Genomic DNA, 225,772 nt, shown 5'->3' on the forward strand with positions numbered 1-225,772 from the left:
ACAGCGCCAGCTGCGCGCCCAGTGGCTGCACACCTGCGACGAGCGCGCCATCCTGGCCAGCTTCGACGGTTTCCATAGGGACGACGTGCATGCCGACCTGCCGTCGTTGAAGGTTCCCGCGCTGCTGATCACCGCCGCGCGCGGCGACGTAGTGCAGGACGAAGACGTGGCCGAGATCCAGCGACTGGCGCCGGGCACGGAGCACGTGCGCGTGGCCGACGCCGGGCACATGATTCCCTGGGATAACGAGCAAGGTTTCTACGCCGCCTTCGGCGATTTTCTCGGCGCGAGCCTGTAGAGGCGCGCCGCGGAATGCATGGGTCCGCCGCGGCCGGCCGGTCGCCGCGAGGCCCGCGCAGGCAGGCAATGGGCCCGGTCAGGGCAAGGAGAGCAGGATGCCGGTAAGCGACTATGAATTGATCCAGGCCTGGCAGCAGGTGCTGAAGCTGTCGAAATTGCAGGCGGGGCAGGCCGTCACGGTGCTGACCAGCGCGGCCACCCATCCGCAGACGCTGTCGGCCGCGTTGATCGCGGCCCAGTCGATGGGGGCCATCGTCAATCGCCTGGACCTGCCGCCCGTCAATGCCGAGAAGGCGCTCAGCAGAGATTCCCTGGCCTACCTGGGCACCACGCCGCTGACGGGCAACAAGGCCGCCATCGCGGCCCTGAAGGCCAGCGACCTGGTGCTCGACCTGATGACGCTGCTGTTCTCGCCGGAGCAGCACGAGATCCTGGCGGGCGGCACGAAGATCCTGCTGGCGGTCGAGCCGCCCGAAGTCCTGGCCCGGCTGGTGCCCACCGAGGCCGACCGGGCCCGCGTGAAGGCGGCCGCCGCCCGCATCGCGGCCGCGCGCGAGATGACCGTCCATTCCCCCGCCGGCACCGAGCTGCGCTGTCCGCTGGGCGAGTTTCCCGCCATCAGCGAGTACGGCTTCGTGGACGAGCCCGGGCGCTGGGACCACTGGCCCAGCGGTTTCGTGCTGACCTGGCCCGACGAGGGCGGCGCCACCGGCCGCATCGTGATCGACCGCGGCGACATTCTGCTGCCGCAGAAATCCTACGTGTCCGATCCCATCACCCTGACGGTGGAGAACGGCTACGCCACCCGCATCGAAGGCGGCGTGGACGCCGAGCTGCTGCGCGAATACATGGCCACCTTCGACGATCCCGAGGCCTATGCGATCTCGCACATCGGCTGGGGCCTGCAGCCGCGCGCGCATCGCGGCGTGCTGGGCCTGTACGACCGCGAGGCCACCATCGGCATGGACGCGCGGGCCTACGAGGGCAATTTCCTGTTCTCGCTGGGACCGAACAACGAGGCCGGTGGCAGCCGCACCACGGCCTGCCACATCGACATTCCGCTGCGCGGATGCACGGTGAAGCTGGATGGGCAGGAAGTCGTCAGGGCGGGCAAGGTACTGGACCGGGCCTGAACCCATCATCGTAGCCACAGGAACAAACCATATGGCCAAGCAGGAAGAGATCGCGACCTACCAGCGGCAGGGCTTCGGCACCGCGCTGCCGTTGCGCGCGCCCTTCGGGTTGCTGATCGTCGATTTCGTCAACGGGTTCGCGGATCCCGCGCAGTTCGGCGGGGGCAACATCCCCCAGGCCATCGCCAGCACGGTGCCGCTGCTGGCGACGGCGCGCCAGCGCGGCTGGGCGGTGGCGCACAGCCGCATCGTCTACGCCGACGACGATGCCGACGGCAACATCTTCAGCATCAAGGTGCCGGGCATGCTGACGCTGAAAGAGGCCTCGCCCGCCAGCGCCATCGTGCCGGAGCTGGCCCCGGCCCCCGGGGAATACGTGGTGCGCAAGAGCGTGCCCTCGGCGTTCTATGGCACCATGCTGGCGGCATGGCTGGCGCAGCGCGGCGTGCAGACCCTGCTGGTGGCCGGCTGCACCACCAGCGGCTGCGTGCGGGCCAGCGTGGTCGATGCCATGTCGGCGGGCTTCCGGCCCGTGGTGCTGGCCGACTGCGTCGGCGACCGCGCGCTGGGCCCCCACGATGCCAACTTGTTCGACATGCAGCAGAAGTACGCCGCCGTGATGCATCGCGACGCGGCGCTGGAGGCCATTCTTGCCATCGACGACGCGAGCGCCGCTGCCGCACACGCCTAGGGCGCTGCACCAGGGGCTGTTGGCCGATGCCGGCGCGCTGCTGGTCGTGCGCGATCCGGCGCCGGGTGCGCGGCCCGCGCCGGGCCAGCCCGGCGCGGCGTCCGACTACGTCCGCGCCACGCCCGACATCTTCGTGGCGGTGCTGGCCGACGGCCGCGTGCAGGCCTTCAACGGCCACGTCGACCTCGGCACGGGCATCCGTACCGCGCTGGCGCAGATCGTGGCCGAGGAACTGGACGTGGACCTGGCCCGCGTGCGCATGGTGCTGGGCCACACCGAGGCCGCGCCCAACCAGGGGCCCACCATCGCCAGCGCCACCATCCAGATCTCCGCCGTGCCGCTGCGCCGCGCCGCGGCGCAGGCGCGCGGCCATCTGGTGCAACGGGCCGCGCAGCGCCTTGGGGCGGACGCCGCCTCTCTGGTGGTGGACGACGGCGTGGTCGCGTCGCCCGACGGCCGGCGCATCGACTATTGGACGCTGCTGCGCGAAGGCGGCGCGATGCTGCGCCTGGCCGACGACGTGCCCCTGAAGCCCGCGGCGCAGTACCGCATCGTGGGCAAGAGTACGGCGCGCGTGGACATTCCGGCCAAGGCCACGGGCGAACCCGTCTACGTCCACGACGTGCGCGTGCCCGGCATGCTGCACGGCCGCGTGGTGCGGCCGCCCTATGCCGGCCGCGATACCGGCGCGTTCGTCGGCCACAGCCTGATCGAGGCCGACGCGGCTTCGGTGGCGGGACTGCCGGGCGTGGTCCAGGTGGTCGTGCAGGGAGATTTCGTGGGCGTGGTGGCGCAGCGCGAGGAACAGGCCGTGCGCGCCGCGCGGCAGCTGCGCGTGCGCTGGCGGGCCGTGCCGCCGGCCCCGCCGCTGGACGACCTCGCCGCGGCGCTCAAGGCGCAGCCGGCCACCCTGCGGCCCCTGAAGGAAGAGGGCGACGTCGAGACCGCGCTGGCGCAGGGCGAGAGCCTGTCGCGCCAGTACGTGTGGCCCTACCAGATGCATGCGTCCATCGGGCCGTCGTGCGCCGTGGCGGACTTCCGTCCGGAGGGGCTGACGGTCTGGTCCGGCACGCAGAATCCGCACATGCTGCGCATCGACCTGGACCGCCTGCTGGGCTTGGGGGAGGGGCACATCGAGGTCGTCCGCATGGAGGCCGCGGGCTGCTACGGGCGCAATTGCGCGGACGACGTCTGCGCCGACGCGGCGCTGCTGTCGCGCGCCGTGGGCGCGCCCGTGCGCGTGCAGCTCAGCCGCGAACAGGAACACGCCTGGGAGCCCAAGGGCGCGGCGCAACTGATGGAGGTGCGCGGCGCGCTGGACCCGCACGGCAACCTGGCCGCCTACGATTTCGCCACGCGCTATCCGTCCAACGACGCGCCCCTGCTGGCCCTGCTGCTGACCGGCACGGTGGACGCCGGGCCGCGCGTGCTGGAGATGGGGGACCGCACCGCCGTGCCTCCGTACCGCTATCCGCACCAGCGCATCGTCTGTCACGACGTGCCGGCCATCGTGCGCGCCGCCTGGCTGCGCGGCGTGTCGGCGCTGCCGAACTCGTTCGCGCACGACTGCTTCATCGACGAGCTGGCCGAACGGGCCGGCCGCGACCCGGTCGAGTTCCGGCTGCATCACCTGGACGATGCGCGCGCGGCGGACCTGCTGCGCGCGGTCGCGCGGCGCGCCGGCTGGCAGGCGGGCGCGGCAGGCTCGCGCGGGCAGCCCGGCGACGATGGACTCCTGCACGGACGGGGCGTGGCGTACGCCCGCTACGTGCACAGCAAGTTTCCCGGCTTCGGCGCCGCCTGGGCCGCGTGGGTGGTCGATCTCTGCGTGGATCCGGCCACGGGCCGCATCCGTGTCCGGCGCGTGGTGGTCGGGCAGGACACCGGCATGATGGTCAATCCCGACGGCGTGCGCCACCAGGTGCATGGCAACGTGATCCAGACCCTGAGCCGCACGCTGAAAGAACGCGTGACGTTCACCGAGGCCGGCGTCACCAGCCTGGAGTGGGGGGCCTATCCCATCGTGGGCTTCCTGGAAGTGCCTGAGGTCGACGTGGTGCTGATGCCGCGCCAGGACGAGCCCCCCATGGGCGCGGGCGAATCCGCCTCGGTGTGCGGCCCCGCGGCGCTGGCCAACGCCCTGTACGATGCCACGGGCCGGCGCTGGCGCGAACCGCCGTTCACGCCGGAACGCATCCTGGCGAGCCTGGCCGGCTGAGGCGGCCGCCCGCGGCCCTCTTGCCCGCCGGAGCCCGGACGGCGTGAAGCATTGCCGCCGCGCGGCCGTGCGTGCGGCCGCGCAGCCGTGCCGGCTACAGCGCCTCGAAAATGCCCGCGGCGCCCATCCCGGTGCCGATGCACATCGTCACCATCCCGTACTTGCCCTTCGTGCGCCGCAGCCCGTGCAGCAGCGTGGCCGTGCGGATCGCGCCGGTCGCGCCCAGGGGATGGCCCAGCGCGATCGCGCCGCCCAGCGGATTGACCTTGTCCGGATCCAGCTGCGCGTCGCGGATCACCGCCAGGGACTGCGCCGCGAAGGCCTCGTTCAGCTCGATCCAGTCCAGGTCCTGCATGCGCACGCCCGTGGTGGCCAGCACCTTGGGAATCGCCATGGCGGGCCCGATGCCCATGATCTCGGGCGGCACGCCGGCCACCGCGAAACCGGCGAAGCGCGCCAGCGGCTGCAGGTCGAACTCGCGCAGGATGCGTTCGGACACCAGCACCACCGCGCCCGCGCCGTCCGACATCTGCGAGCTGTTGCCCGCCGTGACGCTGCCGCGCGCGGCGAACACCGGCCGCAGCTTCGCCAGCGCTTCGGCGGTGGTGTCGGCGCGCGGACCTTCGTCGCGGTCCGCCGTGCGCTCGACCCGCCTGGGTGCGCCCGACTTGCCGTCCGGCAGCCAGGACACCACCGTGTACGGCGTGGTCTCGGCCTGGAAGTGGCCGGCTTCGATGGCGGCGATGGCCTTGCGGTGCGAGGCCAGGGCGAAGGCGTCCTGGTCCTCGCGCGAGACCTTCCAGCGCTCGGCGACCTTCTCGCCGGTCAGGCCCATGCCGTAGGCCATGCCGAGGTTCTCGTCGTGCTCGAAGATGGCGGGGTTCATCGCCACCTTGTTGCCCATGATCTGCGGCATGGCGCTCATGGATTCGGTGCCGGCGCCGATCATGATGTCGGCCTCGCCCAGTCGGATGCGTGCCGCCGCGTCGGCCACGGCCTGCAGGCCCGAGGCGCAGAACCGGTTGACGGTGACGCCGGCCACGCGGTCGGGCAGGCCGGCCAGCAGCAGCGCGATGCGCGCCACGTTCATGCCTTGCTCGGCCTCGGGCATGGCGCAGCCGGCCACCACGTCCTCGATGCGCGCCGCATCCAGCGACGGCACCTGCGCCAGCGCGCCGCGCAGCGCGGCGGCCAGCATGTCATCGGGACGGGTATGGACGTACAGGCCGTTGCGCTTGCCCACCGGCAGGCGCGTGGCGGCCACGATGTAGGCTTCCTGCATGGTTCTTTTCATGATGTTGTGGCTTCCTAGTTGCGCAGCGGTTTGCCGGTGTCCAGGGTGTGGCGGATGCGGGCCTGCGTCTCGGGCGTGCGCAGCAGCGCCACGAACTCGCGGCGCTCCACCGCCAGCAGCCAGGTCTCGTCCACCCGCGTGCCGGCGTCGACTTCGCCGCCGCACAGGGCCACCGCGGCACCGCGTGCCACGCGATAGTCGTGCGCACTGATCATGCCGCCTTCGCGCATGTTGACCAGCATCATCTCGAAGTTGGCGATGCCGGCGCGGCCCGCCACCGGGATGCCTCGTACGGGCAGGGGCGGCATGTAGCCGCTGTCGGCCAGCGCGCGCGCCTCTTTCAGCGCCACCCACAGCAACTCGCCGGGGTGAAACACGACCGGATCGGTCTCGGCCGCGTAGCCCATGTCGACCGCCTGCAGCGCGCTCTTGGACACCTGAGCCATGGCGATGTTCTGGAACACCGGCTGCAGATAGGGGAACACCTCGTTGGGCGTGGCCGTGGCCTGCGCGAGCGCCGCGGCGCGCGCGGCCAGCGCCTTGCTGCCGCCGCCGGCCGGGATCAGGCCCACGCCGGCCTCTACCAGCCCCACATAGCTTTCCAGCGCCATCACGCGCCGGGCCGCATGCATCATGAATTCGCAGCCGCCGCCCAGCGCCATGCCTTGCACGGCCGCCACCACCGGCACCTGCGCGTAGCGCAGCGCCAGCGAGGTGTTCTGGAACGTCTCCACGGTGGCTTCCAGCATGTCGAACTGTCCGGCCTGGCATGCCTGCCAGACCTGTTCCAGGTTGGCCCCCAGCGCGAACGGCGCGTCGTGCCACAGCACCAGCGCATCGAAATCCGCTTCGGCGCGCGCCACGGACTCGCGGATGCCTTCCAGCACTTCGTTGCCCAGCACGTGCTTGCGCGTGGTGATGGACAGGATGGCCACGCCCGCGACCACCTCGGGCAGGTGCCACAGCCGCACGCCGGGGTTCTCCCACAGCGTGACGCCGCGGTCGGGCGGGGTCTCGCCGGCCACGGTCTCGGGGAACAGCTGGCGGCGGTACACGGGCAGCGACGAACGCGGCCGCCACGTGCCGTCGGCGGCGCGGTACGAGCCCTCGGGGCCGTGCACGCCCTGGCGCTGCGGCTCCAGCACCCAGGCGGGCAAGGGGGCGTCGCTCATGATCGAGCCCTCCTTCCGCTGCGCGGCTCCCTCCCCAAGGGCAGGCGCGCTTCCTTCGGGCGGCCGGGCGGACGCGCTTGCCCGTCCCTGCTGCACCTCGTCGGCGATGGCGCGGGCGATGTCCTGCCAGCCCGCGGCCTGCCAGGTCTCGAAGGGGCCCTGGTTCCAGCCGAAGCCCCAGCGCATGGCCAGATCCAGGTCGCGCGCGTTGTCGGCCACGTCGGCCAGGTGCACGGCGCTGTAGTGGAACAGGTCGCGGAAAATGCTCCACAGGAATTGCGCCTGGGGATGCCGCGACGCGCGCAGCGCGGCCAGCCGCCTGGCCGGGTCGCGTTCGCGAAGGATGGCGGCAACCTCGTCGGCCACCTTGCCCGCGCTGGGCCGGTAGTCGCCGGTGGCCAGGTCCAGCACCTGGATGTCCTTGCCCACCTTCTTGTACACGCCCGCGCCGCGCTTCTGCCCCAGCGCGCCGGCATCGATCAGGCGCTGCAGCCAGTCGGGCGACTTGAAGTGGCGGTGCCACGGATCGTCCGGCAGGTGCTCGCGCATGGTGCCGATGACGTGCGCCAGCGTGTCCAGGCCGACCACGTCGGCGGTACGGTAGGTGGCGCTCTTGGGCCGGCCGATCAGCGGACCGGTCAGCGCGTCGACCTCGTCGAAGCCCAGGCCCAGCCGCTGCGTGTGGTGCATGGCGGCCAGGATGGAAAACACGCCGATGCGATTGGCCACGAAATTCGGCGTATCCAGCGCGCGCACCACGCCCTTGCCCAGGCGCGACGTGAGCCAGGCCTCCAGGTCGTCCAGCACCTGCGGCCGGGTATAGGTGGTGGCGATGAGTTCGACCAGCCGCATGTAGCGCGGCGGATTGAAGAAGTGCACGCCGCAGAAGCGCGGCCGCAGCGATTCGGGCAACGCCTCGGCCAGCGACTGGATCGACAGGCCCGAGGTATTGGATGCGATGGTGGCGCGCGCGTCCAGATGCGGCGCGATGCGCTCGTACAGATCGGTCTTCCAGTCCAGCCGCTCGGCGATGGCCTCGATCACCAGGTCGCATTCGCCCAGTTTCGGCAGGTCGTCGTCGTAGTTGGCCGGCGCGATCAGCGCCAGCCGCGCGGCGCCGGCCAACGGGGCGGGCTCGAGCTTCTTCAGGCCGTCCAGGGCCTTGCGGGCGATGCCGTTGCGGTCGCCCTCCTTGGCGGTCAGGTCGTACAGGGTGACGCGCACGCCCGCGTTGGCCAGGTGGGCGGCGATCTGCGCACCCATCACGCCCGCGCCCAGGACGGCGGCATGCTTGACGATGAACTTGCTCAAAACAACCTCCTCGTTGAAGAGGCGGGCCTTGCGGCCCGCCCGTGGCCGGGATGCTTCGCGCGCAGCGCGCCGGGCCGCGCAGAGTGCCTCACGCAGGCCGCGCCGCGCGCGACCGGCCGGTCAGAACCGCGCGGAGACCTGCACGCCCACGATGTTGCCCTTGCTGTCGTAGCTGCCCGCCAGGCGGCCCTTGGACAACTGGTTGCCCGACGTGGTGTCGATGTCGGAGTCGCGCAGGTACAGATAGGTATAGCCCACGTCGATGGCGATGTTCTTCGTGGCCTGGTATTGCACGCCGGTGGAGAACCACCAGCGGTCGGTGTCGGGCAGCGAGGCCAGGCGATCTTCCGCCTTGTGCACCGGCGACTGGTCGAACGCCACGCCCACCTTCCACTTCCATTGCTCGTTGATCTGGTAGTTGGCGCCCAGCGCGATGCGCCAGGTGTCGCGGAAGTTCAACGGCAGCGAATCGGAGGGGCCGTTGCGGTTGGAGATGTCCAGCGACTGCAGGCTGCTCCAGCCCGTCCACGAGATGTCGCCCAGCAGCTGCCAGCGCGGCGTGAGCTGGTGCGAGGCGCTGAGGATCAGCTGGTCGGGCAGCTTGACCGTGGTGCTGGCCGCGTACGAGGCCGTGGTGGTCGCGCCGCCGGGCAGGGCGATGTCGTTGACGTCGGTATTGCCGCGCGCATCCTGCTTCATGGTCGAGCGGTACGACACGCCGATGCGGGTGCTCTCGACGGGTTGGAACATGATGCCGGCGTTCCAGCCCCAGGCGTCGCCGTGCATCTTCAGGCGGGCGTCGCCGTTGGTGAAGATGCCGGCCGCCGGCACCAGCGGCACCACGGTCTTCTTCTGGTATTCGGCGTCGATGCGCTGCCAGTTGGCGCCGATGCCGAACGACAGCTGGTCGGACACCTTGTAGGCGATGGACGGGTTGATGTTGATGGTGGTGATCTCGAACTTGTTCGAGTGGTACTGGCCCGCCCAGCCGCTGTCGTACTCGGTCATCAGGCCGAATGGCGCGCCCATGCCGATGCCCAGCCACCACTTCGGCGCCACCTGGTACGACAGGTAGGCATTGGGCACGATGCCCAGGTGGCCCGCGTCGCCGCTGTTGCCGCCGGTGGGGGCGGTGCCGCCCAGCACCGTGGGGTTGCGGCTGTTGCCGTTGTCGCGGAACTTGAACGATGGCCATATGGCGTTGGCGCCCGCCGACACGTTGCCGCCCGGCAGGTAGGTCATGCCGGCGGGGTTGAAGTAGATGGTGCTGGCGTTCTCGGGGTTGGCCGCCGAGCCGGCATAGGCGTTGCCCAGGCCGCTGGCGTTCTGCTCCAGCAGCTGGAAGCCCGCCGCATGCGTGCCGGCGCCATAGGTGCCCGCCATCAAGGCTGTGATGGCGTTGAGCGCCAGAAGGTGTTTGCGCATTTGTGTCGTCTCCGATGGATATAAGTATTGTCGCCGGGCTGGCTTGCCTTTGGATCGCCGCAACCGCCCGATCGTTGTTGTGATTCCACGTGCCGCCCTCCCGGCGGCATGCCGCCGGGCGGGTTCATTCCGTCATGGGGGGCAATGGCTCCCTGGGATGCGAAGGTTGGTTCGGGGCCGATGGTCCCTTGTCACGCGATCCATGCAATGGACCGCCGGTGTAGGGTGCGTAGCCCGTGCCGAAGATCACGCCGGCATCGGCCAGGTCGGCGTCCGCGACCACGCCCGCCGCGACCTGTTGCCGCGCGCGTGCGATCAAAGGCTCGGTCAGGCGCTGCGCCAGCCCAGGCGCGGCTCGCCCGGCCTCGCCCTTGCCCGGCTTGACCGCCTTGCCGTCGCGCCAGGCATAGAAGCCTTGGCCCGTCTTGCTGCCCAGCTCGCCGCGCTCGACGCGCTGCAGCAGGCAGCGCGGTGGTTCGGCGCCATCGGCCAATTGGCGTCCCGCGGCCAGTGCGATGTCCAGGCCGACCGTGTCGGCCAGCTCGATCGGTCCCATGGGCATGCCATATGCCGTCATGGCCGCGTCGATGGCGGCGGGCGGCATGCCTTCGTCCACGCAACGCATGGCTTCCAGCATGTAGGGCGCCAGCACGGCGTTGACCAGGAAGCCGGGCGCATCCTTCACGGGCAGCGGCAGCTTGCCGATGGCGCCCACGAAGGCGCAAGCGCGGGCTTGGGCGGCGCGGCCGGCATCGGCGCGGCCGGCATCGGCGCCGTCGCCGTCGCGGGCCGCCGCGTCGCCGGGCGCTCCGCGCACCACCTCGACCAACGGCATGCGCGCCACCGGGTTGAAGAAGTGGATGCCGACCAGCCGCCGCGGTTGCGCCAGTTCCGCGCCCAGGTTCCGCAGGGACAGGCTCGATGTGTTGGTTGCCAGCAGCGCGCCGGGTTTCAGGCGCGGCTCGATCTGGCGGTACAGCGCGCGCTTGGCGTCGAGCTGTTCGACTATGGCCTCGATCACGACGTCGGCGCGCGCGACGCCGTGGCCTTCGGGATCGGGAATCAGGCGGTCGAAAGCTGCGCGTGCTTCGCGGCGATTCTTCAGCTTGCGCGCATAGAGCCGGGCCGCGCGGGCCAGCGCCGGCGCGATGCGGGCGATGTCCTGGTCCTGCAGCGTGACGGTCAGGCCGCGCAGCGCGCACCATGCGGCGATGTCGCCGCCCATGGTGCCGGCGCCCACCACGTGCACGTGGGCCACGGGAGGCGTGCCGTCCGCCTTGCCATGGGCCTTCAGGCGTTCCTGCAGGCGGAAGACGCGCACCAGGTTGCGCGCGGTGTCGGAAGACAGAATGGCATCCAGCAGGGCCGGGGCGCGCAGGGCATTGCCGCCGTGCAGCTCCCATATATCCACGATGGCGCCCGGGGCCGGATAGTGACCTTGCGGGTCTTTCTCGGCGATGCGCTTGCGCGCCTGGCGCGCCACCAGCGTGGTCAAGGGCGGCAGGTTCAGCAGGCGTGGGATGCCGCGCGCGCGGCGCGGCTTCCGGTTCGACAGCACTTGCTGGCGCGCCGCGGCGTGCAGCAGGCGGGTCGGCACCCGCGCATCGGCCAGGCCCAGCGCGGCGGCGCGGCGCGCGTCGACGCGGCGGCCGGTCAGCATCATGTCCAGCGCGGCGGGCGCGCCGATCAGCGCGGGCAGGCGCAGCATGCCGCCCCAGCCCGGCACGATCCCAAGCATCACTTCCGGCAGCGCCAGCGCGGTGTCGGGCTCGTCGGCCACCAGGCGATAGCGGCAGGCCAGCGCCAGCTCCAGTCCTCCGCCCAGGCAGTGGCCATGGATCAGGGCCAGCGTGGGGTAGCGCACCCTGGCCAGGCGCTCGAACAGGTTCCAGCCGCGCGCGACCAGCTCCTGCGCGCCCTGCGCGCCATCCAGCGCGGCGAATTCGTCGATGTCGGCGCCGGCGATGAAGCCGGCCTTCTTGGCCGACAGGATGACCAGGCCGCGCGGCGGCTGGGCGTCCAGCGTGTCCAGCACGCTGGACAGCTCGGCCATCACCGGCGCGGAAAGCGTGTTGACGGCGCTGCCCACGCAATCCAGCGTCAGCCAGGCCAGCCCGTCGGCGTCGTGTCGCAGATGCCAGTTCATCGGGTTTCCTCCGTGCCGCGCGCGGCGGGTTCGCCTGCTTGCGCGAACAGGTCTGGCGCGGCCCGGCCCGATTCGGCCCGATCCATCGTCTCCACCAGCATGGCGCCGCCCTGGCCGCCGCCGATGCAGATCGCCGCCATGCCGCGCCGCAGGCCGCGCGCGCGCAATGCATGCAGCAGGTGCAGCACGATGCGCGCGCCCGAGGCGCCCACCGGATGGCCCAGCGCGATGGCGCCGCCGTCCACGTTCAGGCGCTCCTGGTCCAGCCGGCCCCAGGCCGGCGTGCCCAGATATTCGCTGCAATAGGCCTCGTCCTGCCACGCGGCCAGGCAGCCCAGCACCTGCGCGGCGAAGGCCTCGTTGATCTCCCAGAGATCCAGGTCGTTCAGGCGCAGCCCGTGGCGCTGCAGGATGGGCGTGGCAGCGTGCACCGGGCCCAATCCCATCTGCGCGGGATCCAGGCCTGCCCATTGGCTGTCGACGATGCGGCCCAGCGGCTGCAGCCCGTATCGGTCGACGGCCGCCTGCGAGGCCAGCAGCAGCATGGCCGCGCCGTCCGTCACCTGCGAGCTGTTGCCCGCCGTGACGTTGCCCCACGGCTTGTCGAACACCGGACGCAGCCGCGCCAGGCGTTCGGGCGTGGAGTCTTCGCGCACGCCGTCGTCGTGGTCGTGCAGCGTGCCCTTGCGCGGATCGACCAGCGGCGCCAGTTCGCGCTGCGTTTCGCCGCGCGCGCGGGCCGCCAGCGCGCGCTGGTGGCTGCGCGCGGCGTACGCGTCCATCGCGGCGCGGTCGATGCCGAAGCGGGTGGCCAGGTTTTCGGCGGTCTGTCCCATCGACAGGCCCACCACTGGATCGGTCAGGCCCTTGAGCAGCCCGATCACGGGCGCCAGCTTGCGGAACGGAAAGCCGCCCAGCGTGGCCAGGCGCGCGCCCAGGTTGCGCGCGGAAGACCAGCGCGCCAGCCATTGCACCATTTCGTCGGACAGCAGCACCGGCGCGCGCGACAGCGCGTCCGTGCCGCCCGCCAGCACCAGGTCGTGCCGGCCCAGTTGGATCGACTGGATGGCGCTGTCCAGCGCCTGCATGCCCGATGCGCAATTGCGCATCACCGTCCAGCCGGGCACGCGGTGGCCGCAGCCCAGCCGCAGCGCGATCACGCGGCCGATGTTCACCTCGTCGGGCGAGGGCGCGGCGCAGCCGACCACCACTTCGCCCAGCGCGTCGGGCGCGAAGGGCTGGCGCAGCAGCAGCGTGCGGCCGGCCTGCACGGCCAGGTCCCCCGCGGCAAACGGGCCCGGCGCGTTGCGTGCCTTCAGGAAGGGGCTGCGCGCGCCGTCGACCACATAGACAGGCTGGAAGCTCATGGTTGTATTTCCTTGTCGCCGCGCCGCGGCGTTCCCGCGAAAGGACGCGCGCGGCGCTCCAGAGAAACTTGCATCGGCAGGCCGCGCGCCCTCATGCCGCCCGCGCCTCGCGGTCGTCGGCCGCATCCTGTGCGCCCAGGTCGAACGGGAAATCGTCTACCCGCACCACGCGGTCGCGCAGCAGGTTGCGCTGGCGCAGCAGCTTGTAGTCCTCGTCGGAGATCAGGCTGGCCGCCCAGGCCGCCTCGGCCATGTCGCGCACGTTGGCGCGCGGATTGCCGTCCAGCGCGCCGCGCTTCTCGACCTCGCGCAGGCGCGACTCGGCGGGTTCGGCGGCCAGGGTGGCGGCCAGCGCCTTCTCCAGCGCGCCCACGGGCTCGTCGATGCTTTCCGGCAGGTAGCAGCCCGCGGTCAGGCGGTCGCGCGCAGCGCCCGGCGCGACCACCAGTTGCGCCACTTTCTGGCCCAGCGCATCGGCGGGCCCGCTTTCCGGCATGCCCCAGGGAAACAGCACGACGCGCAGCAACCCGGCCACGCCGCGCTGCGGCAGGTTGTCCAGCACGCCGATGGCAGCCTGCTGCAGCTTGTGCAGCGCGTCCTGCATGGCCCAGTGCGCCAGCGGCGCGTCCTCGACCTGCCGGCCTTCGTCCTCGTAGCGCTTCAACACGGCGCTGGCCAGGTACAGCTGCGACAGCATGTCGCCCAGCCGCGCGGACAGGCGCTCGCGGCGCTTCAGGCTGCCGCCCAGCAGCAGCATGCACAGGTCGGCCAGCAGCGCGAAGCCGCTGGCGTAGCGCGTCATGCGGCGATAGTAGGCGTGCATGGCAGGCGCCGCGCGGCCGGGCGCCTGCACGAAGCGAGCGCCCGTGAGGGCCAGTCCCAGTGCGCGGCAGGCGTTGCCCGCCGTGAAGCGCACGTGGCTCCAGAAGGCCTTGTCGAAGGCTTCCAGGCCGCGGTCCGGATCCGTGTCCCGCGCCGCGCGCATCTCGTCCAGCACATAGGGATGGCAGCGGATGGCGCCCTGGCCGAAGATGATCAGGCTGCGCGTCAGGATGTTGGCGCCTTCCACCGTGATGCCGATGGGCGCCTGCTGGTAGGCGCGGCCCAGGAAGTTCGACGGCCCCAGGCAGATGCCCTTGCCGCCTATCACGTCCATGCCGTCCACCACCACCTGCCGCGCGCGTTCGGTGACGTGATACTTCACGATGGCCGACACCACCGACGGCTTGGCGCCCAGGTCGATGGCGCCCGCCGTCATCACGCGCGCGGCTTCCGTCAGGTAGGTGTTGCCGCCGATGCGCGCCAGCGCTTCCTCCACGCCCTCGAAGCGGCCCACCGGCACGCGGAACTGGCTGCGCACGCGGGCATAGGCGCCCACGGTGCGCGTGGTGTATTTGGCCATGGCCGAGTTGGAAGAGGGCAGCGAAATCGAGCGGCCCGCCGCCAGGCATTCCATCAGCATGCGCCAGCCCTGGCCGGCGCGCGCCGGCCCGCCGATGATGAATTCCAGCGGCATGAACACGTCCTGCCCGCGCGTGGGGCCGTTCATGAACATGGCGCCCAGCGGCTGGTGGCGGCGGCCCGTGTCCACGCCCGGATGGTCGTGCGGCACCAGCGCGCAGGTGATGCCCAGGTCGGTCTCGCCGCCCAGCAGGCGGTCGGGATCGTACAGGCGGAACGCCAGGCCCAGCAGCGTGCACACGGGCGCCAGCGTGATGTAGCGCTTGTCCCAGCTGACGCGCATGCCCAGCACTTCCTGGCCTTGCCACTGGCCGCGGCACACCACGCCGTGGTCGGGAATGGCCGCGGCGTCCGAGCCCGCCCACGGGCTGGTCAGCGCGAAGGCCGGCACGTCGGTACCGTTGGCCAGGCGCGGCAGGTAGTGGTCCTTCTGTTCCTCGGTGCCGTAGTGCAGCAGCAGTTCGGCCGGCCCCAGCGAATTGGGCACCATGACGGACACCGCCAGCGCCGACGAACGGGTCGACAGCCGCGCGATCACCTCCGAATGCGCATAGGCCGAGAAGCCCAGGCCGCCGTATTCCTTGGGGATGATCATGCCCAGGAAGCCGTTCTGCTTCAGGTAGGCCCACAGTTCGGGCGTCAGGTCCTGGCGCTTGCTGGTGATGTCCCAGTCGTCGGCCATGCGGCAGGCCTCGGCGGTTTCGTGATCCAGGAAGCGCTGCTCCGCCTCGGTCAGCTGCGGCTTGGGATACGACAGCAGCGCGTTCCAATCCGGTCGGCCGCGGAACAGCTCGCCTTCCCACCATACCGTGCCGGCCTCCAGCGCGTCGCGCTCGGTGTCCGACATCTGCGGCAGCACCTTGCGGTACAGCCTGAACACCGGCTTGGTCAGCACGGCCTGGCGCAGCGGTTGCAGCAGGAACAGCGCGGCCACCGCGGCCAGCAGCAGCAACAGGATCAGGGCAGGCATGGTCGGGTCTCCGGGTCTCGTTGTAATGGTGGGGCTGACGGCCTCAGCCGGCCGCCAGCAGGGGCGGCAGCGGCGCGCGCAGCCCGCCCAGCAGGAAGCTCATCAGGCGCGGCAGCAGCAGCGCGGGGTTGTCGGGCTGTTCGGTCTCGTCGATGCTCCAGTGCGTGACCAGGCGCAGTGTGCTGGTGCCCATGATGGCGTACGACGTCGCGCCCAGCATGAAGTGGAAGCGCCACATGATCTCGGCGCGCGGCACGTCGGGCAGGGCAGCGAACAGGGCGTTCTGGTAGCGCTCCATCACGTCGGCGTATTCGTCGGCGAACAGCGTGCGGATGAATCCCGTGGGATCGGTCATCGTGCGTTCCAGCAGCGGCAGGAAGTGCCGGCCGGCGTGCTCGGGATCGTTCGCCAGCCGCAGCAGCGTGCCGAAGAAGGCATCCAGTACCTGCGAGGGCTTCAGCGGCCTGCCGCCGGCGTCGGCCTCCAGGGCGTCAAGCACGCGCAGGCGTTCCTGGTTGACCAGCGCCAGGCTGCGCTTGAGCACTTCCTGCAGCAACGCTTCCTTGCCGCCGAAGTGGTAATTGACCGCCGCCAGGTTCACGCCCGCGGCGGCCGTGATCTGACGCATCGACGTGCCGTCGTAGCCGTGCAGGGCAAACAGGCCCTCGGCGGCCTCGAGGATGGCCTCGCGGGTGGAAGAAGGCGGGACGGGGGGCGTTTCCTTCATCGTCTGGGCTGTTTCAAACGTTCGTTTGAGATTGATTATAGAGAATGTCATCCGGCTGAAATCCCTGATAATCCCTGACAGGGTTTACGCTTAGCGCGTTCCGCCGCTCGCCGGGGGCGTTTCTGCCATCGCCGTCCCGCCAGGGTGTTCCGCCATGCCGTGCCGCACAAGACCCCGCCGGCCTGTCGGCCACAAGACGGCCTGGGCAGCCCAGCGGGTACAGTCGATACGTAGGCGCGCCGCTGCGCGCGCCAGTTCCGTTTTTTTTCGCGAGGTTCACCATGCTTGTAGATGTTCGGATTCCTGCCTGTGCCACCGGTCCGGAGGCGCGGCAATGAGCAGCGGCGCCTCCCTCCCGCCGCAGCACTGGAATCTCGACGGCATCGTGTCCGGCCTGCGGGCCGCGCGCGTCGACTGGCGCGGCCCGCATGGCCGCCTGCGCGAGACCTCCGCGGGCCGCGAATTCCCTTCCCCCGAAGACCTGCGCAAGATCGTCAAGCGGCTGTGCGGCGCGCTGTTCCCCATGCGTCTGGGTCCCATCGACCTGCGCGAGGAAGTCGAGGACTTCTACGTGGGCCACACGCTGGGCGAAGCCCTGGACGAGCTGCTGCAGCAGGTCTACCTCGAACTGCGCCACCTGAGCCGCGACGTCGACGAGCCGCGCGAGCAGACCCTGGAACGCGCCGTGGGCATCACGCGCGCGTTCGGCGCCGAGCTGCCGGCTGTGCGCCGCACGCTGGACCTGGACGTGACCGCCGCCTACCAGGGCGATCCGGCCGCGCGCAGCGTCGACGAGGTGCTGCTGTCGTATCCCGGCGTCACCGCCATGATCCATTTCCGCCTGGCGCACGTGCTGTACCGCCTGGGCGCGCCCATGCTGGCGCGCATCGTGACCGAGCTGGCGCATTCCGACACCGGCATCGACATCCACCCCGGCGCGACCATCGGTCGCAGCTTCTTCATCGACCACGGCACGGGCGTCGTCATCGGCGAGACCGCCATCATCGGCGACCGCGTGCGGCTCTACCAGATGGTCACGCTGGGCGCCAAGCGCTTCCCGCCGGGCGAGAACGGCGAATTGAAGAAAGGCCTGGCGCGCCATCCCATCATCGAGGACGACGTGGTCATCTACGCGGGCGCCACCATCCTGGGCCGTATCACCATCGGCCGCGGCTCGACCATCGGCGGCAACGTGTGGCTGACGCGCAGCGTGGCGCCGGGCAGCAACGTCACGCAGGCCAGCCTGGTCAGCGACATGCCCGACTGCGGCCTGGGCGCATGACGGCATCGCTGCAGGACCTGCGCGCCTTCCTGGACGCGCATCCGCGCCTGTTCGTGCTGACGGGCGCCGGATGCAGCATCGGCTCCGGCATCCCCGTCTATCGCGACGACGAGGGCGCCTGGATGCGCAAGCCGCCCATCGATTTCCAGACCTTCATGGGCGGCGTGCCCGCGCGGGCGCGCTATTGGGCCCGCAGCATGGTCGGCTGGCGCCGCTTCGGCCACGTGCAGCCCAACGCCGCGCACCGCGCGCTCGCGGCCATGGAAGCCGATGGCCGCATCGAACTGCTGGTGACGCAGAACGTCGACGGCCTGCACCAGGCCGCCGGCAGCCACGCGGTGGTGGACCTGCACGGCAAGCTGGATGAAGTGCGCTGCATGAACTGCGACTGGCGCGGCGCGCGCGAGGCGTGGCAGCGGATGCTGTACGAGCGCAATCCGGAATGGGCCGCGCATGACGCGCCCGATGCGCCGGACGGCGACGCCGATCTCGAAGGCCTGGATTTCTCGGCGTTCGACATCCCGGCCTGTCCGCGCTGCGGCGGCATCGTCAAGCCCGACGTCGTGTTCTTCGGCGAGAGCGTGCCGCGCGACCGCGTCGAACGCGCGCAAGCCGCGCTGGAACGGGCTGACGCCATGCTGGTCGTGGGGTCGTCGTTGATGGTGTATTCGGGATATCGGTATGCGCTGGAAGCCAGCCGGCGCGGTCAGCCGGTGGCGGCGATCAACCTGGGCCGTACGCGGGCGGACGATCTGCTGGCGCTGAAAGTGCAGCAGCCGTGCGCGGAGGCGTTGGCGGCGGTGCGGGCCGGGGTGTCGCCTTAGCCGTCATGCCTGGCAGCCGGAGCACGCGCTGCCTATGCCTCGCGCCACCCACGCCGCACCTGGCATGCCGGTCAAACGGCCGCCGACGATACGATCCGCGTGGCCCTCACTGCGGCGTGTGTTCGCCCATCAACACCCGCCGTGCCGCATGCCAGCTGCCCGCATCCGGCGCCAGCAGCAATCCGCCATCCCGGTGCGTGGGCTTGTATGGGCTGCCGTCGAAGTGCGCCGCATATCCGCCCGCCTCGCGATGCAGCAGCCACCCCGCCGCATGATCCCAGGGCGTGAGCTTGTTGTAGAACAGCACGTGGCAGTGTCCCGACGCGGCCATGCGGTATTCGTACGCCGCGCAACGCAGCGAGGCCGTGCTGCCCAGTCTCGCCAGATTGCCGTTGACGGTGTCGCGCAGCGGCTGCGGCAGGTGTCCGGTGGCGATCATGCCGTCCATGTCCTCGGGCGGCACGGGATCGGCCACTTTCAGCGGCTGCGGGGCCGCGCCCTGGCGCTCGATCCAGGCCCCTTCGCCGCGTACCGCCAGCGCGGCCTCGTTGCCGATGGGGTCGTAGATGACGCCCGCGATGACGTCGCCGCGATGGCACACCGCGATCATCATGCCGAACAGCGGCAGGCCGGCCACGAAGTTGCGCGTGCCGTCCACGGGGTCGACCAGGAAGGCCAGGTCGGCGTCGACCAGCATGTTCAGCAAGGCCGGATTGCGCGTGGACGATTCCTCGCCGATGAACACCGAGCCGGGATACAGCTTGCCCAGCCTGGCGGCGATGTGGCGCTCGGCGCCTTCGTCGGCGTCGGTGACCGGGTCGCGGCGCGAGTCCTTCTCGCGCACCGCCTGCGGCGACAGGTTGCGAAAGCGCGGCAGGACTTCGGCCTGCGCGGCCTCGGCCAGGATGGCGACCAGGCGGCGGGTTTCGTCCTTGGAGAAGGTGCGGGTCATGGCTGGCGGTCTTGCAAGGTCGATCGGGCGGTCAATCTAGCACGCGCGGGCTGTCCAGGCGATGACGGCTAGGGTTCGTCCTGCGTCGTGGCGGGGACAGGCCAGGCCAGGCCGGCGAGGACGATCCCGGCAATTTCACGGCTCAAGGCATCATCTTCCAGAATCGGAAACTGCTTCCGGAGCTTGGCCGAGACCTGACCCCACGGCGGGGCGATGTAGTGCACGACCGGCTGGTCCAGGCGATCTTCCCCGACGAACACCGGCGACCGCCGCAGCCCCGCCGGCGCAGGGGTGCCAAATTTGATTAATTTCAAATTTTTTCACTTAAAACTGCCTATATCTTAATTTTTCTTTACTTCGGCTCATGCGCCCGGCACGCGCCGCCTGCCTCGCCGTGGTGCGCGACGCCGTGCATCTCTGCACCGGTGTTGTGCGTTGCGGCAGCGCACGACCGCCCGGTGCAAGGTGCCGTCATGAAGCGGCACCGAATCGTTCCCCATGAACGGAGGTCGATCAACGCCGCGCCGCCCAAACCTGGCACGGACTTTGCATAAGCCAAGGCATGGCCCGCTCACGCGGGTCCCAGACAACGTGTGCAGGACCGGCAAAGGCGCCCCAGGACCATCTCTCCGGTCCGGGGCGCCTTTGTGTTTTCCGGGATGCACGCCACGGAAGACGCCATGAAAGACATGACATCCGCATCGCCCCTGCAAACCCTGATCGTGATCGGCAACGGCATGGTCGGCCATCACTGCGTCGAGCAACTGGTGGCGCAAGGGGCGCTGGCGCGCTATCGCATCGAGGTGTACGGCGAAGAGCCGCAGCGCGCCTACGACCGCGTGCACCTGTCCGAGTACCTGTCCGGCCGCGACGCCGAGTCGATGGCGCTGGGCGACGGCACGCTGTACCAGACGCCCGGCGTCACGCTGCACCTGAACATGCGTGTGCAGGAAATCGACCGCGTGCGCCATGAAGTGGTCACCGCCACCGGCCGGCATGCCTACGACAAGCTGGTGCTGGCCACGGGCTCGTTTCCCTTCGTGCCGCCCATCGCGGGCGTGGAGGAGACCGAGGCGCGGCTGGTGTATCGCACGCTGGACGACCTGGACGCGATCCGCGCGGCGGCCGCGGGTGCGCGCCGCGGCGTGGTGGTGGGCGGCGGCCTGCTGGGCCTGGAAGCCGCCAATGCCCTGCGCGCCCTGGGCCTGGAGGCCCACGTGGTCGAGTTCGCGCCGCGCCTGATGCCGGTGCAGCTGGACGAGATGGGCGGGCAGGCGCTGAAGACGCGCATCGAGGCCCTGGGCGTGCAGGTGCACGTGTCGCGCGCCACCGAGACCATCAAGCCGGGCATGCGGCACCGCTATCGCCTGAATTTCGCGGGCGGCGAGGCGCTGGAGACGGACCTGGTCGTGTTCTCGGCCGGCATCCGGCCGCGCGACGGCCTGGCGCGCACCGCCGGGCTGGCGGTGGGCGAGCGCGGCGGCATCGTCATCGACGAAGCCTGCCGCACCAGCGACGACGACATCTACGCCATCGGCGAATGCGCGCTGTGGAACGGCATGGTGTACGGCCTGGTGGCGCCCGGCTACCAGATGGCGCGCACGGTGGCCGCGATACTGTCCGGACAGCCGGCGCAAGCCTTCGCGGGCGCGGACATGTCGACCAAGCTGAAGCTGCTGGGCGTGGACGTGGGCTCGATCGGCGACGCGCACGGCGCCACGCCGGGCGCGCGCAGCTACCGCTACATGGACGAGGTGAACGCCGGCTATCGCCGCCTGGTGGTGTCCGCGGACGGCAAGCGCGTGCTGGGCGCGGTGCTGGTGGGCGACAACAGCTACTACGACACGCTGCTGCAGTACGTGCAGAACGGCATCGCGCCGCCCGCCGATCCCGCCGCGCTGATCCTGCCGCGCGGCGCGGACACGCCCGTGCTCGGCCCGGCCGCGCTGCCGGCCACGGCCACGATCTGCTCGTGCCACAACGTCAGCAAGGCCGCCGTCTGCGCCGCCATCGACGAGGGCTGTACGGACCTGGCGGGCGTGAAGTCCTGCACCCGGGCGGGCACTGGCTGCGGCGGCTGCTCGGCGCTGCTCAAGCAGGTCTTCGAGCACGAACTGGCCGCGCGCGGCGTGACGGTGGACAAGAGCCTGTGCGAGCACTTCGCCTACACGCGGCAGGAGCTCTATCACTTCGTGCGCGTCGAAGGCATCGAGACCTTCGAACAGCTGCTGGCGGCCCATGGCCGCGGCCACTTGGGCTGCGACCTGTGCAAGCCCGCGGTGGCGTCCATCCTGGCATCCTGCTGGAACCGGCCGATCCAGGACCCGCTGCTGGTGCCGCTGCAGGACACCAATGACACCTTCATGGCCAACATGCAGAAGAACGGCACGTATTCGGTGGTGCCGCGGATTCCCGGCGGCGAGGTCACGCCCGAGGGGCTGATCGCCATTGGCGAGGTCGCCAGGAAATACCAGCTGTACACCAAGATCACCGGGGGCCAGCGCATCGACCTGTTCGGCGCGCAGCTGCACGAGCTGCCCGAGATCTGGAGCGAGCTGATCGCGGCGGGCTTCGAGACGGGCCATGCCTACGGCAAGTCGACCCGCACGGTGAAGTCCTGCGTGGGCAGCACGTGGTGCCGCTACGGCGTGCAGGACAGCGTGGCCATGGCCCTGCGCATCGAGCACCGCTACAAGGGCCTGCGCGCGCCGCACAAGCTGAAGTTCGCGGTGTCAGGCTGCACCCGCGAGTGCGCCGAGGCGCAGAGCAAGGACATCGGCGTGATCGCCACCGAGCGCGGCTGGAACCTTTATGTGTGCGGCAACGGCGGCATGCGGCCGCGCCACGCGGAATTGTTCGCCACCGACCTGGACGACGAGACGCTGATCCGCCTGATCGACCGGGTGCTGATGCTCTACATCCGCACGGCCGACAAGCTGCAGCGCACCTCGGTGTGGCGCGAATCGCTGGACGGCGGCCTGGACTACCTGAAGGACGTCGTGCTGCACGACAGCCTGGGCCTGGCCGAGGAGCTGGAGGCGCAGATGCAGCTGGTGGTGGACCGCTATGAATGCGAGTGGGCCAATGCCATCAACGACCCGGAGAAACTCAAGCGCTTCCGCACCTTCGTCAACGACCGACGCCCCGATCCCGACGTGCAGTTCGTGCCGGAGCGCGGCCAGCGCCGTCCCGCCACGGCCGCCGAGGCGCGCCGCATTCCCATCGCCGTGGAGCAACTGTGATGACCGCAACGCTGCAGAGTCCTTCCGAACCGGCACAGTGGCGCGCCGTGTGCCGCCGCGCCGACCTGGTCGCCAATTCCGGGGTTGTCGCGTGGGTGGACGGCGCGCAGGTGGCGCTGTTCTACCTGCCGCAGCAGGACGACGCCGTCTACGCCGTCGACCACCGCGATCCGAAGACGGGCGTCAATGTCATCGGCCGCGGCATCGTGGGTCACCTGGGCGGCGCGCTGGTGGTGGCCTCGCCCCTCTACAAGCAGCATTTCCGGCTGCAGGACGGCGGCTGCGTCGAGTTCCCCGAGCAACGGCTGCGCGTCTGGCCCGCCCGCATCGCGGGCGACGCCGTCGAGATCGCCGCCTGATTCCCATCATCTTCGAAGCGTAGAGGTATCCGCATGTCCTACATCCTTCCCACCGAGTTCGTCACCAAGATGGTGGACGCCGGCGAATCCAAGCTGCACATGGCCACCCGCGACGCCCTGCTGCGCGCCTACATGGCGGGCGCCATCCTGGCGCTGGCCGCGGTGTTCGCGGTCACCGTCACCGTGCAGACCGGCTCGCCCATCCTGGGCGCGGCGCTGTTTCCCGTCGGCTTCTGCATGCTGTATCTGATGGGCTTCGATCTGTTGACCGGCGTGTTCGTGCTGACGCCGCTGGCGCTGTTCGAAAAGCGGCCCGGCATCACGCCGGGGGTGATCCTGCGCCACTGGGGCGTGGTGTTCCTGGGCAATTTCCTGGGCGCGCTGACGGTGGCGCTGATGATGGCCGTGGTCTTCACCTACGGTTTCGCGGCGCCGGTGAACAAGGTGGGCGAGGTCATCTCGCACATCGGCGAGAACCGCACGCTGGGCTACAAGGAATACGGCGCGGCCGGCATGCTGACCATCTTCATCCGCGGCGTGCTGTGCAACTGGATGGTGTCGCTGGGCGTGGTGGGCGCCATGATCTCGACCTCGGTCAGCGGCAAGGTCATCGCCATGTGGATGCCCATCATGCTGTTCTTCGCCATGGGCTTCGAGCACTCGGTGGTCAACATGTTCCTGTTCCCGTCGGCGCTGATCATGGGCGGCAATTTCTCGATCATGGACTACCTGATCTGGAACGAGCTGCCCGTGGTGCTGGGCAATATGGTGGGCGGCATCTCGCTGACCGGCCTGACGCTGTACGCCACCCACATGAAGACCGCGCCCAAGCGCAGCTTCGGCTGACCGGAGTACGACATGGACACATCCGTATGGCTGATCGGCGCGGGTCCGGGCGATCCCGAATTGCTGACGCTGCGCGCGGTGAAGGCCTTGCAGCGCGCCCAGGTCGTGCTGGTGGACGACCTGGTGAATCCCGACGTGCTCGCGTTCTGTCCGGATGCGCGCGTCATCCGCGTGGGCAAGCGTGGCGGCTGCCGATCCACGCCGCAGGACTTCATCCAGCGCCTGATGCTGCGCTATGCCCGGCAGGGCCTGCGCGTGGCGCGGCTGAAGGGCGGTGATCCCTGTATCTTCGGCCGCGGCGGCGAAGAGGCGGAATGGCTGAGCCGCCACGGCGTGGCCTGCGAGGTGATCAACGGCATCACCGCCGGCCTGGCCGCGGCCACGGCCAGCGGCATCCCGCTGACCCTGCGCGGCGCGGCGCGCGGCGTCACGCTGGTCACGGCGCATACCGAGGACGGCAGCGAGCCCGCCTGGCACGCGCTGGCGCAGGGCGGCACCACGCTGGTGGTATACATGGGGGTGGCGCGGGTGGGTTCGGTGGCCGAGGCCCTGCTGGCCGGCGGGCTGCGGGGCGATACCCCGGTGGCCATGATCGAGCGCGCCTCGCTGCCCGACCAGCGCGAATGCCGCTCGACGCTGGCCGCGATGGCGGAAGACGCCCAGGCCTTCGGCCTGCAAAGCCCCGCCATCCTGGTGATCGGCGAGGTGGCGGCTTGCCGCATGTACGGCCTCGCAGGTCAGGACATCGACATCACGGAGACGGCGCGCAGGCAGGCATGAATAAAAAGGTATCGACATGAGCAGAGGCACCATGCGGCCGGCATTGCGGTTCCTGCTGGCGGCGCGGCAGTCCGAGCTGCACGGACTGGAGCAGCTGGCGCACACCTGCCAGTTCGTGTCGCTGGTGGGCGAGCTGGTGCATGCCCTGCAGAAAGAGCGCGGCTATTCCAACCTGACGCTGTGCCTGGACCGCGAGGACCTGCTGCCGGCGCTGGATGCCTACACGCGCGGCGCCGAGTCCAGCGAGGCGCGCGTGCGCGGCTTCCTGGACAGCGTGCTGGCGCGCGGCAGCGAGCAGCCCGGCCGCGCCCGCCTGTACAGCTGCATCGCCCATGCGCTGTACCGCCTGGACGAACTGCCCGACCTGCGCTGGCGCGTGCGCCATCGCAGGCTGGACGCCCAAGAGGCCAGCGCGGCGTTCACGCGCCTGGTCTCCAGCCTGCTGGCGGTGGTCTTCGAGGCGGCCGACGCCTCCCTGGACGCCGGCATCACGCGCATGCTGGTGGCGTTGCTGAACTTCATGCAGGGCAAGGAGCTGAGCGGGCAGGAGCGCGCCTATGGCGTGATGGGCTACACGGCGGGCTACTTCACCGACGCCCAGAAGGCGCAGATGGCCGAGTTCGCCGCGGGGCAGCAGCGCTGCTTCGAGGTGTTCGGCGAATGCGCGCCCGACGACGTGCTGCCCGACTGGCGGCAGGTGCAGCCGCATACCGAGCGCGTGCAGCAGCTGCGTGCCATGGCGCGCCAGACGCATGCCGGCCAGGCGCTGGATCCGGGCCTGGCCGAGCTGTGGTTCGAGCTTTGCACCGCCCGCATCGACGCCATGGCCCCGGTCGAGCAGGGGCTGGCGGACACGCTGGCGCGCCAGTGCTCGCAGCGCATCGAGGCGGCGCGCGCCGAACGCGACAATCATCGGGTGCTGCTGGACCAGTTCGCGCAGCACGTGGGCGGCCAGGCGCCGGCCATGCTGTACAACGTGCAGCGCCGGGTGCTGGACGTGCCGCCCGAGGACGGCGTGGGCGGCGGCATCGAGAGGTCCATGCTGGACATGCTGCAGGATCAGGCGGCCCGCATGCGCCAGGCCGACCAGGCATTGGCGCAGGCCCGCGGCGCGCTGGACGAGCGCAAGCGCATCGAACGCGCCAAGTGGCTGCTGGTGCAGCAGCACGGCCTGTCCGAGCCCGCCGCGCTCGAGCGCCTGCAGCGGGCCGCGATGGAGAGCGGAAGGCCGCTGGCCGCGGTGGCGCAGCAGCTGCTGGACCAGGCGGCCGGACGGCGCTGACCGCCCCGGGTCCTGCGCGCCGCGCCCGCGCAAAGCAAAACCGCCGGCTTGCGGCCGGCGGCATGTCCCGCGATCTTCAGGAAGGAAGCGGCATCAGCCCTTCGCACCCAGATCCAGGCACAGGTACTTGGCCTCGATGTATTCCTCGATGCCGTACTTCGAGCCTTCCCGGCCCAGGCCCGACTGCTTCACGCCGCCGAACGGACCCACTTCGTTCGAGATGATGCCGGTGTTGATGCCGACAATGCCGTATTCCAGCGCCTCGGACACGCGCCACACGCGCGCATAGTCGCGGGTGTAGAAATACGCGGCCAGGCCGAAGATGGTGTCGTTGGCCATCTTCAGCACTTCGTCTTCCGCCTTGAAGCGGAACAGCGGCGCCACCGGACCGAAGGTCTCCTCGGTGGCGACCTTCATCTGCTGCGTCACGTCGCGCAGGATGGTGGGTTCGAAAAACGTGCCGCCCAGCTTGTGCGGCTTGCCGCCGGCGATGACTGTGGCGCCCTTGGACGTGGCGTCCTCGATGTGTTCCTGCACCTTCTCGACCGCGGCCTTGTCGATCAGCGGGCCCTGCGTCACGCCTTCCTCGAAGCCGTCGCCCACCTTCATGGCATTGACCTTGGCGACCAGGCGCTTGGCCAGCTCGTCGTACACGCCGTCCTGCACGTAGATACGATTGGCGCACACGCAGGTCTGGCCGGCGTTGCGGTACTTCGAGGCCAGGATGCCGTCCACGGCCGCGTCCAGGTCGGCGTCGTCGAACACGATGAAGGGCGCGTTGCCGCCCAATTCCAGCGACAGCTTCTTGATGGTGGGGGCGCATTGCTCCATCAGCGTGCGGCCCACTTCGGTCGAGCCCGTGAAGCTCAGCTTGCGCACCACGTCGCTCTCGCACAGCGCCGCGCCGATCTCGCGCGAGCTGCCGGTGATGACGTGGAACACGCCCTTGGGCACGCCGGCTTCCTCGGCCAGCACGGCCAGGGCCAGCGCGGTCAGCGGGGTCTGCTGCGCGGGCTTGACGATCATGGTGCAGCCGGCGGCCAGCGCCGGGCCGCACTTGCGGGTGATCATCGCGGCCGGGAAATTCCACGGCGTGATGGCGGCGGTGACGCCAATGGGCTGCTTCAGCACCAGCAGGCGCTGGCCGGCCTTGGGGCTTTGCAGCACGTCGCCGTCGATGCGCTTGGCTTCTTCGCCGAACCATTCGAGGAACGAGGCCGCGTAGGCGATCTCGCCGGCGGCCTCGGTCACGGGCTTGCCCTGCTCGGCCGTCATGATGGCGGCCAGGTCCTGCTGGTTGGCCATCATCAGCTGCGACCACTTCAGCATCACGGCGGCGCGCTCCTTGCCGGTCTTGGCGGCCCAGGCGGGCAGGGCGGCGGCGGCGCTGGCGATGGCCTGTTCGGTCTCCTTGCGGCCCAGCTTGGGCACGGACACGATGGTCTTGCCGGTGGACGGATTGTCCACGGCGATGCTGGCGCCGTTGGCCGGCACCCACTTGCCGTCGACGTAGCACGCGTCGCGCAGCAGGTCCGGACGCTTCAGGGTGAGGGAAGACTGAGCCATGAAAACTCCTTCTGAATCGGGGGCGGGCGGCGCGACCGGGCGCACCGCCGTCGGAAGGGCCGGCGCAGCAAGCGCCATGCCCGTTTGTTTCAGCCTTGCAGCGCGGCGGACAGGATGTCCAGGGCGCGCGCGAACTGGGCGTCCGGAATGGTCAAAGGGTACAGGAAGCGCAGCACGTTGCCATACACCCCGCAGCTCAGCAGGATGAGGCCCTGCTTCAGGGCGGCCTGCTGCACGCGCTGGACGGCCTGGGCGTCCGGCTTGCCGGTGGCCGGATCGACCAGTTCCACCGCTACCATCGAACCCAGCCCGCGCACGTCGGCGATGCCGGGCACGCTGGCGCGCAGGCCATTCAGGCGGGCCATCAGCTGCTCGCCCAGCTGGGCCGAGCGCGCGCACAGCTGTTCTTCCTCGATCACGTCCAGCACGGCCAGCGCGGCCGCCACGGACAGCGCGTTGCCGGCGTACGTGCCGCCCAGGCCGCCGGGGGCGGGGGCGTCCATCACCTCGGCGCGGCCGACCACGCCCGAGATGGGCATGCCGCCGCCCAGGCTCTTGGCAATGGTCATCAGGTCGGGCTTGACGTCGTGGTGCTGCATGGCGAACAGCTTGCCGGTGCGGGCGAAGCCGGTCTGCACTTCGTCGGCGATCAGCAGGATGCCGTGCTCGTCGCACACGCGGCGCAGTTCGCGCATCAGTTCGGGCGGCGCCACGTTGAAGCCGCCCTCGCCCTGCACGGGTTCGAGGATGATCGCGGCCACGCGCTTGGGATCGATGTCCGTCTTGAACAGCATCTCCAGGGCCTTGATGGACTCGGCCACGGTGACGTCGGCGCCGGGGAAGGGCGCGTGGAAGATCTCGGCCGGCATGGGGCCGAACGACAGCTTGTAGGGCGCGACCTTGCCGGTCAGCGCCATGCCCAGCAGCGTGCGGCCGTGGAAGGCGCCGCCGAAGGCGATCACGCCCGAGCGGCCGGTGTACGAGCGCGCGATCTTCACGGCGTTCTCGACGGCTTCGGCGCCGGTGGTGAAGAACGCGGTCTTGGCCGGGCCGTCGATCGGGGCCAGCGCGTTGATGCGCTCGGCCAGCGCCACGTAGCCTTCGTACGGCACGATCTGGTAGGCGGTGTGCGTGAACTGCTGCAGCTGCGCGGCCACGGCGGCCTGCACCTTGGGATGCAGGTGGCCCGTGTTCAGCACGGCGATGCCGCCCGCGAAGTCGATGTATTCACGGCCTTCGGCGTCCCACAGCGTGGCGTTCTCGGCGCGCACGGCATAGAAGTCGCACATCACGCCCACGCCGCGCGGGGTAGCCTGGGCACGGCGGGTATTCAGTTCCTGGTTCTTCATGGTCTATCTCGAGGGGTATGCGCGCCGTCGCGCGGCGGTGGGCGGGCGCATGCAGCCACGCCCGGGGATGGACCGTATTTAATGCTAAGATGGCCCCATCCAGCGGAACCACTTTCGCATATCAGGTAGAACCAATTGAGATCCATCGTCGGCGACCTGCTGTTGCTGCGGCTGGGCGACGCCGCAGATGGGCCGATGAACCAGCGGCTGTACCGCGGCCTGCGCGAAGCCATCCTGGACGGCACCATCGCGGCCGACACGCGCCTGCCCGCCACGCGCGACCTGGCGGCCGAACTGGACATCGCACGCAACACCGTCGTGCACGTCTACGCGCAGTTGCAGGCCGAGGGCTACACGCGCAGCCGCCAGGGCAACGGCACGTTCGTCACCGACACGCTGCCCGAGTCGTACCTGGCCAGCGGCCGCAGCGCGCGTCGCACGACGGCCGCGGCCAGCCGCCCGACGCTGTCCGAACGCGGCGCGCGCATCGTCGACGGCGTGTCGGCCTCGCCCTACCAGTGGGGCGCCTTCATGCCGGGCGTGCCCGACGTCACCGAGTTCCCTCACCAGAAGTTCGGCCGCATCGTCAGCGGCCTGTGGCGCCGCCCGCCGCCCGAACTGCTCAGCTATTCCTATGGTGGCGGCCTGCCCGCGCTGCGCGAGGCGCTGGCGCAGTATCTGGCGCTGACGCGCTCGGTCGATTGCGATCCCGAGCAGATCCTCATCACCGAAGGCTCGCACCAGGCCATCGACCTGGCCACGCGCATCCTGGGCGGCGCGGGCGACGTGGCCTGGATCGAGAACCCCGGTTATTGGGGCGCGCGTTCGGTGCTGTCGGCCAACGGCATCCGCGTCGATCCGCAGCCGGTGGACGAGGAGGGCATGCGCCTGCCGGCCGAGCCTGTGGCCGTGCCGCCGCGCTTCGTCTTCGTCACGCCATCGCACCAGTATCCGCTGGGCCCCGTGATGTCGCTGGCGCGGCGGCGCCAGCTGCTGGCGCTGGCGCGCGGCTGGGGCAGCTGGATCATCGAGGACGACTACGACAGCGAATTCCGCTTCACGGGGCGGCCCATTCCGTCGCTGCAGGGGCTGGAGCCGGACGCGCCCGTGATCTACCTGGGCACCTTCAGCAAGACCATGTATCCGGGCCTGCGGCTGGGCTACCTGGTGCTGCCGCGCGCGCTGGTGCCGGCCTTCCAGGCCGCGCACGCCGAACTGTACCGCGAGGGCCACCTGATGACGCACGCGGCCGTGGCAACCTTCATCGCCGAGGGTCACTACGCGGCGCACGTGCGCCGCATGCGCATGCTGTACGGCCGCCGGCGCGCCATGCTGGTCAACCTGATCGACCGGCGGCTGGGCCCGGATTGGCTGCACCGCGATTCCAGCGACGCGGGCCTGCACCTGGTGCTGAACCTGCCCGATGACCTGTCCGACCAGAAAGTGGTGCAGGCCGCGCACGAACGCGGCGTGCTGACGCGGCCGCTGTCGCGCTACTACGCCGGCGACCAGGCCCCGCGCCAGGGTCTGCTGATGGGATATGCGTGCGTGCCGGACAACCAGATCGCGCGCAAGTTCGAGGTGGTGCTGGACAGCCTGGCCGCGGTGGCCAGGCAGGGAAAGAAGCGACAGGCGTGACGGGCGTGCCCATCGGCCCGCGCCGATGCAGGCTTGGCCTTCAGCCCTGTCTGCCGAAGCCGCCGCTGGCCCATTCCGACGCGCGTTGCACGCTCAGCTTGTACGTCGGTGCGACGCGGATCTGCGCCAGCTGCTCGCCGATTTCATCGTAGGCGCTCAAGACGGCATAGGGCTCGTCCTCGTCGGGAACGATGTCCAGCTTGACGGTCAGGCGGCCAGCCTCGGCGTCGATCTTCACGCTCTTGTGCAGCGTCGCGTGCAACTGCTGTTCATGACGGCGCAGGACTTCGTTGGCGGTCTTGACCAGCGTATGGAAGGCGGGCGAGTCCAGCGGCTTGGGGTTCTTCTTGTCGCGGCCCATGGTCCAGGGACCGACCAGCGCCGGCTCGGAATGTCCGTCCAGGGTCATCGCCACGGCCCAGCCGTCGTCGTCCTCGTTCTTGATGATCCTGGCGGTCCAGCCGTCGTCGCGCCACAGCGTGGCGCCATGTTCCTTGCGGTCCTCGGATACCTCGGTATCGGGTGCGTGATCGTCATTCACTGCGGTACTTCTCCTGATTCGTATTGAAGGCAGCCTCGCGGCCGCCGGATTCGATCGTCACTGTAGCCGAAGGCTCGTGCGTGTTTTCGAGGCATGGGACATGCGCGACACGCCCGCGCCGACGCCCAGCGGCGCGACGTTGGTTCATGCCATTCCGAGCGCCTGCGCCAGGCCCGCCGCGTTGCGCATGCCATGGTCCTGGTAGTTGGTGTTGAACAGCGCCTGCGTGCGCTTGGCGCGCTGGGCCAGCTTCCTGATGCGCGTGGCCAGTTCGGCCAGCTCTTCGGGCGTGTACACGTACTGGAAGCGCGACGAGGATGCCGAGCCGTGGGCGTTCCATGCCGCCGTGTTGCGGCCATGCAGGCGCACCACGGCCAGGTCGGGATTCGTGCACGCCCAGACGTCGGGCACCGTGTTGTCCAGGCCCTGCGGCGAATCCACCACCGTGTGCGCCACGCCCAGTTCGCGTTGCAGCGCCAGCGTGGCCTGCGTGGCCTCGGCGCCGTCGAACCAGCTGGCATGGCGGAACTCCACCGCCATCGGCAGGCCTTCCATGCGGCGCACGCAGTCGCGCAGCCGTGCGATGCCGCGCGCATCGCGCCGCACCCAGGGCGGAAACTGGAAATGCACGGCGCCCAGCTTGTCCGCCATGCGCAGCGGTTCCACGGCCAGGGTGAAGCGGCGCCACAGCTCGTCCTGCCAGCCCTCCGGCAATTGGTTGTCGTACAGCGTGTCGGGCGCGTCCGGCCAGTCGCGCCGCAGGTCGGCAGGCAGCGCCTGCAACGGGATGCGATGGCCCGTGAAGGCGCGGAAGGCCTTCAGGTTGAAGATGAAATCCGGCGGCGTGCGCTGCGTCCACAAATAGGCGGTATAGGGGTCGGGCAGGGCGTAGTAGCTGGAGTCGACCTCGACCGTGTCGAAATGGTCGGCGTAGAAGCGCAGGCGCGATTCGGCATCGTTGGCATACGGCGGATAGAAGCGGCCGCATGCCAGCAGCGTGGGGTCGGTCCAGGAAGCGGTGCCGGTGAGGATGGTCATGGCGGTTACGGATTTCTGTATGAATATACAGTACTCTTGCGGTTGGCTTTTCCCGCGATGTCCCATGTCCGACCACGATTCCTCCGATGCCCGCGATGCCGGCCCCGACGCCGGGCGGGCCGCCGCGAACGATGCTTCCCACGGCCAGTCCCGGGCGCAACGCCCCGATCCGCTGGCCGACCTGAACCCCGCCCAGCGCGAGGCGGCCGAGTACGGCGCCGGGCCCGACGGCCCCAGCCAGGCGCTGCTGGTCATCGCGGGCGCCGGTTCGGGCAAGACCAGCACGCTGGCGCATCGCGTGGCGCACCTCGTCCTCAACGGCGCCGACCCGCAGCGCATGCTGCTGCTGACGTTCTCGCGCCGCGCCGCGCAAGAAATGGAACGCCGCGTGGGCGGCGTGTTGCGCCGCGCCATGAACCTGGGCGCCAGCCAGGCCGCGCCGCCCCTGCCCTGGTCGGGCACCTTCCACAGCATCGGCGCGCGGCTGCTGCGCGAATACGCCCCGCGCATCGGCCTGTCCGAGACCTTCACCGTGCACGACCGCGGCGACGCCGAAGACCTGATGGGCATGGTGCGCCACGAGCTGGGCATGTCGGCCACGCACGAGCGCTTTCCGCTCAAGGGCACCTGCCTGTCGATCTATTCGCGCGTGGTCAACAGCCAGGCCCCGGTGGGCGAGGTGCTGGCCAAGGTCTTCCCGTGGTGCGCGCAATGGGAAGAACAACTGAAGCGCCTGTTCCGCGCCTACGTGCAGGCCAAGCAGGCGCAGCAGGTGCTGGATTACGACGACCTGCTGCTGTACTGGGCCGAGATGATGCGCGATGCCGGCCTGGCGCACGAAGCCGGCGAACGCTTCGACCACGTGCTGGTCGACGAATACCAGGACACCAATCGCCTGCAGGCCGACATCCTGCTGGGCCTGAAGCCCGAGGGCCGCGGCCTGACGGTGGTGGGCGACGATGCGCAGGCCATCTATTCGTTCCGCGCGGCCACGGTGCGCAACATCCTCGATTTCCCGCGGCAGTTTCCCTCGGGGGCGCACGTGGTCACGCTGGAACGCAACTACCGCTCCACGCAGCCCATCCTGGATGCGTCCAACGCGGTGATCGGCCTGGCGCCCGAGCGCTATGCCAAGCAGCTGTGGACCGACCGCGCCTCGTCGCAACGTCCCGAACTGGTCACGGTGTCCGACGAGGCCGGCCAGGCGCGCTGGGTGGCCGACCAGGTGCTGGCACTGCGCGAGGGCGGGGCCACGCTGAAGTCGCAGGCCGCGCTGTTCCGCGCGGCCAGCCACAGTGCCGCGCTGGAACTGGAACTGACCCGTCGCAACATTCCCTTCGTGAAGTTCGGCGGCCTGAAATTCCTCGAGGCCGCGCACGTCAAGGACCTGCTGTCCATCCTGCGCTGGGCCGAGAATCCGCGCTCGCGCATGGCGGGCTTTCGCGTGGCGCAGCTGCTGCCCGGCATCGGTCCGGCCACCGCGGGCCGCCTGATGGACGAGCTGGCGCAGGCGCCCGAACCGCTGGACGCCATGCGCGCCTTCAAGCCCGGCGCCGGCGCGCGCGACGAGTGGGCGGCCTTCGTGCAGGTCTATGCCTCGCTGCGGGCGCCCGGCCACCATTGGCCCGCCGACGTGGACGTGGCGCTGCGCTGGTACGGCGAACAGATCGAGCGCCTGCACGACGGCGACGCCGCCATGCGGCGCGCCGACCTGGAGCAGCTCTCGCGCATCGCCATGGGCTACCCCACGCGCGAACGCTTCCTGACCGAGCTGACGCTGGATCCGCCCAACGCCACCAGCGACGAGTCCGGCGCGCCGCTGCGCGACGAGGACTACATGATCCTGTCCACCATCCACTCGGCCAAGGGCCAGGAGTGGCGCGCGGTGTACGTGCTGAACGCGGTGGACGGCTGCATTCCGTCGGACATGAGCACCGGCGACAGCGAGGAGATCGAGGAAGAGCGCCGCCTGCTGTACGTGGCCATGACGCGCGCGCGCGAACGCCTGCAGGTCATCGTGCCGCAGCGCTTCTACGTGCACCAGCAGAACGGCATGGGCGACCGCCACGTGTATGCGTCGCGCACGCGCTTCATTCCGCAGGCCATGCTGCCCCTGTTCGACCACCTGCCCAAGCCTCCCGAGCTGCCGCACGACCGCGGCGCGCGCGTGAAGCCCGATGCGCCGGTCGTGGACCTGGCGGGGCGCATGCGCGGCATGTTCTCGTAGGGCGGTCTGCCGCGCTCGCCTGCTGTCCGCTTCGTGGCGCGCGACGCCCGGGCCGGACCCGTGGCGCGCGACGCCCGCGCCAGACCCGTTGGGCTCGTAGCCTGACACCCGCCTGAGCGCCGCGCGGCCGGGCTGGGCGCGTCCGCGGCGCGGCACTATCATGGTGCTGGCCGCGCGCCATACGCCGGTCCATCGGCGGGCCGGCGCACCCGGCCGCCGCCATCCTCCAGGAGCACCGATGCAGCAGGACGTCCGACCCGAATCGCCCGCCAATCCGCCCGACACCGCCACCAGCGTGGTGGCCTCCGTCCTGTACGTGGACGGCCGCCGGGACCGCGACGTGCCCATGGACGAGGTGCACCAGTACGCGGGCCAGAAGGAAAGCATGCTGTGGATCGGCCTGCGCAATCCCAGCGACGAGTTGCTGCAGCAGGTCGTCCATTCGCTGGGCGCCTGTGGCAAGAACATCGAGGAGATGCAGGCGCCGCACCGGCGCGCCAAGATCCTCGACTACGGCGACATGGTGCTCATCGTCGCGCCCACGGTCGAGGTCGAGAACGAGCGGCCCACCTATGGCGAGACCCAGCTGCTGATCGGCGCGGGCTTCCTGGTGACCGTGCGGCGCGGCGCGGTGGCGCCATACACGGTGCTGCGCGAACGGCTCGAGGCCGTGCCCGACCTGCTGCGGCGCGGCAGCGACTACGTGGCCTCCGAGCTGCTGGACCTGCTGGCCGACCGCTACCTGGCCGCCGTCTCCAAGTTCGAGTCCGTGGTCGAGCACGCCGAGCAGAAGCTGCTGATACGCGGCGCCAAGGACACCGACATCCGCAAGCTGTACCGCCAGCGCCGCGACCTGCTGCGCATGCATACGGTGATCGCGCCCATGACCGAGATCTGCCGCCGCCTGGCGCGGGTCGAAATGCCGGCGGTGGACATCCATGCGCGGCCATATTTCGGCGAGGTGGCCGACCGCATCCAGCGCATCGACGAACTGATCAACGCGCTGCGCGAGGCGCTGGCCTTCGCCTTCGAGGCCAGCCAGATGATCGCGCAGGCCTCGCAGAACGACACCACGCGCCGCCTGGCGTCCTGGGCGGCCATCCTGGCGGTGCCCACGGCCGTGGCCGGCATCTACGGCATGAACTTCAAGTACATGCCGGAGCTGGAGTGGCAATGGGGCTATCCGCTGACGCTGTCGATGATCGCGGCGGCGTGCGGGGTGCTGTACTGGCGCTTCCGCAAGTCGGGGTGGCTGTAGCCTGGGGCCGTTCCTGCGCGATGCCGCCGCGTGCGCGAACGCGCGCTACGATGCGATCATCGAGGCCCGCGGCCTGAAGGTTCCGTGACACAGGCATTCGACCGCGCCACGCATTCATCCTGCAACCCCATGACGAAGCATCCATGACAGACTCCGTATCGACCCGAGACATCGACCTGCTGATGGTCGGCCCCCTGGCGCCCGCGCTGATCGACGACATCGGCGGCCGCTACCGCCTGCACCGTCTGTGGGAGGCCGCAGACCGCACGGCCTTCCTGCGCGAACACGCCGCCGCCATCCGCGGCATCGTGACCAGCGGCCGCTTCGGCGCCGACCGCGCGCTGATCGAAAGCCTGCCGAACCTGGAGGTCATCAACAGCTTCGGCGTGGGCTACGACCCCATCGACGTCGATGCCGCGCGCGAGCGCAAGGTGGTCGTCACCAACACGCCGGGCGTGCTGGACGAGTGCGTGGCCGACACGGCGCTGGCGCTGATGCTGGCCGTGCCGCGCCGCATCGCCGAGGCAGACCGCTACGTGCGCGAGGGCCGCTGGCCCGAGGCCAATTTCGGGCTGGGCCGCAAGGTCACAGGCAAGCGTTGCGGCATCGTCGGCCTGGGCAACATCGGCCGCCAGATCGCCGCGCGCGCCGAGGCTTTCGGCATGTCCATCGCGTACTGCAATCGCAGCCCGCGTCCCGATGCGCCCGAGCGCTACCGTTACTACGCCGATCCGGCCGAACTGGCGGCCCACAGCGACTTCCTGGTGCTGGCGCTGCCGGGCGGCGCCGGCACGCGCCACCTGGTCGATGCGCGGGTGCTGAAGGCGCTGGGCAGCCAGGGCTACCTGATCAACGTGGCGCGCGGCACGGTGGTGGACGAACAGGCGCTGGTGCGCGCCCTGCAGCGGGGCGAGATCGCGGGCGCGGGCCTGGACGTGTTCGAGCACGAGCCCAGGGTGCCGCAGGCCCTGATCGACTCGGACCGCACGGTACTGCTGCCCCACATCGGCAGCGGCACGTTCGAGACCCGCGACGCCATGGGCGACCTGCTGCTGGCCAACCTGGACGGCTGGTTCCGCGACCGCGCGGTGCGCACGGCCGTCGCGTAAACGGCACGCTCGGCGCGGCCGGGCTTGTGGCAAACTGCGGGCGATTCCAGCCCGCAGAGCCTGCCTTGTCACGACCTCCCGTTTTCCGGCCCGGCCGCCGCGGCCGCAACCGCACCCGCAGCATCGGCGCCGCCGTGGCCGCCGTGTTGCTGGCGCTGGCGGGCACGTTGCTGCACCGTTACCTTCCGTCGGGCGACCGGTCCGAGGCGCCCCGGCGCGGCAGCCAGCAGCAGCGCGGCGAGCCCTATACCCTGCGCGGCGTGGTCAGCGAGGTGGCCGACGGCGACACCGTCACGCTGGCCACCGCCGACGGCCCGCGCAAGATCCGCCTGGACAGCATCGACGCGCCCGAGACCGACCATGGCCCGGGCCAGCCGGGCCAGCCCTTCGGCGAGGCCTCGCGCCAGCACCTGGCCAGCATGGTCTCCGGTCGCCGCCTGTCCGCGCGCTGCTTCGAGAGCGACCAGTACGGGCGGCACGTCTGCACGCTGAACCTCGAGGACGGCTCGTCGGCCAACCGCGCCCAGGTGTCCTCGGGCCACGCCTGGGCCTACACCGCGCGGCGCGGCGCCTACCTGCGCGACACCGAGATGACCCGCCTGCAGCGCGTGGCCAGGGAGGCGCGCCAGGGCGTCTGGTCGCAGCCCGGCGCAATCGAACCCTGGAAGTGGCGCTATGACTGCTGGCGGCAACGGCAATGCGGCTAGGGCGGGCAGGCGGGTCGGTGTTTGCTATTCTGTGCGGCTGCATGCTCTTGGGGGCGTATTCATGATCGGTCGGTTGTGGCGATATACCGCTGCGGTGCTGTTGGCGCTGTTCATGGCCGCCTGCTCGCGGGACAACCCCATCAACAGCCCCTACGCCGCCGACGCGCTGGCGCAGAACACGCTGTACACCGCGTTCGTCAGCCGCTCGCCGAAGTACCTGGACCCGGCCAGCTCCTATTCCGTCGACGAGACGCCCTATACCTACAACATCTACGAGCCGCTGTACGGGTACCACTACCTGAAGCGGCCGTACGAACTGGTGCCGCGCTCGGCCGCCTCGATCGACCCGCCGCGCTACGTGGATGCGCAAGGCCAGGCGCTGCCCGACGACGCGCCGGGCGACCAGATCGCCGAAAGCATCTACGACATCAAGATCCGTCCGGGCGTGCGCTACCAGCCGCATCCCGCCTTCGCGCGCAAGGACGACGGCGGCTATGCGTATTTCCCGCTGGCGCCGGGCGAGCTGGACGAGAAGTTCGCCATCCCCGATTTTGCGAAGACCGGCACGCGCGAACTCTCCGCCCAGGACTACGTCTACGCCTTCCGCCGCCTGGCAAGTCCGCGCGTGGTGTCGCCCATCTATTCGCTGCTGGCCGGTTACGTGGTCGGCATGGAGGACTACGGCACCGCGCTGCGCAAGCATGACCAGGCGCAGCGCGCCAGCCTGCCGCCCGGCAGGCGCGATCTGCCGTGGCTGGACCTGCGGCAGCAGGGTTTCGACGGCGTGCAGGCGCTGGACGACCACACGTTGCGCATCCGCATCAAGGGCAAGTACCCGCAGTTCAAGTACTGGCTGGCCATGACCTTCACGGCGCCGGTGCCCTGGGAGGCCGACCGGTTCTACAGCCAGCCCGGCATGGCCTCGCACGACCTGTCGCTGAACACCTGGCCGGTGGGCACGGGCCCGTACATGCTGGCCGAGTCCATCACCAACCGCCGCCACGTGCTGGCGCGCAATCCCAATTTCCACGGCGAGGCGTATCCCTGCGAGGGCGAGCCGGCCGACCGCGAACAGGGTCTGCTGGCCGACTGCGGCAAGCCCACGCCCTTCATCGACCGCATCGTCTTCAGCATCGAGAAGGAAGCCGTGCCCCTGACGGGCAAGTTCCTGCAGGGCTACTACGACGTGCCGCAGGTCGAGCGCGGCGAGTACGGCGTGGCCATGCGCGTGGCGGCGGGCGATTCGGCCGAGAAGGCCGAGCTGTACCGCGACCACGGCATCCACCTGCCGTCCACGGTCGAGACCTCGAACTGGTACATGGGCTTCAACTGGCTGGACCCGGTGGTGGGCAAGGGCGATACGCCCGGGCAGCAGGAGAAGAACCGCAAGCTGCGCCAGGCCATCAGCATCGCGTTCGACTGGGAAGAGTACGTGGCGGTGTTCGAGAACAGCCAGGCCCAGGTGGCGCACGGTCCCGTGCCGCCGGGCGTGGTGGGGTTCCAGGACTTGCCGGCGGGCTACAACCCGGTGGTGTACGACCTGGTCGACGGCACGCCGCGTCGCAAGTCGCTGGACGCGGCGAAGAAGCTGCTGGCCGAGGCCGGCTATCCCGACGGCCGCAACGCCCAGACCGGCCAGCCGCTGGTGCTGTACTACGACGCCATGAGCGGCGCGGGCGGCAATCCGCAGTTCGACTGGATGCGCCGCCAGCTGGCGAAGATCGGCATACAGATGGACGTGCGGTCCACCGACTACAACCGCTTCCAGGACAAGATGCGCACCGGTTCGGCGCAGATCTTCTACTGGGGCTGGAACGCCGACTACCCGGACGCCGAGAACTTCCTGTTCCTGCTGTACGGTCCCAACTCCAAGGCCAAGGACGGCGGCGAGAATGCCGCCAACTACGCCAATCCCGAGTTCGACAAGCTGTTCGAACAGATGAAATTCCTGGACGACGGCCCCGAGAAGGCGGCGTTGGTGGCGCGCATGGTCGAGATCGTGCGGCGCGATTCGCCATGGATGTTCGGCTACTTCCCGCTGTCGGGCGGCGCTTATCAGCAGTGGGTGGGCAACGCCAAGCCCACGCAGATGGTGCGCAACACGCTGCAGTACCTGAAGATCGACCCGGCCTTGCGGGTGCGCAAGATCGACGAATGGAACCGTCCGGTCTGGTGGCCGCTGCTGCTGCTGGCGGCGCTGCTGGCGCTGGCCGTGTGGCCCTCGCTGGCCGCGCTGCGCCGGCGCGAGCGCCAGACCGCCCTGCAGGCCGCCGCGGCCGCGTCCCAGGAGCCCCGCAAATGATCGCCTACGTCATCCGCCGCCTGCTGTACGGCGCGCTGATCCTGGTCGGGGTCAACCTCTTCACCTTCGTGCTGTTCTTCGCCGTCAACACGCCGGACGACATGGCGCGCCTGGCCATCGGCGGCCAGCGCATCAGCCAGGACGCCATCGAGAAGTGGAAGGTCGACCACGGCTATGACAAGCCCCTGTTCCTGAACACCCAGCGCGAGGGCACGGCCAAGTACACCGACACCGTGTTCTACCAGCGCTCGGTGCCGCTGCTGGCCATGGAGTTCGGGCCGTCGGACGGCGGCCGCGACATCGGCCGCGAGATCCGCACCCGCATGTGGCCCAGCCTGGCGCTGGCCATTCCCACCTTCATCCTGGGCCTGCTGGCCAGCGTGGCTTTCTCGGTGATGCTGGTGTATTTCCGCACCACGCGGCTCGATTTCTGGGGCGTGGTGCTGTGCGTGGTCATGCTGTCCATCTCCAGCCTGTTCTACATCATCGCCGGGCAGTGGCTGTTCTCGAAGCTGCTGCGGCTGGTGCCGTACTCGGGCTTTTCGTTCGGGTGGGACATGGTCAAGTTCCTGGCGCTGCCGGTGCTGGTGGCCATCATCGCGCGGCTGGGACCCGAGGCGCGCTTCTACCGCACCCTGTTCCTGGAGGAGATCGGCAAGGACTACGTGCGCACCGCGCGCGCCAAGGGCCTGACCGAGCGCACCGTGCTGTTCCGGCACGTGCTGCGCAACGCCATGCTGCCCATCCTTACCGGCACCGTGTCCGCCATCCCGCTGCTGTTCATGGGCAGCCTCATCGCCGAGTCGTTCTTCGGCATCCCGGGCCTGGGCAGCTATACCATCGATGCCATCAGCGCGCAGGACTTCTCCATCGTGCGCGCCATGGTGTTCCTGGGCTCGGTGCTGTATATCGTCGGCCTGATCCTGGCCGATATCTCGTACACCCTGGCCGACCCGCGCGTCCGTTTCGAGTAGAAGGCCCTGATCCATGCCGATGATCGTATTCCTCTGGACCGACGTCGCCCTCTACCTGCTGCTGGCGGGCGTGCTGCTGTATGCCTGGCGCGTGCGGCGCAGCTCCACGCTGCGCGCCACGTGGGGCAGGGTGGCGCGCGATACGCCCGCCATGTGCTCGGCCGTGGTGCTGCTGGCCTTCGTGCTGGTGGGCCTGCTGGATTCGCTGCATTACCGCCCGCGCCTGCCCGCCGCGCCCGATGCGCCGGCGGGCGCCGCGGTGGCCTATGCGCCTGCCGTGAAGTCGGTGCTGGACGGCCTGCTGGACGGCACGGTGCTCAGCCGGCCCGAGAAAACCTACTCGTCTCCGCTGGCCTCGCACCAGTTCACCAAGGAGACCATGCTGATCGACGGCAAGCCCGTGCGCGACTTCCCGCGCCTGCGCAGCGGCGGCGCGCATCTGTCCGATCCGCCGTCGCAGACCGTGCCCGACATCCTGGCGCGGCTGGGCGTGGGCCTGGCAGGCGGCGCCGCGGTGGCCGTGCTGGGCGGCGCGCTGCTGGCGGCCATGCTGGCGCGCCGGCACGCGGGCTGGCGCAACGCGGCGGGCCACGTCCTGCGCGGCCGCACCGAGCTGCCCTGGCGTCCCATGCTGGTCACCTTCGGGCTGATGTGCCTGGTGGTGGGCGCGGTGGCGGGCCTGTCCAGCGGCTATCACGTGCTGGGCACCGACCGCACCGGCAACGACGTGCTGTGGCAGTCGCTGAAGAGCATCCGCACCGCGCTGGTCATCGGCAGCCTGACCACCATCGCCATGCTGCCGCCGGCCATCGCCTTCGGCATCGCCTCGGGCTATTTCAAGGGCTGGGTGGACGACGTCATCCAGTACCTCTACACCACGCTCACTTCCATCCCCGGTGTGCTGCTGGTGGCCGCCTGCGCGCTGATGATGCAGGTCTACATCGACGCCAACCCCGACCTGTTCGCCACCTCGGCCGCGCGTGCCGACCTGCGCCTGTTCCTGCTGTGCATGATCCTGGGGCTGACGGGCTGGGCCGGCCTGTGCCGCCTGCTGCGCGCCGAGACCCTGAAGCTGCGCGAATTGGAATACGTGCAGGCCGCGCGCGCCTTCGGCGTGTCGCACTGGCGCATCATGCGCCGGCACCTGCTGCCCAACGTCATGCACATCGTGCTGATCACCGTGGTGCTGGAGTTCTCCGGCCTGGTGCTTTACGAGGCCGTGCTGTCCTACCTGGGCATCGGCGTGGACCCCAGCATGAATTCGTTCGGCTCGATGATCGACCGCGCGCGGCTCGAGATGTCGCGCGATCCCATGATCTGGTGGAACCTGCTGGCCGCCTTTGCCTTCATGCTGGCGCTGGTGCTGGCGGCCAACCTGTTCGCCGACGCCGTGCGCGACGCCTTCGATCCGCGGGCCAGGCGCTTCCGGCCTGCCTCGGCGCCCGTCACCGGAGGCACGCCATGAACCCGACGCCCGCCCGCCGCGACGGCGGCAACCTGCTGGAGGTCGACGGCCTGAGCGTGGACGTGGCCGGCGAGTCCGGCCTGACCCATGCCGTCAAGCGCCTGGAGTTCGCCATCGCGCAGGGCGAGACCTTCGCCCTGGTGGGCGAGTCGGGCTGCGGCAAGAGCATGACCGCCATGGCGCTGCTGCGCCTGTTGCCCGACGCGGGCCGCATCGTCGGCGGCCAGGTCGACCTGCAGGGCGACGACCTGAACCAGCTGCCCGAAAGCGCCATGCGCCGCGTGCGCGGCGGCCGCATCGGCATCATCTTCCAGGAACCGGCCACCAGCCTGAATCCCGTGATGCGCATCGGCGACCAGATCGTCGAGACCCTGGCGCAGCACACCGCGCTGCGCGGCGCGGCCGCGCGCGAGCGCGCCATCCACTGGCTGCAACGCGTCGGCATCCCCGAGCCGCAGCGCCGCATCGACGACTATCCGTTCCAGTTCTCCGGCGGGCAGAAGCAGCGCATCATGATCGCCATCGCGCTGGCGGCCGAGCCCAGCCTGCTGATCGCCGACGAGCCCACCACCGCGCTGGACGTGACCGTGCAGGCGCAGGTGCTGGACCTGCTGGCCGACATCCAGCGCGAGCTGGGCATGGCCATGCTGCTGATCACGCACGACCTGGCCGTGGTCAGCAAGGTGGCGCATCACGTGGCGCTGATGCGCGCCGGCGAGATCGTCGAAAGCGCCGCCGCGGCCGAGTTCTTCGCCGCGCCGCGCCACGCCTATGCGCGCGAGCTGTTCAATGCCATCCCCACCTATGCCAAGCGGGGGCGACCGCTGTCCGCGGCCGCACAGCAGGCCGAGACGCGGCCCCATCCGCCCGCCGGCGAGGTCGTGCTGGACGTGCGGGACCTGCGCGTGCACTACCCCGTGCGCAAGGGCGCGCTGCGCCGCACGGTGGGCTGGGTGAAGGCGGTGGACGGCGTCACCTTCACGCTGCGCGCGGGCGAGACGCTGGCGCTGCTGGGCGAGTCCGGCTGCGGCAAGACCACCACGGGCAAGGCCCTGCTGCGCCTGGCCGAAGGCGCGCAGGTGTCGGGCCGCGCGCTGCTGGACGGCGCCGACCTGCTGACCGCCTCGCGCGGCGACATGAAGCGCCTGCGGCGCGACATCCAGATCGTGTTCCAGGACCCCTTCGCGTCGCTGGACCCGCGCATGCGGGTGGGCGACATCCTGGACGAAGGCATTGCCGCGCTGCGGCCGGACATGCCGGCCGCGCAGCGCCTGGCGCGCGTGGAAGGCCTGCTGGACCGCGTGGGCCTGCCCGCCAACACCGCCACGCGCTATCCGCACGAGTTCTCGGGGGGGCAACGCCAGCGCATCGCCATCGCGCGGGCCCTGGCGGTCGAGCCGCGCGTGCTGATCTGCGACGAGCCCACCTCCGCGCTGGACGTGTCGGTGCAGGCGCAGATCCTGGATCTGCTGCGCGAACTGCAGGCCGAGCTGGGCATCGCCTACCTGTTCATCACGCACAACTTCAGCGTGGTGGAGTACCTGGCGGACCGCATCGCCGTGATGGCGGGCGGCCAGATCGTCGAATGCGCCGACGCGGACGCCGTGCTGCATGCGCCCGAGCACGAGATGACGCGACGGCTGCTGGAGGCGGTGCCGCGCTTGACGTTCGGAGAAGGGGCGACGCAGGGCTGAGGGCGCACATCCACGGCGCGGGCGGGAACGCCTTCGCCAGATTTTCCAGGCAAAAAGGGGCTGGCGTTCGGAAGCGCCGGCCCCTTTTTGCATGGTCCGGCCCGGGAGAGCGAGGCCGCCGCGCGCCGCACCCGGACGCCCGGGCCCGAATCCGGGTCGTTCAAATTTAGTTGATAACGTCCACTATGTAGTTTACGATCACAACTACTTTGGACGATATCCGACTTCATGCAAACCCAGATCACCCGCATGCTCGGCATCGAGCATCCCATCATCCAGGCCGGCATGAGCTGGGCGTCCTCCAGCGCCGCATTGCCCGCCGCCGTGTCCAACGCAGGCGCGCTGGGCGTGCTGGCCGCGGGGCCGCTGCGCACGGCCGACTTCCCGCAGGTGCTGGATGAACTGGCCGGCGCCACGGCCCGGCCGTACGCCGTCAACATCCCGCTGTACCGGCAGGGCTCGGCCGAGATCCTGGACATCATGCACAGCCGGCGCGTGCCGGTCGTCATCGCCTCGCAGGGCGGCCCCAAGGCCCACCTGCCGCGCTTTCGCGAATACGGCGCCATCTGGATCCAGGTGGTGGCCACGCTGGAGCACGCCAAGAAGGCCGCCGATGCGGGAGTCGACGCCCTGATCGTGGTCGGCGGCGAGGCGGGCGGCCATCCGCCGGCCAACGAGGTCAGCACCCTGGTCGCGGTGCGCCGCGTGCTGCAGGAGGTGTCCATCCCGGTGATCGCGGGCGGTGGCGCGGCCGACGGCTGGGGCATCGCGGCCCTGCTGGCATTGGGCGCCGACGCGGTGCAGCTGGGCACGCGTTTCCTGCTGACGGAGGAAGCCACGGTGCACGACAACTACAAGCAGGCGGTGCTGGCCGCGGACGTGCACGACACCGCCCTCATCGGCCGCCGCGGCCTGCCGGTGCGCGGACTGCGCAACGCCTTCGCCCAGTCCATCTTCGACGCCGAACGCGACCAGATGGCGCAGGAAGACTACGACACCCTGTTCAAGCAGAGCACGCTGAAGCAGGCCGCGCTGGACGGCGACGTGCAATGGGGCAAGGTCGAACTGGGGCAATCGGCGGGCCTGATCTCGCGCATCGAACCCGCCGCGCACGTGGTGGCGCAACTGGCGCGCGAACTGGATGAGGCCGCGACCCGGCTGGGCGCCATGGCGCAAGCGCGGGTCCAGGCCTAGGCCTCGCATACACACGAACGACGACGGAGACACACATACCCATGGAACACCTGCTGATCGAAGACCGCGGCGCGGTGCGCATCCTGACGCTGAACCGCCCCGAGAAGCACAACGCGCTGAACACGAGGCTGACGCAGGAGCTGTTGGACAGCCTGCGCGCCGCGGATCGCGATCCGGCCATCAACGCCGTGGTGCTGACCGGCGCCGGCAAATCCTTCTGCGCGGGCGCCGACACCAAAGAGTTCTCGGCCCTGACGCCGGAGGATCCGCAAGCGGTATCCGCCCGCGCGGACCTCACCACCGCGCTGCACCTGGTGTTCTCGCAGATGAACAAGCCCGTGGTGTCGGCGGTGCGCGGCAACGCGCTGGGCGGCGGCGCGGGCCTGGCCATCGCCTGCGACCTCAGCGTCATGTCCGAGACCGTGCGCTTCGGCTATCCGGAGCTCAAGCACGGCATCGTCGCCGCCGTGGTCATGGCCAACCTGGTCCGCCAGGTGGGCCGCAAGCAGGCCTTCGAACTGGTCGCGCTGGGCGAGCCTCTGGACGGCGCAGGGGCTCTGGCCTTCGGCCTGTGCAACCGCGTGGCGCCCGATGAGCAGGTGCTGGACGCCGCATTGGAACTGGCCACGAAGATCGCCGCCTGGAGTCCCGTCGCCATGGCGACCACCAAGCGCAGCTTCCACCGCGCGGCCGACCTCGGCCTGGCGCAGGCGCTGGAAGTGGGCCGCGACGCCAACGTCATGATGCGCGGCTTCCGCAAGGCTGCCGCGGACAAGGAGGAATAGGCGATGCGGCCACTGGAAGGCATCACCATCCTGGACCTGTCGCGGGTCCTGGCATGTCCGTTCGCGTCGATGATCCTGGCCGAGCTGGGCGCCGAGGTCATCAAGGTCGAGCAGCCCGGCGCGGGCGACGAGACCCGCGGCTTCGAGCCCATGGCGCGGGGCAAGGGCCCATCGGGCGAGGTCTCGGCCTATTACATGGCCTTCAACCGCAGCAAGCGGTCCATCACCGTGAACATGCGCTCGCCGCAGGGACAGGAAGTGATACGCAAGCTGGCGGCGCAATCCGACGTGCTGCTGGAGAACTTCCCGGTGGGCACGCTGGCCAAGTATGGCCTGGACTACGCGGCGCTGGCGCCGCTGAACGAGCGGCTGGTGCACGTCAGCTGCACCGGCTTCGGCCAGACGGGGCCCTACCGCAAGCGCAAGGGCTACGACACGGTGTTCCAGGCCATGGCCGGCATCATGAGCCTGACGGGCGAGCGCGGCGGCGGCCCCGTCAAGCCCGGCCTGCCGATCGCCGATCTCAGCTCGGGCCTCTGGGTGGCCATCGCCATCCTGTCCGCGCTGACCGGCCGCGGGAAGACCGGCAAGGGCAGCCACGTGGATTTCTCGATGTTCGACGGCCAGGTCGGCCTGCTGTCGCTGGCCGCCGCCCGCTGGTTCGCGCTGGGCGAGGTTCCGGCCCGCCTGGGCACCGAGCATCCCGGCCGCATCCCGTCCGCCGCCTTCGTCTGCGCCGACGGCCGCTGGGTGCAGATCACCGGCAGCGACCAGCACTGGGCGCCGCTGTGCAACCTGCTGGGCCTGGAGGCCTGGGCCGCCGATCCGGCGCTGGCCCGCAACGCCGAGCGCCTGGCGCGCCGCGAGGAAGTCATGGCGGGCCTGCAGGCGGCCATCGGCAAGCTGGACCGCGACGAGCTGTGCCGCCGCTGCGATCTGGCGGGCGTACCCGCCGGGCCGATCCTGCAGGTGGACGAGGTCATTGCCAACGAACACGTCGTCGCGCGCGGCATGGTGGTCGACTTCCCGCATCCGACGATAGGCAGTTTCAAGGGCATGCGCGTGCCCTTGCGTTTCACGGGGCTGGACGATCCCGAGGTGGGACGTCCGCCGCTGCTGGGCGAGCACACCGAAGAAGTATTGCGCGAAAAGCTGGGCATCGACGAGCAGGCATTGCAAGACCTGCGCGGGGCGGGCGCCATCTGAGCGCACCCAAGTCCATTTCATAACTCGGAGACAACCATCATGAAGACCCTACGCCGCATCATCGCCGGCGGCCTCGCGCTCGCCTCCACCCTCGGCCTGGCGGCCGGGGCGCATGCCGAGGACAAGTACCCGTCGCGTCCGATCACCCTGGTCAATCCGTACGCCGTCGGCGGCCCCGCCGACCTGCTGGGCCGCGCGCTGGCCAAGGGATTGGGCGACGCGCTGGGCCAACCCGTCATCGTCGAGAACAAGGCGGGCGGCGGCGCGTCCATCGGCACGGGCTACGTCGCCAAGGCGGCGCCGGACGGCTATACGCTGCTGATCGGCACGGCGGCCGCGCACACCGTCACGCCCGCCGCCACCAAGGTGCCGTATGACGGCATCGCCGATTTCGAATTCGTCGGCATGGTGGCCAACGTGCCGAACGTGCTGACCGTGCATCCTTCGGTGAAGGCGAACAACCTGAAGGAATTCATCGCGCTGGCCAAGTCGCAGCCGGGCAAGCTGAATTATGTGTCGGCCGGCCTGGGCAGCTCGCCCCACATCGGCGGCGAGATGTTCAAGCAGGCTGCCGGCGTCGATCTGGTCCATGTGCCTTACAAAGGGGCCGCGCCGGCCGTCAACGACATGGTCGCGGGCACCGTGCCGATCGGCTTCCTCAACATCTCTGCCAGCCTGCCGTTCATCAAGTCCGATCGCCTGCGCGCGCTGGCCTATGGCGGCGCCAGGCGCTCGCCCGACCTGCCCGACGTGCCGACCTTCGCGGAAGCCGGCCTGAAGGGCCTGGAGATGGGCAGCTGGTATAGCCTGGCGGTGCCGGCCAAGACGCCGCCGGCCGTGGTCGACAAGCTGGTGCAGGCCCTGCAGAAGGTGCAGGCCGATCCCGAGTTCAAGAAGCTGCTGGCCAGCCAGAATGCGGAAGTGATGCCGCAGATGAAGGCGCAGGCCCGGGACTATATCCGCGACGACGGCAAGCGCCTGGCCGAGCTGGTGCGCACCACCGGCATGAAACTGAAGGACTGAGCGAGAGGAGCACGAGCATGACGTATCCCGAATTCACCACGCTGCGGCTGGCGCTGCAGGGGCCGGTGGCCACGCTGTGGCTGGCCCGGCCGGACAGCCGCAACGCCCTGAATCTGGCCATGTGCCGCGAGCTGACGGCGGCCTGCGAGGCCCTCGAGGCCGACGACGCCGTGCGCGTCATCCTCGTGCGCGGCGAAGGCGTGGCCTTCTGCGCCGGGGCTGACCTGAAGGAACGCCAGGGCATGAGTCCCGCCGAGATGGTGGCGCGCCGCGTCGAGGGCTTCACGGCCTATGCCGCGCTGGAGGCGCTGTCCAAGCCCATCATCGCGGCGGTGCATGGCGCGGCCTTCGGTTCGGGCTGCGAGATCGCCGCCGCCTGCGATTTCGTGCTGGGCACGCCTGGCGCCGCCTTCAAGTATCCGGAAGTCGGCTGGGGCACCGTGGGCGCCACGCAGCGCCTGCCGCGCATCGTCGGCCGGCGCATGGCCAAGGAACTGCTGTACACGGGCCGCGTGGTCGATGCGCAGGAGGCCTTGCAGCTGGGCATGCTCAACCACGTGTACGCGCCGGAGGAGTTCGACGCGCGCCTGGCCGAGATGGCCGAGCGCATCGCGGCGGCCAATCCGCTGACGGTCAGCCTCACCAAGCGCAGCATCGACGGCGGCCTCGACACCACGCGCGAGGGCGCGATGGCGGTCGAACTGCTGGCCATCCAGGAGAATCTCAGGCACAGCGACTGGCAGAAGGCCATCGCCGGCTTCGGCAGGAAGGGGCAGGGCGATGCGGCTGCTTGACGATGCGTTCGTGCCCGTGCCATTGACGCTGGCCCAGGTGCTGGACGCCACGGTCCGCTCGCGTGGTCCGCAGGAAGCCTACGTGGGCCCCGGCGAACGCCACACCTGGGCGCAGATCCAGTCGCAGAGCCGCCGCATCGCGGCCGCCCTGCACGCCGCCGGCATCGCGCGCGGCGACCACGTCGGCCTGATGCTGGGCAACTCGGGCCTGTGGATCGCCGCCTTCTACGCCTGCGCCGCCATCGGCGCGGTCACCGTCCCGGTCAACACGCGCTTCAAGGCCGACGAGCTGCTGTTCTGCCTGAAGCAGTCGGACGTGCGCTTGCTGATCCACGCCGACAGCTTCCTGGGCATCGATTTCGCTGGCCTGCTGCGCCAGGTCGAACCGGCCGTGGACCAGCAGTTGCCCGGTCAGGCATTGCCCGAACTGCGCACTGTCGTCACCGTGGGCGCGCCCTCCGCCGCGGCGGGCGCCATCGGCTTCGAGGCCTTCCTGGACGCAGGCAGCCGCGTATCGGCCGACCTGCTGGACCAGCTGGCCCAGCAGGTCGAGCCGCGCGACGTGCTGCTCATCCAGTACACCTCGGGCACCACGTCGTTCCCCAAGGGCGTGATGCTCAGCCACGCCAACATGCTGGGCGACGCGGCCAGCGTGGCGCGCCGCATGGGCGTGAAGCCCGACGACCGGTACTTCAGCATCCGGCCGTTCTTCCACGTGGCCGGCAGCACGCTATCGGTGCTGGTGGCGCTGGCCTCGGGATGCTGCCTGCTGAGCATGCCGAAGTTCGACGTCGCCCTGGCGCTGAAGACGCTGGAAGAAGAGCGCTGCACGCTGACGTCCGGCAACGACACCATCTTCCTGATGCTGATGGGCCATCCCGATTTCGACGCCGGCCGCCTGCACTTGCAGGGCGGCTGGGCCGCGGCCGGACCCGAGGTGATGCAGAAGATCCGCGACGTGATGAAGGTGCCGCACATGTGCAACGCCTACGGCCAGTCCGAGGCCTCGCCCAACGTGCTGCTGAGCGATCGCGACGACGTGTTCGAGCTGCGCCGCGACGGCTACATGCTGCCGCACCCGGGCGTGGACGTGCGCATCGCCGACAGCGACAGCGGCGCCGTGCTGGCGCCGGGCGCGGGGCAGGGCGAGATCCAGGTGCGCGGCTGGAACGTGATGCGCGGCTATTACCGCATGCCCGAGCAGACGGCCAAGGCCTTCACCGAAGACGGCTGGCTGCGCACCGGCGACATGGGCGAGCAGCGCGCCGACGGCCGCATCCGCATGGTCGGCCGGCTGAAGGACATGTACCGCGTGGGCGGCGAGAACGTGGCGCCCGCCGAAGTGGAAGAAGTGCTGCACGCGCATCCCGCCGTGCAGCAGGCGCAGGTGATCGGCGTGCCCGACGCGCGCCTGGGCGAGGTGACGGGGGCGTTCGTGCTGCTGAAGGCCGGCCAGCAGGCCAGCGGCGAAGAACTGGTGGCGTGGTGCAAGGCGCGCTGCGCGAACTTCAAGGTGCCGCGCTACCTCAGCCTGGTCGACACCTTCGAGAACATCGGCATGACCGGCAGCAGCAAAGTGCAGAAGAACAAGCTGCGCGACCATGCCGTGAAGCTGTGGAACATCCAATCCGATACGGTGGCGCCATGACGCAGGACTTTTCGCTGGAAGACGACGGCCGCGATGTGGTGCTGTGCGAGTGCTACGCGCGCGACGGGTTGCAGCACGAACCTCAGATGCTGCCCACCGAGGCCAAGGTCGACCTGATCCACCGCTTCGCCGAGCTGGGCTTCGCGCGGGTCGAAGCCACGTCTTACTCCAACCCCAAGGTGGTGCCGCAGTTCGGTGACGCCAGCGAGCTGCTGCGCGCCCTGCCGCGCCGCGCGGGCGTGTTCTACAAGGCCACTTGCGCCAACCTGCGGGCCGTGCAGCGCGCGCTGGCCGATGCCGACGCCGGCTTCGGCGCCAACGAGATCAGCCTGCTGGTCTCGGCCACCGACACCCATTCGATGAAGAACCTGGCGCGCAGCCGCGCCGACCAGTGGCGGAACATCGCCGAGATGGCCGCGGCGGCGGCCGGCCGCTTCCGCCTCATCGGCACGATCTCGATGGCGTTCGGCTGCCCCTTCGAAGGCCGCGTGGACCCGCGCAGCGTGCTGGACGACGTGGGCCGCATGCGCGACGCGGGCGTGCGCCACATCACGCTGGGCGACACCATCGGCACGGCCACGCCGCGCACCACCCACGCCCTGTTCCGCCTGATGCGCGCCGACTTTCCGGACGTGGTGCCCATCGCCCATTTCCACGACACGCGCGGCACCGGGCTGGTCAACTACGTCGCGGCGCTGGAGGCCGGCGTGCGCCACTTCGATTGCGCGCTGGGCGGCGTGGGCGGGCACCCCACCAAGGTGAAGTACGGCGGCGGGCACACGGGCAACGTCAGCAGCGAGGACCTGATCGACCTGTTCGAGAACATGGGCGTGAAGACCGGCATCGACATGGACGGCCTGCTGGACGCCGTGCAGGCCTGCGAGGCCGCGCTGGGCCGCGAGTTGCACGGCCGCGTGGCGCGCAGCGGCCTGAATCCCCTGCGCACGGCCACGCCCCCGCACGGAGCATGAGGCTCCAGGCGTCCCGGCCCCGCGCTTGTAGCGGGGCGGGGTCTTGGGGGAAACTATCGACCTGTATACGCACTCCTTACGCCATGCCGCAATCCGCAATTCCCGACACCGACGCCGCCGCGCCCGGCATGCCCGCCGCGCGGCACTTCAAGGAACTCGTCTCCTTCCGCATGAACATGCTGGCCAGCACCTGGACCCGGCTGGCCGCGGAATCCAACGAACGCGACTTCCAGATCGATGCGCGCGAGTGGCGCATCGTCGGCATGCTGGGCACGCAGGCGCCCATGTCGCTGCAGGGCCTGGCCCGCGAGATCAACGTGGACAAGAGCCAGGCCAGCCGCTCGGTGTCCGCGCTGATCGAGCGCGGCCTGCTGCAGCGCGAGTCCGACGAGAGCGATGGCCGGGGCGTGCAGCTGAGCCTGACGCGCCAGGGCCTGCAACTCTATCGCAAGGTGTTCCCCAAGGCGGTGAAGCGCAACGAGGAACTGCTCTCGGTGCTCAGCGCCAGCGAGCGGGCGGTGTTCGATCGGGCGCTGGACCTGCTGACGGAGCATGCGCAGGCGACATTGTCGACGTCGCGCGAGGCGCGCAAGCGCGGGGTGCGCAAGAGCGCGGGATAGCGAGCGCGCGGGCTGTCCGCGCCACGCCATGCGCTGGTCTGGGCCGCTGGGCCACGACATCGATACCAAAGCAGAAGGCCGGCGTTGTCAACGCCGGCCTTCCCGCATGAACCCCTATCGAACAACGATCAGTCGTTCAGGTCCAGTCCATGCCTGGCGTGCAGCCACGCCATCGTGTCGTGCCGCAGCGTACGGATGTACTGCTTCAGGAACGCCTGCACCGCCTGCAGCTGCTGCGGGTCGAACTGGCGGCCGATGAAGGCGACCTCGTCGGCCTGCGTCTGGCGCTCGCGCTCGAGATCGCGGCAGCGCTCGGCCACGGGGCGGATCACGATCACGCGGCGATCCAGAGGGTGGCGGCCCCGCTGCACGTAACCGGCGGCTTCCAGCCGGTTGATCAGCGCGGTGGTGCCGCCCCAGCTGATGCCCATCAACTGCCCCAGCTGGCCGGTGGGCAGGGCTTCGAACTCCTGCACCAGTTCCAGGGCCTTCAGTTCCGTCAGCGACAGTCCAAGCTTCTCGGCGATGGCGGCCTGGGTGGCCGAGAGGTACACCCCGAGCTGCCGGCTCATGACCAGCGCGATGTCGTCGATCGGGCCCGTGCGGTGCATGGGGTCGTAGCCGTCGTTCCCGTCCGACCTGCGGTCTTGCTGCATGTAGATGCGGTCCGTTTCCAGCATGGTGTCGCTCCGTCTTGTTCTGGATGGGCTGTGGATTACTTCAGGCTGGCCGTGACGCCGCCCAGCACGCCGCCGAGCAGGCCGCCGTTCTGGCCACCGCCCAGCAGGCCGCCGAGCAGGCCGCCGTTGTTGGCGGGCGCCGTCGAGCCGCCCGTGGTGGTCGCCGCGCCGCCGCCAGCCGCCGCGCCGCCGCCGGTGGTGACCGTCGTGCCGCCCGTGCTGACCGACGTCGAACCGCCGACCGCCACCACACCGCCCAGCAGGCCACCCAGCAGGCCGCCATTCTGGCCACCGCCGACCACGCCGCCCAACAGGCCGCCGTTGGCCGTGCCGCCCGAGCCCGTGCCGCCGGTGGCGCCGCCCGTCACGCCGCCCAGCAGGCCCGTGATCGGAGCCAGCAGGCCGCCGTTGTTGCCGCCGGTGGCGCCGCCCGTCACACCGCCCAGCAGGCCGGTCACAGGAGCGAGCAGGCCGCCGTTGTTGCCGCCGGTGGCGCCACCCGTCACGCCGCCCAACAGGCCGGTCACCGGAGCCAGCAGGCCGCCCGTGCCGCCGCCTGCCGCGCCACCGGTCAGGCCGCCCAGCAGGCCGCCCGTCACCGGGGTCAACAGGCCGTTGTCGCCCGTCAGGCCCAGGCCGCCGGTCAGCGAGTTGACCGCGCCGGTCACGCTGGACAGGGTGTTGCCCAGCGGGTTGGCGTTGGCCCCGGCATGCACCAGGCCGCCGGCGCTGGTGACGGCATTGCCGACGTTGGTCAGCACGCCGTTCAGGCCCAGCGCGCCGCCGGGCACGCTGCCGCCGGCGTTGGCCACCGTACCGCCGATGCTGCTCAGCAGGCCGGCCACGGGAGCGCCCAGGCCGGTGGTGTCACCCACTTGCTGCGTCAGGCCCGTGACGGTGCCGGCTACCGGCGACACCACCGGATCCAGCGCCTTGCCGACGCCGCCCAGCGCGCCTTCCAGGCCTGCCGGGACCACGTTGTCCAACGCCGAGCCGGCGTTGGCCAGGGTCGGCTCCAGGATCGGCGTGGACGGGCCGCTCAGCACGCCGCCGGCCACGCCGCCGACCAACTGATTCACCGGCTGCAGCAGGCCGCCTTCGCCGCCCAGGGCGCCGGTCAGCGCGCCGACGGCGTTGGTGGCGTTGCCCACGATGGTGGTCAGCGGTTGGGGATTGTCGGGATTGGCGTTCAGCAGCCCCCCGACGCTGCCGACCGTGTCGCCCAGGCCGCTCACCAGGCCGCCGAGGCCGGTGCTCAGGTTGCCGGGCAGGCCGGTGCCGCCGAGCGTGTCGCCCAGGTTGCTGACGGTGCCGCCCACCTGCTGCAGCACGCCGTCCACGGGTTGGCCCAGGCCGGTGGTGGCGCCGACTTGCTGCGTCAGGCCGGTAACGGTGTCGACGACCGGGACAAGGGTCGGATCCAGCGCGGCGCCGACGCCGGCCAGCGAACCCGACGAACCGATCGGCAGCAGGCCGTCGACGGCCGTGCCGGTGTTGCCCAGCGCGGTTTCCAGCAGCCCCGCGTTGGCGGTCGGGTTATTGGGATTGTTGGGATTATTGGGATCGCCGGGATTATTCGGATTGCCCGGGCCCGTCGGATCCGTGGGCACTTCCCCGCCGCCGGCGACGTTGCCGTTGGAACGATGGCCGCCACCGCCTCCGCAGCCCACCAGCGCCACGGCCAGCATGGCCGAAACGAGAGGGGCAATCAGACGGCTACGCTTGGCTTGGTTTTCTTGCTTGGCAGACATGGTGAGCTCCTGCTCATTAGGTTGGGAATTCAGGCCACGCTGTTGGGCCCGATACCCTACCTATGCACAATCCATGCCAGCTTTTTGAAAGTCGCGTAAACCGCCCGCCATGGTTTACCCAGGGTGCTCCGAATATCCTTTTTAATCAGAGTGTTGGGGCGAGAAGCTCAGAAACGACAAGTGAATTAAAGTCCGCCGAACCTGACTTCCAGGGCGTTGGGAATGTTGTTTTTCTGCGAATATCCGGGTGACGTTACGGGGGGCGTTACGTTGGCGTTACGTAACGGAAACTCCCCAACTACAGAGCATCGTAGAACAGCGAGTAATTCGCGTTGAAGCGCACGCCGCGGTCGTCGCCAATGGGCCGCGAGCCCATCGGCTTGGCCACGTTGAAGTCGAACAGATAAAAGCGGTCGTCGGTTACGCGCAATCCGAGGGCGGCCGAGGACAGGTGCCTGTCGTTCAGATCCTGCAGGTCCTGGTTGTTGTACCAGGTGCGCGCATAATCGACCAACACGTACGGCTGTACCGCCGCGAGATACTGCCATCCGGTATTGAAACGCCGGTTCAGTTCCGCGGATACGCCGACGCCCTTGTCGCCGCTCTGCTCGCCCTGGGGGTATCCCATCCCGAAACGCCAGCTGCCGTACGACACCTGCTCGGACGTGGGCATGCGGTCGGAGGTATATTGGCCCGCCCCGGCGAATACCAGCCCGAACTGGGCCGGCAGCGCGAACGTCTGCCGCGCCGACAGATTGAAACGGGTGAAATCCAGGTCGACGGCCGGCGTGGCCGAATACCCGTAGTTGGTGACAATGCTCTTGTCCGCGCCCAGGCCGTCGAAGCCGTGCGACACGCTGGCGGTGACGTCGGTGCTGCGGTTCGGGTCGACCTGTATATAGCGCAGCTCGGCCGTGGCCGCGCGCACCCGGGTATTCTGCTGCAGCCAGCGGTCATTGGTGCGCACGTCATAGCGATCCTTGGCATTGACCGCATATACCCCCACCGTGCCCGTCAGGGACCGCTGGTTGTTCAGCAGCAGGGGATAGCTGACGCCCACGCCGATCCGGTCGGTGGTGACCTTCCGGTCGAAGCCCAGAAACTCCAGGTTGTCGTCTTCCGGCCGGGCCTGATAGTGGTAGCCGTCGATCTTCAGCGCCAATCCGTCGCGTCCGATTGGAATGCGCGCCTCGCCCGAATAGTATCGGACGTCGTCCGTATTGAAGGGTAGGGCGGCCGTCAGTTTCAGCTGTTCGCCCAGCGGGGTCAGGCTGTTGGTGCCCAGGTTCACCAGGGGCTGCATGCCTGTGCCCAGGTCGGCCACGCCGCCGTTTGCCGTGAAGGCCGTGCGCTTGGCGTCGACGCGCAATTCGGTCGACCCATCTGCCCGGCGCGGCAGCTCCAGCGCGGGCGTGATGGCCACGCCCGGCACGATACGCATCAGGTTCAGAACCCGCTCCAGGGTCGGCTGCGTCAGCGGCTTTTCTTCCAGCAGCGGGCCGGCCAGGGTTTCCAGCCGGTCCTTGGCGCCGCCCAGGTCCTCGCCATTGACCTGCACGCTGCCTATATAGCCCTCGACCACCGTCACCACGACCAGGCCATTGGCGAACGTCTGGTTCTGCAGCAGTGCAAATGACAGCGGATAACCCCGTGCACGGTACAGCTCGGTGATCTTGTCGACCTCCTTGACCAGGTCGCCCACCGCCATTTCCTTGCCGGACAGCGGCGCCAGGATATTCGACACCTCGTCGAAGGGAATGGCGTTGACGCCCGAGACGTCGAAGTTCCGCACCACGATGCGCTGCGCCAGCCGGGCCTGCACGGCTAGCTGTTCCGGCGTGGGCGCCTGCACGGCGGGAGCGGGTTCGGGGGGTTGCGGACGGGAATCGATGGGCGGAATCGAATCGACGGGATTACCACGCAGCGGCCCCGCAGCATGGCTGGATGCGCATCCCAATAACAGGACCGTGAGCGAGGAAAGACGCAGGACAGCAGAAACGGAGGGTCTGTTCATGGCAACGTTCGGTCGCGGCGCGTGCGTGCCGGGCATTTGCCGGACGCACCGCTGCGGCATGCGCGGGATTGGGGGACTGATATGCTCCGCAGTTGCCGCATATTGCCATCATTGCCGGGTAACGACAATTTTCGCGTTAACGCGATTAATTGGATTTTATCGGAGTTGCTGCGCCGCACTAATGCAAAAATTTGAATGACTCTAACGGCTTTGGGAGAAGCTGCGACTCTCGCGAATATCTGTTGCAGAAAATTATGTCTTAAACTTGCGAATGTGCGGGAAAACCCTGATGGCAGAGCTCTGTAAATAGATAAGACTGATTAAACATTTCAAAACAAGACTGTGCATTTTTAGTGGTTCTTCTCCAAACGGTTGGGGTTTTTCCGGAGGATATGCACTGTGTTCATTCATTCGGTCGTGGCCTGAAGGCCGCGCCAGAAAAATAATACGACCTCTGCAAGGTTGTCGCCTTGCGCATTATGCGCGGCGACGGTGTTCGTACGTGGGTCGTAAACCGTTTTACCTTGGTCTGCCGGCCTTTGCTCATGCAAAGGCATGATTTGTGCGTGACCCCCAACTAGGTGGCTGGCTTCCAGTCTCTTGGGGCCGAAACCGCAGCACCGCATGCCGGTGTTTTCAGGATCCGAGCTTGCGGGTCATTTCTGTGTGTTTTTTGGAGGTATTACGTATGTACGCTCAAGTGAAAAACTTCTGGCAGGACGAAGAGGGTGCCAGCGCCATCGAATATGGCCTCATCGCGGGCTTGATCGCGGTCGCGATCATCGCCGTGCTGACCACGACTGGCACGTCGCTCAGCGGCCTTTTCACCCGTATCAGCAATGCGCTGAACTCAACCGCGCCCGCGGCTCCCAGTGGTGGCGGTAGCGGTACGCAGGGGTCGTAACCCCCCTGATGTGGTTTTTCGTCGTTGAGCATCACGCTTCGGCTGGTCCCGTTCCATGCGGACGGGACCGGCCTGGGCGGTAGAAGTTGGAGCACCTCTTGTTGAGGGAGATCGTATGGTGGGCAGTCTTTCTCGCCTTCAACGTGGCAGTCATGTGGTGCGACTTGCGTTCGCGTCGCGTGCCGAACCGGTTGATCGTGTTCGGCTTCATCGCGCAAATGCTGTGGCTCGCCACGCATTCGGTACTGGGCATGACGCCCAGCGCCGGAGCGCAGGGCTTTGCCGACGCATTGGGTGGGTTCCTGCTTGGTGCGATCTTCCTGGTTTTCTGGAAACTGCGCCTGATGGGCGCGGGCGATGTGAAGTATCTGGCCGTGCTGGGGCTGATGGTCGGTGTCTGGCCTTGGCTGATCGCCATGCTGCTGGGGGCGCTGCCCAGCGGGTTGCACGCGCTGGGTCAGGTGTGGTGGGTGATCCGCCATCCGCGCGATCCCCGCGAGCGCCGCGGCGTTCCGTATGCGGCATATACGGCGCTGGCGGCGGGCAGCTTGGCTCTTATGCCGTCGAATTCGCCATGGTGTTCATGGTGTTCTTCCTGGTTGTCTACGGTCTTCTGACCTACGGCTTCGTCTTCGCCGCCCAGCAGCAACTGAACTACGCCGCCGAAGAAGGTGCTCGCAGCGCGCTGCGCTGGCAGGGCGGCCGCGCATTGCCGTTGCGCGCCGGGCTGGCCGCCAGCAATGCCAATCGGCAGGCATCCTGGGTCGGACAGATGGGCGGCAATCCGGCCGCCATCACGGTATGCGGGCCCACCGGCGTGCTTAGCGGGGCGGGCGCGTGCAGCGGCGTGCCGCTGCAGGACGACCAGTTGGAAGTGATGGTCAGCTACGCCTATCGCGCGTTTCCGCTGATCCCCCTGCTGCCGGGCATGCAGGCGCTGGTGCCGACCAGCCTGGCGGCGCGCGCCTCGGTGCGCGTGGGGGGGCAGCCAGACCAACCGGTGTCCAGCTGACATGCGCGCGCATCCCATGTCCTCCTTCTCCGCCTCGCGCCGTCAGCGCGGGGCCGCCGCCATTGAGTTCGCTTTCACTATTTCGCTGCTGTTGATGCTGCTGGCGGGCCTGGTCGGCTATGGCGTGCTGTTCTGGATGCAGCAGAAGTTGACCAAGGCAGCGGGCGAAGGCGCGCAGGCGGTTCTGATCGCTTCGCAGCAAGGCGAGCTGCGACGCGCCGAACTCGAGTCGCTCGCCTGCCTGAGCGTGCGCCGCGAGGCGCTGCGCTTCTCCGATACCAATGCCAGCGGCGCGCAGACGATCGGCTGCACGCCGACCTTCGCGCCTTGCACCTGGACGATGGCGGGCGCCGTGGCCGCGCCGTGCGTGCGCGTGCAGGTCGTCTACACCCCCGCTGGCTGGCCTTTGATGGCGATGATGCGCAGTCTTTCGCAGTCGCTGTCCGGCAGCACGTCCTGGTTTCCGTCCTCGTTGTCGGCCAGTGCCGTCGTCCAGATTCCCCAGGTCCCGCAGGAGCCCGCTACATGAGCAACATCACCAAGATCGCCGCCGTATTGCTGGTTCTGTTGGCGGCGGTGCTGGGCGTCCTGGCCTATCGCCTGGCCACGCAGGCGCCTCCGCCGCCGCCCGCGCCGACGGTGACGCACAACGATACGGCGCCGGCTCGCGCCACGTTCCCCGTCGTCGTGGCCGCCAAGGCGATTGCCGCCGGCGAACGCATCGCGCCCGATGCCCTGAAGACCGAGCAGTGGCCGATGCAGCCTGGCCAGTCCTACACAAGTACCGAGAAGCTGGTGGGCGAGTACGTGCGCCTGGACATCGCCGCCGGCCAGCCGCTGAGCGACGCATTGCTGGCCAAGGGCCTGGCACGCTACCTGCAGCCGGGAGAGCGCGCGGTGACGATTCCCGTCGACGAGACCAGCGGCGTGCAGAACCGCGTGCTGCCCGGCGACATGGTGGACCTGTTCTACGTGGTGGAGCGGGGCGCCGAGGTGCAAGGCACGCAGACCCGCCTGCTGCAGTCCCGCGTGAAGGTGTTGGCATACGGCCTGAAATCCGTGGATGGTCCGCCCGCGGGCGAGGAACAGGGCTCCGCGCCGGGGCAGTCGCGCCAGCCGCCGCCCGCGCCGCGCAACGCCGTGCTGGCGGTGCCGGTGGAAAAGGTGAATGAACTGCTGCTGGCGGCCAAGTCTGGCCGCTTGCAGATGGCATTGCGTGCTCCCGAGGACGAGGCGGTGCCGGATACCGATCTGTTCGTGGCGCGCGTGCCGGTACTGCCAGTCAAGCCCGGCCTGACGGCCGAGCAGCAGGCGCAGGCCAAGGAAGCCGTGAACGCGGCCTATGCGGGTGACGTGCTGCCGCAACTGGCCGGACCCGCGCCGGCGCCGGAGGTACGGCCCCGTCCGCGGCCCGCCGCCGCGGCCGGCGGCAGCAGCCGCAGCATCGAAGTGGTGCGTGGCACCGACGTGCAATCCGTACGCTACTGACCGGACGCACCCTCCATGGACTTCCTCAATTCGAACGAGCAGAGCCGCATGAAAACAGTACAGATCGTCGGGCGTGGACTCTTCGTGGCGGTGGTGGGCACTTGCACCCTCGCGGCCCCGCACGCCATGGCGGCGCAGCCCCGCGGCACGGCGGCATCCGCACAGCCCGCGCCCGCGGCCCCTGCCGGCCCGCGCGAGGTGACCTTGACGGTCAAGGGCCAACAGCCCTTGCCGCTGACGGCCACCCCCACGCGCGTGGCGGTGGGCGATCCCGAAGTGGCCGACGTGAAGGTGCTGCCCCCCGGCGTGAACCGCCCCGGCGAGGTGATGCTGATCGGCCGCCGCGCCGGCACCACCGAGGTTCGCATCTGGACGCGTGGAGCGCGCGACCCTGAGGTCTGGACCGTACGCGTGGCGTCCGACGTCGCGGCGGCGCTGGCGCAGCGCGGCGTCGCGGTGGGCGCCAACGTGGACGCGGCCGGCGGCTACGGCCTGGTGACTGGCGTGGCTCCTTCCGCCGACCTGCATCGCGGCGCGGCCTCGGCCGCGCAGGCGGCCGGCGGCGGCGAGGACAAGGTCGTGGACATGTCGGTGGTCAACACCAGCGGGGTGGTGCAGGTCGAGGTGAAGGTCGTCGAAGTGTCGCGGTCGGTGATGAAGGACATCGGCATCAATTTCACGGCGGGCGGCAATGGCCCGTGGAGCGGCGGGGTGCAGTTGGCCCCCGATCTGGCGTCCGGCGGCTTCCTGGGCGCACTGAACTACGCGTCGAACAATTTCAACGCGTCCCTGCAGCTGCTGCAGACCAACGGCCTGGCGCGCGTGCTGGCCGAGCCGACGTTGGTGGCCATGTCGGGGCAGAGCGCCAGCTTCCTGGCGGGCGGCGAGATTCCCGTGCCGGAGTCGGGCGGCCTGGGCACGCAGAACGTGGTCTACAAGCCCTTCGGCATCGGCCTCACGGTGGCGCCCACGGTCATCTCGCGAGACCGCATCGCCCTGAAGGTGGCGCCGGAAGCCAGCGAGCTGGACTACGCCAACGGCATCACCATCTTCAACAACGACAACACCACGGTCATTCCCGCGCTGCGCACGCGCAAGGCCGACACCATGGTCGAACTGGGTGACGGCGAGAGCTACATCATCTCCGGCCTGGTGTCCCGCAACACGCGGGCCAACGTCAACAAGATCCCGCTGCTGGGAGACCTGCCCATCATCGGCAGCTTCTTCCGCAACATCCAGTACTCGCAGGACGAGCGCGAACTGGTCATCGTGGTCACGCCGCGACTGGTTCGACCCATCGCGCGTGGGGTGACGCTGCCGATGCCCGGCGCGCGCCAGGAGCGCACCGATTCCGCTTTCAACGCCTGGGGCAACTATCTGCTCGGCCCATGGGTCGGCGGCGAGAAGATGCCCGGCTTTTCACAGTGACGACTATGAAGACACATGCCCGCGAAGGAGTTGCCCTCGACAAGGCCACTTGCTTCCTGTTCTGCTCCGCCAACAGCACTGTTGCGCAGCAGCTGGGGCAAGCGATCGGCGATCTGGGCCTGCTGATGCAGGAGTCGCCGTCGGTCGACACGCTGGCCCAGCGCCTGGCGGAGATCAATCCGCAGGTGGTGTTCCTCGACTTCACGCTCAATCCGTCCGACCCTGGCCGGCTGCTGGCCTCGGCCGACCTGGCGCGCATCCTGGCGCGGGTGGCGCCGTCCATTCCGCGCGTGGCGGTGGGGTACGTCATCCAGCCCGACGGCGCCATCGCCGCGCTGCGCGCGGGGGTCAGCGATTTCGTCGATCCGTCCGTCTCGCCCGAGGAGGTCCACGGCGTGGTGCAGCGGCTGATCGCCGCGCGCCGCTCCGAGCCCGGCCGCAATACCCAGCGCAGCGTGCTGCTGGTGGGCGCGCGGCCCGGCGTGGGCACCAGCACGCTGGCCGTGCACGCGGCGGGCCTGATGCAGGAGCGGCTGGCGCAGGCCGCCCTCGGCCGTCATCGCGATCCCGCGGGCAGGCCGGCCAAGCCGGGCGACGTCATGGCGGCGCAGCTGCCGCTGTCCGACCGCGTGGGCGTCCTGGACCTGGGCTATCCCATCGGCGACTGCCTGCTGTACCTCAACGTCAGCAGCGACTTCGACTTCGCCGAAGGCGTGCGCAACCTGAACCGCCTGGATGGCACGCTGCTCAATTCCGCGTTGGCCCATACGGCGTCGGGCATCAGTGCCATCGCGCTGCCGCGCGACCTGATGCAGATGCGCTCGGTGTCGCCGTCCGATTCGCTGATGCTGTTCGAGCGCCTGCGCCAGCACTGCGGCATGCTGCTGACCGATGCCGGCGGCTGTCCGGATCCCGAGTTCGTGGCCAAGCTGGCGCGCGCCTCGGGAGAGGTCTGGCTGGTGACCGACCAGAGCGTCAGCGCGCTGGTGGCCCTGGCCGACGCCATGCGCGAGCTCGAGCGGCACCACGTCGACAAGAGCACGCTGAAGCTGGTGGTCAATCGCTATGACGAGCGCTATGGCATGACGGCGGTCCAGATTGCCGAACGCTTCGGCGTGAAGCTGGCAGGGACCTTGCCCGACCGCACGCTGCCGCTGATGGCCTGCCTGAACCAGGGCCATCTGCTGCACGAGCAGGCCGAGCGCGACGTGTACGTGCGCGCGGTGCAGCAACTGGTCGAACACCTGACGGCCACGGAGGGCGCGGCTTCGCCAGGCGCGCGCTCGTCGGGCTGGCTGGCTACCTGGCTGCCTGGAGTCCACAAACGCATGGCACCGGAATAAACGGGGATTGCGATCATGATGTCATCGATGGAGTTCGGTGCGAATGCGCCGGCGGGAGACCAGCAGTTCGCCGCCAGCCAGCGTTTCCAGGACGTGAAGAACCTGGCGTACGAGCACCTGCTGTCGCGCATCGAGGAACTGGGCGCCGAGTTCGGCCGCTGGACGCGCACCGCCATCCAGGAGTTCGTCGACCTCGAGGTCGCCAGCTTCGTGCGCCTGCGCCGCGTGCCCATCAACGAGGGTGAGATGGGGCAGGTCGCCGCGGCGCTGACCAAGGAACTGGCCGGGCTGGGGCCGCTGGAGGACCTGCTGGCCGACGCGGCGGTGGAAGACATCCTGATCAACGGCTACAACAGCGTGTTCGTGTCGCGCCGCGGCGTGCTGGCGCGCGAGAACCTGCGGTTCTCCGACAACCAGCATGTGCTGCGCATCGTGCGCCGCATCCTGGCGCCGCTGGGCCGGCGGCTGGACGAGTCCAGCCCGATGGTGGACGCGCGCCTGCCGGACGGCGGCCGCCTGAACGTGGTGATCGAGCCGCTGGCGGTCGACGGCCCGATGGTGTCGATCCGGAAATTCCGCCAGGACCCGCTCAAGCCCAATGACCTGCTGACGCTGGGCACCTTCAACGAGGAAGTCTTCCGGCTGCTGAACGCCGCCGTGCGCAACCGCTGCAACGTGCTGGTGTCGGGCGGCACGAGCTCGGGCAAGACTTCGCTGCTGAACGCGCTGGCGTTCTTCATTCCCGAATATGAGCGCGTGGTCACGGTGGAGGACACCGCCGAACTGTCGCTGAACCATCCGCACGTGGTGCGGCTGGAGTCGCGCCAGGGCGGCTTCGACGGCGCGGGCGCGGTCACCATTCGCGACCTGATCCGCAACAGTCTGCGGATGCGTCCCGACCGCGTGGTGGTGGGCGAAGTGCGCGGCGCCGAGGTCATGGACATGCTGCAGGCCATGAACACCGGCCACGAGGGTTCGATGGCCACCATTCACGCCAACTCGCCGCGCGAGTGCCTGTACCGGATCGAGATGCTGGCGGGCTTCGCCGGTTTCCAGGGCAGCGAGGACAGCCTGCGCCGCCAGATCGCCAGCGCGCTGGACTTCATCGTGCAAATTGGCCGCCTGCCCAGCGGCAAGCGCCGCGTCACCTCGATCACCGAAGTCACCGGCATGGGCGACAACGTCATCGCCACGCAGGAGCTGTATCGCTACGAAGCCTTCATGACGCCAGACGGCGAAGAAAAGGACAACTGGGTCAGCCTGGGCATCCTGCCGCACACGCCCAAGCTGGCGCGCGTGCGCAATGAGCTGCGAGGCGCACCGGAGGCCGCGCCGCCCGAACCCGAGAACGGCGGCGGGGGCGGGTTCTGGGGGCGCAGACGCTGATGGGCGCCGCTCTCGTCCTGGTGTTGCTGGCGGTGCTGCTGCTGGGGGGCGCCGCGCTGCTGTTGCGCCGCGCTGGCGCGGATGCGCGCCATTCGGCGCAGTCCGCGTTCCTGACCAAGCGGCTGGAGACGCAGGCAGCCGTGCAGGGTGCGGTATCCGTGGGCTTCGAGGGCCGCTACGTGCCGCAGAGCGGAGGCAGCTGGGCGCGGCTGCTGCTGCAGGCGGGCATACGCCCCACGCCGCGGTTCTACTTCATGCTGATCCTGCCGGTGGTGGTGGTGACCGCGCTGGCGTGGTTGCTCGGCGGCTGGTTCTCGGCCGCCGCGGCATTGGGCTTGACCATGCTGCTGTCGTACTTCCGCATCTGGTACAAGGCCGATCGCCGCAAGCGGCGCATGGTTGCGCAGCTGCCGTCATTCCTGGACGCGGTGGTGCGCCTGATCACAATCGGCAACAGCGTCAGCGCGGCCTTCCAGGGCGGGCTGGCCAATATCGACCAGCCTTTGCTGGAGGTGCTGCAACGGGCCGACGCACTGGCCCGTTCGGGCAAGGACCTCGATGCCTCGTTGCTGCAGGTGTCGCGACAGTATGGGCTGCGCGAACTGTTCCTCGTTTCCTCGGTCATTTCGCTGGCGTTGCGTTTCGGCGGCCGCAGCGACCAGGTGCTGGAACGCATGGCCGCATTCATGCGCGACCTGGAACACGCGCGCGAGGAACTCGTGGCGCTGTCGGCCGAGGTGCGATTGTCGGCCTGGATCCTGGCGCTGCTGCCCATCGGCCTGGCGTTGTTCATCATCATGTTCAACAACGCGCTCTTCACCGGGATGTGGAACGACCCCATGGGCTTCAAGCTGCTGATGATCGCGGTGGCCCTGCAGATCGGCGGTTCGTACTGGCTTTACCGCATGGCGCGGGGCGTATAGGAAAGCCATGGAAAGCTTGCTGAACGACGCCTCGATGCGCTTCTACCTGATTGGCGGATTGCTGGCCGTGATGGCGCTGATGATCGGCCTGACGGTGTTCATCGTCGCGCGGGCCGGACGTCAGGATCGCAGCCGCCAGGTCGTCGAACGGGCGCTGGCCGTCCGCGACGGGCAGCCCGCCGCGGCGGCCGAGCCGCACGTGGGGCGCGTGGCGGCCATGGCCAACAGGGCCGAGCAGGCCGGCCAAAAACTGGGCGCGGGCCGCATGGGGCATTCACTGCTGGATACCGACGATCGCAGGCTGGTCGAACTGGCGGGGTTCGAGGACGTGCCGCGTGCACGCGCGCTGTTCGTCTTCGGGCGTTTCGCTTTTGCGCTGATCCTGCCTGTCGTCCTGTGGCTGCTGGCCCAGGCCTATTTCGTCCAGATGTCGCTGCTGCTGGAGGTTTGCGTGGCCTTCGCGGGTTTCGCGCTGGGCTGGCTCCTGCCCAAGTGGGTATTGCAGCGCCGCGTATCGCGCCGCAAGGCGTGCGCCGAGGAAGAGCTGCCGCTGCTGATCGACCTGATCCGGTTGCTTCAGGGCGTGGGCCTGTCCATCGACCAGAGCCTGCACATCCTGGTCACCGACTTCCGTTCGGTGCTGCCCGTGCTGGGACTGGAGCTGAAGATCGCCATCGACCAGTACGCGCGAGGCCGGACCCGCGAGCAGTCCCTGACGCGCATTGCGCAGGGTTTCGACAACGACGACCTGGCCGCCATCTGCCGCCTGATCGTGCAGGTCGACAAGCACGGCGGCGCGGTCCAGGAGCCCTTGGCCCGGTTCGGCGAGCGCGTACGCGAGCGCCGCAAGCTGGAGCTGAAGGCCAAGGTCGCCCGCATGACCGTGAAGATGACCGGCGTGATGGTGCTCACGTTGTTGCCCGCCTTGCTCATCATCACCGGCGGGTCCGGGTTCGTGGCATTGCTGCGCGGCTTGTCGCGCGTGGCGGGAGGATTGTGATGCAACGGGTTTCGTTGGGTGCGCGGCGCGTGCCGTCTTTGCTGGTCCTGTCGGCCGCGCTGGCGTCCGCGGCGGTGCTGCCCGGCTGCCAGGCCAACCGCGCCGAGAACGCGCGCCAGCTGATGCAGCAGCAGGAAGAAGAGCAGGCGATGGCGCGCCTCGAAGAAGAGTCCGCGAGCAAGCGCGCCGCCTCGCGCCCGCAGGTGGCGCTGTCCATGATCCGCAAGGAGCAGGACGAGGGCCGCTATTTCGCGTCGCTGGCATACCTCGATGCCTATCGCCAGACCTTTGGCGACGTGCCCGAGGCGGCCGCCATGCGCGCCGACGCATTGCGCAAGACGGGCCAGCCGCAAGCCAGCGAACAGGCCTATCGCGCGCTGACCAGCGGTCCCGAAGCCGCGCGCGCCTGGCATGGGCTGGGATTGCTGGCGGGCATGCGCGGCGATTTCGCCCAGGCGGCGGACTACCTGCGCCGCGCGACGCAACTGCGGCCCACGGATTCACAGTACCTCAACGACCTGGGCTACGCACTGTTGCGCGCCGGCAGCTCGCGAGAGGCTCGCGTGCCGCTGGGCCAGGCCGCGGAGCTGGCGCCGGACAACGCCAAGATCCTGGCCAACCTCGCCCTGCTGCTGCTGGTCGAGGGAGACTACTCCGGCGCGCGCCAGGTGATGGATCGGGCCAACCTCAGCAACGAGGCGCGCCAGCAGGTACAGCAACTGGCCATGCAGGCCCGTGCGCCGGCAGCCGTTGCGCCTGTCGCGTCGGCGGCACCTGCTGGCGCCGGGGCGTACGCCGCCACGCCCGCGGCCGGACGCGCGGTGGTGCGGGCAGTGCCCGCGGCGCCGGCCACGCAGGCGCCGCAGGCCCCCGTGGGCGCCACGGCCGCGATGGACAGGCAGGATGGCATGGTGATGCCCGTGTTGAGCCGGCAGGGGCCGGTAATGAACAGCTTCGGCAATCCATCCGTGACGCAGTGACCCCGGGTTTCAGGAGAGCATCGTGCACCACACTACGCGTATTTCCTTGCTGACGGCCGCCGGCCTGCTGGCGGCGACCAGCGCGCTCGCGCAGCAGCAGCAACTCACCGGCGCCGCGGCGGCCGCGCCCGGGGCCCCGGCGCAGCCCGTGGTCCAGAGCCAGCCCGTCGCGCAGGCACAGCCAGTGGCGCAGACCCAGCCGGTGACGCAGGCTCAGCCCGCTGGCCAGGCGTCCGGGGCGCGCCCGGTGGTGCGGCAGGTGCAGAGCGCGCCGGCCCAGCCCGCGTCGGCCCAGCCTGCCGCTCAACCCGCCGCCGACGCTTCCACCGCAACACAGCCCGGCGCGCAGGCCGCGTCCGCGCAGCCTGCCCAAGGCGGGCAGGAGGCCGCCCGTGAAGAACAGTTCGGCGACACCACGCGCGGCCTGATGGGCCTGCAGGCAGCCGGCCTGCGCGCCGGTCCGGGCCAGCCCTTGCAGGGGCCGGTGGCCACCGCGGCCTGGAAACGCTACATGAAGAGCTTCGAGCACGAGATCCCGCAGTGGTTCAGCGAGCGCGTGTCCGCCGGCGGCGGTTCCGGCGGCTCCAGCGGCGGACTGTCCCAGTAAGGCCAAGGCCGCAGGAGGAGCACCATGCCACGTCCGCACATCCCGTCCGTCGCGCGCCGCCAGCGCGGTTCGATCCTCGTGCCCGCCGCGCTCGCGCTGCTGCTGGGCATGGTGCTGCTGTGGGGCGTGCAGCTGGGCTACGCGTTCTACCTGAAGCGCGAGCTGCAGAAGACAGCGGACATGGCGGCGCTGACGGCCGCGCAGGTGCTCGATCGCGGCGGCGCGCCGGAATGCGGCGCCGCCGTGCTGGCCGCACGCTCGGCCATCGCGGCCAACATGAGCGGCCTGGGCACGCCGCAGGTGGCCTGCAAGCGCTGGGACGGCAAGAACACGGCCCTGGCGCCGCGCTACATCCGCGAAGCCGACATCGGCGGTGGAGAACGCTACAACGCGGTCACCATCAACCTGTCGACCACCGCCCCGTCGCTGTTCCCGTTCACCGAAGGCGTGACGCTGTATGCGGAAGCCGTCGGCGCGCGCCCGGCCGACCCCGTGGCGGCCTTCTCGGTCGGCACCCGCCTGGCCAACGCCAGGAATGGCGCGGTGCTGACCAACCTGTTGCGCGGCGTGGGCCTGGACATCGCCGACACCGCGCTGCTGGGCTACGACGCGGGCCTGGCCAACGTGAAGGTCACGCCGGCGGGCCTGCTGAAACAGCTGGGCATCGACGTGCCGGCCAACATCTCGGTGGCCGACCTGAACCAGCTGCTGGCCGCGCAGACCCGTCCGCTGGGCGGCCTGCTGGACGCCGTCGTCAACGTGGCGGGCCGCAGCGAACTGCTGGCCGCCAACGTCGGATTGCTGAACGCCATCCAGACGCAGCTGGGCGTGAGCAATCTGCAGGTGCAGCTGGGATCGAACCAGGACGGACGGGTGTCCAGCCTGTTCACCCAGATCGTGGCGCCCAACGCGCAATCGGCCCTTAACGTGGAAGTCAGCGCGCTGGACCTGATCGCCACGGCGATCGGCGTGGGCACGGGCGGGCATGCCGTCGAATCGAAGGTGGCGCTGGAGATCCCGGGCCTGCTGTCGATCAAGCCGAAATTCAGCGTGGTCGAGCCGCCGTCCATCGCCATCGGTGGTGTTGGCGCGACGGCCTACACTGCGCAGATTCGCCTGTATGCACCCATCAAGATCAGCACTCCGGCGGTGCTCAGCAAGCTTGTCAACCTCAGTTTGGATCTGCCCATCGTGGTGGACCTGGTCGACGGCAAGGCCACGCTGGAAAGCCTGTGTACGGCGCGCGATGCGTCGGACCGCGACCTGGCGCACATCGCCGTGCAATCCTCGCTGCTGAAAGTGTGCATCGGCGGGCCTCCCGCCGGCGCGGACGCAAATTGGCCGTTCTCCACTAAGACAAGCTGCGACCAGAGCCTGGAGAACAAGCGCCTGGTGGATCTGAGCCTGCTGGGCGGCGTCAGCTTGGCGCGCCTGACGACCAAGCTGACCGTCGATGCGCTGCCCGCCACCGGCGCCGCCGATTTCTACGAAGGACAGACGCGGGAGGTGCCAGCCACGGGCAACCCGCTGCTGATCGGGGATACGGTCAAGCGCGCCACGGACGCCTTGCTGACTGCACTGTTGGGCGCTGCGGGGCAGACGGGCACGGGCATGGCGCCTAATGGTCCAGACCAGGAAAAGCTGCGCCAGCAGCTGGCCACGCAGATCTGGCAGAACACGGACACGCCCGGCGGGTGCGCGGTGGCTGCTGCCGGTCAGGCCGGCTTCAACTGCCGGCAGGCTCGCTGGCAGAGTGCGATCATGACCATCGAAAGCACGTCCACCGGACTGCAGGGTTTCCTGGGCACCACGCTGAACAGCTCGGTGAACCTGCTGGGCAGCCTCCTGACATTGAACGTGGTGGGCGTGCTCAACAGCACGGGCAGCCTGGTGGGCGGCCTAGTCAATACGCTGGACAACACGCTGAAGAATCTGCTGGGCGGACTGATTCCCACCAATCAGTGCGCGTCGTACTCCTTGCTGGGCGGCTACCAGGGCAACGAGGCGGGCTGCATCAAGGAGATCGCCCAATCCCTGCAGAACGCGCCGCCAGCCAACCAGCCTTCCCATGCGGTCATCGCCTTGCTGGGAACGTTGCTGGGGGGGCTGCAGCAACCATTGAACGATATCGGCACGAGCATCATCAAGCCGACGATCGAGAACATCATCGGGCTGAACATTGGCCAGACCGACGTCAAGTTGATGTCCCTGGAATGCAATGGCAAAGGAGTGCAGCTTGTCTATTGAAACGCGCGGCGAGGGCGCTGCATGACCGAGGCCGGCAACCCGCAAAGCGTCGACGGCCTGGATGTGTACGTATGGGAAGGCGCCTCGGACATCGCCTTTCGCGCCGAGCGCTTCCTGGCGGGGTATGACGCCACCATCGTGCACATCGACGCGGCCAGCGGCATTCCGCCGCAGCGCGACGCGTCGCGTCCGGCGGTGGCGCTGGTGTCCGTCACGGTGATGAGCGATTCGCGCTTCTCGGGATTCGACTGGCTGGCCACGCAGGGCATACCGGTGATCTGGGTGGCATCGGAAGACCGCAATCCCGATCCGCGCTACTACGCGCCTGCCTATTCGTACACGCTGCCGCTGTCGTTCAATGGCGCCGAACTGCGCCGCCTGCTGTTTCGCCTGGCCGGCGTGGCGCGCGCCGCCAGCGCGCCGGAACATCGCCCGCCGCCCGCCCTGGTGGCGGTTTCGCCGGTGATGCGGGACATGTTGAACGAAGCGCAGATGTTTGCCGATTGCCGCGCCAACGTGCTGGTCAATGGCGAGACAGGCGTGGGCAAGGAGCGCATCGCACGCCTGCTGCACGACGAATCGTCCTGGTCGCGCGGACCGTTCGTGGCCGTCAATTGCGGCGCCATACCGGAAGGACTGTTCGAGGCGCATTTCTTCGGCCACGCCAAGGGCGCCTTCACGGGCGCGGTGGGCGCGCACAAGGGGTATTTCGAGCAGGCCAGCGGCGGCACCCTGTTCCTGGACGAAATCGGCGACCTGCCGCTGTACCAGCAGGTGAAACTGCTGCGCGTGCTGGAACAGAACACCGTCACGCGGCTGGGCTCCACGATGGAAGTGCCGGTCGAGTTCCGCCTGGTGGCGGCCACCAATAAAGACTTGCGCAGCCTGGTTGCACAGGGCGAATTCCGCGCCGACCTGTATTACCGGCTGGCCGTGATCGAATTGCGCATTCCGAATCTGGAAGAGCGCGGCCCGGACGAGAAGATCGCGATTTTCTCGTCGCTGCTGGCGCAGCAGGGCGTGGGCGACCAGGTCCCGCCCGACTGGCTGCTGCAGCGCGTGGCCGCGCTGCGGTTTCCGGGCAATGTGCGGGAGCTGTCCAACCTGGCCGAGCGCGTGGCCATCGTGCGCCGCCAGTTGGGCGAATGGAACCGCGCAAGGGTCGAACAGATACTGGATCGCCACCAGCAGGCATTCGCCGCGCCACCTGCCGTGCCGGAGGCGCCACCCGCGGTGCTCGGCCCCGCCGAAAAGGCCGAACGGGAGCGTATACTCGCCGCGCTGGAAGCAAATGGCTGGCGTCGCCAGGATACGGCCCATCACCTCGGCATCAGCCGCAAGGTGCTTTGGGAAAAAATGCGTAAACTGCGGCTGGGCGAGGCCCAGGCCGAGGCCGCCGACGGAGTGGCCGAGCTCTGATCGCGACGGTCGTGCAATATCCGTGTCGATACGGATTAGAAATGCAGTATTAAGTTGCTATAGTTTTGGGATTATTGCTAAGAGGAAGGCATGAATATCCAACAACTCGGTCCCTCCTTGCGTGTGGCCATGGCCACGGCGGCGCTTGCAAGCCTTGCCGCGTGCGCCAGCGCACAGCAGCCGCAGAGCGAGCCGCAGCCCCCCGTGGTGAAGCAGGTGGAGTCCGACAAGAATGCCGCCTCGGCTCCGGTGACGCCGCCGGCATCGCCTTCGCCGGCGCGTCCGGCCGCGGCCGACCAGCCCGCCGCGCCGACCACCGTGGCCGAACTGCAGGGCCTGATCCAGAATCGCCAGGTCGCCGAGCTGCGCACCACCTACAACGGCAGCTACGGCGCCAGCCTGTTGTTCAAGGGCGACGACATGCAGTATTACGTTGCGTTGTTCCAACAGCGCGACTTCTGGCGCGTGGTGAAGACGGTCTCGCAATCGCAGGCCGAATCCACCTATCGCGCGTTCGTCGAACAGGCCGCCGAGCTGGCCGCCATCGACCTGCAGCGCATCCGCCTGCAGGCCGAAAACACCAACGCCGAGAAGCAGCTGGCCGCCCGCAGCCGCCAGCTGAGCGTGCTGCAGGCCGACCAGGCGTTGCGCCAGCAGCAGGAACAGATGGTCGCCGACCGCCAGGCGCAGCTGCGCCAGGAACGCGATGCGCTGGCGGAGCAACGCCAGGATGCGCGCGCCCAGCTGCGCGCGCTGCAGCGCCAGATCGACGAGCTGCAGGCTGAACAGGAAAGCGTGGGCAAGAAGGCGCCCGCCCGCCGCGGCAACTGATCCGGTCCGCCGCGGCCGCACGGGGCGCCTTCGGGCGCCCCTGTCGTTTCCGGCGCGGCAGTGTCGCGCCGGCCGCCGATCTTGTATTCTTGCCGATCGGCTTCATATACCTGCCATGGCTCTGAAAGTTTTCGATCTGCAATGCGACCACGGCCACGTCTTCGAGGGCTGGTTCGGTTCGCACGACGACTACGACACGCAACGGTCGCGTGGCTTGGTCGCGTGCCCGATGTGCGACTCGAAAGAGATCGTCAAGCGGCTGTCCGCCCCGCACCTGAATGTGGCGCACCTGCACCAGCCGCCCGCCGCGGCCCCGTCCCCGTCCCCGCAGGGACGCTCGCAGGGCGGCGGCGCGCCCATGTCGGCGTTGCAGGCCCAGATCATGCGCCAGGTGCGCGAGCTGATCCGCAATACCGAGAACGTCGGTCCGCGCTTTGCCGAGGAAGCCCGTCGCATCCACGAAGGCGAGGCCGACGAACGACCCATCCGCGGCGTGGCCACGCCCGAAGAGCGCGCGGCGCTGGCGGAAGACGGCATCGACGTGATGGCCGTGCCGGCGTTCCTGGACGACGAGCGGCTGCAGTAGCGCCGCTGCGCCAAGAGCGCCCCCCAATGCAAAAGCCCTGGATCGCTCCAGGGCTTTTTGCTTGATACCGAGGGGGCTGCTGCGCAGGCCCGCCGTGGCGGGCCCGAGGGCAGGGCGTCAGTTGACGCGGCTGCGGTATTCGTTGGTACGCGTGTCGATTTCGATCTTGTCGCCGATGGCGCAGAACAGCGGCACGTTCAGTTCGTAGCCGGTGTTGATCTTGGCGGGCTTGAGCACCTTGCCCGAGGTGTCGCCGCGCACGGCCGGCTCGGTGTAGGTGATTTCGCGGACCAGGATGGTGGGCAGCTCGACCGAGATGGCGCGGCCGTCGTAGAACACCACTTCGACGGGCATGGCTTCTTCGAGGTAGTTCAGGGCGTCGCCCATGCTGTCGGCTTCGATCTCGTACTGGTTGTACTCTTCGTCCATGAAGACGTACATGGGATCGCCGAAGTAGGAGTACGTGCACTCCTTGCGCTCGAGCAGCACGACTTCGAACTTTTCGTCGGCCTTGTAGACCGATTCGCTGTTCGAGCCGTTCAGCAGGTTCTTGAACTTCAGTTTGACCACGGCCGCGTTGCGGCCCGACTTGTTGTATTCGGCCTTCTGGACCACCAGCGGGTCCTTGCCCACCATGACCACGTTGCCGACCCGCAATTCCTGAGCGGTTTTCATCTATTAAAACTCCGGGGGAAAATGCGCACTCACCGTGCTTGCGCGGGTTCAGGCTGGCGGCCGCTGCCGCGGGCGGTTTGCAAGAAGCTTGCAAAGGCCAGCGGCGGGGTCCTGCTGAAGTGTCCGCGCCCCGGGAGGCTGTGAAATTTTGAGCCAGACCCCCGCCGGACGATCCGCCGGGAAAAGCTGCTCGGAAAAACCAGCCATTCTAGCGCGTATTGGCCAATTCCGCGCAGAAATCGGCGAGGTTGTCGGCCAGATCGGGGCGGGCGGCCAGATCCGCGTCCCACTGCCGGGCGGTCTGCTGCCAGGCATTCCACGCCGGCGGCGCCAGCGCGCGGGCCAGCGCCTGGGGGACGGCGGCGGAATCGGCGTTCCAGGCGCGCACCAGCGCCTGGGCGGCCTCCGGGCCCGCGTAGCGCGCTTGCCACGCCGCCAGCTTCTCCAGGTGGACGTCCTCGTCCTGGGGGTAGATCTGCCATACCAGGGGGCGGGCGGCCCAGGCCGCCCGCACGAAGGAATCCTCGCCGCGCACGAAGTTGATGTCGGCGCACCACAGCAGCCTGTCGAAATCGTGCTGGATGACGAAGGGAACGCGCGCCATGCGCAGCCGGCCGCCCGGCGACACGGCGGCTTCCAGGCCGGGCGCGACGCCCTGCGGCACCAGCAGCAGCGTATGCGCGGCATCGGCGGACAGCGCTGCGGCCAGCTCGGCCCAGGGGGCGTGCGGATAACAGAACAGGGTGGCCAGGCGCGCGCCGCCGGCAAGCGGGGCCACGTCGTCCTGGCCCAGGCCTAGCGTGCGCAGGAAGTCTTGCCGGCCGCCCACCGAGGCCTGCAGCGCGTCGCGTTCGGCCGACAGGCCCGGCTCGCGCAGCAGGCCGCCCGTGGCGGGCGTGAAGCCGGGAAAGAAGAAATACTTGACCAGGCCATCCGGACGCCGCGAGGGCAGGCCGTGGCAGCTCTCGATCCAGGGTTCGGCGCTGAGGTATTCCAGGTTGATCCAGATCGGCCGCGTGCGCTGCATGGCAGCGACGTAGTCCGCCGGAGGATCGCAGGCGAAGGCCTCGATCACGACCTCTGCGGGGTTCAGCAGCGCCGGGTCGGGCTGCGGCGTCCAGTGCACGACATCGATGCCGGCGACCTCCTGGCGGGCCAGTCCGGGCCGCACGTCGGGCTGGATACGAGAGAACGCGTCCAGGTCATCGACCCACAGGCGCATCGGCCAGCCGCGGCCATGCGCCAGGCGCCGCGCCAGCCGCCAGCACACGCCGATGTCGCCATAGTTGTCGACGACGCGGCAGAACAGGTCCGTGCGCAAGGGGCACCTTTCCCGTCAGTGGAAGCGCGAGGGCGCCGCCTCGGCGTCCTCGGGCAGTTCCGCGTGCACCAGCTCGCCCAGCGGATTGGGGAATTGCGGCGCGCCGCAGTCCTCGCAGTAGTCGGGCGGCAGCACGCCGGGGATGCGGCGCACGTCGCCCACGCCGTATTCCTTGAGCAGCGCGGCGATCTCGTCGACCGCGTCGGGCTGGCCCTCGTCGGCGGGCACGTCTTCCTCGCGGCCGTACAGCGGCCACACGCAGCCGTAGTACACGTCGTTGCTGTTGCGCGGCGTGAAGCCGATACGGTATTCGTCGACCTGGCCTTCGCCGCAGCCGGCCACCACGGCGCGCAGCTGGGCGGGGGGCAGGCTGACCGCGCTTTCCAGCCAGCTGACGGCGGCGCGCAGCGACATGGGGCGCACGCGGCGGTCGGCGTCGCGGTTGCTGACGTAGTACGCATCGGGCAACAGGCATTCGATGCCGCAGCCCGGCAGCAGCGCGGCCAGTGTGGGCTGGGCCTGCGCGATCCATTGCTCGAGGCAGGCGTCGCGGCTGGCGGCGGCGTCCTCGGGATGCTCCTGCCAGCGGAAGATCGGGGCGCGTTCGGGCACCGCCACGGCGGCGACCACGTAACGCGTGTCGGCCAGCATGTTGGCCGTCTCGACGTCGGTGTTGAGCACCGGCCAGCTGGTCTCGGCGCCCAGGGCGCGCGCGGACAGGCGCTGCATCCATTGCCAGGTTTCGGCGAAGGTGCGCGGCATCTGGTCGATGCTGACCAACTGCGGCAGCAGCGCCACGCGCGCCTGGCTGGCCAGGACGTGGCCGTGCAGCTGCGCCAGCAGGGCCTGCTGGGCGGATGGCGGGATCGGTCCGGTGGGGATGGTGTAGCGCGTCCAGGCGGCCACGGGGGCCACGACCAGCAGCACGTCGTAGCGCACACCGTTCTTCTCCACCTGCATGGACTCGGACAGGGTCTCGGCCTGTTCGATCAGCACCTCGTAGGCGCCGGTGTCGGTGCGCGACAGGTGGTCCAGCGCGGATTCCAGCGGCCCGTCCTGTCCCTGGCGCAGCAGCTTGGGGATGGCCTCGCCCAGCAGCGCCTGCCAGTACACGTCTTCCACGTGGCTGCCGGAGCGGTTAAGCGCCTGCGACAGGGCCGCCAGGCGCGTGGCGTCGCGGCTCATGCGGGGCGTGGAGGTTCGACTGCGGGCTCGGGCCATGAATTCTTTGGTGGGTATGGGGGAACCTCCTAGTTTACCTCCGCCGGTCGGGCGGCCTGTCGCATTGATCCGTCCATGGCAACAGTGCGTGCCGCCAGCGCCCATTTATCGCTGGGCGCCGCGGCGGCATCATGTCCGCAGCCCCGAATGCGTACACAGAGGTTTCCCATGCGTCAGCCCGTCCTGTTCATCTCCCACGGCTCTCCGATGATGGCGGTCGAACCCGGCCGCACCGGCGCCGTGCTGGCCGCCTGGGCGCAAGCCCAGCCGCGGCGGCCCGCCGGCATCGTGGTGGTGTCGCCGCACTGGATGGGCCATGGCCTGGCGGTGTCCACGCGCGATCGCCAGGTGGCGTGGCACGACTTTGGCGGCTTTCCGCCCGAGCTCTACCGCCTGCAATACGCGGCGCCGGGCTCGCCGCAATTGGCCGCGCGCGTGCAGCAGGTACTGGCGGACGCCGGCATGCCGGCCGGCAACGATCCGCGCCGGCCGCTGGATCATGGCGCCTGGGTGCCGCTGCGCTACCTGTATCCCGACGCCGACGTGCCGGTGGTGCAGCTGGCGCTGGACGTGGACCGCGACGCGCGCGGCCAATATGAACTGGGCCGCGCGCTGGCGCCGCTGCGGGACGAGGGCATCCTGCTGATCGGCTCGGGCTCGCTCACGCACAACCTGCGCGACGTGCGCATGCCGCACGGCGCGCCGGCCGTCGACTACGTGCCGCCGTTCCAGGCGTGGTACGCCCAGCGCGTGGCCGCCGGCGACATCGACGCCCTGCTGGACTGGCAGGCATCGGCGCCCGGCGCGGCGCGGGCGCATCCCCACGACGATCACCTGATGCCGTTCTACGTGGCGCTGGGCGCGGGCGGGACGGTACGCACCCGGCTGGTGGACGAAGTCGCGTACGGCGCGCTGGCCATGGATGCCTACGCGTTCAGCGACTGAGCAGCGGTCTCGTCATACGACCGAGGCACGCGCTTTCGTGCCCGGCGGCCACTCGGGCCGAGCCATCCGTCGCCCCTCCGGGGCGCCGCCGGTCGGCCCGGACCCGGCGCGTGACGCCATGGCCCCTGAGCAGGCGCCGCGCGTCTCAGGGGCATTGCCATGGAACGCCAGACCACGAAGGCGGACGCCGCTAGCGTTCGCCTTTTCTCCAATTGACTTCCGGTTTGGGCTCCCTCACAATCGATTCATAAGACGTCGTACAACATGAATGGAATGTGAAAGCATTCGCCCACCAGGAAAGGAGACACTTTCATGCCTATCGCCCGCCGGGAATTTCTGGCCGTCATGGGGGCGGCCGCGCTCACCTCGGCCGCGCGTCCCATCCTCGCCGCCCAGGACTGGCCCAATCGCAACGTTCGCCTGATCGTGCCGTATCCGGCAGGCGGGTCGTCCGACATCATCGCGCGCGCCATCAGCCAGCCGCTGTCGGCCGCATTGGGCCAGACGGTGGTGGTGGACAACCGCCCTGGCGCCAACGGCAACCTCGGCGCCGGCCTGGTGGCCCAGTCAGGCGAGGAAGGTCACACGCTGCTGATCTGCGACGTCGGCGCGCTGGCCATCAGCCCCTCGGTGTATACCAAGCTGAACTTCGATCCCTCCAAGGACCTGCGCGGCGTCAGCATGCTGGCGTACTCGCCGCACGTGATCGCCGTGCACCCGTCGGTCAAGGTCAACACGCTGCAGGAACTGATCGAGCTGACCAAGCGCGAACGCCTGAACTTCGCCGTGCCCGCCGTGGGCAGCGCACCCCACCTGGCCGGCGTGGCGGTGGGCCAGGCCACCGGCGCGAAATGGGAATACGTGCCCTACAAGGGCGGCGCGCAGGCCATCACCGACGTGGTGGGCGGGCAGGTCCAGATCATCATGAATGGCCTGCTGGCCACGCTGCCGCACGTGCAGAGCGGCAAGCTCAAGGCCATCGCGATCTCCAAGCGCGAGCGCATGTCGATCCTGCCCGACATCGCCACCATCGCGGAACAGGGCGTGCCCGGCTTCGAGTCGGGCACGTGGCAGGGCATCCTGGCGCCGCGCAGCATGCCCGACGCAGTGGCCAACCGCGTGGGCGCCGAGCTGGCCAAGATCATCAACCAGCCCGACATCAAGCAGAAGCTGGGCGAGCAGGGCGCCGAAGTGGTGGTGATGAATCCGGCCGACCTGGACGCGTTCTTCAACAAGGAGCGCGCGCGCTGGGCCGAAGTGGTGGCCAAGGCCGACATCAAGCTGGACTGATACCGGCCGCGCGGGCGACGCAGCGCGGCCAAGCGCGCCTGGCCTGCGGGCGTTGCCCGGGCATGAAAAAGCCGATCCACGAGTGATCGGCTTTTTTGCGTCGGCGGCGCCGCGGCACCTGGGGTGCCGCCGGGCGCCGGGGGCGCGGCGCGTGCGGCGATGCTTTGCGGACCGGGGCAGGCAGGCCCGCCCCGGGGCCGCGTTCAGGCCGCCAGCAACTGGCGCAGCACGAAGGGCAGGATGCCGCCGTGCTTGTAGTAGTCCACCTCGATGGGCGTGTCGATGCGCAGCATGACGGTGACGTCCTGCTTGCTGCCGTCTTCGCGGTGGATCGTCAGCGTGACGTCCTGCATCGGCCTGATGTCGCCTTCCAGCCCGGAAATGTCGTACGTTTCGCGGCCGGTGATGCCCAGGCTCTCGACGCTGTCGTCGCCCTTGAACTGCAGGGGCAGCACGCCCATGCCCACCAGGTTGCTGCGGTGGATGCGTTCGAAGCTGCGCGTGATGACGGCCTTGACGCCCAGCAACTGGGTGCCCTTGGCCGCCCAGTCGCGCGACGAGCCGGTGCCGTACTCTTCGCCGCCGAACACCACGGTGGGCGTGTCCTGGGCCACGTACTGCATGGCCGCGTCGTAGATGGACATCTGTTCGCCCGAGGGCTGGAACAGGGTCTCGCCGCCTTCGAAGCGGCTGCCATCGGCCTTGGCCGGGATCATCAGGTTCTTGATGCGCACGTTGGCGAACGTGCCGCGCATCATGATCTCGTGGTTGCCGCGCCGCGAGCCGTAGCTGTTGAAGTCGGCCTTCATCACGCCGTGCTCCTTCAGCCACTTGCCCGCGGGCGAGGTTTCCTTGATGGAGCCGGCCGGCGAGATGTGGTCGGTGGTGACCGAGTCGCCGAAGATGCCCAGCGCGCGGGCGCCCTTGACGCTGGGCATCGCGCCCGGCGTCATGCCGAAGCCTTCGAAGAAGGGCGGTTCGGCGATGTAGGTGGACTCGGGCCAGTCGTAGGTTTCGCCCGTGACGCCCTTGATGTTCTCCCACAGCTTGCCGGGGTTGCTCTTGACCTGGCCGTAGTTCTGCTGGAAGGCCTCGGGGTTCAGGGCGTACTTGACCAGCTCGTTGATCTCGTCGGTCGAGGGCCAGATGTCACCCAGCCACACGTCGCCGTTCTTGCCCTGGCCCACGGGCTCGGTCATCAGGTCGCGCGTGACGGTGCCGGCCAGCGCGTAGGCCACCACCAGCGGGGGCGAGGCCAGGAAGTTGGCCTTGATGTTCGGGTGAATGCGGGCCTCGAAGTTGCGGTTGCCCGACAGCACGGCCGCGCACACCAGGTCGTTGCCCAGGATGGCTTCGTTCAGGTCGGGCGCCAGGTCGCCGGCGTTGCCGATGCAGGTGGTGCAGCCGTAGGCGGCCACGTCGAAGCCCAGCTTTTCCAGGTAGGGCAGCAGGCCCGTCTTGGTCAGGTACTCGGTGACCACGCGCGATCCGGGGGCCAGCGAGGTCTTGATGTGCTTGGGCACCTTCAGGCCGGCTTCGACGGCCTTCTTGGCCAGCAGGCCCGCCGCCAGCAGCACGCTGGGATTGGACGTGTTGGTGCACGAGGTGATGGCGGCGATGAGGATGTCGCCGTTCTTGATCTTCGTGCCCGCGCTGGTGGTGAACGTTTCCTTCAGCTTGTCGGCCGGCTGGTTGAAGCCGTTCTCGGAGACCGGCTTGGAGTACAGGTCGATGAAGGTGTTCTTGACGTTGCCGATCTCGATGCGGTCCTGCGGACGCTTCGGGCCGGCCAGCGACGGCGCGACGGTGGACAGGTCCAGCGTCAGCAGCTTGGTGTAGTCGATGTCGCGCGCGGCGGGCACGCCGTACATCTTCTGCGCCTTGAAGTAGGCGGCGAAGGCGTCGATCTCTTCCTGGGTGCGGCCCGTGCCCTCGAAGTAGTCGATGGTGCGGTCGTCGACCGGGAAGAAGCCCATGGTGGCGCCGTACTCGGGCGCCATGTTGCCGATGGTGGCGCGGTCGGTCACGCTGAGGCTGGCGGTGCCTTCGCCGCAGAACTCGACGAACTTGCCCACGACCTTCTCGCGGCGCAGCATCTCGGTGATGGTCAGCACCAGGTCGGTGGCAGTGACGCCGCCGCGCAGCTGGCCCTTCAGTTCGACGCCGACCACGTCGGGCGTCAGGAAGTACACGGGCTGGCCCAGCATGCCGGCTTCGGCCTCGATGCCGCCCACGCCCCAGCCGACCACGCCGATGCCGTTGATCATGGTGGTGTGGCTGTCGGTGCCCACCAGCGAATCGGGGTAGTACACGCCGTTCTTTTCATGCACGCCGCGTGCCAGGTACTCGAGGTTGACCTGGTGGACGATGCCGAAGCCCGGGGGCACCACGCCGAACGTGTCGAACGCCTGCATGCCCCACTTCATGAACTGGTAGCGCTCCTTGTTGCGCTGGAATTCCAGTTTCATGTTCAGGTCCAGCGCGTCCTTCGTGCCGAAGTGGTCGATCATGACCGAGTGGTCGACCACCAGGTCGACCGGCACCAGCGGCTCGATGCTCTTGGGATCCTTGCCCATCTGCGTGGCCACCGACCGCATGGCGGCGATGTCGGCCAGCAACGGCACGCCCGTGAAGTCCTGCAGCACCACGCGCGCCACCACGAAGGGGATCTCGTCCTCGCGGCGGGCATTCGGCTGCCAGCCGGCCAGCTGGCGGATGTGCTCTTCGGTGACCTTCTGGCCATCGCAGTTGCGCAGCACGGATTCCAGCACGATGCGGATGGACACCGGCAGCCGCTGCACGTCGATGCCCAGGGCTTTGCCCAGGGCCGGCAGCGAATAGTACTGACAGGTTTTCTTGCCTAGCTTGAAAGTCTTGAGCGTGTCGAGCGTGTTGTGCGGCATGTTGAACTCCCTGGGTTTGGACCGCGTGAAATCGCCATTTTCTGGCGTTTCGGCGTGCTTGTCATTGTATGTGAGACAAGCCTTCGTGGGTGTCTACGTCTTATATCTTATATAAGACATAAAACAGGTGTCAAAGTTCCGTGCGCCTAGTCCGGCAAGCCGTCCAGCACCTTGTTCAGGTAGCTATCAGGAGGCAGGCGGATGCCGAAATCCCGGACCAGCACGTCGCGTATTTCGGCGGCGTCGGCCAGCCGGCGCCGCTGCGCCGTGCCGTCCGGGGCATAGCGGGTGTAGTCGCGGTTGCGCAAGGCCAGGCGCAGGCCCGGGACGGCGCGGGCGGCCATCAGGTCGCGTATGAACATGGAGTCGGGATACGTGGAGACGAAGTGGCTGGCGACCAGGTAGTCCGGCAGCGTCTGCGCCTGCTGGTCGTAGCGGTACAGCGTGCGCCACTCGTCGCCGACCCGCGCCTGCATGCGCCAGCTGCCTTCGTTGCCGGGCACCAGGCGGAAGTCGCCGTGCGGCGTGGACTGCGCGCCGGGCTCCTGGCGCAGCACGCCGGTCAGCGTCATGGCGCCGAAGCCCACGTCCACGATGTGCGGCTGGCCGTCGATCTTCGCCTGCAGCAGCATGTGGGTGCGCGGGGTGACGGCGTCCTCGGGATGCGCCCATAGCACGGCGGCGGCCAGGTCCGTCACGGCGAAGCCCAGCTCGCGCAGCGCGGCGCCGAACAGCAGGTTGTGCTCGTAGCAATAGCCGCCGCGCTGTTCGTCCACCAGCTTGCGGTGCAGGTCGGACAGTTCCAGCCTGACGGGCCGGCGCAGCAGCGGATCGAGATTCTCGAAGGGGATGGCGCGCACGTGGTGCAGCACCAGGCTGGCGACCCCGTCCAGCGTGGCCGCGGGCCAGGCCGTCAGGCCGATGCGTTGCAGATAGTTGTCCCACAGGGTGGCGTCGGACATGGCACCTCCGGATGCCTGCTGGCGATCCTTCCATCGTAACGCCGTGGCGATGACGATGCGGGGACGGGGCTGGGTCTAGAAGATGCCCAGCCAGCCGCCGCGGTTCAGCTCGCTTTCGCAGCTCTTGTATTGCGCGCCGAAGCGATCGGCGCGCTCCTGCACCTGCGCCGCCACGCGCTTGAGCCAGGCCTTGGCCTCGTAGCTGCGGTTGCGGTAACCGGTCCAGCCTTCGTGGTAGTTCAGGTATTGCCGGTAGGCGTCCCATTTCGAGACGCCGTTGAGCTTCTGGGTCTTGGCGATGTACCAGCCCATGAAGTCCATGGCGTCGTCGAAATCGCTGCGGCTGGAGGTCCAGCCGCCGGCCTCGCGTTGGTAATCGGCCCAGGTCTCGTCCTTGGCCTGCGCGTAGCCGTATGCCGAGCTCACACGGCCCCAGGGAATGAAGCCGAGGAAGTAGTAGCGCGGCGGCACGGCGTCGTGGCGGAAGCTCGACTCCTGGTACATCATCGCGATGGGCACCTGGGGCGGCACGCCCCATTTGCTCTGCACGTGCAGGGCCGCGTCGTGCCAGTCGGGCTTCTCGCGGAAGATCGCGCAGAGGTTCTCCGGATTCGAGGGAGGCACCGTGGCGCAGCCGGCAAGCAGCAGCAACGGCGCCATGGGCAGCAGTCCTCGCATCGGCGGGCGGGTCCTAGGCGTTTGGCGTTATCGGGAAGGCTCGATTTTAAGCATCCCGCGCCGATTATGATGAAATGTGACAGGGCGCATTGCCCATCTTTCCGCTGCTTCCTGATCCTCCGCCCATGAAAGGCTCCCGCAATTCCCTGACCTCGCTGCGCATCTTCCTCGAAGCCGCGCGCACGCTGAATTTCAGCCGCGCCGCCGAGAACCTGCACCTGACGCAAAGCGCGGTCAGCAAGCACGTCGGCGCGCTGGAGGACAGGCTGGGCTGCCCGCTGTTCAAGCGCCTGCCGGTGGGCCTGCGCCTGACCCACGCGGGCGCGCTCTATCTCGAGCGCGTGGCGGCGGGCATGCGGCTGATCGACGAGGCCGAGGCCATGGTCGCGCATCCCGGCTCGCGGGTGGCGCTGAACCTGGCGGTCTCGCCGTCGTTCGCGCAGTTCTGCCTGATTCCCGGCCTGCGCGCGTTCTTCGACCTGCATCCCGAGGTCCGCGTCAACGTACGGCCGCGGCTGTTGTATGGGCGCGACCGCGCCGAGCGCTTCGACGCCGAGATCCAGCTGCATACCGGCCACGTGGCCGGCATGTCGGCGCAGTATCTGTGCGGCCGCGAGATGACGCTGGTCGCCGCGCCCTCGCTGCTGGCGCGCACGCCCATCCGCACGCTCGAAGACCTGGACCACGCGCCGCTGCTCAAGCGCGCGCAGCGCGGCTATGGCTGGGACGAATGGAAGGCCGACGTGGCGCCCCTGTGGTCGGGGCCGGCCGCTTCGGCTGCCGAGTACGAAGGGTTCTCCGTCCTGCTGCCCGCCGTGCTGGCCGGGCTGGGCGTGGCCATCGTGCCCCTGTGCATGGTGCTTGAGCCGCTGCGCGCCGGCGCGCTGCTGCGGCCGCTGGGCGAGATCGTGGAGGGCCGCTATGGCTATTTCCTGCTGCAGCCGCGCCCGAACGTCGGCGGGCCGTACGCCGAGGCCCTGTGCGCCTGGGTGTCCGAGCAGGCGGAGGCCCTGAATGCGCGGGTGAAAACGCTACGCTAGGAAAACCCGCGGTATTCCAGTCTGGAATGGCGCATGCGGATACGTCGTTTGTGGTGTGGGACGCCGCGCCACAGAATGGGGCATTACCGTCACTTTGCCCTGATACCGACAATGTTCAAGTGGAAAAAACAGCTGGCCGCCCTGGCCCTTCCGTGCCTGGCCACCCTGGCATCGACCCCGGCCGCGGCCGCGTATCCTGACAAGCCGATCCGCCTGGTGGTGCCGTATTCGGCCGGCGGCAGCTCGGACGTGCTGGCCCGTGCCATCAGCGACCAGCTCGGCGCCGAGCTGGGCCAGTCGGTGGTGGTCGAGAACCGCGCCGGCGCCGGCTCGATGATCGGCACCGCCTTCGTGGGCGACTCGGCCGCCGACGGCTACACCCTGCTGCTGGCGGACGTGCCGTTCACCATCGTGCCGGCCTTGTACAAGGACCGCGTCAAGTACGACGCCCGCAAGGACTTCGCGCCGGTCACGCTGCTGGGCCTCTCGCCCATGTACCTGTTCGTCAGGCCCGGCTTCGAGAAGCCCTCGGTCGCGGGCGTGATCGAGGCCGCGAAGGCGCGTCCCGGTCTGGTGTCGATCGGCTCGGGCGGCAACGGTTCGTTCACGCACCTGATGGCCGAGCTGCTGATGATCAAGGCCGGCATCAAGCTGACGCACATCCCCTACAAGGGCGCGTCGGCGTCGGTGAACGACCTGGCCGGCGGCCAGATCGACACCAGCTTCACCACCATGCCCAGCGCCGCGGCCCTGTACCAGGCCGGCCGCATCAAGCCGGTTGCCGTGTCCTCGCCGCAGCGTCAGCCCGATACGCCCGACCTGCCGACGTTCCGCGAGAGCGGCCTGCCCGACCTGACCGTCGAGAGCTGGTGGGGGCTGATGGCGCCGGCGGGCACGCCCAAGGACGTGGTGCAGCGCCTGGATGCCGCGATGAAGAAGGTCATGCAGTCCGAGCCCGTGAAACAGCGCCTGTCCAGCGTCGGCGTGAGCCTGCCGCCGGATACCTCGGCCGCCGCCTTGCAGAAGCTGCTGGACGTCGACTTCGCCCGCTGGCAGGACGTCGTGACGCAGGCCGGCATCAAGCTGGACTGACACGGATTCAGGAGACAGACTCATGATGGATTGGTTGCAAGCCGCGTCGGCCGACGCGGCGTTGATGGACGATTTCCGCGCGATCTGCGGCTTCGGCGGCCGCATGTCGGGCTCGGGCCAGGACGACGCGGCGATGGACTGGGCCGAGCAGCGGCTGCGCGCGGTCGGGCCGGACGTGCGCCGGCTGGCCGTGCCTTATGACGGCTGGCGCTGCGAACGCGCCGAGCTGGCCTTGCTGGGCCCCCAGGGCGAGACGCTGCTGGCCTGCCGGCCGCTGCTGCGTTCGGCCTCGACCGCGCCGCAGGGCATCGAAGGCATGGTGCTGGACCTGGGCGGCGGCCGCGCGGAGGACTTCGCGCGGGCCGGCGAGGCCGTGCGCGGCCGCATCGTGCTGGTGCGCCACGAGTATCCTTTCTCCGGCGAGCATCTGCATCGCCGCCGCAAGTACGACATGGCGGTGGCCGCCGGCGCCATCGGTTTCCTGATCGCCAACACGCGCCCCGGCGCGGGCGTGCTGTCCGGATCGTCGGGCCGGCCGCGCGGCGGGGCGGGCATTCCCGCGGCCTACATCGATGCCGAGGGCGCGCAGGCCCTGGCCGCGGCGGGCGGCGCGCGGGTGCGCCTGCTGGTACACGGCCAGGACCTCGACGACGCCCGCGCCAGCGTGGGCGTGCTGGACCTGCCTGGCGGCCGCGAAGGCCGCGTGGTCATCAGTGCGCACATGGACGGCCACGACCTGGGCTGCAGCGCCCTGGACAACGCCACCGGCGTGGCGGTGGCGCTGGCCGCCGCGCGCCACCTCGCGCCGCGCCTGGGCCCGGATACGCTGGGACTGCGGGTGTGCTTCTTCTGCGCCGAAGAATGGGCGCTGACGGGCTCGGAGCGCTACCTGGCCGACATGCCAGCCCACGAGCGCCAGCAGCTGAAGGTGGACATCAACCTGGACACCGTGGCGGGCGATGCCGACCTGACGGCGTTGATCAGCGACTTCCCGGGCCTGCGGCCGCTGGTGCAACAGGCCGGCGAGGCGGCCGGCGTGGCGGTGGGCACCTGGCTGCCGCTGATGCCCAATTCCGACCACGCGAATTTCGCGCGGCACGGCATTCCGGCATTGCGGCTGGTGGCGGGATTCGGCAAGCCCGAGTCGCGCGTCAACAACATCCTGTCGGCCGGCGACCTGATGAGCGTGATCGAGGAAAGCGAGCTGCGCCGTGCATTGGCGGTGACGGCGGCGATGGCCGACGCGGCGCTGAAGATGGACGATGCGCGGTTGGCGCAGTTGGCCGAGAAAGGGGACTGAGGCATCGGGCCGGCCGCGAAGGCGGCCCGGGCACCAGTCCTGCCGCCGTTCAAGAGAATCCGCGCCGGCCGCGACGGCGGTGGGGCGCGGTTAGCGCCAGGCAAGGCGGCCGCCCGATGCGGCCGCGTGCCGTGTGCGGTTTTACGCCGACGGCGGAACGAAGCCCTGGGCCTCGACGGTGCCGTCCTCGAACAGGAAGCGCTCCATCTGCTGCTGCAGGTACTTGCGGGCGCGGGCGTCGGCCAGGTTCAGGCGGTTTTCGTTGACCAGGCGCGTCTGGATGCCCTTCCATTCTTCCCAGGCCTCTTTCGAGACCTCGCGCCAGATGCGCGTGCCCAGTTCGCCGGGGTAGGGCGGAAAATCCAGCCCTTCGGCTTCACGCTTGAGTTTCACACAGTTGACGGTACGAGCCATGGTCTGCTGCCGGTAAGGATTGCGAAGCCTCGATTCTAGCCGGCCCGGCATGAAGCGCCCGGGCGCGGCCCTGAAGGCGTCACAGTTTCTTGATGAACACCAGGCTGTTGCGCGAGCGGTTGTAGTGGTTCTGCTTGTCGCGCGGCAGGTCGGAGATGCCGCCCTGCACGAAGCCGCGCTTGATGAACCAGTGCGAGGTTCGGGTGGTCAGCACGAACAGGCGCTTCATGCCCAGGGCGCGGGCGCGCGCCTCCATGTGGCGCAGCAGGATCTCGCCTTCGCCCGAGCCCTGCCATTCGGGATGCACGATCAGGCAGGCCATCTCGGCCATCTGGTCTTCCGGGTATGGGTGGAGGGCCGCGCAGGCGTAGATGACGCCGTCGTGCTCCAGCACGGTGAACAGTTCGACGTCGCGCTCGATCACGCTGCGCGGGCGCGGCACCAGCGTGCCGTCGGCCTCCAGCGGCTCGATCAGGCTGAGGATGGCGCCGACGTCGTCGATGGTGGCCGGGCGCAGGTCGTCCAGCGTGTCTTCCACCACCATGGTGCCCACGCCGTCGTGGGTGAAGATCTCCAGCAGCACGCTGCCGTCCAGCGAGAACGGCACCAGGTGGGCGCGGGCCACGCCGCGCTTGACCGCCAGCGAGGCGTACTGCAGGTACAGGGTCGTGTCTTCGTCCAGGCCGCCGGCGGCCAGCAGCGCGTCGGCGTCCACGCGCGCCAGTTCGGTATCCACCGTGCCGTCGTCGTTGAGCACGCCGGCCGAGCTGGACAGGAAGATCAGCTTCTCGGCGCGCAGCGCCACGGCCACGCTGGTGGCCAGTTCTTCCATGGCCAGGTTGAACGCGTCGCCGGTGGGCGAGAAGCCAAGCGGAGAAAGCAGCACGACCGAGCCGCGCTCGATGGCGAACTTCAGCGCGTCCGCGTCGATCTTGCGCACCAGGCCGGTGTGCTGGTAGTCGACGCCGTCGACCACGCCGGTGGGACGGGCCGTGACGAAGTTGCCCGAGATGACGCGGATGTGCGAGCCCGACATGGGCGTGTTCGGCAGGCCCTGGCTGAAGGCGGCCTCGATGTCCAGGCGGATCTCGCCGGCGGCCTCCTTGGCGCATTCCAGCGCCGCCTTGTCGGTGGGCGCCACGCCGCGGCCGAACTGCTGCGTGAAACCCTTCAGGCGCAGCTGCTCGTTGACCTGCGGGCGCGAACCGTGCACCAGCACCAGGCGCACGCCCAGCGCGGACAGCAGCGACAGGTCCTGGATCAGGGTGTTCAGCGCGCCTTCCTGCACCAGCTCGCCGCCGAAGGCCACCACGAACGTCTTGCCTCGGAAGGCGTGCACGTAAGGCGCCACCTCGCGGAACCATCGGACGAACTGGGCGGCGGCGAATTCGGGGGCTTCGAGGGCGGAAACGGTGTCGGGTTCCTGGTCGGGCATGATGGTGGCGTGCAATTCCTGGGGGGTGAAGACGGGTGGGCCGGCGACGGGCCGGAAGCTCCCGCGACGGGTCGCGAAATTATAGGGCTCCCGCGAGGCGGCCGTACGCATGGAACTTTGGCCGCGTGCCTGTTCCTCATGCCTGCGAGGCCGCCTGTCGGGTGGGTGGCCCGATACCAGGAGCTCCTCATGACTTTCGCGCAGTTGCTTGCCGCCCTCGGCATGGAAACCAAGCTGGACCTGAACGCGGCGGTCCAGACCGGCGGCTGCACCATCCAGTTCGACCAGTCGCTGGAACTGACGCTGGAGTTCGAGGCGGACAGCGGCAACCTGCAGCTGTACGTCACCGCCGCGCAGGCGCCGCCTACCAATCGCGAGGCGTTCTTCGCGGCGCTGCTGCAGCTGCACCTGTTCGGCATGGCCACCGAGGGCGGCGTGTTCGGCTTCGATCCGCAACTGGACCGCGTGCTGTTCTTCAAGACCCTGTCGCTGCCTTCGCTGGACGAGGCCGCCGCGCTCGGGCAGGTCGAGGTCTTCGTGAACCAGGCCGAACGCTGGCGCGCGCGCCTGCTGGACATCGTGGCCCGCGTGACGCCGGCCGTGGGTCCCTCCGGCGGCAATCCGCTGGGCGGCAACCCGCTGGGCGGCATGCCCCTGGACCGCGCCTGAGGCGATAGGGAGATCGCCTCATGGCAACGGTAGGCTCCATCGCGGGCGTCGCCGCGAAGGCGCTCGCATTCGCGGCGCTGGAAAAATCCGACACCCTCAACCGCTTCGTCGGCTGGATCAGCGGCGGGCGCGTCAGCCGCGAAACCCTGGCGCAGAGCATCCTGCACAAGGCGGTCGACCTGGGCACCGAGTACGCGGTGGCCAACAAGGCGCTGGGCGAGCGCAGCGCGGTACTGCTGCCGCGCATCCGCGACGCCGTCATCGACAACGACATGCAGCGCATGAAGGCGGCGGTGGCCGACCTGGCGGGCGAGGGCCTGTCAAAGGTCATGGACAAGGATTCGGGCAACCTGGCCAGCCGCATGGCCAAGCAGGCCATCGACGGCGCGGTGCGGCAGATGTCGTCCGAACTGGCCGGCAGCCTGGTGGGCGACCACGCGGCCGAGAAGGTCGTGGCTACCCTGGTGAAGGAACACGGCTGGGCGCCGCTGGAAAACTACCTGCATCGCATGCTGGACGCCAAGCCGCTGGGCAATTTCCTGTGCGGACAGATCAAGGCCATCGTCCAGCGCGCCATCGTCGACAACCCCGCCTACGACATGCGCGCCAACGCGGAATACCGGCTGGCCGCGGGCCTGGCGGCACAGCATCTGACGGGACAGAAGGACTACGAGGCGCCGCTGCGCCAGTACGCGCCGCTGACCATGGCCGGCGTGGACGGCGCGCGCCAGGTGGCGGCGCTGGGCGGCCAGGCGGTGGAGATGGCCGGGCAGGCCCGGGACGCGGCCGTGGCGCTGGCGGGGCAGGCGCGCGACGCCGCCGTTGGCCTGGCCGTCCAGGCCCGCGATACGGCGGTGGACCTGGCGGGACAGGCCCGCGACATGGCGGTGGACGTGGCCACCGGCGTGGCCGAGACCGCGGTGGCCGTGCGCGACGAGGTGGTGCGCCAGGCGGGCGAAGTCACCGCCCAGGTCAGCGAGACCGTGCATCAGTTCGTGCACGAGGACGTGCCGCTGGGCATCGACATGCTGCAGCAGACGCTGGGCAGCGAGCCGCAGGCCCTGCTGGCCGACCAGGCCTACGCGCGGGCCCTGGCCGAGCCGCCGGTCGAGGCCGCCATCGATGCCGACACGACCCCGCGAGACCTGGCCGACGCGCTGCTGCGCGAACAGGTGGTGCAGGCGCATGCGCCGGACGGCCACGCGCCCGTGGCCAGTGTGGTCGAGCGCCTGGCGGACGCGGAACTGGCGCCCGAGCACCGAGCCGACCTGGAGCGCGTGCAGGACGAACTGTCGTCCGCGCAGCTGGCGCCGCTGGGCACGCGCGGCAACGTCGAGGTGGCGCACACCTGGAGCGGCGCGCTGGATCGCGTCCAGGCGCACAGCCATCACATCGAAAGCCTGCCCGAGGCGCAGGACGCCGAGGTGCGCGCCGCCTTGGGCCGCGTGCCGGCCGCGGGCACCGACCGCGGCGGCTATCGCGTGGGCGCGGGTTTCGCCGCGCACGCCAAGGAGATCGACCTGGACCTGCCCGGTGCCTCCATGGGCTACTCGGACGCCATGGTCGAGAGCGGCAAGGCGTTGTGGGGCGCCGGCCTCTCCATGATGGGCTGGGGCGGCGGACCGGACTGGACCGAATCCGCCATCCTGAAGCAGCTGTACAACACCTGCGGGCAGAAGCCCGACGTCATGGCCGAGGCCAGCCGCTACCTGGATCCCGCCTTGGCGCGCGATGCCGTGGCCATGCCTTCGCTGCGGGCATTCGGCGATCCCGACACGGGGCTGCTGACGGTCAACGGCGTGCGCGTACAGGTGAAGGACGCTGGCCAGCCGCAGGTCAGTTTCCAGGTGCGCGACGAGGGCGGTTTCGTGCGGGTCAGCATCGACGCCGAATGGCCGATCGCCGCGTACGGCCCGGAAGGCCACATGCGCGAGCCCCTGGGAGGAGGCGAGGCCACCGTGAAAGCGGCGGCGTCCATCCTGATCCACCCCGGCGTCGACGGCGCGCCGCCGCGCGTCGAGCATTACCCGCTGGGCGTGTCGACGTCGATCTCCAACATCGTGGCATTCGACCGGGCATCGGGCCAGACGGCCTGATCGGGGCGGAACGGCGGGCGGCGTTTCGGTTGCGCGCTGTCCCGGCTGCAGGTCCCCGGGCGAACCCTGCCCGGCGAACGTCGCCCGGCGAGCGTCGCCCGGCGAACTTCGCCCGGCGAACGTCGCCCGGCGAGAACCCGCTCCCTCGGCCTGGTCCCGCCGAAAATTTATAATGGGTGGTTCAACGGATGAATCGCTCACATGTCAGAAGTCTCCCGCGCGCCCGAAGGACCCCAGGAAGGTCCCCGCAGCGACGCTCCCCGTGACGGCAGCCGGGGCCCGGGCGGCCGCCCGCGCGGCAAGCGCCAGGGTCCGCGGCCGGAACGGGCCGACCCAGAACGGGCCGACCCAGAACGGGTCGACCCAGAACGGGCCGACCGCGCCGAAGGCCGGGAAAAGGCCGATCGCCCCGAACGGCCCATTCCCGCCGTCACCTATCCCGAAGACCTGCCCGTCAGCGCGCGGCGGCAGGAAATCGCGCGCGCCATCGCCGCGCACCAGGTGGTGATCGTCAGCGGCGAGACCGGCTCGGGCAAGACCACGCAGCTGCCCAAGATCTGCCTGGAGCTGGGCCGCGGCCGCCGCAAGATGATCGGCCACACCCAGCCGCGCCGCCTGGCCGCCACCTCGGTGGCCAAGCGCATCGCCGAAGAGCTGAACACGCCCATGGGCGAGGTGGTGGGCTACCAGGTGCGCTTCAACGACCGCACCGGTCCGAACGCGGCCATCAAGCTGATGACCGACGGCATCCTGCTGGCCGAATCGCAACGCGACCCGCTGCTGCGCCGCTACGACACCATCATCATCGACGAGGCGCACGAGCGCAGCCTGAACATCGACTTCCTGCTGGGCTACCTGAAGCAGCTGCTGCCGCGCCGGCCCGACCTGAAGATCATCATCACGTCGGCCACCATTGACGCCGACCGCTTCTCGCGCCATTTCGCGGAATCGCCCGAGCGTCCGGCTCCGGTGATCGAGGTCTCGGGCCGCCTGTACCCCGTGGAAGTGTGCTACCGCGCGGTGCAGCAGCCGCAGGGCGACGAGGACGCGCCCGCCGCCAGGCCGTCGCGCGGCGAGCCCTCGCGGCTGTCCGGCGACGAAGAGCGCGACCTGATCGACGCCATCGTCGACGCGGTCGACGAATGCGCGCGCCATGGCCCCGGCGACGTGCTGGTGTTCCTGCCGGGCGAACGCGAGATCCGCGAGTCGGCCGAGGCGCTGCGCAAGCATCATCCCGTCGGCACCGAGATCCTGCCGCTGTACGCGCGCCTGTCGCAGGCCGAACAGGAGCAGATCTTCCATCCGCGCGGCAATGCGCGCCGCGTGGTGCTGGCCACCAACGTGGCCGAGACCTCGCTGACCGTGCCCGGCATCCGCTACGTCGTCGACAGCGGCCTGGCGCGCATCAAGCGCTATTCGTGGCGCAACAAGGTCGAGCAGCTGCGCATCGAGCCGATCAGCCGCGCCTCGGCGAACCAGCGCGCCGGCCGTTGCGGCCGCGTCGGGCCGGGCGTGTGCATCCGCCTGTACGACGAGACCGACTTCAACGCGCGCGCGCCGTTCACCGATCCCGAGGTGCTGCGCTCCTCGTTGGCCTCGGTCATCCTGCGCATGAAGTCGCTGGGCCTGGACGAGATCGAGGATTTCCCGTTCGTCGAGGCCCCGCCGGGGCGCGCCGTGGCCGACGGCTATCACCTGCTGCAGGAGCTGGGCGCCATCGCGCCCAAGTCCATGGACGACGAGGGCGATGGCGCCAGCACGCGCACCGGCGCGGCCTACGAGCTGACGGCCACCGGCCGCGAGCTGGCCAAGCTGCCCGTCGATCCGCGCATCGGCCGCATGATCCTGGCCGCGCGCGAGCAGCAGTGCCTGACCGAGATGCTGATCATCGCGGCCGCGCTGTCGGTGCAGGATCCGCGCGACCGCCCCATGGCCGAGCGCGAGGCCTCCGAGGCCGCGCACGCCAAGTTCGCCGACGACAAGTCCGAATTCCTGTCCTTCCTGAAGCTGTGGCGCTGGTATGGCGAGCAGGTGCAGCACAAGCAGTCGCAGCGCAAGCTGGTGGGCCTCTTGCGCCAGAACTTCCTGTCGCCCATCCGCCTGCGCGAATGGCACGACGTGCACAGCCAGCTGGCCGCGCTGGTGGGCGAGCAGGGCTGGCGCCTGAACCAGGCCGACGCCACCTACGAGCAGCTGCACCACGCGCTGCTGGCGGGCCTCTTGGGCAACATCGGCTTCAAGGGCGAGGAGGGCGGCCAGTACCTGGGCGCGCGCGAGATCCGCTTCCACAGCCATCCCGGCTCGCGCCTGGCCAAGAAGGGCGGGCGCTGGATCATGGCGGCCGAACTGGTCGAGACCACGCGCCTGTACGCGCGCTGCGTGGCCAACATCGATCCCACCTGGCTGGAACGCGTGGGCGCGCACCTGCTGCGCCGCAACTGGTCCGACCCGCGCTGGGAGAAGAAGTCCGGCCAGGTGGTGGCCAACGAGCGCGCCACGCTGTACGGGCTCGTGGTGTATGCCGGCCGGCGCGTGCAGTACGGCCGCATCAACCCGCAGCACGCGCGCGAGATCTTCATCCGCGACGCGCTGGTGCCGGGCGAGATCGACACGAAGCTGCCGTTCGTGGCGCACAACCGCAAGCTGATCGCCGGCATCGAGAAGCTGGAGCACCAGACGCGCCGGCCGGACATCCTGGTCGACGACGAGCTGATCTACGCGTTCTACGACCGCCAGCTGCCCGACGGCATCTCGCAGACGGCCACGCTCGAGAAATGGGTGGCCGGCCTGGACAAGGCCGCCGCGTCGCTGCTCCTGACGCGCGAAGAGTTGATGCGCCACGAGGCCGCGGGTGTCACCACCGACGTCTTCCCCAAGAAGGTCGAGTGGCAGGGCGTGTCGATGCCGCTGGACTACCACTTCGAGCCGGGCTCGCCGCGCGACGGCGTGACGCTGTCCGTGCCGCTGTTCGCGCTGAATCAGCTCGATGCCCAGCGCTGCGAATGGCTGGTGCCCGGCATGCTGAAGGAGAAGGTGCACCTGCTGCTGAAGTCGCTGCCGCAGAAGCTGCGCCGCCACTGCGTGCCGCTGCCCGACTATGCCGCCGGCTTCTACGACCGCTGGTACGACAAGCTGGGCGATCCGCAGCAGGGCCTGGTCGACGCCGTCATCGCCGACATGTGGAAGCAGGTGCAGATCCGGCCCGTGCTGGCGGATTTCAAGCTGGAAACGCTGCCGGCCCACCTGTTCATGAACTTCCGCGTGGTGGACGAGCACGGCCGCATGCTGGCCGCCGGCCGCAACCTGGCGCAGCTGAAAGCCGAACTGGGCAAGCAGGCGCAGGCCACCTTCCAGCAACTGGCCGCGCGCGACACCGAGGTGGCGCAGGCCCTGGCGCACGAGAAGCTCACGTCCTGGACCTTCGGTCCGCTGCCCGAGCTGATGGAGATCCGGCGCGGCGGCCAGTCCGTCATCGGCTATCCGGCGCTGGTCGACCGCGGCACGCACTGCGACCTGGACGTCTTCGACGACCCCGAGGACGCGCGCCGGCAGCATCGCGCCGGCCTGTTGCGGCTGTTCCGCCTGGGGCTGCGCGAGCAGGTCAAGTTCCTGGAAAAGAACCTGACCGACCTCACCAAGATGAGCATGCTGTACATGACGCTGGGCACGCAGGACGAACTGCGCGACCAGATCATCGACTGCGCGCTGGCGCAGGCCTGCCTGGGCGATCCCTGGCCGGCCAACGCGCAGCAGTTCGAGGCGCGCCGCAACGACGGCAAGGGCCGGCTGGGCCTGCTGGCGCAGGAAGTGGCGCGCCTGGCGCATGCCATCCTGACCGAGTACGCCGCGCTGCAGCGCAAGCTGGCGCAGGCCAAGCCGCATGCGGCAGCCTACGCCGACCTGCAGCAGCAGATCGGGGCGCTCATGCCCAAGTGGTTCCTGCGCGATACGCCGTATGCGCAGCTGGCGCACTATCCGCGCTACCTGAAGGCGGCGGTGGGACGCATCGACAAGCTGCGCGCCGATCCCGCGCGCGACGCGAAACTGATGGCCGAGATGGCGCCGCTGCTGGTGCAGTACCAGCGCGCGCGCTCCGCCCTGAAGGGCACGGCGGACCCGCGGATGGACGAGTTCCGCTGGTTGCTGGAGGAACTGCGGGTGGCGCTGTACGCGCAGGAGCTGCGCACGCCGATGCCGGTGTCGGTGAAGCGGCTGACAAAGGCGTGGGAGGCTATGCAACGGTAAAGGGGGAGGACCCCCACGCCGCGCCTTCGGCTTGCTGCCCCCCGGGGGGCGCTTTTGCCTTGGGGCGGCCCGGTGGCAAAAGGGGCCCACACGCCGGGCCGAAAAAAAGCGGGATGTCCGATTGGAACATCCCGCTTTTTTTGTGAAGCCTGTCGTCGCCTCAGATCGCCAGGAACCCCACGATGATCAGCACGATCAGGCCCCACTTGGTGGCCTTGTACACGTTGCGGTTCCAGGCCTTGAATTCCTTGCGCTTCTGGTCGAGCTGCCAGTGCAGGTGCGTCAGCTTGTTGATGGCGCCGGTCTGGTCGCCGCTGTCGTTGGGCGAGCTGGCCGCCGACATCACCACCTTGCCGAACCAGCGGTTGAAGGCCTCGGCCCAGCGCCACTTCAGCGGGCGCTCGACGTCGCAGAACAGGATGATGCGGTTGCCCTCGGACTTGTTGTGGGCCTCGTGGATGTAGGTCTCGTCGAACACTACGCTCTCGCCGTCGCGCCAGCTGTAGCGTTCGCCGTCCACGTCGATGTAGCAGCGGTCGTCGTTGGGCGTGGCCAGGCCCAGGTGATAGCGCAGCGAGCCCGAGAAGGGGTCGCGGTGCGGGTTCAGCGTGCCGCCCGGCGGCAGCTCGGCAAACATGGCGGCCTTCACCTTGGGCAGCGTGCGCAGGATGGCCACCGTCCTGGGGCACAGCTGTTCGGCCGAGGGATGGCGCGCGTCATACCACTTCAGGTAGAAGCGCTTCCAGCCGTTCTTGAAGAACGAGTTGAAGCCCACGTCATCGTGCTTCTCGGCCGCCTTGATGTGGCGCAGCTGCTGCATGGCCAGCGCCTCGTCGCGGATGATCTCCCAGTTGTCGTCCAGCACCTTCAGCTCGGGGATCTCGCGCGTGGTGACGTAGGGCGTGGTGGGCACGCGCGACGTCAGCACCATGAACGCGTTGATCGGCGCCAGGATGACGGAGTGGTCGAGGAACTGGCGGGACAGGCGCAGGCGTACGCGGCCACGGAAGTGGGCGAAGAGGATGGAGGCCAGCCACAGCCCCGGAATAAGCCATTTCATGATCGGGATGGTCGTGCGGCGCAGGACGCGCGTGGTCAGTCGGCTATTGTTGCACAGGCGGGGATCGGACGGCCCCTTCGTCGCAGAGTTCGCGCAGGATCCGCGCAAACTGGGTTTCCGCCTGCAGCGGGACGTCACGCACCCGCCGGATCAGGGTCATGGGCGGCAATTCCCAGTCGAAGCGCCACGGCGCCTTCGCGACGCGGCCATGCAGGGCCAGCTCGCCGGCGATGTCCTCGGGCACGATCGATACCAGCCGGTCGTCGCCGGCGATCAGCCCTTCGATCACGTCCAGCGAATAGGTTTCTATCATCGGCGTCGGCGGTTCGACCTGCGCGCGCACGAACAGGCCGGCGATCATGCCGCCGATCGGCGTGGCCGGGGAAGGCAGAATCCAGCGCATCGAGGCCAGTTCGGCCCAGTCGGGCGGGCCGTGCGGCAGCCTGCGCACCAGGCGTGGATGGCCGATCAGCGCGGGCCACTGCTGGTACAGCAATTCATGCCAGATGGCGCGCGGGTCCGGCCCGCCGCCCGCGGCGCGTCCGATCACGCAATCCAGGTCCCGGCGAAGCAGCAGTTCCAGCAACTGGTCGGTGGTGGCGCGGTGCAGGGTGACGGTCACGCCGTGCCGCTGGTGCAGCAGCGCCACGGCGCGCACCAGCAAGGGCCCCGACACGAAGGGAATGGCGCCGATGTTCAGGTGCGCGCTGTGGCCCGAGCGCAGGGCGTCCACCTCGCGCGTCCACTGGTCCAGGTCCTGCAGCATGTGGCGCGCGCGCACCAGCGCCAGCCGGCCCAGGGGCGTGGGCTCCAGGCCATGCCGTGAGCGCGTGAACAGGGGGGCGCCGAAAATGTCCTCGACCTCGGCCAGCGCCTTGGTGGCGGCCGGCTGGCTGACGCCGGTCTCGGCGGCCACGCGGGTCAGCGAGCCATGGCGCTGCACCGCCAGCAGCAGGTTGAGGTGGCGGACTTTCAACCGCGAAGCCAGACGGCTGCTCGGGATGGGAGGTGGCATGGCGCTCTGCGATGAATAACCTGAAGGTTATCGATATATCAAAAAATAGCTGATTCTGGTTATTCGTGCTTCCTATACTTGTCGCACGCGTTTCCAGGAAAGCCTCGATGTCCCCCTCCTTCACGACCCGCCCCGAAATCCGGGGCACCTTCGGCGTGGTGTCCTCCACGCACTGGCTGGCCTCGCAGACCGCGATGAGCGTGCTGGAGCGCGGCGGCAACGCCTTCGACGCGGCGGTGGCGGGCGGCTTCGTGCTGCAGATCGTCGAACCGCACCTGAACGGGCCCGGCGGCGAGGTGCCCATCCTGCTGTGGAGCGAGTCCGAGCGACGGATGCGGGCGCTGTGCGGCCAGGGCCCCGCGCCCGCGCTGGCCTCGGCCTCGTGGTTCCGCGCGCAGGGGCATCACCTGGTGCCCGGCATCGGCCTGCTTCCGGCCGTGGTGCCCGGCGCGTTCGGCGCCTGGCTGACGCTACTGCGCGACTACGGCACCTGGGAACTGCAGGACGTGCTGCAGCCGGCCATCGACTATGCGCGCCACGGCTTTCCGCTGGTGCCGCGCATCGTGCAGGCCATCGTCGCGGTGCAGGAGCTGTTCCGCACCGAATGGAGCACGTCCGCCGAGGTCTGGCTGCCCGGCGGCCGCGTCCCGCATCCCGAGCACCTGATGCGCACGCCGGCCGTCGCCGACACCTATGCGCGGCTGGTGCGGGAGGCAGGCAAGGCCGGCAGCCGCACGCAGCGCCTGGATGCGGCCATCGACCTCTGGTACCGCGGCTTCGTGGCGCGCGCCATCGACGATTACTACCGCGGCACCCCGGTGCGCGACTGCACCGGCGAGCGCCACCGCGGGCTGCTGCGCCTGGACGACATGGCGGACTGGCGGGCCGAGTACGACGAACCGCTGCAGGTGCAGTACGGCCGCCATACCGTGGCCAAGTGCGGAGTGTGGTCGCAGGGACCGGTGTTCCTGCAGCAACTGGCCATGCTGCGCCACCTGGGCATCGAGGGCCTGCGGGCCGACAGCCCCGAGTTCGTGCACCGCGTGGCCGAATCGGCCAAGCTGGCGTTCGCCGACCGCATGGCGTGGTACGGCGATCCGGCCCATGCCGACGTGCCGCTGCAGGCCCTGCTGAGCGACGCCTACGCGCGGGAGCGCGCCGCCCTCGTCACCGGCAGCGCGTCGGCCGAGCTGCGGCCTGGCCGGCCCGGCGGCCGGGCGCCCATGTTGCCCGACCTGGCCGCCAGCGAGCGGGCGCTGGCGCAGGCCGACACGCGCTTCGGCGTGGGCGAGCCGACCTTCGCGCCGTTGCCGCCCGTGCAGCAGTGGGCCGAGCGCGAGATCTTCGTCGGCGATACCTGCCACATCGACGTGATCGACCGGCACGGCAACATGGTCGCGGCCACGCCCTCGGGCGGCTGGCTGTCGTCCAGCCCGGTGGTGCCGGGCCTGGGCTTCTCCATTTCCACGCGCCTGCAGATGACCTGGCTGGACGAGGGCCTGCCCGGGACCCTGCAGCCCGGCAAGCGGCCCAACACTACGCTGTCGCCGGGCCTGGCATTGCGCGACGGCGAGCCCTACATGGCCTTCGGCACGCCCGGCGGCGACCAGCAGGACCAATGGACCGTGGCGTTCTTCCTGCGCCATGCCGCGTTGGGCATGAACCTGCAGGAGGCCATCGAAGGGCCGTCGTGGCACGTCGATCATTTTCCCGGCTCGTTCTGGCCGCGCGCCACCACGCTGAACCGCCTGACCGTCGAGGGCGGCTTGCCCGACGCCACGCTTCAGGCGCTGCGCGAGGCCGGGCACGACCTGCGCGTCGGCCCGCCGTGGTCCGAGGGCCGCATCAGCGCCTGCACGCGCGAGCCCGCCGCGGGCGGCGGGCTGCTGCTGCGCGCCGGCGCCAACCCGCGCGGCATGCAGGGCTACGCCGTGGGGCGCTGAATCCGTATCCGCGGCTGGCGGCGGGTTCGCCGCCAGGACGGATGTACTTGCAGTCCAACATACAAAACACAGGGGTATGCAGATGGCTTTCTCTTTCATTCGCAAGGCGTTGTCCACGGTCGCGCTGGCCGCGGCCGCCGCATTGCCGGCGGCGGCGCACGCCCAGTGGCCCGACCGTCCGGTCACGCTGATCGTGCCGTGGGCCGCGGGCGGGTCCACCGACATCCTGGCGCGTCTGCTGTCCGAGCACCTGACCACGTCGCTGGGCCAATCCGTCGTGGTGGAGAACCGCTCGGGGGCGTCCGGCAACATCGGCTCGAACTACGTGGCGCGCGCCAAGCCCGACGGCTACACGCTGCTGATCGGCTCGATGAGCACGCACACCATGAACCAGGCGCTGTTCAAGACCATGCCCTTCGACGGCGTGAAGGACTTCACGCCCATCGCGGAACTGGCGCTGGTCACCAACACGATGGTGATCAATCCCTCCGTGCCCGTGAACAACGTGGCCGAGTTCATCGCCTATGCCAAGGAACGGCCCGGCCAGATCGCCTACGCGTCGGCCGGCTCGGGTTCGACCAACCACCTGAGCGCCGCGCTGTTCGAGAAGGCGACTGGCATCAGTATGACCCACGTGCCGTACCGCGGCGGCGCGCCCGCGGTGCTGGACACCGTTGCCGACCGCACGCAGTTGCTGTTCAGCGCCGGCACGCAGACCCTGCCGCACGTGCAGTCGGGCAAGCTGAAGCTGCTGGCCGTGACCGAGTCGCAGCGTTCGAAGCTGCTGCCCAAGGTGCCCACCGTGGCCGAGACGGTGCCGGGCTATGAACTGGCGGTCTGGTATGGCGCCTTCGGCCCGGCGGGCATGCCGGCGGACGTGGTCCAGCGCCTGAGCCGCGAGATCAACGCCATCCTGGCCAGGCCGGAGGTCGTCAAGAAGATGGGCGACATGGGCGTCGAGGTGCGCCAGTCCACGCCGCAAGGCTTCGCCGACACGCTGCAGCGGGATGCCGACAAGTACGGCAAGCTGGTGCGCGAGCTCGGCATCACGATGGAATGACGATGGCCGCGACCCTCTCCAGTCTGTTGCCCGGCCTCGATGCGTTGTCCGAGGCCCACGAGCACGCCGATCCCGTGCGGTTGTGCGCCGCCGTCGATGCCCAGGCGCACGCGGTGCTCGGCCATACGCTGTGCACGGTCAACCGTTACGATCCGCAGCGCATGGCGCTGGCGCGGGTGTACAGCTCCAATCCGCGGGCCTATCCGCCGGGCGGCGGCAAGGACAAGCGCGGCACGCCGTGGGGCCGTCAGGTCCTGCTGGAGCGCCGGCTGTTCATCGGCGAGGGCATCGCGGCCATCCAGCAGGCCTTCGACGACCATGCCGCCATCGCGGCGCTGGGACTGCGCTCGGTGATCAACGTGCCCGTGGTGGCGCGCGGCCTGTGCCTGGGAACGATCAATTTCCTGATGCCCGCCGGGCAAGTCGGCCAGGACCGGATCGCCGCGGCCCGGCTGGCCGGGCTGCTGGTCGTGCCCGCGCTGCTGGCGCTGCCCTGACGAAAGGGGGGCAACGCGTCCGACTGGGTACAATCCCGGGCATGTCCGATGCCACCGTTTCGCCCCCCGCTTTCGTCCACCTGCGCGTCCATTCCGAGTTCTCGGTGGTGGACGGCCTGGTGCGTATCCCCGACCTGATCAAGCGGGTCGCCAAGCTCGGCCAGCCCGCGGTGGCGCTGACCGACCTGTCCAACCTGTTCGGCCTGATCAAGTTCTACAAGGGCGCGCGGGGCGCGGGCGTCAAGCCCATCGCGGGCTGCGACGCCTGGCTGGCCAACGACGACGATCCCGACAAGCCGTTCCGCATCCTGCTGCTGGTGCGTAACCACCAGGGCTACCTCAGCCTGTGCGAGCTGCTCAGCCAGGCCTTCCTGACCAACCAGGGCACGGGCCGCGCCGAGCTGCGCCGCGAATGGCTGCAGGGCCGCGAGGGCCTGATCGTGCTGTCCGGCGGCCGCGCCGGCGACGTGGGCCAGGCGCTGGAAGCCGGCAATGCCGTGTCCGCGCTGTCGCTGGCACGCCAGTGGGCGCACATGTTCCCGGGGTCGTACTACATCGAGCTGCAGCGCAGCGGCATGGAAGGCGACGAGGCCTATGTCCAGGCCGCCATGCGCCTGGCGGCCGAGGCTGGCCTGCCGGTGGTGGCCACCCATCCCGTGCAGTTCCTGGACCGCGACGAGTTCCAGGCGCACGAGGCCCGGGTGTGTATCTCGCAGGGCGAGGTGCTGGCCAATCCGCGCCGCGTGAAGCGCTTCTCGCCCGAGCAGTACCTGCAGAGCTCGGAGGAAATGGCCAGGCGCTTCGCCGACGTGCCGTCGGCGCTGGCCAACACGGTGGAGATCGCGCGCCGCTGCAACCTGACGCTGACATTGGGCAAGCCGCGCCTGCCCAACTTCCCCACGCCCGACGGCGTATCGCTGGACGACTACCTGGTCCAGCTGTCCGAGCAGGGCCTGGAAAAGCGCATGGAGTTCCTGTTTCCGGATGCCGCCGAGCGCGAGTCCAAGCGGAAGCAGTACTACGACCGCCTGGCCTGGGAATGCAAGATCATCATCCAGATGGGCTTCCCCGGCTACTTCCTGATCGTGCAGGACTTCATCAACTGGGGCAAGAACAACGGCGTGCCCGTGGGCCCCGGACGGGGATCGGGCGCCGGTTCGCTGGTGGCGTACGCGCTGGGCATCACCGACCTCGACCCCATCCGCTACGACCTGCTGTTCGAGCGCTTCCTGAACCCGGAACGCGTGTCGATGCCCGACTTCGACATCGACTTCTGCCAGGACAACCGCGAACGCGTCATCGACTACGTGAAGGAGAAGTACGGCCGCGCGGCCGTCAGCCAGATCGCCACCTTCGGCACGCTGGGCGCCAAGGCCGTGGTGCGCGACGCGGGCCGCGTGCTGGACATGCCCTACATGTTCTGCGACGGGCTCTCCAAGCTGATTCCCTTCAACCCGGCCGATCCCTGGACGCTGGAGCGCACCCTGAAGGACGAGCCCGCCTTCAAGGACCGCTACGAGCAGGAAGAGGAAGTGCGCGGCCTGGTCGACCTGGCCCGCCCGCTGGAAGGGCTGACACGCAACATCGGCATGCACGCGGGCGGCGTGCTGATCGCCCCGGGCAAGCTCACCGACTTCTGCCCGCTGTACTGCCAGCCAGGGCAGGAGAACAGCGCGGTCTCGCAATACGACAAGGACGACGTCGAGGCGGCCGGCCTGGTCAAGTTCGACTTCCTGGGCCTGCGCAACCTGACCATTCTCGATTGGGCCGTGCGCTACGTGCGCCAGTTCAACGAGACCAAGCGCGACTTCGACATCATGGCGCTGGCGCTGGACGACCAGGCCGCCTATCGCGTGCTGTGCGAAGCGAACACCACGGCGGTGTTCCAGCTGGAATCGCGCGGCATGAAGGAGCTGCTGAAGAAGCTCAAGCCCAGCAACTTCGAAGACGTCATCGCCATGCTGGCCCTGTATCGACCGGGGCCGCTCGAATCCGGCATGGTGGACGATTTCGTCAACCGCAAGCACGGCCGCGCGCAGGTGGATTACTTCCACCCCGACCTGGAGAGCACCCTCAAGAGCACCTACGGGGTCATCGTCTACCAGGAACAGGTGATGCTGATCTCGCAGATCATCGGCGGCTACTCGCTGGGCGGCGCCGACCTGCTGCGGCGCGCCATGGGCAAGAAGAAAGCCGAGGAGATGGCCAAGGAGCGCATCAAGTTCGAGGAAGGCGCGCGCGCCAAGGGCCACGATCCCGACCTGGCGGTGAAGCTGTTCGACCTGATGGAGAAGTTCGCGGGCTACGGCTTCAACAAGTCGCACTCGGCCGCGTACGCGCTCATTTCCTACCAGACCGCCTGGCTGAAGGCCTATCATCCGGCCGAGTTCCTGGCCGCCACGCTGTCGGCGGACATGGACGACACCGACAAGGTGCAGACCTTCGTGCGCGATGCCCAGGCCAATGGCGTGGCGGTGCTGCCGCCCGACGTCAACGCCTCGGGCTACCGCTTCGAGCCCGTGCAGGACGAGCACTACGCGAAGGGCAAGCCGCCGCGCACCATGCGCTACGGCCTGGGCGCGGTCAAGGGCACGGGGCAGGGCGCCGTCGAGGAGATCCTGCGCGCCCGCGCCGCCGGCGGCCCCTTCCAGAACCTGTTCGACTTCTGCCGGCGCGTGGACAAGCACGCCGTCAACCGCCGCACCGTCGAGGCGCTGATCCGCGCCGGCGCGTTCGACACCATCGAGCCCAACCGGGCGGCCTTGCTGGGCTCCATCGGCACCGCCATGGAGGCAGCCGAGCAGGCCGCCCGCAGCGCCAACCAGGTGTCCCTGTTCGGCGACGACAGCAGCGACGTGGTGGCCAGCGAGCTGGCCAAGGTGCCGCCCTGGAATCTGCACGCCAAGCTGACCGAGGAAAAAGGCGCGCTGGGCTACTACTTCAGCGGCCACCTGTTCGACCACTGGCGCGACGAAGTGCGCCGCATCGTGCCGATGCAGCTGGCGCGCGTCGAGCCGCAGCGCGACCTGCAATGGATGTGCGGGGTGCTGGCCGGCGTGCGCGTGATGATGACGCGGCGCGGCAAGATGGTGTTCGCCGTGCTGGACGACGGCACGGCCCAGGTCGAGATCTCGATCTTCAACGAGTTGTACGAGAAGCACCGCAACCGCCTGCGCGAAGACCAGCTCATCATTGTTCAGGGCAAGGTCAGTAACGACGACTACTCTGGTGGCATGCGCATCGTCGCGGAGCAGCTGTACGATCTGCAGTTGGCCCGCGAGGCCCGCGCCCGGTCGCTGCGGGTCCGGCTCAACGGCCAGGCCGACGCGAACCGCCTGCACCAGCTGCTGAACCCGTTCCGTGCCGAACCCGAGAATGGCGTGCCGGGCGTGCCGGTCGACATCGTGTATCAGAAGGACGACTTCCAGTGCACCATGCGGCTGGGCGAGCAGTGGCGCGTGCGCATGGCGGATACCCTGCTCGAGAACCTGGCCGCCTGGGCCAGGCCGGACGGGGTCGAGATCACCTACTAGCAGTACGTGCATTGCGGGGGCGCCGCGGTCAGGCATGGCACCCCGTGTATGGCGCAGGAGCAATACGAAAAATGAAAAACGCGTCTAGCGTTCCGGTACTCATGTACCACCACGTCACCCCCAAGCACAGCCGGCTGTCCGTGCGAAGCAAGGGGTTCGAACGCCAGATCGCGGGGCTGGCACGCAAGGGCTATACGTCGCTGACGGCCCGGCAGTTCGCCGACTACCTGCAGGGCGCGCCGGTGCCGGCCAAGTCTGTGCTGATCACGTTCGACGATGGCTACCTGGACAACTGGGTCCATGCGCATCCGGTGCTGCAACGCTACGGCATGCACGCGGTGCTGTTCGTCATCACGCAGTGGATCGGCGACGGTCCGGTGCGTCCGCACGCGGGCCAGGGCCTGCCATTGCCGGCCTCGCCTGATCATGCCGGATGCACCGCGCTGGTCGAGGCCGGCCGCTACGACGAGGTCGCGCTGCGCTGGAGCGAGCTGCGGGCCATGCAGGAGGCGGGCACGTTCGAGATCCATTCGCACACGCACACGCACACCCGCTGGGACAAGGTCTGCGGCAGCGACGTCGCCGCCAAGCGCCGGCACATGGCCGAAGAGCTGGCCGTGTCGAAGGCGCTGCTGGAGCGCCACCTGGGCCCGGTCAGCGACCACCTGTGCTGGCCGCAGGGCTATTTCGACGCCGACTACGTGGCCGAGGCACACGCCGCCGGCTTCCGCCATCTGTACACCACCGACGCCTACGGCCTGAACAAGCCGGGCGGCGATGCGGGCCACATCTACCGCTTCCCGATGCGCGACAGCGATTCCGGGCGCTTCAACCACCGCATCTGGCTCTACAGCGACACCACCTTCGGACCGCCCTATCTGGCGTTCAAGGCGTGGCGGCGGCGGGCCAAGACGCAGCGCCTGGAGGCGGCCGCCGCGCGCCTGGCGCAGGCGGGCCGGTAGGATCCAGCCACGCTGCGCGCCGACGGACAGAGGCCCATGGCCGCGGAGGCGCGGCCATGGGCCTCCGGCATGTCGGGCCGGGCTCAGCGTGCCAGCAGCAGCAGGCCCCACAGCACGATCATCGACAGCAGGCCGAGCCAGCAGGCGCCCCAGAAGCCGATGACGGGCCATTTCACGTCCAGCGGAATCTTCTTGGGCTGAACGTGCGCAAGCAGGCGGTTGGACTGCCCGATGACCCAGACCGACACGCCCGGAAAGGCCAGCCGGAAGAAGTAGTCCAGGAAGATGGTGGCCCGGATGGAGAAGGGATATTGCGCGAACGGGCGCTGTTCCAGGTAGGGATGCTTGAGCACCGCGTTGATGCGCTTGGCCTTCAGGAAGAACAGCACGAAGCCGCAGATCGAGCACGTGATGAAGCACGCGACGAACAGGCTGAACGTGATGCGCAGCACGGGGGCCAGCGCGGGGTCGATCGTAGACATCATCCTCGGGTTTGTCCTTCGCCGTTGAGAACCCATTTCAGGGTGGTCAGGCCTTCCAGGCCGACGGGGCCGCGAGCATGCAGCCGGTTGGTGGAGATGCCGATCTCCGCGCCCAGGCCGTATTCGAAGCCATCGGCGAAGCAGGTCGGCAGGTTGACGTACACCGAGCTGGAATCGACCACGCGCTGGAACAGCGTGGCGGCCGACAGGCTTTCGGTGACGATGGAATCGGTGTGGCCGGAGCCCCAGCGCGCGATGTGCGCCATGGCTTCGTCCTGGCTGTCGACGATGCGCACTGCCAGGATGGGGCCCAGGTACTCGGTGGCCCAGTCGTCGTCGGTGGCGGGCAGGGCGTAGGGCAGCAGGGCGCGCGCGCGCTCGCAGCCGCGCAGTTCGACGCCGTGGTCGTGCAGGGCCCGGCCCAGCGCGGGCAGGATGCCCGGCGCGGCGTCCGCGTGCACCAGCAGGGTTTCCATCGCGCCGCATACGCCATACCGGTAGGTCTTGGCATTGAAGGCGACGGCGTGGGCCTTGGCTGGATCGGCGGCCTGGTCGATGTAGACGTGGCAGTTGCCGTCCAGGTGTTTGATCATCGGCACGCGGGCATCCTGCGCGAGGCGGGCGATCAGGCCCTTGCCGCCGCGCGGCACGATGACGTCGACGTGCTCGGTCATGGTGATGAGCGTGCCGACCGCGGCGCGGTCGGTGGTGTCGACCACCTGCACGGCCTCGGCCGGCAGGCCGGCTTCGCGCAGGCCGTGCTGCACGATGCGGCCCAGCGCCAGGTTGGAGCGCAGCGCCTCGCGGCCGCCGCGCAGGATGGCCGCGTTGCCGGATTTCAGGCACAGCGCCGCGGCGTCGATGGTGACGTTGGGGCGCGACTCGTAGATGATGCCGATGACGCCCAGCGGGACGCGCATCTGCGCCACGCGCATGCCGTTGGGACGCACGCTGGTGGCCGTGATGCTGCCCACCGGATCGGGCAGCGACGCGACCTGCAGCAGGCCCTCGTGCATCAGGTCGATGCCGCGGTCGGACAGGGTCAGGCGGTCGAGCAGGGCGGCGTCCAGGCCATCGGCGCGGGCGGCCGCGACGTCGGCGGCGTTGGCTTCCTTCAGTTCGGCGCGGCGCGCGCCCAGTTCGGCGGCCATGGCGTGCAGGGCGCGGTTCTTCTGGGCGGCGCCCGCCAGCATGGTGATGCGCGAGGCCCGCCGGGCATTCACGCCCAGGGCCAGCATGGATTCTTCTATCGTCGACATGGCAGGGATCGTTGCGAGGGGCGGCGGCTGCGGGCCGCCGCGACAGGGGTAGTGTACCGGCGCAGGCCGGATGGGTCGGACGAGGGCGGACGTGGCGGCGATGCCGCCTTCACGGTCGGCCGCCCGCCGCGGCCACCCGCAACGCCAGGCGGGCCATTTCTTCCCAGGGATCGGACAGCCGGCCCGGCACCGACAGGCCCTTGATGAGGCGGTCCACGTCGTGCGCGTGCTGGACGGCGGCCGGCCAGGCGCGAGGGGGCACGCGGCCCAGCGCCTGCTGGGCCAGGCGTTCGTGCGCGCCGAACACGCGCAGGCGGCGCATCATGCCGTTCATGTCCTGCCCCTGCTGGCGCGCCTCGGCCAGCCTGGCCAGCAGGCGGATCTCTTCGCCCACCGCCCACAGCACCAGCGGCAGGGCTTCGCCCTCGGCGCGCAGGCCGGACAGCATGCGCAGCGTGCGCGCGCTGTCGCCCGCCAGCATGGCGTCGCGCAGGCCGAACACGTCGTAGCGTGCGACGTTCAGCACGGCTTTTTCGACGTCCTCGGCGGCCAGCTCTCCCTCCGGGTACAGCAGGCCCAGCTTCTGGATTTCCTGGTGGGCGGCCAGCAGGTTGCCCTCGACCTTGTCGGCCATCCATTGCAGCGTGGGGCCGTCGGTGCGCTGGTTCTGGCGCGCCAGCCGCGCGCCGATCCAGGCGGGCAGGCGGCCGCGCTCGATGGTGGCGATGTCGGTCGTCACGCCGGCCGCGGCCAGCGCCTGAGCCCATTTGCTGTCACGGGTGGCCTTGTCCAGACGGGGCAGGGACACCACGATCAGCGTATCGGCGTCGGCCTGCTGGCGGGCCTGGTCGGCCAGCTTGACCAGCGTGTCGCCGCCGGCCTTGCCGGGCTTGCCGGTGGGGATCTTCAGTTCGAGCAGCCGCCGGTCGCCGAACAGCGAGACGGTCTGCGTGGCGGCGATCACGGCGCTCCAGTCGCTGCGCGCGTCCATGACCAGCGAGGTGCGTTCGGTGTAGCCGGCCGCGCGCGCGGCGGCGCGCAGGGCGTCGACCGTCTCGGTGACCAGCAGCGGCTCGTCGCCGGACACCATGTACAGCGGCGCCAGGCGCTGGCCGGCGCGTTGCAGGTGATCCGCCAGTCCGCCGGCGTCCAGGGCTTGCGCCATGGGGCCTCAGTACCGCTGCCGTACGTCGTTGACCGACGGCGAGCGCAGGGGATACGGCACATCCTGGGCGGGCTTGACCGCCGTGGGATCGTAGACCGGCGCGTTGGGATCCGAAATGCCCTGCTTCAGGCGGACGGCGGCCTCGCGCACGTCGGGCGCGGTCAGGCGGCGCAGCAGGCGGTTGACCAGCGATTGCTGCATGGTCTGGTACAGCATGTCGATCTGGTCTTCCTTGGCCTGCATGACCTGGTCGTCGTACGGCATCTGCTGGTAGGCGGTCAGCGTGGTGTCCGGAATGATGGCGTTGCCCTTGGCGTCGATCAGGCGGAAGGTGAACGCGATGCTCAGCTCGTATTCCTCGACGCGGCCCTGCGCGTTCAGCGACACCTCGCGCAGGTCGCGCGAGTCGCTGACCTGCTGCAGGATGACCTCGGCCTCCTTGGGCGTGACGGTCAGGCGGGTATCCGGCGATGCCGCCCGCAGGGAACGGCGCACGTCGGCTCCGAACTTGGTGTTGTCCGGAATGGTGACGTACATGGTGTCGAACGGCAGCGGGGTCACGCCCCGCATCTGGAAGCCGCAGGCGGCCAGCAGCAGGACGAGGGCCACGCCCGCCGCGCGCAGCAGCGGCCGGGAAGTCAGGCGGGACGGGGCGAGCCGGGCGTGGTTCATGGTTCTCAGCCTACGACGTTGACGAGCTTGCCGGGGACGACGATGACGCGCTTGGGCGGACGGCCTTCGAGGAAGCGGGCGACTTCTTCCTGGGCGGTGGCCAGGCGTTCGATGTCTTCCTTGGGCGCCTGCGCCGCCACGCGGATCGCGCCGCGCAGCTTGCCGTTGACCTGCAGCATCAGTTCGATCTCGTCTGCCACCAGCGCGGCCTCGTCGACGTGCGGCCAGGGCGCGTCCAGCAGGTCGCCCAGCTGGCCCGCGTAGCCCATGTCGCGCCACAACTGCCACGTGATGTGCGGCACCACGGGATACAGCACGCGCAGCAGGATGCCGATGGTCTCGGCCAGCGCGGCGTCGGTCGCGGGACCGTCGGGCAGGGTCGCGCCGTCGATGGCGTTCAGCACCTTCATGCTGGAGGACACGACGGTGTTGTACTGGATGCGCTGGTAATCGTAGTCGGCCTGCTTGAGCAGTCCGTAGACCTCGCGGCGCAGGTCCTTGACGGGCGCGGGGGCCTGCGACCAGTCGGCGCCGGCCGCCAGGCCGCGCGCCACGGCGTCGCGGCGCGCGTGGCACAGCGACCAGAGGCGGCGCAGGAAGCGGTTGGCGCCCTCGACGCCGGAGTCGGACCATTCGAGGGTCTGCTCGGGCGGGCTGGCGAACATGACGAACAGGCGGGCGGTGTCGGCGCCCATGGTGTCGATCAGCGATTGCGGATCGACGCCGTTGTTCTTGGACTTGGACATCGTGCCCACGCCGCCGTAGACCACGTCGGAGCCGTCGGCCTTCAGCTTGGCGCCGATGATGGCGCCGCGGGCGTCATAGACGTTCTCGACCTCTTCGGGCCAGAAGTACTCGATGCCGCCCTGCGCGTTGCGGCGCGAATAGATGTGGTTGAGCACCATGCCCTGGCACAGCAGCTTGGTAAAGGGCTCGTCGAACTTCAGCAGGCCCATGTCGCGCATGACCTTGGTCCAGAAGCGCGCGTACAGCAGATGCAGCACGGCATGCTCGATGCCGCCGATGTACTGGTCCATCGGCATCCAGTAATCGTTGCGCGGATCGACCATGGCCTGGTCGTTGCCCGGCGAGGTATAGCGCATGAAGTACCAGGACGAATCGACGAAGGTGTCCATCGTGTCGGTTTCGCGGCGCGCGGGCTTGCCGCAGCTGGGGCACGAGCACGACAGGAAGGCCTCGTTCCTGGCCAGCGGGTTGCCGCTGCCGTCGGGAATGAGGTCGTCGGGCAGCACGACCGGCAGGTCGGCCTCGGGCACGGGCACGGGGCCGCAGTCCGGGCAGTGGATGATGGGGATGGGGGTGCCCCAATAGCGCTGGCGCGAGATGCCCCAGTCGCGCAGGCGCCACGTGGTCTGCTTCTCGCCCAGGCCCTGGGCGGCCAGGTCGGCCGCGATGGCGTCGACGGCTTCCTTGTGCGTGAGGCCGTCGTACTTGCCCGAGGCCACGGTGCGGCCCGACTGCTTGTCGCCGTACCATTCCTGCCAGGCGTCGGTGGAGTATTCCTTGCCTTCGACCGCCACGACCTGGCGGATGGGCAGGCCGTACTTCTTGGCGAAGGCGAAGTCGCGCTCGTCGTGCGCGGGCACGCCCATGACGGCGCCGTCGCCGTAGCTCATCAGCACGTAGTTGCCGACCCAGACCTCGACCGGCTGGCCGGTGATGGGATGGGTGACGGACAGGCCGGTGGGCATGCCTTCCTTCTCGCGCGTGGCCATCTCGGCCTCGGTGGTGCCGCCCAGCTTGCACTGCTCGATGAAGGCGGCCAGCTGCGGGTTGCCCTGCGCGGCGTGGGTGGCTAGCGGGTGCTCGGGGGCCACGGCGCAGAAGGTGACGCCCATGATGGTGTCGCCGCGCGTGGTGAAGACGTACATCCTGCCGTCCTGCACCAGCTTGCCGTCGGCGCCTGCGATGGCGTGCGGGAAGGCGAAGCGCAGGCCCTCGGACTTGCCGATCCAGTTTTCCTGCATGACGCGCACGCGCTCGGGCCAGCCCGGCAGGCCGTTCTTGACCTGTTCGAGCAGTTCGTCGGCGTAGTCGGTGATGCGCAGGTAGTAGCCGGGGATCTCGCGCTTTTCGACGGGGGCGCCCGAGCGCCAGCCGCGGCCGTCGATGACCTGTTCGTTGGCCAGCACGGTCTGGTCGACCGGGTCCCAGTTCACGACCTGGGTCTTGCGGTAGGCCACGCCCTTCTCGAGCATCTTCAGGAACAGCCACTGGTTCCATTTGTAGTACGCGGGATCGCAGGCGCACATCTCGCGCGACCAGTCGATCGCCAGCCCCATCGCCTTCATCTGCTTCTTCATGTAGGCGATGTTGTCGTAGGTCCACTTGGCCGGCGGCACCTTGGACTTGATGGCGGCGTTCTCGGCGGGCATGCCGAAGGCGTCCCAGCCCATGGGCATGAGCACGTTGTAGCCGCGCATGCGCAGCTGGCGCGCCATCATGTCGTTGATGGTGTAGTTGCGCACGTGGCCCATGTGCAGCTTGCCGCTGGGGTAGGGCAGCATCGAGCAAGCGTAGAACTTGGGCTTCTCGGAGCCGTCGGCATTGGCGGCGTGCTCGTGGACGAGATAGGCATCGCGCGCCTGCCAGTCTTGTTGGGCGGCGGCTTCTACGGCGGTGGGCTGATAGCGTTCCTGCATGGGAGAGGTGCGGGTGTCCGGCAATGGGTAGCGGCCGCCCGCGGGCGGCCAAAACCATGGATTATAGGAGAGGTGGCCTATCGTTGCGCGGGCACGGGATCGGCGGGGATGCGCGCGTTCGGCGACAGCCTCGCATAGGCCAGCGCGGCCAGCGCCAGCGTGCCGCCCGCCAGGCAGACACCCTTCCAGCCGGCGTGGGGATACAGCCACGCCGACATCAGCGAACCGGACGCGCCGCCGATGAAGTACGCGGTCATGTAGCCCGCCGTCAGCCGGCTGCGGGCTTCGGGCCGCAGGCGGTAGATCGCGCTCTGGTTGGTGACGTGCACCCCCTGGATGGCCAAATCCAGGACCAGGATGCCGGCCAGCAGCGGCAGCACGCCGTACTCGCCCAGGCCGGTCAGCAGCCACGAGCCCGCCAGCAGCGCCAGCCCGGCATAGGTGGCGGTGTTGCCCAGGCCGCGGTCGGCCAGCCGCCCGAAACGGTTGGCGGCGAAGGCGCCCACGGCGCCGGCCAGGCCGAACAGGCCGATGGCGGTGTTCGAATATCCGTACGCGGGCCCGGCCAGCAGGAAGGTCAGCGGCGTCCACAGCACGCTGAAGGTGGCGAAGATCAGCCCGCCGATCAGCGAGCGCGCCCGGAACAGCGGTTCCTGGGCGAACAGCTGGAACACCGATCCCAGCAGCCGCGGGTAGGCGATCCTGTCGGGATTGCGCCAACGGGGCAGTTTCAGCCGCAGCACGCCGGCCATGCCGAACATGAGCAGGGCCGCCACCCAGTACACCGTGCGCCAGCTGCCCGCGTCGGCCAGCGCGCCGGCGACGGTGCGCGCCAGCAGGATGCCCAGCAGCAGGCCGCTCATGATGGTGCCGACGGCCTTGCCGCGTTCGCGGGGATCGGCCAGGGTGGCCGCGAACGGCACCAGCACCATGGCCACGACCGACAGCATGGCGCTGAGCGCGGTGCCCGCCAGCAGCATGGCGAAGCTGCCGGCGAAGGACGACACCAGCAGCCCGCAGCCGGACAGCACCGTCATGCAGACGATCAGGCCGCGGCGCTCCAGCACGTCGCCCAGCGGCACCAGCAGGATCAGGCCGACGGCGTAGCTGAGCTGCGCGGTGGTGACGATGCTGCCCGCCTGCGCGTTGGACAGCCCGAACTGCTGGCCGATCGAATGCAGCAGGGGCTGGGCATAGTAGTTGCCGGAGACGGCCAGGCCGGTGGCGATCGCCATCAGCAGGACCATGGACGTGGATAGTTGCTTGCCTTCGTGCTGCGGATTGCGGCGCTCGCCCTTGGGGCGGCGCGGCGGGCTCGGTTGCTTGCCTTCGGGATGGTCCGGCGAGCTCGGCTGCCTGCCTTCGTGCCCGGTGTCGGGGGATGAGGTGTTCATTGCTGCGGGACTCATGATGCGTCGGAGGAAGCGATGCCGCCCGGGGCGGACTGGTCGTGCGCGGCCAGCAGGCGGCGCAGCAGGCCGGCGAGGCGATTGCGGTCGGTGGCCGATAGCGGGGCCAGCAGGCCGTCCAGCTGGCCCAGGTAGTCGTCCAGCGCGCGGCGCACGGTGTTGCGCCCCTGTGGGGTCAGCGACACGATGACGCCGCGGCGGTCGTCCGGATTGGGGCGGCGCGCGACCAGCCCGGCCTGCTCCAGGCGGTCCAGCCGGTTGGTCATCGCGCCGGACGACAGCAGCAGCGCCTCGATGAGCCGCTGCGGGCTGAGCGCGTATGGCGCGCCGGCGCGGTACAGCGTGGCCAGCAGGTCGAACTCGCCTTGCTGGATGCCGTGCTGGCGGAAGGCGCGGTCGACGTCGCGCATGGCCAGCGTGTTCAGCCTGAACACCCGGCCGAGCACGGCCATCGGCGAGACGTCCAGGTCGGGGCGCTCGCGCTGCCATTGCGCGAGGACGAAGTCGACGTGATCCTGCGTCATGGCAGATGCCTCGATGTAAAGTATCTTTATATCAAGATAACTGCTCGGTTGTCCAACCGGCGCCGCGTTGCGCGCGCACGCAAAAAACCCGCCTCGGGGGCGGGTTCTTTGCTGTTGGGTACTGCCCGGCAGGATTACTGCGCGGCGTCCTTCAGCTTCTTCAGCGGACGGACCTTGACCTTGACCGAAGCCGGCTTGGCGGGGAACCAGCGCTCCTGGCCGGTGAACGGATCCTTGCCGAAGCGCTTGGCCTTGGCGGGAACCTTCTGCACCGAGATCTTGAACAGGCCGGGCATCGTGAATTCGCCGGCGCCCTTCTTGTCGATCGAGCCCAGCACCGAGCCTTCCAGGGCGGCCAGCACGGTCTTGACCGACTTGGCTTCGACGCCGGTGGCCTCGACCAGGTGAGCGACCAGTTGCGACTTGTTCAGCGCTTCCTTGATGGGACGCACGGTGGTGGCGGCGGCTGCCGTTTTCTTCACCGGGGTCTTGGTGGCGACAGCCTTCTTGGCGGGGGCCTTGGCAGGAGCCTTGGCAGCCTTGGCCGGGGCCTTGGCAGGAGCCTTTGCGGCGGTCTTGGTGACTTTCTTGGCGGGAGCTTTTGCTTTGGTGGCCATGTCGGGATCCGTATGTTGAGTACACGAGGCTGCGCAACGCCATCGGGCGATGAGCACCACGCGCCCGATGATAGCGGAACTGGCGTGCAATGCACGGTTTTTCAAGGGGTCGCGCCGCATTCTTTGTTGTTTTCCCCGCATAGGAAGCGTGTCCCGCGCCGCAAAGCGCCTGATGGCGCGTGTTTGCGCGGCGCGCGGCGCTACGTTTACCCTAGCGTCCTTGCCGATTGGAAAGACCGCATGGCGCGGCTTGCGCGGCATCTTCAAGGCACGATATGGCGGAGCAGGACAGCGGCGGACGCACGCCGCGGCAGCGCGCGGGGGCATGGCGCAAAGTGTTTGGCGACTGGGTCGGCGAGCTCGACGCCCGCACGCTGCGTGCGGATGCGATGGCGGGCCTGCTGGGCGCGCTGCTGGTGCTGCCGCAAGGCGTGGCGTTCGCCACGCTGGCGGGCCTGCCGCCCGAATACGGCCTGTATTCCGCGATCGTGCCGTGCGTGCTGGCGGCGCTGTTCGGCTCCAGCCGCCACGTGATGTCGGGGCCGACCAACGCCAATTCGCTGGCCCTGTTCGCGGTGTTGTCGCCCTTGGCGGTGGCCGGCAGCCCGGGCTACATCGAGCTGGCGCTTGCCGTCACGGTGCTGGTCGGGCTGCTGCAGCTGGCGGTGGGAATGCTGCGGCTGGGCGCGCTGGCCAACTTCATCTCGCCGTCGGCGCTGTTCGGCTTCACCAGCGGCGCGGCTTTGCTGATCGCCCTGCATGCGCTGGTGGACGCGCTGGGGCTGTCCATCGACGCGCATGGCAGCGCCGACACGCTGCTGGGCATCGTCGATGGCCTCGGGCAGGCGCACGCGGGCGCCGTGCTGGTGGCGGCCGCGACCGTGGGCGCCGCGCTTGCCGCGCGCCGCTGGGACCGCCGCAAGCCCTACATGCTGGTGGGCTTGGCCGCGGGCATCCTGGCCGCGGCCATCTGGAATGCGCTGCGTCCGCAGGACGGCGTGGCCGTGCTGGGTCCGCTGGCGCAGCCGTGGCCGGACTTCCGCGTGCCCAACGTGCAATGGCGGCTGCTGCCCGACCTGGTGGGCCTGGCCGTGCCGCTGACCATCGTGGCGCTGGCGCAATCCATCTCCATCGCCAAGGCCGTGGCCGCGCGTTCCGGCCAGGCCATCGACGCCAACCGCGAGTTCATCGGACAGGGCGTGTCCAACGCGGTGGGCGGCTTCTTCTCCAGTTACCTGTCCTGCGGTTCGCTGAACCGCTCGATGCCCAACTACGAAGCGGGCGCCCGCACGCCGCTGGCCGCCGTGTTCTCGTCCGCCTTGCTGATCGTGCTGGTCGTGCTGACCGCGCCGCTGCTGGCCCGCATTCCGCACGCGGCCATCGCCGGCCTGCTGCTGCTGGTGGCATGGACGCTGCTGGACGTGGCGCGCTGGCGCAGGCTGCTGCGGGTCGATCGCACCGAGGCGCTGATCGCCGGAGCCACCCTGGCGGCCACCGTGTGCATCCGCATGGAGGTGGCCATCCTGCTGGGCACGCTGCTGTCGCTGTCGGGCTATCTGTATCGGACCTCGCGGCCCGCCATGCGCACCATGGGCTTCGACGCCAACGATCCCGCGCGCCATTTCGTGCCCCTGGAAGGGCAGGGCGGCACCTTGCCGGAATGCCCGCAGCTCAAGCTGCTGCGCATGGAAGGCTCGGTGTACTTCGGCGCCGCGGTGCACGTGGCAGATCGGCTGCACGCGTTGCGCGCCGCGCCGGACGCGCCGCGCCATCTGCTGGTGATGTGCAAGAGCATGAACTTCGTCGACCACGCAGGCGTGGAAGTATGGGAACAGGAGCTGCGCCAGCGGCGCCGCGCCGGCGGCGACCTGTACTTCCATCGGCCGCGTCCGCAGGTGATGCAGGCCTGGACGCGCACGGGCTTCCTGGACGAACTGGGCGCGGACCGCGTCTTTCCCGACAAGCACGTGGCGATCCACGAGATCTACCAGCGCCTGGATCCGGACATCTGCGCCAGCTGTACCGCGCGCTGCTTCATCGAATGCGGCCCGCCGGGGCATGCCGGGCAGCGCGAAGCGTAGCGCTTCAGTACGGGTTGGGACGGGCAGGCGGTTGCAGGTGTCCTGCGGTGGGCGGCGTGGGTGCGTCCGCTGGCTCCTTGCCCGCGGCGGCCGCCGTGTCGCTGTCCGCCGGCGCCGCGCCGGCATGCCGTTCATGCGGTTCCGCGGGCCGCAGCTTGCGCACCGCGCTGTCGGGCAGCTGCAGCCGCGCGCCGTCCTGGTAGCCGATCACCTGCATGGCCGGCACGCCTTCCTGCACGACCGTGGTGCCGATGTACGTGCCCAGCGTCGATTGATGGTCCAGCGCGCGAAAGCGGATGCGGCCCAGCGGCGTGTCGGCCTCCAGGCCCGCGAACGCTTCCGCCAGGGCGTCGGGCGTGGCCGCGCCGGCCTTGCGCAACCCCGCCGCCAGCGACATCAGCGTGGTGTAACCCAGCAGCGAGCCGGCCTGCGGGGCCGCCGCGTAGCGTTGCTGATAGGCCGTGGCGAAGCGCTGGTGCTCGGCGCTGTCGATGGCCAGGGCGGGATAGCCCGCGACGATCCAGCCCGCGGGCGCGTCGGTGCCCAGCGGCGCCAGGTATTCCGGCAGGCCCGCGAACGGCGCCACCACGGCCCGGTCCTTGTAGGCGGCCGCGCCCTCGCGCACGAAGCGCGCCAGCTCGGTTCCCTGCAGCGCCACGAAGAAGGCGTCCGGATGCGACGGGTCCAGCTGCGCCAGCGCGGCGCGCAGGTCGAACTTGCCGGCCGGCACGGGCAGGTCGGCAACCAGTTCGGCGTTGGACTGGAACGCCTGCATCATGCTCTTGAAGGTGGCCGCCATGCCGCGCCCGGTCTCGTCGTCGGAATACACGACCGCCCAGCGCGGCTTGCGCAGCGCCAGGGCCTTGGGCGCCAGGGCCGCCACCAGCATGCGGCTGGAAGGGGCCACGCGGTAGGTGTAGCGATTGCCCTGTTGCCAGACGAGCTGGTCGCTCATCGGCGCGGCCGCCAGGTAGAAGACGCGGTTGCGCGCGGCGAAGTCGGCCAGCGCCAGGCCGGACTCCGAGCGCATGCCGCCGAACAGCACGTCCACCTTGTCCTGTTCCAGCAGTTGCCTGGCCATCTGCGCCGCCGTGTCGGCGCGGTCACCGTCGTCGCGCGACAGCACCTGCAGCCTGCGGCCCAGCACGCCGCCCGATGCATTGATCTCTTCCAGGGCCAGCTGCCAGCCGCGCCGATACGGTTCGAGGAACGCGGGATAGGCCTTGTAGCTGTTGATCTCGCCGATGCGCAACGGCGGCGGCGCCTTCTGCGCATGCGCGGGTCTGGTCAGGCCGAGGGCAGCCAATGCGGCGATCAGCGCGGCGGCCAGCGCGGCGGCGGCGTGCCGCGGCAGGGGGAGGGCGAGACGGGACATGGCGCGAAGCGTTCGGCGGGCGGTGGGCCGGGGCGCGCGGCTGCGGCAGGCGGCGATGCCGGCGCCACGCCTTCGGCGGGAGGGCGGGCCCGCGAGCTTGCCCGCGGACAAAACAAAAAGGCCCTGCATGGGCAGGGCCTTGAACGATACCGCAAAACGGTATCGCGAATTTATCCGCTGAATTACTTCAGCTTGGTTTCCTTGTAGTCGACGTGCTTGCGCGCGACCGGATCGAACTTCTTGATCAGCATCTTTTCCGGGGTGTTGCGCTTGTTCTTCGTCGTGGTGTAGAAGTGACCCGTGCCCGCGGTGGACTCGAGCTTGATTTTTTCACGGATGCCTTTGGCCATGTCGTGCTCCTGGATGGGGTGTGGCGGCTTGCGCTGCCGTTATGCGGGTTGGCGGGTCGCTTAGACGGCTTCGCCGCGGGCGCGCAGGTCGGCCAGCACGGCGTCGATGCCGTTCTTGTCGATCGTGCGGATGGCGGCGGCGGTCACGCGCAGGCGGACCCAGCGGTTTTCGCTTTCGACCCAGAACCGGCGCGATTGCAGGTTCGGGAGGAAGCGACGCTTGGTCTTGTTGTTAGCGTGCGAAACGTTGTTGCCCACCATCGGGCCCTTGCCGGTAACTTGGCAAACGCGTGCCATGGATACACCTCTTGGGTTGTTCTAGCCACGCAGGGGAAGACAGAGAGGAGATCGGCCGGCCTTGCTGAGAAGGCCCTTCGTGAGACGCTGCGTGTGGTTGCCACGCGCAGGTGCTGAAGAAGTGCTTATACCCCGCTGCCTGCCGCCCCACGCGGGCGGTAGTCAGAGTGTGTCGAACGCAAAGCATAGCGGTCGCACACGGGAAAAATCGGGAAAAGTATCTTTTTGCTTGCTGGATGAATCCAGGCAATCGCTGATTCTAGTATGGAAAGGAAAAGGCAGTCAAGCGTCGCGGCGCGCGATGCGGCCGCACAGCCACGACAGGCAGGCGCAGCCGGCCAGCACGGTGGCCAGCGGCAGCACGCTGTCGCTCTGCCAGGCGCTGACGGCCAGCCCGGCCAGCGCCCCGCAGGACAGCTGCAGCGTGCCCAGCATGGCCGAGGCGGCGCCCAGCCGGCCGCCTTGCTCGGACAGGGCCAGCGCCGCGGAATTCGGGTTGACGAAGCCCTGGCTGAACATATAGCCCACCAGGCAGATCATCAGCACCGGCAGCGCCATCAGCCCGGTGGCGGCCAGCAGGAAGGCCGCCAGGCTGGCCACCGCCAGCGCCGTCTGCGCGCGCCGTTGCAGCACGTGCGGTTGCAGGCGGCGCAGCAGGCGCGCGCTGACCTGCGAGCCGATGATCAGCGCCGCGGCGTTGGTGCCGAACAACAGCCCGTAATACTCGGGCGGCACGCCGTAGAGTTCGATGAACACCCGCGGCGAGCCGACGATGTAGGCGAACATGCCGGCCTGGCCCAGGCCGCCCGCCAGGCTGTGCGCCATGAAGCTGCGGTGTTCGAGCAGGGCGCCGTAGTTGGACAGGATGGTGTTCCATCGCAAGGGCAGCATGCGCTCGGGCGCCAGCGTCTCGCGCATGGTCAGGCTGACCGCGCACAGCAGGATCGCGCCCAGCGCCGCCATCAGCCAGAACAGGCTGCGCCAGCCCACGAAGGACAACAGCTGCGCGCCGACCAGCGGGGCCAGGATGGGCGCCAGGCCCATGATCAGCATCATCAGGGACAAGGCGCGCGCGGCGTCCTGCGTGGAGTAGTGGTCGCGGATGACGGCGCGCGGGATGACCACGCCGGCCGCGCTGCCCAGCGCCTGCAGCAGCCGGCCCAGCGTCAGGGCCTCGATGCTGCCCGCCAGCGCACAGCCCAGCGAGGCCACCACGTACAGCGCCAGGCCCATCTGCATGGGCAGCTTGCGGCCGAACCGGTCGGCCAGCGGACCATAGACGATCTGCGCCAGCGCCAGGCCGGCCAGGTAGGCCGCCAGCGTGCGCTCGACCTCGCCGCGCGGCACGCTCAGGCCCGAGGCGATGGCGGGAAACGCCGGCAGGTACATGTCGATGGAGAACGGACCGATCGCCGTCACCGCGCCCATGAGCAACAACCAGCCAGGGAAGGCGCGGGACAGCGATTGGGAGGACATGTTTGCGAAAAGGAGCGTGGAGGGTGGCGGCCGCGGGCCGCGCCGCTGCCGGTTCGGGCGGCGCGCTACGGCCGGCCAGCCGAAACGAAAGACTCTAGCATGGGCCAGCTTACACGCAAATTTCTCCCGTTTTCCGATAAAGTCACTTTGAATGTCTTCGTAACAGGGGAGAGGGTCTCGTGAATCCTGTGCTATCAGCAGTGGATCGCAAGCTCGGCAGCCTGCCGGTGCCGGTCCAATTGATCATGCCTGACGGAACGAAAGTCGGACCATCCGACGCCAAGGTCAGGTTCATTGCGCGCGACAAGGGGGCGCTGGCGCATCTCGCGTCGGGCGCCGTGGGTATTCTGGGGCAGGACTACGTCGAGGGACGGATCGACATCGAAGGCAGCATGCGCGACCTCATGGCCGCGGCCGCGGCGCTGCTGCCCGATTCGCCCATCGACGATACCGAGGGCGGCGTGCTGAAGAAGGTGGCGCGCAAGATGATCTCGGTGTCGCGCCATTCGATGGAGCGCGACGCGCGGCAGATCCAGTTCCACTACGACCTGTCCGATGATTTCTACGCCCTGTGGCTGGATCCGCGCCGAGTCTATTCCTGCGCCTATTTCCGCACGCCGGACATGCCGCTGGCGCAGGCCCAGGAAGCCAAGCTCGACCACATCTGCCGCAAGCTGCGCCTGCAGCCCGGCGAACGCTTCCTGGACGTGGGCGCGGGCTGGGGCGGCCTGCTGCTGTGGGCGGCCGAAAACTACGGCGTGGACGCCACCGGCATCACGCTGTCCAGGAACCAGCACGCCTACGTCAACAAGCTGATCCAGCAGAAAGGCCTGGCGGGCCGCGTGCGCATGGAGCTGCTGGACTACCGCAAGCTGGACGAGGCCCAGCCGTTCGACAAGATCGCATCGGTGGGCATGTTCGAGCACGTGGGCCGCGCGCAGTTGCCGGACTACTTCGCCAAGCTGCGCCGGCTGATCAAGCCGGGCGGGCTGATCATGAACCATGGCATCACCGCCTCGGGCGTCTACAACGCGGAGATGGGCAGCGGCATGGGCGAGTTCATCGAGAAATACATCTTCCCGGGCGGCGAGCTGACCCACATCAGCCGCGTGCTGGAAGCTGTGACGCTGGGCGGGCTGGAGTCGGTGGACGTCGAGAACCTGCGTCCCCATTACGCCCGCACGCTGTGGCACTGGAGCGACTCGCTCGAGGCCCAGTTGGACCGCGCCGGCGAGATCCTGCAGGGCGAACAGGGCCAGCGGTCGCTGCGCGCGTATCGCCTGTATCTGGCGGGCTGCGCCATGGCGTTCGAGCATGGCTGGGTGGCGCTGCACCAGGTGCTGGTGTCGACGCTGGCCTCGGGCCGCCACGACGAGCTGGACAACCCGCCCGACCTGGCCTACCCCTGGCGCCGCGACTATATCTACGAAGGACAGGCCACCGTGGCGCAACCGGCCCCCGGCAGCCCGCTGGCGGCGCCTTTCCCGGTGTCCGACAAGGCCGCCTGAGCGGCGGCCTTTTACCGGTCCGCCGCCCGGCGGACCGGCCGCCAAAACGGCCAACAATTCGTTGCGGCTTGAGCATGTCTGCAAAAACGGTTAACATGCCGCCTTCTTCGCTTAGCTTCAGTCATTTTACTGACTGCATTTTCTGCGATCCCGCTTTGGTGCGCCGCTCCAAAAATCCTTAGTGCGTCTTTAGTGCGCCGCATCAAGCGTAGTCGCTGTCCTACGGGCGTCAGGCATCCCCCGCCTCACGCTCTTCTGCTGGTGTCGGTTTGTATTGGCGGTTCTGCCCGTCTTCCGCACAACCCCCTTAGCTACACGGCACATGCCGGCCCGCGGGCCGCCATCTGTCCCTGAACCTATGGAGGCAAAAAAGCCCATGCGTCATCCTCTCTGCAAAACCGTGGCCGCCGCGGCCGTCCTGTTCGCTTGCGCTTCCGGCGCCCAGGCCGCCGAAGCGGCATGCGAAGTGAACGGGCCCGTCAATTTCGGCGGCATGAACTGGGAATCCAACCTGGTCGTCGTGGAAATCGAACGGTTCATCATGGAGAAAGGCTACGGTTGCAAGACCGAAGTGCTGCCCACCGAAACATTGCCGGCCCTGGCCGCGCTCGAGCGCGGCGACCTGGACATCAATTCCGAGATCTGGTTGAACAGCGTGGCCGACCCCTGGGAAAAGGCGCTGAAGTCCGGCAAGGTCAAGCGCATCGGCGAGGTCTTCATGGGCGGCGAGGCCTGGTTCGTGCCGCGCTACACCGCGGAACGCCTGCCGGAATTGAAGTCGGCCGCCGACCTGCCGAAGTTCAAGGACGAGTTCAGCGATCCCGAGGAACCCTCGAAGGGCCGCTTCTACGGCTGCCCGGCGGGCTGGGGCTGCGAAGTGGTCAGCACCAACCTGTTCCACGCGCTGAAGCTGGACGACACGTACACGCTGTATTCGCCCGGCACCGGCGCGGCGCAGAAGGCGGCGCTGACGGCGGCCTACAAGCGCAAGCAGAACGTGGTCTTCTACTACTGGTATCCGACCCCGCTGGTGGGCAGCATGGACCTGGTCAAGCTCGACCTGCCGCCCTACGATGAAACCAGGCACAAGTGCCTGACGGCGCCCAAATGCGCCAACCCCGAGCCCAGCGCCTACCCGCAGAACCCCGTGTTCACCGCGGTCAACACCGAGTTCAGCCAGAAGGCGCCCAGGCTGGCCGACTTCCTGTCCAAGGTCGCCATCCCCAATCCGGTGGTGGACCAGACGCTGGCCCACATGGAAGAGTCGGGCGACGAGGCGCGCGACGTGGCCCAGTGGTTCCTGAAGAACAAGGCCGACGTGTGGACCAAGTGGGTCGACGCCGACGTCGCCAAGCGCGTGCAGGCCGAGCTGTAATGGTGCTGGCGTATCGGCCGCGGGCCGCAACTTTCCGGAGCTGATCGATGTTTCCAGAGATCATTGCCCCGCGCGCGGTGCGCGGGGCGATCGACGCGTTCGTCGATCACTTGGTGACGCAGTACGCTGATACCCTCGAGTCGCTGTCCAGGCCCTTCCTGCACGTGCTGGTGTGGCTGGAGCAGGTGCTGCGCGGCGCGCCGTGGTGGGCGGTGGTGCTGGTGGTCATGGGGCTCGCCTGGGCCGTGGGCCGCCGCATCGGCCTGGCGGTGAGCATGGGCGCCCTGCTGTGCGTGCTCGGCGTGCTGGGCCTGTGGGACGCCGGCATGCAGACGCTGGCGCTCATGATCATGGCCACGGGACTGTCGGTGCTGATCGGCATTCCGCTGGGCGTGCTGATGGCGCGGGTGAACTGGCTGCGCAGCGTGATGCTGCCCGTGCTGGACGTGATGCAGACCATGCCCAGCTTCGTGTATTTGATTCCCGTGGTGATGCTGTTCGGCCTGGGCAAGATCCCGGCCATCATCGCCACGGTGATCTACGCGGTGCCGCCGCTGATCCGCCTGACCGACCTGGGCATCCGCCTGGTCGATCGCGAAGTGCTGGAGGCCGCGCGGGCCTTCGGCGCCAGCCCCCGCCAGCAGTTGTTCGGCGTGCAGCTGCCGCTGGCGTTGCCCAACATCATGGCCGGCCTGAACCAGACGACGATGATGGCGCTGTCGATGGTGGTGATCGCCTCGATGATCGGCGCGCGCGGCCTGGGCTATGAAGTGCTGCTGGGCATCAACCGCCTGGAAGTCGGGCGCGGCCTGCTGGCAGGCCTGGGCATCGTGGTGCTGGCGGTGCTGTTCGACCGCATCACCCAATCGTACGGACGGCGCGTGCGCCAGGGAGGCCACCGATGAGCAAGATCGAGGTCCGCAACATCTACAAGGTCTTCGGGTCGCATCCCGGCAAGTGGCTGAAGGCCGCGCAGGACGGCATGAGCAAGGAAGCGCTGCTGGCCGAGAGCGGCCACACGCTGGGCCTGCGCGACATCAGCCTGTCCATCGAAGAGGGCAGCATCTACGTCATCATGGGCCTGTCCGGCTCGGGCAAGTCGACGCTGATCCGCCATTTCAACCGCCTGATCGATCCCAGCGCGGGACAGATCCTGGTCGACGGCGTCGACGTCATGGCCATGGACGGCAGGCAGCTGGAAACTTTCCGCCGCAGCAAGATGAGCATGGTGTTCCAGCGCTTCGGCCTGTTTCCGCACCGCACGGTGCTGGACAACGCGGCGTATGGCCTGCAGGTGCAGGGCGTGTCGCGCGCCGAGCGCGAGAAGCGCGCCATGCACTGGCTCGAGCAGGTGGGCTTGTCGGGATTCGAGAAGCAGTATCCGCACCAGTTGTCCGGCGGTATGCAGCAGCGCGTGGGCCTGGCCCGCGCGCTGGCCACCGATGCCGAGGTGCTGCTGATGGACGAGGCCTTCTCGGCGCTCGATCCGCTGATCCGCCGCGAGATGCAGGACCAGTTGCTGAGCCTGCAGGCGCAGTTGAACAAGACCATCGTGTTCATCACGCACGACCTGGACGAGGCGCTGCGCCTGGGCAACCGCATCGCCATCCTGAAGGACGGCGAGCTGGTGCAGGAGGGCACGCCCGAGGACATCCTGCTGAACCCGTCCAACGACTACGTGCAGGCCTTCCTGCAGGACGTGAACCGCACCAAGGTGCTGAACGCGTCGCACGCGGTCAACCCGCCGCGCCTGACGCTGACCATGCGCAGCCGGCCCGCGCAGGCAGTGGAGCGCATGCAGGCGCTGGACTACGCGTATGCCCCGGTGCTGGACGGCAAGCGCCTGGCCGGCGTGCTGACGGCCGACGCGGCGCTGGCCGCCGTGCGGGACGGCTCGCGCGACATTTCGCGCCAGGTGGCGGACCTGGCCTCGGTGCCGGCCACCGCCGGCCTGGACGAGGTGCTGGCGCGCCTGGTGCACAGCGACCAGCCGGTGGCCGTGACGGGCGAGGGCGACGAGTTCCTGGGCATGCTGTCGCGCGCCAAGGTGGTCGAGCTGGTGACGCCCGCCGTGGCGACGGCCGAGGCGCCGGAAGGCGCGCCGGGTGCGGTCGATGCCCACGGCGCGCAGCCCGCGCGGACCGAGCCGTCCGCACCCGTCAATCCAGCTTGACGCCCGCTTCCCGGATGATCTCCCCCCAGCGGCGGGTTTCCGAGCGGATGTAGGCGTCGTACTCCTGCGGCGTGGCGCCCAGCGCCTGGGCGCCCTGGACCTTCAGCTGCTTCTGCATCTCGGGGGACTGGAGGGCGCGGCGGATCTCGGCGTTGAGCTTCTGCACGATGGTGTCGGGGGTGCCCTTGGGCACCATCACGCCCTGCCAGGCGCCGACCTCGAAGCCGGGCTTGCGCGCCTCGGCGACGGTGGGCACGTCGGGCAGCTGCTCGCTGCGAGCCTTGCTGGTGATGGCCAGTGCGCGCACCTTGCCGTCGCGGATGAAGCCCAGCGAATCGTTCAGCGTGTTCGCCATGAACTGCACCTGGCCGCCGACCAGGTCGGTCATGCCCGGCGCGCTGCCGCGATAGGGCACGTGCACCGCATCGATTCCCAGTTCTCGCAGCAGCATCACCGCGCCCAGGTGCGTGACGTTGCCCGGCCCGGCCGAGGCGAACGACAGCTTGTCGGGCGCGCGCTTCACGTAGTCCACGAAACCGTCCAGGTCCTTGGCCGGGACGGACGGATGGACCAGCAGCACCAGCGGGATCACTGCCGTGGACGACACCGCGGTGAAGTCCTTGGCCGGGTCGAAGCTCAGCTTGGTGTACAGGTTGGGGCTCAGCGCGATCGACGAAGTGTTGTACAGCACCGTGTAGCCGTCGGGCTTGGCCGAGGCGACCGCCTGCATGCCGATGTTGCCGTTGGCGCCGCCCTTGTTCTCGATGACGACGGTCTGGCCCAGCTGGTCGGTCAGCTGCTTGGCCAGCACGCGCGCCACCAGGTCGGTGGGGCCGCCGGGCGGGAAGGGTACGACCATGGTGACCGGGCGTTCGGGCCACGCGGCCTGCGCGGCGGGGCCGGCCATGGCCAGCCCCGCCAGGGCCGCGCCGGCGGCCAGGCGTGCAAGACGGGGGATCATCGTTTGTCTCCTTGCTTATAGGTGTCGTAGGCGGGGGCGCCCGCGGCGCGCGGCTCAGTCGGGCTTGCCGGCCAGCATGCGCACCGCCGTGTACTGGATGACGGGCTTGCCGTCCTGGTTGCGGATCTCGATGGCGGACGTGACGATGGCGCGGTTGAGCTTCGAGGTCGGCCGGATGCCGGTCACTTCGACTTCCGCCCAGACCGTGTCGCCGGCCACGACGGGGGCCAGGATCTTCTTGGTGACTTCCAGCAGCGCCAGGCCGGTGCCCTGCACCATGCCCTGCATCAGCAAACCCTCGATGATGCCGTAGGTCAGGGCGCCGGGCACGGGGCGGCCCTTGATCGCGCCGCCGCCGAAGGTGGTGTCGGTGAAGATCGTCTCCAGCATGCCGGTGGCGCTGATGAAGTTGACGATGTCGGTCTCGGTGATGGTGCGGCGCAGGGTGTGGAAGCGCTGGCCGACCTCGAGTTCCTGCCAGTAATAGCCCATGCCCAGGACCTGGATCTTGTCGTTCATGGATGTCTCCGGTGGTGTGTTGGTGAAAGGGGTTACGGGGAAATCAGTCTTTGTTGCCGGCCGCGGCGTCGTCGCCGCGCGCCGCGCCGCTGTCCAGCAGCGCGTCGACCTGCGCGTCCGCCAGGCCGGCCTGGCGCAGCACCTCGCGCGTGTGCTGGCCCAGCCGCGGCGGCATGGCGGGCGCGACCTCGGAACGCTGCAGGCGCACGGGATTGCGCACCAGGCGATACCGATGGCCGGTGTCGCTGCGCACTTCCGGGAAGAAGCCGACGCTGGCCAGATGCGGGTCCTGTTCCAGGTCCTGCAGGCGGTTGACGGGGGCGGCGGGAATTTCCAGGCGCTGGCACACGGCCAGCCAGTGCGCGGTGTCGTGATGGGCCACCAGCTCGCCCACCAGTTCGTACAGCGTGTCGATGTGGCGCGTGCGCGCGGCGATGCCGGCGAAGCGCGGATCGTCGGCCAGGTCGGGACGGCCGCAATGCACGAAGAAGCGGCGCCAGTGGTTGTCCGTGTACGGCATCATGCACAGATGGCCGTCGGCCGTCTGGTAGGGGCGGCGCCACGGCGCCAGCACGCGCGCGTAGCCGGGACCCGCGTCTTCCTCGGCCAGGTGGCGGCCGTAGTAGTGCTCCAGCAGAACGTAGGAACTCATGGCCTCGAACATCGGCACTTCCAGGTGCTGGCCCCGGCCGGTGCGCTCGCGCTGGAACAGCGCCGCCAGGATGGCATGCGCCGCCATCAGGCCGCAGGTCTTGTCCGCGGCGATGGTGGGCAGGTAGCGGGGCGTGCCGCCCTGGCGCTGCATGATGTCGGCCACGCCCGACAGCCCCTGGATGATGTCGTCGTAGGCGGGCCGGCCGGCGTAGGCGCCGGCCTCGCCGAAGCCGTACAGGCCGGCATACACCAGGCGCGGATTGCGGGCGCACAGCGTGTCCGGGTCCAGTCCCAGGCGGGCCATTTTCCCGGGACGCATGCTGTGCATCAGCACGTCCGCGCCGTCGACGAGCGCCAGCAAGGCCTCGCGGGCGGCCGGCTGTTTCAGGTCGAGCACCACGCTGCGCTTGTTGCGGTTGACGCCCAGGAAGATGGCGCCCAGCCCCGGCTCCTGCGACGGGCCGGTCTGCCGCGTGGAGTCGCCCTCGGGCGATTCGATCTTGACGACGTCCGCGCCGTAGTCGGCGAGGATCTGCGAGGCATAGGGGCCGAACACGACCGAGGTCAGGTCCAGCACGCGCACGCCGGCCAGCGCGGCGGTGTCTGAAGTGTGTGGGTGCATGGCGGAAAATCCTAATCACCCCAGGCATAAACGTCTAATATGGCTTCGGTATAGATCGATACGGAATCCGTTATGAGTCTGGATCTGCGGCACCTGCGGCAGTTCGTCGCCATCGCCGAACTGGGCAGCTATCGGCGTGCGGCCGAAGCACTGCACATCGCGCAGCCCGCGTTGTCCGTTTCGATCCAGAAGCTGGAGCATGCGGTGGGCGTGCAGCTACTGGAACGCGGCGCGCGCGGCGTGACGCTGACCGCGGCCGGCGAGGCTTTGATGGAGGATGCGCGCCGCGCGCTGTTCCATGCCGACCAGGCCCGCCTGGCCGCGCGCCGCGTGGCGCTGGGCGAGTCGGGCCGGCTGCGGCTGGGCTTCGTGGGTTCGGCCACTTACGAGCTGCTGCCGCGCTGCCTGCCGGCGTTCAGAGCGCAGTATCCGGACGTGCAGCTGGAGTTGCGCGAGGACAGCACCATCGGCCTGGTGGCGGCGCTGCGCGCAAATGAACTGGACGGCGGGCTGGTGCGCGGTCCGCTGGCCGACGATCCTGAACTGGCGTCGTGGGTGGTGGAGCGCGACGACCTGATCCTGGCGCTGCCCGCCGGGCATCCCCTGGCGGAGCGGGGGGCGGGCCGGAGTGGTCCTGCCGGACGCGGTCCTGCCGGACGCGGTCCTGCCGACCGCGGCCCGGCCGACCGCGGCCCGGCCGTATGCGGCGCAATCAACCTCCGCGACATGCGTCGTGAGAGTTTCGTGATGTACGCGCCCGCCAAGGTGCCGGGGCTGTACGGCGTGGCGGCGGCGCTGTGCCGCAAGGCGGGGTTCTCGCCGCGCGTCAGCCAGGAGGCGATCCAGGTGCAGACCCTGGTCAGCCTGGTGGCCAGCGGGCTGGGCGTGGCGCTGGTGCCGGGCGTGACGCGGGCCTACACGACGCCGCACGTGGTGTTCGCGCCCATTGCCGACGCCGATGCGCGGGACGCGCTGGCCCTGTCGCTGGTGACGCTGCGCGATACGCACTGCATGCCGGTGCTGCGGCTGCGCGACAGCATCGCGCTGGAACCCGAAGCGGCGGAGCTGGCCGGCGCCGTGCCCGGGTAGTTCAGCGCCCCGCGGCCTTGGCCGTGACGCCGCCCGCCACGCCCATGTCGGTCTTGGGCACGTCGGTGATGATCACGCGCACGTCCTGTTCCGGGATGCCGATGCTGGTGTGGATGGCCTTGCTGACCGCGGCGATCAGCGCCGCCTTCTTCGCCTCGTCGCGTCCCGCGATCAGGCGCACCAGCGCCAGCGCCATCGGATGACCGATCTTGCCGCCCACGATCACGTTGTCGGCGGCCACTTCGTCCAGCACGATGCGGATGGACGGCAGCGGCGCGGCGATGCTGCTTTCCACGGCCTGGGTGACGTTTTGCAGCAGCGCGGTCTTTTCGCTGCCGGTGCGGCCTTGCATGATCTGCAGATTGAGGACGGGCATGGGGTTTCCGTGCGTTGAGGGGAAGTGGCGGCGCCGGGTGGGCCGGCAGCGTTCGCCACATTCTGCCAGCCCGCGGGCGCGCCGTCAGTCGATCTTTGCGCAGAGTTCGGTGCGCAGGTAGGACAGCGCCGAATGCTCGCGCGCGGCCAGCGCGCCGGCCCCGATGCGGGCATGCCAGTAGGTTTCGGCGCCGGCCGCGCGGCGCCATTCGCGCAGGCGCCGCGTGTAGCGCTGCAGCTCGTATTCTTCGGTGACGCCGATGGCGCCGTGCACCGCGTGGGCGATGTCGGCCACCGGCGTGGCGGCGGCGCTGGCGCGCGCCTTGCCCAGGGCCGCCAGCAGCGGCTGCGGCGCCGTGCCCGCGCTCTGGAAGGCCAGTTGCGCCGCCATGCGCGCCGCCCACACCTGTTCGGCCATGATGCTCAATTGCTGCTGCACCGCCTGGAAGCGGCCGATGGGCTTGCCGAACTGGCTGCGCTCGTTGGCGTAATCCACCGTCATGCGCAGCACTCGTTCCATGGCGCCCGCCAGCAGCGGCGCGGCGGCCGCCGCCGCCAGCTCGGCCAGGTCCGTGCCCGACAGGCGGGTGGCATTGGCCGCCGCGTCGGCGGGCCAGACCAGGTCGGCATCCAGGCTGCCGTGCCCGCCGGACGGCACGCGTTGCGCCGCCCAGGCCGGCAGCAGCAGGGCGCCGTCGGGCATGGCCAGCAGCACCCACTGCGCCACGCCGCCGGTCCAGACGGCGGGGGCCACGATGCCGTTGGCATCGCGCGTCGCGCCGAAGGGCGCCAGCGCGATGGGGCCTGCGGGCGCCGCCTGCCCCGCGGCGTGCAGCCAGGCCCGCGCCAGCATCGTCTGCACGAAGGGCACGCCCATGCCGTGCCAGCCGGCCGCGTGCGCCAGCGGCAGGGTATCGCACAGCCGCAGGCCCGCGCCGCCAGCCGCTTCCGGCACCAGTGCATCCAGGAAACCGGATTCCTCGATTGCCTGCCAGGCCGGCTGCGCGCCTTCGCCGCGCTCGATGGCGCGCTGCACGTCGGGCGCATAGGCCTGCGCGAACAGCCGCTGCGCGGCGTCTCCGAATAGATCGTCCATGTCGTCGTTCCTTATCTCAGGCCCAGGCCGCGAGCGATGATGCCGCGCAGGATCTCGCGCGTGCCGCCGCGCAGCGAGAAGGTCGGACTGACCTGCTCGACGTAGGCCAGCGTGCGCAGCAGCTCAGGCGGGGCCGGCCGCTCGGGCGCGCGGCCCAGCGCCTGCGCGATCAGGCCGGGAATGCGTTGTTCCAGTTCGGTGCCCAGGTCCTTGACCAGCGCGGCCTCGGTGGCGGGGGACAGGCCGCGCGCCAGCTGGCCCGCGATGGCCAGCGACATGCTGCGCAAGGTGGCCAGGTGCGCCAGGATCTCGCCCAGCGTGGCGCGGGTGGATTCGTCGTCCAGCCCGCCGGCGCGGCAATGGTCCAGCCAGCATTCGACCAGCGCCATGCTGGAATACAGGCGCTCGGGGCCGCTGCGCTCGAAGGCCAGTTCGGCGTTCACCTGCAGCCAGCCTTCGCCCTCGGTGCCGATCAGCGCGTCGGGCGCCAGCGCGACGTCCTCGAAGAAGACTTCGGAGAAGTGCGCGTCGCCCGCCACGTCGACGATGGGGCGCACCGTGACTCCCGGCAGGGACAGGTCGATGATGACCTGCGACAGGCCCTTGTGGCGGTCCTCGGCCGTGCCCGAGGTGCGCACCAGGGCGATCATGTAGTGCGACTTGTGCGCGTTGGTGGTCCAGATCTTGCTGCCGTTCAGGCGCCAGCCGCCGTCCGGCCGCGGCTGCGCGCGCGTGCGGATGCTGGCCAGGTCGGAGCCGGAACCGGGCTCGCTCATGCCGATGCAGAAGAAGGCCTCGGCGCGGCAGATGCGGGGCAGGTAGTGCCGGCGCTGTTGCGGGGTGCCGTACTTCAGGATCAGCGGCGCGCTCTGGCGGTCGGCGATCCAGTGCGCCGACACCGGGGCGCCCGCGCCCAGCAGTTCCTCGGACAGCACGAAGCGCGCGAAATGGCCGCGTTCCGAGCCGCCGTACTCGCGCGGCAGCGTCAGGCCCAGCCAGCCGCGCTCGGCAAGCCGGCGGCTGAAGTCCGCGTCGAATCCCATCCACGAGCGTGCGCGCCGGTCGGCGGGCACGCCTTGCAGGGCCTCGTGCAGGAATTGCCTGATCTCGCTTCGCAGCGCTTCGTCTTCGGCGGGGATGGCCGTCAGGTCCAGCGTATCGATCATGGAATGTCGTCTCGTCCTTCTTGCTTTTGCATGGCCCGTGTGAGGACATGGGCGCCGGGCAGCCGAGGCCCGCGGGCGGCACCGTACAGCCTGGACTATCCCGCGCGGCTCGCGCGGGCGTCCAATATTTTTTTCGCGAAATGCCATACGCATTTCCTATCGCCCCGGCCGCTTGCGGCGCGAGGGGCGCAGTATGATGAAACCAGCGCCGCGGCTCCGCCGCACGGTCCCGCCTACCCTACAGGAGCAATGCCATGAACGAAGTCATCGTCGCCGCCGCCGTACGCACCGCCATCGGCGATTTCGGCGGCGCCCTGAAGGACGTGCCCCCCATCGACCTGGGCGCCACGGTGATGCGCGCCGCGCTGGAGCGCGCCGCCGTCAAGGGCAACGAGGTGGGCCACGTCGCCGTGGGCCACGTCATCAACACCGAGCCGCGCGACATGTACCTGTCGCGCGTGGCCGCGATCAACGCCGGCATCGGCAAGGAAACGCCCGCCTTCAACGTCAACCGCCTGTGCGGATCGGGCCTGCAGGCCATCGTGTCGGCGGCGCAGACCATCATGCTGGGCGATGCCGAAATCGCCGTGGGCGCGGGCGCCGAGAGCATGAGCCGCGCACCCTACATCGCGCCCGCGCAGCGCTGGGGTGCGCGCATGGGCGATGCCGCCATGCTGGACATGATGACCGGCGCGCTCACCGATCCGTTCGGCCGCATCCACATGGGCGTCACCGCCGAGAACGTGGCCGCGCGCTTCGGCATCAGCCGCGCCGACCAGGACGCGCTGGCCGCCGAGTCGCATCGCCGCGCGGCCGCCGCCATCGACGCCGGCCATTTCCGCGACCAGATCGTGCCCATCGTGCAGAAGACGCGCAAGGGCGAGGTCACGTTCGACACCGACGAGCACGTGCGCCGCGACGTCACCGCCGACAGCCTGGCCGGCCTGAAGCCCGTGTTCAAGAAGGAAGAGGGCACCGTCACCGCGGGTAACGCCTCGGGCCTGAACGACGGCGCCGCGGCCGTGGTGCTGATGAGCGCCGCCGTGGCCGGCAAGCGCGGCGTGAAGTCGCTGGCCCGCCTGGTGGCCTACGCGCATTCCGGCGTCGACCCCGAGATCATGGGCATCGGCCCGGTGCCGGCCACGCAGTCCGCGCTCAAGCGCGCCGGCCTGACGGTCGACCAGCTGGACGTGATCGAGGCCAACGAGGCGTTCGCCGCGCAGGCATGCGCCGTGTCGCGCGAATTGAAGTTCGACCCCGCCAAGGTCAACCCCAACGGCAGCGGCATCGGCCTGGGCCATCCCATCGGCGCCACCGGCGCGATCATCACCGTGAAGGCGCTGCACGAACTGCGGCGCGTGGGCGGCCGCTACGCGCTGGTCACCATGTGCATCGGCGGCGGGCAGGGCATCGCGGCGATCTTCGAACGCGTCTAGAACCTCCGCCGGGCCGCGATGGGCGGCCCCTTGGATATGCCGCCGCGGAGCGCGGTCATCGCCGCACCCGCGGCAGCCATTTTCCGACATGGCGCTCGGCATGCCGGCCCGGTGCCGGCGCCGTCCGCGTGGCTACAATGCGCCATGCCGAAATCCCCCGCCTCGCCGCGGCACGCCGCCGCACCATCTGACATGCCGTCGCTCTCCGAGTCCGACGGCATCCGCTATCTGCACTTCAGCACCGAATGGGTCCAAGGCGCCATGCGCATGGACGACCCCGCCGAGCTGGTGCTGGAGTACACCGCCCAGATGATGGGCTGGCTGCTGTTCCTGGAGCCGCCGCGCGAGGGGCCCATCGGCCTGCTGGGGCTGGGCGCCGGCTCGCTGGCGCGCTTCTGCCTCAAGCACACCAAGAGCGACGTCACGGTGGTGGAGTGGAATCCGCGCGTCACCTCGGTCTGCCATCTGTTCTTCCGGCTGCCGCGCACGCCGCGCCTGGCCATCCACCACGACGACGCGGGCGCTTGGGTGGTCGATCCCGCCAACGCGGGCGCCTGCCCCGTGCTGCTGGTGGACCTGTACGACGCACAGGCCCAAGGGCCGGTGCGCGACTCGGTGGGCTTCTACATGGGGTGCCGGCAGGTGCTGGGCGACGTGGGCATGCTGGCCGTGAACCTGTTCGGCAAGCACGAGAGCTTTCGCCACAACCTGGACAACCTCAGCAAGGTGTTCGATGGCCGCATCGTGCTGCTGCCCGAGATCGACGCGGGCAACCGCATCGTGCTGGCCTTCACCGGCCCTGACCTGCGGGTCAGCGCGGCCGACCTGATGGCGCGCGCCGAAGTGGTCGAGTCGACCTACGGCCTGCCGGCGCGCCGCTGGGCACGGTCGCTGATGCAGCATGCCGTGGAGGGCGTGCTGCATTTCTGAAGGAACAGGGCTGGGCGTCCGGGTCTCGGTCGCGGGGCCGGCGCCGACCCGGCTGTCCCTGCCAGGCCGGCGGCCGCGGCGCGTCGAGCCTCTTGCCGCGGCGCACCATCGAAACTTGCGCGCGGGACTTACGGGTTCTTGAAAATCACACTATCATGGGCTTTCCATAATTATGAATTATGGCCTTGCCGAGTTCGCCGCCCATGACCGTACCCATCGTCCGCCAGGCTTTGTACCTCGAAGTCGCCGACAGGCTGCGCGACATGATCCGATCGCGCGCGCTGGCCGCGGGCGCCTGGATCGACGAGGCCAGCCTCACCGGGCAACTGGGCATTTCGCGCACGCCGCTGCGCGAGGCGCTCAAGGTGCTGGCCACCGAGGGCCTGGTGCGGCTGGAGCCGGGCCGCGGCTGCTTCGTCAGCGAACTGTCCGTGGCCGATCTCGAGCAGATCTTCCCCCTGATGGCCATGCTGGAAGGGCGCTGTGCGTACGAGGCCGCCCAGAAGGCCAGCGCCGCCGACCTGAAGGCGCTGGAGCCCATGCATCGCGCGCTGCGCGCCCACGCCGCGGCCGGCCGCATCGACGAGTACTACGAAGCCAACGCGCGCATCCACGAGGCCGTGCAGGCGCTGGCGGACAACCGCTGGCTGTCCGACATGGTCGGCGGCCTGCGCAAGGTGCTCAGCCTGTTCCGCCACAAGAGCCTGGCCTTGCCGGGCCGCATCCAGGAATCCTGCGCGGAGCACCTGGCCATCTATGCCGCGCTGAAGGCGCGCGACCCCGAAGGCGCCGAGGCGCTGGCGCGCAAGCACCTGCTGCGCCAGCTCGACGCCCTGCGCACGCTGGCGCAGCAGGAGGCCGCCCCGGCCGTGCCCAATTTGATTTCCCAGATCACTCTTCCGGAGCCAGACGCCCATGCCCGCCCCCGAAACGCTCGCCCGCGCGCGCGCTCAGCGCGCCCCTGAAGTCCCCGATCCGTCCGCGCAGCCCGACGCACAGGGTGAAACCAACGGCCTGATGGCCCGCATCAGCCGCCTGTGGGAACGCGATCCCGTGCCCGACGCGGCGACTGTCGAGCCGCTGCTGGCCGCGCGCCTGACCGACGTGGCCGCCAACAAGCTGGCGCGCCTGTGGTGCACGGGCTATGCGGCGGCCGACGGCAAGCGGCGCCGCGCCATGCTGGGGGCGCTGGCCCAGGCGGCCGAGGCCAGCCGCGAGCGCGGCGAGGGCTGCGCGCGCCTGTTCAAGCGCTTCAACGCGCTGCCCGAGGGCCTGCGCTTCCTGGTCGACCTGCGCGCCGACATGCTGCGCTGGCGCAAACAGGTCGCGGGCCTGCAGGTGCTGGACAAGGAGCTGGAAGGCCTGCTGTCGGCATGGTTCGACGTGGGCCTGCTGGAATTGCGCCGCCTGACCTGGGATTCGCCGGCCTCGCTGCTGGAAAAGCTCATCATCTACGAGGCCGTGCACGAGATCCGCTCGTGGGACGACCTGCGCCACCGCGTGGCGGGCGACCGCCGCTGCTATGCCTATTTCCATCCGCAGATGCCGGACGTGCCGCTGATCTTCGTCGAGGTCGCGTTCGCCCCGCAGATGGCCGACGACGTGCAGGCGCTGCTGGATACGCAGGCGCCCGCGCCCGACCTGGACAAATCGCGCTGGGCGATCTTCTACTCCATCTCGAACACGCAGGCCGGCCTGCGCGGCATCAGCTTCGGCAATTTCCTGCTCAAGCGCGTCATCGAGCGCCTGCTCGAGGAAGTGCCGAAGCTCAAGTCCTTCGCCACGCTGTCGCCCATGCCGGGCCTGCGCGAATGGCTGTCCAAGCTGTCCGCGCAGGAGGTCGAGCAGATCGTGCGCGAAGGCAAGAGCAAGGTGCGCACCGGCGCGCCGGATGGCGCGCGCTGGGCCGATCGCCTGGCCCGCGCGGCCAAGGGCAAGCCCAGCGAGGCGCTGCGCCGCGCCGGCCTGCGGCTGGCCGCGCACTACGTGCAGACGCTGAAGAACGGCCAGCCGCTCGATCCTGTGGCGCGCTTCCACATGGGCAACGGCGCGCGCGCCGAGCGCGTCAACTGGGCGGCCGACGTGTCCGAGAAGGGCTTGCAGCAGTCGTGCGGGATGATGGTCAATTACCTGTACGAGCTGGACAAGCTGGACGAGAACCTGACGCGCCTGGGGCAGGGCAAGCCGCCCGCCAGCCGCGCCATCGCGCGCCTGGCATGACGCGGGACGACACGGAACCGCACGCCATGAACCAGCCATCCGAAGCGGCCGGCCAGCCGGGCCGCGTGCTGCTGGGGCGAGACGGCGCCATCGCGCGCGTCACGCTATCCCATCCCGGCCGTCTGAACGCCATCACCGTGGCCATGTGGCAGCAGTTGCGCGAGACCTTCGAGGTCCTGTCCGCCGACGACGGCCTGCGCTGCGTGGTCGTGGCCGGAGAGGGCGGCAACTTCGCGGCCGGCGCCGACATCCGCGAGTTTCCGCGGGTGCGCGGCGACAGGGCGGCCGTGCAGCACTATCACCGCGAGGTGCTGGCGCCCGCGCTGCGCGCGGTGGCGCATTGCCCGCATCCCGTGGTGGCCGAGATCGAGGGCGTCTGCGTGGGCGGGGGACTGGAGATCGCCAGCCAGTGCGACCTGCGCATCGCCGCGCAGTCCTCGCGCTTCGGTGTGCCCATCAACCGGCTGGGCTTTCCCATGGCGCCCGACGAGATGCAGGGCCTGCTGGCGCTGGCCGGCCGCGCCGCGACGCTGGCCATCCTGCTGGAAGGGCGGGTGTTCGACGCCGCCGAAGCCTTGCGGCTGGGCCTCTTGACCCGGGCTGTCCCGGATGGCGAGGTGCCCGGCGCGGTGCGAGACTGCGTGGCGGGCATCCTGCGCGGCGCGCCGCTGGCCGCGCGCATCAACAAGCGCCAGTCGCGCCGCCTGCTCGATGCCGCGCCGCTGTCGGAAGCAGAATACGAAGATTATTTTTCCTATGCGGACAGCCGCGACCACCGCGAGGGCGTGCGCGCCTTCCTGGCCGGCCAGTCCCCCACCTTTACCGGAGACTAGACAAGGTGAGCAACGCCAATCTGTATGCCGTGCTGGAGAGCGGCTTCCCCGCCGATCGCAGCAAGGTCGCGCTGGAGACGCCCGACCTGCGTTACACCTGGGACGACATCGACCGCGCCAGCGCCTGCCTGGCCAATCTGCTGGCCTCGCTGCAGCTGCCCGAAGGCGCGCGCGTGGCGGTGCAGGTCGAGAAGTCGCCCGAAGCGCTGCTGCTGTATCTGGCCACGCTGCGCGCCGGCCTGGTCTATCTGCCGCTGAACACCGCCTATCGCGAATCCGAGATCGAATACTTCCTGGGCAACGCCGAGCCCGCCGTGGTGGTGTGCTCGCCCGGCAACCTGCAATGGGTGAAGCGCGCGGCCGACAAGGCCGGCACCGCCCACGTCTACACGCTGGACGAACAGCGCGGCGGCACCCTGCTGGACGCGGCCGCGGCCATGCCGCAGACCTTCGAGACCGTGCGCAGGCAGCCGGACGACCTGGCCGCCATCCTGTACACGTCGGGCACCACGGGCCGCAGCAAGGGCGCCATGCTGTCGCACGAGAACCTGGCCTCCAACGCCCGCACGCTGCACCGGTACTGGGGCTGGCGCGCCGACGACGTGCTGCTGCACATGCTGCCGATCTTCCACGTCCATGGCCTGTTCGTGGCCTCGCACGGCGCGCTGCTGGCCGGCGCGCGCATGATCTGGCTGCCCAAGCTGGACGTGGAGCAGGCGCTGCACTACCTGCCGCAGAGCACCGTCATGATGGGCGTGCCCACTTACTACGTGCGCCTGCTGGCCGAGCCGCGCTTCGACAGGAAGGCGTGCCGCAACATGCGCCTGTTCATCTCGGGCTCGGCGCCGCTGCTGACCGAGACCTTCAACGATTTCCGCGAGCGCACCGGCCAGACCATCCTGGAACGCTACGGCATGAGCGAGACGGTGATGCTGACCTCCAATCCCTACCACGCCGACGAGGGCGAGCGGCTGGGCGGCACGGTGGGCAAGCCGCTGCCGGGCGTCGAGGTGCGCGTGGTCGACGATGCCGGCGCGGTACTGCCGCCGGGCGAGATCGGCAACGTGCAGGTGCGCGGCCCCAACGTGTTCTCGGGCTACTGGCGCATGCCCGAGAAGACCCGCGAAGAGTTCGCCGACGGCGGCTGGTTCAAGACGGGCGACGTGGGCCGCTGGGGCGGCGAGGCCGGCGGCCGCGCGGCGCCCGACACCTACCTGTCCATCGTGGGCCGCAGCAAGGATCTGATCATCTCGGGCGGCTACAACGTCTATCCCAAGGAGATCGAGACGCTGATCGACGAGATGCCGGGCGTGTCCGAGTCGGCCGTCATCGGCGTGCCGCACCCCGACTTCGGCGAGGCCGTCGTGGCGGTGGTGGTGCCGCGCAGCGGCGCGGCGCTGGACGCCTCGGCCATGCAGGCCGAACTGAAGACGCGCATCGCCAACTTCAAGGTGCCCAAGCGCATCCACGTCATCGAGCAGTTGCCCCGCAACACCATGGGCAAGGTGCAGAAGAACGTATTGCGCGAGACCTACCACGCGCTGTAGGCGATAGGGCCGGCGGCCGCGACGCCGCCGCCGGCCGTTTCCCCCATCCGGAATAGGAGTTCGATCCTCACACTACCCGTTGCAAGGCTTTGGATGCTGCAGATTCATCGAACCGGTACCGGCCTCTCGCGGCCCGGGGCCGACCACTTATAACGAGACGGGCCCACGTCCTGTCCTGCGCTGTACCAAAGAGGAGACATCAATGAGACAACCCATCATCGGCGCCGCCGCCGTCCTGACGCTGGCCGCCGCGGCCCTGTCCGCGCCCGCCGCCGCGGCATGGCCCGAACGCCCGATCACGATCGTCGTGCCGTTTCCCGCGGGGGGCGGCACCGACACCTTCGCGCGGCCGCTGGCCCAGCAGCTGGGCTCGCAGCTCGGGCAGAGCGTGGTCATCGACAACAAGGGCGGCGCCGGCGGCACCGTGGGCGCTTCGTTCGCGGCCAAGGCCCAGCCCGACGGCTACACGTTTTTCATGGGCGGCGCGCACCACGCGCTGGCCCCGTCCCTGTACAAGAGCCTGAAATACGACATCCAGAAGGATTTCGTGCCGGTCGCGCTGCTGGCGCAGCCGCCGCAGGTCATCGTGGTCAACCCCAAGCTGCCGGTCAAGACCGTGAAGGAACTGATCGAATACGCCAAGGCCCGTCCCGGCCAGATCAACTTCGGCACGGCCGGCAAGGGCAGCACGCACCACCTGGCGGGAGAACTGTTCGCCATGCAGACCGGCATCAAGCTGGTGGACGTGCCGTACCAGGGCGCTGGCCCGATGCTGTCGGCGCTGATCGGCAACCAGGTCGACATGGCCTTCGACGGCCTGGGCTCGTCGGCCACGCACATCCGCGGCGGCAGCATCAAGCCCCTGGCCGTGGCCTCGGCGCAGCGCTCGCCGTCGTTCCCCGACGTGCCCACCGCCGCGGAAGCGGGCGTGCCCAACTACGAGGTCTCGACCTGGTATGCCCTGTGGGCGCCGGCCGGCACCCCGAAGGAGGCCGTCGAGAAGATGACTGCCAACGTCACCAAGGCCCTGCAGTCGGCCAAGATCAAGGAGATCTGGGCCAGCAACGGCTCGGCCATCCCCGACATGACCGGCGCGGCCTTCGGCTCCTTCGTCGACAGCGAAGTGGCCCGCTGGGCCAAGGTGGTGAAGGATTCCGGCGTCACGCTGGAGTGACGGCGGCGGCCGGGGGAGGGCCCCCGGCCGTTTACCGAATGTCAAACCTGCGGCCCGCCGGGGTCCCTACACTGGAGGCCCGATCACCCGCCGGCGCCGCCACAACGAGGCATGCGGCCCGGCATCTCCAGGGAGCAGGCGATGAGGAATATCCTGATGGCGGGCGCGTTGATGGCCGGCGTGGCCATGGGCGCGACGGCCGCGGCGCAGACGACGGTCGAGATGACCTTCGTCGGGCCCAAGGGCGTGGAGCAGCCCGCCGGCAAGATCCGCATCGACCAGAACAAGTACGGCACGCTGCTGACGCCCGACCTGTTCGGCCTGCCGCCCGGCGCGCACGGTTTCCACCTGCACGCCAATCCGTCCTGCGAACCCGGCCCTGTAGACGGCAAGACCGCCCCCGCCGGCGCCGCGGGCGGCCACTGGGACCCGGACAAGACCGGCGCCCACAAGGGCCCGTACGACGACAGCGGCCACAAGGGCGACCTGCCGGCGCTGTTCGTGGCGTCCGACGGCAAGGCCACCTACCCGGTGCTGGCCCCGCGCCTGAAAGCGTCGGACTTCAAGGGCCATGCCCTGATGGTCCACGCCGGCGGCGACAACCACAGCGACCATCCCGAGAAGCTGGGCGGAGGCGGCGCGCGGATCGTGTGCGGCGTCGTGAAATAAATCGATTGCCCTAGATCTTTGCTCCTCCTTTTAGGGATATCCCAGGGCGTGACGCGCCCTGGGCGCGTTAGACTACGCGTCTCATGCCGGCAGCCGGGGTAGAGAGAGGACCCGGCCGCGCGCAGGCATGTCCATCATTCAACCCAGAGGGTGCAAGGAGCACAAGAAATGCTGATCGGAAAAAAACATTTTCTGACGGTGGGCGCACTGGCGCTGGCCGCGGCCATCCATGCCGCGCCGGCCGTGGCGCAACAGAAGTCGGTGGCCATCACCGCCATCGTCGAGCACCCGGCGCTGGACGCCGTCCGTGACGGCGTGCAGGAAGGCCTGAAGCAGGCCGGCTACGAATCCGGCAAGAACCTGAAGTGGCAGTACCAGAGCGCCCAGGGCAACACCGGCACCGCCGCGCAGATCGCCCGCAAGTTCGTCGGCGACCGTCCCGACGCCATCGTGGCCATCGCCACCCCGTCCGCGCAGGCCGTCGTGGCCGCCACCAAGGACGTGCCGGTGGTCTATTCGGCGGTCACCGATCCGGTCGCGGCGCAGCTGGTTCCCGGCATGCAGGCCTCCGGCACCAACGTCACCGGCGTGTCCGACCTGCTGGAACTGAACAAGCAGATCGACCTGATCAAGAAGGTCGTGCCGCAGGCCAAGCGCGTGGGCATGGTCTACAACCCCGGCGAAGCCAATTCGGTGGTGGTGGTCAAGCAGTTGCAGGAGCTGCTGCCCAAGGCCGGCCTGACCCTGGTCGAAGCCGCCGCGCCGCGCTCCGTGGACGTGGCCTCGGCCGCCCGCAGCCTGATCGGCAAGGTCGACGTCATCTACACCAACACCGACAACAACGTGGTGTCGGCGTACGAAGCGCTGGTCAAGGTCGGCAACGACGCCAAGATTCCGCTGGTCGCCTCCGACACCGACAGCGTCAAGCGCGGCGCCATCGCCGCCCTGGGCATCAACTACAAGGACCTGGGCATCCAGACCGGCCGCATGGTCGCGCGCATCCTGAAGGGCGAGAAGCCCGGCGCCATCCCGTCCGAGACCAGCTCCAAGCTCGAGCTCTACGTCAACCCGGGCGCGGCGTCCAAGCAGGGCGTCACCCTGTCCGACGCGCTGGTCAAGTCGGCCGCCCAGGTCGTCAAGTAATGCCGTAGCGGGCGCGGCGGCCCACCCGGCCGCCGGCCCGTACCTTTCCCAACGCAAACCAAGGAGGCGCCGGCCGCGTTCACGAGACCCGACCGGCCGTGTTCTCTTTCATGTCTCTTTTCTCATTGCTGGGCGCGCTGGAAATCGGCCTGGTGTTCGCCCTGGTCGCACTGGGCGTGCTCATCTCGTTCCGCCTGCTGCGCTTTCCCGATCTCACCGTCGACGGCAGCTTCCCGCTGGGCGGCGCCGTCTGTGCCACGCTGATCTCGGCGGGCTACGATCCCTACACCTCCACCATCGCCGCCACCATCGCGGGCGCCTGCGCGGGCCTGATCACCGGCTGGCTGCACGTGCGCCTGCGCATCATGGACCTGCTTGCCAGCATCCTGATGATGATCGCGCTGTACTCGGTCAACCTGCGCATCATGGGCAAGCCCAACGTGCCGCTGATCACCGAGCCCACGGTCTTCACCCTGCTGCAGCCCGAGTGGCTCAGCGACTACGTGGCGCGTCCGGTCATCCTGCTGTTCGTGGTGATCATCGCCAAACTGCTGCTGGACTGGTTCTTCGGCACGCAGACCGGCCTGGCGATGCGCGCCACCGGCTCGAACGGCCGCATGGCCCGCGCGCAGGGCGTCAACACCGGCGGCATGATCCTGGGCGGCATGGCGCTGTCCAATGCGCTGGTCGGCCTGGCGGGCGCGCTGTTCGCGCAGACCCAGGGCGGCGCCGACATCTCGATGGGCATCGGCACCATCGTCATCGGCCTGGCCGCGGTCATCGTGGGCGAGAGCATCCTGCCGTCGCGCAGGCTGGTCATGGCCACGCTGGCCGTCATCATCGGGGCCATCGTCTACCGCTTCTTCATCGCGCTGGCGCTGAACAGCGACTTCATCGGCCTGCAGGCGCAGGACCTCAACCTGGTCACCGCGGTGCTGGTCACGATCGCGCTGGTGATTCCCATGCTCAAGCGCCGCCTGGCCGGCAGGAAGGGGTAAACCATGCTCAGCGCAAAAGACCTACGCATCACGTTCAACGCCGGCACGCCCATCGAGACGCGGGCGCTGCGCGGGCTGTCGCTGGACATCCCCAGCGGCCAGTTCGTCACCGTCATCGGCTCCAACGGCGCCGGCAAGTCGACCTTCCTGAACGCCGTGTCGGGCGACCTGTCCATCGATTCCGGCAGCATCGGCATCGATGGCCACGACGTCACGCGCCGTCCCGTCTGGGAACGCTCCAACCTGGTGGCGCGCGTATTCCAGGACCCCATGGCGGGCACCTGCGAAGACCTGACCATCGAAGAGAACATGGCGCTGGCGCAGATGCGCGGCGCGCGCCGCGGCCTGGGCCGTGCCGTGAAGGCGAGCATGCGCGAGAATTTCCGCGAGCGCCTGGCCACGCTGGGCCTGGGCCTGGAGAACCGCCTGACCGACCGCATCGGCCTGCTGTCGGGCGGCCAGCGCCAGGCGGTCAGCCTGCTGATGGCGGCCTTGCAGCCCTCGCGCATCCTGCTGCTGGACGAGCACACGGCCGCGCTGGACCCGCGCACCGCCGACTTCGTGCTGCAGCTGACGGCGCGCATCGTGGCCGAAAGCAAGCTCACCACCATGATGGTCACCCACAGCATGCGCCAGGCGCTGGACGTCGGCGAGCGCACGGTGATGCTGCACCAGGGCGAAGTCGTGCTGGACGTGTCCGGCGACGAACGCCGCGGCATGGACGTGAAGGACCTGCTGGCCATGTTCGAACGCGTGCGCGGCGAACAGCTGGCCGACGACGCGCTGCTGCTGGGCTGACGCGATCGACGCATCCCGTCCGTGGTCTTGCCTCGGGATCGTCCCGAGGCAGGGCGGCGGGCGGGGCGCTTCGCAGGCATTCGTCCGTCGTCACGCCCCTGCGGTTGCGCCCAGGCAGCCTTCGCGGCATCATGTCCGCGCCGCTTCCAGGAGCCGTTTACCGATGATTTCTCTGCCGCGCATCTTGGCGACGGCCGGGGCTTGCGGCCTGTTGGCCGCGTGCGCCTCCGGGCCGTCCATCCGCAGCGACTACGATCGCACCGCCGATTTTGGACGCTATCGCACCTTCGGTTTCATGGCGCAGCCGGATACCGACAAACCCGCCTACGGCGCCCAGCTGGCCGAACGCCTGAAGTCCGCCGCGCGCGGGCAGATGGAAATGCGCGGCTATGCCTACGCCGTCCAGGACCCCGACCTGCTGGTCAACATCAGCGCCAAGGTCGAGGAAAAGACGGTGGGCTCGGCCGGCCCGGCCGCGCCGCTGCCGACCTGGGGTTACCGCACGGGCTTCTACACCAGCTGGCCCGGCCATCCCTGGGACGGGCAGGCCCTGCAGTATTCCGAGGGCACGTTGAACATCGACGTGGTCGACGCGCGCCGCAAGCAGCTGGTGTGGGAAGGCGCCAGCGTCGGTCCGGTCGGCGACACGGCATTGGCCCCGTCGCCCGAGGAGATCAGCCAGGCGGTGGCGCGCATCTACGCGAAATACCCGTTCCGTGCCGGCGTGTCGGCGCCGCAACTGCCCGTCCAGTAAGCAGGGGGAAGCCATGGCAACACGCGCGCGACCCTCCGGATTGCCCGCCTACGATACCGTCGCCCTCGTGCTGCAAGGCGGCGGCGCGCTGGGCGCCTACCAGGCCGGGGTCTACGAAGGCCTGCATGAGGCCGGCATCCGGCCCAACTGGGTGTCGGGCATCTCCATCGGCTCGATCAACGCCGCCATCATCGCGGGCTCGCCCGAGGACGAACGGGTGGACCGCCTGCGCGGCTTCTGGGAATCCATCTGCCGCCCGACGGGCTTCGCCGGACTGCCCTGGGGCTGGGGCGAGACGCTGGCCAGCGTGTTCGAGGGCATGCCGTTCGGTTTCGGTTCGCCGATGGTCACGGGCCAACTGGCCGCGCTGCGCGCGCTCACGCAGGGCCAGCCAGGCTTCTTCTCGCCGCGCGTGCCCTCGCCCTACCTGCTGCGCGACTCGGGCGCGGCATCCACCAGCTTCTACGACACCTCCCCGCTGGCGGCCACGCTGCGTGAATACGTCGACTTCGACCTGCTGAACAGCGGCGCGGTGCGGGCCAGCTTCGGCGCGGTCAACGTGCGTACCGGCAACTTTGCGTATTTCGACAGTACGCGGCGACCGCTGGGCCCCGAGCACATCATGGCCTCGGGCGCGCTGCCGCCCGGTTTTCCGGCGGTGGAAGTCGACGGATGCCCGTACTGGGACGGCGGCATCGTGTCGAACACCCCGCTGGCCGAGGTGCTGTCGGTGCATCCCATGCGCGACACGCTGGCCTTCCAGGTGGACCTGTGGCCCGCCCGCGGCGAGCTGCCGACCAACATGGAAGAGGTGGCGCAGCGGCAGAAGGACATCCAGTATTCCAGCCGCACCCGCACGGTCACCGACAACTACCGCAAGATATTGAAGCTGCGCCGCGGCCTGCAGACCCTGCTGGAGCGCCTGCCCGCGTCCCAGCGCAACAGCCCGGACCTGGCCGAGCTGCGGGCGCAGGCCTGCACGCCGCTGGTCAACGTGGTCAACCTGATCTACCAGGCCAAGCACTACGAGCGCGAGTCGAAAGACTACGAGTTCAGCACCGAGGCCATGCGCGAGCACTGGCAGTTCGGCCTGGCCGACATCCGGCGAACGTTGGGGCAGCCCAACGTATTGGACAAGCCTGCCGTGGACCAGAGCTTCGTCACCCATGACGTGCACCGCAGCGCACCGGATTCGCGGTAAAGTGAGCGCCTGCCAGGGGAGCGGCATGTCGCAAAAGACCCGCCCATCGTCGGATCGGGCCCGCTCTTAATAAAAGCTAAAAAACTTCCGCTACAGTAGCGGCCTTTCCGCACGTCCGGGCGCGGCTTGCTATGCGTCGTCGCCCCGCAGAACACGCTTTTTCAAGCATGAGGACCCCATGCGTCTTTCCCATGAGCGTTTTTCCGTCATCAGCGTCGCTACCGTCCTGGCGCTGGGCCTGGCCGCATGCGGCAAGAAGGAAGCGGGCGGCGGCCCTGGTGGCATGGTGCCGCAGGTCAGCGTCGTGACGGTCCAGCCGCAGCGCACGGCCATCGTCTCCGAGCTGCCGGGCCGCGTCGACGCCGTGCGCGACGCGGAGATCCGCGCCCGCGTCACCGGCATCGTCGAGAAGATCGCCTTCGAGCAGGGCAGCGACGTCAAGAAAGGCCAGAAGCTCTTCAAGATCGATCCCGCGCCTTACCAGGCCTCGTACGACCAGGCGGCCGCGCAGGTGAAGCAGGCGCAGGCCGACCTGTACAGCGCCAAGGTGCTGGCCGAGCGCTATGCGCCGCTGGTCAAGGCCAACGCGGTCAGCAAGCAGGAATACGACAACGCGGTCTCCACGTTCCGCCAGGCCGAGGCCGCCGTGTCCGCCGCGCGCGCCGCGCAGACCTCGGCGCGCATCAATCTGGACTACACCGACGTCACCTCGCCGATCGACGGTCGCATCGGCCGGCCCCTGGTCACCGAGGGCGCGCTGGTCGAGGGCGGCTCGGCCACGCAGATGGCGCTGGTGCAGCAGCTCGATCCCGTCTACGTCGACCTGACGCAGTCCACGTCCGACCTGGCCAACCTGCGCCGCGCGCTGGCCTCGGGCAAGCTGCAGCGTGTCGGCGACGGCGCGCGCGTCACGGTGCTGCTGGAAGACGGCACGCCGTACGATCAGCCCGCCAAGCTGCTGTTCACCGGCATCACGGTCGACCCGTCGACTAGCCAGGTCACCCTGCGCGCCGAGGTGCCGAACCCCGGCAACGAGCTTCTGCCGGGCATGTACGTGCGCGTGCGCGTCGAGCAGGGCGTGGACGACAAGGCGCTGCGCGTGCCGCAGCAGGCCCTGCAGCGCACGCCCGACGGCAAGCAGAGCCTGATGGTGGTGCGCGACAACAAGGCCGAGCAGATCCCCGTGTCCACCGGCAACGTGGTGGACAACGAGTGGGTGATCACCGAAGGCCTGAAGGCCGGCGACGTCGTCGTGGTCGAGGGCTTCCAGAAGATCCGCCCGGGCGCGCCCGTGCAGGCCACGCCGTGGAAGAAGAACGGCGCCGCGCAGCCTGGCCAGGGCCAGGCGCAAGGCCAGCAGCAAGGCCAGCAGGGCCAGACCCAGCAGCCGGCCCAAGCCCAACAGCAAGGCCAGAAATGAGCGGCACGCGGCGCATCGCGATGCGCCGCGTTCCCCGTCCGTGAGCAGCGCTTTACGAGTCAGCCGACATGCCGCAATTCTTCATCGACCGACCGATCTTCGCCTGGGTGGTTTCGTTCTTCATCCTTCTGGTGGGGATCCTGGCGGTCAACAACATGCCGATCTCGCAGTACCCGGACGTCGCGCCGCCTGCCATCCAGATCACCGCGACCTACCCCGGGGCCTCGGCCAAGGAGGTGTCCCAGTCCGTCACCAGCATCATCGAGGACGAACTGAACGGCGCCAAGGGCCTGCTGTACTACGAGTCGGTCAGCGACGCGTACGGCCAGGCCCAGATCACCGTCACCTTCGCGCCGGGCACCGACCCCGACCTGGCGCAGGTGGACGTGCAGAACCGCGTGTCCAACGTCTCGGCCCAGCTGCCGGGGGCGGTGGTGCAGCAGGGCCTGCGCTACGAGAAGACCAGCGCAGGCTTCCTGATGATCGTCACGCTGTCGTCCACCGACGGCTCGATGGACCAGACCGCGCTGGCGGACTACGTCCGCCGCAACGTACAGAACCCGGTCTCGCGGGTGGCCGGCGTGGGCCGCTTCCAGCTGTTCGCCGCGCCGCGCGCCATGCGCATCTGGGTCGACCCGAACAAGCTGGTCGGCTTCAACATGAGCATCGCCGAGGTCAACCAGGCGATCTCGAACCAGAACGTGCTGATCTCCGGCGGCACCATCGGCCAGCCCCCCAACCCCGAAAGCCAGCGCGCTACCGCCACCGTCATCGCCAACGGCCAGCTGTCCACGGTGGAGGGCTTCGGCAACATCGTGCTGCGCGCCAATGCGGACGGCTCGCGCGTGCTGCTGCGCGACGTCGCGCGCGTCGAGGTGGGCGCGGACAACTACCAGTTCGGCGCGCGCCTGAACGGCAAGCCGACGGCGGCGTTCGCCATCGTGCTGGCCCCGGGCGCCAATGCGCTGGCCACCGCCGAGGGCGTGAAGGCCCAGATGGACGACCTGTCCAAGTTCTTTCCGGGCAACGTCAAGTACGACATCCCCTACGACACCGCGCCCTACGTGAAGGTGTCCATCGAGCAGGTGCTGCACACCCTGGCCGAAGCCATGGTGCTGGTGTTCCTGGTGATGTTCCTGTTCCTGCAGAACGTGCGCTACACGCTGATCCCGGCGCTGGTGGTGCCTGTGGCCATGCTGGGCGCGTTCGCGGTGATGCTGGCGCTGGGATTCTCCATCAACGTGCTGACCATGTTCGCCATGGTGCTGGCCATCGGCATCCTGGTGGACGACGCCATCGTGGTGGTCGAGAACGTCGAGCGCATCATGGTGGAAGAAGGGCTGCCCCCCAAGGAAGCCACCAAGAAGGCCATGCCGCAGATCAGCGGGGCCATCGTCGGCATCACGCTGGTGCTGATCGCGGTATTCCTGCCGCTGGCCTTCATGAGCGGCTCGGTGGGCGTGATCTACCGCCAGTTCTCGGTCGCCATGGCCGTGTCGATCTTCTTCTCGGCCTTCCTGGCGCTGAGCTTCACGCCGGCGCTGTGCGCCACCATCCTCAAGCCCATCCCCAAGGGCCAGCACCACCAGAAGCGCGGCTTCTTCGGCTGGTTCAACCGCAAGTTCGACGCCACCACCCACGGCTACCAGAACTGGATCTCGCGCACGCTGCACAAGGGCGGGCGCATGATGCTGGTGTTCCTGGTGCTGGTGGTCGCGCTGGGCTGGCTGTACCTGCGCATGCCGTCGTCGTTCCTGCCCGAGGAAGACCAGGGCTACGTGATCAGCAACATCGAGCTGCCCGCGGGCGCCTCGGCCAACCGCACCATCGAGGTGATCGAGCAGGTCGAGGACTACTTCCGCCAGATCCCCGCGGTGCAGAACATCATCACGGTGCAGGGCTTCAGCTTCAACGGCAGCGGCCTGAACGCGGCCATCGCCTTCACCACGCTCAAGGACTTCGACGACCGCAAGGGCGAGGGCGATTCCGCGGGCGCCATCGCGGGCGGCGCCATCGGCCGTCTGCTGATGGGCATCCATGACGCCATGGTGTTCACGGTGGTGCCTCCCGCCATCTCCGAACTGGGCAACGCCAGCGGCTTCGACTTCCGCCTGCAGGACCGCGCCAACGCCGGCACGGACGCGCTGGCCGCGGCCACCGCGCAGCTGATGGGCGCCGCCATGCAAAGCCCCAAGCTGGCGCAGGTGCGCATCACCGGCCTGGGGCCGGGCGCGCAGCTCAGCCTGGACATCGACCGCCAGAAGGCGGCGGCGCTGGGCGTCGACTTCGCGGAAGCCGCCAACCTGCTGTCCACCGCTGTCGGCTCGTCCTACATCAACAAGTTCCCCAACCAGGGGCGCATGCAGAACGTGTGGGTGCAGGCCGAGCAGGGCTTCCGCATGCAGGTCGAGGACGTGCTGCGCCTGAATGCGCGCAACAGCAGCGGCGGCATGGTGCCCCTGTCGTCCTTCGTCACCGCAAAGTGGATCCAGGGGCCGGTGCAGGTGGTGCGCTACAACAGCTACGAGTCGATCCGCATCGGCGGCGACGCCGCGCCGGGCTACACCTCGGGCGAGGCCATGATCGAGATGCAGCGCCTGATGGCCGACCTGCCGCCGGGCTTCGGCTACGAATGGAGCGGCCTGTCCTACCAGGAAATGCAGGCGGGCAGCCAAGCGCCGATCCTGATGGGCCTGGCCCTGCTGGTGGTGTTCCTGGTGCTGGCCGCCCTGTACGAAAGCTGGGCCATCCCGCTGTCGGTCATGCTGGTGGTGCCGCTGGGCATGCTGGGCGCCGTGGCGCTGGTGTCCGCCCTGGGCATGTCCAACGACGTGTACTTCCAGGTGGGCATGGTCACCGTGATCGGGCTGGCGGCCAAGAACGCCATCCTGATCGTGGAATTCGCCAAGGACCAGTACGCCCGCGGCATGGGGCTGTACGAGTCCGCGGTCGAGGCGGCGCGCCTGCGCTTCCGTCCCATCCTGATGACCTCGCTGGCCTTCATCCTGGGCGTGGTGCCGCTGGCCATGGCCAGCGGCGCGGGCGCCGCCAGCCAGCGCGCGGTGGGCTTCGGCGTGCTGGGCGGCATGCTGGCCGCCACGCCGTTCGCCGTGATGTTCGTGCCGACGTTCTTCGTCGTGGTGCTGGGGCTGTTCAAGTCCAAGCCGCGCCTGCTGGGCGCCGAGGCCAAGGCCTTCGAGGAAGAACAGGCGGCCAAGCGCGCGCAGCAGCAGGATGCCGCCGGCGACGCAACCGATCCCCACGCGCCGCGCAATCCGCAAGGCGGCCAGGAGAACCACTGATGATGGCCCGTTCCATGACCCGCCCTGAAGTGGCGACGTCCGCGCGCGGCATGCTGGCGCTGGCCCTGGCCGCCGCGCTGGCCGGCTGCTCGCTGGCGCCCGACTACAAGCGCCCCGACGCGCCCGTGCAGGCCACCTATCCGGACCAGCCCAAGGTGCAGTTCGGCGAGGGTGGCGCGCAGGCGTCCGTCAATACCCAGCCCGCGGCCGCGGTGGCGCCGGCGGGCGCCTACGCGGCGGCCGACATCGGCTGGCGCGAATTCTTCCGCGATCCGCGCCTGCAGAAGCTGATCGAGCTGTCGCTGGCCAACAGCCGCGACCTGCGCGTGGCCGTGCTGCGCGTCGAAGAGGCGCGCGCCCAGTACGGCGTGCAGCGCGCCGCGCAATTCCCCAGCATCGGGCTGGGCGTGCAGGGCACGCGCCAGCGCCTGCCGCGCGACCAGCGCCTGGGCGGCCCCGATTCGCCGTCGGTTTCCAGCCAGTACCAGGCCGGCCTGGGCCTGACCTCGTTCGAGATCGACCTGTTCGGCCGGCTGCGCAGCCTGTCCGAAGCCGCGTACCAGCAATACCTCTCGACCGAGCAGTCGCAGCGCAGCGTGCACATCTCGCTGGTGGGCGCGGTCGCCGAGGCCTACTTCAACATGCGCGCCGCCGAAGTCCAGCTGGACCTGACGCAGAAGACGCTGGCCTCGCGCCAGCAGTCGTTCGACCTGGTCAAGACCCGCTTCGACGGCGGCGTGGCCACGGAACTGGAGTTGAACCAATCCAAGACGCTGCTGGACACCGCCTCCGCCGACCTGGCGCAACTGGCACGCGCCCGCGCGCAGGCCGCCAATGCGCTGGTGCTGCTGACGGGCCTGCCCGGCCTGCCCCCCGACCTGCCGCCGCCGGCCGAGTTCGGGCGCGACCAGTTGCTGGCCAGCGTGCCGTCGGGCCTGCCGTCCGAGCTGCTCGAGCGCCGTCCGGACATCCTGGCGGCCGAGAACCAGCTGAAATCCGCCAACGCCAACATCGGCGCGGCGCGCGCGGCGTTCTTCCCGACCATCTCGCTGACCGGCCTGCTGGGCTCGTCCAGCTCGTCGCTGGGCGACCTGTTCAAGGGCGGGCAGGGCTTCTGGAGCTTCTCGCCGTCGATCACCACCCCCCTGTTCGCGGGCGGCAGCGTGCGCGAAGGCCTGAACCTGGCCCGGGCGCGCGATAATATCGCGGTGTCGCAATACGAGCAGACGATCCAGCAGGCATTCCGCGAGGTCGCCGACGCGCTGGCCGGAGAGGCCACCTACACCGCCCAGCTCGACGCCCAGCGCGCCCTGCAGGTGTCGTCGGCGCGTACGCTGGAGCTGTCGGACTTGCGCTATCGTGGCGGCATCGACAGCTTCCTGCAGGTGCAGACCGCGCAGGTGGATTTCTTCAACGCGCAGCTCGCGCTGGTGCAGACCGGACTGAATTCCCTGGTCAACCGCGTCGAGCTGTACAAGGCGCTGGGCGGCGGCTGGAACGAAACGACCGTGGCCGCGCAGACAGCGCCGCAAACGGCATCGCAGCAACAATGATAGAACTCGGCGTCAACATCGATCATGTAGCCACCCTGCGCCAGCAGCGCCACACCGCCTATCCCGATCCGGTACAGGCGGCGCTGCGGGCCGAGGAGGCGGGCGCCGACCTCATCACCCTGCACCTGCGCGAAGACCGGCGCCACATCCAGGACGCCGACGTGCATGCCATCCGGCCGCTGCTGCGCACGCGCATGAACCTGGAATGCGCCATCACCCGCGAGATGCTGGACATCGCCTGCGCGGTCAGGCCCAGCGACGTCTGCCTGGTGCCCGAGAAGCGCACCGAGCTCACCACCGAGGGCGGGCTGGACGTGGCGGGCGGCCTGCCTGCCGTGTCGGACGCCGTGGCGCAGCTGGCCGAGGCCGGCATCCGCGTGTCGTTGTTCATCGATCCCGAGCCGGCGCAGATCGACGCCGCCGTGCGCGCGGGCGCCCCGGTCATCGAACTGCACACCGGCGCCTACGCCGAGGCCACCAGCCCCGAGCAGGAGCAGGCCGAACTGGCGCGCGTGCGCGCCGCCGTGGCGCATGGGCTGCGCGCCGGGCTGCGCGTCAATGCGGGCCACGGGCTGCACTACGGCAACGTGTCCGCCATGGCGGCGCTGGACGGCATCGCCGAACTGAACATCGGCCACGCCATCGTGGCACAGGCCGTGTTCGACGGCTGGGAAAAGGCCGTGCGCGACATGAAGGCCCTGATGGTGCAGGCGCGCCTGCAGGCCCAGAGAGGCCGCGCCTGATATCCTGCGGGCCGTTCGCCGCGACCGATCCGCCATGCCCCGTACCGCCGCCCTTGCTTCCGAAGCCGCCAACGAGGCGCCGCCCGTCGATCCGGCGGCCGTGCTCAGCGAGCTCGAGGAAGACATCGTCCTGGGTCGCCTGCATCCGCGCGAGCGGCTGATCGAGGACGACCTGATGCGGCGCTTCAACCTGAAGCGCCATGTCGCCCGCACCGTGCTGGCCGACCTCGCCCTGCTGGGCCTGGTCGAACGCCGCAAGAACATCGGCTGCGAGGTGCGCGCCTTCTCGCCGCGCGAGGTCGCCGAGCTCTACCAGATGCGCGAACTGCTCGAAGCCGAGGCCGCGCGTCACCTGCCATGTCCCTTGCCGCAGCCGGCCGTGCAGGAGCTGATCGCCATCCAGCGCGAGCACGACGCCGCGGTGGCCGCGCTGGACCCGCGCGCGGTGTTCCGCAGCAACGTGCGCTTCCACCAGGCGCTGTTTTCGCATTGCGAGAACAGCGTGCTGGCGCGCGCCATCGCCGAGTACGCGCGCCAGACCCATTCCATCCGCTTCAGCTCGCTGGCCGACGCGGGCTACCGCGAACGCGCTCGGCAAGAGCACTGGGCGATGATCGAGGCTTTGAAGGAGGGCAGGCGCGACGACCTGATCCGCCTGTGCCGCGATCACCTGGCGCCGTCGCGCGACGCCTACCTGGCGATGAACCGCCACATCGGTCTTTGATTCCGCCGGCGCGGTCGACCGCGCCGTTCGCCTTGCACGACCCACTCGGGAACCCCGTCATGCGCCTTGCCGCCGTACTCGTCTGCCTGACCGCCCTGGCTTCCCCCGTGCACGCCGCCGACATGCTCTCCGGACGCTATGGCCCGCTGCTGCTGGCCGTGCGGGACGGCACGGTCGCCGGCGTATACAGCGAGGGGCGCGGCATGCCGGGCGGGCCCCAGTTCTCGTGCTATTTCGTGTTCGACGGCAAGCTTGCAGACGGCCGCGCGGACATCACGGTGCGCCAGCCCGAGCCGGGCGAGACCCTGCACGGCACGTTCACCGTGCAGGGCGATGCCGTGGCCCTGCAGCTGGACGAGAACGGCGACGGCTGCGCCATGACCTCCGGCGACATGGTCAAGGAGCCCTACGTGCTGGATCGCGATTCGCAACGTCCCGCCTGGCAGTCGGTGGCCCTGGTGTCGGCGGACAAGGCCGTGATGCAGAAGGGGCCCGCGCGCGACGCGCAGCGCCGCAAGCCGTACCTGGTGCAGGGGGATCCCGTGGCCGTGCTGCAGCGGCAGGGCGACTGGCTGCGCGTGGAATACGAGGGCGAAGGCAAGCCGGTGACCGGCTGGATGCAGGCGTCGGACCTGCTGGTCACGGCCCCGCGATAGCCACGCGCGAGCCGTGCCGGCCAGACGGGCGCGCGGCCTGCATTCCCGCAAGCCGGCGGATTCCGCGCCGCCGCTACGGCGACGTGCGCTCCGGAGCCAGGTTCGCCAGCGCCCGCCCGCGCGTCTCGGGTAGCAGCACCGCCGTCAGCAGCACTACCGCGTACGCGCCGCCCGCGAACAGGCCGATGGCCTGCGCCAGTCCCATCGACTGGCTGAGATAGCCCACCAGGCTGGGGAACAGCGCCCCGATGCCGCGGCCGAAGTTGTAGGCGAAGCCCTGGCCGTTGGCGCGGAGTTCGGACGGGAACAGTTCGGTCAGGTACGCGCCCAGGCCGCCGAAGATGCCCGAGGCCGCGAAGCCCAGCGGAAAGCCCAGGAACAGCATCTGGTGGTTCGACAGCGGCAGTTGCGTGTAGGCCCAGACGCACACGCCCGACAGCACGGAGAACAGGAAGAAGTTGGGCCGCCGGCCGAAGCGGTCGGCCATGTAGGCGCCCGCGATGTAGCCGCAGAACGAGCCGGTGATGATCACCAGCAGATAGCCGCCCGTGTCCAGCACCGACAGGTGCCGCTCCGTCTTCAGGAAGGTCGGCAGCCACGTGGTGACCGCGTAGTAGCTGCCCTGGATGCCCGTGCACAACAGCGCGGTCAGCGCGGTGGTGCGCAGCAGTCCCGGCCCGAAGATCGCCCAGGGCGAGACCTTGGCCGTGCTGGCCTGCTGGCGCCTGCGTGTGGCCTCGAACACCTCGGGCTCGGGCACGTGCTTGCGGATGTACAGCACCAGCAGGGCCGGCAGCACGCCCACCCAGAACAGCGAGCGCCAGGCCCATTGCTCGGGCAGCACGGAGAAGGCCAGCGTGTACAGCAGGGCCGCGACGCCCCAGCCCACCGCCCAGCCGCTCTGCACCGTGCCGACCGCCTTGCCGCGGTTGCGCGCGTGGATGATCTCGCCCATCAGCACCGAGCCCACGGCCCATTCGCCGCCGAAGCCCAGGCCCTGCAGCGCGCGCAGCACGAAGATCTGCTCGAAGTTCTGCGTGAAGCCGATGCCCACCGTGCACACCGAGAACCACAGAATGGTGATCTGCAGCACGCGCACGCGGCCGTAGCGGTCGGCCAGGATGCCGGCCGCCCAGCCGCCCACCGCGGAGAACAGCAGCGTGACCGTGCCCAGCAGGCCGGCCTGGCCGCGGCTGATGTCCCACAGGTGCATCAGCGTGGCGATCACGAAGGTGAAGACCATGTAGTCGAGCGCGTCGATCGTCCACCCCAGGAACGAGGCGTAGAACGTGCGCTTGCCTTTCTGGTCGAGTTCACTGAACCAGCCCATGTGCAGTCTCCGTTATGGCTTTATGGTGGCGTCGAGGATTCGCCGTGTGTCTGGCGTCGGCAGGCCCTAGGCCAGCGCGGGGAAGTCGTACAGCGCCTGGGGGTTGTCCACCAGGATGCGGCGGCGCTGCTGCGCGTCGGGCGCCCACTTGGGCAGCAGGTTGCGCAGCGTGCCGGTGTCGGGCATGCGCGAAATGGCCACGTGCGGCCAGTCGCTGCCCCACACCATGCGGTCGGGCGCGGCCTCGATCAGGGCCTGCGCCCACGGGGTGACGTCGTCGTAGGTGTCGAACTGGTCGCTGATGCGGTAGGCGCCCGACAGCTTGGCCCACCAGCCGTTGTGCTTCACGCCGGACAGCAGCGCCTGGAAGCCAGGGTGATCCAGCCCCTCCGACACCGGCATGTGGCCCATGTGGTCGAACACGCAGGGCACGGGCAGGCGCTGCAGGCGCGGCATCAGCTCGGGCAGCTGGCGCACGTCCATCAGGAATTGCAGGTGCCAGCCCAGGCCGGCGATGCGGCGCGCCAGTGTCTCCAGCGCGTCGAAGCCCACGCCGCCGCCGAACAGCACGTTCAGCCGCGTGCCGCGCACGCCGGCGGCATGCAGGGTCTCGAGTTCCCGGTCGGTGACCTCGGGCGAGACCACCGCGACGCCGCGCAGCTGCCGCGGATGGCGGCGCAGCACCTCCAGCATGTAGCGGTTGTCGGTACCGTGCACGCTGACCTGCACCAGCACGCCGCGCTGCATGCCGGTGGCCCGCAGCATGGCCAGGTACCTGTCCTCGGGCGCGGGCGGCGGCGTGTAGCTACGGCCATCCACGTAGGGGTATTGCACGCCGTCGCCGATGACGTGCGCATGGGTGTCGCAGGCGCCGGGCGGAATGTCGAAGGCGGCGGGGGCGACGTCGGACAGGGGACCGAGGCAGGGCGGGGCGGAGTCGGAAGGGGATGTCGTCATGGCGGGTGGCAAGGGGTGAACGCGACGCGGATCACGGTAAGCCTGCGCCCGATGCATGGTCAATAACATTATTGATACTAATTGGGACCGGATCGGATGGCGTCGTCCCGCAACTGTGCCGTCGGGATGCCGGCAAGCTCCTGAACCCCTCCTGGGCCTCGCGTATCATTCGTCTAATGCACGCGCCGCGTGGGGCCATGCGGCCCATTGCGCCCCATTCCACCGTGTTCCGTTACCTGCGATGTCCATGTCCGACGAACCGACCGCCTTCCCGCCTCCCGCCCCCGGCTGCATTGCCGGCATCGGCATGGACCTGATCCGTGTCGACCGCATCGAGCGGGCGCTGGCGCGCCACGGCGACCGCTTCGCGCGGAAGATACTGGGCGCCGAGGAACTGCTCAAATTCCACGCCCGCCGCCAGCGCGACCCGGCGCGCGGCATCCGGTTCCTGGCGACCCGTTTCGCGGCCAAGGAAGCCTTTTCCAAGGCCGTCGGACTGGGCATGCGCATGCCGATGACCTGGACGCGCGTGCAGGCGCTGAACGCGCCGGGCGGACGCCCCGTGCTGGTGCTGTCGCCCGAGCTGCGTGCCTGGTACGAGCAGCGCTACGGCGCCGCGCACGTGTCGCTGACCGACGAGTCCGACATGGCGGCCGCGTATGTGGTGGTGGAGCACAGGCTCGCCTCGGTCGTGGCGGGGCTGGATGCGGCCGCGGCGGGCAGGGCCGCCGATGCCGCCCGGGCCGCGGATGTCACGACCGCGGCCGATGCTGCCGATGCCAATAGTGCCGCCGATGCCAATGCCGCTGATATCCGCGCCACCGACACCGGCGCCACCGGCCGGACTCATCCCGAAGGAGCCGCCCATGGCGCGCCGTGAATCCAAGCATGTCCTGCCCCCCGGCCCCGTCGTGGTCGATGTGGCCGGCACGCGCCTGACCAAGGAAGAGAAGCGCCGCCTGCGCCATCCGCTGGTGGGCGGCGTCATCCTGTTCGCGCGCAATTTCGAAAGCCGCGAGCAGCTGTGCGAACTCACCCGCAAGATCCACGAGGCGCGCGACGAGCCGCTGCTGATCTCGGTGGACCACGAAGGCGGCCGCGTGCAGCGCTTCCGCGACGACGGCTTCACCGTGCTGCCGCCCATGCAGGCCCTGGGCCGGGCCTGGGACCAGGACCCGCTGGCCGCCATGCGCATGGCCACCGCGGCTGGCTACGTGCTGGCCGCCGAGCTGCGCGCCTGCGGCGTCGATTTCAGCTTCGCGCCCGTGCTGGACCTGGATTACGGCGTCAGCAAGGTGATCGGCACGCGCGCCTTCCATCGCGACCCGCGCGTCGTCGCCATGCTGGCGCGCGCCCTGGCGCAGGGCCTGGCCTCTGCCGGCATGGGCGCCTGCGGCAAGCACTTCCCGGGCCATGGCGGCGTGGGCGCCGACTCGCACCACGAGATTCCCGTGGACCCGCGCACGCTCGAACGCATCATGACCGACGACGCCGCGCCGTATGGCTGGCTGGGCGACCACGTGCTGCCCGCCGTCATGCCGGCGCACGTCATCTATCCCAAGGTGGACCCGCAGCCGGCCGGCTTCTCGCGCCGCTGGATCCAGGAAATCCTGCGCGGCCGCCTGCAGTACGACGGCGTGGTGTTCTCCGATGACCTGACCATGGAAGGCGCCACGGTGGCCGGCGACATCCTGGCGCGCGCGCAGGCCGCGCTGGGCGCCGGCTGCGACATGGTGCTGGTGTGCAACCGTCCCGACATGGCCGACGACCTGCTGGCCCGCCTGGACTTCACCGCCAGCCCCGAGACGGTGGCGCGCATCCGCCGCCTGGCGCCCAGCCGCCGCGCCCTGAAATGGGACACCCTGCAGGCAGACAGCCGCTATCAGCATGCCCGACGAATTCAATCTGAAATCCTTCCTGGCTGACCTGCCGCATCTGCCGGGCGTATACCGGCACCTGGATGCGGCCGGCGAGGTCATGTATGTCGGCAAGGCGCGCGACCTGAAGAAGCGCGTCTCGTCGTATTTCCAGAAGACGCTGTCCAGTCCGCGCATCGCGCAGATGGTGGCCAAGGTGGCGCGCGTCGAGGTCACGGTCACGCGCTCCGAGGCCGAGGCGCTGCTGCTGGAAAACAACCTGATCAAGCGCCTGCGCCCGCGCTACAACATCCTGTTCCGCGACGACAAGTCGTATCCGTACCTGCTGATCACGGCGCACAAGTTTCCGCGCATCGCGTACTACCGCGGCTCGACCAGCCGCGCGGGCCAGTTCTTCGGGCCGTTTCCCAATGCCTGGGCGGTGCGCGAGACCATCCAGATCCTGCAGAAGGTGTTCCGCCTGCGCACCTGCGAGGACACGGTCTTCGCCAACCGCTCGCGCCCCTGCCTGCTGCACCAGATCGGGCGCTGCACGGCTCCTTGCGTGGACGCCATCACGCCCGAGGCCTACGACGGCGACGTGCGGCGCGCGGCGCGCTTCATGAACGGCGCCGCGCAGGAAGTGCTGGGCGAGATCGAGGCGCGCATGCTGGAGGCCTCGATGGACCTGCGCTTCGAGGAAGCCGCGGCGCTGCGCGACCAGATGGGGACGCTGGCGCGCGTGCTGCACCAGCAGACCATGGAGAACACCAGCACCGAGGAAGACACCGACGTCATCGCGGTAGCCATCGCGGGCGGCAAGGTATGCGTGAACCTTGCCATGGTGCGCGGCGGCCGCCACCTGGGCGACAAGCCGTTCTTTCCCACGCACGCCGAGGGCGAGGCCGCCGCCGACGTGCTCGAGGCCTTCGTGGCCCAGCACTACCTCGAGGGCGCGATGCCGCCGGTGCTGGTGTGCTCGCACGCATTGCCCGACGCCGACCTGACCACGCTGCTGGCCGAACAGAGCCAGGCGCGCCCGCCGCGCGTGCTGACGCGGCCGCAGGGCCTGCGCCGTTCGTGGCTGGAACAGGCGCAGAAGAATGCCGAGATGGCGCTGGCCCGTGCCCTGACCGAGTCCGGCGCGCGCGCCTCGCGCACGCTGGCGCTGGCCGAGGCGCTGGACCTGGACACCGACGAGACCGCGCTGGACGAGCTGCGAATCGAATGCTTCGACATCAGCCATACGGCGGGCGAGGCCACGCAGGCCTCCTGTGTGGTCTACCAGCACCACGACATGCAGCCGTCGCTGTACCGCCGCTACAACATCGTCGGCATCACCCCCGGCGACGACTATGCCGCCATGCGCCAGGTGCTGACCCGCCGCTTCGGCAAGGTTGCCGACGGCGACGCCGTCATGCCCGGCTTGGTGCTGATCGACGGCGGCAAGGGGCAGGTCGAGGTGGCGCGCCAGGTGTTCGGCGAACTGGGCCTGGACGTCCAGACGCTGGTGGGCGTGGCCAAGGGCGAGAACCGCAAGGTCGGCCTGGAGACGCTGGTTTTCGCCGACGACCGGCTGCCGGTGGCGCTGGGCAAGGAGTCCGCCGCGCTGATGCTGATCGCCCAGGTGCGCGACGAGGCGCACCGTTTCGCCATCACCGGCATGCGCGCCAAGCGCGCCCGCGCGCGCAACGTGTCGCGGCTGGAAGAGATCGAGGGCGTCGGGGCACGGCGGCGCCAGCGCCTGCTGGCGCGCTTCGGCGGCCTGTCGGGGGTGACCTCGGCCAGCGTGGCAGACCTGGCGTCGGTGGAAGGGATCTCGGACGAACTGGCCGGCCGCATCTACGATGCGCTGCATGGCTGATCCGGCGCGCAGGGCGTCATCGCCGTGATGTAGCATACGAACACTATGCCGATAAATATACCGATCATCCTGACCTGGCTGCGCATCGCCTTGATCCCGCTGGTGGTGGGGCTGTTCTACATCCCCGAGAGCTGGATGGCGATCGAGACGCGCGACACGCTGGCGGCCTGGGCGTTCATCATCGCGGCGCTGACCGACTGGTTCGACGGCTGGCTGGCGCGCCGCTGGAACCAGACCTCCGCGTTCGGCGCGTTCCTCGATCCGGTGGCCGACAAGCTGATGGTCTGCGCGGCGCTGCTGGTGCTGCTGGACCTGAACCGCGTCGATGCCTTCATCGCGCTGATCATCATCGGCCGCGAAATCACCATCTCGGCGTTGCGCGAATGGATGGCCAAGATCGGCGCCAGCGCCAGCGTCGCCGTGCACCGCCTGGGCAAGTTCAAGACCGCCGCGCAGATGGTCGCCATCCCGTGCCTGCTGTACGCCCGCCCGCTGGCCGGCATCGATCTGCGCTGGGTGGGCTTCTGGCTGATCATCGTGGCCGCCGTGCTGACGGTCTGGTCCATGCTGTATTACCTGCAGCGGGCCTGGCCGGCGATACGCGAGAAGGCGCAGTAGTAAGATTGCATGCGCGGCCCGGGGGCCGCGCAGTCGCTTATAACGACCCGATGCGGCGCGTCCGACGCCAGCACGGGCGGCAAGAACGACGGAGGGGCTCGCGGCCGCCGTCCCGGAGACAACCCCGGCGCGCGCGTCGCGCCACAGGGCGGCCCCTGGCCGCAAGCACACATGAACACCGCCGCTGATACCGCGCTCCTCGACACTCCCTTCCTGCGCCGCCGCGACTGGCAGATCATCATGCTGATCGGCGTGGCGCACGCCAGTTCCCATTTCTTCCAACTGGTGCTGCCTTCACTGTACGTGGCGCTGGGGCGAGAGTTCGGCCTGGACTTCGCAGAGCTGGGCCTGCTGGTGTCGATGTTCTACGTGGTGTCCGGCCTGGGGCAGGCCTCGTCAGGCTTCGTGGTGGACCGCGTCGGCGCGCGGCCGGTGCTGTGGTTCGGACTGGCCTGCTTCGTGCTGTCGGGCGTGCTGATCGGTTCGGCCAACGGCTACGCCATGCTGGCGCTTGCGGCGGTGGTGGGCGGCGTGGGCAACTCGGTGTTCCACCCGGCCGACTATTCCATCATGAATCACCGCATCAGTCCGGCGCGGCTGGGGCATGCCTTCAGCACGCATGGCTTGACGGGCAACCTGGGTTGGGCGCTGACGCCGGTGTTCATCGGCACGATCTCCGCGCTGGCGGGTTGGCGCGTAGCCGCGTTCAGCGCCGCGGCGCTGGTCGCGGTGGTGCTGGGGCTGACCCTGGTGGGCCGCAACCTGCTGGGCGATCCGGCGGTCAGGCGCGGCGCCGAGCCCGCGCCGCGCGAGGATGCTGCCCCGGCCGCCGCTCCTGCCCAGGAAAGCGCCTGGCAGACGCTGCTGGCCCTGCTGGCGCGGCCCGCGCTGTGGGGCGCCTTCCTGTTCTTCGCGTTCTCGTCGATCGCGCTGTCGTCGGTGCAGAACTACACCATTCCGCTGCTGGACCATCTCTATGGGCTGTCGCAGCTGGCCGCCAGTTCGGCATTGTCGGGCTATATGGTGGCCTCGGCGGTGGGCATGGCGGCAGGCGGCTTCCTGGTGTCGGCCACGCCGCGCACCGAGCGCACGGTCATGCTGGCGCTGATCTGCGCGGGCGTGACGCTGGTGGTGCTGGCCATGGGGTGGCTGCCGCCGCTGATCGCCGCACCGATGGTAGGGGTGGCCGGGTTCTGCTCGGGCATCGCGGCGCCGTCGCGCGACATGCTGATCCGGCGCGTGACGCCGCGCGGGGCGACGGGGTCGGTGTACGGGTTGGTGTATTCCGGCATGGACGCGGGGGCGGCGCTGGGGCCGCTGGTGTTCGGGCTGCTGCTGGATGCGGGGATGTCGCACGGGCCGTGGATCGGCGCGGGGGCGGCGTTCGTGATCGCGGCGTTGCTGGCGCAGTGGATTGCGCAGCAGGCTCGGCGAGTGGAGCCTGTGGCGGCTTGATGTTTGCTTGAGGGGCTGCGGGGCTGCGGGGCTGACGGTTGGGTTCTTCTGGCCGCCGGCGCCGCCCCTGCGAAGTCCCGTCCTCGCGCTTCGCGCTGCGGGCGGGACTTCTCCGGAACGGCGCCGGCTCTCAGCAACGTCAATCGGGCGGCCGCTTTCGGCGGCGTCCTCGTGCTGAAGCGCACTGGGGCTGCCAGGCATATCGGTGCCCATCAAGGGCCGATGACGCGTCTTGAGTCGGTACTTGAACTCGACGCTTTGGCGGCATCTGCGCCGCGGGATCGCGCCGACTACGAATGATCAGGCCGCACCTACGTGCGGCCTTTCTTCTTTCCGCTTACTGCCGCGCCGTGCGCGTATCCGCGATGACGGGCGCAGGCGCGTTGCTGCGCCACGGGTTGATGTCCAGGCCGCCGCGGCGCGTGTAGCGGGCGTAGACGGTCAGTTCCTCGGGGGCGCAGGCCCGCATCAGGTCGGTGTAGAGGGTTTCGACGCAGTGTTCGTGGAAGCCGGCGTGCTCGCGGAAGGAGATGATGTATTTGAGCAGCGCTTCGCGGTCGATGGGGCGGCCGCGGTAGCGGATCTGCACGCTGCCCCAGTCGGGCTGGCCGGTGACGGGACAGTTCGACTTCAACAGGCGCGAGCACAGCGTTTCTTCCACCACGGCGCCCTCCAGACAGCGCAGCAGTCCGGGCGCGGGCTGGTAGGTGTCGATCTCCACGTCCAGCTTGTCCAGGTCGATGCCCTCGAGCTCGGCGATCCGCTGCCGCGCGAAGTGCTGCGGCAGCATCATGTCCAGCGCCACGGGAGCGCCCGCGGCGGCGCTCAGGTCGCGTTCCAGCAGGTCGCGCAGGGCCTGGGCATTGTCCAGGCGGGTCTGGTTGAACGAGTTCAGGTAGAGCTTGAAGGACTTGGACTCGATCAGGTTGGGGCTGTCGGCCGGCACGGTGAAGGTGGCCATGGCCACCCGCGGCTTGCCCTTGGCATTGAGCCACGACAGTTCGTAGGCGGTCCAGATGTCGGCCCCGCGCCAGGCGGGGGACGCGTCCAACTGCAGCGCCGCGCGGTTCTGCGCGCGGGCAATGGGAAACAGCACCGACGGATCGTACTGGGTGGGATAGGAGACGGATTGCCCCAGCGGGGCGTCTGACAACGACATGGTTCGAACGAGGCGAATGACGAGCTTCCATTGTAGGCCGGCTCGGGCCGGATTTTTTCGCATGGTGAAACGGTAATCGCGGCATGCGGAAATCCATGCTGCACAGCAACGACAGGCGTTTTCACGGTGGGCAACATCGTTTCGCATTGAGAAATTTACATTGCAAGTTGTTGATTTGAATCAATAAAAAATATTGTCTTGTATAAGACTTAAACCCACGTTGTGGCGCAGCACGAGGAATAGACTTTTTCCCAACGGCGCGCATTCCGCGCGGCTGTATCTCCGCAGTTCCACCTGACCACATCGAGGAAGTCATCATGAACCAACGCGATACCGAGATCCGCAAACTGGAACAAGACTGGGCGCAGAACCCGCGCTGGGAAGGCGTCAAGCGCGGCTACGACGCCGCCGAAGTGGTGCGCCTGCGCGGCTCGCTGGCCGTCGAGCACACGCTCGCGCGCCGCGGCGCCTGCCGGCTTTGGGAACTGTTGAACGCCGAACCCTTCGTCAATTCGCTGGGCGCGCTGACGGGCAACCAGGCCATGCAGCAGGTCAAGGCCGGCCTGAAGGCCATCTACCTGTCGGGCTGGCAGGTGGCGGGCGACGCCAACCTGGCCGGCGAGATGTACCCGGACCAGTCGCTGTACCCCGCCAACTCGGTGCCGCAGGTCGTGCGCCGGATCAATTCGACGCTGACCCGTTGCGACCAGATCCAGTGGATGGAAGGCATCAACCCGGGCGACGAGGGCTACATCGATTTCTTCGCGCCCATCGTGGCCGACGCGGAAGCCGGCTTCGGCGGCGTGTTGAACGCGTACGAACTGATGAAGGGCATGATCGAGGCGGGCGCCGCGGGCGTGCACTTCGAGGACCAGCTGGCCTCGGTGAAGAAGTGCGGCCACATGGGCGGCAAGGTGCTGGTGCCCACCCGCGAAGCGGTTTCCAAGCTGATCGCGGCGCGCCTGGCCGCCGACGTGATGGGCGCGCCGACGCTGCTGCTGGCGCGCACCGATGCCGACGCCGCCGACCTGGTGACCAGCGACGTCGACGAGAACGACCGTCCGTTCATCACCGGCGAACGCACCGTCGAGGGCTTCTTCCGTACGCGCGCCGGCATCGACCAGGCCATCTCGCGCGGCCTGGCCTATGCCGAGTACGCCGATCTGGTGTGGTGCGAAACCTCCACGCCCAACCTGGAATACGCGCGCAAGTTCGCCGAGGCCCTGCACAAGCGCTTCCCGGGCAAGCTGCTGGCCTACAACTGCTCGCCGTCGTTCAACTGGAAGAAGAACCTGGACGACGGCACCATCGCCAGGTTCCAGCGCGAGCTGGGGGCCATGGGCTACAAGTTCCAGTTCATCACGCTGGCCGGCTTCCACTCGCTGAACTACGGCATGTTCGACCTGGCGCACGGCTATGCGCGCCGCCAGATGAGCGCCTTCGTCGAGCTGCAGCAGAAGGAGTTCGCGGCGGCCGAGCGCGGTTTCACCGCCGTCAAGCATCAACGCGAGGTCGGCACCGGCTACTTCGACGCGGTGACGCAGACCATCGAGGGCGGCCGCTCGTCCACCACCGCGCTGACCGGTTCGACCGAGGAAGCGCAGTTCCACCACGACGAGGCCCCGGCCATGCGCGTGGCCTGATGAGCTGACAGGGCAGTGGAGGGTGGCGGAACGTGTCCGCCACCTTTCTTTCGGCGTCCGGCGGGCGCCGTTTTTTATTGTGGGCGCGGGGATGTGCCTGTTGGCGTGGCGAGCTTGCGGATGCGGGTGAGCAAGACGTCTTTCAATGCGAGATCGGCCTGGCGCAGGTCGAAATCGATCTGCAGATGCATCCAGAAGCGCGCCTCCATGCCGAAGAACACGCCCAGGCGCACGGCAGTGTCGGCGGTGACGGGCCGCTTGCCATTGACCAGTTCGCTGATGCGGCTGGGCGGCACGTCGATGTCCGCCGCCAGGCGGCGCGCCGTGATGCCCAGCGGCTTCATGAATTCTTCGAGCAGGACTTCGCCAGGGTGGATGTCCGGCAGCAGCGCGGCGGTGGATGCGAAGGCGGTCATGAGGAATCCTAGTGATAGTCCACGATTTCGACGTCGTGCGCGCCGTCCGGACGCCATACGAAGCAGACGCGCCATTGCGCATTGATGCGGATGCTGTGCTGGCCGGCGCGATTGCCTTTCAGGGCTTCAAGGCGATTGCCAGGAGGCACCATCAGCGTGGCGAGCCAGTTCGCGGCATGCAGCATCAACCGCTTTCGGCGAGCGACGCGTTCGATGTGGGTGAAGCGGGGCACGGCGAACCGAGGAACAGCCTTTCGGTATCGATGCAGTTGAATGAGACGATCACAAAATATTCCGTAAAACAGAATCCGTCAAATAGAACATTGGCGTATGCAGAGGCCTGCATCTTGGCGCAGACGTGCCGACGCGTCCGGTGGCCGTGACATTTCCAGCGCCATAAAATATCTTGCTATTAAATCGTGCACGATTTAATATGATTCCATCATGAAGACGCCGGCCGAACCCATCCCCTCGCTGCTGCTGGACAACCAGCTGTGTTTCGCGTTGCATTCCACGACGCTGGCGCTGCACAAGGTCTACCGCAAGCTGTTGGGCGGGCTGGGGCTGACGTACCCGCAGTACCTGGTGATGATGGTGCTGTGGGAGCAGGACGAACTGACGCTGTCCGACATCGGCAAGCGCCTGTACCTGGATTCCGCCACGCTGACGCCTTTGCTAAAGCGCATGGAATCCGCCGGACTGGTCAGCCGGGTGCGGGCCGAGCATGACGAGCGCCAGGTCATCATCAGCCTGACCGGACAGGGCCGGGACTTGCAGCGGCAGGCCGCCGCGGTGCCGCAGGAACTGGTTTGCGCCATGGCCTGCACGCCGGACGACCTGCAGCGCTTGAAGACCGAGCTGGAACGTCTGCGCGGCCATCTGGCCGACCACGAGTAAGGCAGGAGAGCAGTGCCAAAAACCGCTTGACGATTTAAGTAGTGCACGATTTAATAGCTAACGATTTTAATTTTGAACGAGTCCCGACCGGGATCGTAACTTTCAAGCAAGTCCATTTTCTTACCAGGAGCCTCACCATGTCCGTCGAAAAAGTTCTGTACCGCGCCCAAGCCCAAGCCACCGGTGGCCGTGATGGCCGCGCCACGTCGTCCGACAACGTGCTGGACGTCAAGCTGACCACGCCCCGCGAACTGGGTGGCGCCGGCGGCGACGGCACGAACCCCGAGCAACTGTTCGCGGCGGGCTACTCGGCCTGCTTCCTGGGCGCCATGAAGTTCGTCGGCGGCCGCGACAAGATCGCCGTTCCGGCGGACGTGTCGGTGCAGGGCTCGGTCGGCATCGGCCCCATCCCGAACGGCTTCGGCATCGAAGTCGAACTGAAGATCTCGCTGCCCGGCATGGACCGTGACGCGGCCCAGGACCTGATCGAGCGCGCCCACATCGTGTGCCCGTACTCGAACGCCACGCGCGGCAACATCGACGTCACGCTGACCCTGGTCTGATTCGTCATGGCTTGAATCCGCCGGCGACTGTACAGCCGGACGGTGCCCCCGGGCGCGCCCTGGTTTCGACCATGGCGCGCCCATCTTCTTTCGAGCAGGCCGAAGGCGCGGCGTGGGACATGCAACCGCATCGAAAAGACTGGCGTCAGCGGCCCGATTGCCATCACTCCAGATAGCGCTTGGCGAGCAACGTCTCTGCCCACAGGGCTTTGGCATGTTCCGGCATGTTCAGACGCTCCAGCTCCACCGCTGCGCGCTCGCGCTCATCAATTTCCCTCATCAGCACGCGGCGCACATCGGACTCGCTCAGTAGCAGTCGCTCGACTTCCGCCGATCCGGTGTGGAAACGATGCTGGATCGACGCGGGCTGCCCGGCCTGGACAGGCGGCGCCTCGGCATTGTCGACCGCCGCGACCAGCGTCCGGATGACCTTTGCCTCGAAGGTGCGCCTGTCCCGCATGGCAGCCCGCAGGTCGGCTCGCAGTCGATCCTTCATATCCTCTCCTGCATCCATCTGCGTACCAATGTGCTCGAGCCTGTGAGTCATGTCGCTACATATTATGCTATATTGCGTTCAATTATGCCTAGTTGACGGAACGATAAGGAATTTTAGGTAATGAATGAGAGCCTGGTCACCGTGGAGCAAGCGGCCGAGCATCTGGGTCTGCACCCCAAGACCGTGCTGCGCTACATCCGCGACAGGCGGCTTCCAGCGACGCGCGTTGGAAAGTCCTATCGCATCGTCCGCTCCGAACTGGATGCCTTTGCTGGCGTCGCAAGCGTCGAGTCCGAAGCTGCGGCGGCCATTGTGCGAACGACATGCATCGTTGACATCCCCCGTATCTCGGCGGATGAGGCATCGCGATTGGCGACATTCCTCCAGTCCATCGCCTTGGCCAGGCCTGCCTGCACAGCGCCACTGCATCTGCAGACCGCATTCGATCCGCTGGCCAGGAGCATGAAGGTCGTCGTGATCGGTGATCCATCCAGCGCGGCCAGACTCCTGGAGGCGCTGCCGCTGCATATGGGAAATCGTTCATGAATGACGTGGTGTATCGAAGCGCGGAAGCGGCTGCGGCGGTTGAGGGGAAATACCGGGGCGTCCTGAAGCAATGGCCGATTCCAAAGACCGAACTGCACATACCCACTCGCCTGGGTTCGACATTTGTCGTGATCTGCGGGCCGGAAAGTGCGCCGCCCGTCGTGCTGCTTCATGGCTCGATGGCCAACTCGGCTGCATGGCTACCCGATGTGGCGCTGTGGTCGACGAAGTTCAGACTGTTCGCCATCGACATGATCGGCGAGGCCGGCCTCAGTGCAAAAGTCCGGCCCGATCTCGCCGGGGACGCTCATGCGCTGTGGCTCGACGATGTCTTGGAGGGGCTGGGTCTGGTACCGGGACGGATGCGCATAGCCATGGTCGGTACATCGCTTGGCGGATGGCTGGCGCTTGACTATGCCAGCAGAAGGCCGTCAACCGTCGGCGCGCTGGCGCTGATGTGTCCGTCCGGAATCGGCCGACAGAAAAATCTTCTGCTGAAGATACTGCCGCTTCTGCTGCTCGGCTCCTGGGGCAGGCGGCGGATATGGGAGCGGGTGTTCGGTCCAGCTCCCAAGGTCGTGCCCCAGGAAATGCAGCCGCTCGTGGAACTCATGAAAAGCATAGGGCGGGCCGCCAAGCCGCGCGTGATGCGTATTCCACGACTGACGGATGCCCGACTCGGTGAACTCGGCATGCCGATCCTGGCGATCCTCGGCGGGCGGGATGTCCTGCTGGACTCGCGAGACACGAGAGACAGGCTACAGCGGGCAGTTCCTTGCGCTGAAATCCAGTTCATCGAAGCGGGCTATCACTTTCTTCCGGGCCAGGCGCCGCGCGTCATGGACTTTCTGGAACGAAGCATGCTGCCGTCATGAGATCGATGTCCGCTTATCCGGAACGGATCCTGCGATTCGTCTGGAGTGCGGCGGGGACGGCATTCATCCCGGGGCGACGCCAGCGAAACAGACTTGTCCGCCATCCGCACCAATCCCGCAATCCGCGCCAAGTAAAATCGGTCAGGAAAGTTCACCCGCGGGCTGTGGGCACCCCACGCGGACCCGCCCCGCTGCCATCCAAGAGGTGTGCGTGCAGCCAGTCATATCCGTGCAGGGCCTGTCCAAGCGATACAAGTCGGGACACCAGGCCCTCAAGAACATCAACCTCGACATCCGGCGCGGCGAGATCTTCGCCCTGCTGGGGCCCAACGGCGCGGGCAAGACCACGCTGATCAGCATCATCTGCGGCATCGTCAATGCCAGCGAGGGCACCGTGCTGGCCGATGGCCACGACATCGGCGCCGACTACCGCGCGGCCCGCAAGGCCATCGGCCTGGTGCCGCAGGAACTGACCACCGACGCGTTCGAGACCGTCTGGAACACCGTCACGTTCAGCCGCGGCCTGTTCGGCCTGCCGGCCAATCCCGCGCACATCGAGAAGGTGCTGCGCGACCTGTCGCTGTGGGAAAAGAAGGACACGCGCATCATGGCGCTGTCGGGCGGCATGAAGCGCCGCGTGCTCATCGCCAAGGCGCTGTCGCACGAACCGCGCATCCTGTTCCTGGACGAGCCCACCGCCGGCGTCGACGTCGAACTGCGGCGCGGCATGTGGGAGATGGTGCGGCGCCTGCGCGAGAACGGCGTCACCATCATCCTGACCACGCACTACATCGAAGAGGCGCAGGAGATGGCCGACCGCGTGGGCGTGATCCGGCGCGGCGAAATCATCCTGGTGGAAGATACCCAGGCGCTGATGCGCAAGCTGGGCCGCAAGCAGCTGGTGCTGTCCCTGGCCACGCCGCTGGCGGCGCTGCCCGACGCGCTGCAGGGTTTGCCGCTGGAGCTGTCGGCCGACGGCCAGCAACTGGTCTACACCTACAACGACCAGCAGGAAGGCGGGGGCGGCATCGCGGCCCTGCTGCGCCGCGTGGACGACGCCGGCATCGTCTTCAACGACCTCAAATCCTCGGAAAGCTCGCTGGAAGAGATTTTCGTCAGCCTGGTGAGCAAGGAATCATGAACTGGTACGGCATACGCGCAATCTATCTGTTCGAGATGGCCCGCGCCTGGCGCACGCTGGCGCAGAGCGTGGCCTCGCCCGTCATCTCCACGGCGCTCTACTTCGTGGTGTTCGGGTCGGCCATCGGCTCGCACATGGTCGAGATCGGCGGCGTCAGCTACGGCGCCTTCATCGTGCCCGGCATGATCATGCTGGCCCTGCTGACGCAAAGCACGGCCAATGCGTCCTTCGGCATCTACATGCCGCGCTTCTCGGGCACCATCTACGAGATCCATTCCGCGCCGGTGTCGTACATCGAGATCGTGATGGGCTACGTGGGCGCGGCCGCCAGCAAGTCCATCATCCTGGGCCTGATCATGCTGGCCACCGCGCGGCTGTTCGTCAGCTTCGGCATCGCCCATCCATTCTGGATGCTCGCCTTCCTGGTGCTGACTTCCCTGGCCTTCAGCCTGTTCGGCTTCATCATCGGCATCTGGGCCGACGGCTTCGAGAAGCTGCAGATCATTCCGCTGATGGTGATCACGCCGCTGACCTTCCTGGGCGGCACGTTCTATTCCATCGACATGCTGCCGCCGTTCTGGCGCACGGTCACGCTGTTCAACCCGGTGGTGTACCTGGTCAGCGGCTTTCGCTGGAGCTTCTACGGCATTTCCGACGTCAGCGTGTCCGTCAGCCTGGGCATGACCGTGCTGTTCCTGGTGGTCTGCATGGTCATCGTGCGCTGGATGTTCCGCACGGGCTACCGCATGAAGCAATAGCGGCGGCGGGCGCCTCGCGCGGGCCGGCGCCCGCGCCGGGCACCCTCAGCCGTCGGCGCGCGGGGCCGCGCGGCCGATGCCGCCATGCGCGTCCAGCAGGCGCTCACGCCAGGCGCGCACGTCCGCATCGTCTTCGCGCAGCAGTTCGACGGGGCTGATGCAGCGTGCCCACATGAACATGCCGAACACCGCGTAGTCCGCGTAGGCCGGACCAGTGTCGCCCGACAGATAAGGCTGTTCGCGCAGGGTGTGGCGCAGCGGCAGCAGCACGCGGTGCAGGGCGTCCAGGTGCGCGGGCCGCGCGGCCTGCAGGGCCGCCAGGCTGCCCAGCCGCTGCTCGCGCGATTCCACGAAATAGTGCCGGTCGCCGGCGTCCAGGCGGTCGGGAATGTCGGCGATGATGATCTTGGCCACCGCCGGCAGCAGCGCCCTGTCGGCCCAGCTGTTGGTGAAGCGGGCCAGCGCCTGGGCCTGCGGCGTGTCGAACAGGGCAGGGCACTCGGGAAAGGCCTCGTCCAGGTAGCAGGCGATGCGCCAGGAGTCGTGCACCCATACCGTGTCGTGTACCAGCACCGGCACCAGGCCCTGGCCGGTGAAGGCGATCTGCGCCTTGTCGTTGAAACGCCACGGCAGGCCCTGCGCCTGCAGCCCCTTGTGCGCCAGCGCCATGCGAGTCTTCCAGCAATGGGGACTGAAGCGGACATCCGGATCCGCGCCCGCCAGTTCATACAGTTTCAGCTGCCCAGCCACAGTCGTCTCCTGTCTTTCATATCCCTGTCGTGGGGATCGGCGCCAGCATAACAGGGCGGTTCGGGCTACCGTGACCAGGCGGCAAAAGACCGCAACCCCGCCTTGCGATTGCTGCGATGCGGCATTGCGTCCTCCAATTCTGTGTTCGGAAACCGCCGGAAATGCGGGAAAATGTCAGGAAAATAATGGAGGAGAGGAAATGGCTACCACCTACGAGGGCGGGTGCGCCTGTAGCGCCGTGCGCTTTCGTCTTACCAGCGAACCGATGTTCGTGCACTGCTGCCACTGCACCGAGTGCCAGCGGCTGACGGGCAGCGCGTTCGCCATCAGCGCGCTGATCGAGGCCGATCGCGTGCACATCCTGCGCGGCACGCCGCGCGCGCGCGTGCTGCCGACCGACCTGGGACGCACGCGCACGATCTTCCGATGTCCCGATTGCGGGGTGGCCATGTGGAGCCACCATCCCGACCTGGGCGAGCGCGTGGCCCTGGTGCACACGGGCACGCTGGACCGCGGCCGCGAACTGCCGCCACAGGCGCATTGCCACGCCCAGTCCCGGATGCCCTGGGTGACGCTGCCCGCCGACCTGCACGTGGCCGACGCCCACTACGAACTGGAGGCCTGTTGGCCGGCGTCCAGCCTGGCCAGGCTGGACGCCGCACTCGAGACCTGACGACGCCCGGCGACTTGGGGTCTAATCACGGAATGGATACTCAAGACGACACCGAGCGGCGCCTGACGCAGCTGGAAATCAAGGCGGGCTTCGCCGACGACTTGCTGGACCAGCTGAACCAGACCGTGTATCGGCAACAGCAGCAGATCGAACTGCTGATGCGGGAGCTGCTCGAGCTGCGCAACCAGGCGGCGCCCGCGGGGGCGGGGCAGTTCCGCAGCCTGCGGGACGAGCTGCCGCCGCATTATTGAGTGGTTTGCCGGCATGGGAGCGGGGTTGGGTTCTTGCGGCCGCCGGTGCCTGCCAGTGGGGCCGGCTGCATCAACGTCAGGCCGGTGCATTCAGCAGCCTCGCATTGCGCGCCTTTCGTTGCGGCCGCCCTCGCGCCCGCGCCCGACGACTTGGCCGGCACGCCCCCCGAACCCGGCAGAGGACGCCTCGATAGCGACATCCCTCGCCGCACAGCCACCTCTCAACGCCCCATCACCCCTGCGACCCGCACGTCGGCGCCTTCTCCATCGCCTGCCGTATCTCTTCCGGCGACAGGTCCTGCTTGTGCGTCGCCAGCGACCACTTGTGCCCGAACGGGTCTATCAGTTGCCCGTATCGGTCGCCCCAGAACATGTCGGCGGGCGGCATGGTGACGGTGGCGCCGGCCGCGGCGGCCTGGGCCATGGCGGCGTCCACGTCTTCCACGTAGAGATGGATGTAGACCGGGGAGCCGTTCAGGCGCTTCGGGTCGGGGGCGCCCCACTCGGGCATCGCGTCGAACAGCATCAGGGATGAATCGCCGATGCGCACCATGCCGTGCATCAGCCTGCCGTCGGGCCCGGCCAGGCGGGCCATTTCGACGGCGTTGAAGGCCTTGACGTAGAAGTCGATGGCGGCGGCGGCGCCTTCGCAGACCAGGTGCGGGGTCAGCGAGTGCATGCCATCGGGAATGGGTTTGACGGGGGCGGACATGGTCGTGCTCCTGTTACGGGAACGGCGCCGGCCGGAATGGCGGGCGCTTCATGGGTACGACGAACGACACGGAACGGAATCGACAGCGCACGGGATATTTTCCGGTCGTCTGCGATGGCTGGTTGGCCTGGCTCGGGCGCCGCGCCGTATCCTTGCCGCGCGGCCCGCCTGCCACCGCTTGCCGCCTGCCCCTCAGCCCTTGACCAGCACCTCGAAACCGCCCCAGGCCATGCGCTTGAAGTCGAACACGCCTTCGCAGTCGGTTTCCTTCAGGCGCGGGTCGTTCATCACCGCCGCGTTGATGCGGTCGCGCTCGGCCTTGTTGGCGAAGCGGATCCACGAGAACACCACCAACTCGCCGTCGCGGGCGCCCGCCGCGGTGCGGAACGACGCGAAGCCCTCGTGCTCGGGCTCGTCCTGGACGCATTCCCGGAAGTCCAGTGCGCCGTACTCCTTCCAGATGCCGCCGGCGTGCTGCGCCATTTTTTTGTAGCGCTCCAGGTTTTCCCGCGGGACGGACAGCAGATAGCCATCCACGTACTCTTGTTCCATTGCGGTGCTCCTCGGGTAAGATGCTGACTATTCGCTGAACGTTTTTGCGATTTCTTACTCTAATCGGGAAACCACTCCGCCGTAGATAGAGGATTGCGACATTCTTGCGGGTGGAATGCGACCTTAACCCAGCCGCGACGCTGCTTTCATGAAAAATATTGCCTTTCTGCTGCCTGTTGGCGCAAATATTGCCTCTCTCGAAAATGCCCGCCAGGGTTTCCTGGCGGCCAACCAGTTCCTGCAGGACCGCGGCGAGGCGCCGCGCTTCTCCGTGCAGATGCTGGCGGCCACGCCGCAGGTGCGGCTGGACGGCGGCCGCTTCACCGTGCATGCCGACGCGGTGCTGGACGAAGCCCGCGGCGTGGACATCTGCATCGTGCCCCCGCTGACGAATACGCTGCCGGAAGCCATGCAGGCCAACCGCCCCATGATCGACTGGCTGGTGCGGCACTACAAGGGCGGCGGCGAAGTCGCCAGCCTCTGCCTGGGCGCGGCGCTGCCCGCGGCGGGCGGCCTGCTGGACGGCCAGCGCGCCGTGGTGCACTGGGCGGCCCAGAACCAGTACGCCGGCCTGTTTCCCACCGTGCAGTGGGTCAGCGACCGCGTGGTGGTGGCCGGCAATGGCATTTATACCAGCGGCGGGGCGTTTTCCGCCGCCCACCTGGTGCTGCATTTGATCGAGAAGTACACCGATCGCGACACCGCCATCTGGTGCGCCAAGGTGTTCCAGCTGGACTGGAGCCGCCAGAGCCAGCTGCCGTTCGCCATCTTCTCGGGCCGCCGCACCCATGGCGACGACGTGGTGCGCCAGGTGCAGGACCACATCGAGGCCCGCTACGCCGAACGCGTCACGGTCGAGCAGCTGGCCAGCCGCTACGCGCTGGGCCGCCGCACGCTGGAGCGCCGGTTCCGTCAGGCCACCGGCAACAGCGTGGTGGAGTACCTGCAGCGCATCCGCGTCGAAGCCGCCAAGTCGCAGCTCGAGGGCTCGCGCAAGACGGTGGCCGAAGTGATGTACGAAGTGGGCTACAACGACGCCAAGGCGTTCCGCGAGATCTTCGGCAAGCACTGCGGCATGTCGCCCGCGGCCTACCGCGAACGCTACGCCTGATCCTGCCGGACATGGCAGGGCGCCGCTGGCGAGCTGCCCGCGCCCCCGGCGGCAAGGCGGCCGGTGGGCCGCATCCGTCGCCGGGCGGTAGACGGCGTTCAGAGCTTTGTACGCCGCCGCATGCTACACCGACGGCTCCGCCCGCCCCGCGCCTGGTCGCATGGCGGGCCTGCCACGCACGCCTGCCATGCCGCCTTCCGACCTTCCGGCTCCGGCCGACCGCCCCACCGCGCTGGGGCTCTTCCTCATCTTCGCCCGCATCGGATTGACCAGCTTCGGCGGCGGCCTGAGCGGCTGGTTCCTGCGCGAGTTCGTGCAGCGCCGCCACTGGCTGACCGAGGACGAATTCCTCAACGGCCTGTCGATCTCGCAGGCCTTGCCCGGCGTCAACGTCAAGAACATGGCGATCTGGATCGGCTATCGGCTGGCCGGTTCGGCGGGCGCCTTCGCGGGCTTCTGCGGCATCATCGTGCCGCCCGCCATCTTCATCGTGCTGCTGGGCACGCTGTTGGCCTATCTGTCCGGCAGTCCGCTGACGCACGTGGGCCTGGCCGGCGCGGCCGCGGCGGCCATCGGGCTGTCGCTGTCGATGGCCATCACCTCGATACGGCGGGTGCGCCGCCGCGCGTTGCCGCTGTGCGTCATGGCGTTCGTCTTCGTGGCCGTGGCGTTCCTGCACTGGCCCCTGCTGTGGATCGTGGCGGGCATGGGCGGCATCAGCGTCGCGGCCGAATACCTGCGCCTGCGCGGCGTAGCCACGGAGTAGCGCCATGGAAAACCCGGGGCAACGCCTGCTGCTGGGCCTGCTGGCCGTCTTCGCGCCGCTGTCGCTGGCCACCATCGGCGGCGGACAGGCCACCGTCGCCGAGATCCAGCGCCAGGTGGTGGACGTGCACCACTGGCTGACCCACGCGCAGTTCCTCAGCGACTTCGCCATCGCCCGGCTGGCGCCCGGTCCGGGCTCGCTGCTGGTCACGCTGATCGGCTGGCAGGTTGCGGGTTTCTGGGGCGCGGTGACGGCCACGCTGGCGCTGTTCGGCCCTACGGCCTTCCTGCTGTATGGCGTTGCGTATCTGTGGCGCCGGCATCGCGGCGCGCGCTGGCAACGGGCGCTGGAAGGCGGCCTGCGCCCGGTGGCCGCCGGCATGATCGCGGCGGCGGTGTACGTGCTGTTCACCGCGCTGGACGGCGGCTGGGCGGCGCGCGGCATCGCGCTGGCGTCGACGGCGCTGGTGATGACCACGCGCATCAACGCGCTGCTGCTGGTGCTGGGCGGCGGCGGGCTGCTGTTGCTGCTGCACGTGGCCGGCCTGGCGTTCTGACGGCCTGCCGCGACGGCCCCGTCGCGGAACTATCGCGCCATACGCCATCTAATCCAGCAAGAACAACTCACGGCCCGTTTTCGTGAATCTGGATTGGCATGCGCAGCTCAGCGACAGCCTGTGGTGGCTGATGCGGGCGTTCTTCATCTCGGCCGCCGTCTCGGTGGCCATCGGCACGGTGCTGGTGCGCGCCACGCGGTGGGGCCGGCAGTTCTGGCGGCTGGCATGGCCCTATCTCACGCCGCGGCGTAGCGGGCGGCCGCTGCTCACGCTGGCGTCGCTGCTGCTGCTGGCCTTGTCCGGCGTGCGCCTGACCGTGCTGTTCTCCTTCTGGTACAACGGTTTCTACAGCGCGTTGCAGGCGCTGGATCGCGGTGCGTTCTGGACCTACCTGGGCATTTTCTCGGTGCTGGCCGCGATCCACGTGGGCCGCAGCCTGGTCGACAGCTACGTCGGCCAGCTGTTCGACATCCATTGGCGCACCTGGCTCAACCAGCGGCTGACCCACGACTGGCTCGAGGGCCGCGCGTATTACCGCAACCAGTTCGTGCAGCCGCCGGCCGACAACCCCGACCAGCGCATCGAGCTGGACATCGGCGACTTCGTGGTCAGTTCCCGCTCGCTGGCCATCGGTGCCTTGAGCGCCTTGGTGTCGCTGGTCGAGTTCACCATGATCCTCTGGAACCTGTCCGCTCCGCTGGACATCGCCGGCGCCGAGCTTCCGCGCGCCATGGTGTTCATGGTGTACCTGTACGTCATCGCCGCCACGCTGCTGGCGTTCCGCATCGGCCGGCCCTTGATCGCCCTCAACTTCCTCAGCGAGCGCCTGTCCGCCAACTTCCGCTATGCGCTGGTGCGGCTGCGCGAGAACGCCGAGAACGTGGCGTTCTACCAGGGCGAACGCGCCGAGGGCGGCACGCTGTGGACGCGCTTCTCGGCCTACATCGCCAATCTGTGGGCCATCGTGTATCGCGGCCTGAAGCTCGACGGCTTCAACCTGGCCATCAGTCAGGTCGCGGTGGTGTTTCCGTTCCTGCTGCAGGCGCCGCGATTCTTCGCGGGCGCCATCAAGCTGGGCGACGTGGTGCAGACCTCGCAGGCCTTCGGCCAGGTGCAGGACGCGCTGTCCTTCTTCCGCACGTCGTACGACACCTTCGCGACCTATCGCGCCACGCTGGAGCGCCTGGACGGGTTCATGGATGCCAACGCGGCGGCCCGCGCGCTGCCCGCCGTGGATACCGTGCCGGCCGAGGAGGGACTACGCATCGACGGGCTGGACGTGCGGCGGCCGGACGGCGGCGTCCTGCTGGCCGGGCTGCGGCTGCAGTTGCCGCAAGGGCAGGCGCTGCTGATCAAGGGGCCGTCCGGCAGCGGCAAGACCACCTTGCTGCGCGCGGTGGCCGGGCTGTGGCCCTACGCGCGCGGCCAGGTCAGCCGCCCCGACGGGCAGCGGGCGCTGTTCCTGTCGCAGCGGCCTTATCTGCCGCTGGGCGCGCTGCGCGTGGCAGTGGCCTATCCCTGCGTGTGCACGCCCGCGGACGACGCGCGGCTGCAGGATGTCCTGCGGCGCGCCAGCCTCGGCCACCTGGCCGCGCAGCTCGACCGCGTCGACGACTGGTCGCGCGTGCTGTCGCTGGGCGAGCAGCAGCGCGTGGCGTTCGCCCGCGTGCTGTTCAACCGGCCGCGCATCGTGTTCCTGGACGAGGCCACGTCCGCGCTGGACGAAGGCCTGGAGCACGCCATGTACCAGGAACTGCGCGCCATGCTGGCGGATTGCGCCATCGTCAGCGTCGGGCATCGCGGCACGCTGGATGCGTTCCACGATGCCTGCCTGCGGCTGGATGGCAGCGGCGGCTGGCGCAGCGAGGCGCTGCGCGGCTGAGCGGGACGGCCCGGTCAGGTTCCGACGCGCAGCGCGCCGGTCAGCTTGCGCAGCGCGGACACCACGCTTTGCGCGGTGATGCGGCCGGTCTTGGGGTTTTCCGACGGGATGTTCTGGATTTCCATCGAGAACGTGGCCGAGTCGGAGTCGACTTCCACGCGGTGGATGTTGCGCGTGACGCCGGGGTCGGCCCAGATTTCCAGCGTGGTGCGGTCCGGCCCGATGCCGGCCAGCGACACGCTGACGGCCACGTTCAGGTTGGCCGGGAAGCCGATGGCGGCATCGCGCGGCGTGCCGCGGAAGATCAGCGTGGGCTCGGTGATCTTGCTCACGTCGATGCCGTGCGTCTCCAGATAGGGCGCGCCCAGCAGGCCGCGCGGCGGCTTGCGCGTGATCATGGTGACCGAGTGGATGGTGCCTTCGGCCGCGGCCGTGATGGCGTCCAGGCCCAGGATGGCGCCCGAGGGCACGATGATCTGCCCGCCGTGCGCGGCGGCCAGTTCGATCAGGTCGTCGTTGCGCAGCAGCGCGCCGGAACTGAGCACCACCAGCTTCTTGCCTGCGCGCAGCACGGGCTCGGACAGTTCCCGGATGACGGCCGCGGGCGCGCACTCGACCACCACGTCGCAGCGCTCGGCCAGGCCGGACAGCGTGGTCCATTCGGGGGCAGCGCCCTGCCACGCGGCGGCGGGCGGGTTCCGCGGATCGCGCACGGCGATGGCGGCCAGCGTCAGGCCGGGCACGCCGGCATCCAACACGCGCGCCACGGCCTGGCCGATGGCGCCGAAACCCGCGATGCCGACTCGATAGTGATTCATGCTGCCGTATGTCCTGTTCAAGAGAGGGATTGAAGGCCCGATGCTAGGGCAGCGCGGCGGTCCCGGCAAACGATTCGTTCTGGGGCGTGCCATGAGCCGGGCTAATGGGTGCGTTGGCGCTCGATGCGTCGGCGCCCGCTGCGCCGGGGCCCGATGCCGTGGCGCCCGGCGTGCCCGCGCCGCCGCAGGCCGCGGCCTCGCGCAGCACCCAGTTGCGGAAGGCCGTGATGGCGGCCCGCTCGGCCCAGGCCCCGTGCGTCAGCAGGTAATACTCGCCGGCGCTCTTGGGCGCCTGCTCGGGCCGCCAGGGCACCACCAGTTCGTTGCGGCCGGGATAGCCGTCGATCAGCACCTCCGGGATCAGTGCGACGCCCTTGTGCTCCTGCGCGGCGCGCAGCGCGATGTAGAAGTGGCCGTAGTCGGGGCAATTGCGCTGCGGCGGCAGGACCGCGCCCAGGGCATTGAGCCAGTCGCGCCACGCATGCGGGCGGCTGGCCGTGTGGATCAGGGGAAAGGCCAGCAGCTCGTCCAGCGTGCCGATCGGGCCGCCCTGGTCCAGCAGCCGCCGCGACATCACCGGCACCAGCACGTCGTCGAACAGGTAGTCGGCGCAGATGCCGTCCCAGCGCTGCACCAGCGTCAGGTCGATGCCGGGCAGGTGGCGCGGATAGCGGCGGCCGGCCAGCGGCCCCACGCGCAGCGCGACGTCCACGCCGTCGGCCTGCATGTCCAGCGGCCGGATGTCCGACACCACGCGCACCTCGATGTGGCGGTGCGCCGCGGTGAAGTCGGCCAGGCGAGGCATCAGCCACAGCTGCCCGATGGTGGGCAGCGTGTTGACGATGAGGATCTCGCTACGGTCGCGGCTCAGCAGGCGGCTGGTGGCGTCTTCCAGGTCGGCCAGCAGGCGCCGGCAGGCTTCGTAGTACTGCACGCCGGCCTGCGTCAGTTCGACCCTGCGCGACTGGCGCGCGAACAGCTTCTTGCCCAGGAAGGATTCGAGCTTGCGCACCTGCAGGCTGACCGCGCCCTGCGTGACGGCCAGTTCCTCGGCGGCCAGCGTGAAAGAGCGGTGGCGGGCCGCCGCCTCGAACGAACGGACCGACGACAGGGGCGGCAGGTTGCGCGAGACGGCCATGGGCAGGCTCCGGGGCTATTGCACCTGGATGCCGGCCTGTTTGATGACGTCGGCCCAGGTCTGGTTTTCGGACTGGACGTAGCGGGTGAAGGCGTCGCGCGCCTGCGGCAGGGGATCGATGCCGCGCGCGCGGAAGTCGGCTTGCAGGGCGGGATCGGCCAGCGCCGCGGCCAGTGCATCGCCCAGGCGGGACACCACGGCGGCAGGCGTGCCCGCGGGCACGAACAGGCCGAACCACGTGCTGGCATTGTAGTCGAGGCCCAGTTCCTTCAGCGTCGGCACGTCGGGCAGCAGCGGCGAGCGCGTGTCGGTGGTGATGGCCAGTGGGCGCACGCGGCCTCCCTGCACGCTGGCCAGCGTGGTGGGCAGGGGGTCGACCATCAGGTCGATCTGGCCGCCGATGAGATCCGTCATGGCGGGCGCGCCGCCGCGATAGGGCACGTGCATGAAATGCGTGCGCGCGCGCTGGTTCAGCAGTTCGGCCTGCACGTGATGGCTGGTGCCCGCGCCCGCCGAGCCGTAGGTCAGCATGCCCGGTTTGGCCTGGTCCGCCGCCACCAGGTCGCTCCATTGCCGGTACTTCGATTGCTGGGACACGATGACGACGCTGGGCACCGAGGCGATGCCGCCCACCGCGATCAGGTCGCGCGCCACGTCGTAGCCCACGTCCTTGTACAGGTGCGGCGCCACGGCCACGGTGCTGGCCGCGCCCAGCAGCACGGTGTAGCCGTCGGCCGGGCTGCGCACGGCGCTGACGGTGCCGATGGTGCCGCCCGCGCCGGGCTTGTTCTCGACGACCAGGTCGCCGCCCAGTTTCTCCCCCAGCGTCTTGAACAGCACACGGCCCACGGTGTCGTTGATGCCGCCCGCCGGAAAGGGCACCACGGCGCGGATCTGCCGCGCGGGATAGGCCTGCTGCGCGAGCGCGCAGGCCGCGGGCGCGAGCCCGGTCGTCAGTACGGCAAGGCAAAGCGCGAGGCGAGGCAGGACACGCATGGCAGGATTTCCGCGATAGGGCGCACGGGGCGCGATGCCTGCGAGTCTAGGAGCGCGCCACGGGGGCCACAAACGATTATTTGTGGATCATGTATTAGTAAATCTCGTGCACCGGATTGATGCGGCGCACCATCCCGGCGCCGGCGCGCGGTGAATGCCAGCCCTGCGGGGGAGGCGGTGCGCAGGGCTGCCCGCTGGACGGTCGGCGCCGCGCTCCGCAATGGGGCAGTCTTCAGGCCGCGTCGCGATGCGCCAGTTCGCGCATCAGCGCCACGGCATTGCTGACGGACTGCGAATGGCCGGCGCGGCGATAGGCCATGTCCATCTGCGCGTGCGGCGCGTCGCCCCGGATGGGGCGGTAGACCACGCCCTCCGCGCCCATGTGGCGCATCGCGGCGGGCACCAGCGCCACGCCGATGCCCGCCGCCACCAGGCTGATGATGGACGCGATCTGTGGGCCCTCCTGCACGACGCGCGGCGTGAAACCGGCTCGCTGGCACGCGTCCATGATGGCGTCGTAGAGGCCCGCGCCGATGCTGCGCGGATACAGCACGAAGTCCTCCCGGGCCAGCGCCTGCATGGCCACCGCGCGGCGGCGGCACAGCGCGTGGTCGGGCGGCAGCGCCAGCAGCATGGGCTCGTCCAGCACGCGCTCGACGGTGAATTCAGCGTCGACCAGGTAGGGCGGCCTGACGAAGGCCACGTCCACGCTGCCGTCGCGCAGGTCGCGCAGCAGCGACACCGTCGTGCTTTCGCGCAGCTGGATGCGCACGCCGGGATAGCGGTCACGGTAGGCGCGGATGGCGCGCGGCAGGTAGGGGTGGAACACGGCCGAGGCCGTGAAGCCCACGCTGATGGCGCCGCTTTCGCCGCGGCCCAGGCGGCGGGCGGTGTCGATGGCGCGCTCGGCGCTGGCCAGGATGGCGCGCGCATCGGCCAGGAACTGTTCGCCCGCTTCGGTCAGCGCGATGCCGCGCGGCAGGCGCAGGAACAGCGGGGTGCCCAGTTCGCGCTCGAGTTGCTGGATCTGCAGGCTGAGCGGCGGCTGGCCGATGCCCAGCCGGGCGGCCGCGCGGGTGAAGTGCAGCTCTTCGGCCACGGCGGTGAAGTAGCGCAGGTGGCGCAATTCCATTTTCTGAAGATATGGCGATAGCGAGTTCTATATATTGGACAAATGCAGGGGCGGGGTCTATCTTTTTTCATCGTCATCCGCTTATCCGAGAGTTCCATCATGTCCGCCCCTTCCGCCTCCCTCGCTTCCGCCCCCGCCGCGCAGGCCGGGCCGCAGGCGCCGCCGCAAGGTCATGCCCTGGCGCGAGGCAGCGCCGCGCTGCGGCGCGCGCAGTGGGCGCTGTTCGCCGCCGGCTTCGCCACCTTCGCCATGCTGTACTGCGTGCAGCCGCTGCTGCCGCTGTTCACCCAGTCCTTCGGCGTGTCGCCGGCGCAGAGCAGCCTGGTGCTGTCGTTCTGCACCGGCACGCTGGCGCTGTCGATCTTCCTGGTCGGGCTGTGGTCGCAGGCCCTGCCGCGCAAGCGCGTGATGGCCGCCTCGATGTTCGCCTCGGCCGTGCTGGCCACGGTGGCCGCAGCCGTGCCCGACTGGCATTCGCTGCTGTTGCTGCGCGCGCTGCAGGGCATCGCCATGGGCGGCCTGCCGGCCGTGGCGATGGCCTACCTGGCGGAAGAGGTCGAGCCCGGCACGCTGGGCTACGCCATGGGCCTGTACATCAGCGGCAGCGCCTTTGGCGGGCTGTCTGGCCGCGTGGTCACGGGCACGGTGTCCGATCTGCTGGGCTGGCGTCATGCGCTGGGCGCCATGGGCCTGATCGGACTGGTGGCGGCGCTGCTGTTCGTCTGGCTGCTGCCGCCGTCGCGCCGCTTCGCCCCGCGCCGCGGCAATGCGCTGGCCGCCATGCGCGAAGGCCTGGCCACGCACCTGCGCAACGGGCCGTTGGTCGGCCTGTTCGCCATGGGCGGCCTGCTGATGGGCGCCTTCGTCACGGTCTATAACTACGTGGGGTTCCGCCTGATGCTGCCGCCGTTCTCGCTCAGCCAGACGCTGATCGGCGCGATCTTCGTGGTGTACCTGGTGGGCATCTTCTCGTCCACGCTGTTCGGCCGCCTGGCCGATCGCCATGGCCGCGGCCCGATGCTGTCGACCGCCACGCTGCTGGCGCTGGCCGGCCTGCTGCTGACCCTGTTCGACAACCTGCCGATGGTGGTCGCGGGCATCGTGATCTTCACATTCGGCTTCTTCGCCGCCCACGCGGTGGCCAGCGGCTGGGTCGGCCAGATGGCGCAAGGCTACAAGGCCCAGGCGGCGTCGCTGTACCTGCTGGTGTACTACGTGGGATCCAGCGTGCTGGGCGCACTGGGCGGGCACAGTTGGTCGGCGGGCGCCTGGATCGGCGTGACCGAGCTGGCGGGCGGCCTGCTGGTGGTGGCGCTGGCGACCAGCGCCTGGGTGAATCGCGGTGCGGCCCGCGCGCCGGTATCGTCCGCGGACCCGCGCTGAGGCGGCGGGCCCGCCGGGATGAAGGATCGGCCGAGGGATGGCCGTCGCAAATGCCTGGCCACTGACGGCTGGCCGTGGACCCCTTGGTCGCGGACGGCTAGTCGCGGACGGCTAGTCGCGGACGGCCAGGCGTGGAAGACTAGTCGCCGTCTCTCAGCTTCGCGTAGATGCGATCCTTGAGGTGCAGCTTTTCTTTCTTGAGTTTCTCGAGATCGAGCGACGAGCCCGTGGCCCGGCCGGTTTCGATGTTCTGGATCTGCTGGTCCAGCGCAGTGTGCTTGCGGCACATGCTGTCGAAATGCCGATCGTTGTTCTGGAGCGAGGACAGCCGCTGCTGAAACTCAGGGAACATAAGTGCACCTCCTTGGCGAAGAACATGCCACTGGCCGCGCCTTCGGTTGGCCGCATCGCGAGGATGCCGTCATGCCTGACATGGCCGGTGGCAAAAGGGCCGCCCGCCAGGATGGCGGACAGGCCAGTCGGAATTGCCGTTGCCTGGATAGCTCGTGTCCAGTATATCGCCGCCTGAAAGGCCCGCCAGAGGGATATTCAGGTGAGCTGCGGCCCCTTTTTCCGCAAAAACGCCCCCTGGGGGGGCAGCAAGCCGAAGGCGCGGCGTGGGGACGCTTTCCACCGCACGGCCGTCCCAATGCAAAAAGCCCCTCGCGGGGCTTTTCGGTTCCTGCGGAAGTCCGTCTCAGGCCTTGGGCAGGCGCAGCGCCCAGCCGGATTCGTCGTGGCGGGCCCGCCAGCCGTGTACGCCCGCCAGGGCGATGCATTCGTCGGCCGTGATGCCCGAGCGTGGGCTGGTGCTGGCGGCGTCGGGATTGCCGCCGCGCGCGTGGGCGCGCAGCTCGTCGCCGCCGACCATCTCGATCTGCAGTTCGCCGCCCTCGGGCAGGTTGTCCAGCATGCTCAGCAGCCAGGCCAGCAGCACGTAGCGCGCGGCGAACTCGGGCAGCACGGCGGCCGGGCACTGCTCGGGCAGATGGATCTGCTTGCCCGAACGCAGCAGCTGCGTGAAGACCAGCTTCTTGCACAGGGCGAGCAGGTCGGACAGCAGCATGGTGCCGCCGGCGTCTTCCAGCCAGTCGCTCAGGCGGCGCACGTCGGCCGTGCTTTCGTAAAGCATGCCTTCCAGGTCGGTGATCAGATTGTCCTGGCGGTGTTCGGTGTCGGTGCCGTCGACCGGATGCTCGGGCACGTGGCGCAGCATGGCGGCCGCCAGCGAGGCATTGGAGATGGGCCGTATGACTTCATGGCGCAGCACCGGGAAGATCAGGGCCAGGACACGGAACTGCACGCCGGCCGCGTACCGGGGATCCGACATGCCTTGCGTCTGGGGGAGCGATGACATCCTGCGGGCCTCGTGAAGCGGAATCAGGCGACGGGGGTGACCAGCTCGACCAGCCGCGTGGGGTCGGCGGGTTTCTCGACCCAGGAGTCGAAGACGTTGGCATCGCTGCGTTGCGGATCGCGCGGCAGGCCGCTCAGGGCGATCAGGCGCAGCGGCTGGTCGGCGTGCTGCGCGCGCAGCCGGCCGGCCAGCACGTAGCCGTCGGTGTCGGGCAGCACGATGTCGACGATGACGGCATGCGGCTGGAAGTCCGCGCTCTGCACCAGTGCTTCGGCGCCGCTGCCCGCCCTGCGGACGTCGATGCCGGACAAGGACAGGAAATCGGCCAGCAGTTCCGACGCCATGGCGTTGTCGTCCACCAGCAATACGCGAGGCGCGTGCAGATTGGTCAAGCGGGGTTCTCCTTTGGAGAGGCTGTGCGAGGCGGCGGCCCGCTGGCCGTGCCGCGATCGGAGAATTCTGGTTCTGGATCCAGGAAGCGGCCACGCCCACACGACGTGACCTGACGGGTCCCGGAGCCTCATTATGCCAACTTCCTGGGCCGGCAGGGGCCCAGTGGCGTGCACGCGTCAGGGCAGGCGCACCAGGGCGCCGGCGGCGTCCTGGCTCACTCCGGGCGCCGGACCGTCCTGCGGTAGCGCTATCACGCGGTCCTGCAGCACCTGGAAGCGCCGGCGATGGCCCGCGTCGTCCAGCTGGATCGTGGCGCCGTCCGGCAACCATGTGTAGGCGCCGCGCGTCAGGTCGGGCGGGCCGGACCGGCCCTGCGGTTGCATGCGCAACTCGTATCCGCCCGCGGCCTCCAGCGTCAGGCGCGTGCGCACCGCGGGACAGCCGGCGCAGGGCAGCACGCCCTCGTAGCTGCCGACCCAGTTCAGGACGTTGCGCGCGTGGTTCGATCCGGCGGCCGTGACGGCGCGGGCGGCCTCGCCGCGCGGGCCCGCGGCGGGCGGGACGCAGGCGGCCAGACTGGCGCAGAAGAGCAGCGCCGCCATGCCGTGCAAGGCCGATTTGGCGGCCGTCGGCGTTTCAATTGGTAGCAAAATTTCCGTGCTCCCAGCCTTCGCGATAGGCCTCGACCGCCGCCAGCACCGCCGCCTGCTGCACGCTATGAGCGTAGCGAAAGCGTTCGCCATACACGGTTTCATCCGGAAACTCCGTCAGCAGCGCCAGGGGCGCCAGCTCCTGCTGGCTTTCGGCAATGACCACGGCCATGCCGTTGATCGTCTCGAAGCTGTCCCGGGCGCCGCTGCCCGCATGCGCATCGAGCAGCGCCGTCTGGCGCGCGTTGAAGTCCAGCAGGCCGGGCAGGCGGGCCAGGCGCGCCGTCACGCCGTCGATCAGGCGCTCGGCCTGCCGACGGCGGCCGGCATGGTAGCGCATGACCAGGAAGAAGCCCTGGGGCAGCGTCCATCGTTCGAAATGGCGCGGCAGGTAACCAGACAGGGGCCGCGTCCACTCGTGCGCCGGGTAGCCGTGCAGGTTGACATGCAACTGCGCGCCGCTGATGGCCAGCGCGTCGATGCGGGCCTGCTGCTCGTAGCGCGGTGCGCGTTCGCGGTAGGCGACGTCGTCGCCCAGCGCGCTGTAGCGCGCGGCATGGTGCATGTGGCGCGGATGCACGGCGCACAGCTCCTGGTGCAGGGCGTAGCCGTCGGGGTTCTCGGCGGGGATCAGCGCGAAGTGCGCGTGGCCTGCCTCGCGCAGCGCCTGGGCGGCGCGCAGGGCGCCGATCACGCCGGAGGTTTCGTTGGCGTGTTGGCCGGCCGAGATCAATACCGCGGGGCCCGCGCCCGCGAAATATGCGCCCAGCACGGGCCGGCCCTGCCGCGACGTGGCCCGGAATGGCGCGCCGCCCAGCGCGGCGAGATGGCCGGCGATCAGGCCGGGGGCCAGCGGCGCGTCGGCGGATGCCAGGTCGCCGTCGGGCGCCTGCGGCGTGACCGGGACCACGGCGGGGAAGGGCACGGCGGCGATGCGCAGCCGCGCGGGGCCGTCGCAGGGACGCACGTCCGGCACGATCTGCCCGGGCTGCAGGCCGCGGTCGCCCGGCGGCCGGCCGGACAGGCGCTGGAAGTGTTCCAGCAGCGAGAAATACAGGTCTTCGTGCAGGGCCTCGCAGGTGCTCAGCAGGTCTTCGTCGCGGGCCAGCGCGTACTCGACCGCGGGGATGTCGACGCGCAGTTCCAGCCGCTCGAAGTACGGTTCGCCACGATGCCAGGCCTGGCCGCGCACGCAGGCCAGCGCGGCGTCGTACACGGCCTGGTACTCCGTCCGCCAGGCCGCGTCGCGCACGCACTGGCCGTCGATGTCGTACACGCGCAGCCAGCCCGTGGGCGACAGGGTGGGACCGTCCACGGTGTCCTGCAACGCGTTGGGTGCCGTCACGTCGTGCTCCTGTACGCGGCCGTCCGCGTACTCCAGCGTGACGGCATAGCGCGGCAGCGGGTCCAGCAGCTCGGCGCCGCCCGGTTCGAACGTCACGGCCACGCCCGGCAGCAGGCCCGCCAGCGGATAGGCTTCCAGGGTGTAGCGGTTGGCGGCCGCCCGGGGGTGCACCGGATGGCGCACGGCGATGCGCAGCAGGCCTTCGGCATCGACCGCTTCCAGCACGTGGTGCAGCAACGGCTTGTAGGCGCTGTGCAGGCGCGCGGCGACACCCGCGTCGGCCAGCGCGGCCTCGGCGGCGCGGCGCGCCTGCGGGCCTTCGAACAGCCAGCCTTCCACGCGGGCGCCGCGCCAGGCGGGGGCGGAGAATTCCCGCATCCATGCGTCGAGGGTGCGGTCGAAGACGGTGTCCAGCAGGATCACGGGCGGCTCCAGGCGATGGCGTGCTCCTGCTTGTACCACGGCGCGGAGGCTACGCTCTGTTGCGGATGGACACGCCCGGGGGCGCGTCGGCCGACTACCATAGCCGCGGCGGCCCGTCCTGTCGCGGCGGCCGCGCCGTTTCCAAGGTGGTTCCATGAACATACGCATGCAAGCGCTCGCCGCGCTCGGTCTCTCCGTCCTGTCCTGCGCCGCGCTGGCGCAGCCGGTCCAGCAGTACAACTTCCCGTCGACCGCCGGCAGCGCCTCGCCGCCGTCCACGTTGCGCATCACCGAGTCGCCCGCGCCGATGGCCGAGCCGGCCGCCGGGCAGCCCGTGATCGTGCGCGACTCGCCCGAGAGCCTGGACGAGTACCAGCGCTGCCGCACGGTGTCCGACCGCGCCGCGGTCGACAGCCAGCAGATGCGCATCGGCGTGGCGCAATGCCTGAAAGAGCTGGAGGCACGCCGCCAGGGCGGCGTCCGCTAGCCTCGAGGCCCCGCGGCATGCCGGCCTGATGCGGTTGCGCCCGTGGGGCGGGCGTCCCGACCCTGCGGCGGGCCGCGCGCCGGCCATCGCGCTGTTCGCGTCCCTTCGCGCGGGCCGGCGTCACGAAGGCGGCGTCCGGGCGGTGGTAAGCTGGCCCGCTTCCCATTCCCCGGCAGCCCCGCCATGACTCAAGACGACGTCCATCTCACCGAAACCCGGCTGCACAGCGAGCTGATCTGTGACGGCAGTTTCCTGAAGGTCCGCCGCGATACGGTGCGCCTGCCCAGCGGGCGCGAGGCCACGCGCGAGTACGTGGTGCACCCGGGCGCCGTCGTCGTCGTTCCCATGCTGGACGACGGGCGCGTGCTGGTCGAGCGCCAGTTCCGCTATCCCATCGGCCAGGTGATGACCGAGTTCCCTGCCGGCAAGCTCGACCCGGACGAGGACCCTCTGGCCTGCGCGAAGCGCGAGCTGTTCGAGGAGACCGGCTATACGGCCGCGCAATGGGCACGGGCGGGCCATCTGCACCTGGCCATCGCCTACTCCACCGAGATCATCCACATCTTCTTCGCGCGCGGCCTGACGGCCGGCCAGCGGCAGCTGGACGAGGACGAGTTCCTGGACGTGCTGGCCGTCGACGCCGACGAACTGTCCGACGCCTGCCGGCAAGGCCGCGTCACCGACACCAAGACGCTGACCTGCATGCTGTGGCTGCAGAACGTGCGCAGCGGCGCCTGGGCGCTGGAGTGGCGGGATGCGTGACATGACGGACGCCGACCGCCTCCCGGACGCGGCCTCGGCCGGGCCCGAGCAGGCGCCCGTCGTCGAACTGCGGCCCAGCGGTTGGCGCTATGTCTGCCCGCCCGGCCTGACCGTGCTGCAGGCGGCCGCGCAAGCGCGCATCCGGCTGCCGAGTTCGTGCCGCAACGGCACCTGCCGCACCTGCATGTGCAGGATGCTGCGGGGCGCGGTGCGCTACACCACCGAATGGCCCGGCGTGAGTTCGGACGAGCAGGCCGAAGGCTGGATCCTGCCCTGCGTGGCAGTGCCCGAAGGCGACCTGGTACTGGAGGTGCCCGAGGCGCGCGTCCTGGTGCCGCGCCCGCCGCCCGCGCAGCTTACCGGGGCGCGGCGCGCCTAGGCTCGACGCCCTTGAGCGCGATGCACGCCGGCGCGTTGGCCTGCGTCACGGCGCCCGCGCCCATCAGGGCCTGCACGCCGCATGAAGACCCGTACAGATCCGCATCGCCGTGGCCAGCATTGCCGACTTCGAAGGCGCGATGCGTCAGCGGCGCGACGCGCTGGTCGCCGCGCGTGTCGTAGCGCCAGTAGTTCAGTCCGCGCGAAAGGCGGGTGGCGCCCTGCGCTTCGGCCCCGCAGGTCTTGTCCAGGCCGGGTTGCTCGGGATTGTTGTCGGCGCCGCCGAACAGATAGGTGACGCTGCGCGCGGCGTAGCGCGCGGCCAGGCGCACGCGGTCGGGCTTGCCTAGCGCGGGCGGCAGGCTGTCCAGGCCGTAGCGGTATTGGTCGTAGGTGGGGCAGATGCCGCGTTCGTAGCGGGCGAAGCCGCGGCCGTCCGGGCGCAGGCGGTCCGGCGTCAGGTACAGGTACGAATCGGCATTGGACACCACGTAGCTCAAGGCCAGGCCGGAGGCCCGCAGGCTTTCGTCGATGCCGTTCAACACCGCGTAGCGCTGCACCATCTGGCCGCCGCTGCCGTGGCCGGCCAGCACGATCTCGTGCAGCAGCGGCAGGCGGCCCTGCGCCGACAGGTCGCGCAGCAGGTCGTCCAGCACCTGGAACGCGCCCACCGGGCCCGGACGGCCCCGCTGCGTGCCGCTGGGCTGGCCGTCCTTCCAGTCGCCGCGCCGCCACGCGGGCAGGCCGTTGAAGCCGGCCTCGACGGCGCTGGGAAACTTGGGGGCCAGCACCAGGGTGTCCGCGGCGCGCTCGCGGTTGCCGGCATAGAGGCCGGTGGCGGATTCGAGGGCGCGCGCGGCGTCGCGCCGGTCGTCGTGGATCACGATCACCACGCGGCGCACGTTGCGCAATGCCTTGGGCTGGTCCAGCCGGATGCTGGCATAGATCGGGAAGGGATAGCGCTTGCCGGCGGGGCCGAGGTCGACGCGGCGCCACTTGGGCGCGGCGCGCGGCGGGGGCGGCAGGTGCTCGAGATAGGGATCCTGCGGCAGCGGCTGGGCGGACGCAGGCCCATGCAGCAGGGCGGTGGCCAGAAGCGCCGACAGGACCAGCGCCTGCAGGCGGCGGGGGTACGGCGCGTAGGCGTCAGGCGTCAGGAAAACCCGCTGCGGCATTGCAGTCCTCAGGAAGCGCGGACCGGCGGGCCACGGCGGCACCATTGTATGCCGGGGCCCTCGTGGCGCCACGTGTCGCCCCGTGCCGCCGTATGAGCGTTCGTGACCGTGGCCCGCCGCGCCGCGCAGGCCCGAGCCCCCCTGCGTGCCTGGCCATGGCGTGGCGGTCCGCGGGCGATGCGTTTATGCTGGTTCGTGCAGGTCGTGCCAGTCATGAGGGGTGCGGCGGCGGTGCGAGGTATTGAAATCGCCGGGCCCGTCCGCACATTCAGATCATCGGTTCGCCACCGTCGGCGAGCCCCCAATTGCCAACCGACACCATGCGATTCGACAAACTGACCACCAAGTTCCAGCAGGCGCTGGCCGACGCGCAGAGTCTCGCCGCCCGCAACGATCATCCCTACATCGAGCCTACGCACGTGCTGGCCGCCCTGCTGGCCGATTCCGACAGCGGCGCGCCCAGCCTGCTGGCGCGGGCCGGCGTGGCCGTCAGCCGCGCGCAATCCGCGCTGGACGCCGCGCTGAAGAACCTGCCCCAGGTGCAGGGCAACGACAACGTGCAGCCCAGCCGCGACCTGCAGGCCATGTTCACGCGCACCGACAAGGAGGCAGCCAAGCGCGGCGACACCTACATCGCCGCCGAGCTGTTCCTGCTGGCGCTGGCCGACGACAAGGGCGACGCGGGCCGCATCCTGCGCGACGCGGGCCTGCAGAAGAAGGCGCTGGAAGCCGCCATCGACGCCGTGCGCGGCGGCGAGAGCGTCTCGGGCGCCGAGGGCGAGTCCAACCGGCAGGCCCTGGCCAAGTACACGCTGGACCTGACCGAGCGCGCCCGCCAGGGCAAGCTCGATCCCGTCATCGGACGCGACGACGAGATCCGCCGCACCATCCAGATCCTGCAGCGCCGCACCAAGAACAACCCCGTGCTCATCGGCGAACCCGGCGTGGGCAAGACCGCCATCGTCGAAGGCCTGGCGCAGCGCATCGTCAACGACGAAGTGCCCGAGACCCTGCGCGGCAAGCGCGTGCTGTCGCTCGACCTGGCGGGCCTGCTGGCTGGCGCCAAGTTCCGCGGCGAATTCGAGGAACGCCTGAAGGCCGTGCTGAAGGAGCTGGCGCAGGACGATGGCCAGAACATCGTCTTCATCGACGAGCTGCACACCATGGTGGGCGCCGGCAAGGCCGAGGGCGCCATGGACGCGGGCAACATGCTCAAGCCGGCGCTGGCGCGCGGCGAGCTGCACTGCATCGGCGCGACCACGCTGGACGAATACCGCAAGTACATCGAAAAGGACGCGGCGCTGGAGCGCCGCTTCCAGAAGGTGCTGGTGGGTGAGCCCGACGTCGAGTCCACCATCGCCATCCTGCGCGGCCTGCAGGAGCGCTACGAGATCCACCACGGCGTCGAGATCACCGATCCCGCCATCGTGGCGGCCGCCGAGCTGTCGCACCGCTACATCACCGACCGCTTCCTGCCCGACAAGGCGATCGACCTGATCGACGAGGCCGGCGCGCGCATCCGCATGGAGATCGACTCCAAGCCCGAGGTGATGGACCGCCTGGACCGCCGCATCATCCAGTTGAAGATCGAGCGCGAGGCCGTCAAGCGCGAGACCGACGACGCCTCCAAACGCCGCCTGGCCGTCATCGAGGAGGAACTCGAGAAGCTGCAGCGCGAGTACAACGACTACGAGGAAATCTGGAAAGCCGAGAAGGCCGCGGTGCAGGGCACGCAGGCCATCAAGGAAGAGATCGACCGCGTGCGCGCCGAGATGGCCGAGCTGCAGCGCAAGGGCCAGTTCGACAAGCTGGCCGAACTGCAGTACGGCAAGCTGCCCGAGCTGGAGGCGCGCCTGCAGGCGGCCGACACGGCCGAGCAGCAGGGCGGCGCGCAGGCCGGCGGCGACAAGCCGCGGCTGCTGCGCACGCAGGTCGGCGCCGAGGAAATCGCCGAGGTCGTATCGCGCGCCACGGGCATCCCCGTGTCCAAGATGATGCAAGGCGAGCGCGACAAGCTGCTGCAGATGGAGGACGTGCTGCACAGGCGCGTGGTGGGCCAGGACGAGGCCGTGCGGCTGGTGTCCGACGCCATCCGGCGTTCGCGCGCCGGGCTGGCCGATCCGTCGCGTCCGTATGGCTCCTTCCTGTTCCTTGGCCCCACGGGCGTGGGCAAGACCGAGCTGACGCGCGCGCTGGCCGACTTCCTGTTCGATTCGCAGGACCACATGATCCGCATCGACATGAGCGAGTTCATGGAGAAGCATTCGGTGGCCCGCCTGATCGGCGCGCCGCCCGGATACGTGGGCTACGAAGAAGGCGGCTACCTGACCGAGGCCGTGCGCCGCAAGCCGTACAGCGTGGTGCTGCTGGACGAGGTCGAGAAGGCGCATCCGGACGTGTTCAACGTGCTGCTGCAGGTGCTGGACGACGGCCGCCTGACCGATGGCCAGGGCCGCACGGTGGACTTCCGCAACACGGTCATCGTGATGACGTCCAACCTCGGCTCGCAGCACATCCAGAGCCTGGCGGGCAAGCCGTACGACGTCATCAAGGAAGTGGTGTGGGACGAGCTGAAGCAGACCCTGCGGCCCGAGTTCCTGAACCGCATCGACGAGGTCGTCGTGTTCCATGGCCTGGAAGCGCAGCACATCGAGTCCATCGCCCGCATCCAGTTGAAGCGCCTGGCCGAGCGGCTGGAGAAGCAGGAGATGCGCCTGGACGTGACCGACGCGGCGCTGGCCGAGCTGGCGCGCGCGGGCTTCGATCCGGTGTTCGGCGCGCGGCCGTTGAAGCGCGCGATCCAGCAGCAGATCGAGAATCCTGTCGCCAAGCTGATCCTGGAAGGCGTGTTCGGTCCGCGCGACCTGGTGCCGGTGGACTGGCAGGACGGCAAGTTCGTGTTCACGCGGACCTTGCAGTAACGCGCGGCGGCTGGCTGGCCGCGCGGGTCATGCGAAAGCCCCTCGACGGGATGTCGAGGGGCTTTTTCGTTGTGCATGGGGGCCGGCGCTCAGCGCAGGGCGCCGGCGCACCCGCGTATGTCGCGTACCAGCGCTTGCCTGGTCGCCGCGCGGATCGGGAATTGCGCGGCCTGTGCAGCGAACCCGTCGGCCAGAGCGACGGCCTGGTCGATGCAGCGCGTGGCCTCCGACGCCTGCACACCGCCTTCGCCGGCCAGCCGCAGCAGATCCGCGCGCGTCACGGCATTGCCCGCGCCGCAGACATCCATGAAGTGCTCGCCGGCCGGGCCGTGGCTGTAGGTCAGGTCATAGCCTGGCGCCAGGCGCCAGTGTCCATCGCGGTCGAGGCGGTAGGCGAAGTTCTTCGTGTGGTCGTCGCGGTTGTGGAAGATCACGTTGAAGACGGCGCGCCGATACGCGTGGTCGACTTCGGCCTGGCTGCGCGTCATGAAGCGCGTCAGCTTCAGAAGCACGTCGTAGCCCACGGCCGGCTGGCGGAAGTCCAGGTCGAGCGCGCCGGCCATCGACAGCATGGGCACGCGCATGCCGGCTTCGCGGTCGAAACGGCGGACGCCGAATGCGGCCAGCCGCCGGTCCAGCTGGAACAGGTGCGTGTCCGGCATGTCGATGCCGAACGCCCGCGCGAGATGGGCATACAGCTGTTCGATGGCGCACACCTCGGGATGCTCGCCGCCCGCCTGGAATTTCACCAGCCAGGGCGCCGCGTTCGGGAACGGGTGCGTTCCCACCTGCCGGGTGGAGGGATCGAAATACACCAGCACCTTGGGGCGCGCGCCGTGCGGCGACCCGCCCAGCCGTGCGAGGGTCTGCAGCGCGGCGCTGTCTTCTCCTTGCACGATCGCCTGGGCCTCCTGCGCCAGGGCGAGCAGGGAGAGATCCTGAGAATCGGGAACCAGGTCGGACTCGGGCTGATAGCTCAGGGCTCCCATGGCCCGGTCGCCGATGAAGGCCAGCCTGTCCAGCGGGGACAGGGTTTCGGTGCGGACCCCGTGCTTGCGCAGAAGCCGGTCCATGAGCAGCAGGCCCCAGCCGTCAGGCAGGGAGTCGGCGATCAGGCCGGGCAGTTGCCACTGATGCGCGGGGAATTTCTGGAATGCGCCGCGGCGCAACGGCAGGGCGCGAGGCGACAGTTCGAGCCCCCGTTCGAGGGCCTGCGGCGCATATTCGAATAGCAGGTCACGGCCGGACTGGGCGAGCCTGCCCAGCGTCCACTGTTGGCCCCAACCCCGGTAGATGACCTCAAGGGTTTTCATCGGAGCGCCCGTGGGACGGGCGACGAGGCGCGCGTTGGCGCTGCTTGCGCAATGCCCGGTCCCGCGCCGCCAGATCGGCGATCGACTGTATGGCGGGCTGGAACAGCGCATCGAAGCCGCGCTCCACGCCCAGCGCCTGGGCAATGCGGATGACCGTGCCCAAGCCGCAGTCGCCCTGGCGTTCCAGATGGCGCAGCGTGCCGATGGACACGCCCGCGCGCCGCGCGAGCTCGGCCTGGGTAAGATCCTGGGCCAGCCGCGTCAGCCTGACGCGCTGGCCGAGTTCCTGGCCGATCTCGTCGGGGGTGGCAAAGCTGAAGTCCATTGTTCGTGGAAACGGCGATCTGGAATGTATACGGCAGTATAGTGTCCAAGCCGTTTTTCGCCTATGGAATGCGATGTATTAAGCATCAAAATACTGTTTTTTATACCCAAAAAATGGCTTAAATGGTCAGAATATTGGTGTTTAAGTATTTTGATGCCGGTGGCGGCGCCGCGCGCGTGGCCAGCCTTGGGCGCCACTTGCGTTATCGTCTTCGGCCGCCTTGCCTTGCTTTTCGGGTCTTCCATCATGACCGCACTGCTTCCCCTGAACTTCCTTGCCATCGGCCTGGGCGCCGCGGCCGGCGCGTGGCTGCGCTGGCTGCTGGGGCTGCGCTTCAACGCGTCGGGCTGGCCCTGGGGCACGCTGGCGGCCAATCTGGTCGGCGGCTACCTGATCGGCGTGCTGGTGGCGGTGATCGCCGCGCATCCCGAGTGGCCGGCGTGGGTGCGGCTGGCGGCGATCACGGGGTTCCTGGGCGGACTGACCACGTTCTCGACCTTCTCGGCGGAAACGGTGGACATGCTGCAGCGCGGCGCCTATGGCACGGCGCTGGGATATGCGGCGCTCAGCCTGCTGGGGTCGCTGGCGCTGACCGCGCTGGGCCTGGCGACGGTGCACGCGCTGCGCTGAAGGCGGCGCCGCGCCTCGGCGTCCCGTCTTACACGTGCGACGTCGGCCCGCCCGAGGCGCCGGCCTGCAGCACGCGCGCGGCCTGCAGGCCGCTGCGCACGGCGCCCTCCAGCACGCCGGGATAGCCGGTGTCGGTCCAGTCGCCGGCCAGGGCCAGGGTGCGCCATGGCGTGTGGTTCAGCGGCCGGGCGCGCTGCGGCACGGCCGAGAAGGTGGCACGCTTCTCGATGAACAGTTCGGCCAGTTCCACCGCCGGCATGGGCGGCAGCCCGGCGTGGCGCGCGGCTTGTTCGCGCACCTGCTCGATCAGGTTGGCGATGATGGCGCCGCGGTCGGCCTCGGCCAGCCCGGCCGCGGCGCTGATCACCACGGCCAGTTCGGCGCGCTGGTCGGCGCCGGTGAGCCGCGAGCGGTCGAACAGCCACTGGCCGGCGTGGCCGCGCGCGGCGTCCTCGCGCAGCATCATCATGGGTTCGGGCAGCGGCCACGGCCGGGCCAGCCGCAGGTTCAGCGTGGCGATGGGCATGTAGTCGAAGGCCTGCAGGGCCTTCAGCAGCGCCTGCGAGCCGGTTTCGCGCAGCGCGCCGCCCAGCAGGCGCGCGGCTACCAGCGGCGGCACGGCCAGCACGGCGGCGTCGAAGCGTTCGCCGTTGACGTCGACCCAGCGGTCGGAAGGATCGAGCTGGCGCACGGTATTGCCGTAGCGCATCGTCACCTGCCGCGCGGCCGCGTCGGGCCACAGCGCGGACAGGTCCACGCAGGGCAGCAGGATGTCGCTGTCGCGCAGGCCGCCGGCCAGGCTGTCCTTCAGCACGCGCACGAGCAGCGCGGCGCTGGCCAGCGCGGGCGGGGTGTTCAGCGCCGCCAGGCACAGCGGTTCCCAGACCTGCCGGACCATGGCGGCCGGTTGCGCGTGATGGGCCAGCAGCTGGCCCACCGTCCAGTCGGCGGGCACCTGCCAGCCGTCGCGTCGCAAGGCCGTCATCAGGCGCAGGGCGGCCAGCTTGTCGGAGAAGCCCAGGCCGCGCGCGGTCAGCAGCGCCAGCGCGGCATGCCACGGCGCGGGCAGGCGCGCGGCGGACAGGCGGAAGGCGCCGTCCAGGCTGGCCAGCCGCAGCGGCCGGCGCATCAGCAAGGCGTTGGGGTTGCGGCCCAGGCGGCGCATCAGCGCCAGCGTCTGCGTGTAGGCGCCCAGCAGGATGTGCTGGCCGTTGTCCAACCCGTCGCCGAATTCCGGGTGCACTACGCGGCGCGCGCGGCCGCCCGGCGTACGGCCGGCTTCGAAGACGGTGACGGAGGCGCCGAGATCGCGCAGCGTGGAGGCCGCGGCCAGGCCTGCCCAGCCGGCGCCGATGACTGCCGCCTTCATAGGGACAGGCGGCGCACCAGGCCGCGGCCGCCGCCGACCCAGACCTTCCACGCCAGCATCAGCTTGCGCAGCGGCGTCAGCGAGATGCGCTGGTGCAGCACTTGCCAGTTGTCGCGCTCGATCTCGTCCAGCAGGGCGTAATAGATCGCCGCCATCATCAGGCCGGGCCGCTGCGCGCGGCGGTCGGCCTCGGGCAGGGCGGTCATGGCCTCGCGGTAGAGCTGGCGGGCGCGGTCGGCCTGGAAACGCATCAGGGCGGTGAAGCGTTCGGAATAGTTGCCGTTGAGGATGTCGGCCGCCTTCACCTCGAACTGCTGCAGTTCGTCGACGGGCAGGTAGATGCGGCCGCGCCGCGCATCGTCGCCGACGTCGCGGATGATGTTGGTCATCTGGAACGCCAGGCCCAGCTTGCCCGCGTATTCGAGCGTGCGCGGGTCGGTGTAGCCGAACACGCCGGCCGACAGCTCGCCCACCACGCCGGCCACGTGCCAGCAGTACTTGCGCAGGCCGGGCCAGTCCAGGTAGCGGCTCTGGTCCAGGTCCATCTGCATGCCGTCGATCACGGCGATCAGCCGGTCGCGGGTGATGCCACAGGGCTCCAGGTGCGGCTGCATGGCGCGCGTGACCGGATGGTCCGGCTTGCCGGCGTACATCTGGTCGATCTGGGTGCGCCACCAGGCCAGCTTGATGCGGGCCACGGACTCGTCCTTCGCCTCGTCGACCACGTCGTCGACCTCGCGGCAGAAGGCGTACAGGGCCGTGATGGCGCGCCGCCGTTCCGGAGGCAGGAACAGGAAGGCGTAGTAGAAACTGGAACCGCTCTTGGCGGCCTTTTCCTGGCAGTAGTCGTCAGGGGTCATGTCGTTGCTCGCCCGTCTGCCTGCATCTTGCGCCGGTGCCGGACCGGCGGACGGGTGGGTTGTTCATCTTAGGTAAGGGCACGCCACAGCATGACGGCCCAGTCGCGCGCGCCCAGTTCGGGGCGGTTCATGAAGACGTCGTACCGGGCTTGCTCGATGCGCTGCAGGATGCGCAGGCCGCCCTGGACCACCAGCCGCAGTTCCAGGCCGATGCGTCCCGGCAGTCGGCGGGGTAGCGCAGCCCCGGAGTGTAGCAGCGCCCGCGTGCGCTCCACTTCGAAGGCCATCAGCGCGCGCCACTCGGGCGACAGCCGGCCGATGGCGAGGTCCTGTTCCGACACGCCGTGGCGGCGCAGGTCCTCCTGCGGCAGGTAGACGCGCTGCTTGCGCCAATCCACCCGCACGTCCTGCCAGAAATTGACCAGCTGCAGGCCGGTGCAGATGGCGTCGGCGTCGCGCACGTTCTCGGGCGTGACGGCGTCGTAAAGGCCCAGCATCAGGCGGCCCACCGGATTGGCCGAGCGGGCGCAGTAGTCCAGCAGGGTGGCGTAGTCGTCGTAGCGCTTGACCTGCACGTCCTGCTCGAAGGCGGACAGCAGGTCGAAGAACGGCGTGATGGGCAACTGGTGGCGCGCGATGGTGTCGGCCAGCGGCTCGAAGATGTGCGCCAGTTCGGGCGCGGGCCGGATGGGCGCGCCCGGTTCGGCGCCGATGCGGTGCAGCTCGGCGCGCATCGCGCCCAGCCTGGCCAGGCGTTGTTCGTCGGTGTCGTCGCCCTCGTCGGCGATGTCGTCGGCGGTGCGCGCGTAGCGGTAGATGGCCGTCACCGCGGGGCGCAGGTGGCGGGGCAGGAGCAGCGAGGCGACAGGGAAGTTCTCGTAATGATCGACGGCCATACGGGTATGCGAGACGAGGGCATTGGAACCCTGTGCGAAGGGTCCCGCCCGACCGGGCCATTGTAAGGAATGCGCCTGCGCGGATCGCGGACGGCCGATACGGCTTGTGTCAGCCTTTGTAAGGCCGTCGCGGGGACGGGCCGGCGCGACGCGGGCCGTTGCGGCGCATCCCGCGTCGCACGGGCCGCGATCACCCGCGCGGCGCCGGGCGGATGACCGCGCCGCTGCGCGCGCCCGTGCCCGCGCCCTGGTGCCAGGCCAGTTCGCCATTGACGAACACGGCGTCGATGCCCTGGGCCTGGCGCGTGGGGGACGACCAGGTGGCGGTGTCCGCCACGGTGTCCGCGTCGAAGACCACCAGGTCGGCGTGGTAGCCGGTGTGCACCAGGCCGCGATGCGGCAGCCGGAAATAGGCGGCCGTCTTGCCGCTCATCTTGTGCACCGCCTCTTCCAGCGTGAACAGCCCCATGTCGCGGCAGTAGTGGCCCAGCACGCGCGGGAAGGTGCCCCACAGGCGCGGGTGCGGGGCGGGGTCGTGCGGCATGCCGTCCGAGCCGATCATCGTGCCCGGAAAGGCCAGGATGCGCTCGACGTCGCGCTCGTCCATGATGAAGTAGATGGCCCCCGCGGGTTGCAGGCGGTCCACGGCGTCTTCTTCCGACAGGCCCATGTCGCGCGCGATGTCGTCCAGGTTCCAGCCGGCGTATTGCGGATACGGCACCGACTTGCTGACGATGACGCGGCTGGAGACGGCCAGCCGGTCCTTGCGCAGGATGGTCGAGCCGGCCACGTAGGGGTAACAGTCCAGCGCCACGGGCTGCCGCGCCATGGCCTGCGCGACGTGCGCCAGCGTCTGCACCGAGCGGCCATGGTTGCGCGGGCCGATCAGCTTGTGGTGCGACACCAGCACCGGCGCGTCGCTGGCGCGGCCGACGGCGAAGGCCTCGTCCAGGGCCTCGAATATCCGGTCGCCCTCGTCGCGGATGTGGCTGGCGTACAGGCCGCCGAACTCGCGCAGCACCTGCGCCACCGCCACCAGTTCGTCGGTGGTGGCGGGCATGGCGGCCGGATAGGCCGTGCCGGTGGACAGGCCGATCGCGCCGCTGGCCATGGCCTCGCGCAGCAGCTCCTGCATGCGCGCGATCTCGTCGGCGCGCGCGGGCCGGTCCAGGTCGTCCATGGCCGCCACGCGCAGCGAGGTATGGCCGACCAGGCAGGCGGCGTTGACCGCGGGCGGATGGCGCTCCAGGTTCCGCAGGTAGGCGCCGAACGTGGCGAACGGGAAGTCCGCCGTCTCGGTGCCCAGCAGGTTCACGGGCGCCGGCACGTCGGCGCGCCTGCCCGGTAGCCACGGCGCCTGGCTGATGCCGCAGTTGCCCGTGACGACCGTGGTCACGCCCTGGCTCAGCTTGGCCGGCATCTCCGGCGTCTGCGTCAGGTAGCGGTCGTCGTGGGTGTGCGAGTCGATGAAGCCCGGGGCGACGATGCGTCCGGCGGCGTCGACGGTGCGTGCGGCGCAGACCTGCGACAGGTCGCCCACCGCGGCGATGCGGCCGCCCGCCACGGCCACGTCGGCGCGCTGGCGGGGCGCGCCGGATCCGTCGATGACGGTGCCGCCGCGGATGATGAAGTCGTACCGATCGGTGGTCATGCCGCCCTCCCTGGCGTCAGTCGACGTTGACGTTGGCCTGCCTGATGACCTGCGCCCACACGGGACGTTCCTTGTGGGCGCGGTCGAACAGGGCCTGGCGCGGGCCGACGTGGGGCACGTAGGCCATCGCCTTCAGCTTGTCCTGCACCTCCTGCGAGGCCAGTGCCTTGTTCATGGCGCCGTTCAGGAAGTCCAGGATCTTCGGATCGGTGCCGGCAGGGGCGACGTAGCCGGTCCAGGCCACGGCCTGGTAGCCCTTGAGCCCCAGCTCGTCCAGCGTGGGCAGCTCGGGCAGGATGGGATCGCGCGCGGCCCCGGTCACGGCCAGCGGCACGACCTTCTTCTGGTCGATGAAGGACGCGATCGACGAGATGTTCTCGAACACCAGGTCCGCTTCGCCACGCAGCACAGCCAGGTCGGCCTCGACGCCGCCCTTGTAGGGCACGTGCATCAGTTCGATGCCGGCCATGCTCATGAACATGGCGGCGCTCAGGTGGCCCGTGGTGCCATTGCCGCCCGAGGCGACCACCAGCTTGCCGGGCGCCTTCTTCGCCATGGCGATCAGCTCGTCCACACTCTTCACGTTCAGGCCCGGGCGCACGGCGAGCACGTTCTGCACCGAGCCGGTCAGCGCCACGGGGGTCAGCTGCTTGTCCGCGTCGTACGGCAGCTTCTTGTACAGGGACTGGTTGATCGCCATCGTGGCCACGTTGGCGAAGCCGATGGTGTAGCCATCGGGATCCGCGTTGGCGACGGACGCCGTGCCGATCATGCCCGATGCGCCCACGCGGTTCAGCACCACGAAATTGCCTCCCGTGCTCTTGCCCATTTCGGCGGCCAGCAGGCGCGTGACCAGGTCGGGCGTCGTGCCGGTGTTGAAGGGCACGACGATAGTGACGGCGTGCTCGGGATACTGCGCGTGGGCGGCCGGGGCGGCCAGCAGCGCGGCGGTGGGGAGGAGGGCGCGCGACAGCAGGCGCGCGGCGTTCTTCAGCAGCGAGGACATGGTGATTTCCTTCCTTGGACTGTTATAGGAGTAGTGAAGATCACGTGGGCAGGCTTGCCTGCCCACGGTACTGCAGGCGTTCCGGTTCTGCGCCGGACTCGTTGTTTACTGCCGTCTCTCTCGCTGGGGTGATGGGGTTCGCGTCGATCTCCGCGGGGCGATGATGGACTCGCGGCGCGGCCGGCGCGCCGCTACTGCGCCAGGCTGGCCAGCAGCGGCAGGTCGATGTTGCCGCCCGACAGCACCACGACGCTGTCGCGGCCCTGCGTGTCCAGCCGGCCGGCCAGCAGCGCGGCCAGCACCACGGCGCCGCCGGGTTCGACCACCAGGCGCAGTTCCTCCAGCGCGTAGCGGATGGCGGCGCCGACCTCCGTGTCGCTGACGGCCGCCGCGCCAGCCAGGCAGCGGCCATTGATGGCATACGGCAGTTCGGCCGGTGTGGCGGCCTGCAGCGCATCGCACAGCGTCTTCGCGTCCGGGGCGTTCTGCTCGCGCCGGCCGCTTTGCAGCGAGCGCACGGTGTCGTCGAAGCCCGCGGGCTCGACCGCGACCAGGCGGGCCTGCGGTGCGAGCGCGCGCACGGCCAGGCTGCAGCCGGCGATCATGCCGCCGCCGCCGCAGGGCGTGGCGAACAGTCCCAGGTTGGCCAGCGCCTGGGGCGGCAGGTCCTGCAGGGCCTCCACGGCCAGCGTGCCCTGCGCCGCCAGCACGTCCGGGTGGTCGCCGGGCGGCACCAGCGTCGCGCCGCTGTCCTTCAGCAGGCGCATGCCGATCTCCTCGCGGCTTTCCTTGCTGCGGTCGTAGCGCACCACGCGCGCGCCGTGGCGTTCGGCCTTCTCCACCTTGTTCTGCGGCGCGTCCACCGGCATGACGATCGTGGCGGGGATGTCCAGCGTATGCGCCGCCCAGGCGATGGCCTGGCCATGGTTGCCCGTCGAATAGGCCACCACGCCGCGCCGGCGGGCCTCGGCGTCCAGCTTCAGCAGCGCGTTGAACGCGCCGCGCGCCTTGAACGAGCCGGTGACCTGCAGGTTCTCCAGCTTCAGCCAGATGGGCGCGCCGGCCAGGTCGTCCAGCCGCGGCGAACGCAGCAGCGGCGTATGCCGCACGTAGGGCGCGATGCGCCGCGCGGCGGCCCGCACGTCCTCGTACGTGGGCACGCGCAGGCGGCCCAGCATTTCATGGTCGATGGCGTCGGGCAGCGCGGTCAGGGTGGGATTCATCGTGGCGTTCATGGGAAGTGTCAGCGGGACGGCGTCCAGACGGCGGGCGGCACGCTGCCGGTCTGTTCGACGATGCGGCCATAGGCCTCGGGGCGGCGGTGCTTCTCGAAGTTGAAGACGGTGGTGCGGCCCAGTTCGCACAGGTCCAGGTTGCAGTCGGCGACGATCAGCTCGTCGTCCCAGGTGGCGGCCAGCGCGATGATCTCTCCCTGCGGGTTGACGATGATCGAATGGCCGAACAACTCGTGCCCGTCTTCCTTGCCGGCCTTCGCCACGGCCACGCCGAAGCAGGCGTTCTGGTAGCAGCCGGACTGGATGGCCAGCTGCGAGTGCAGCACGCGCAGGTGATGCGCCTCGAAGCCGCGGTTGTCCTGGTTCATGGCGGGCGTGTTGTAGCCCAGCATGACCAGCTCGACCTGCTGCAGGCCCAGTACCCGCCAGGCCTCCGGCCAGCGGCGGTCATTGCAGATCAGCATGCCCATGTTGACCGGCTGGCTGGCCGCGCCCACGGGCGCCCGCACCACGGGAAAGCCCAGGTCGCCCACTTCGAAATAGCGTTTTTCCAGATGCTGCACCGCGCGGTGCGCGGCGTATTCGGCATGGCCCGGCAGGTGCACCTTGCGGTACTTCAGCACGATCTCGCCCGATGGGGCGATGATCACCGAGGTGTTGAAGCGGCGCTTGCCCGCCACGCCCCGCGCATCGGTCTCGTGGATCAGTTCGGCATAGCCCAGGTATACCGTGATCCCGTACTTGCGGATGGCGTCGAACAGGGGCTGGGTGGCGGGACTGGGTAGGCTGGTCTCGTACCAGTGGTCGGCTTCGTCCAGATTCTCGTGGTACCAGCGCGGGAAGAACGTGGTCAGCGCCAGCTCGGGAAACACCACGATTTCGGCGCCGCGCTGGTGGGCGCGTTCCAGCAGGCGCAGCATGCGGGGAATGACCACGTCGCGGCCGTCGGCCTTCTGGATCGGGCCGAGCTGGGCGGCGGCGACGGTGATGGTGCGGGACATGGCGGCATCCTGTCAGAGGGAATTTCGATGGCGCCAGCATGCGTCGGGACCACGGCGGAGTAAACCGTTTGCGGCCCGGTCCGAGCGTGTGCCCCGGCATGCGGAAATCGCTCCAAGCCGCTGAATCGTATGGCTATTTTCAGGTTTCCCGATGGGCGTGCACCATCATGGAGCGTGCATTTGGTTATGGGCGCTATGCAAAACAGCATGGCCCGCTCTATCCTTTTTCGGCACACTGTCCGGCCATCATCGGGCCGGATGCCGCGCGGGCCGCGGCCCGGTCTCGCGGCCGTCCCCCGCCCCTCGCTCCTACCCGCATCGCTCCATGGCCAGCATTTCCCCGTCCGGCGTCGGCAGGCTCAGCCTGCGGCAGATCGAAGTCTTCCACGCCATCATGGTCACCGGCTCGCTCAGCGAGGCCGGCCGCATGCTGTTCGTCACGCAGCCCGCGGTCAGCCGCATCCTGGCCTCGGCCGAGAACCGCCTGCGTTTCGCGCTGTTCGAGCGGGTCAAGGGCCGCCTGCATCCCACGCCAGAGGCACGCCGCCTTTTCGTCGAGGCCGAGCGCATCTTCGACGGCGTGCACCGCCTGAACGCGCTGGCGGCCAATCTGTCGACCGGCGCGGAGGGCACGCTGAGCATCGTCTCCAGCCCAAGCTTCAGCGAATGGCTGATCCCGCTGGTCATCCAGCGTTTCCGCGAGCGCCACCCGGGCACGCAGATCCGCTACCGCCCGCTGGCCTTCGACATGCTGCTGCCGCACGTGCTGCTGGGCCATGCCGACTTCGGCATCGCCTCGATGGCGCCGCCCGCGCAAGCCCACGTGGTGGCCGAGGAGATCGGCCATGGCTGGCTGGCCTGCGCGATCCCGCGCGGCCATCCGCTGGCCCGCCTGACGCGCATCCGCGCCGACGACCTGCGCGGCCACCTGCTGATCGGCTACGAGTCCGACACGCCGTTCGGCAGGCTGGCCAGCCGCTTCCTGGATTCCGGCGAAGTCCCGGTCAAGCCTGACATCGAGGTGCGCGCCACGCCCGAGGCCGTCGCGCTGGTGCGGCAAGGCGTGGGCGTGGCGCTGATAGAGTCGTTCGGCTATCACCCGGAATCGCGCCAGCATTTCGTGCTGCGCCCGATCGAGCCCTTGCTGCCGCACAAGATCCAGTTGCTCCACGCGGCCAACAGTCCCTTGTCGGCGCCGGCCAGGCGTTTCGTCACCGCCTTGCGGCACGTGCTCAAGCGCTGGCCCAAGGCCTTCACGGGCGAACCGGGCGAGCCCGCCGATGCCGCCTGAGCCGACCGGAATCGTGCCGCATTACGGCCGCCCCGGTAAAATCCGGCCTTGATGTTTCCTGGAATGTCCTGCCATGCCGCGTCCCATCTCCGCCTCGGTCTCTGTCTCCACGCTGCGCCACAACCTGTCCGTGGTGCGCCGCCATCTCGACCAGGATGCCGCGCGGGCGGGCGCCGAGCCGGCATCGATCTGGGCGGTCATCAAGGCCAACGCCTACGGGCACGGCATCGAGCGCGCGGTGTCCGGGTTTTCCGCGGCGCAGGGGCTGGCCATGCTGGACCTGGACGAGGCCGTGCGCTGCCGCGAGGCCGGCTGGGGCGGTCCCATCCTGCTGCTGGAAGGCTTCTTCCAGCCGTCCGACCTGGAAATCGTCGACCGCTATCACCTGACCTGCACGGTGCACACGCGCGAACAGCTCGACATGCTGGCCAGCGCGCGGCTGTCGCGCCGGGTCGACGTCATGGTCAAGCTCAACAGCGGCATGAACCGGCTGGGCTTCGCGCCGCACGACTACGCGCAGGCCCATGCGCGCGCCGTGCAACTGCATGCGCGGGGCGTGCTGGGCTCGGTCGGCCGCATGACGCACTTCGCCTGCGCCGACGGGCGGCCGGGCGTGGCCGGCCAGCTGGAAGCCTTCGAAGTGGCCACCGGCGGCTTGCCCACCGGGCCGGTCAGCGTCTGCAATTCGGCCGCCACGCTGCGCTTTCCCGAGATCGCGCGCGGCGGCGCCGGCATGCCGCACTGGGTGCGGCCGGGCATCTGCCTGTACGGCGCCTCGCCTTTCGACGACGTCCCGGCCGCGTCGTACGGCCTGCGGCCGGCCATGTCGCTGCGCTCCGAGATCATCGGCGTGCAGAACGTGCCCGCCGGGCAGGCGATCGGCTACGGCGCCACCTTCCACACCGAACAGGCCATGCGCGTGGGCGTGGTGGCCTGCGGCTACGCCGACGGCTATCCGCGCCACGCGGGCACCGGCACGCCGGTCACGGTGGCCGGCGTGCCCACGCGCCTGCTGGGCCGGGTGTCGATGGACATGCTGATGGTCGACCTGGGCCCGGTGCCGGCAGCCGGTGTCGGAGCGCCGGTGGCGCTGTGGGGCGAGGGCGGCCCGTCGGTGGACGAGGTGGCCAGCGCCGCCGGCACCATCGGCTATGAGCTGCTGTGCGCCGTGGCGCCGCGCGTGCCGATGGTGACCCGGCCCTGACCGGGGGCGGACGCCGGACGGGGCATGCCGCGGTTTCCTTGACGCTAATTCGACGCGCGGCGGGTTACCGTCACCGGACCGGGGCGCGCCGATTTGTCACGCAAAGCGCATGACATCCGCCCTGGGCTTGGTGTCTACTGGGCGCATGGCGCGGCGCCGGGCGTCGCTGCTTCAAAAATGATCAACGTTAAAGGGTTCCATCCATGAAGGACAAATGCGTGCTGGTGACAGGAGCCACCAAGGGCATCGGCTGGGCGCTGACGCAGCGCCTGACCGACCTGGGCTGTCACGTCGTGGGCATCGCGCGCAATACCGCCGATGTGGATTTTCCCGGCTATCTGTACGCCTGCGACCTGACGGACGCCGGCCGCACGGAAGAAGTGCTGCGCGAGATCCGCGAGAAATTCCCGGTCGACGCGGTGGTGAACAACGTGGGCGTGGTCTCGCCGCAGCCCCTGGGCGAGATCGACCTGGCCACGCTGTACCGCGTGCTGGACCTGAACGTGCGCGTCGCCGTGCAGGTCACGCAGGCGTTCGTCGAGTCGATGAAGGTGCGCCGCACGGGCCGCATCGTCAACATCGTCAGCCGCGCCATCCATGGCTCGCAGGACCGCACCGCCTACTCGGCTGCCAAGAACGCGCTGGTGGGCTGTACGCGCACCTGGGCGCTGGAGCTGGCCGAGTACGGCGTCACGGCCAACGCGGTGGCGCCCGGCCCCATCGAGACCGAGCTGTTCCGCGACAACCATCCCGCCGGCAGCGATGCCGAGAAGCGGGCGCTGGCGTCGATCCCCATGAAGCGCCTGGGCACGCCGGCCGAGGTTGCCGCCGCCGTGGCCTTCCTGCTGTCCGACGAGGCCGGCTTCATCACCGGCCAGGTGCTGGGCGTGGACGGCGGCGGGTCGCTGGGCGGGCGCTGAACAGGATCGGCGAGTCCGCGCGTCCAGCGGACGCCGATGATCGATCGCGGGACGGCCAGCCGGACATCGCCCGGCCTGGCCGTCCTGCCGGCTCACCGCGCCGGCTCGCTTTCCGGCAGCAGTCGCCGTAGATCCTGCGGAATGTCATATTGCGGCCAGGCCTGCCGCAACGCCTGCAGCGCCTGCACGGCCTCATCCGGCTTGCCGGCCTTCAACATCGCGCGCACCCGCTCGACCTGCTGCTCGGCCGTGCCCGCCACCTTGCGCGGCGCCAGCGAGCGGCTGGTCTTCCGTTCGGCCTGGGCATCGGCTTGCCGGGCGCGTTCCTGCCGTGCGCCATCCTCATGGCCGGCAACGGATCCCCCAACGGCCGCTGTTTGCTGGCGGGCCGTGTTCGATTCCGTGGCGGCCGGCGCCTGTTCGCGATTCGCGTTCGACTCCGCGGCGGCCGGGGCATCCGCCGACGTGGCAGGCGCGGGCTCGGCCAAGGACGCCGGTGGACGGACCGGCGCTGCGCGTACGGGCGATGCGGGCCGCGCGGCGGTTGCTGGCGCCGCGGGTTGCGCAGGCGTGGCCGGTGGCGCTGGCGCCGCGGGTTGCGCGGGCGTGGCGGGCGCCGCGGAGTCCGCGCGCGGCGCATGGCCGCCATGCGGCGCGGGCGCCAGCGACGGTGGCGTCAATCGCCACGGCGGCGCGACGGTCTCGGGCGCGATGCCGGCCCCCGGCCGTGGCATGGACGAGGCCGCGTCGGGCGCCGGTGACGGCGGTGCGTCGGCCTTGCGTTGCATCCGCAATTCCGGCGGCGGCGCGGGGGCGGGAACGGGCGCCATGTCCTGCAATTGCGGCGGCCGGGCCAGTTCCGCGTCGACGCGCGGCGCGGTGGCCTGGCTGGGCGCCTCCGCCTGCCGGGACAGATCGGTCAGCAGCAGCAGGCCGCTGGCCAGCACCACCGATGCCGCAATCGCCCAGCCCGGATGCAGCCGCCGCTGCCTGTTGCGCCCACGCTGGTCCGCCCGCGCGGCGGCGTGCGCCTGGGCGCGGATGCGCGCATCCAGGGCCGGGCCGGGCTCGGCCGCCGGCAGCTTGCCGTACAGCGCGCGCAGGTCGCGGTCGTCGTCATCCATGAAATCGTCGGGGGGCTGTGGCGCGTTCATTGGTGTACCTCGTGCTGCGGGCGCATGGCAGTGCCTTCGTGCCGCGCGCCACGGTATGCGCCCCTGGGACTGCCCGGCCGGCTCATGGCCCGCTCCCTGCGGTGGCGCCCAAGGCGGCGCGGACGCGGCCGATGGCGTAGCGCAACCGCGATTTCACCGTCTCGCGCGGCGTGCCGGTGATCTGCGCGATGTCTTCCACGCTGAGGTCCTGCTCCCATTTCAGCAGCAGCGCCTGGCGCTGCTCGTCGGGCAGCTGCTCGATGGCCCGCTGCAGGCTGCGCCGCGCCTGGAACTGCGAGACCTGCTGTTCGGGCTGCTCGTGTTCGGGGGCCGGCATGGCGGCCAGCACGTCCTCGGCATCGTCGACCGTGGCGCGCGCCGGCTGGCGGCGGTAGCTGTCCACCACCAGATTGTGCGCGATCTGCAATAGCCAGGTCGAGAAGCGGGCCTCGGGGCGGTAGCGGGCGCGCGCATCGATGACGCGGCTCCAGGTCTCCTGGAACAGGTCGTCCGCCGTCTGCGGGTTACGCGTGCCGCGCAGCAGATAGCGGTACAGGCCCGCGCGATGCCGCGCATACAGCGCGTCGAACGCCGCCGTGTCGCCCTCGGCGCCGTAGGCGAGCATCAGCGATTCGTCGTCGGCGCGGGCGATGTCCATGGCCCGGCAGTGTATCGCCGGATGGAAACGCTTGCTTGGCGCGGGCGGCGGGCAGTGCAGGGCGAGCGGCATTGAAAAAGGCCTGTGCAGGGCGCAGTCCGGGGGCGCGAACCCCCGGGCTGCTTTCCGAACGCTGCGATCGCTCAGCGCACCGCGGGCGTGCCCAGCGTGCCGGCCAGTTCGACCAGATTGGCGAACTCGGCCTGCAGGCCGTAGGGGTCGCTGCCGCGCGCGCCGCGCGCCAGCGTGGCGATCTGGGCCGGCGTGTAGCCGTCCAGGTATTTGCCGCCGCGCAGCCACTGGGCGAAGGCAGCGGCCGAGGCCGCGCGCTGCAGGCGTTCGCTGGGCGCGGCGCTCGCGTCGGCCGACACGGCCTGCTCGACCAGCTTGCTCTGGTCCTGGCCCGGCAGCTTGTAGCGCAGGCGCAGGTAGGCGACTTCCGAAGCGCCACGCGGCTTCGCGCCGCTGCCCAGCGCGGGCATCTCCGCGCCTGGCGCGCCCTGTGCCGCGCCATAGCGCAGCGGTTCCACGCGCGGTTGCTCCGCGCCCACCGGCGTGATCTCGTACAGCGCCGTCACGCTGGCGCCCGCGCCGATCTCGCCGGCATCGACGCTGTCGTTGTTGAAGTCCTCGCGCGCCAGGGCACGCTTCTCGTAGCCGATCAGGCGATAGTCGGCCACGGCGGCGGGATTGAACTCGACCTGCACCTTCACGTCGCCCGCGATGGTCAGCAGCGTCGCGCTCATCTCGCGAGACAGCACCTTGCGCGCCTCGGCCAGGTTGTCCAGGTAGTGATAGCTGCCGTTGCCGGCGTCGGCCAGCTGCATGGCCAGCGCGTCGTTGTAGTTGCCACTGCCCACGCCCAGCGTGGTCAGCGCGATGCCGCGCTTGCGCTGCGCGCCGATCTTGTCCTTCAGCGCCTGCAGGTCCACCGTGCCCACGTTGAAGTCGCCGTCGCTGGCCAGCAGGATGCGGTTCACGCCGTTCCTGACGTAGCCTTGCGCCGCCTGGGCGTAGGCCAGGTCCAGGCCGGCCGAGCCATTGGTCGATCCGGCCGCGCGCAGCCCGTCGATGGCCGCCAGGATGCGCGCCTTCTCGCGCGCCGAGGTCGAGGGCAGGGCCACGCCGGCCGACCCGGCATAGGTCACGATCGCCACGCGGTCCTCGGGCCGCAGCTTGTCCACCAGCTGGCGCAGCGCGGCCTTCAGCAGCGGCAGCTTGTTCTTGTCCGCCATCGAGCCGGACGTGTCGACCAGCAGCACCAGGTTGGACGCCGGAATGGCCTCGGGCGCCACCTCGTAGCCCTGGATGCCCACCAGCAAAAGCTGGCGCTTGGGATTCCAAGGCGCGGGCGCCAGCTCGGTGGTGACCGAGAACGGCTGTTCGCGCTTGTCCGGAACCGTGTAGCCGTAGTCGAAGTAGTTGATGAAGGCCTCGCTGCGCACCGCGTCCTGCGGTGGCAGGCGGCCTTCGTTCAGCAGGCGCCGCACGTTCGAATACGAGCCGGTGTCCACGTCCACCCCGAAGGTCGACACGGGCTGCTCGGCGGCCAGGTGGACCGGATTGTCCTTGTAGGCGCTGTAGTTCTCGTGGTCCTCGACGGCGGGCAGCAGGTCGGGCGCCACGCTGTCCGCCGCCGGCGCGTAGGCCGCGACCTTGCTTTCCATGCGCATGCGTTGCGCGGCGCTGGCGGGCGCAGGGCGCGGCGGCGGCGGCGCGGCGGGCTCGATCAGCGGCTGCGGGGCAGCAGCGGCGGCCCGCTGTTCAAGCTGCGCGCCCGGAGCGGGCATCGGCGCGGCGCGCGATGGCGCCTGCGCGGCGGGCCGGGGCTGCGAGGCCGGGGAGGCGCCGGAAGCGGGCGTGCCGGCCGACGGCATGTTCGAAGCGGGCCCGCCGGAGGACGGCGTGCCGGATTGATTGCAGGCGGCCAGCAGCGCGGCCATCAGCGTGGTGCAGACGAAGCGTACGGAGCGGGACGGGACGGTCATGGCGGTTTCCTTGTTGGTGGGCCGTACTCCGTTAAACGCGCGGCGCCGCGGAAAGGGGTTGATCGGATGTGCAAGCAAAGGTATCGGGCCGCCGCGGCGCGGGCGCCCGTCCCCGGTAGAATCCCGCCATGGCCAAGTCACGAACCATCTATGTCTGCGCCGAATGCGGCGGCACCTCTCCCAAGTGGCTGGGGCGCTGTCCGCATTGCGAAGCGTGGAACTCCCTGGAAGAAACCGTCGAGAAGCCCGCCTCCGCCGCGGCTGCCTCGCACCGCTATGCGCCGCTGGCCAACTCCACGCCCGTGCGCAGCCTGTCCGACATCGAGGCGCGCGAGACCCCGCGCCAGCCCACCGGCCTGGACGAGTTCGACCGCGTGCTGGGCGGCGGCCTGGTGGCGGGCGCCGTGGTGCTGATCGGCGGCGATCCGGGCATCGGCAAGTCCACGCTGCTGCTGCAGGCGCTGGCCTCGCTGTCCGCCACCACCCGCGTGCTGTACGTCACTGGCGAAGAATCCGCCGAACAGGTGGCGTTGCGCGCGCGCCGGCTCGACCTGCACACGGGCCAGGTCGACCTGCTGGCCGAGATCCGGCTCGAGGCCATCCAGGCCGCGGTGGCCGAGCAGAAGCCCGCCGTGGCCGTCATCGACTCCATCCAGACGCTGTACAGCGGCGAACTCACCGCCGCGCCGGGTTCCGTCTCGCAGGTGCGCGAATGCGCCGCGCAGCTCACGCGCCTGGCCAAGCAGACCGGCATCACCATCGTGATGATCGGCCACGTCACCAAGGACGGCGCGCTGGCCGGCCCGCGCGTGCTCGAGCACATCGTCGACACCGTGCTGTATTTCGAGGGCGACACGCATTCCTCGTTCCGCCTGGTGCGCGCCTTCAAGAACCGCTTCGGCGCCGTCAACGAGCTGGGCGTGTTCGCCATGACCGACCGCGGCCTGCGCGGCGTGGCCAACCCGTCCGCGCTGTTCCTGTCGCAGCATGCGCAGCAGGTGGCGGGCTCGTGCGTCATGGCCACGCAAGAGGGCACCCGGCCGCTGCTGGTCGAGATCCAGGCCCTGGTCGACAGCTCGCACGCGCCCAATCCGCGGCGGCTCACGGTCGGCCTGGAAGGCAACCGCCTGGCCATGCTGCTGGCCGTGCTGCATCGGCATGCGGGCGTGTCCACCTTCGACCAGGACGTGTTCGTTAACGCGGTGGGCGGCGTGCGCATCACCGAGCCCGCCGCCGACCTGCCGGTCCTGCTGGCCATCATGTCGTCGCTGCGGGACCGGCCGCTGCCGCGCGGCCTGGTGGCCTTCGGCGAAGTCGGCCTGGCCGGCGAGATCCGGCCCGCCCCGCGAGGCCAGGAACGCCTGCGCGAGGCCGCCAAGCTGGGCTTCGGCATCGCGCTGATCCCCAAGGCCAACGCGCCGCGCCAGCCCATCGAAGGGCTCGAGATCTGGGCGGTCGAGCGCCTCGAAGACGCACTGGAAAAACTGCGGTGAGCATCGCCGTCGTAGCCGCCTGCCTGGCCGGCGGCGCGTCCATCGGCTTGCTGGGCGGCGTGCTGGGCATCGGCGGCGGACTGATCGCCATTCCGGCGTTGGCCCTGCTGCTGGGCATGTCGCAGCAAGAGGCGCAGGGCACCGCGCTGATCATGGTGCTGCCCACCATCATGGTGGCGGTGCGCAAGTATCACGAGCATGCCCGCTTCGACCTGCGCGTGGCCGCGGCGGGCGCCGCGGGGGCGGTGGCCTTCACCTGGGTGGGCGCGCGGCTGGCGCTGGGCATCCCGTCGAGTACGCTGCGTCAGAGCTTCGCGGCGTTCCTGTTCTGCGTGGGCCTGTTCTACCTGTACCAGACGTGGCGCAAGGGGCGTCCCGCGCCCGCAGCCGCCACGCCGCGGGCGCCGGCGCCCGCGTTCACCGCGCCGCGCGCGGCGCTGCTGGGCGTCGTGGCCGGCACGCTGGGCGGCTTCTTCGGCGTGGGCGGCGCCATCCTGGCCGTGCCCATCATCACCACGGTGTTCCGCCTGCCGCAGACCACCGCGCAGGCGCTGGCGCTGTCGATGATCATCCCCGGTTCCACCATCGCGCTGATCACCTATGCGTGGGCCGGGCAGGCCGACTGGACGGTCGGCATCCCGCTGGCGCTGGGCAGCCTCGGACTGGTGCCGATCGGCGTGCGGCTGGCCTACCGGCTGCCCGAGCGCAGCCTGCGCGCCGCCTTCGCCATCATGCTGTTCGCCACGGTGGCGCTGCTGATCTACGAGTCGTAGGCCGCCTCGTTCAGCTTCGCAAAAGTCAGCCTGCCGACAGTGTCGCAACGATGCGTAAAAGTGCGGCGGATGACGCAACCTTCGCGGCGCACGCCTGCTCCAACGTCCTACACACGCATCACGGCACTTCCGCTGGACGTGTGCTCAACGAAGGAGTATCCACCATGACGACTCAATCGCGCATTGCCGCGTTCCTGTCCACTTCGGCGCTCTGCCTGGGCCTGGCGGCTGCGCCTTCGGCCTTCGCCGCTTCGTCGGCCACCAACGGCACCCACGCCAAGACGGCCAAGCACAAGGCTCACGCGCACAAGTCCGGCGCCAAGAAGGCCGCCGCGCCCGCGCCTGCCACGATGCCCGCCAAGTAATGCCACGAACACGGCAGGCCGGTCCTGCGTCCGCAACCTTCGCCGGTAGCCATTGCCGCGCGCAGGGCCGGCATGCCGTGTGCTTGGTCGGACGCCTCCGCTCGCGATGGGCGGCGCATGTGCTGGCAGGTTTTTCCGTCGTGCGGTCCCGGGACTAGCGTACGGCCGGATGCACCGGCATCGTCCGGCGCAGCGTGCGCCAATACCAGGCGTGCAGCAGCAGGGCCGACAGCCCCAGTCCCACCATCGCCATCAGCCACATCGTGCCCGCGCCCTGCGGCGAGTCCGGCATGATCGCCAGGCGCAGCCAGTCCAGCCCGCCGCGGCCCGGACCGAAGCCCAGCCACCATCCTCCCAACAGCCCCACGATGCCCAGCGCCAGCACCTGCAGCAGCAGCGGCGCCACCGCGACCTTGTAGGCGCGCAGCAGGTACGAGTTGATGCATTGCATCGAGTCGCACAGATGGAACAGCGGGATCATGGCCAGCAGGCTGGCCGCCACCGCGGCCACCTGCGCGTCGCTGGTATAGGCGGCCAGGATGGGCTGGCGGCCGACCAGCAGCACGGCGGAGGTCAGCAGCGCGCCGATCAGGCCCAGCGCCAGTCCAGCCAGGCCGGTGCGCCGCGCCTGCAGCGGATTGCCCGCGCCAATGCTCTGCGCCGCCAGCGCGCCCGTGGCCACGCCCAGCGCCATCGGCATCATGTAGCACAGCGCGGCCAGGTTCGACATGATCTGGTGGCCGCCCAGCACGTGCGTGCCTTCCCGCGCCACCAGCAGCGCCATGAACGTGAAGGCCGAGACCTCCACCAGGTACGACCCGCCCATCGGCAGGCCCAGGCGCAGCAGTTCCTTCTGCTGCGGCCATCGCGGCCGGCCCAGCCGCAGGCCGAAGCGGCGGTAGTAGGTATCGTGCCGGATCACCCACAGCCCCACCAGCAGGCTGGTCCAGTAGGTGATGGCGGTGGCGATGCCGGCCCCGGTGGCGCCCAGCGCGGGCAGGCCCAGCTTGCCGTAGATCAGCAGCCAGTTGCAGACGGCTTTCAGCGCGATGCCGCCCAGGTTGATGGTCATGACGATCTTGGGCCGCGACACCGCCGCACCCAGCGCGTAGATCGTGCGGAACATCAGCGAGGCGGGCAGGGCGACCACCAGCGCGCGCAGGTACGCGGCCATGCGGTCGCGCACCGCTTCGTCCACGGGGCCCGACAGCGCCAGCCACATGTCCGGAAACAGCATCAGCGCCGATCCGAACACCGACAGGCCCAGGGCCAGCCAGATGCCCTGGCCCCACGCGCGGCCGACCTCGTCATGGCGACCCGCGCCGAAGTGCTGCGCCTGGATCGGGATCAGCGCGTGCACCACGCCCATCAGGCCGACGAAGACGGTGATGTACACCGAGACCGACAGCGACATCGCCGCCAGGTCCTGCGCACTGGCATGGCCGGTCATGGCGGTGTCCAGCACGCCGAAGGCGATGCCGGCCCACTGGCTGACCAGCACGGGCCAGGCCTGGCGCACGATGCCGCGCATCGTGGCGCCGAAACCCGTCTGGGAACCGCCTGCCGCCACGGGACTGCTCACCGGCTGGGCGGCACGCGCAACAGGCGGAACACCTCGTGCCGGTCGGCCCGGCGTCCGCCGCGCCACAGTTCGTCGACGTCCTCGTCGCTGTACGCCGCCGTGCCGTCGCGCAGGCTGTTGACGGTGGTCTGCTGCAGCACCAGCGTGCAACGCACGTCGTACGGGAAATTCAGGTTGTCGAAGATCAGGAACGAGGCCCGCTGGCCCGAGCCCAGTCCCAGCCCGCGCACGCATTCGCCAGGGCGGATGCTGGCCTGCATGGCCGCGGCCAGCTCGCCCGACACGGTGCGATAGCTGCGCGCGTAGTCGACCGCCGGCTGCCACAGCAGCACCAGCAGGATCCAGGTGGCGGCCAGGCCGCTGGCCGACAGCACCGTGCCGCGCCACAGGGCGGCCGGACGTTCGCTCAGGCGCCACTTCACCAGCAGCACCCAGGCGATGGTGATGACCAGCGACAGCAGCACGGGGAACCAGGACATGACCGGTTCGTAGCCCAGGGTCTGGCGCGCGATGTTGTGCGCGATCTTGGGCGGCCAGCCGAAGTGCAGTGCCACCCAGCCCAGCCACGCGGTGGCCAGCGTCAGCGAAAAGCACATCACCGCGAACCAGTCCAGCGTGTTGACCACGCCGCGCCGCAGCGTGGGCAGCGAGAAGGCGGCCAGCGTGGCGCAGGGCACCGCCAGCAGTACGTATTCGGAGTCGCTGGGTTCTTCCAGGAAGAACAGCAGCAGCAGCGCGCACAGCGCCTGCATCATGGCCAGCCAGATGTGCGGCGAATAAAGCCAGCTGCGCCAGCGCCAGATGGCCAGCAGCGCCAGCGGCCAGGCGGGCCACAGATACCAGGGCAGGTCGCGCAGCGTGCGCATGGACAGGCCCAGCAGCGGCAGCGAGAACGAACTGATGTTCCAGGCCTTCCAGTTGCGGATCCAGTAGTCGCTGGCGTGCGAGGCCGGAATCCACCAGGCCAGGATCAGGACGGCGGTCAGCGCGACGACGACCGGTAGCCAGCGCACGCGCAGCCACAGCATGCTGCGCGGATGGAAGGCCAGCAGCGCGGACAGCATGATGGGCACGGCGCCGACCCAGCCGCGTGTGAGGAAGCTGCCCGCCAGTGCCAGCGCCAACGTCAGCGAACCAGTGACGGGTCGGTCCAGCATGCGCGCCAGCGAATAAAACGCCAGCGCGCCGCAGGCCATGATGGGCGGCACGACGGAGGTCTCGTGGATGCGCTGCAGGATGCCGACCGTGGCCAGCAGGATCAGCAGCGCCGCGTCGGCCAGCATGCGGCCGTAGTCGCGCGGCTCGGGCTCGCCGCCGAACGGCAGGGCCAGCGGCTGCGCCTCGGCGCGGCGGCCCAGCAGGTAGGTGCCGTACCAGATGCCCGCGGCGGTGATGCCGAACCACATCAGGTTGGGCAGGCGTCCCGCGGTGATGTCGCCCACCAGGGGCCCGAACAGCCAGACCGAGATGGCGCCTACCCACGTCAGCAGCGGGCCCTCTTCGGCATGCGCCAGGTTCCCCACCTGCGGCAGCAGCCAGGCCGCGCCGCCTTCGCGCAGCGCCGTCAGCATGGTGGCCAGGCCCACCGCGTCGTCCGTCTTCCAGGGGTCGCGCATGAACAGGCCTGCCACGATGTAGGCCAGCGACAGGCCCAGCAGCACCAGGCGGGGCAGCTTGGCTGCGCCCAGGACGGTCAGGCGGGCGGGAGTGGAGCGCGAAATGGGAGACACGGAGCTAACTGTAATCGACGCGGACGGCCAGGGGATGAAAAATGAGGACGGACCCGCCTGCGCGGGGAAAAAAAAGCAGCCCGCCTGGGCTGCTTTTCGTGCCGGTTCGCCATGACGGCGCGCGGGGCGCCATGCGGGGCGGGAAGACCGGGTCGGGAATCCGGATCAGCGAGATCAGGAAGCCGACTTGACGGTGCCGGCGGTGCGGGCGAAACGGGCGCGGAACTTCTCGACGCGGCCGGTTTCGACGATGCGGGTCTGGGCGCCCGTGTAGAAGGGGTGCGACTCGGAGGTCACGTCGCACTTGAACAGCGGGTACGTCTTGCCGTCCATTTCGATGGTTTCACGGGTGCCGACGGTCGAGCGGATGACGAACTTGGTGCCGGTCTGCTGATCGACGAACACCACGTCGCGGTATTCGGGGTGGATGCCTTCTTTCATGATTCGAAGTCCTGAGGGTTGGTGGGTCGCCAGCCGGCCCTGCGCATCGTGTCAAGCCGCGGGCAAAGCCGCAGGGTAAGCACAGGCCGGCAACGTATCCAAAAAAGGTAACTCGGCATTCTAGCAATGCGCGGGGGTGGGCTGCAAGCCCGTTACAGCGCCGTGCGCAGCCGCCAGATCTCGGGGAACAGCACCACCTCGATCATTTTCCGCAGGTAATCCACCCCCGACGTGCCGCCCGTGCCCCGCTTGAAGCCGATCACGCGCTCCACCGTGGTCACGTGGCGGAAACGCCACAGGCGGAACGCGTCCTCCAGGTCGGTCAGCTTTTCGCCCAGCTGATACAGGTCCCAGTACGTGTCCGGCGCGCGATACACCGCCAGCCAGGCCTCCTGCACGCCGTCGTCGGCCTCGTAGGGGCGGGTGAAGTCGCGCTGCAGGTGCGTGGCCGGCACCGGCAGGCCGCGCCGGGCCAGCAGGCGCAGGGCCTCGTCGTACAGCGATGGCGCCTCGTAGGCCGCCCGCACCTGCGCAAGCAGGTCGGGCCGATGCGCATGCGGCTTGAGCATGGCGGCGTTCTTGTTGCCCAGCAGGAACTCGATCTGCCGGTACTGGTAGCTCTGGAAGCCGCTGGACCGCGCCAGGTAAGGCCGCAGCGCCGAGTACTCGGGCGGCGTCATCGTGGCCAGCACGTCCCAGGCATGCACCAGCTGTTCGAGGATCTTGCTGACGCGCGCCAGCATCTTGAAGGCCGGCTGCAGGCGGTCGCCGCGCACGGCGTCGATGGCCGCGCGCAGTTCGTGCAGCATCAGCTTCATCCAGAGTTCGCTGGTCTGGTGCTGGACGATGAACAGCATCTCGTTGTGCTCGGGCGACAGCGGATGCTGCGCGCCCAGCAGCGCGTCCAGGTGCAGGTAGTCGCCATAGGTCATGTCGCCGGCATAGTCCAGCCTGGCCTGTTCCTGGCGCACCACGTCTTCGGAAGTCGGTCGGGTCATGGCGGCCTCCTCAGGTCACGGCGGCCTGGCGCTGGAAGCGTGGCTCGCGCCACAGCCCCTGGTCCAGCACCTGCTGCAGGCGCTCGACGGCCTCCCACACGTCTACATAGCGCGTGTACAGCGGCGTGAAGCCGAAGCGCAGCACGTCGGGGGCGCGGAAGTCGCCGATCACGCCGCGCTCGATCAGCGCCTGCACGATGGCGTAGGCGCCTTCCTGGCGCGCGAAGCAGACCTGGCTGCCGCGCTGCGCGGGATCGCGCGGGCTGGCCAGCGTCAGGCCGTGGTCCGCGCAGCGGGCCTCGACCAGATCGATGAACAGGCTGGTCAGCGCCACCGACTTCTCGCGCAGCGCCTGCATGCCGCCCAGCGGCTCGGCGGCCAGCAGGGTGTCGATGCCGCATTCCAGCGCCGTCATCGACAGCAGCGCGGGCGTGCCGCACAGATAGCGGCCGATGCCCGGCGCGGGCTGGTAGTCCGGCGTGAACTGGAACGGCGCCGCGTGGCCCATCCAGCCCGACAGCGGTTGCCGCATGCGGTCGGCGTGGCTCGCATGCGCCCACACGAAGGCCGGCGCGCCCGGGCCGCCGTTCAAGTACTTGTAGCCGCAGCCCACCGCGAAGTCGGCCTGCGCGCCGTTCAGGTCCACCGGCACCGCGCCCGCCGAATGCGCCAGGTCCCAGACGGCCAGCGCGCCCACCGCGTGCGCGGCCCGCGTGATGCCCGCCATGTCGTGCATGCGGCCGGTGCGATAGTTCACGTGCGTCAGCATCAGCACCGCCACGCGCTCGTCCAGTTGGCCCACGATCTCGTCGGGCTCCAGCAGATCCAGCGTCATGCCGTGCTGGCGCGCCAGCTCCTCGGCGATGTACAGGTCGGTGGGGAAGTTGCTGCGTTCGCTGAGGATGCGCGTGCGGCCCGGCGCGTCGGCCCGCGCCAGGCCCAGCGCCGCGGACATCACCTTGAACAGGTTCACCGAGGTCGAGTCGGCCACCACCAGTTCGTCCTGTCCGGCGCCCACCAGGCGGGCGATCTTGTTGCCCAGCCGTTGCGGCAGGTCGATCCAGCCGGCGTCGTTCCAGCTGCGGATCAGGCCCTGGCCCCACTCCTGCGTCACGGCCTCCTGCACGCGCGCCGCGGTGGCGCGCGGCAGCACGCCCAGCGAATTGCCGTCCAGGTAGATCTCGTCGTCGTTCAGCTGGAACTGGCCGCGCAGTCCGCGCAGGCGATCCTCGTCGTCCTGCCGCAGGCAGGAAGTCTTGTCTTTCATGCTGTCCTCTTCTGTTGAGGAAGATCGGATCAGTCCAGCGCGCGCAACACGGCGCGCACCGGACTGGCGTCGGCCTGGGCCAGCGCCAGCGGCAGGGCGATCAGTTCGTAATCGCCTTCCGGCACGTCGTCCAGCAGCAGGTTTTCCAGGACGCGCATGTCGCGCCGCAGGATGACGTGGTGGCTGTCCAGGGTCTTGCTGGACGCGGGGTCGATGCTGGGGGTGTCCAAGCCGATCAGCATGACGCCGCGCTCGGCCAGCCATTCGATGGTCTGCGGCGCGTAGGCGGAGAAATCGTCGGTCCACCAGTGCACGGCGGCATGCTGCGCGGTGCGCACCAGCACGCGAGGCGGCAGTCCGCCGATGGCATGCTGCAGGTGTTCGGGCAGGATCAGGGGACCGCGGCCGATGGCATGGATGACGCGACAAGGCCCCAGGAACGGTTCGAGCGACAGCGCGCCGATGGCCGGCGCCCCGTTGCGGTAGTGCAGCGGCGCATCGGCGTGCGCGCCGATGTGCGGCGACATCGTGATCTCGCTGACGTTGACGGGGCACGGCGGCGTCAACGTCCACTTCCATTGCTGGCGATACGGCGTGTCGCCGGGGAACACCGGCGAGTCGGCCGAAACCTGCGGCGAGATGTCCCAGAGGCGCTTCATGGAAACCGGAAGGGGCGGATGTCCTGGATGGAGGGCGGGGGGAGGCTTGCCGGCCCCGCTTTTTTCGCATGATACCGGCAACGGCGGCCCGTGCGATAGCGCGCACCCGTGTTCCCGCGCGCTACATCAGCCCCAGCTGCGCCATCGACACCACCTGGTCCGCTGCCACGATCAGGTGATCCACCAGCCGCACGTCGACCAGCGCCAGCGCCTGGCGCAGCCGCAGCGTCAGTTCGCGGTCGGAGGGGCTGGGCTGGGCCAGGCCCGAAGGATGATTGTGCGCCAGGATCAGCGCGGCGGCATGATGGCGCAGCGCTTCGCGCACCACCTCGCGGGGATACACCGAGGCCTGCGCCAGCGTGCCGCGCGCCAGTTCGCCGCAGGCGATCAGGTTCAGCTGGTTGTCCAGGTACAGGGCGATGCAGTGCTCCACCGTGCGGTGGCTCAGCGCGGTGCGGCAGTACAGCTTGACGTTGTCGGGATGGTTCATCGACGGCCGGCCGACCAGGTCTTCCTCGATGGCGCGCCGCGCCAGCTCCAGCACCGCCGCCAGCGCGCAGGCCTTGGCGGCGCCCAGGCCCGGCTCCTGGCACAGCTCGGCCGGCGTGGCGCGGAACAGCCCGCGCAGGCCGCCGAAGCGCCCCATCAGCCGGCGGCCCAGTTCGACGGCGTTCAGGCCCGGCGCGCCGGTGCGCAGCGCCACCGCCAGCAGCTCGGAATCGTGCAGCGCCGCCGCGCCCTGGCGCAGCAGGCGCTCTCTCGGGCGCTCGTGTTCGGGCATGCTTTCCGCGAGCTTCATGGCAGCCTCCGCGAGGGCCGGCAAGGGGAAAAACGGCAAGGGCGTGGTGGGGATCTCATTAGGCTCTAAAATCGGTGTTTTACGATTGCCCATACGGTGGCAGATCTTGAACGCCGCATCTTCCGAAGTGAATGCTTTGATCCGTCCGGATTCCTACCTAACCCTCCATTACCGCATCGTGCTGGCCTCGGGCCCGGCCGAAGGCTCGGTGTTCGCCGACACCTTCGACGGCCGGCCCGCCACGCTGCAGATGGGCAGCGGCCAGTGGGCCCCCGGCCTGGAAGCCGCGCTGCTGGGCCACGCCGAGGGCGAGCGCTTCAGCGTCACCCTGGCGCCCGCCGATGCCTATGGCGAGCGCAACCCCGAGCTCATCCAGCGCGTCACGCGCGGCATGCTGGCAGAGCACGCCGGCGCCGACGCCACCTTCGAGCCGGGCGACCTGGTCGAATTCGCCGCGCCCAACGGCGGCCGCTACTCCGGCATCCTGAAAGAGATCAACGACGACTGGGCGCTGTTCGACTTCAACCATCCGATGGCCGGCGCGTCCCTGCGGATCGACGTCGCCATCCTGGGAGTCCTCTGATGCAGACCGTCGCCGTCACCCGCGCCGATGCCGAAGTCCTGCTGGCCCAGCCGCGCGGCTTCTGCGCCGGCGTGGACCGCGCCATCGACATCGTCGAGCGCGCGCTCGAACTGCATGGCGCGCCCATCTACGTGCGCCACGAGATCGTGCACAACCGCTACGTGGTGGCCGACCTGCGCGCCAAGGGCGCGATCTTCATCGATGAGCTGGAAGACGCGCCGTCCGGCGCCATCGTGGTGTTCTCCGCGCACGGCGTCTCCAAGGCCGTGCGCGCCGAGGCCGAGTCGCGCGGCCAGCGCGTGTTCGACGCCACGTGTCCCCTGGTCACCAAGGTGCACATCGAGGTCGCGCGGATGCGCGCCGCGGGCCGCGAGATCGTCATGATCGGCCACAAGGGCCACCCCGAGGTCGAGGGCACGCTGGGCCAGGCCGAAGGCGGCGGCATGTACCTGGTCGAGACGGTCGAGGACGTGGCCGCGCTGCGGGTGCGCGATCCGGACAACATGGCCTACGTCACCCAGACCACGCTGTCGGTGGACGACGCGGCCGTGGTCGCGGCCGCCCTGAAGGCGCGCTTTCCCACCATCGTCGAGCCCAAGAAAAGCGACATCTGCTATGCCACGCAGAACCGCCAGGACGCGGTCAAGATCATGGCGCCCGAGTGCGATCTGGTGCTGGTGGTGGGCAGCCCGAACAGCTCCAACTCCAACCGCCTGCGCGAAGTGGCGCAGCGGCTGGGCGCGGCCGCCTATCTGGTCGACGGCGCCGAGGCCATCGACGCTGCCTGGCTGGAAGGCCGCCAGCGCATCGGCATCACGGCCGGCGCGTCGGCGCCCGAAGTGCTGGTGCAGCAGGTGATCGAGCGCGTGAAGGAACTGGGCGCCGTGTCCGTGCGCACCATGCCCGGCCTGGAAGAGAACGTGGCCTTCCCGTTGCCCAAGGAGCTGTCGCGCAAGGCGACGACCGCCGGGCAGTGATGGAATGACCGGGGGAGGCGATCTTCCGGGAGACGATCCTTCTGCGGCAGTCTCCTGGAAGAGATCCTCCCGAGGATGGAAATCCTCGGGGCGGATTCCCCGGAACGGCATCCCGGGCCTGCCGGCCGGGATCGCCAGGCGATCGCCGCGGCCCACGCGGCGCAGACCAGCATGCCAATCGCGCCGCCTCGGGGCGGCGCATCGAGGAGACGACACTACATGCAGCTGTACAGTTATTTCCGCAGCTCGGCCGCCTACCGCGTCCGCATCGCCCTGAACCTGAAGGGCCTGACCGCCGACTACATGCCCGTGCACCTGCTGAAGGACGGCGGGCAGCAACTGGCGCCGGCGTACCGCCAGCTCAATCCCAACGCGCTGGTGCCGACCCTGGTCGATGGCGACCTGACGTTGGGCCAGTCGCTGGCCATCATCGAATACCTGGACGAGATCCATCCGCAGCCGGCGATGCTGCCGTCCGACGCCGCCGGTCGCGCCCGCGTGCGCGCCATCGCGCTGACGCTGGCCTGCGACATCCATCCGCTGAACAACCTGCGCGTGCTTAAGTACCTGAAGCACGACATGAAGGTAGGCGAGGACGCCAAGAACGAGTGGTACCGCCACTGGATCGACGTGGGCTTGGGCGGCCTGGAGCAGATGCTGGCCGGCTCGCCGCAAACGGGCCGTTTCTGCCACGGCGACACGCCCACATTGGCGGACCTGTGCCTGGTGCCGCAGATTTTCAACGCGCGGCGCTTCGATTGCGATCTGTCGGCGTTTCCCACGCTGCTGCGCATCGATGCGGCCTGCCAGGAACTGAAGGCGTTCCAGGACGCGGCGCCCGAGAACCAGCCTGACGCAGAGTAGGGCGCAGCCCAGCGTTGCGGCCTGATCCGCCGCGGTATGCAAGGGCAGCTCCTGGGGCTGCCTTTTTGTACGCCGTTGGCGCGGTCTGCTGCGGCTGAAGCAAAGTATCGGCGCAAAGCAAAAGGGCAGCCCCGTAAGGGCTGCCCTTTTCACTTTTTGGTGCCGGAGATAGGAGTCGAACCTACGACCTTCGCATTACGAATGCGCTGCTCTACCAACTGAGCTACACCGGCAAAAACCGAAATCTTTTCGCTGTTTTGCTTCTGTCGATCCTGCCTTTTTCCTTGCGGAGTTTTGGCGCTTTCGTCTTCAGCAGCGAAGACCGCAATCTTACCATGAATTTTTCAAACGGGTAAAGATGTATTGCGAAATCGGCGGGCGCCTGTCGCCGTGCCTCGCAAGCCGGAAAGCCGGTGCGGCCGGAACGTTTTCGGATGCCTGGGCAACCGCCTTGCTTGCGCGATCGTAAAAAACCATGCATAATCTCGCTTCTCTGGTCCCCGATAGCTCAGTCGGTAGAGCGACGGACTGTTAATCCGCAGGTCGCTGGTTCGAATCCAGCTCGGGGAGCCAAGCATTGCAGGGCCACGCTGTTCTCAGCGTGGCCCTTTTAGTTTTCGGAAAGCCTGCCGTAAATGGCTTCAAGCTGTGGAATGGCTGCAAAGCCCAATGAAACGCTTCAACATGGACGAAGCGCCCAGCCGTACGGGCAGGCTTCGCAACGCTTCGGATCGCAGGCATCCGTCGGGCAGGCGGCCGGCGGATCCGCGGTCCATGGCAGGCGGGGCGAGCAGGCCGCGGGCGTTCTTGCGAATGCCTGGGCGCGCCGCACGCATAGCTGTCCAGGCATGCCGTCGTATGGGTATGCCACCGTCAATCCAGACGTATCAGTTATTTCATGGATGTAATAACGGCCGAGCTTTCGTTGGCAGTCCTGCTACGCTGCCCGAAAGAAGCACGCGCGGGCATCCGGTAGCCGGCGCGTGCGGGCTCGGGAGGCCTGGGCGTTCGCAGGACGCCGCGCGGACCGCATGGGCGGGCCGCTCGTTTGAGGAGAAGGGCGGCGTCCATGGCTGATCGACGCATCGCTTTGACTGTATTGACGGGGTTCCTGGGCAGCGGCAAGACCACGCTGCTCAATCGTTTGGTGCGCGAGCCGGCGTATGCTGGCGCCGCGGTCATCGTCAACGAATTCGGCGACATCGGGGTCGACCACCATCTGGTGCGCGCCATCGATGGTCGCATCGTGCTGCTCGAAGGCGGCTGCATCTGCTGCTCCGCCAGCGGCGGCCTGGCCGACACGTTGCGCGACCTGTTCATGCTGGCGCTGCGCCGGCAGATACGGCCGTTTTCCCAAGTGCTGGTCGAGACCACCGGGCTGGCCAGTCCCGCGGCCATCATGTTCACCTTGCGCCACGATGCTTTCCTGACCGAGCGGTTCGTCTACCAGGGAGCGATTACCGTGGCCGACGTGCAGCACGTCGGCGCGCAGCTTCGGTCCCAGCCCGAGGCCGCGCAGCAGATCGCCTTGGCCGACGTGGTGGCGTTCAGCAAGGCCGATCTGTGCGGTCCCAAGCAGGTTGAGGCGGCGCGCCGCGAGGTCGAGATGGCCAACCCGGGCGTGCCCAGTTGCGTGCTGCGGCGCGAAGGTCCGCTGGACGAACTGCTGCTGCACGTCCAGCCCGTCGACCGGCGCGACCAGGCCCCGCGCCTTGGCCGCTGGCTGGGTGCGTTCGGTGCTTCGCGGCTCGAGCGGCATCCCGGCCTGTCGCATTTTTCGCTGACCCTGTCCTCGCCCATCAGCCGCGGTACCTTCCTGGCCGGCATGCATGACGTGCAGGCCATCTACGACCAGGGTCTGCTGCGCATGAAGGGGCTGATCTGTTTTGAAGGCGAGGCGCTGCCGTGCGCCGTGCACGGCGTGCATCGCCAGCTGTATCCGCTGGAGATGCTGCCCGAGTGGCCGGGCGACAGCCGGGCATCCAGCCTGGTCTTTCTGATGCGTGGCCACGAGCGCGACGCGGTGCTGGGAACGGTGCGCAAGGCGCTGCGCCAGTCCGCGCTCTGACGGGCAGGGCGACTCGCTTTCGTCGCGTGCGCGATAGGGGTATAATCGTAACGTCTGATGCCAGTTTGAGTTGTGGCGGATCGCCGCAGCCGGGCCCGGGAGGCCCGACCCAACCGGATCACGCCGAACCGATTCCGCCCGTGGGGCGCCTTCCGTTCGCCGCAGTGTCCAGGGGGCCAACAAACCGGCGATGCCGCCCCGCTGCCTGCATCGCAGGCGCAGGACTCCAACCGGGTCCGCGGGAAAACGGCGCTTGTCGTCCTGAAAACTTCTAAGAATCGTCAAGGCGAGCCCGCACCATCGAGTGCGTGCAAGGCTGGGCCTCATCCAGGCCACGCGTGTCGCGTCTCACAGGCACTGGTCGGTCGACCCTCGCAATGCGGCAGTTCGCGGCGATTCAGTTCATTGCGGTGGCTTTGCCGGTTTCTCTGGATGCCTGCGTCGTGTGCAGCGTTCGGGGCATCCGGTATCGCATGGCATTCAGGCCGGCGCGCGAGGATTCCGCGCGATCGCAAGCGTGGGTGCGCGACACGTCGTGCAACGTCAACAACAGGAAGCTCGTCATCGTTACGTCCTTCGATACCGCAGGGCACGTCATTGCAGCAACGCGTCCGGTCCGTGTGGCCGGTGGAAGCGTGGTCGGCGCCTGTACGGCGATTCGCTTTGCCGTCGCTGCGGCCATTGTTCTTCTCGTGGGGGTGGGTGCAGGTGTGATCGGTGCCGTCGCTATCCTGTCGATCCGCGCCTTCGCCGGCAAGGGCGGCCGAGCCGGCGTCGCAGCCGTGCGGACCCAAACGAAAAAGGCCTGGCGCGATGGCCAGGCCTTGATGCAGAAACTTGGTTGCGGGGGCAGGATTTGAACCTACGACCTTCGGGTTATGAGCCCGACGAGCTGCCAGACTGCTCCACCCCGCGTCTGAAGAAGAGAATATTAATCTTGTTTGGAATTTCTGGCAAGTTGGCCCCATTTCATACTGAATATCGATGAACGATAGCGAGGCAATTCTGGTGCTGGAAACCGCGCTGTTGTGCGCATCCCAGCCCATGCAGCCGGCCGAGCTGCGCAAGCTGTTCGGCGAAGGGTCGGACGTCGACAATGCCGCGTTGCGGCAGTGGCTGGAAACCCTGCAGGGCCAGTGGGCCGAGCGTGGGCTCGAGCTGGTGCAGCTGGCGTCCGGCTGGCGGTTCCAGAGCCGTCCGGGCATGCAGCGCTACCTCGAGCGCCTGAATCCCGAGAAGCCGCCCAAGTATTCGCGCGCCGTGCTCGAGACGCTGGCCATCGTGGCCTGGCGGCAGCCCGTCACGCGGGGCGACATCGAGGACATCCGCGGCGTCACGGTGTCGTCGCAGATCGTGAAGGTGCTGGAGGATCGGGGCTGGATCGAAGTGATCGGCCATCGCGACGCGCCCGGCCGCCCCGCGCTGTTCGCCACCACGCGCCAGTTCCTGGACGACCTCGGCCTGCGCGCGCTGGACGAACTGCCGGCGCTGGAGTCCACCGACGCGGTGGCCGCGCTGGCAGGGTTGGACCTGGGCGGCGCCACGCTCGAGATCGGCGCGAGCGGTCCCGCCGATGCGGCGCCAGAAGGGACGGGCGCCGCCGATGCTCCGTCTGGGAGTATGATGCCCGAC

At 69.3% G+C, this 225,772-nt stretch carries 197 protein-coding genes, 3 tRNA genes and 3 pseudogenes (1 of these 203 cut by a window edge); 119 read left to right on the plus strand and 84 right to left on the minus strand.

Annotated features, from left to right (window positions below; translation table 11 throughout):
- From FS845_RS18540 to FS845_RS18555, 4 genes are all read left to right on the plus strand, one after another.
- Window positions 1-298, plus strand: a 298-nt coding sequence (locus tag FS845_RS18540; protein WP_144638079.1) for an alpha/beta fold hydrolase, incomplete at its 5' end; no start/stop codon positions are given.
- Window positions 299-395: 97 nt separating this feature from the next.
- Window positions 396-1,433, plus strand: a complete 1,038-nt coding sequence (locus tag FS845_RS18545; RefSeq protein ID WP_144638081.1) for a 2,5-dihydroxypyridine 5,6-dioxygenase — start codon at window positions 396-398, stop codon at window positions 1,431-1,433.
- Between the two features lie 31 nt (window positions 1,434-1,464).
- On the plus strand, window positions 1,465-2,124 hold the full coding sequence (locus FS845_RS18550; RefSeq protein ID WP_144638083.1) for an isochorismatase family protein: 660 nt from the start codon (window positions 1,465-1,467) through the stop codon (window positions 2,122-2,124).
- The gene (locus tag FS845_RS18555; protein ID WP_260986346.1) at window positions 2,084-4,342 is read left to right on the plus strand and encodes a xanthine dehydrogenase family protein molybdopterin-binding subunit; all 2,259 of its coding nucleotides are present in this window, start codon (window positions 2,084-2,086) and stop codon (window positions 4,340-4,342) included. The genes FS845_RS18550 and FS845_RS18555 overlap by 41 nt, the downstream gene beginning before the upstream one ends.
- Window positions 4,343-4,436: 94 nt before the next feature.
- Here the strand turns inward: FS845_RS18555 and FS845_RS18560 are convergent, their stop codons facing one another.
- The 7 genes and pseudogenes from FS845_RS18560 to FS845_RS18590 form a co-directional block, all read right to left on the minus strand.
- The gene (locus tag FS845_RS18560; protein ID WP_144638086.1) at window positions 4,437-5,636 is read right to left on the minus strand and encodes an acetyl-CoA C-acyltransferase; all 1,200 of its coding nucleotides are present in this window, start codon (window positions 5,634-5,636) and stop codon (window positions 4,437-4,439) included.
- Window positions 5,637-5,650: 14 nt separating this feature from the next.
- On the minus strand, window positions 5,651-8,119 hold the full coding sequence (locus FS845_RS18565) for a 3-hydroxyacyl-CoA dehydrogenase/enoyl-CoA hydratase family protein (protein WP_144638088.1): 2,469 nt from the start codon (window positions 8,117-8,119) through the stop codon (window positions 5,651-5,653).
- Window positions 8,120-8,239: 120 nt separating this feature from the next.
- Window positions 8,240-9,544: an outer membrane protein transport protein gene (locus tag FS845_RS18570; RefSeq protein WP_144638090.1), complete on the minus strand. Its 1,305-nt coding sequence runs from the start codon at window positions 9,542-9,544 to the stop codon at window positions 8,240-8,242.
- 124 nt (window positions 9,545-9,668) lie between these two features.
- Window positions 9,669-11,690 carry a 3-hydroxyacyl-CoA dehydrogenase NAD-binding domain-containing protein gene (locus FS845_RS18575; RefSeq protein WP_144638092.1) on the minus strand — a complete coding sequence of 674 codons (2,022 nt, stop codon included), beginning with the start codon at window positions 11,688-11,690 and terminating at the stop codon, window positions 9,669-9,671.
- Window positions 11,691-11,770: 80 nt separating this feature from the next.
- A pseudogene (locus FS845_RS18580) lies at window positions 11,771-13,057 on the minus strand (acetyl-CoA C-acetyltransferase); the annotation flags it as partial.
- 91 nt (window positions 13,058-13,148) lie between these two features.
- Window positions 13,149-15,488, minus strand: coding sequence for an acyl-CoA dehydrogenase (locus FS845_RS18585; RefSeq protein WP_144638096.1), 2,340 nt, complete (start codon window positions 15,486-15,488; stop codon window positions 13,149-13,151).
- Between the two features lie 43 nt (window positions 15,489-15,531).
- On the minus strand, window positions 15,532-16,215 hold the full coding sequence (locus FS845_RS18590) for a TetR/AcrR family transcriptional regulator (RefSeq protein WP_144638098.1): 684 nt from the start codon (window positions 16,213-16,215) through the stop codon (window positions 15,532-15,534).
- A gap of 334 nt (window positions 16,216-16,549) precedes the next feature.
- On the opposite strand from FS845_RS18590, the gene epsC reads away from it, so the two are divergent.
- Together epsC and FS845_RS18600 are read left to right on the plus strand one after the other, a co-directional pair.
- Window positions 16,550-17,497, plus strand: coding sequence for a serine O-acetyltransferase EpsC (epsC, locus tag FS845_RS18595; RefSeq protein WP_144638100.1), 948 nt, complete (start codon window positions 16,550-16,552; stop codon window positions 17,495-17,497).
- Window positions 17,494-18,321 (plus strand): NAD-dependent protein deacetylase, encoded by an 828-nt coding sequence (locus FS845_RS18600; protein WP_144638102.1) that lies wholly within the window; start codon window positions 17,494-17,496, stop codon window positions 18,319-18,321. The genes epsC and FS845_RS18600 overlap by 4 nt, the downstream gene beginning before the upstream one ends.
- 106 nt (window positions 18,322-18,427) lie before the next feature.
- Here the strand turns inward: FS845_RS18600 and FS845_RS18605 are convergent, their stop codons facing one another.
- A complete protein-coding gene (locus FS845_RS18605) occupies window positions 18,428-19,273 on the minus strand; it encodes an inositol monophosphatase family protein (protein ID WP_144638104.1) in 846 nt (281 codons plus the stop codon).
- Between the two features lie 68 nt (window positions 19,274-19,341).
- Window positions 19,342-19,587, minus strand: coding sequence for a hypothetical protein (locus FS845_RS18610; RefSeq protein WP_144638106.1), 246 nt, complete (start codon window positions 19,585-19,587; stop codon window positions 19,342-19,344).
- Between the two features lie 366 nt (window positions 19,588-19,953).
- On the opposite strand from FS845_RS18610, the gene nirB reads away from it, so the two are divergent.
- From nirB to FS845_RS18635, 5 genes are read left to right on the plus strand one after another with little or no spacing between them, the layout of a single operon-like run.
- Window positions 19,954-22,515, plus strand: a complete 2,562-nt coding sequence (gene nirB / locus FS845_RS18615; RefSeq protein WP_222130012.1) for a nitrite reductase large subunit NirB — start codon at window positions 19,954-19,956, stop codon at window positions 22,513-22,515.
- Window positions 22,515-22,874: a nitrite reductase small subunit NirD gene (nirD, locus tag FS845_RS18620; RefSeq protein ID WP_144638108.1), complete on the plus strand. Its 360-nt coding sequence runs from the start codon at window positions 22,515-22,517 to the stop codon at window positions 22,872-22,874. The genes nirB and nirD overlap by 1 nt, the downstream gene beginning before the upstream one ends.
- A gap of 33 nt (window positions 22,875-22,907) precedes the next feature.
- Complete coding sequence (locus FS845_RS18625) at window positions 22,908-23,720, plus strand: formate/nitrite transporter family protein (protein WP_144638110.1); 813 nt, start codon at window positions 22,908-22,910, stop codon at window positions 23,718-23,720.
- Between the two features lie 12 nt (window positions 23,721-23,732).
- Window positions 23,733-24,500: a uroporphyrinogen-III C-methyltransferase gene (cobA, locus tag FS845_RS18630; protein WP_144638112.1), complete on the plus strand. Its 768-nt coding sequence runs from the start codon at window positions 23,733-23,735 to the stop codon at window positions 24,498-24,500.
- 16 nt (window positions 24,501-24,516) lie between these two features.
- The gene (locus tag FS845_RS18635) at window positions 24,517-25,782 is read left to right on the plus strand and encodes a nitrate- and nitrite sensing domain-containing protein (RefSeq protein WP_144638115.1); all 1,266 of its coding nucleotides are present in this window, start codon (window positions 24,517-24,519) and stop codon (window positions 25,780-25,782) included.
- A 93-nt stretch (window positions 25,783-25,875) separates the two neighbouring features.
- Here the strand turns inward: FS845_RS18635 and FS845_RS18640 are convergent, their stop codons facing one another.
- Window positions 25,876-27,348 (minus strand): NAD-dependent succinate-semialdehyde dehydrogenase, encoded by a 1,473-nt coding sequence (locus FS845_RS18640; RefSeq protein ID WP_144638117.1) that lies wholly within the window; start codon window positions 27,346-27,348, stop codon window positions 25,876-25,878.
- An 89-nt stretch (window positions 27,349-27,437) separates the two neighbouring features.
- Window positions 27,438-28,697, minus strand: a complete 1,260-nt coding sequence (locus tag FS845_RS18645; RefSeq protein WP_144638126.1) for a 4-aminobutyrate--2-oxoglutarate transaminase — start codon at window positions 28,695-28,697, stop codon at window positions 27,438-27,440.
- 135 nt (window positions 28,698-28,832) lie between these two features.
- Here FS845_RS18645 and FS845_RS18650 point away from each other — a divergent pair, with 135 nt between their 5' ends.
- On the plus strand, window positions 28,833-30,335 hold the full coding sequence (locus FS845_RS18650) for a PLP-dependent aminotransferase family protein (RefSeq protein ID WP_409929313.1): 1,503 nt from the start codon (window positions 28,833-28,835) through the stop codon (window positions 30,333-30,335).
- A 40-nt stretch (window positions 30,336-30,375) separates the two neighbouring features.
- Here FS845_RS18650 and FS845_RS18655 read toward each other — a convergent pair whose 3' ends face one another.
- Window positions 30,376-30,876 carry a hypothetical protein gene (locus FS845_RS18655; protein ID WP_144638128.1) on the minus strand — a complete coding sequence of 167 codons (501 nt, stop codon included), beginning with the start codon at window positions 30,874-30,876 and terminating at the stop codon, window positions 30,376-30,378.
- 144 nt (window positions 30,877-31,020) lie between these two features.
- Window positions 31,021-31,914: a DUF72 domain-containing protein gene (locus FS845_RS18660; RefSeq protein WP_144638130.1), complete on the minus strand. Its 894-nt coding sequence runs from the start codon at window positions 31,912-31,914 to the stop codon at window positions 31,021-31,023.
- Between the two features lie 64 nt (window positions 31,915-31,978).
- On the opposite strand from FS845_RS18660, the gene FS845_RS18665 reads away from it, so the two are divergent.
- The 16 genes from FS845_RS18665 (at window position 31,979) to FS845_RS18740 (ending at window position 51,891) form a co-directional block, all read left to right on the plus strand.
- On the plus strand, window positions 31,979-34,141 hold the full coding sequence (locus FS845_RS18665; RefSeq protein ID WP_144638132.1) for an ATP-dependent helicase: 2,163 nt from the start codon (window positions 31,979-31,981) through the stop codon (window positions 34,139-34,141).
- Between the two features lie 238 nt (window positions 34,142-34,379).
- Entirely contained in the window at window positions 34,380-35,399 is a 1,020-nt protein-coding gene (locus FS845_RS18670) for a magnesium and cobalt transport protein CorA (RefSeq protein WP_144638134.1), read from the plus strand.
- A gap of 143 nt (window positions 35,400-35,542) precedes the next feature.
- Entirely contained in the window at window positions 35,543-36,508 is a 966-nt protein-coding gene (locus FS845_RS18675) for a 2-hydroxyacid dehydrogenase (protein WP_144638136.1), read from the plus strand.
- A gap of 65 nt (window positions 36,509-36,573) precedes the next feature.
- Window positions 36,574-37,215, plus strand: coding sequence for a thermonuclease family protein (locus tag FS845_RS18680; protein ID WP_144638138.1), 642 nt, complete (start codon window positions 36,574-36,576; stop codon window positions 37,213-37,215).
- A 61-nt stretch (window positions 37,216-37,276) separates the two neighbouring features.
- Window positions 37,277-39,517: an ABC transporter substrate-binding protein gene (locus tag FS845_RS18685; RefSeq protein ID WP_144638140.1), complete on the plus strand. Its 2,241-nt coding sequence runs from the start codon at window positions 37,277-37,279 to the stop codon at window positions 39,515-39,517.
- Window positions 39,514-40,491, plus strand: coding sequence for an ABC transporter permease (locus FS845_RS18690; protein WP_144638142.1), 978 nt, complete (start codon window positions 39,514-39,516; stop codon window positions 40,489-40,491). The genes FS845_RS18685 and FS845_RS18690 overlap by 4 nt, the downstream gene beginning before the upstream one ends.
- Window positions 40,492-40,504: 13 nt before the next feature.
- Window positions 40,505-41,956, plus strand: coding sequence for an ABC transporter permease (locus FS845_RS18695; protein ID WP_144638144.1), 1,452 nt, complete (start codon window positions 40,505-40,507; stop codon window positions 41,954-41,956).
- On the plus strand, window positions 41,953-43,650 hold the full coding sequence (locus tag FS845_RS18700; RefSeq protein ID WP_144638146.1) for an ABC transporter ATP-binding protein: 1,698 nt from the start codon (window positions 41,953-41,955) through the stop codon (window positions 43,648-43,650). Before FS845_RS18695 ends, FS845_RS18700 begins: the two co-directional genes overlap by 4 nt.
- A gap of 228 nt (window positions 43,651-43,878) precedes the next feature.
- Entirely contained in the window at window positions 43,879-44,844 is a 966-nt protein-coding gene (locus tag FS845_RS18705) for an NAD(P)H-dependent flavin oxidoreductase (RefSeq protein ID WP_144638148.1), read from the plus strand.
- A 41-nt stretch (window positions 44,845-44,885) separates the two neighbouring features.
- A complete protein-coding gene (locus FS845_RS18710; RefSeq protein WP_144638150.1) occupies window positions 44,886-45,629 on the plus strand; it encodes an enoyl-CoA hydratase/isomerase family protein in 744 nt (247 codons plus the stop codon).
- A gap of 3 nt (window positions 45,630-45,632) precedes the next feature.
- Complete coding sequence (locus FS845_RS18715) at window positions 45,633-46,835, plus strand: CaiB/BaiF CoA transferase family protein (RefSeq protein ID WP_144638152.1); 1,203 nt, start codon at window positions 45,633-45,635, stop codon at window positions 46,833-46,835.
- A 39-nt stretch (window positions 46,836-46,874) separates the two neighbouring features.
- The gene (locus FS845_RS18720) at window positions 46,875-47,858 is read left to right on the plus strand and encodes a Bug family tripartite tricarboxylate transporter substrate binding protein (RefSeq protein ID WP_144638154.1); all 984 of its coding nucleotides are present in this window, start codon (window positions 46,875-46,877) and stop codon (window positions 47,856-47,858) included.
- Window positions 47,859-47,875: 17 nt separating this feature from the next.
- Complete coding sequence (locus FS845_RS18725; RefSeq protein ID WP_144638156.1) at window positions 47,876-48,652, plus strand: enoyl-CoA hydratase/isomerase family protein; 777 nt, start codon at window positions 47,876-47,878, stop codon at window positions 48,650-48,652.
- Window positions 48,639-50,300 (plus strand): AMP-binding protein, encoded by a 1,662-nt coding sequence (locus tag FS845_RS18730; protein ID WP_260986347.1) that lies wholly within the window; start codon window positions 48,639-48,641, stop codon window positions 50,298-50,300. Before FS845_RS18725 ends, FS845_RS18730 begins: the two co-directional genes overlap by 14 nt.
- Entirely contained in the window at window positions 50,297-51,271 is a 975-nt protein-coding gene (locus tag FS845_RS18735; protein ID WP_144638158.1) for a hydroxymethylglutaryl-CoA lyase, read from the plus strand. The genes FS845_RS18730 and FS845_RS18735 overlap by 4 nt, the downstream gene beginning before the upstream one ends.
- 83 nt (window positions 51,272-51,354) lie before the next feature.
- Window positions 51,355-51,891, plus strand: a complete 537-nt coding sequence (locus FS845_RS18740; RefSeq protein ID WP_186332340.1) for a MarR family winged helix-turn-helix transcriptional regulator — start codon at window positions 51,355-51,357, stop codon at window positions 51,889-51,891.
- 128 nt (window positions 51,892-52,019) lie between these two features.
- On the opposite strand, the gene FS845_RS18745 is transcribed toward FS845_RS18740, so the two are convergent.
- From FS845_RS18745 to FS845_RS18755, 3 genes are all read right to left on the minus strand, one after another.
- Window positions 52,020-52,571, minus strand: a complete 552-nt coding sequence (locus FS845_RS18745) for a MarR family winged helix-turn-helix transcriptional regulator (RefSeq protein ID WP_144638162.1) — start codon at window positions 52,569-52,571, stop codon at window positions 52,020-52,022.
- Between the two features lie 35 nt (window positions 52,572-52,606).
- The gene (locus FS845_RS18750; protein WP_144638164.1) at window positions 52,607-54,322 is read right to left on the minus strand and encodes a collagen-like triple helix repeat-containing protein; all 1,716 of its coding nucleotides are present in this window, start codon (window positions 54,320-54,322) and stop codon (window positions 52,607-52,609) included.
- A 298-nt stretch (window positions 54,323-54,620) separates the two neighbouring features.
- On the minus strand, window positions 54,621-56,336 hold the full coding sequence (locus tag FS845_RS18755) for a ShlB/FhaC/HecB family hemolysin secretion/activation protein (RefSeq protein WP_144638166.1): 1,716 nt from the start codon (window positions 56,334-56,336) through the stop codon (window positions 54,621-54,623).
- A gap of 688 nt (window positions 56,337-57,024) precedes the next feature.
- On the opposite strand from FS845_RS18755, the gene FS845_RS18760 reads away from it, so the two are divergent.
- The 16 genes from FS845_RS18760 to FS845_RS18830 all read left to right on the plus strand — a co-directional run bounded on the left by FS845_RS18760 (window position 57,025) and on the right by FS845_RS18830 (window position 72,490).
- Window positions 57,025-57,240: a Flp family type IVb pilin gene (locus FS845_RS18760; protein ID WP_144638168.1), complete on the plus strand. Its 216-nt coding sequence runs from the start codon at window positions 57,025-57,027 to the stop codon at window positions 57,238-57,240.
- A 101-nt stretch (window positions 57,241-57,341) separates the two neighbouring features.
- Complete coding sequence (locus tag FS845_RS26570; protein WP_260986348.1) at window positions 57,342-57,857, plus strand: prepilin peptidase; 516 nt, start codon at window positions 57,342-57,344, stop codon at window positions 57,855-57,857.
- Window positions 57,815-58,252: a TadE family protein gene (locus FS845_RS26575; protein ID WP_409929314.1), complete on the plus strand. Its 438-nt coding sequence runs from the start codon at window positions 57,815-57,817 to the stop codon at window positions 58,250-58,252. The genes FS845_RS26570 and FS845_RS26575 overlap by 43 nt, the downstream gene beginning before the upstream one ends.
- A 1-nt stretch (window position 58,253) precedes the next feature.
- Window positions 58,254-58,781 carry a TadE/TadG family type IV pilus assembly protein gene (locus FS845_RS18770; RefSeq protein ID WP_144638171.1) on the plus strand — a complete coding sequence of 176 codons (528 nt, stop codon included), beginning with the start codon at window positions 58,254-58,256 and terminating at the stop codon, window positions 58,779-58,781.
- Window positions 58,778-59,740: a Flp pilus assembly protein CpaB gene (cpaB, locus tag FS845_RS18775; protein ID WP_144638173.1), complete on the plus strand. Its 963-nt coding sequence runs from the start codon at window positions 58,778-58,780 to the stop codon at window positions 59,738-59,740. The genes FS845_RS18770 and cpaB overlap by 4 nt, the downstream gene beginning before the upstream one ends.
- Window positions 59,741-59,866: 126 nt before the next feature.
- Entirely contained in the window at window positions 59,867-61,168 is a 1,302-nt protein-coding gene (locus FS845_RS18780) for a type II and III secretion system protein family protein (RefSeq protein WP_144638639.1), read from the plus strand.
- Window positions 61,165-62,511: a pilus assembly protein CpaE gene (locus FS845_RS18785; RefSeq protein WP_144638175.1), complete on the plus strand. Its 1,347-nt coding sequence runs from the start codon at window positions 61,165-61,167 to the stop codon at window positions 62,509-62,511. The genes FS845_RS18780 and FS845_RS18785 overlap by 4 nt, the downstream gene beginning before the upstream one ends.
- Window positions 62,512-62,526: 15 nt before the next feature.
- Window positions 62,527-63,897 (plus strand): CpaF family protein, encoded by a 1,371-nt coding sequence (locus FS845_RS18790; RefSeq protein WP_144638177.1) that lies wholly within the window; start codon window positions 62,527-62,529, stop codon window positions 63,895-63,897.
- Entirely contained in the window at window positions 63,897-64,820 is a 924-nt protein-coding gene (locus FS845_RS18795; RefSeq protein ID WP_144638179.1) for a type II secretion system F family protein, read from the plus strand. The genes FS845_RS18790 and FS845_RS18795 overlap by 1 nt, the downstream gene beginning before the upstream one ends.
- Before the next feature lie 7 nt (window positions 64,821-64,827).
- The gene (locus tag FS845_RS18800; protein ID WP_144638181.1) at window positions 64,828-65,820 is read left to right on the plus strand and encodes a type II secretion system F family protein; all 993 of its coding nucleotides are present in this window, start codon (window positions 64,828-64,830) and stop codon (window positions 65,818-65,820) included.
- Window positions 65,820-66,800 carry a tetratricopeptide repeat protein gene (locus FS845_RS18805; RefSeq protein WP_144638183.1) on the plus strand — a complete coding sequence of 327 codons (981 nt, stop codon included), beginning with the start codon at window positions 65,820-65,822 and terminating at the stop codon, window positions 66,798-66,800. Before FS845_RS18800 ends, FS845_RS18805 begins: the two co-directional genes overlap by 1 nt.
- A 22-nt stretch (window positions 66,801-66,822) precedes the next feature.
- Window positions 66,823-67,407: a DUF3613 domain-containing protein gene (locus FS845_RS18810; protein ID WP_260986350.1), complete on the plus strand. Its 585-nt coding sequence runs from the start codon at window positions 66,823-66,825 to the stop codon at window positions 67,405-67,407.
- Window positions 67,408-67,431: 24 nt separating this feature from the next.
- Window positions 67,432-69,654 carry a pilus assembly protein TadG-related protein gene (locus FS845_RS18815; RefSeq protein ID WP_144638185.1) on the plus strand — a complete coding sequence of 741 codons (2,223 nt, stop codon included), beginning with the start codon at window positions 67,432-67,434 and terminating at the stop codon, window positions 69,652-69,654.
- 21 nt (window positions 69,655-69,675) lie between these two features.
- Window positions 69,676-71,073 carry a sigma 54-interacting transcriptional regulator gene (locus FS845_RS18820; RefSeq protein WP_144638187.1) on the plus strand — a complete coding sequence of 466 codons (1,398 nt, stop codon included), beginning with the start codon at window positions 69,676-69,678 and terminating at the stop codon, window positions 71,071-71,073.
- 90 nt (window positions 71,074-71,163) lie between these two features.
- A complete protein-coding gene (locus tag FS845_RS18825) occupies window positions 71,164-71,904 on the plus strand; it encodes a DUF2968 domain-containing protein (RefSeq protein WP_144638189.1) in 741 nt (246 codons plus the stop codon).
- A 115-nt stretch (window positions 71,905-72,019) separates the two neighbouring features.
- Window positions 72,020-72,490, plus strand: coding sequence for a DUF1178 family protein (locus tag FS845_RS18830; RefSeq protein WP_144638191.1), 471 nt, complete (start codon window positions 72,020-72,022; stop codon window positions 72,488-72,490).
- A gap of 117 nt (window positions 72,491-72,607) precedes the next feature.
- Here FS845_RS18830 and efp read toward each other — a convergent pair whose 3' ends face one another.
- From efp to FS845_RS18845, 3 genes are all read right to left on the minus strand, one after another.
- Window positions 72,608-73,165 (minus strand): elongation factor P, encoded by a 558-nt coding sequence (gene efp / locus FS845_RS18835; protein WP_144638193.1) that lies wholly within the window; start codon window positions 73,163-73,165, stop codon window positions 72,608-72,610.
- Window positions 73,166-73,373: 208 nt separating this feature from the next.
- Window positions 73,374-74,486 carry an elongation factor P maturation arginine rhamnosyltransferase EarP gene (gene earP / locus FS845_RS18840; RefSeq protein ID WP_144638194.1) on the minus strand — a complete coding sequence of 371 codons (1,113 nt, stop codon included), beginning with the start codon at window positions 74,484-74,486 and terminating at the stop codon, window positions 73,374-73,376.
- Between the two features lie 15 nt (window positions 74,487-74,501).
- A complete protein-coding gene (locus FS845_RS18845; protein WP_144638196.1) occupies window positions 74,502-75,707 on the minus strand; it encodes a DUF2863 family protein in 1,206 nt (401 codons plus the stop codon).
- A gap of 168 nt (window positions 75,708-75,875) precedes the next feature.
- Here FS845_RS18845 and FS845_RS18850 point away from each other — a divergent pair, with 168 nt between their 5' ends.
- The gene (locus FS845_RS18850; protein WP_144638198.1) at window positions 75,876-76,652 is read left to right on the plus strand and encodes a DODA-type extradiol aromatic ring-opening family dioxygenase; all 777 of its coding nucleotides are present in this window, start codon (window positions 75,876-75,878) and stop codon (window positions 76,650-76,652) included.
- A 312-nt stretch (window positions 76,653-76,964) separates the two neighbouring features.
- On the plus strand, window positions 76,965-77,942 hold the full coding sequence (locus FS845_RS18855; RefSeq protein WP_144638200.1) for a Bug family tripartite tricarboxylate transporter substrate binding protein: 978 nt from the start codon (window positions 76,965-76,967) through the stop codon (window positions 77,940-77,942).
- Between the two features lie 203 nt (window positions 77,943-78,145).
- Here FS845_RS18855 and acnA read toward each other — a convergent pair whose 3' ends face one another.
- From acnA to FS845_RS18870, 3 genes are all read right to left on the minus strand, one after another.
- On the minus strand, window positions 78,146-80,845 hold the full coding sequence (gene acnA, locus FS845_RS18860; RefSeq protein ID WP_144638201.1) for an aconitate hydratase AcnA: 2,700 nt from the start codon (window positions 80,843-80,845) through the stop codon (window positions 78,146-78,148).
- Between the two features lie 146 nt (window positions 80,846-80,991).
- Window positions 80,992-81,807, minus strand: coding sequence for an arylamine N-acetyltransferase family protein (locus FS845_RS18865; RefSeq protein ID WP_144638203.1), 816 nt, complete (start codon window positions 81,805-81,807; stop codon window positions 80,992-80,994).
- 75 nt (window positions 81,808-81,882) lie between these two features.
- On the minus strand, window positions 81,883-82,485 hold the full coding sequence (locus FS845_RS18870; RefSeq protein WP_144638205.1) for a hypothetical protein: 603 nt from the start codon (window positions 82,483-82,485) through the stop codon (window positions 81,883-81,885).
- A 125-nt stretch (window positions 82,486-82,610) separates the two neighbouring features.
- Between FS845_RS18870 and FS845_RS18875 the strand changes: the two genes are divergently transcribed.
- The 3 genes from FS845_RS18875 to FS845_RS18885 all read left to right on the plus strand — a co-directional run bounded on the left by FS845_RS18875 (window position 82,611) and on the right by FS845_RS18885 (window position 85,917).
- The gene (locus tag FS845_RS18875; RefSeq protein WP_144638207.1) at window positions 82,611-83,525 is read left to right on the plus strand and encodes a LysR family transcriptional regulator; all 915 of its coding nucleotides are present in this window, start codon (window positions 82,611-82,613) and stop codon (window positions 83,523-83,525) included.
- A 111-nt stretch (window positions 83,526-83,636) separates the two neighbouring features.
- Window positions 83,637-84,617 carry a Bug family tripartite tricarboxylate transporter substrate binding protein gene (locus FS845_RS18880; RefSeq protein ID WP_186332342.1) on the plus strand — a complete coding sequence of 327 codons (981 nt, stop codon included), beginning with the start codon at window positions 83,637-83,639 and terminating at the stop codon, window positions 84,615-84,617.
- A 22-nt stretch (window positions 84,618-84,639) separates the two neighbouring features.
- A complete protein-coding gene (locus tag FS845_RS18885; protein WP_144638211.1) occupies window positions 84,640-85,917 on the plus strand; it encodes a M28 family peptidase in 1,278 nt (425 codons plus the stop codon).
- A gap of 141 nt (window positions 85,918-86,058) precedes the next feature.
- Here the strand turns inward: FS845_RS18885 and FS845_RS18890 are convergent, their stop codons facing one another.
- A complete protein-coding gene (locus FS845_RS18890) occupies window positions 86,059-86,331 on the minus strand; it encodes an oxidative damage protection protein (protein ID WP_144638213.1) in 273 nt (90 codons plus the stop codon).
- 79 nt (window positions 86,332-86,410) lie between these two features.
- A complete protein-coding gene (gene argA / locus FS845_RS18895; protein WP_144638215.1) occupies window positions 86,411-87,766 on the minus strand; it encodes an amino-acid N-acetyltransferase in 1,356 nt (451 codons plus the stop codon).
- Window positions 87,767-87,955: 189 nt separating this feature from the next.
- Between argA and FS845_RS18900 the strand changes: the two genes are divergently transcribed.
- The 3 genes from FS845_RS18900 to hrpA all read left to right on the plus strand — a co-directional run bounded on the left by FS845_RS18900 (window position 87,956) and on the right by hrpA (window position 94,776).
- On the plus strand, window positions 87,956-88,435 hold the full coding sequence (locus FS845_RS18900) for a type III secretion system chaperone (RefSeq protein WP_186332343.1): 480 nt from the start codon (window positions 87,956-87,958) through the stop codon (window positions 88,433-88,435).
- A gap of 20 nt (window positions 88,436-88,455) precedes the next feature.
- On the plus strand, window positions 88,456-90,531 hold the full coding sequence (locus tag FS845_RS26580; protein ID WP_186332344.1) for a hypothetical protein: 2,076 nt from the start codon (window positions 88,456-88,458) through the stop codon (window positions 90,529-90,531).
- Window positions 90,532-90,732: 201 nt separating this feature from the next.
- On the plus strand, window positions 90,733-94,776 hold the full coding sequence (hrpA, locus tag FS845_RS18910) for an ATP-dependent RNA helicase HrpA (protein ID WP_144638220.1): 4,044 nt from the start codon (window positions 90,733-90,735) through the stop codon (window positions 94,774-94,776).
- 160 nt (window positions 94,777-94,936) lie between these two features.
- Here hrpA and lpxO read toward each other — a convergent pair whose 3' ends face one another.
- On the minus strand, window positions 94,937-95,836 hold the full coding sequence (gene lpxO / locus FS845_RS18915; protein ID WP_144638222.1) for a lipid A hydroxylase LpxO: 900 nt from the start codon (window positions 95,834-95,836) through the stop codon (window positions 94,937-94,939).
- Window positions 95,837-95,879: 43 nt separating this feature from the next.
- Entirely contained in the window at window positions 95,880-96,812 is a 933-nt protein-coding gene (locus FS845_RS18920) for a LysR family transcriptional regulator (protein WP_260986351.1), read from the minus strand.
- Between the two features lie 146 nt (window positions 96,813-96,958).
- On the opposite strand from FS845_RS18920, the gene FS845_RS18925 reads away from it, so the two are divergent.
- From FS845_RS18925 to FS845_RS18945, 5 genes are all read left to right on the plus strand, one after another.
- Complete coding sequence (locus FS845_RS18925) at window positions 96,959-98,794, plus strand: gamma-glutamyltransferase family protein (RefSeq protein ID WP_144638226.1); 1,836 nt, start codon at window positions 96,959-96,961, stop codon at window positions 98,792-98,794.
- Between the two features lie 82 nt (window positions 98,795-98,876).
- Window positions 98,877-99,854, plus strand: coding sequence for a tripartite tricarboxylate transporter substrate binding protein (locus FS845_RS18930; RefSeq protein ID WP_144638228.1), 978 nt, complete (start codon window positions 98,877-98,879; stop codon window positions 99,852-99,854).
- A gap of 2 nt (window positions 99,855-99,856) precedes the next feature.
- The gene (locus FS845_RS18935; RefSeq protein WP_260986352.1) at window positions 99,857-100,351 is read left to right on the plus strand and encodes a GAF domain-containing protein; all 495 of its coding nucleotides are present in this window, start codon (window positions 99,857-99,859) and stop codon (window positions 100,349-100,351) included.
- Window positions 100,352-100,392: 41 nt separating this feature from the next.
- Complete coding sequence (gene dnaE, locus FS845_RS18940) at window positions 100,393-103,884, plus strand: DNA polymerase III subunit alpha (protein ID WP_144638232.1); 3,492 nt, start codon at window positions 100,393-100,395, stop codon at window positions 103,882-103,884.
- A gap of 71 nt (window positions 103,885-103,955) precedes the next feature.
- Complete coding sequence (locus tag FS845_RS18945; RefSeq protein ID WP_144638234.1) at window positions 103,956-104,846, plus strand: polysaccharide deacetylase family protein; 891 nt, start codon at window positions 103,956-103,958, stop codon at window positions 104,844-104,846.
- An 83-nt stretch (window positions 104,847-104,929) separates the two neighbouring features.
- Here FS845_RS18945 and FS845_RS18950 read toward each other — a convergent pair whose 3' ends face one another.
- The 8 genes from FS845_RS18950 to FS845_RS18985 all read right to left on the minus strand — a co-directional run bounded on the left by FS845_RS18950 (window position 104,930) and on the right by FS845_RS18985 (window position 113,637).
- Window positions 104,930-105,331: a hypothetical protein gene (locus tag FS845_RS18950; protein ID WP_260986353.1), complete on the minus strand. Its 402-nt coding sequence runs from the start codon at window positions 105,329-105,331 to the stop codon at window positions 104,930-104,932.
- The gene (locus FS845_RS18955) at window positions 105,328-106,587 is read right to left on the minus strand and encodes a glutamate-5-semialdehyde dehydrogenase (protein WP_144638236.1); all 1,260 of its coding nucleotides are present in this window, start codon (window positions 106,585-106,587) and stop codon (window positions 105,328-105,330) included. Before FS845_RS18955 ends, FS845_RS18950 begins: the two co-directional genes overlap by 4 nt.
- 109 nt (window positions 106,588-106,696) lie before the next feature.
- On the minus strand, window positions 106,697-107,752 hold the full coding sequence (gene holA / locus FS845_RS18960) for a DNA polymerase III subunit delta (protein WP_144638238.1): 1,056 nt from the start codon (window positions 107,750-107,752) through the stop codon (window positions 106,697-106,699).
- Between the two features lie 6 nt (window positions 107,753-107,758).
- Window positions 107,759-108,424 (minus strand): LPS assembly lipoprotein LptE, encoded by a 666-nt coding sequence (gene lptE / locus FS845_RS18965; protein ID WP_144638240.1) that lies wholly within the window; start codon window positions 108,422-108,424, stop codon window positions 107,759-107,761.
- A gap of 5 nt (window positions 108,425-108,429) precedes the next feature.
- The gene (gene leuS / locus FS845_RS18970; protein ID WP_144638242.1) at window positions 108,430-111,087 is read right to left on the minus strand and encodes a leucine--tRNA ligase; all 2,658 of its coding nucleotides are present in this window, start codon (window positions 111,085-111,087) and stop codon (window positions 108,430-108,432) included.
- A 77-nt stretch (window positions 111,088-111,164) separates the two neighbouring features.
- The gene (locus FS845_RS18975) at window positions 111,165-112,334 is read right to left on the minus strand and encodes an MFS transporter (protein WP_144638645.1); all 1,170 of its coding nucleotides are present in this window, start codon (window positions 112,332-112,334) and stop codon (window positions 111,165-111,167) included.
- A gap of 158 nt (window positions 112,335-112,492) precedes the next feature.
- Window positions 112,493-113,020, minus strand: coding sequence for a MarR family winged helix-turn-helix transcriptional regulator (locus FS845_RS18980; RefSeq protein ID WP_144638244.1), 528 nt, complete (start codon window positions 113,018-113,020; stop codon window positions 112,493-112,495).
- Window positions 113,021-113,154: 134 nt separating this feature from the next.
- Window positions 113,155-113,637: an HU family DNA-binding protein gene (locus FS845_RS18985; RefSeq protein WP_144638246.1), complete on the minus strand. Its 483-nt coding sequence runs from the start codon at window positions 113,635-113,637 to the stop codon at window positions 113,155-113,157.
- Between the two features lie 275 nt (window positions 113,638-113,912).
- Here FS845_RS18985 and FS845_RS18990 point away from each other — a divergent pair, with 275 nt between their 5' ends.
- Window positions 113,913-115,718, plus strand: coding sequence for a SulP family inorganic anion transporter (locus tag FS845_RS18990; protein ID WP_144638248.1), 1,806 nt, complete (start codon window positions 113,913-113,915; stop codon window positions 115,716-115,718).
- Between the two features lie 4 nt (window positions 115,719-115,722).
- On the opposite strand, the gene FS845_RS18995 is transcribed toward FS845_RS18990, so the two are convergent.
- The 4 genes from FS845_RS18995 to FS845_RS19010 all read right to left on the minus strand — a co-directional run bounded on the left by FS845_RS18995 (window position 115,723) and on the right by FS845_RS19010 (window position 119,216).
- The gene (locus FS845_RS18995) at window positions 115,723-117,093 is read right to left on the minus strand and encodes an ABC transporter substrate-binding protein (protein ID WP_144638250.1); all 1,371 of its coding nucleotides are present in this window, start codon (window positions 117,091-117,093) and stop codon (window positions 115,723-115,725) included.
- A 182-nt stretch (window positions 117,094-117,275) separates the two neighbouring features.
- Window positions 117,276-117,443 (minus strand): 50S ribosomal protein L33, encoded by a 168-nt coding sequence (rpmG, locus tag FS845_RS19000; RefSeq protein WP_014750397.1) that lies wholly within the window; start codon window positions 117,441-117,443, stop codon window positions 117,276-117,278.
- A gap of 60 nt (window positions 117,444-117,503) precedes the next feature.
- Entirely contained in the window at window positions 117,504-117,740 is a 237-nt protein-coding gene (gene rpmB / locus FS845_RS19005; RefSeq protein WP_066420587.1) for a 50S ribosomal protein L28, read from the minus strand.
- A 282-nt stretch (window positions 117,741-118,022) separates the two neighbouring features.
- Window positions 118,023-119,216, minus strand: a complete 1,194-nt coding sequence (locus FS845_RS19010) for a multidrug effflux MFS transporter (protein ID WP_144638252.1) — start codon at window positions 119,214-119,216, stop codon at window positions 118,023-118,025.
- 179 nt (window positions 119,217-119,395) lie between these two features.
- Here FS845_RS19010 and FS845_RS19015 point away from each other — a divergent pair, with 179 nt between their 5' ends.
- The 4 genes from FS845_RS19015 to FS845_RS19030 all read left to right on the plus strand — a co-directional run bounded on the left by FS845_RS19015 (window position 119,396) and on the right by FS845_RS19030 (window position 124,272).
- Window positions 119,396-120,724 (plus strand): class I SAM-dependent methyltransferase, encoded by a 1,329-nt coding sequence (locus FS845_RS19015; protein WP_144638254.1) that lies wholly within the window; start codon window positions 119,396-119,398, stop codon window positions 120,722-120,724.
- 376 nt (window positions 120,725-121,100) lie between these two features.
- Entirely contained in the window at window positions 121,101-122,099 is a 999-nt protein-coding gene (locus tag FS845_RS19020) for an ABC transporter substrate-binding protein (protein ID WP_144638256.1), read from the plus strand.
- A 47-nt stretch (window positions 122,100-122,146) separates the two neighbouring features.
- Window positions 122,147-123,004 (plus strand): ABC transporter permease, encoded by an 858-nt coding sequence (locus FS845_RS19025; RefSeq protein WP_144638258.1) that lies wholly within the window; start codon window positions 122,147-122,149, stop codon window positions 123,002-123,004.
- Entirely contained in the window at window positions 123,001-124,272 is a 1,272-nt protein-coding gene (locus FS845_RS19030) for a glycine betaine/L-proline ABC transporter ATP-binding protein (RefSeq protein WP_144638260.1), read from the plus strand. Before FS845_RS19025 ends, FS845_RS19030 begins: the two co-directional genes overlap by 4 nt.
- Here FS845_RS19030 and FS845_RS19035 read toward each other — a convergent pair.
- From FS845_RS19035 to FS845_RS19045, 3 genes are read right to left on the minus strand one after another with little or no spacing between them, the layout of a single operon-like run.
- Window positions 124,259-125,233: a Bug family tripartite tricarboxylate transporter substrate binding protein gene (locus FS845_RS19035; RefSeq protein ID WP_144638262.1), complete on the minus strand. Its 975-nt coding sequence runs from the start codon at window positions 125,231-125,233 to the stop codon at window positions 124,259-124,261. The genes FS845_RS19030 and FS845_RS19035 overlap by 14 nt on opposite strands.
- 54 nt (window positions 125,234-125,287) lie before the next feature.
- Window positions 125,288-125,752 (minus strand): MaoC family dehydratase, encoded by a 465-nt coding sequence (locus FS845_RS19040; RefSeq protein ID WP_144638264.1) that lies wholly within the window; start codon window positions 125,750-125,752, stop codon window positions 125,288-125,290.
- Between the two features lie 43 nt (window positions 125,753-125,795).
- On the minus strand, window positions 125,796-127,028 hold the full coding sequence (locus FS845_RS19045; RefSeq protein ID WP_144638266.1) for a CaiB/BaiF CoA transferase family protein: 1,233 nt from the start codon (window positions 127,026-127,028) through the stop codon (window positions 125,796-125,798).
- 72 nt (window positions 127,029-127,100) lie between these two features.
- On the opposite strand from FS845_RS19045, the gene FS845_RS19050 reads away from it, so the two are divergent.
- Window positions 127,101-128,117: a LysR substrate-binding domain-containing protein gene (locus FS845_RS19050; protein ID WP_144638268.1), complete on the plus strand. Its 1,017-nt coding sequence runs from the start codon at window positions 127,101-127,103 to the stop codon at window positions 128,115-128,117.
- Window position 128,118: 1 nt separating this feature from the next.
- Here the strand turns inward: FS845_RS19050 and FS845_RS19055 are convergent, their stop codons facing one another.
- The 3 genes from FS845_RS19055 to FS845_RS19065 all read right to left on the minus strand — a co-directional run bounded on the left by FS845_RS19055 (window position 128,119) and on the right by FS845_RS19065 (window position 130,754).
- Window positions 128,119-128,493 (minus strand): tautomerase family protein, encoded by a 375-nt coding sequence (locus FS845_RS19055; protein WP_144638270.1) that lies wholly within the window; start codon window positions 128,491-128,493, stop codon window positions 128,119-128,121.
- An 84-nt stretch (window positions 128,494-128,577) separates the two neighbouring features.
- A complete protein-coding gene (locus FS845_RS19060) occupies window positions 128,578-129,588 on the minus strand; it encodes an acyl-CoA dehydrogenase family protein (RefSeq protein ID WP_144638272.1) in 1,011 nt (336 codons plus the stop codon).
- A gap of 11 nt (window positions 129,589-129,599) precedes the next feature.
- Window positions 129,600-130,754, minus strand: coding sequence for an acyl-CoA dehydrogenase family protein (locus tag FS845_RS19065; protein ID WP_144638274.1), 1,155 nt, complete (start codon window positions 130,752-130,754; stop codon window positions 129,600-129,602).
- A 254-nt stretch (window positions 130,755-131,008) separates the two neighbouring features.
- On the opposite strand from FS845_RS19065, the gene FS845_RS19070 reads away from it, so the two are divergent.
- From FS845_RS19070 to FS845_RS19160, 19 genes are all read left to right on the plus strand, one after another.
- Window positions 131,009-132,190: an acetyl-CoA C-acyltransferase family protein gene (locus tag FS845_RS19070; RefSeq protein WP_144638276.1), complete on the plus strand. Its 1,182-nt coding sequence runs from the start codon at window positions 131,009-131,011 to the stop codon at window positions 132,188-132,190.
- 144 nt (window positions 132,191-132,334) lie between these two features.
- Window positions 132,335-133,120: a spermidine synthase gene (locus FS845_RS19075; protein ID WP_186332346.1), complete on the plus strand. Its 786-nt coding sequence runs from the start codon at window positions 132,335-132,337 to the stop codon at window positions 133,118-133,120.
- 203 nt (window positions 133,121-133,323) lie between these two features.
- The gene (locus FS845_RS19080; protein ID WP_144638280.1) at window positions 133,324-134,085 is read left to right on the plus strand and encodes a GntR family transcriptional regulator; all 762 of its coding nucleotides are present in this window, start codon (window positions 133,324-133,326) and stop codon (window positions 134,083-134,085) included.
- A complete protein-coding gene (locus tag FS845_RS19085) occupies window positions 134,036-135,340 on the plus strand; it encodes a malonyl-CoA decarboxylase domain-containing protein (RefSeq protein WP_186332347.1) in 1,305 nt (434 codons plus the stop codon). The genes FS845_RS19080 and FS845_RS19085 overlap by 50 nt, the downstream gene beginning before the upstream one ends.
- 26 nt (window positions 135,341-135,366) lie before the next feature.
- The gene (locus FS845_RS19090; protein ID WP_144638282.1) at window positions 135,367-136,173 is read left to right on the plus strand and encodes an enoyl-CoA hydratase/isomerase family protein; all 807 of its coding nucleotides are present in this window, start codon (window positions 135,367-135,369) and stop codon (window positions 136,171-136,173) included.
- 5 nt (window positions 136,174-136,178) lie between these two features.
- Complete coding sequence (locus tag FS845_RS19095) at window positions 136,179-137,720, plus strand: malonate--CoA ligase (protein ID WP_144638284.1); 1,542 nt, start codon at window positions 136,179-136,181, stop codon at window positions 137,718-137,720.
- A gap of 202 nt (window positions 137,721-137,922) precedes the next feature.
- A complete protein-coding gene (locus FS845_RS19100; protein ID WP_144638285.1) occupies window positions 137,923-138,894 on the plus strand; it encodes a Bug family tripartite tricarboxylate transporter substrate binding protein in 972 nt (323 codons plus the stop codon).
- A 141-nt stretch (window positions 138,895-139,035) separates the two neighbouring features.
- A complete protein-coding gene (gene sodC / locus FS845_RS19105; protein ID WP_144638287.1) occupies window positions 139,036-139,563 on the plus strand; it encodes a superoxide dismutase family protein in 528 nt (175 codons plus the stop codon).
- Between the two features lie 168 nt (window positions 139,564-139,731).
- Window positions 139,732-140,706: an ABC transporter substrate-binding protein gene (locus FS845_RS19110; RefSeq protein ID WP_144638289.1), complete on the plus strand. Its 975-nt coding sequence runs from the start codon at window positions 139,732-139,734 to the stop codon at window positions 140,704-140,706.
- 110 nt (window positions 140,707-140,816) lie between these two features.
- Window positions 140,817-141,704 (plus strand): ABC transporter permease, encoded by an 888-nt coding sequence (locus tag FS845_RS19115; protein ID WP_144638291.1) that lies wholly within the window; start codon window positions 140,817-140,819, stop codon window positions 141,702-141,704.
- Window positions 141,705-141,707: 3 nt separating this feature from the next.
- On the plus strand, window positions 141,708-142,502 hold the full coding sequence (locus FS845_RS19120; protein WP_144638293.1) for an ABC transporter ATP-binding protein: 795 nt from the start codon (window positions 141,708-141,710) through the stop codon (window positions 142,500-142,502).
- 166 nt (window positions 142,503-142,668) lie between these two features.
- Entirely contained in the window at window positions 142,669-143,256 is a 588-nt protein-coding gene (locus FS845_RS19125; RefSeq protein WP_186332356.1) for a DUF4136 domain-containing protein, read from the plus strand.
- Window positions 143,257-143,269: 13 nt separating this feature from the next.
- Window positions 143,270-144,457 (plus strand): DUF3734 domain-containing protein, encoded by a 1,188-nt coding sequence (locus FS845_RS19130; protein WP_144638297.1) that lies wholly within the window; start codon window positions 143,270-143,272, stop codon window positions 144,455-144,457.
- A gap of 178 nt (window positions 144,458-144,635) precedes the next feature.
- Entirely contained in the window at window positions 144,636-145,877 is a 1,242-nt protein-coding gene (locus FS845_RS19135) for an efflux RND transporter periplasmic adaptor subunit (RefSeq protein ID WP_144638299.1), read from the plus strand.
- 68 nt (window positions 145,878-145,945) lie between these two features.
- Window positions 145,946-149,179: an efflux RND transporter permease subunit gene (locus FS845_RS19140; RefSeq protein ID WP_144638301.1), complete on the plus strand. Its 3,234-nt coding sequence runs from the start codon at window positions 145,946-145,948 to the stop codon at window positions 149,177-149,179.
- 50 nt (window positions 149,180-149,229) lie between these two features.
- Window positions 149,230-150,732 carry an efflux transporter outer membrane subunit gene (locus tag FS845_RS19145; protein ID WP_144638649.1) on the plus strand — a complete coding sequence of 501 codons (1,503 nt, stop codon included), beginning with the start codon at window positions 149,230-149,232 and terminating at the stop codon, window positions 150,730-150,732.
- Complete coding sequence (gene pdxJ, locus FS845_RS19150) at window positions 150,729-151,475, plus strand: pyridoxine 5'-phosphate synthase (protein WP_144638303.1); 747 nt, start codon at window positions 150,729-150,731, stop codon at window positions 151,473-151,475. The genes FS845_RS19145 and pdxJ overlap by 4 nt, the downstream gene beginning before the upstream one ends.
- A 34-nt stretch (window positions 151,476-151,509) precedes the next feature.
- The gene (locus tag FS845_RS19155; protein ID WP_144638306.1) at window positions 151,510-152,199 is read left to right on the plus strand and encodes a GntR family transcriptional regulator; all 690 of its coding nucleotides are present in this window, start codon (window positions 151,510-151,512) and stop codon (window positions 152,197-152,199) included.
- A gap of 59 nt (window positions 152,200-152,258) precedes the next feature.
- Complete coding sequence (locus FS845_RS19160; RefSeq protein ID WP_144638308.1) at window positions 152,259-152,855, plus strand: DUF2141 domain-containing protein; 597 nt, start codon at window positions 152,259-152,261, stop codon at window positions 152,853-152,855.
- A gap of 73 nt (window positions 152,856-152,928) precedes the next feature.
- Here FS845_RS19160 and FS845_RS19165 read toward each other — a convergent pair whose 3' ends face one another.
- Window positions 152,929-154,185: an MFS transporter gene (locus FS845_RS19165; RefSeq protein WP_144638310.1), complete on the minus strand. Its 1,257-nt coding sequence runs from the start codon at window positions 154,183-154,185 to the stop codon at window positions 152,929-152,931.
- A 66-nt stretch (window positions 154,186-154,251) separates the two neighbouring features.
- A complete protein-coding gene (locus tag FS845_RS19170; protein ID WP_144638312.1) occupies window positions 154,252-155,142 on the minus strand; it encodes an amidohydrolase family protein in 891 nt (296 codons plus the stop codon).
- Between the two features lie 247 nt (window positions 155,143-155,389).
- On the opposite strand from FS845_RS19170, the pseudogene acpS reads away from it, so the two are divergent.
- From acpS to FS845_RS19195, 5 genes and pseudogenes are all read left to right on the plus strand, one after another.
- Window positions 155,390-155,827, plus strand: a pseudogene (gene acpS, locus FS845_RS19175) (holo-ACP synthase); the annotation flags it as partial.
- 181 nt (window positions 155,828-156,008) lie between these two features.
- Window positions 156,009-157,067 carry a beta-N-acetylhexosaminidase gene (nagZ, locus tag FS845_RS19180; protein WP_144638314.1) on the plus strand — a complete coding sequence of 353 codons (1,059 nt, stop codon included), beginning with the start codon at window positions 156,009-156,011 and terminating at the stop codon, window positions 157,065-157,067.
- Window positions 157,030-158,862, plus strand: coding sequence for an excinuclease ABC subunit UvrC (gene uvrC / locus FS845_RS19185; RefSeq protein WP_144638316.1), 1,833 nt, complete (start codon window positions 157,030-157,032; stop codon window positions 158,860-158,862). The genes nagZ and uvrC overlap by 38 nt, the downstream gene beginning before the upstream one ends.
- Window positions 158,863-158,907: 45 nt before the next feature.
- Window positions 158,908-159,480 (plus strand): CDP-diacylglycerol--glycerol-3-phosphate 3-phosphatidyltransferase, encoded by a 573-nt coding sequence (pgsA, locus tag FS845_RS19190; protein WP_144638318.1) that lies wholly within the window; start codon window positions 158,908-158,910, stop codon window positions 159,478-159,480.
- A gap of 171 nt (window positions 159,481-159,651) precedes the next feature.
- Window positions 159,652-160,935, plus strand: a complete 1,284-nt coding sequence (locus tag FS845_RS19195) for an MFS transporter (RefSeq protein ID WP_144638320.1) — start codon at window positions 159,652-159,654, stop codon at window positions 160,933-160,935.
- A gap of 337 nt (window positions 160,936-161,272) precedes the next feature.
- Here FS845_RS19195 and queF read toward each other — a convergent pair whose 3' ends face one another.
- On the minus strand, window positions 161,273-162,094 hold the full coding sequence (gene queF, locus FS845_RS19200; RefSeq protein ID WP_144638322.1) for an NADPH-dependent 7-cyano-7-deazaguanine reductase QueF: 822 nt from the start codon (window positions 162,092-162,094) through the stop codon (window positions 161,273-161,275).
- A gap of 317 nt (window positions 162,095-162,411) precedes the next feature.
- Between queF and aceA the strand changes: the two genes are divergently transcribed.
- Window positions 162,412-163,737 carry an isocitrate lyase gene (gene aceA / locus FS845_RS19205; protein ID WP_144638324.1) on the plus strand — a complete coding sequence of 442 codons (1,326 nt, stop codon included), beginning with the start codon at window positions 162,412-162,414 and terminating at the stop codon, window positions 163,735-163,737.
- Between the two features lie 74 nt (window positions 163,738-163,811).
- On the opposite strand, the gene FS845_RS19210 is transcribed toward aceA, so the two are convergent.
- A complete protein-coding gene (locus FS845_RS19210) occupies window positions 163,812-164,153 on the minus strand; it encodes a HigA family addiction module antitoxin (protein WP_144638326.1) in 342 nt (113 codons plus the stop codon).
- An 8-nt stretch (window positions 164,154-164,161) separates the two neighbouring features.
- A pseudogene (locus tag FS845_RS26585) lies at window positions 164,162-164,439 on the minus strand (type II toxin-antitoxin system RelE/ParE family toxin).
- 158 nt (window positions 164,440-164,597) lie between these two features.
- Between FS845_RS26585 and FS845_RS19220 the strand changes: the two are divergent.
- The gene (locus tag FS845_RS19220) at window positions 164,598-165,050 is read left to right on the plus strand and encodes a MarR family winged helix-turn-helix transcriptional regulator (protein WP_144638330.1); all 453 of its coding nucleotides are present in this window, start codon (window positions 164,598-164,600) and stop codon (window positions 165,048-165,050) included.
- Between the two features lie 137 nt (window positions 165,051-165,187).
- On the plus strand, window positions 165,188-165,613 hold the full coding sequence (locus FS845_RS19225) for an organic hydroperoxide resistance protein (protein WP_144638332.1): 426 nt from the start codon (window positions 165,188-165,190) through the stop codon (window positions 165,611-165,613).
- A gap of 163 nt (window positions 165,614-165,776) precedes the next feature.
- Here FS845_RS19225 and FS845_RS19230 read toward each other — a convergent pair whose 3' ends face one another.
- Window positions 165,777-166,109, minus strand: coding sequence for a hypothetical protein (locus FS845_RS19230; RefSeq protein WP_144638334.1), 333 nt, complete (start codon window positions 166,107-166,109; stop codon window positions 165,777-165,779).
- 120 nt (window positions 166,110-166,229) lie between these two features.
- Here FS845_RS19230 and FS845_RS19235 point away from each other — a divergent pair, with 120 nt between their 5' ends.
- The 4 genes from FS845_RS19235 (at window position 166,230) to FS845_RS19250 (ending at window position 169,429) form a co-directional block, all read left to right on the plus strand.
- Window positions 166,230-166,655, plus strand: coding sequence for a helix-turn-helix domain-containing protein (locus FS845_RS19235; protein WP_144638336.1), 426 nt, complete (start codon window positions 166,230-166,232; stop codon window positions 166,653-166,655).
- Window positions 166,652-167,530, plus strand: a complete 879-nt coding sequence (locus tag FS845_RS19240; protein ID WP_144638337.1) for an alpha/beta fold hydrolase — start codon at window positions 166,652-166,654, stop codon at window positions 167,528-167,530. Before FS845_RS19235 ends, FS845_RS19240 begins: the two co-directional genes overlap by 4 nt.
- A 211-nt stretch (window positions 167,531-167,741) precedes the next feature.
- A complete protein-coding gene (locus FS845_RS19245) occupies window positions 167,742-168,671 on the plus strand; it encodes an ABC transporter ATP-binding protein (RefSeq protein WP_144638339.1) in 930 nt (309 codons plus the stop codon).
- Window positions 168,668-169,429: an ABC transporter permease gene (locus FS845_RS19250; RefSeq protein WP_144638341.1), complete on the plus strand. Its 762-nt coding sequence runs from the start codon at window positions 168,668-168,670 to the stop codon at window positions 169,427-169,429. Before FS845_RS19245 ends, FS845_RS19250 begins: the two co-directional genes overlap by 4 nt.
- Window positions 169,430-169,474: 45 nt before the next feature.
- Here the strand turns inward: FS845_RS19250 and FS845_RS19255 are convergent, their stop codons facing one another.
- Window positions 169,475-170,179, minus strand: coding sequence for a glutathione S-transferase N-terminal domain-containing protein (locus FS845_RS19255; protein WP_144638343.1), 705 nt, complete (start codon window positions 170,177-170,179; stop codon window positions 169,475-169,477).
- A 199-nt stretch (window positions 170,180-170,378) separates the two neighbouring features.
- On the opposite strand from FS845_RS19255, the gene FS845_RS26590 reads away from it, so the two are divergent.
- Together FS845_RS26590 and FS845_RS19265 are read left to right on the plus strand one after the other, a co-directional pair.
- Window positions 170,379-170,852: a GFA family protein gene (locus FS845_RS26590; protein ID WP_186332349.1), complete on the plus strand. Its 474-nt coding sequence runs from the start codon at window positions 170,379-170,381 to the stop codon at window positions 170,850-170,852.
- A gap of 32 nt (window positions 170,853-170,884) precedes the next feature.
- A complete protein-coding gene (locus tag FS845_RS19265) occupies window positions 170,885-171,103 on the plus strand; it encodes a SlyX family protein (protein WP_144638347.1) in 219 nt (72 codons plus the stop codon).
- A gap of 232 nt (window positions 171,104-171,335) precedes the next feature.
- On the opposite strand, the gene FS845_RS19270 is transcribed toward FS845_RS19265, so the two are convergent.
- Both FS845_RS19270 and FS845_RS19275 read right to left on the minus strand, forming a co-directional pair.
- Window positions 171,336-171,815, minus strand: a complete 480-nt coding sequence (locus FS845_RS19270; protein ID WP_144638349.1) for a VOC family protein — start codon at window positions 171,813-171,815, stop codon at window positions 171,336-171,338.
- Between the two features lie 192 nt (window positions 171,816-172,007).
- Window positions 172,008-172,367: a DUF1428 domain-containing protein gene (locus FS845_RS19275; RefSeq protein WP_144638351.1), complete on the minus strand. Its 360-nt coding sequence runs from the start codon at window positions 172,365-172,367 to the stop codon at window positions 172,008-172,010.
- 148 nt (window positions 172,368-172,515) lie between these two features.
- Here FS845_RS19275 and FS845_RS19280 point away from each other — a divergent pair, with 148 nt between their 5' ends.
- From FS845_RS19280 to FS845_RS19295, 4 genes are all read left to right on the plus strand, one after another.
- Entirely contained in the window at window positions 172,516-173,478 is a 963-nt protein-coding gene (locus FS845_RS19280; protein ID WP_144638353.1) for a GlxA family transcriptional regulator, read from the plus strand.
- 187 nt (window positions 173,479-173,665) lie between these two features.
- Window positions 173,666-174,244, plus strand: coding sequence for a chromate transporter (locus tag FS845_RS19285; protein ID WP_144638354.1), 579 nt, complete (start codon window positions 173,666-173,668; stop codon window positions 174,242-174,244).
- Between the two features lie 4 nt (window positions 174,245-174,248).
- Window positions 174,249-174,800: a chromate transporter gene (locus FS845_RS19290; protein ID WP_144638356.1), complete on the plus strand. Its 552-nt coding sequence runs from the start codon at window positions 174,249-174,251 to the stop codon at window positions 174,798-174,800.
- An 82-nt stretch (window positions 174,801-174,882) separates the two neighbouring features.
- Window positions 174,883-176,682 carry an ABC transporter ATP-binding protein/permease gene (locus FS845_RS19295; protein ID WP_144638358.1) on the plus strand — a complete coding sequence of 600 codons (1,800 nt, stop codon included), beginning with the start codon at window positions 174,883-174,885 and terminating at the stop codon, window positions 176,680-176,682.
- 14 nt (window positions 176,683-176,696) lie between these two features.
- Here FS845_RS19295 and FS845_RS19300 read toward each other — a convergent pair whose 3' ends face one another.
- From FS845_RS19300 to FS845_RS19315, 4 genes are all read right to left on the minus strand, one after another.
- The gene (locus tag FS845_RS19300) at window positions 176,697-177,500 is read right to left on the minus strand and encodes an aspartate dehydrogenase (RefSeq protein WP_144638360.1); all 804 of its coding nucleotides are present in this window, start codon (window positions 177,498-177,500) and stop codon (window positions 176,697-176,699) included.
- A gap of 43 nt (window positions 177,501-177,543) precedes the next feature.
- Window positions 177,544-178,638, minus strand: a complete 1,095-nt coding sequence (locus tag FS845_RS19305; RefSeq protein WP_144638362.1) for a LysR substrate-binding domain-containing protein — start codon at window positions 178,636-178,638, stop codon at window positions 177,544-177,546.
- A gap of 15 nt (window positions 178,639-178,653) precedes the next feature.
- Complete coding sequence (locus tag FS845_RS19310) at window positions 178,654-179,634, minus strand: Bug family tripartite tricarboxylate transporter substrate binding protein (protein ID WP_144638364.1); 981 nt, start codon at window positions 179,632-179,634, stop codon at window positions 178,654-178,656.
- A 232-nt stretch (window positions 179,635-179,866) separates the two neighbouring features.
- Window positions 179,867-180,766, minus strand: a complete 900-nt coding sequence (locus FS845_RS19315) for a LysR family transcriptional regulator (RefSeq protein ID WP_144638366.1) — start codon at window positions 180,764-180,766, stop codon at window positions 179,867-179,869.
- A gap of 99 nt (window positions 180,767-180,865) precedes the next feature.
- Here FS845_RS19315 and FS845_RS19320 point away from each other — a divergent pair, with 99 nt between their 5' ends.
- Window positions 180,866-182,149, plus strand: coding sequence for an MFS transporter (locus FS845_RS19320; protein WP_144638368.1), 1,284 nt, complete (start codon window positions 180,866-180,868; stop codon window positions 182,147-182,149).
- Window positions 182,150-182,288: 139 nt separating this feature from the next.
- Here FS845_RS19320 and FS845_RS19325 read toward each other — a convergent pair whose 3' ends face one another.
- The 5 genes from FS845_RS19325 to FS845_RS19345 form a co-directional block, all read right to left on the minus strand.
- On the minus strand, window positions 182,289-182,501 hold the full coding sequence (locus tag FS845_RS19325; RefSeq protein WP_144638369.1) for a YdcH family protein: 213 nt from the start codon (window positions 182,499-182,501) through the stop codon (window positions 182,289-182,291).
- 345 nt (window positions 182,502-182,846) lie between these two features.
- Window positions 182,847-183,506, minus strand: a complete 660-nt coding sequence (locus FS845_RS19330) for a hypothetical protein (protein WP_144638371.1) — start codon at window positions 183,504-183,506, stop codon at window positions 182,847-182,849.
- 23 nt (window positions 183,507-183,529) lie between these two features.
- Entirely contained in the window at window positions 183,530-183,898 is a 369-nt protein-coding gene (locus FS845_RS19335; RefSeq protein ID WP_144638372.1) for a response regulator, read from the minus strand.
- Window positions 183,899-184,075: 177 nt separating this feature from the next.
- Complete coding sequence (locus FS845_RS19340; protein WP_186332350.1) at window positions 184,076-184,501, minus strand: copper resistance protein NlpE; 426 nt, start codon at window positions 184,499-184,501, stop codon at window positions 184,076-184,078.
- 34 nt (window positions 184,502-184,535) lie between these two features.
- On the minus strand, window positions 184,536-186,272 hold the full coding sequence (locus FS845_RS19345) for a peptidase M14 (protein WP_260986368.1): 1,737 nt from the start codon (window positions 186,270-186,272) through the stop codon (window positions 184,536-184,538).
- Between the two features lie 211 nt (window positions 186,273-186,483).
- Between FS845_RS19345 and FS845_RS19350 the strand changes: the two genes are divergently transcribed.
- The 3 genes from FS845_RS19350 (at window position 186,484) to FS845_RS19360 (ending at window position 187,945) form a co-directional block, all read left to right on the plus strand.
- Entirely contained in the window at window positions 186,484-186,804 is a 321-nt protein-coding gene (locus tag FS845_RS19350) for a hypothetical protein (RefSeq protein ID WP_144638379.1), read from the plus strand.
- A 183-nt stretch (window positions 186,805-186,987) separates the two neighbouring features.
- Entirely contained in the window at window positions 186,988-187,566 is a 579-nt protein-coding gene (locus FS845_RS19355) for an NUDIX domain-containing protein (RefSeq protein ID WP_144638380.1), read from the plus strand.
- Between the two features lies 1 nt (window position 187,567).
- The gene (locus FS845_RS19360; protein ID WP_144638651.1) at window positions 187,568-187,945 is read left to right on the plus strand and encodes a 2Fe-2S iron-sulfur cluster-binding protein; all 378 of its coding nucleotides are present in this window, start codon (window positions 187,568-187,570) and stop codon (window positions 187,943-187,945) included.
- On the opposite strand, the gene FS845_RS19365 is transcribed toward FS845_RS19360, so the two are convergent.
- Window positions 187,923-189,119 carry a hypothetical protein gene (locus FS845_RS19365; RefSeq protein ID WP_260986354.1) on the minus strand — a complete coding sequence of 399 codons (1,197 nt, stop codon included), beginning with the start codon at window positions 189,117-189,119 and terminating at the stop codon, window positions 187,923-187,925. The genes FS845_RS19360 and FS845_RS19365 overlap by 23 nt on opposite strands.
- 320 nt (window positions 189,120-189,439) lie before the next feature.
- Between FS845_RS19365 and clpB the strand changes: the two genes are divergently transcribed.
- On the plus strand, window positions 189,440-192,040 hold the full coding sequence (gene clpB, locus FS845_RS19370) for an ATP-dependent chaperone ClpB (protein ID WP_144638382.1): 2,601 nt from the start codon (window positions 189,440-189,442) through the stop codon (window positions 192,038-192,040).
- Window positions 192,041-192,129: 89 nt separating this feature from the next.
- Here clpB and FS845_RS19375 read toward each other — a convergent pair whose 3' ends face one another.
- Window positions 192,130-193,353 (minus strand): type II toxin-antitoxin system HipA family toxin, encoded by a 1,224-nt coding sequence (locus FS845_RS19375; RefSeq protein WP_144638384.1) that lies wholly within the window; start codon window positions 193,351-193,353, stop codon window positions 192,130-192,132.
- Complete coding sequence (locus FS845_RS19380; RefSeq protein ID WP_144638386.1) at window positions 193,340-193,678, minus strand: helix-turn-helix transcriptional regulator; 339 nt, start codon at window positions 193,676-193,678, stop codon at window positions 193,340-193,342. Before FS845_RS19380 ends, FS845_RS19375 begins: the two co-directional genes overlap by 14 nt.
- A gap of 246 nt (window positions 193,679-193,924) precedes the next feature.
- Here FS845_RS19380 and crcB point away from each other — a divergent pair, with 246 nt between their 5' ends.
- Complete coding sequence (gene crcB, locus FS845_RS19385; RefSeq protein WP_144638388.1) at window positions 193,925-194,308, plus strand: fluoride efflux transporter CrcB; 384 nt, start codon at window positions 193,925-193,927, stop codon at window positions 194,306-194,308.
- Between the two features lie 28 nt (window positions 194,309-194,336).
- Here the strand turns inward: crcB and hpnE are convergent, their stop codons facing one another.
- From hpnE to FS845_RS19420, 7 genes are all read right to left on the minus strand, one after another.
- Window positions 194,337-195,677, minus strand: coding sequence for a hydroxysqualene dehydroxylase HpnE (gene hpnE, locus FS845_RS19390; RefSeq protein WP_144638390.1), 1,341 nt, complete (start codon window positions 195,675-195,677; stop codon window positions 194,337-194,339).
- Entirely contained in the window at window positions 195,674-196,537 is an 864-nt protein-coding gene (hpnD, locus tag FS845_RS19395) for a presqualene diphosphate synthase HpnD (protein ID WP_144638392.1), read from the minus strand. Before hpnD ends, hpnE begins: the two co-directional genes overlap by 4 nt.
- Before the next feature lie 68 nt (window positions 196,538-196,605).
- On the minus strand, window positions 196,606-197,433 hold the full coding sequence (gene hpnC, locus FS845_RS19400; RefSeq protein ID WP_144638394.1) for a squalene synthase HpnC: 828 nt from the start codon (window positions 197,431-197,433) through the stop codon (window positions 196,606-196,608).
- Between the two features lie 190 nt (window positions 197,434-197,623).
- A complete protein-coding gene (locus tag FS845_RS19405; protein ID WP_144638396.1) occupies window positions 197,624-199,084 on the minus strand; it encodes an N-acyl-D-amino-acid deacylase family protein in 1,461 nt (486 codons plus the stop codon).
- A 16-nt stretch (window positions 199,085-199,100) separates the two neighbouring features.
- Window positions 199,101-200,090 carry a Bug family tripartite tricarboxylate transporter substrate binding protein gene (locus FS845_RS19410; RefSeq protein WP_144638398.1) on the minus strand — a complete coding sequence of 330 codons (990 nt, stop codon included), beginning with the start codon at window positions 200,088-200,090 and terminating at the stop codon, window positions 199,101-199,103.
- A 191-nt stretch (window positions 200,091-200,281) separates the two neighbouring features.
- On the minus strand, window positions 200,282-201,325 hold the full coding sequence (locus FS845_RS19415; RefSeq protein WP_260986355.1) for a threonine/serine dehydratase: 1,044 nt from the start codon (window positions 201,323-201,325) through the stop codon (window positions 200,282-200,284).
- A gap of 8 nt (window positions 201,326-201,333) precedes the next feature.
- Window positions 201,334-202,326 (minus strand): N-carbamoyl-D-amino-acid hydrolase, encoded by a 993-nt coding sequence (locus tag FS845_RS19420; protein WP_144638400.1) that lies wholly within the window; start codon window positions 202,324-202,326, stop codon window positions 201,334-201,336.
- 325 nt (window positions 202,327-202,651) lie between these two features.
- On the opposite strand from FS845_RS19420, the gene FS845_RS19425 reads away from it, so the two are divergent.
- The 3 genes from FS845_RS19425 (at window position 202,652) to FS845_RS19435 (ending at window position 205,741) form a co-directional block, all read left to right on the plus strand.
- Window positions 202,652-203,617 (plus strand): LysR family transcriptional regulator, encoded by a 966-nt coding sequence (locus tag FS845_RS19425; protein ID WP_144638402.1) that lies wholly within the window; start codon window positions 202,652-202,654, stop codon window positions 203,615-203,617.
- Between the two features lie 73 nt (window positions 203,618-203,690).
- On the plus strand, window positions 203,691-204,821 hold the full coding sequence (gene alr / locus FS845_RS19430; protein ID WP_144638404.1) for an alanine racemase: 1,131 nt from the start codon (window positions 203,691-203,693) through the stop codon (window positions 204,819-204,821).
- Window positions 204,822-205,024: 203 nt separating this feature from the next.
- The gene (locus FS845_RS19435; protein ID WP_144638406.1) at window positions 205,025-205,741 is read left to right on the plus strand and encodes an SDR family oxidoreductase; all 717 of its coding nucleotides are present in this window, start codon (window positions 205,025-205,027) and stop codon (window positions 205,739-205,741) included.
- 92 nt (window positions 205,742-205,833) lie between these two features.
- Here FS845_RS19435 and FS845_RS19440 read toward each other — a convergent pair whose 3' ends face one another.
- The 3 genes from FS845_RS19440 to FS845_RS19450 form a co-directional block, all read right to left on the minus strand.
- Complete coding sequence (locus tag FS845_RS19440; protein ID WP_144638408.1) at window positions 205,834-206,895, minus strand: hypothetical protein; 1,062 nt, start codon at window positions 206,893-206,895, stop codon at window positions 205,834-205,836.
- 82 nt (window positions 206,896-206,977) lie between these two features.
- Entirely contained in the window at window positions 206,978-207,553 is a 576-nt protein-coding gene (locus FS845_RS19445) for an RNA polymerase sigma factor (protein WP_144638409.1), read from the minus strand.
- 143 nt (window positions 207,554-207,696) lie between these two features.
- Complete coding sequence (locus FS845_RS19450; protein WP_144638411.1) at window positions 207,697-209,541, minus strand: vWA domain-containing protein; 1,845 nt, start codon at window positions 209,539-209,541, stop codon at window positions 207,697-207,699.
- Window positions 209,542-209,669: 128 nt separating this feature from the next.
- On the opposite strand from FS845_RS19450, the gene radA reads away from it, so the two are divergent.
- The 3 genes from radA to FS845_RS19465 all read left to right on the plus strand — a co-directional run bounded on the left by radA (window position 209,670) and on the right by FS845_RS19465 (window position 212,172).
- The gene (gene radA, locus FS845_RS19455) at window positions 209,670-211,034 is read left to right on the plus strand and encodes a DNA repair protein RadA (RefSeq protein WP_144638413.1); all 1,365 of its coding nucleotides are present in this window, start codon (window positions 209,670-209,672) and stop codon (window positions 211,032-211,034) included.
- Window positions 211,031-211,807 carry a sulfite exporter TauE/SafE family protein gene (locus tag FS845_RS19460; protein ID WP_144638415.1) on the plus strand — a complete coding sequence of 259 codons (777 nt, stop codon included), beginning with the start codon at window positions 211,031-211,033 and terminating at the stop codon, window positions 211,805-211,807. The genes radA and FS845_RS19460 overlap by 4 nt, the downstream gene beginning before the upstream one ends.
- 164 nt (window positions 211,808-211,971) lie before the next feature.
- Window positions 211,972-212,172 carry a hypothetical protein gene (locus FS845_RS19465; protein ID WP_144638417.1) on the plus strand — a complete coding sequence of 67 codons (201 nt, stop codon included), beginning with the start codon at window positions 211,972-211,974 and terminating at the stop codon, window positions 212,170-212,172.
- 154 nt (window positions 212,173-212,326) lie between these two features.
- On the opposite strand, the gene FS845_RS19470 is transcribed toward FS845_RS19465, so the two are convergent.
- The 7 genes from FS845_RS19470 to radC all read right to left on the minus strand — a co-directional run bounded on the left by FS845_RS19470 (window position 212,327) and on the right by radC (window position 219,648).
- A complete protein-coding gene (locus tag FS845_RS19470; RefSeq protein WP_144638655.1) occupies window positions 212,327-213,703 on the minus strand; it encodes an MATE family efflux transporter in 1,377 nt (458 codons plus the stop codon).
- A 47-nt stretch (window positions 213,704-213,750) separates the two neighbouring features.
- Window positions 213,751-215,484, minus strand: a complete 1,734-nt coding sequence (locus FS845_RS19475; RefSeq protein WP_144638419.1) for an ArnT family glycosyltransferase — start codon at window positions 215,482-215,484, stop codon at window positions 213,751-213,753.
- A 174-nt stretch (window positions 215,485-215,658) separates the two neighbouring features.
- Window positions 215,659-215,925 carry a type B 50S ribosomal protein L31 gene (locus FS845_RS19480; protein WP_144638421.1) on the minus strand — a complete coding sequence of 89 codons (267 nt, stop codon included), beginning with the start codon at window positions 215,923-215,925 and terminating at the stop codon, window positions 215,659-215,661.
- 152 nt (window positions 215,926-216,077) lie between these two features.
- Window positions 216,078-216,923, minus strand: a complete 846-nt coding sequence (gene kynA, locus FS845_RS19485; protein ID WP_144638423.1) for a tryptophan 2,3-dioxygenase — start codon at window positions 216,921-216,923, stop codon at window positions 216,078-216,080.
- Window positions 216,924-216,933: 10 nt separating this feature from the next.
- A complete protein-coding gene (kynU, locus tag FS845_RS19490; protein ID WP_144638425.1) occupies window positions 216,934-218,190 on the minus strand; it encodes a kynureninase in 1,257 nt (418 codons plus the stop codon).
- 29 nt (window positions 218,191-218,219) lie between these two features.
- Window positions 218,220-218,849, minus strand: coding sequence for an arylformamidase (gene kynB / locus FS845_RS19495; protein WP_144638427.1), 630 nt, complete (start codon window positions 218,847-218,849; stop codon window positions 218,220-218,222).
- A gap of 121 nt (window positions 218,850-218,970) precedes the next feature.
- Window positions 218,971-219,648 (minus strand): RadC family protein, encoded by a 678-nt coding sequence (gene radC / locus FS845_RS19500; protein WP_144638429.1) that lies wholly within the window; start codon window positions 219,646-219,648, stop codon window positions 218,971-218,973.
- Window positions 219,649-219,754: 106 nt separating this feature from the next.
- On the opposite strand from radC, the gene FS845_RS19505 reads away from it, so the two are divergent.
- The 3 genes from FS845_RS19505 (at window position 219,755) to maiA (ending at window position 222,072) form a co-directional block, all read left to right on the plus strand.
- On the plus strand, window positions 219,755-220,231 hold the full coding sequence (locus FS845_RS19505) for a peptidylprolyl isomerase (RefSeq protein ID WP_144638431.1): 477 nt from the start codon (window positions 219,755-219,757) through the stop codon (window positions 220,229-220,231).
- A complete protein-coding gene (gene ispH, locus FS845_RS19510) occupies window positions 220,231-221,208 on the plus strand; it encodes a 4-hydroxy-3-methylbut-2-enyl diphosphate reductase (RefSeq protein ID WP_144638433.1) in 978 nt (325 codons plus the stop codon). Before FS845_RS19505 ends, ispH begins: the two co-directional genes overlap by 1 nt.
- 219 nt (window positions 221,209-221,427) lie before the next feature.
- Complete coding sequence (gene maiA / locus FS845_RS19515; protein WP_144638435.1) at window positions 221,428-222,072, plus strand: maleylacetoacetate isomerase; 645 nt, start codon at window positions 221,428-221,430, stop codon at window positions 222,070-222,072.
- A 157-nt stretch (window positions 222,073-222,229) separates the two neighbouring features.
- On the opposite strand, the gene FS845_RS19520 is transcribed toward maiA, so the two are convergent.
- A tRNA-Thr gene (locus tag FS845_RS19520) sits at window positions 222,230-222,305 on the minus strand.
- A 264-nt stretch (window positions 222,306-222,569) separates the two neighbouring features.
- On the opposite strand from FS845_RS19520, the gene FS845_RS19525 reads away from it, so the two are divergent.
- From FS845_RS19525 to FS845_RS19535, 3 genes are all read left to right on the plus strand, one after another.
- Window positions 222,570-222,645 (plus strand) — tRNA-Asn (locus FS845_RS19525).
- A 496-nt stretch (window positions 222,646-223,141) separates the two neighbouring features.
- Window positions 223,142-224,140 (plus strand): CobW family GTP-binding protein, encoded by a 999-nt coding sequence (locus tag FS845_RS19530; protein ID WP_144638437.1) that lies wholly within the window; start codon window positions 223,142-223,144, stop codon window positions 224,138-224,140.
- Window positions 224,141-224,517: 377 nt separating this feature from the next.
- The gene (locus tag FS845_RS19535) at window positions 224,518-225,000 is read left to right on the plus strand and encodes a hypothetical protein (RefSeq protein ID WP_144638439.1); all 483 of its coding nucleotides are present in this window, start codon (window positions 224,518-224,520) and stop codon (window positions 224,998-225,000) included.
- On the opposite strand, the gene FS845_RS19540 is transcribed toward FS845_RS19535, so the two are convergent.
- Window positions 224,979-225,055 (minus strand) — tRNA-Met (locus tag FS845_RS19540). The genes FS845_RS19535 and FS845_RS19540 overlap by 22 nt on opposite strands.
- A 69-nt stretch (window positions 225,056-225,124) precedes the next feature.
- Between FS845_RS19540 and scpB the strand changes: the two genes are divergently transcribed.
- Window positions 225,125-225,772, plus strand: the 5' portion of a protein-coding gene (gene scpB / locus FS845_RS19545) for an SMC-Scp complex subunit ScpB (protein WP_144638441.1). Its footprint extends 606 nt past the window's final position; the window shows 648 of its 1,254 coding nt (coding positions 1-648); its start codon is at window positions 225,125-225,127; its stop codon lies off the right edge, out of view.

Origin of the sequence: Bordetella genomosp. 13 (genome assembly GCF_007679965.1) — a bacterium.
GTDB lineage: Bacteria > Pseudomonadota > Gammaproteobacteria > Burkholderiales > Burkholderiaceae_B > Bordetella.

What these genes read in the sequence shown, in the direction of transcription:
- FS845_RS18545 (WP_144638081.1), top strand. Translation starts at nt 396, where the DNA reads ATGCCGGTAAGCGACTATGAATTGATCCAGGCCTGGCAGCAGGTGCTG.
- FS845_RS18550 (WP_144638083.1), top strand. Translation starts at nt 1,465, where the DNA reads ATGGCCAAGCAGGAAGAGATCGCGACCTACCAGCGGCAGGGCTTCGGC.
- FS845_RS18560 (WP_144638086.1), bottom strand. Translation starts at nt 5,636, where the DNA reads ATGAAAAGAACCATGCAGGAAGCCTACATCGTGGCCGCCACGCGCCTG.
- FS845_RS18570 (WP_144638090.1), bottom strand. Translation starts at nt 9,544, where the DNA reads ATGCGCAAACACCTTCTGGCGCTCAACGCCATCACAGCCTTGATGGCG.
- FS845_RS18575 (WP_144638092.1), bottom strand. Translation starts at nt 11,690, where the DNA reads ATGAACTGGCATCTGCGACACGACGCCGACGGGCTGGCCTGGCTGACG.
- FS845_RS18585 (WP_144638096.1), bottom strand. Translation starts at nt 15,488, where the DNA reads ATGCCTGCCCTGATCCTGTTGCTGCTGCTGGCCGCGGTGGCCGCGCTG.
- FS845_RS18590 (WP_144638098.1), bottom strand. Translation starts at nt 16,215, where the DNA reads ATGAAGGAAACGCCCCCCGTCCCGCCTTCTTCCACCCGCGAGGCCATC.
- epsC (WP_144638100.1), top strand. Translation starts at nt 16,550, where the DNA reads ATGAGCAGCGGCGCCTCCCTCCCGCCGCAGCACTGGAATCTCGACGGC.
- FS845_RS18600 (WP_144638102.1), top strand. Translation starts at nt 17,494, where the DNA reads ATGACGGCATCGCTGCAGGACCTGCGCGCCTTCCTGGACGCGCATCCG.
- FS845_RS18605 (WP_144638104.1), bottom strand. Translation starts at nt 19,273, where the DNA reads ATGACCCGCACCTTCTCCAAGGACGAAACCCGCCGCCTGGTCGCCATC.
- nirB (WP_222130012.1), top strand. Translation starts at nt 19,954, where the DNA reads ATGAAAGACATGACATCCGCATCGCCCCTGCAAACCCTGATCGTGATC.
- nirD (WP_144638108.1), top strand. Translation starts at nt 22,515, where the DNA reads ATGACCGCAACGCTGCAGAGTCCTTCCGAACCGGCACAGTGGCGCGCC.
- FS845_RS18625 (WP_144638110.1), top strand. Translation starts at nt 22,908, where the DNA reads ATGTCCTACATCCTTCCCACCGAGTTCGTCACCAAGATGGTGGACGCC.
- cobA (WP_144638112.1), top strand. Translation starts at nt 23,733, where the DNA reads ATGGACACATCCGTATGGCTGATCGGCGCGGGTCCGGGCGATCCCGAA.
- FS845_RS18635 (WP_144638115.1), top strand. Translation starts at nt 24,517, where the DNA reads ATGAGCAGAGGCACCATGCGGCCGGCATTGCGGTTCCTGCTGGCGGCG.
- FS845_RS18640 (WP_144638117.1), bottom strand. Translation starts at nt 27,348, where the DNA reads ATGGCTCAGTCTTCCCTCACCCTGAAGCGTCCGGACCTGCTGCGCGAC.
- FS845_RS18645 (WP_144638126.1), bottom strand. Translation starts at nt 28,697, where the DNA reads ATGAAGAACCAGGAACTGAATACCCGCCGTGCCCAGGCTACCCCGCGC.
- FS845_RS18660 (WP_144638130.1), bottom strand. Translation starts at nt 31,914, where the DNA reads ATGACCATCCTCACCGGCACCGCTTCCTGGACCGACCCCACGCTGCTG.
- FS845_RS18665 (WP_144638132.1), top strand. Translation starts at nt 31,979, where the DNA reads ATGTCCGACCACGATTCCTCCGATGCCCGCGATGCCGGCCCCGACGCC.
- FS845_RS18670 (WP_144638134.1), top strand. Translation starts at nt 34,380, where the DNA reads ATGCAGCAGGACGTCCGACCCGAATCGCCCGCCAATCCGCCCGACACC.
- FS845_RS18675 (WP_144638136.1), top strand. Translation starts at nt 35,543, where the DNA reads ATGACAGACTCCGTATCGACCCGAGACATCGACCTGCTGATGGTCGGC.
- FS845_RS18685 (WP_144638140.1), top strand. Translation starts at nt 37,277, where the DNA reads ATGATCGGTCGGTTGTGGCGATATACCGCTGCGGTGCTGTTGGCGCTG.
- FS845_RS18690 (WP_144638142.1), top strand. Translation starts at nt 39,514, where the DNA reads ATGATCGCCTACGTCATCCGCCGCCTGCTGTACGGCGCGCTGATCCTG.
- FS845_RS18695 (WP_144638144.1), top strand. Translation starts at nt 40,505, where the DNA reads ATGCCGATGATCGTATTCCTCTGGACCGACGTCGCCCTCTACCTGCTG.
- FS845_RS18700 (WP_144638146.1), top strand. Translation starts at nt 41,953, where the DNA reads ATGAACCCGACGCCCGCCCGCCGCGACGGCGGCAACCTGCTGGAGGTC.
- FS845_RS18705 (WP_144638148.1), top strand. Translation starts at nt 43,879, where the DNA reads ATGCAAACCCAGATCACCCGCATGCTCGGCATCGAGCATCCCATCATC.
- FS845_RS18710 (WP_144638150.1), top strand. Translation starts at nt 44,886, where the DNA reads ATGGAACACCTGCTGATCGAAGACCGCGGCGCGGTGCGCATCCTGACG.
- FS845_RS18715 (WP_144638152.1), top strand. Translation starts at nt 45,633, where the DNA reads ATGCGGCCACTGGAAGGCATCACCATCCTGGACCTGTCGCGGGTCCTG.
- FS845_RS18720 (WP_144638154.1), top strand. Translation starts at nt 46,875, where the DNA reads ATGAAGACCCTACGCCGCATCATCGCCGGCGGCCTCGCGCTCGCCTCC.
- FS845_RS18725 (WP_144638156.1), top strand. Translation starts at nt 47,876, where the DNA reads ATGACGTATCCCGAATTCACCACGCTGCGGCTGGCGCTGCAGGGGCCG.
- FS845_RS18730 (WP_260986347.1), top strand. Translation starts at nt 48,639, where the DNA reads ATGCGGCTGCTTGACGATGCGTTCGTGCCCGTGCCATTGACGCTGGCC.
- FS845_RS18735 (WP_144638158.1), top strand. Translation starts at nt 50,297, where the DNA reads ATGACGCAGGACTTTTCGCTGGAAGACGACGGCCGCGATGTGGTGCTG.
- FS845_RS18740 (WP_186332340.1), top strand. Translation starts at nt 51,355, where the DNA reads ATGCCGCAATCCGCAATTCCCGACACCGACGCCGCCGCGCCCGGCATG.
- FS845_RS18745 (WP_144638162.1), bottom strand. Translation starts at nt 52,571, where the DNA reads ATGCTGGAAACGGACCGCATCTACATGCAGCAAGACCGCAGGTCGGAC.
- FS845_RS18750 (WP_144638164.1), bottom strand. Translation starts at nt 54,322, where the DNA reads ATGTCTGCCAAGCAAGAAAACCAAGCCAAGCGTAGCCGTCTGATTGCC.
- FS845_RS18755 (WP_144638166.1), bottom strand. Translation starts at nt 56,336, where the DNA reads ATGAACAGACCCTCCGTTTCTGCTGTCCTGCGTCTTTCCTCGCTCACG.
- FS845_RS18760 (WP_144638168.1), top strand. Translation starts at nt 57,025, where the DNA reads ATGTACGCTCAAGTGAAAAACTTCTGGCAGGACGAAGAGGGTGCCAGC.
- FS845_RS26575 (WP_409929314.1), top strand. Translation starts at nt 57,815, where the DNA reads ATGGTGTTCATGGTGTTCTTCCTGGTTGTCTACGGTCTTCTGACCTAC.
- FS845_RS18770 (WP_144638171.1), top strand. Translation starts at nt 58,254, where the DNA reads ATGCGCGCGCATCCCATGTCCTCCTTCTCCGCCTCGCGCCGTCAGCGC.
- cpaB (WP_144638173.1), top strand. Translation starts at nt 58,778, where the DNA reads ATGAGCAACATCACCAAGATCGCCGCCGTATTGCTGGTTCTGTTGGCG.
- FS845_RS18780 (WP_144638639.1), top strand. Translation starts at nt 59,867, where the DNA reads ATGGCGGCGCAGCCCCGCGGCACGGCGGCATCCGCACAGCCCGCGCCC.
- FS845_RS18790 (WP_144638177.1), top strand. Translation starts at nt 62,527, where the DNA reads ATGATGTCATCGATGGAGTTCGGTGCGAATGCGCCGGCGGGAGACCAG.
- FS845_RS18795 (WP_144638179.1), top strand. Translation starts at nt 63,897, where the DNA reads ATGGGCGCCGCTCTCGTCCTGGTGTTGCTGGCGGTGCTGCTGCTGGGG.
- FS845_RS18800 (WP_144638181.1), top strand. Translation starts at nt 64,828, where the DNA reads ATGGAAAGCTTGCTGAACGACGCCTCGATGCGCTTCTACCTGATTGGC.
- FS845_RS18805 (WP_144638183.1), top strand. Translation starts at nt 65,820, where the DNA reads ATGCAACGGGTTTCGTTGGGTGCGCGGCGCGTGCCGTCTTTGCTGGTC.
- FS845_RS18815 (WP_144638185.1), top strand. Translation starts at nt 67,432, where the DNA reads ATGCCACGTCCGCACATCCCGTCCGTCGCGCGCCGCCAGCGCGGTTCG.
- FS845_RS18820 (WP_144638187.1), top strand. Translation starts at nt 69,676, where the DNA reads ATGACCGAGGCCGGCAACCCGCAAAGCGTCGACGGCCTGGATGTGTAC.
- FS845_RS18825 (WP_144638189.1), top strand. Translation starts at nt 71,164, where the DNA reads ATGAATATCCAACAACTCGGTCCCTCCTTGCGTGTGGCCATGGCCACG.
- FS845_RS18830 (WP_144638191.1), top strand. Translation starts at nt 72,020, where the DNA reads ATGGCTCTGAAAGTTTTCGATCTGCAATGCGACCACGGCCACGTCTTC.
- efp (WP_144638193.1), bottom strand. Translation starts at nt 73,165, where the DNA reads ATGAAAACCGCTCAGGAATTGCGGGTCGGCAACGTGGTCATGGTGGGC.
- FS845_RS18845 (WP_144638196.1), bottom strand. Translation starts at nt 75,707, where the DNA reads ATGGCCCGAGCCCGCAGTCGAACCTCCACGCCCCGCATGAGCCGCGAC.
- FS845_RS18850 (WP_144638198.1), top strand. Translation starts at nt 75,876, where the DNA reads ATGCGTCAGCCCGTCCTGTTCATCTCCCACGGCTCTCCGATGATGGCG.
- FS845_RS18855 (WP_144638200.1), top strand. Translation starts at nt 76,965, where the DNA reads ATGCCTATCGCCCGCCGGGAATTTCTGGCCGTCATGGGGGCGGCCGCG.
- acnA (WP_144638201.1), bottom strand. Translation starts at nt 80,845, where the DNA reads ATGCCGCACAACACGCTCGACACGCTCAAGACTTTCAAGCTAGGCAAG.
- FS845_RS18865 (WP_144638203.1), bottom strand. Translation starts at nt 81,807, where the DNA reads ATGTCCGACGCCACCCTGTGGGACAACTATCTGCAACGCATCGGCCTG.
- FS845_RS18870 (WP_144638205.1), bottom strand. Translation starts at nt 82,485, where the DNA reads ATGCGAGGACTGCTGCCCATGGCGCCGTTGCTGCTGCTTGCCGGCTGC.
- FS845_RS18875 (WP_144638207.1), top strand. Translation starts at nt 82,611, where the DNA reads ATGAAAGGCTCCCGCAATTCCCTGACCTCGCTGCGCATCTTCCTCGAA.
- FS845_RS18880 (WP_186332342.1), top strand. Translation starts at nt 83,637, where the DNA reads ATGTTCAAGTGGAAAAAACAGCTGGCCGCCCTGGCCCTTCCGTGCCTG.
- FS845_RS18885 (WP_144638211.1), top strand. Translation starts at nt 84,640, where the DNA reads ATGATGGATTGGTTGCAAGCCGCGTCGGCCGACGCGGCGTTGATGGAC.
- FS845_RS18890 (WP_144638213.1), bottom strand. Translation starts at nt 86,331, where the DNA reads ATGGCTCGTACCGTCAACTGTGTGAAACTCAAGCGTGAAGCCGAAGGG.
- argA (WP_144638215.1), bottom strand. Translation starts at nt 87,766, where the DNA reads ATGCCCGACCAGGAACCCGACACCGTTTCCGCCCTCGAAGCCCCCGAA.
- FS845_RS18900 (WP_186332343.1), top strand. Translation starts at nt 87,956, where the DNA reads ATGACTTTCGCGCAGTTGCTTGCCGCCCTCGGCATGGAAACCAAGCTG.
- FS845_RS26580 (WP_186332344.1), top strand. Translation starts at nt 88,456, where the DNA reads ATGGCAACGGTAGGCTCCATCGCGGGCGTCGCCGCGAAGGCGCTCGCA.
- hrpA (WP_144638220.1), top strand. Translation starts at nt 90,733, where the DNA reads ATGTCAGAAGTCTCCCGCGCGCCCGAAGGACCCCAGGAAGGTCCCCGC.
- lpxO (WP_144638222.1), bottom strand. Translation starts at nt 95,836, where the DNA reads ATGAAATGGCTTATTCCGGGGCTGTGGCTGGCCTCCATCCTCTTCGCC.
- FS845_RS18925 (WP_144638226.1), top strand. Translation starts at nt 96,959, where the DNA reads ATGTCCCCCTCCTTCACGACCCGCCCCGAAATCCGGGGCACCTTCGGC.
- FS845_RS18930 (WP_144638228.1), top strand. Translation starts at nt 98,877, where the DNA reads ATGGCTTTCTCTTTCATTCGCAAGGCGTTGTCCACGGTCGCGCTGGCC.
- FS845_RS18935 (WP_260986352.1), top strand. Translation starts at nt 99,857, where the DNA reads ATGGCCGCGACCCTCTCCAGTCTGTTGCCCGGCCTCGATGCGTTGTCC.
- dnaE (WP_144638232.1), top strand. Translation starts at nt 100,393, where the DNA reads ATGTCCGATGCCACCGTTTCGCCCCCCGCTTTCGTCCACCTGCGCGTC.
- FS845_RS18945 (WP_144638234.1), top strand. Translation starts at nt 103,956, where the DNA reads ATGAAAAACGCGTCTAGCGTTCCGGTACTCATGTACCACCACGTCACC.
- FS845_RS18950 (WP_260986353.1), bottom strand. Translation starts at nt 105,331, where the DNA reads ATGATGTCTACGATCGACCCCGCGCTGGCCCCCGTGCTGCGCATCACG.
- FS845_RS18955 (WP_144638236.1), bottom strand. Translation starts at nt 106,587, where the DNA reads ATGTCGACGATAGAAGAATCCATGCTGGCCCTGGGCGTGAATGCCCGG.
- holA (WP_144638238.1), bottom strand. Translation starts at nt 107,752, where the DNA reads ATGGCGCAAGCCCTGGACGCCGGCGGACTGGCGGATCACCTGCAACGC.
- lptE (WP_144638240.1), bottom strand. Translation starts at nt 108,424, where the DNA reads ATGAACCACGCCCGGCTCGCCCCGTCCCGCCTGACTTCCCGGCCGCTG.
- leuS (WP_144638242.1), bottom strand. Translation starts at nt 111,087, where the DNA reads ATGCAGGAACGCTATCAGCCCACCGCCGTAGAAGCCGCCGCCCAACAA.
- FS845_RS18975 (WP_144638645.1), bottom strand. Translation starts at nt 112,334, where the DNA reads ATGGTCCTGCTGATGGCGATCGCCACCGGCCTGGCCGTCTCCGGCAAC.
- FS845_RS18980 (WP_144638244.1), bottom strand. Translation starts at nt 113,020, where the DNA reads ATGACGCAGGATCACGTCGACTTCGTCCTCGCGCAATGGCAGCGCGAG.
- FS845_RS18985 (WP_144638246.1), bottom strand. Translation starts at nt 113,637, where the DNA reads ATGGCCACCAAAGCAAAAGCTCCCGCCAAGAAAGTCACCAAGACCGCC.
- FS845_RS18990 (WP_144638248.1), top strand. Translation starts at nt 113,913, where the DNA reads ATGGCGGAGCAGGACAGCGGCGGACGCACGCCGCGGCAGCGCGCGGGG.
- FS845_RS18995 (WP_144638250.1), bottom strand. Translation starts at nt 117,093, where the DNA reads ATGTCCCGTCTCGCCCTCCCCCTGCCGCGGCACGCCGCCGCCGCGCTG.
- rpmG (WP_014750397.1), bottom strand. Translation starts at nt 117,443, where the DNA reads ATGGCCAAAGGCATCCGTGAAAAAATCAAGCTCGAGTCCACCGCGGGC.
- rpmB (WP_066420587.1), bottom strand. Translation starts at nt 117,740, where the DNA reads ATGGCACGCGTTTGCCAAGTTACCGGCAAGGGCCCGATGGTGGGCAAC.
- FS845_RS19010 (WP_144638252.1), bottom strand. Translation starts at nt 119,216, where the DNA reads ATGTCCTCCCAATCGCTGTCCCGCGCCTTCCCTGGCTGGTTGTTGCTC.
- FS845_RS19020 (WP_144638256.1), top strand. Translation starts at nt 121,101, where the DNA reads ATGCGTCATCCTCTCTGCAAAACCGTGGCCGCCGCGGCCGTCCTGTTC.
- FS845_RS19025 (WP_144638258.1), top strand. Translation starts at nt 122,147, where the DNA reads ATGTTTCCAGAGATCATTGCCCCGCGCGCGGTGCGCGGGGCGATCGAC.
- FS845_RS19030 (WP_144638260.1), top strand. Translation starts at nt 123,001, where the DNA reads ATGAGCAAGATCGAGGTCCGCAACATCTACAAGGTCTTCGGGTCGCAT.
- FS845_RS19035 (WP_144638262.1), bottom strand. Translation starts at nt 125,233, where the DNA reads ATGATCCCCCGTCTTGCACGCCTGGCCGCCGGCGCGGCCCTGGCGGGG.
- FS845_RS19040 (WP_144638264.1), bottom strand. Translation starts at nt 125,752, where the DNA reads ATGAACGACAAGATCCAGGTCCTGGGCATGGGCTATTACTGGCAGGAA.
- FS845_RS19045 (WP_144638266.1), bottom strand. Translation starts at nt 127,028, where the DNA reads ATGCACCCACACACTTCAGACACCGCCGCGCTGGCCGGCGTGCGCGTG.
- FS845_RS19050 (WP_144638268.1), top strand. Translation starts at nt 127,101, where the DNA reads ATGAGTCTGGATCTGCGGCACCTGCGGCAGTTCGTCGCCATCGCCGAA.
- FS845_RS19055 (WP_144638270.1), bottom strand. Translation starts at nt 128,493, where the DNA reads ATGCCCGTCCTCAATCTGCAGATCATGCAAGGCCGCACCGGCAGCGAA.
- FS845_RS19060 (WP_144638272.1), bottom strand. Translation starts at nt 129,588, where the DNA reads ATGGACGATCTATTCGGAGACGCCGCGCAGCGGCTGTTCGCGCAGGCC.
- FS845_RS19065 (WP_144638274.1), bottom strand. Translation starts at nt 130,754, where the DNA reads ATGATCGATACGCTGGACCTGACGGCCATCCCCGCCGAAGACGAAGCG.
- FS845_RS19070 (WP_144638276.1), top strand. Translation starts at nt 131,009, where the DNA reads ATGAACGAAGTCATCGTCGCCGCCGCCGTACGCACCGCCATCGGCGAT.
- FS845_RS19075 (WP_186332346.1), top strand. Translation starts at nt 132,335, where the DNA reads ATGCCGAAATCCCCCGCCTCGCCGCGGCACGCCGCCGCACCATCTGAC.
- FS845_RS19080 (WP_144638280.1), top strand. Translation starts at nt 133,324, where the DNA reads ATGACCGTACCCATCGTCCGCCAGGCTTTGTACCTCGAAGTCGCCGAC.
- FS845_RS19085 (WP_186332347.1), top strand. Translation starts at nt 134,036, where the DNA reads ATGCCCGCCCCCGAAACGCTCGCCCGCGCGCGCGCTCAGCGCGCCCCT.
- FS845_RS19090 (WP_144638282.1), top strand. Translation starts at nt 135,367, where the DNA reads ATGAACCAGCCATCCGAAGCGGCCGGCCAGCCGGGCCGCGTGCTGCTG.
- FS845_RS19100 (WP_144638285.1), top strand. Translation starts at nt 137,923, where the DNA reads ATGAGACAACCCATCATCGGCGCCGCCGCCGTCCTGACGCTGGCCGCC.
- sodC (WP_144638287.1), top strand. Translation starts at nt 139,036, where the DNA reads ATGAGGAATATCCTGATGGCGGGCGCGTTGATGGCCGGCGTGGCCATG.
- FS845_RS19110 (WP_144638289.1), top strand. Translation starts at nt 139,732, where the DNA reads ATGCTGATCGGAAAAAAACATTTTCTGACGGTGGGCGCACTGGCGCTG.
- FS845_RS19115 (WP_144638291.1), top strand. Translation starts at nt 140,817, where the DNA reads ATGTCTCTTTTCTCATTGCTGGGCGCGCTGGAAATCGGCCTGGTGTTC.
- FS845_RS19120 (WP_144638293.1), top strand. Translation starts at nt 141,708, where the DNA reads ATGCTCAGCGCAAAAGACCTACGCATCACGTTCAACGCCGGCACGCCC.
- FS845_RS19130 (WP_144638297.1), top strand. Translation starts at nt 143,270, where the DNA reads ATGGCAACACGCGCGCGACCCTCCGGATTGCCCGCCTACGATACCGTC.
- FS845_RS19135 (WP_144638299.1), top strand. Translation starts at nt 144,636, where the DNA reads ATGCGTCTTTCCCATGAGCGTTTTTCCGTCATCAGCGTCGCTACCGTC.
- FS845_RS19140 (WP_144638301.1), top strand. Translation starts at nt 145,946, where the DNA reads ATGCCGCAATTCTTCATCGACCGACCGATCTTCGCCTGGGTGGTTTCG.
- FS845_RS19145 (WP_144638649.1), top strand. Translation starts at nt 149,230, where the DNA reads ATGCTGGCGCTGGCCCTGGCCGCCGCGCTGGCCGGCTGCTCGCTGGCG.
- pdxJ (WP_144638303.1), top strand. Translation starts at nt 150,729, where the DNA reads ATGATAGAACTCGGCGTCAACATCGATCATGTAGCCACCCTGCGCCAG.
- FS845_RS19155 (WP_144638306.1), top strand. Translation starts at nt 151,510, where the DNA reads ATGCCCCGTACCGCCGCCCTTGCTTCCGAAGCCGCCAACGAGGCGCCG.
- FS845_RS19160 (WP_144638308.1), top strand. Translation starts at nt 152,259, where the DNA reads ATGCGCCTTGCCGCCGTACTCGTCTGCCTGACCGCCCTGGCTTCCCCC.
- FS845_RS19165 (WP_144638310.1), bottom strand. Translation starts at nt 154,185, where the DNA reads ATGGGCTGGTTCAGTGAACTCGACCAGAAAGGCAAGCGCACGTTCTAC.
- FS845_RS19170 (WP_144638312.1), bottom strand. Translation starts at nt 155,142, where the DNA reads ATGACGACATCCCCTTCCGACTCCGCCCCGCCCTGCCTCGGTCCCCTG.
- nagZ (WP_144638314.1), top strand. Translation starts at nt 156,009, where the DNA reads ATGGCGCGCCGTGAATCCAAGCATGTCCTGCCCCCCGGCCCCGTCGTG.
- uvrC (WP_144638316.1), top strand. Translation starts at nt 157,030, where the DNA reads ATGCCCGACGAATTCAATCTGAAATCCTTCCTGGCTGACCTGCCGCAT.
- pgsA (WP_144638318.1), top strand. Translation starts at nt 158,908, where the DNA reads ATGCCGATAAATATACCGATCATCCTGACCTGGCTGCGCATCGCCTTG.
- FS845_RS19195 (WP_144638320.1), top strand. Translation starts at nt 159,652, where the DNA reads ATGAACACCGCCGCTGATACCGCGCTCCTCGACACTCCCTTCCTGCGC.
- queF (WP_144638322.1), bottom strand. Translation starts at nt 162,094, where the DNA reads ATGTCGTTGTCAGACGCCCCGCTGGGGCAATCCGTCTCCTATCCCACC.
- aceA (WP_144638324.1), top strand. Translation starts at nt 162,412, where the DNA reads ATGAACCAACGCGATACCGAGATCCGCAAACTGGAACAAGACTGGGCG.
- FS845_RS19210 (WP_144638326.1), bottom strand. Translation starts at nt 164,153, where the DNA reads ATGACCGCCTTCGCATCCACCGCCGCGCTGCTGCCGGACATCCACCCT.
- FS845_RS19220 (WP_144638330.1), top strand. Translation starts at nt 164,598, where the DNA reads ATGAAGACGCCGGCCGAACCCATCCCCTCGCTGCTGCTGGACAACCAG.
- FS845_RS19225 (WP_144638332.1), top strand. Translation starts at nt 165,188, where the DNA reads ATGTCCGTCGAAAAAGTTCTGTACCGCGCCCAAGCCCAAGCCACCGGT.
- FS845_RS19230 (WP_144638334.1), bottom strand. Translation starts at nt 166,109, where the DNA reads ATGAAGGATCGACTGCGAGCCGACCTGCGGGCTGCCATGCGGGACAGG.
- FS845_RS19235 (WP_144638336.1), top strand. Translation starts at nt 166,230, where the DNA reads ATGAATGAGAGCCTGGTCACCGTGGAGCAAGCGGCCGAGCATCTGGGT.
- FS845_RS19240 (WP_144638337.1), top strand. Translation starts at nt 166,652, where the DNA reads ATGAATGACGTGGTGTATCGAAGCGCGGAAGCGGCTGCGGCGGTTGAG.
- FS845_RS19250 (WP_144638341.1), top strand. Translation starts at nt 168,668, where the DNA reads ATGAACTGGTACGGCATACGCGCAATCTATCTGTTCGAGATGGCCCGC.
- FS845_RS26590 (WP_186332349.1), top strand. Translation starts at nt 170,379, where the DNA reads ATGGCTACCACCTACGAGGGCGGGTGCGCCTGTAGCGCCGTGCGCTTT.
- FS845_RS19265 (WP_144638347.1), top strand. Translation starts at nt 170,885, where the DNA reads ATGGATACTCAAGACGACACCGAGCGGCGCCTGACGCAGCTGGAAATC.
- FS845_RS19270 (WP_144638349.1), bottom strand. Translation starts at nt 171,815, where the DNA reads ATGTCCGCCCCCGTCAAACCCATTCCCGATGGCATGCACTCGCTGACC.
- FS845_RS19275 (WP_144638351.1), bottom strand. Translation starts at nt 172,367, where the DNA reads ATGGAACAAGAGTACGTGGATGGCTATCTGCTGTCCGTCCCGCGGGAA.
- FS845_RS19280 (WP_144638353.1), top strand. Translation starts at nt 172,516, where the DNA reads ATGAAAAATATTGCCTTTCTGCTGCCTGTTGGCGCAAATATTGCCTCT.
- FS845_RS19285 (WP_144638354.1), top strand. Translation starts at nt 173,666, where the DNA reads ATGCCGCCTTCCGACCTTCCGGCTCCGGCCGACCGCCCCACCGCGCTG.
- FS845_RS19290 (WP_144638356.1), top strand. Translation starts at nt 174,249, where the DNA reads ATGGAAAACCCGGGGCAACGCCTGCTGCTGGGCCTGCTGGCCGTCTTC.
- FS845_RS19300 (WP_144638360.1), bottom strand. Translation starts at nt 177,500, where the DNA reads ATGAATCACTATCGAGTCGGCATCGCGGGTTTCGGCGCCATCGGCCAG.
- FS845_RS19305 (WP_144638362.1), bottom strand. Translation starts at nt 178,638, where the DNA reads ATGGCCGTCTCGCGCAACCTGCCGCCCCTGTCGTCGGTCCGTTCGTTC.
- FS845_RS19310 (WP_144638364.1), bottom strand. Translation starts at nt 179,634, where the DNA reads ATGCGTGTCCTGCCTCGCCTCGCGCTTTGCCTTGCCGTACTGACGACC.
- FS845_RS19315 (WP_144638366.1), bottom strand. Translation starts at nt 180,766, where the DNA reads ATGGAATTGCGCCACCTGCGCTACTTCACCGCCGTGGCCGAAGAGCTG.
- FS845_RS19320 (WP_144638368.1), top strand. Translation starts at nt 180,866, where the DNA reads ATGTCCGCCCCTTCCGCCTCCCTCGCTTCCGCCCCCGCCGCGCAGGCC.
- FS845_RS19325 (WP_144638369.1), bottom strand. Translation starts at nt 182,501, where the DNA reads ATGTTCCCTGAGTTTCAGCAGCGGCTGTCCTCGCTCCAGAACAACGAT.
- FS845_RS19330 (WP_144638371.1), bottom strand. Translation starts at nt 183,506, where the DNA reads ATGTCATCGCTCCCCCAGACGCAAGGCATGTCGGATCCCCGGTACGCG.
- FS845_RS19340 (WP_186332350.1), bottom strand. Translation starts at nt 184,501, where the DNA reads ATGGCGGCGCTGCTCTTCTGCGCCAGTCTGGCCGCCTGCGTCCCGCCC.
- FS845_RS19345 (WP_260986368.1), bottom strand. Translation starts at nt 186,272, where the DNA reads ATGCGGGAATTCTCCGCCCCCGCCTGGCGCGGCGCCCGCGTGGAAGGC.
- FS845_RS19350 (WP_144638379.1), top strand. Translation starts at nt 186,484, where the DNA reads ATGCAAGCGCTCGCCGCGCTCGGTCTCTCCGTCCTGTCCTGCGCCGCG.
- FS845_RS19355 (WP_144638380.1), top strand. Translation starts at nt 186,988, where the DNA reads ATGACTCAAGACGACGTCCATCTCACCGAAACCCGGCTGCACAGCGAG.
- FS845_RS19360 (WP_144638651.1), top strand. Translation starts at nt 187,568, where the DNA reads ATGACGGACGCCGACCGCCTCCCGGACGCGGCCTCGGCCGGGCCCGAG.
- FS845_RS19365 (WP_260986354.1), bottom strand. Translation starts at nt 189,119, where the DNA reads ATGCCGCAGCGGGTTTTCCTGACGCCTGACGCCTACGCGCCGTACCCC.
- clpB (WP_144638382.1), top strand. Translation starts at nt 189,440, where the DNA reads ATGCGATTCGACAAACTGACCACCAAGTTCCAGCAGGCGCTGGCCGAC.
- FS845_RS19375 (WP_144638384.1), bottom strand. Translation starts at nt 193,353, where the DNA reads ATGAAAACCCTTGAGGTCATCTACCGGGGTTGGGGCCAACAGTGGACG.
- FS845_RS19380 (WP_144638386.1), bottom strand. Translation starts at nt 193,678, where the DNA reads ATGGACTTCAGCTTTGCCACCCCCGACGAGATCGGCCAGGAACTCGGC.
- crcB (WP_144638388.1), top strand. Translation starts at nt 193,925, where the DNA reads ATGACCGCACTGCTTCCCCTGAACTTCCTTGCCATCGGCCTGGGCGCC.
- hpnE (WP_144638390.1), bottom strand. Translation starts at nt 195,677, where the DNA reads ATGAAGGCGGCAGTCATCGGCGCCGGCTGGGCAGGCCTGGCCGCGGCC.
- hpnD (WP_144638392.1), bottom strand. Translation starts at nt 196,537, where the DNA reads ATGACCCCTGACGACTACTGCCAGGAAAAGGCCGCCAAGAGCGGTTCC.
- hpnC (WP_144638394.1), bottom strand. Translation starts at nt 197,433, where the DNA reads ATGGCCGTCGATCATTACGAGAACTTCCCTGTCGCCTCGCTGCTCCTG.
- FS845_RS19405 (WP_144638396.1), bottom strand. Translation starts at nt 199,084, where the DNA reads ATGACCACCGATCGGTACGACTTCATCATCCGCGGCGGCACCGTCATC.
- FS845_RS19410 (WP_144638398.1), bottom strand. Translation starts at nt 200,090, where the DNA reads ATGTCCTCGCTGCTGAAGAACGCCGCGCGCCTGCTGTCGCGCGCCCTC.
- FS845_RS19415 (WP_260986355.1), bottom strand. Translation starts at nt 201,325, where the DNA reads ATGAACGCCACGATGAATCCCACCCTGACCGCGCTGCCCGACGCCATC.
- FS845_RS19420 (WP_144638400.1), bottom strand. Translation starts at nt 202,326, where the DNA reads ATGTCCCGCACCATCACCGTCGCCGCCGCCCAGCTCGGCCCGATCCAG.
- FS845_RS19425 (WP_144638402.1), top strand. Translation starts at nt 202,652, where the DNA reads ATGGCCAGCATTTCCCCGTCCGGCGTCGGCAGGCTCAGCCTGCGGCAG.
- alr (WP_144638404.1), top strand. Translation starts at nt 203,691, where the DNA reads ATGCCGCGTCCCATCTCCGCCTCGGTCTCTGTCTCCACGCTGCGCCAC.
- FS845_RS19435 (WP_144638406.1), top strand. Translation starts at nt 205,025, where the DNA reads ATGAAGGACAAATGCGTGCTGGTGACAGGAGCCACCAAGGGCATCGGC.
- FS845_RS19440 (WP_144638408.1), bottom strand. Translation starts at nt 206,895, where the DNA reads ATGAACGCGCCACAGCCCCCCGACGATTTCATGGATGACGACGACCGC.
- FS845_RS19445 (WP_144638409.1), bottom strand. Translation starts at nt 207,553, where the DNA reads ATGGACATCGCCCGCGCCGACGACGAATCGCTGATGCTCGCCTACGGC.
- FS845_RS19450 (WP_144638411.1), bottom strand. Translation starts at nt 209,541, where the DNA reads ATGACCGTCCCGTCCCGCTCCGTACGCTTCGTCTGCACCACGCTGATG.
- radA (WP_144638413.1), top strand. Translation starts at nt 209,670, where the DNA reads ATGGCCAAGTCACGAACCATCTATGTCTGCGCCGAATGCGGCGGCACC.
- FS845_RS19465 (WP_144638417.1), top strand. Translation starts at nt 211,972, where the DNA reads ATGACGACTCAATCGCGCATTGCCGCGTTCCTGTCCACTTCGGCGCTC.
- FS845_RS19470 (WP_144638655.1), bottom strand. Translation starts at nt 213,703, where the DNA reads ATGCGCGGCATCGTGCGCCAGGCCTGGCCCGTGCTGGTCAGCCAGTGG.
- FS845_RS19480 (WP_144638421.1), bottom strand. Translation starts at nt 215,925, where the DNA reads ATGAAAGAAGGCATCCACCCCGAATACCGCGACGTGGTGTTCGTCGAT.
- kynA (WP_144638423.1), bottom strand. Translation starts at nt 216,923, where the DNA reads ATGACCCGACCGACTTCCGAAGACGTGGTGCGCCAGGAACAGGCCAGG.
- kynU (WP_144638425.1), bottom strand. Translation starts at nt 218,190, where the DNA reads ATGAAAGACAAGACTTCCTGCCTGCGGCAGGACGACGAGGATCGCCTG.
- kynB (WP_144638427.1), bottom strand. Translation starts at nt 218,849, where the DNA reads ATGAAGCGCCTCTGGGACATCTCGCCGCAGGTTTCGGCCGACTCGCCG.
- radC (WP_144638429.1), bottom strand. Translation starts at nt 219,648, where the DNA reads ATGAAGCTCGCGGAAAGCATGCCCGAACACGAGCGCCCGAGAGAGCGC.
- ispH (WP_144638433.1), top strand. Translation starts at nt 220,231, where the DNA reads ATGCAGACCGTCGCCGTCACCCGCGCCGATGCCGAAGTCCTGCTGGCC.
- maiA (WP_144638435.1), top strand. Translation starts at nt 221,428, where the DNA reads ATGCAGCTGTACAGTTATTTCCGCAGCTCGGCCGCCTACCGCGTCCGC.
- FS845_RS19530 (WP_144638437.1), top strand. Translation starts at nt 223,142, where the DNA reads ATGGCTGATCGACGCATCGCTTTGACTGTATTGACGGGGTTCCTGGGC.
- FS845_RS19535 (WP_144638439.1), top strand. Translation starts at nt 224,518, where the DNA reads ATGCGGCAGTTCGCGGCGATTCAGTTCATTGCGGTGGCTTTGCCGGTT.